205 protein-coding genes, 1 tRNA gene and 1 pseudogene (2 of these 207 cut by a window edge) are annotated in these 229,293 nt (G+C 74.5%); 136 read left to right on the plus strand and 71 right to left on the minus strand.

The features are described 5' to 3' along the window. The 5 genes from D7I43_RS04935 to D7I43_RS04955 all read right to left on the minus strand — a co-directional run. Positions 1-374: the beginning of a putative bifunctional diguanylate cyclase/phosphodiesterase gene (locus D7I43_RS04935; protein ID WP_120327410.1), read on the minus strand. Its footprint begins 1,294 nt before the window's first position; 374 of the gene's 1,668 nt are visible here — the first part of the coding sequence; it begins with the start codon at positions 372-374; its stop codon lies beyond the left edge, outside the window. A gap of 85 nt (positions 375-459) precedes the next feature. Then, complete coding sequence (locus D7I43_RS04940; RefSeq protein ID WP_120327411.1) at positions 460-1,269, minus strand: SAM-dependent methyltransferase; 810 nt, start codon at positions 1,267-1,269, stop codon at positions 460-462. Positions 1,270-1,457: 188 nt separating this feature from the next. Beyond that, the gene (locus D7I43_RS04945; protein WP_007072219.1) at positions 1,458-2,126 is read right to left on the minus strand and encodes a response regulator transcription factor; all 669 of its coding nucleotides are present in this window, start codon (positions 2,124-2,126) and stop codon (positions 1,458-1,460) included. A gap of 7 nt (positions 2,127-2,133) precedes the next feature. Next, the gene (locus D7I43_RS04950; protein WP_192902076.1) at positions 2,134-3,768 is read right to left on the minus strand and encodes a sensor histidine kinase; all 1,635 of its coding nucleotides are present in this window, start codon (positions 3,766-3,768) and stop codon (positions 2,134-2,136) included. A gap of 71 nt (positions 3,769-3,839) precedes the next feature. Further along, positions 3,840-5,648 carry an AMP-dependent synthetase/ligase gene (locus D7I43_RS04955; protein WP_120327412.1) on the minus strand — a complete coding sequence of 603 codons (1,809 nt, stop codon included), beginning with the start codon at positions 5,646-5,648 and terminating at the stop codon, positions 3,840-3,842. Between the two features lie 165 nt (positions 5,649-5,813). Between D7I43_RS04955 and D7I43_RS04960 the strand changes: the two genes are divergently transcribed. The 6 genes from D7I43_RS04960 (at position 5,814) to D7I43_RS04985 (ending at position 11,001) form a co-directional block, all read left to right on the plus strand. Then, positions 5,814-6,269: an SRPBCC family protein gene (locus tag D7I43_RS04960; protein WP_120327189.1), complete on the plus strand. Its 456-nt coding sequence runs from the start codon at positions 5,814-5,816 to the stop codon at positions 6,267-6,269. Positions 6,270-6,309: 40 nt separating this feature from the next. Beyond that, complete coding sequence (locus D7I43_RS04965) at positions 6,310-6,951, plus strand: hypothetical protein (protein ID WP_120327190.1); 642 nt, start codon at positions 6,310-6,312, stop codon at positions 6,949-6,951. Between the two features lie 68 nt (positions 6,952-7,019). After that, on the plus strand, positions 7,020-7,967 hold the full coding sequence (locus D7I43_RS04970; protein WP_120327191.1) for an ROK family glucokinase: 948 nt from the start codon (positions 7,020-7,022) through the stop codon (positions 7,965-7,967). 11 nt (positions 7,968-7,978) lie between these two features. Next, complete coding sequence (locus tag D7I43_RS04975) at positions 7,979-8,686, plus strand: endonuclease/exonuclease/phosphatase family protein (protein ID WP_120327192.1); 708 nt, start codon at positions 7,979-7,981, stop codon at positions 8,684-8,686. A gap of 85 nt (positions 8,687-8,771) precedes the next feature. After that, entirely contained in the window at positions 8,772-10,172 is a 1,401-nt protein-coding gene (locus D7I43_RS04980) for a flavin-containing monooxygenase (RefSeq protein WP_120327193.1), read from the plus strand. A gap of 16 nt (positions 10,173-10,188) precedes the next feature. Then, entirely contained in the window at positions 10,189-11,001 is an 813-nt protein-coding gene (locus D7I43_RS04985) for an alpha/beta hydrolase (RefSeq protein WP_120327194.1), read from the plus strand. Positions 11,002-11,080: 79 nt separating this feature from the next. Here D7I43_RS04985 and D7I43_RS04990 read toward each other — a convergent pair whose 3' ends face one another. Beyond that, positions 11,081-12,559, minus strand: a complete 1,479-nt coding sequence (locus tag D7I43_RS04990; protein ID WP_120327413.1) for an alpha,alpha-trehalose-phosphate synthase (UDP-forming) — start codon at positions 12,557-12,559, stop codon at positions 11,081-11,083. A 186-nt stretch (positions 12,560-12,745) separates the two neighbouring features. Beyond that, a complete protein-coding gene (locus tag D7I43_RS04995) occupies positions 12,746-13,579 on the minus strand; it encodes a DUF308 domain-containing protein (protein WP_120327195.1) in 834 nt (277 codons plus the stop codon). Positions 13,580-13,890: 311 nt separating this feature from the next. Between D7I43_RS04995 and D7I43_RS05000 the strand changes: the two genes are divergently transcribed. Then, positions 13,891-14,571 carry a lysophospholipid acyltransferase family protein gene (locus D7I43_RS05000; RefSeq protein ID WP_120327196.1) on the plus strand — a complete coding sequence of 227 codons (681 nt, stop codon included), beginning with the start codon at positions 13,891-13,893 and terminating at the stop codon, positions 14,569-14,571. Between the two features lie 158 nt (positions 14,572-14,729). On the opposite strand, the gene D7I43_RS05010 is transcribed toward D7I43_RS05000, so the two are convergent. Further along, positions 14,730-18,290 (minus strand): AAA family ATPase, encoded by a 3,561-nt coding sequence (locus D7I43_RS05010; RefSeq protein ID WP_328853641.1) that lies wholly within the window; start codon positions 18,288-18,290, stop codon positions 14,730-14,732. Between the two features lie 51 nt (positions 18,291-18,341). On the opposite strand from D7I43_RS05010, the gene D7I43_RS05015 reads away from it, so the two are divergent. Continuing rightward, positions 18,342-18,590 carry a hypothetical protein gene (locus D7I43_RS05015; protein ID WP_120327414.1) on the plus strand — a complete coding sequence of 83 codons (249 nt, stop codon included), beginning with the start codon at positions 18,342-18,344 and terminating at the stop codon, positions 18,588-18,590. 377 nt (positions 18,591-18,967) lie between these two features. Here the strand turns inward: D7I43_RS05015 and D7I43_RS05020 are convergent, their stop codons facing one another. Next, positions 18,968-19,660 carry a Crp/Fnr family transcriptional regulator gene (locus tag D7I43_RS05020; RefSeq protein ID WP_120327198.1) on the minus strand — a complete coding sequence of 231 codons (693 nt, stop codon included), beginning with the start codon at positions 19,658-19,660 and terminating at the stop codon, positions 18,968-18,970. Between the two features lie 279 nt (positions 19,661-19,939). Here D7I43_RS05020 and D7I43_RS05025 point away from each other — a divergent pair, with 279 nt between their 5' ends. The 4 genes from D7I43_RS05025 to proC all read left to right on the plus strand — a co-directional run bounded on the left by D7I43_RS05025 (position 19,940) and on the right by proC (position 23,199). Continuing rightward, on the plus strand, positions 19,940-20,434 hold the full coding sequence (locus tag D7I43_RS05025; RefSeq protein WP_120327199.1) for a polyadenylate-specific 3'-exoribonuclease AS: 495 nt from the start codon (positions 19,940-19,942) through the stop codon (positions 20,432-20,434). A gap of 174 nt (positions 20,435-20,608) precedes the next feature. Continuing rightward, the gene (locus tag D7I43_RS05030; RefSeq protein WP_120327200.1) at positions 20,609-21,103 is read left to right on the plus strand and encodes a pyridoxamine 5'-phosphate oxidase family protein; all 495 of its coding nucleotides are present in this window, start codon (positions 20,609-20,611) and stop codon (positions 21,101-21,103) included. A gap of 173 nt (positions 21,104-21,276) precedes the next feature. Continuing rightward, complete coding sequence (locus tag D7I43_RS05035; protein WP_120327201.1) at positions 21,277-22,305, plus strand: 6-phosphofructokinase; 1,029 nt, start codon at positions 21,277-21,279, stop codon at positions 22,303-22,305. A 75-nt stretch (positions 22,306-22,380) separates the two neighbouring features. Further along, a complete protein-coding gene (gene proC, locus D7I43_RS05040) occupies positions 22,381-23,199 on the plus strand; it encodes a pyrroline-5-carboxylate reductase (protein WP_120327202.1) in 819 nt (272 codons plus the stop codon). Between the two features lie 123 nt (positions 23,200-23,322). Here the strand turns inward: proC and D7I43_RS05045 are convergent, their stop codons facing one another. Together D7I43_RS05045 and D7I43_RS05050 are read right to left on the minus strand one after the other, a co-directional pair. Then, the gene (locus tag D7I43_RS05045; RefSeq protein WP_120327203.1) at positions 23,323-23,904 is read right to left on the minus strand and encodes a flavoprotein; all 582 of its coding nucleotides are present in this window, start codon (positions 23,902-23,904) and stop codon (positions 23,323-23,325) included. 187 nt (positions 23,905-24,091) lie between these two features. Beyond that, positions 24,092-25,384, minus strand: coding sequence for an exo-beta-N-acetylmuramidase NamZ family protein (locus tag D7I43_RS05050; protein WP_120327204.1), 1,293 nt, complete (start codon positions 25,382-25,384; stop codon positions 24,092-24,094). 214 nt (positions 25,385-25,598) lie between these two features. Between D7I43_RS05050 and D7I43_RS05055 the strand changes: the two genes are divergently transcribed. Further along, entirely contained in the window at positions 25,599-25,949 is a 351-nt protein-coding gene (locus D7I43_RS05055; protein WP_120327415.1) for a DUF2203 domain-containing protein, read from the plus strand. Continuing rightward, positions 25,919-27,238, plus strand: coding sequence for a hypothetical protein (locus D7I43_RS05060; RefSeq protein WP_147427229.1), 1,320 nt, complete (start codon positions 25,919-25,921; stop codon positions 27,236-27,238). Before D7I43_RS05055 ends, D7I43_RS05060 begins: the two co-directional genes overlap by 31 nt. 45 nt (positions 27,239-27,283) lie before the next feature. Here the strand turns inward: D7I43_RS05060 and D7I43_RS05065 are convergent, their stop codons facing one another. The 4 genes from D7I43_RS05065 to D7I43_RS05080 form a co-directional block, all read right to left on the minus strand. Then, a complete protein-coding gene (locus tag D7I43_RS05065) occupies positions 27,284-27,970 on the minus strand; it encodes a class F sortase (protein ID WP_240032804.1) in 687 nt (228 codons plus the stop codon). Then, on the minus strand, positions 27,967-28,860 hold the full coding sequence (locus D7I43_RS05070) for a DUF4397 domain-containing protein (protein WP_120327206.1): 894 nt from the start codon (positions 28,858-28,860) through the stop codon (positions 27,967-27,969). Before D7I43_RS05070 ends, D7I43_RS05065 begins: the two co-directional genes overlap by 4 nt. A gap of 337 nt (positions 28,861-29,197) precedes the next feature. Then, the gene (locus D7I43_RS05075) at positions 29,198-29,878 is read right to left on the minus strand and encodes an NADPH-dependent F420 reductase (protein ID WP_120327207.1); all 681 of its coding nucleotides are present in this window, start codon (positions 29,876-29,878) and stop codon (positions 29,198-29,200) included. Positions 29,879-30,156: 278 nt separating this feature from the next. Then, positions 30,157-30,645, minus strand: coding sequence for a glutathione peroxidase (locus tag D7I43_RS05080; protein WP_120327208.1), 489 nt, complete (start codon positions 30,643-30,645; stop codon positions 30,157-30,159). A 230-nt stretch (positions 30,646-30,875) separates the two neighbouring features. Here D7I43_RS05080 and D7I43_RS05085 point away from each other — a divergent pair, with 230 nt between their 5' ends. From D7I43_RS05085 to D7I43_RS05100, 4 genes are all read left to right on the plus strand, one after another. Then, complete coding sequence (locus tag D7I43_RS05085) at positions 30,876-32,483, plus strand: glycosyl hydrolase family 18 protein (protein ID WP_120327209.1); 1,608 nt, start codon at positions 30,876-30,878, stop codon at positions 32,481-32,483. A gap of 169 nt (positions 32,484-32,652) precedes the next feature. Beyond that, a complete protein-coding gene (locus tag D7I43_RS05090) occupies positions 32,653-33,147 on the plus strand; it encodes a hypothetical protein (RefSeq protein WP_120327210.1) in 495 nt (164 codons plus the stop codon). 97 nt (positions 33,148-33,244) lie between these two features. Continuing rightward, positions 33,245-34,651 carry a class II 3-deoxy-7-phosphoheptulonate synthase gene (locus D7I43_RS05095; protein ID WP_120327211.1) on the plus strand — a complete coding sequence of 469 codons (1,407 nt, stop codon included), beginning with the start codon at positions 33,245-33,247 and terminating at the stop codon, positions 34,649-34,651. A 42-nt stretch (positions 34,652-34,693) separates the two neighbouring features. Beyond that, the gene (locus D7I43_RS05100) at positions 34,694-35,725 is read left to right on the plus strand and encodes a threonine aldolase family protein (RefSeq protein ID WP_120327212.1); all 1,032 of its coding nucleotides are present in this window, start codon (positions 34,694-34,696) and stop codon (positions 35,723-35,725) included. Positions 35,726-35,913: 188 nt separating this feature from the next. Here D7I43_RS05100 and D7I43_RS05105 read toward each other — a convergent pair whose 3' ends face one another. Both D7I43_RS05105 and pknB read right to left on the minus strand, forming a co-directional pair. Continuing rightward, on the minus strand, positions 35,914-36,780 hold the full coding sequence (locus tag D7I43_RS05105) for a deoxyribonuclease IV (RefSeq protein ID WP_120327213.1): 867 nt from the start codon (positions 36,778-36,780) through the stop codon (positions 35,914-35,916). Beyond that, positions 36,780-38,762, minus strand: a complete 1,983-nt coding sequence (gene pknB, locus D7I43_RS05110) for a Stk1 family PASTA domain-containing Ser/Thr kinase (protein ID WP_120327214.1) — start codon at positions 38,760-38,762, stop codon at positions 36,780-36,782. Before pknB ends, D7I43_RS05105 begins: the two co-directional genes overlap by 1 nt. A 302-nt stretch (positions 38,763-39,064) precedes the next feature. On the opposite strand from pknB, the gene D7I43_RS05115 reads away from it, so the two are divergent. After that, positions 39,065-39,454, plus strand: a complete 390-nt coding sequence (locus D7I43_RS05115; RefSeq protein WP_120327215.1) for an Rv2175c family DNA-binding protein — start codon at positions 39,065-39,067, stop codon at positions 39,452-39,454. 141 nt (positions 39,455-39,595) lie between these two features. On the opposite strand, the gene D7I43_RS05120 is transcribed toward D7I43_RS05115, so the two are convergent. Together D7I43_RS05120 and D7I43_RS05125 are read right to left on the minus strand one after the other, a co-directional pair. Beyond that, a complete protein-coding gene (locus D7I43_RS05120; RefSeq protein WP_120327216.1) occupies positions 39,596-40,678 on the minus strand; it encodes a polyprenyl synthetase family protein in 1,083 nt (360 codons plus the stop codon). Then, positions 40,675-42,333, minus strand: a complete 1,659-nt coding sequence (locus D7I43_RS05125; protein WP_192902070.1) for an NsdA family TPR-like regulatory protein — start codon at positions 42,331-42,333, stop codon at positions 40,675-40,677. The genes D7I43_RS05120 and D7I43_RS05125 overlap by 4 nt, the downstream gene beginning before the upstream one ends. A 272-nt stretch (positions 42,334-42,605) precedes the next feature. On the opposite strand from D7I43_RS05125, the gene metF reads away from it, so the two are divergent. Together metF and D7I43_RS05135 are read left to right on the plus strand one after the other, a co-directional pair. Beyond that, the gene (metF, locus tag D7I43_RS05130; protein ID WP_120327217.1) at positions 42,606-43,523 is read left to right on the plus strand and encodes a methylenetetrahydrofolate reductase [NAD(P)H]; all 918 of its coding nucleotides are present in this window, start codon (positions 42,606-42,608) and stop codon (positions 43,521-43,523) included. 38 nt (positions 43,524-43,561) lie between these two features. After that, entirely contained in the window at positions 43,562-44,251 is a 690-nt protein-coding gene (locus D7I43_RS05135) for a CDP-alcohol phosphatidyltransferase family protein (protein WP_120327218.1), read from the plus strand. Between the two features lie 107 nt (positions 44,252-44,358). Here the strand turns inward: D7I43_RS05135 and D7I43_RS05140 are convergent, their stop codons facing one another. From D7I43_RS05140 to D7I43_RS05165, 6 genes are all read right to left on the minus strand, one after another. Then, positions 44,359-45,840 carry a phytoene desaturase family protein gene (locus tag D7I43_RS05140; protein WP_120327219.1) on the minus strand — a complete coding sequence of 494 codons (1,482 nt, stop codon included), beginning with the start codon at positions 45,838-45,840 and terminating at the stop codon, positions 44,359-44,361. Positions 45,841-45,853: 13 nt separating this feature from the next. Then, positions 45,854-46,981: a glycosyltransferase family 2 protein gene (locus tag D7I43_RS05145; RefSeq protein ID WP_120327220.1), complete on the minus strand. Its 1,128-nt coding sequence runs from the start codon at positions 46,979-46,981 to the stop codon at positions 45,854-45,856. Beyond that, positions 46,978-47,850, minus strand: coding sequence for a carotenoid biosynthesis protein (locus D7I43_RS05150; protein WP_120327221.1), 873 nt, complete (start codon positions 47,848-47,850; stop codon positions 46,978-46,980). The genes D7I43_RS05145 and D7I43_RS05150 overlap by 4 nt, the downstream gene beginning before the upstream one ends. Beyond that, positions 47,847-48,398, minus strand: a complete 552-nt coding sequence (locus tag D7I43_RS05155; RefSeq protein WP_120327417.1) for a GNAT family N-acetyltransferase — start codon at positions 48,396-48,398, stop codon at positions 47,847-47,849. The genes D7I43_RS05150 and D7I43_RS05155 overlap by 4 nt, the downstream gene beginning before the upstream one ends. Then, entirely contained in the window at positions 48,395-49,162 is a 768-nt protein-coding gene (locus tag D7I43_RS05160) for a monooxygenase (protein WP_120327222.1), read from the minus strand. Before D7I43_RS05160 ends, D7I43_RS05155 begins: the two co-directional genes overlap by 4 nt. 76 nt (positions 49,163-49,238) lie before the next feature. After that, positions 49,239-49,727 carry a YbaK/EbsC family protein gene (locus D7I43_RS05165; protein WP_120327418.1) on the minus strand — a complete coding sequence of 163 codons (489 nt, stop codon included), beginning with the start codon at positions 49,725-49,727 and terminating at the stop codon, positions 49,239-49,241. Between the two features lie 486 nt (positions 49,728-50,213). On the opposite strand from D7I43_RS05165, the gene D7I43_RS05170 reads away from it, so the two are divergent. The 4 genes from D7I43_RS05170 (at position 50,214) to D7I43_RS05185 (ending at position 56,741) form a co-directional block, all read left to right on the plus strand. Continuing rightward, the gene (locus D7I43_RS05170; protein ID WP_120327223.1) at positions 50,214-50,663 is read left to right on the plus strand and encodes an SAV_6107 family HEPN domain-containing protein; all 450 of its coding nucleotides are present in this window, start codon (positions 50,214-50,216) and stop codon (positions 50,661-50,663) included. Between the two features lie 289 nt (positions 50,664-50,952). Then, positions 50,953-51,738, plus strand: a complete 786-nt coding sequence (locus tag D7I43_RS05175; RefSeq protein WP_120327224.1) for a hypothetical protein — start codon at positions 50,953-50,955, stop codon at positions 51,736-51,738. Beyond that, positions 51,735-53,330: a DNA polymerase Y family protein gene (locus D7I43_RS05180; protein ID WP_120327225.1), complete on the plus strand. Its 1,596-nt coding sequence runs from the start codon at positions 51,735-51,737 to the stop codon at positions 53,328-53,330. Before D7I43_RS05175 ends, D7I43_RS05180 begins: the two co-directional genes overlap by 4 nt. Before the next feature lie 30 nt (positions 53,331-53,360). Continuing rightward, on the plus strand, positions 53,361-56,741 hold the full coding sequence (locus tag D7I43_RS05185) for an error-prone DNA polymerase (RefSeq protein ID WP_120327419.1): 3,381 nt from the start codon (positions 53,361-53,363) through the stop codon (positions 56,739-56,741). A gap of 37 nt (positions 56,742-56,778) precedes the next feature. Here D7I43_RS05185 and D7I43_RS05190 read toward each other — a convergent pair whose 3' ends face one another. Then, positions 56,779-57,498 carry a sulfite exporter TauE/SafE family protein gene (locus tag D7I43_RS05190; RefSeq protein WP_158610071.1) on the minus strand — a complete coding sequence of 240 codons (720 nt, stop codon included), beginning with the start codon at positions 57,496-57,498 and terminating at the stop codon, positions 56,779-56,781. Between the two features lie 174 nt (positions 57,499-57,672). Between D7I43_RS05190 and D7I43_RS05195 the strand changes: the two genes are divergently transcribed. The 8 genes from D7I43_RS05195 (at position 57,673) to D7I43_RS05225 (ending at position 64,916) form a co-directional block, all read left to right on the plus strand. Then, complete coding sequence (locus D7I43_RS05195) at positions 57,673-59,022, plus strand: extracellular solute-binding protein (protein WP_120327227.1); 1,350 nt, start codon at positions 57,673-57,675, stop codon at positions 59,020-59,022. Between the two features lie 7 nt (positions 59,023-59,029). Then, positions 59,030-59,998, plus strand: a complete 969-nt coding sequence (locus D7I43_RS05200; protein ID WP_120327228.1) for a carbohydrate ABC transporter permease — start codon at positions 59,030-59,032, stop codon at positions 59,996-59,998. Continuing rightward, on the plus strand, positions 59,995-60,171 hold the full coding sequence (locus D7I43_RS32685; RefSeq protein WP_158610072.1) for a hypothetical protein: 177 nt from the start codon (positions 59,995-59,997) through the stop codon (positions 60,169-60,171). Before D7I43_RS05200 ends, D7I43_RS32685 begins: the two co-directional genes overlap by 4 nt. Positions 60,172-60,267: 96 nt before the next feature. Then, the gene (locus D7I43_RS05205) at positions 60,268-61,068 is read left to right on the plus strand and encodes a carbohydrate ABC transporter permease (protein ID WP_240032805.1); all 801 of its coding nucleotides are present in this window, start codon (positions 60,268-60,270) and stop codon (positions 61,066-61,068) included. A 60-nt stretch (positions 61,069-61,128) separates the two neighbouring features. Next, a complete protein-coding gene (locus D7I43_RS05210; protein WP_120327229.1) occupies positions 61,129-61,899 on the plus strand; it encodes a methyltransferase domain-containing protein in 771 nt (256 codons plus the stop codon). Then, positions 61,896-63,110: an alkaline phosphatase family protein gene (locus D7I43_RS05215; protein ID WP_120327230.1), complete on the plus strand. Its 1,215-nt coding sequence runs from the start codon at positions 61,896-61,898 to the stop codon at positions 63,108-63,110. Before D7I43_RS05210 ends, D7I43_RS05215 begins: the two co-directional genes overlap by 4 nt. Positions 63,111-63,145: 35 nt before the next feature. Beyond that, a complete protein-coding gene (locus tag D7I43_RS05220) occupies positions 63,146-64,405 on the plus strand; it encodes a DNA polymerase IV (RefSeq protein WP_120327231.1) in 1,260 nt (419 codons plus the stop codon). Between the two features lie 115 nt (positions 64,406-64,520). Next, a complete protein-coding gene (locus D7I43_RS05225) occupies positions 64,521-64,916 on the plus strand; it encodes a DUF3040 domain-containing protein (RefSeq protein WP_120327232.1) in 396 nt (131 codons plus the stop codon). Between the two features lie 187 nt (positions 64,917-65,103). Here the strand turns inward: D7I43_RS05225 and D7I43_RS05230 are convergent, their stop codons facing one another. From D7I43_RS05230 to D7I43_RS05240, 3 genes are all read right to left on the minus strand, one after another. After that, positions 65,104-67,584 carry a transglutaminase TgpA family protein gene (locus tag D7I43_RS05230; protein WP_120327233.1) on the minus strand — a complete coding sequence of 827 codons (2,481 nt, stop codon included), beginning with the start codon at positions 67,582-67,584 and terminating at the stop codon, positions 65,104-65,106. A 70-nt stretch (positions 67,585-67,654) separates the two neighbouring features. Beyond that, on the minus strand, positions 67,655-68,953 hold the full coding sequence (locus D7I43_RS05235) for a DUF58 domain-containing protein (protein ID WP_120327234.1): 1,299 nt from the start codon (positions 68,951-68,953) through the stop codon (positions 67,655-67,657). A gap of 1 nt (position 68,954) precedes the next feature. Next, positions 68,955-70,010 (minus strand): AAA family ATPase, encoded by a 1,056-nt coding sequence (locus tag D7I43_RS05240; RefSeq protein ID WP_120327235.1) that lies wholly within the window; start codon positions 70,008-70,010, stop codon positions 68,955-68,957. Positions 70,011-70,264: 254 nt separating this feature from the next. On the opposite strand from D7I43_RS05240, the gene D7I43_RS05245 reads away from it, so the two are divergent. Beyond that, positions 70,265-71,080 carry a cysteine hydrolase family protein gene (locus tag D7I43_RS05245; RefSeq protein ID WP_120327236.1) on the plus strand — a complete coding sequence of 272 codons (816 nt, stop codon included), beginning with the start codon at positions 70,265-70,267 and terminating at the stop codon, positions 71,078-71,080. A gap of 285 nt (positions 71,081-71,365) precedes the next feature. Beyond that, the gene (leuS, locus tag D7I43_RS05250; protein ID WP_120327237.1) at positions 71,366-74,206 is read left to right on the plus strand and encodes a leucine--tRNA ligase; all 2,841 of its coding nucleotides are present in this window, start codon (positions 71,366-71,368) and stop codon (positions 74,204-74,206) included. A 43-nt stretch (positions 74,207-74,249) separates the two neighbouring features. Here leuS and D7I43_RS05255 read toward each other — a convergent pair whose 3' ends face one another. The 4 genes from D7I43_RS05255 to D7I43_RS05270 are packed head-to-tail and all read right to left on the minus strand — an operon-like array spanning position 74,250 to position 77,767. Then, positions 74,250-75,128, minus strand: coding sequence for a phosphotransferase family protein (locus tag D7I43_RS05255; RefSeq protein ID WP_158610073.1), 879 nt, complete (start codon positions 75,126-75,128; stop codon positions 74,250-74,252). Between the two features lie 2 nt (positions 75,129-75,130). Continuing rightward, the gene (locus tag D7I43_RS05260; protein ID WP_120327239.1) at positions 75,131-75,814 is read right to left on the minus strand and encodes a TVP38/TMEM64 family protein; all 684 of its coding nucleotides are present in this window, start codon (positions 75,812-75,814) and stop codon (positions 75,131-75,133) included. Beyond that, positions 75,811-76,530 (minus strand): type 1 glutamine amidotransferase, encoded by a 720-nt coding sequence (locus D7I43_RS05265; RefSeq protein ID WP_120327240.1) that lies wholly within the window; start codon positions 76,528-76,530, stop codon positions 75,811-75,813. Before D7I43_RS05265 ends, D7I43_RS05260 begins: the two co-directional genes overlap by 4 nt. Next, positions 76,520-77,767: a MurT ligase domain-containing protein gene (locus D7I43_RS05270; RefSeq protein ID WP_120327421.1), complete on the minus strand. Its 1,248-nt coding sequence runs from the start codon at positions 77,765-77,767 to the stop codon at positions 76,520-76,522. Before D7I43_RS05270 ends, D7I43_RS05265 begins: the two co-directional genes overlap by 11 nt. 354 nt (positions 77,768-78,121) lie before the next feature. On the opposite strand from D7I43_RS05270, the gene mraZ reads away from it, so the two are divergent. From mraZ to D7I43_RS34240, 24 genes are all read left to right on the plus strand, one after another. Continuing rightward, positions 78,122-78,553, plus strand: coding sequence for a division/cell wall cluster transcriptional repressor MraZ (gene mraZ / locus D7I43_RS05275; protein WP_120327241.1), 432 nt, complete (start codon positions 78,122-78,124; stop codon positions 78,551-78,553). 203 nt (positions 78,554-78,756) lie between these two features. Next, a complete protein-coding gene (gene rsmH / locus D7I43_RS05280) occupies positions 78,757-79,869 on the plus strand; it encodes a 16S rRNA (cytosine(1402)-N(4))-methyltransferase RsmH (protein WP_120327422.1) in 1,113 nt (370 codons plus the stop codon). Further along, a complete protein-coding gene (ftsL, locus tag D7I43_RS05285) occupies positions 79,859-80,464 on the plus strand; it encodes a cell division protein FtsL (protein WP_120327242.1) in 606 nt (201 codons plus the stop codon). The genes rsmH and ftsL overlap by 11 nt, the downstream gene beginning before the upstream one ends. A 3-nt stretch (positions 80,465-80,467) precedes the next feature. Beyond that, positions 80,468-82,663, plus strand: a complete 2,196-nt coding sequence (locus D7I43_RS05290; RefSeq protein ID WP_120327243.1) for a peptidoglycan D,D-transpeptidase FtsI family protein — start codon at positions 80,468-80,470, stop codon at positions 82,661-82,663. Between the two features lie 52 nt (positions 82,664-82,715). Next, the gene (locus tag D7I43_RS05295) at positions 82,716-84,281 is read left to right on the plus strand and encodes a UDP-N-acetylmuramoyl-L-alanyl-D-glutamate--2,6-diaminopimelate ligase (protein WP_120327244.1); all 1,566 of its coding nucleotides are present in this window, start codon (positions 82,716-82,718) and stop codon (positions 84,279-84,281) included. Next, complete coding sequence (locus tag D7I43_RS05300) at positions 84,278-85,687, plus strand: UDP-N-acetylmuramoyl-tripeptide--D-alanyl-D-alanine ligase (RefSeq protein ID WP_120327245.1); 1,410 nt, start codon at positions 84,278-84,280, stop codon at positions 85,685-85,687. Before D7I43_RS05295 ends, D7I43_RS05300 begins: the two co-directional genes overlap by 4 nt. Continuing rightward, complete coding sequence (gene mraY / locus D7I43_RS05305) at positions 85,684-86,808, plus strand: phospho-N-acetylmuramoyl-pentapeptide-transferase (RefSeq protein WP_120327246.1); 1,125 nt, start codon at positions 85,684-85,686, stop codon at positions 86,806-86,808. Before D7I43_RS05300 ends, mraY begins: the two co-directional genes overlap by 4 nt. Positions 86,809-87,102: 294 nt before the next feature. After that, complete coding sequence (locus D7I43_RS05310; protein WP_120327247.1) at positions 87,103-88,554, plus strand: FtsW/RodA/SpoVE family cell cycle protein; 1,452 nt, start codon at positions 87,103-87,105, stop codon at positions 88,552-88,554. Continuing rightward, the gene (murG, locus tag D7I43_RS05315; protein WP_120327248.1) at positions 88,554-89,660 is read left to right on the plus strand and encodes an undecaprenyldiphospho-muramoylpentapeptide beta-N-acetylglucosaminyltransferase; all 1,107 of its coding nucleotides are present in this window, start codon (positions 88,554-88,556) and stop codon (positions 89,658-89,660) included. The genes D7I43_RS05310 and murG overlap by 1 nt, the downstream gene beginning before the upstream one ends. Next, positions 89,657-91,150 (plus strand): UDP-N-acetylmuramate--L-alanine ligase, encoded by a 1,494-nt coding sequence (gene murC, locus D7I43_RS05320; protein ID WP_120327249.1) that lies wholly within the window; start codon positions 89,657-89,659, stop codon positions 91,148-91,150. Before murG ends, murC begins: the two co-directional genes overlap by 4 nt. Beyond that, the gene (locus D7I43_RS05325) at positions 91,147-91,965 is read left to right on the plus strand and encodes a cell division protein FtsQ/DivIB (protein ID WP_120327250.1); all 819 of its coding nucleotides are present in this window, start codon (positions 91,147-91,149) and stop codon (positions 91,963-91,965) included. The genes murC and D7I43_RS05325 overlap by 4 nt, the downstream gene beginning before the upstream one ends. 255 nt (positions 91,966-92,220) lie before the next feature. Further along, a complete protein-coding gene (gene ftsZ, locus D7I43_RS05330; protein WP_120327251.1) occupies positions 92,221-93,336 on the plus strand; it encodes a cell division protein FtsZ in 1,116 nt (371 codons plus the stop codon). A 9-nt stretch (positions 93,337-93,345) separates the two neighbouring features. Continuing rightward, positions 93,346-94,089: a YggS family pyridoxal phosphate-dependent enzyme gene (locus D7I43_RS05335; RefSeq protein WP_120327252.1), complete on the plus strand. Its 744-nt coding sequence runs from the start codon at positions 93,346-93,348 to the stop codon at positions 94,087-94,089. Positions 94,090-94,281: 192 nt separating this feature from the next. Beyond that, the gene (locus D7I43_RS05340) at positions 94,282-94,971 is read left to right on the plus strand and encodes a cell division protein SepF (protein ID WP_120327253.1); all 690 of its coding nucleotides are present in this window, start codon (positions 94,282-94,284) and stop codon (positions 94,969-94,971) included. A gap of 28 nt (positions 94,972-94,999) precedes the next feature. Continuing rightward, on the plus strand, positions 95,000-95,305 hold the full coding sequence (locus D7I43_RS05345; protein WP_120327254.1) for a YggT family protein: 306 nt from the start codon (positions 95,000-95,002) through the stop codon (positions 95,303-95,305). A 41-nt stretch (positions 95,306-95,346) separates the two neighbouring features. Then, positions 95,347-96,147 carry a DivIVA domain-containing protein gene (locus tag D7I43_RS05350; protein ID WP_120327255.1) on the plus strand — a complete coding sequence of 267 codons (801 nt, stop codon included), beginning with the start codon at positions 95,347-95,349 and terminating at the stop codon, positions 96,145-96,147. Positions 96,148-96,223: 76 nt separating this feature from the next. Continuing rightward, positions 96,224-96,862, plus strand: coding sequence for a hypothetical protein (locus tag D7I43_RS05355; RefSeq protein WP_120327256.1), 639 nt, complete (start codon positions 96,224-96,226; stop codon positions 96,860-96,862). An 11-nt stretch (positions 96,863-96,873) separates the two neighbouring features. Then, positions 96,874-97,179, plus strand: a complete 306-nt coding sequence (locus D7I43_RS05360) for a DUF167 domain-containing protein (protein WP_120327257.1) — start codon at positions 96,874-96,876, stop codon at positions 97,177-97,179. Between the two features lie 22 nt (positions 97,180-97,201). Next, entirely contained in the window at positions 97,202-98,701 is a 1,500-nt protein-coding gene (locus D7I43_RS05365; RefSeq protein WP_120327258.1) for a potassium/proton antiporter, read from the plus strand. Positions 98,702-98,927: 226 nt separating this feature from the next. Next, entirely contained in the window at positions 98,928-99,347 is a 420-nt protein-coding gene (locus D7I43_RS05370; RefSeq protein ID WP_120327259.1) for a TraR/DksA family transcriptional regulator, read from the plus strand. Between the two features lie 63 nt (positions 99,348-99,410). Then, positions 99,411-100,025: a signal peptidase II gene (lspA, locus tag D7I43_RS05375; protein WP_120327260.1), complete on the plus strand. Its 615-nt coding sequence runs from the start codon at positions 99,411-99,413 to the stop codon at positions 100,023-100,025. Continuing rightward, complete coding sequence (locus D7I43_RS05380; RefSeq protein ID WP_120327261.1) at positions 100,022-100,966, plus strand: RluA family pseudouridine synthase; 945 nt, start codon at positions 100,022-100,024, stop codon at positions 100,964-100,966. Before lspA ends, D7I43_RS05380 begins: the two co-directional genes overlap by 4 nt. Before the next feature lie 123 nt (positions 100,967-101,089). Next, on the plus strand, positions 101,090-102,544 hold the full coding sequence (locus D7I43_RS05385) for a MinD/ParA family ATP-binding protein (RefSeq protein WP_120327262.1): 1,455 nt from the start codon (positions 101,090-101,092) through the stop codon (positions 102,542-102,544). Positions 102,545-102,600: 56 nt separating this feature from the next. Further along, positions 102,601-103,533: a DUF2567 domain-containing protein gene (locus tag D7I43_RS34240; protein WP_120327263.1), complete on the plus strand. Its 933-nt coding sequence runs from the start codon at positions 102,601-102,603 to the stop codon at positions 103,531-103,533. On the opposite strand, the gene D7I43_RS05395 is transcribed toward D7I43_RS34240, so the two are convergent. After that, entirely contained in the window at positions 103,448-104,152 is a 705-nt protein-coding gene (locus D7I43_RS05395; RefSeq protein WP_120327264.1) for an LON peptidase substrate-binding domain-containing protein, read from the minus strand. The genes D7I43_RS34240 and D7I43_RS05395 overlap by 86 nt on opposite strands. Before the next feature lie 107 nt (positions 104,153-104,259). Here D7I43_RS05395 and hisD point away from each other — a divergent pair, with 107 nt between their 5' ends. From hisD to hisF, 14 genes are all read left to right on the plus strand, one after another. Then, a complete protein-coding gene (hisD, locus tag D7I43_RS05400; protein ID WP_120327265.1) occupies positions 104,260-105,582 on the plus strand; it encodes a histidinol dehydrogenase in 1,323 nt (440 codons plus the stop codon). A 31-nt stretch (positions 105,583-105,613) separates the two neighbouring features. Beyond that, positions 105,614-106,720, plus strand: coding sequence for a histidinol-phosphate transaminase (locus D7I43_RS05405; protein ID WP_120327266.1), 1,107 nt, complete (start codon positions 105,614-105,616; stop codon positions 106,718-106,720). Further along, a complete protein-coding gene (gene hisB, locus D7I43_RS05410) occupies positions 106,717-107,328 on the plus strand; it encodes an imidazoleglycerol-phosphate dehydratase HisB (RefSeq protein ID WP_120327267.1) in 612 nt (203 codons plus the stop codon). Before D7I43_RS05405 ends, hisB begins: the two co-directional genes overlap by 4 nt. Continuing rightward, complete coding sequence (locus D7I43_RS32995; RefSeq protein WP_192902071.1) at positions 107,328-107,501, plus strand: hypothetical protein; 174 nt, start codon at positions 107,328-107,330, stop codon at positions 107,499-107,501. Before hisB ends, D7I43_RS32995 begins: the two co-directional genes overlap by 1 nt. Continuing rightward, positions 107,498-108,124, plus strand: a complete 627-nt coding sequence (gene hisH / locus D7I43_RS05415) for an imidazole glycerol phosphate synthase subunit HisH (protein WP_120327268.1) — start codon at positions 107,498-107,500, stop codon at positions 108,122-108,124. The genes D7I43_RS32995 and hisH overlap by 4 nt, the downstream gene beginning before the upstream one ends. A gap of 151 nt (positions 108,125-108,275) precedes the next feature. Further along, positions 108,276-108,599 carry a hypothetical protein gene (locus tag D7I43_RS05420; protein ID WP_120327269.1) on the plus strand — a complete coding sequence of 108 codons (324 nt, stop codon included), beginning with the start codon at positions 108,276-108,278 and terminating at the stop codon, positions 108,597-108,599. 15 nt (positions 108,600-108,614) lie between these two features. Further along, on the plus strand, positions 108,615-109,340 hold the full coding sequence (gene priA, locus D7I43_RS05425) for a bifunctional 1-(5-phosphoribosyl)-5-((5-phosphoribosylamino)methylideneamino)imidazole-4-carboxamide isomerase/phosphoribosylanthranilate isomerase PriA (RefSeq protein WP_120327270.1): 726 nt from the start codon (positions 108,615-108,617) through the stop codon (positions 109,338-109,340). Between the two features lie 134 nt (positions 109,341-109,474). After that, the gene (locus D7I43_RS05430; protein WP_120327271.1) at positions 109,475-112,216 is read left to right on the plus strand and encodes a helix-turn-helix transcriptional regulator; all 2,742 of its coding nucleotides are present in this window, start codon (positions 109,475-109,477) and stop codon (positions 112,214-112,216) included. Positions 112,217-112,309: 93 nt separating this feature from the next. Next, positions 112,310-112,588: a hypothetical protein gene (locus tag D7I43_RS05435; RefSeq protein WP_120327272.1), complete on the plus strand. Its 279-nt coding sequence runs from the start codon at positions 112,310-112,312 to the stop codon at positions 112,586-112,588. Positions 112,589-112,683: 95 nt separating this feature from the next. Continuing rightward, positions 112,684-113,247 (plus strand): DUF3558 family protein, encoded by a 564-nt coding sequence (locus tag D7I43_RS05440; RefSeq protein ID WP_120327273.1) that lies wholly within the window; start codon positions 112,684-112,686, stop codon positions 113,245-113,247. Positions 113,248-113,303: 56 nt separating this feature from the next. Further along, complete coding sequence (locus tag D7I43_RS05445; protein WP_120327274.1) at positions 113,304-113,750, plus strand: MarR family winged helix-turn-helix transcriptional regulator; 447 nt, start codon at positions 113,304-113,306, stop codon at positions 113,748-113,750. A 5-nt stretch (positions 113,751-113,755) separates the two neighbouring features. Then, on the plus strand, positions 113,756-114,181 hold the full coding sequence (locus D7I43_RS05450) for an organic hydroperoxide resistance protein (RefSeq protein WP_120327423.1): 426 nt from the start codon (positions 113,756-113,758) through the stop codon (positions 114,179-114,181). Then, a complete protein-coding gene (locus D7I43_RS05455; RefSeq protein ID WP_120327275.1) occupies positions 114,181-115,185 on the plus strand; it encodes an NADP-dependent oxidoreductase in 1,005 nt (334 codons plus the stop codon). Before D7I43_RS05450 ends, D7I43_RS05455 begins: the two co-directional genes overlap by 1 nt. Positions 115,186-115,236: 51 nt before the next feature. After that, a complete protein-coding gene (hisF, locus tag D7I43_RS05460; protein WP_120327276.1) occupies positions 115,237-116,004 on the plus strand; it encodes an imidazole glycerol phosphate synthase subunit HisF in 768 nt (255 codons plus the stop codon). A 14-nt stretch (positions 116,005-116,018) separates the two neighbouring features. Here hisF and D7I43_RS05465 read toward each other — a convergent pair whose 3' ends face one another. After that, complete coding sequence (locus D7I43_RS05465; protein ID WP_120327277.1) at positions 116,019-116,480, minus strand: hypothetical protein; 462 nt, start codon at positions 116,478-116,480, stop codon at positions 116,019-116,021. Positions 116,481-116,583: 103 nt separating this feature from the next. Continuing rightward, positions 116,584-117,237 carry a membrane protein YczE gene (gene yczE, locus D7I43_RS05470; protein ID WP_120327278.1) on the minus strand — a complete coding sequence of 218 codons (654 nt, stop codon included), beginning with the start codon at positions 117,235-117,237 and terminating at the stop codon, positions 116,584-116,586. Positions 117,238-117,295: 58 nt separating this feature from the next. Between yczE and yczR the strand changes: the two genes are divergently transcribed. Both yczR and D7I43_RS05480 read left to right on the plus strand, forming a co-directional pair. Continuing rightward, on the plus strand, positions 117,296-118,753 hold the full coding sequence (gene yczR / locus D7I43_RS05475; protein WP_120327279.1) for a MocR-like transcription factor YczR: 1,458 nt from the start codon (positions 117,296-117,298) through the stop codon (positions 118,751-118,753). A 69-nt stretch (positions 118,754-118,822) separates the two neighbouring features. Then, positions 118,823-120,136, plus strand: a complete 1,314-nt coding sequence (locus D7I43_RS05480; protein WP_240032806.1) for a low temperature requirement protein A — start codon at positions 118,823-118,825, stop codon at positions 120,134-120,136. 25 nt (positions 120,137-120,161) lie between these two features. On the opposite strand, the gene D7I43_RS05485 is transcribed toward D7I43_RS05480, so the two are convergent. The 3 genes from D7I43_RS05485 to D7I43_RS05495 all read right to left on the minus strand — a co-directional run bounded on the left by D7I43_RS05485 (position 120,162) and on the right by D7I43_RS05495 (position 123,826). Next, positions 120,162-121,988, minus strand: coding sequence for an AMP-dependent synthetase/ligase (locus tag D7I43_RS05485; RefSeq protein ID WP_120327280.1), 1,827 nt, complete (start codon positions 121,986-121,988; stop codon positions 120,162-120,164). Positions 121,989-122,126: 138 nt separating this feature from the next. Further along, a complete protein-coding gene (locus D7I43_RS05490; protein ID WP_240032807.1) occupies positions 122,127-122,999 on the minus strand; it encodes a terpene synthase family protein in 873 nt (290 codons plus the stop codon). A gap of 197 nt (positions 123,000-123,196) precedes the next feature. Then, entirely contained in the window at positions 123,197-123,826 is a 630-nt protein-coding gene (locus D7I43_RS05495; protein WP_120327282.1) for a TIGR03085 family metal-binding protein, read from the minus strand. A gap of 150 nt (positions 123,827-123,976) precedes the next feature. On the opposite strand from D7I43_RS05495, the gene D7I43_RS05500 reads away from it, so the two are divergent. Both D7I43_RS05500 and D7I43_RS05505 read left to right on the plus strand, forming a co-directional pair. Continuing rightward, on the plus strand, positions 123,977-125,857 hold the full coding sequence (locus D7I43_RS05500; RefSeq protein ID WP_120327283.1) for an ABC transporter ATP-binding protein: 1,881 nt from the start codon (positions 123,977-123,979) through the stop codon (positions 125,855-125,857). After that, the gene (locus D7I43_RS05505; protein WP_120327284.1) at positions 125,854-127,644 is read left to right on the plus strand and encodes an ABC transporter ATP-binding protein; all 1,791 of its coding nucleotides are present in this window, start codon (positions 125,854-125,856) and stop codon (positions 127,642-127,644) included. Before D7I43_RS05500 ends, D7I43_RS05505 begins: the two co-directional genes overlap by 4 nt. Positions 127,645-127,747: 103 nt before the next feature. On the opposite strand, the gene rpsD is transcribed toward D7I43_RS05505, so the two are convergent. Beyond that, positions 127,748-128,359, minus strand: a complete 612-nt coding sequence (gene rpsD / locus D7I43_RS05510; RefSeq protein WP_120327285.1) for a 30S ribosomal protein S4 — start codon at positions 128,357-128,359, stop codon at positions 127,748-127,750. 69 nt (positions 128,360-128,428) lie between these two features. Between rpsD and D7I43_RS05515 the strand changes: the two genes are divergently transcribed. Further along, entirely contained in the window at positions 128,429-129,187 is a 759-nt protein-coding gene (locus D7I43_RS05515; RefSeq protein WP_120327286.1) for a DUF2470 domain-containing protein, read from the plus strand. A 2-nt stretch (positions 129,188-129,189) separates the two neighbouring features. On the opposite strand, the gene D7I43_RS05520 is transcribed toward D7I43_RS05515, so the two are convergent. The 3 genes from D7I43_RS05520 to D7I43_RS05530 all read right to left on the minus strand — a co-directional run bounded on the left by D7I43_RS05520 (position 129,190) and on the right by D7I43_RS05530 (position 131,398). Beyond that, on the minus strand, positions 129,190-129,807 hold the full coding sequence (locus D7I43_RS05520; protein WP_120327287.1) for a TetR/AcrR family transcriptional regulator: 618 nt from the start codon (positions 129,805-129,807) through the stop codon (positions 129,190-129,192). 65 nt (positions 129,808-129,872) lie between these two features. After that, positions 129,873-130,628 (minus strand): ABC transporter permease, encoded by a 756-nt coding sequence (locus D7I43_RS05525; RefSeq protein ID WP_120327288.1) that lies wholly within the window; start codon positions 130,626-130,628, stop codon positions 129,873-129,875. Next, positions 130,625-131,398: an ABC transporter ATP-binding protein gene (locus D7I43_RS05530; protein ID WP_120327289.1), complete on the minus strand. Its 774-nt coding sequence runs from the start codon at positions 131,396-131,398 to the stop codon at positions 130,625-130,627. The genes D7I43_RS05525 and D7I43_RS05530 overlap by 4 nt, the downstream gene beginning before the upstream one ends. 281 nt (positions 131,399-131,679) lie before the next feature. On the opposite strand from D7I43_RS05530, the pseudogene D7I43_RS33460 reads away from it, so the two are divergent. The 4 genes and pseudogenes from D7I43_RS33460 to D7I43_RS05545 all read left to right on the plus strand — a co-directional run. Next, positions 131,680-132,270, plus strand: a pseudogene (locus D7I43_RS33460) (phosphoribosyl-AMP cyclohydrolase); the annotation flags it as partial. A gap of 186 nt (positions 132,271-132,456) precedes the next feature. Then, on the plus strand, positions 132,457-132,888 hold the full coding sequence (gene hisI, locus D7I43_RS33465; protein ID WP_120327425.1) for a phosphoribosyl-AMP cyclohydrolase: 432 nt from the start codon (positions 132,457-132,459) through the stop codon (positions 132,886-132,888). A gap of 19 nt (positions 132,889-132,907) precedes the next feature. Continuing rightward, positions 132,908-134,461, plus strand: coding sequence for an anthranilate synthase component I (locus D7I43_RS05540; protein ID WP_120327290.1), 1,554 nt, complete (start codon positions 132,908-132,910; stop codon positions 134,459-134,461). A gap of 121 nt (positions 134,462-134,582) precedes the next feature. Beyond that, positions 134,583-135,116, plus strand: a complete 534-nt coding sequence (locus D7I43_RS05545; protein WP_240032817.1) for a Trp biosynthesis-associated membrane protein — start codon at positions 134,583-134,585, stop codon at positions 135,114-135,116. Here the strand turns inward: D7I43_RS05545 and D7I43_RS05550 are convergent. Continuing rightward, positions 135,109-135,363, minus strand: coding sequence for a hypothetical protein (locus D7I43_RS05550; RefSeq protein ID WP_120327292.1), 255 nt, complete (start codon positions 135,361-135,363; stop codon positions 135,109-135,111). The genes D7I43_RS05545 and D7I43_RS05550 overlap by 8 nt on opposite strands. 452 nt (positions 135,364-135,815) lie before the next feature. On the opposite strand from D7I43_RS05550, the gene trpC reads away from it, so the two are divergent. From trpC to trpA, 3 genes are read left to right on the plus strand one after another with little or no spacing between them, the layout of a single operon-like run. Next, positions 135,816-136,619, plus strand: a complete 804-nt coding sequence (gene trpC, locus D7I43_RS05555; protein ID WP_192902079.1) for an indole-3-glycerol phosphate synthase TrpC — start codon at positions 135,816-135,818, stop codon at positions 136,617-136,619. Between the two features lie 38 nt (positions 136,620-136,657). After that, a complete protein-coding gene (gene trpB / locus D7I43_RS05560) occupies positions 136,658-137,890 on the plus strand; it encodes a tryptophan synthase subunit beta (protein ID WP_120327294.1) in 1,233 nt (410 codons plus the stop codon). Next, positions 137,890-138,693 (plus strand): tryptophan synthase subunit alpha, encoded by an 804-nt coding sequence (gene trpA / locus D7I43_RS05565; protein ID WP_120327295.1) that lies wholly within the window; start codon positions 137,890-137,892, stop codon positions 138,691-138,693. The genes trpB and trpA overlap by 1 nt, the downstream gene beginning before the upstream one ends. A 185-nt stretch (positions 138,694-138,878) precedes the next feature. On the opposite strand, the gene D7I43_RS05570 is transcribed toward trpA, so the two are convergent. Continuing rightward, on the minus strand, positions 138,879-139,394 hold the full coding sequence (locus tag D7I43_RS05570) for an NUDIX hydrolase (RefSeq protein WP_120327296.1): 516 nt from the start codon (positions 139,392-139,394) through the stop codon (positions 138,879-138,881). A gap of 102 nt (positions 139,395-139,496) precedes the next feature. Here D7I43_RS05570 and lgt point away from each other — a divergent pair, with 102 nt between their 5' ends. Both lgt and D7I43_RS05580 read left to right on the plus strand, forming a co-directional pair. Further along, a complete protein-coding gene (lgt, locus tag D7I43_RS05575; protein WP_120327297.1) occupies positions 139,497-140,657 on the plus strand; it encodes a prolipoprotein diacylglyceryl transferase in 1,161 nt (386 codons plus the stop codon). A gap of 15 nt (positions 140,658-140,672) precedes the next feature. Beyond that, a complete protein-coding gene (locus tag D7I43_RS05580; RefSeq protein ID WP_120327298.1) occupies positions 140,673-141,860 on the plus strand; it encodes an FAD-dependent oxidoreductase in 1,188 nt (395 codons plus the stop codon). 130 nt (positions 141,861-141,990) lie between these two features. Here the strand turns inward: D7I43_RS05580 and D7I43_RS05585 are convergent, their stop codons facing one another. Continuing rightward, the gene (locus tag D7I43_RS05585; RefSeq protein WP_120327299.1) at positions 141,991-142,836 is read right to left on the minus strand and encodes a GNAT family N-acetyltransferase; all 846 of its coding nucleotides are present in this window, start codon (positions 142,834-142,836) and stop codon (positions 141,991-141,993) included. A gap of 146 nt (positions 142,837-142,982) precedes the next feature. Between D7I43_RS05585 and gltB the strand changes: the two genes are divergently transcribed. From gltB to D7I43_RS05600, 3 genes are all read left to right on the plus strand, one after another. After that, positions 142,983-147,695 (plus strand): glutamate synthase large subunit, encoded by a 4,713-nt coding sequence (gltB, locus tag D7I43_RS05590; protein ID WP_120327300.1) that lies wholly within the window; start codon positions 142,983-142,985, stop codon positions 147,693-147,695. Then, positions 147,688-149,196, plus strand: a complete 1,509-nt coding sequence (locus D7I43_RS05595; RefSeq protein ID WP_120327301.1) for a glutamate synthase subunit beta — start codon at positions 147,688-147,690, stop codon at positions 149,194-149,196. The genes gltB and D7I43_RS05595 overlap by 8 nt, the downstream gene beginning before the upstream one ends. 222 nt (positions 149,197-149,418) lie before the next feature. Further along, positions 149,419-150,897 carry an MFS transporter gene (locus D7I43_RS05600; RefSeq protein ID WP_120327302.1) on the plus strand — a complete coding sequence of 493 codons (1,479 nt, stop codon included), beginning with the start codon at positions 149,419-149,421 and terminating at the stop codon, positions 150,895-150,897. Here D7I43_RS05600 and D7I43_RS05605 read toward each other — a convergent pair. Beyond that, a complete protein-coding gene (locus D7I43_RS05605; RefSeq protein WP_120327303.1) occupies positions 150,887-151,687 on the minus strand; it encodes an SGNH/GDSL hydrolase family protein in 801 nt (266 codons plus the stop codon). The two genes, D7I43_RS05600 and D7I43_RS05605, sit on opposite strands and share 11 nt — an antisense overlap. Before the next feature lie 344 nt (positions 151,688-152,031). Continuing rightward, positions 152,032-153,486, minus strand: a complete 1,455-nt coding sequence (locus D7I43_RS05610) for an MFS transporter (RefSeq protein ID WP_120327304.1) — start codon at positions 153,484-153,486, stop codon at positions 152,032-152,034. A 342-nt stretch (positions 153,487-153,828) separates the two neighbouring features. Between D7I43_RS05610 and D7I43_RS05615 the strand changes: the two genes are divergently transcribed. The 6 genes from D7I43_RS05615 to D7I43_RS05640 all read left to right on the plus strand — a co-directional run bounded on the left by D7I43_RS05615 (position 153,829) and on the right by D7I43_RS05640 (position 159,742). After that, complete coding sequence (locus tag D7I43_RS05615; protein ID WP_192902072.1) at positions 153,829-154,410, plus strand: TetR/AcrR family transcriptional regulator; 582 nt, start codon at positions 153,829-153,831, stop codon at positions 154,408-154,410. Positions 154,411-154,868: 458 nt separating this feature from the next. Then, positions 154,869-155,756 (plus strand): alpha/beta fold hydrolase, encoded by an 888-nt coding sequence (locus tag D7I43_RS05620; RefSeq protein ID WP_120327306.1) that lies wholly within the window; start codon positions 154,869-154,871, stop codon positions 155,754-155,756. 334 nt (positions 155,757-156,090) lie between these two features. Continuing rightward, a complete protein-coding gene (locus D7I43_RS05625; protein WP_120327307.1) occupies positions 156,091-156,456 on the plus strand; it encodes a YciI family protein in 366 nt (121 codons plus the stop codon). 429 nt (positions 156,457-156,885) lie between these two features. After that, the gene (pyk, locus tag D7I43_RS05630) at positions 156,886-158,334 is read left to right on the plus strand and encodes a pyruvate kinase (RefSeq protein ID WP_120327308.1); all 1,449 of its coding nucleotides are present in this window, start codon (positions 156,886-156,888) and stop codon (positions 158,332-158,334) included. Further along, a complete protein-coding gene (locus tag D7I43_RS05635) occupies positions 158,331-159,215 on the plus strand; it encodes an acyl-CoA thioesterase (protein WP_120327309.1) in 885 nt (294 codons plus the stop codon). Before pyk ends, D7I43_RS05635 begins: the two co-directional genes overlap by 4 nt. Before the next feature lie 62 nt (positions 159,216-159,277). Then, positions 159,278-159,742 (plus strand): RrF2 family transcriptional regulator, encoded by a 465-nt coding sequence (locus tag D7I43_RS05640; RefSeq protein WP_120327310.1) that lies wholly within the window; start codon positions 159,278-159,280, stop codon positions 159,740-159,742. 67 nt (positions 159,743-159,809) lie between these two features. On the opposite strand, the gene D7I43_RS05645 is transcribed toward D7I43_RS05640, so the two are convergent. The 3 genes from D7I43_RS05645 to D7I43_RS05655 all read right to left on the minus strand — a co-directional run bounded on the left by D7I43_RS05645 (position 159,810) and on the right by D7I43_RS05655 (position 163,008). After that, on the minus strand, positions 159,810-161,243 hold the full coding sequence (locus D7I43_RS05645; RefSeq protein ID WP_240032808.1) for a pyridoxal-dependent decarboxylase: 1,434 nt from the start codon (positions 161,241-161,243) through the stop codon (positions 159,810-159,812). A gap of 228 nt (positions 161,244-161,471) precedes the next feature. Further along, the gene (locus D7I43_RS05650) at positions 161,472-162,482 is read right to left on the minus strand and encodes an LLM class flavin-dependent oxidoreductase (protein WP_192902073.1); all 1,011 of its coding nucleotides are present in this window, start codon (positions 162,480-162,482) and stop codon (positions 161,472-161,474) included. Between the two features lie 46 nt (positions 162,483-162,528). After that, positions 162,529-163,008: an Lrp/AsnC family transcriptional regulator gene (locus tag D7I43_RS05655; RefSeq protein WP_120327313.1), complete on the minus strand. Its 480-nt coding sequence runs from the start codon at positions 163,006-163,008 to the stop codon at positions 162,529-162,531. 102 nt (positions 163,009-163,110) lie between these two features. Between D7I43_RS05655 and D7I43_RS05660 the strand changes: the two genes are divergently transcribed. Continuing rightward, entirely contained in the window at positions 163,111-164,274 is a 1,164-nt protein-coding gene (locus D7I43_RS05660) for a trans-sulfuration enzyme family protein (RefSeq protein ID WP_120327314.1), read from the plus strand. 71 nt (positions 164,275-164,345) lie between these two features. On the opposite strand, the gene D7I43_RS33470 is transcribed toward D7I43_RS05660, so the two are convergent. Both D7I43_RS33470 and D7I43_RS05670 read right to left on the minus strand, forming a co-directional pair. After that, positions 164,346-164,768 (minus strand): hypothetical protein, encoded by a 423-nt coding sequence (locus D7I43_RS33470; protein WP_240032809.1) that lies wholly within the window; start codon positions 164,766-164,768, stop codon positions 164,346-164,348. Between the two features lie 359 nt (positions 164,769-165,127). Further along, positions 165,128-165,211: transfer RNA gene (locus D7I43_RS05670), tRNA-Leu, on the minus strand. Between the two features lie 96 nt (positions 165,212-165,307). Between D7I43_RS05670 and D7I43_RS05675 the strand changes: the two genes are divergently transcribed. From D7I43_RS05675 to polA, 11 genes are all read left to right on the plus strand, one after another. After that, the gene (locus tag D7I43_RS05675) at positions 165,308-165,928 is read left to right on the plus strand and encodes an ANTAR domain-containing response regulator (protein ID WP_120327316.1); all 621 of its coding nucleotides are present in this window, start codon (positions 165,308-165,310) and stop codon (positions 165,926-165,928) included. A 197-nt stretch (positions 165,929-166,125) separates the two neighbouring features. Beyond that, the gene (locus tag D7I43_RS32695; RefSeq protein WP_158610075.1) at positions 166,126-167,316 is read left to right on the plus strand and encodes a hypothetical protein; all 1,191 of its coding nucleotides are present in this window, start codon (positions 166,126-166,128) and stop codon (positions 167,314-167,316) included. Between the two features lie 258 nt (positions 167,317-167,574). Continuing rightward, positions 167,575-168,735 carry a branched-chain amino acid ABC transporter substrate-binding protein gene (locus D7I43_RS05690; RefSeq protein WP_120327318.1) on the plus strand — a complete coding sequence of 387 codons (1,161 nt, stop codon included), beginning with the start codon at positions 167,575-167,577 and terminating at the stop codon, positions 168,733-168,735. Between the two features lie 106 nt (positions 168,736-168,841). Next, positions 168,842-169,792, plus strand: coding sequence for a branched-chain amino acid ABC transporter permease (locus tag D7I43_RS05695; protein WP_120327319.1), 951 nt, complete (start codon positions 168,842-168,844; stop codon positions 169,790-169,792). Continuing rightward, complete coding sequence (locus D7I43_RS05700) at positions 169,789-170,934, plus strand: branched-chain amino acid ABC transporter permease (RefSeq protein WP_120327320.1); 1,146 nt, start codon at positions 169,789-169,791, stop codon at positions 170,932-170,934. The genes D7I43_RS05695 and D7I43_RS05700 overlap by 4 nt, the downstream gene beginning before the upstream one ends. Further along, the gene (locus D7I43_RS05705; protein ID WP_120327321.1) at positions 170,927-171,772 is read left to right on the plus strand and encodes an ABC transporter ATP-binding protein; all 846 of its coding nucleotides are present in this window, start codon (positions 170,927-170,929) and stop codon (positions 171,770-171,772) included. The genes D7I43_RS05700 and D7I43_RS05705 overlap by 8 nt, the downstream gene beginning before the upstream one ends. After that, positions 171,762-172,472, plus strand: coding sequence for an ABC transporter ATP-binding protein (locus tag D7I43_RS05710; RefSeq protein WP_120327322.1), 711 nt, complete (start codon positions 171,762-171,764; stop codon positions 172,470-172,472). Before D7I43_RS05705 ends, D7I43_RS05710 begins: the two co-directional genes overlap by 11 nt. Positions 172,473-172,507: 35 nt before the next feature. Continuing rightward, positions 172,508-173,413, plus strand: a complete 906-nt coding sequence (locus tag D7I43_RS05715; RefSeq protein WP_120327323.1) for an ABC transporter substrate-binding protein — start codon at positions 172,508-172,510, stop codon at positions 173,411-173,413. Positions 173,414-173,419: 6 nt separating this feature from the next. Beyond that, positions 173,420-174,403, plus strand: a complete 984-nt coding sequence (locus D7I43_RS05720) for an amino acid ABC transporter permease (protein WP_120327324.1) — start codon at positions 173,420-173,422, stop codon at positions 174,401-174,403. Beyond that, entirely contained in the window at positions 174,400-175,206 is an 807-nt protein-coding gene (locus D7I43_RS05725; protein ID WP_120327325.1) for an amino acid ABC transporter ATP-binding protein, read from the plus strand. Before D7I43_RS05720 ends, D7I43_RS05725 begins: the two co-directional genes overlap by 4 nt. Positions 175,207-175,396: 190 nt before the next feature. Then, complete coding sequence (gene polA, locus D7I43_RS05730) at positions 175,397-178,096, plus strand: DNA polymerase I (RefSeq protein ID WP_120327326.1); 2,700 nt, start codon at positions 175,397-175,399, stop codon at positions 178,094-178,096. A gap of 205 nt (positions 178,097-178,301) precedes the next feature. On the opposite strand, the gene D7I43_RS05735 is transcribed toward polA, so the two are convergent. The 3 genes from D7I43_RS05735 to D7I43_RS05745 form a co-directional block, all read right to left on the minus strand. Next, entirely contained in the window at positions 178,302-178,781 is a 480-nt protein-coding gene (locus tag D7I43_RS05735) for a DUF3140 domain-containing protein (protein WP_120327327.1), read from the minus strand. Then, complete coding sequence (locus D7I43_RS05740; RefSeq protein WP_120327426.1) at positions 178,771-178,989, minus strand: hypervirulence associated TUDOR domain-containing protein; 219 nt, start codon at positions 178,987-178,989, stop codon at positions 178,771-178,773. Before D7I43_RS05740 ends, D7I43_RS05735 begins: the two co-directional genes overlap by 11 nt. Positions 178,990-179,222: 233 nt before the next feature. After that, complete coding sequence (locus D7I43_RS05745) at positions 179,223-180,026, minus strand: class I SAM-dependent methyltransferase (RefSeq protein WP_120327328.1); 804 nt, start codon at positions 180,024-180,026, stop codon at positions 179,223-179,225. Positions 180,027-180,497: 471 nt separating this feature from the next. Here D7I43_RS05745 and rpsA point away from each other — a divergent pair, with 471 nt between their 5' ends. Both rpsA and coaE read left to right on the plus strand, forming a co-directional pair. Beyond that, on the plus strand, positions 180,498-181,979 hold the full coding sequence (gene rpsA, locus D7I43_RS05750) for a 30S ribosomal protein S1 (RefSeq protein ID WP_120327329.1): 1,482 nt from the start codon (positions 180,498-180,500) through the stop codon (positions 181,977-181,979). 248 nt (positions 181,980-182,227) lie between these two features. After that, on the plus strand, positions 182,228-183,409 hold the full coding sequence (coaE, locus tag D7I43_RS05755; protein ID WP_120327330.1) for a dephospho-CoA kinase: 1,182 nt from the start codon (positions 182,228-182,230) through the stop codon (positions 183,407-183,409). A 19-nt stretch (positions 183,410-183,428) separates the two neighbouring features. Here the strand turns inward: coaE and D7I43_RS05760 are convergent, their stop codons facing one another. Continuing rightward, a complete protein-coding gene (locus D7I43_RS05760) occupies positions 183,429-184,874 on the minus strand; it encodes a hypothetical protein (protein ID WP_240032810.1) in 1,446 nt (481 codons plus the stop codon). A gap of 392 nt (positions 184,875-185,266) precedes the next feature. Between D7I43_RS05760 and uvrB the strand changes: the two genes are divergently transcribed. Beyond that, positions 185,267-187,375, plus strand: coding sequence for an excinuclease ABC subunit UvrB (uvrB, locus tag D7I43_RS05765; protein ID WP_120327331.1), 2,109 nt, complete (start codon positions 185,267-185,269; stop codon positions 187,373-187,375). A 151-nt stretch (positions 187,376-187,526) separates the two neighbouring features. Continuing rightward, positions 187,527-188,387: a helix-turn-helix domain-containing protein gene (locus D7I43_RS05770; protein ID WP_120327332.1), complete on the plus strand. Its 861-nt coding sequence runs from the start codon at positions 187,527-187,529 to the stop codon at positions 188,385-188,387. A 191-nt stretch (positions 188,388-188,578) separates the two neighbouring features. Here D7I43_RS05770 and D7I43_RS05775 read toward each other — a convergent pair whose 3' ends face one another. Continuing rightward, positions 188,579-188,872 (minus strand): antibiotic biosynthesis monooxygenase family protein, encoded by a 294-nt coding sequence (locus D7I43_RS05775; RefSeq protein ID WP_120327333.1) that lies wholly within the window; start codon positions 188,870-188,872, stop codon positions 188,579-188,581. Positions 188,873-189,385: 513 nt separating this feature from the next. Between D7I43_RS05775 and D7I43_RS05780 the strand changes: the two genes are divergently transcribed. After that, on the plus strand, positions 189,386-190,384 hold the full coding sequence (locus D7I43_RS05780; RefSeq protein WP_120327334.1) for a TerC family protein: 999 nt from the start codon (positions 189,386-189,388) through the stop codon (positions 190,382-190,384). A 91-nt stretch (positions 190,385-190,475) separates the two neighbouring features. Here the strand turns inward: D7I43_RS05780 and D7I43_RS05785 are convergent, their stop codons facing one another. Both D7I43_RS05785 and D7I43_RS05790 read right to left on the minus strand, forming a co-directional pair. Beyond that, positions 190,476-191,393, minus strand: coding sequence for a C40 family peptidase (locus D7I43_RS05785; protein WP_120327427.1), 918 nt, complete (start codon positions 191,391-191,393; stop codon positions 190,476-190,478). 57 nt (positions 191,394-191,450) lie between these two features. Continuing rightward, the gene (locus D7I43_RS05790) at positions 191,451-192,548 is read right to left on the minus strand and encodes a mandelate racemase/muconate lactonizing enzyme family protein (protein WP_120327335.1); all 1,098 of its coding nucleotides are present in this window, start codon (positions 192,546-192,548) and stop codon (positions 191,451-191,453) included. Between the two features lie 43 nt (positions 192,549-192,591). On the opposite strand from D7I43_RS05790, the gene D7I43_RS05795 reads away from it, so the two are divergent. Further along, positions 192,592-193,425 carry a tyrosine-protein phosphatase gene (locus D7I43_RS05795; protein WP_120327336.1) on the plus strand — a complete coding sequence of 278 codons (834 nt, stop codon included), beginning with the start codon at positions 192,592-192,594 and terminating at the stop codon, positions 193,423-193,425. On the opposite strand, the gene D7I43_RS05800 is transcribed toward D7I43_RS05795, so the two are convergent. Together D7I43_RS05800 and D7I43_RS05805 are read right to left on the minus strand one after the other, a co-directional pair. Then, positions 193,391-194,095: a lysoplasmalogenase gene (locus D7I43_RS05800; protein WP_120327337.1), complete on the minus strand. Its 705-nt coding sequence runs from the start codon at positions 194,093-194,095 to the stop codon at positions 193,391-193,393. The genes D7I43_RS05795 and D7I43_RS05800 overlap by 35 nt on opposite strands. 102 nt (positions 194,096-194,197) lie before the next feature. Further along, a complete protein-coding gene (locus D7I43_RS05805) occupies positions 194,198-194,905 on the minus strand; it encodes a TetR/AcrR family transcriptional regulator (RefSeq protein WP_120327338.1) in 708 nt (235 codons plus the stop codon). A gap of 106 nt (positions 194,906-195,011) precedes the next feature. On the opposite strand from D7I43_RS05805, the gene D7I43_RS05810 reads away from it, so the two are divergent. Beyond that, positions 195,012-195,941 (plus strand): NAD-dependent epimerase/dehydratase family protein, encoded by a 930-nt coding sequence (locus D7I43_RS05810; RefSeq protein ID WP_120327339.1) that lies wholly within the window; start codon positions 195,012-195,014, stop codon positions 195,939-195,941. 170 nt (positions 195,942-196,111) lie between these two features. On the opposite strand, the gene D7I43_RS05815 is transcribed toward D7I43_RS05810, so the two are convergent. Continuing rightward, positions 196,112-196,969, minus strand: coding sequence for a serine hydrolase (locus tag D7I43_RS05815; RefSeq protein WP_120327340.1), 858 nt, complete (start codon positions 196,967-196,969; stop codon positions 196,112-196,114). Between the two features lie 72 nt (positions 196,970-197,041). Between D7I43_RS05815 and D7I43_RS05820 the strand changes: the two genes are divergently transcribed. Beyond that, the gene (locus tag D7I43_RS05820) at positions 197,042-197,710 is read left to right on the plus strand and encodes a class I SAM-dependent methyltransferase (protein ID WP_120327341.1); all 669 of its coding nucleotides are present in this window, start codon (positions 197,042-197,044) and stop codon (positions 197,708-197,710) included. Between the two features lie 302 nt (positions 197,711-198,012). On the opposite strand, the gene typA is transcribed toward D7I43_RS05820, so the two are convergent. Further along, positions 198,013-199,881: a translational GTPase TypA gene (gene typA / locus D7I43_RS05825; RefSeq protein ID WP_120327342.1), complete on the minus strand. Its 1,869-nt coding sequence runs from the start codon at positions 199,879-199,881 to the stop codon at positions 198,013-198,015. A gap of 137 nt (positions 199,882-200,018) precedes the next feature. Here typA and D7I43_RS05830 point away from each other — a divergent pair, with 137 nt between their 5' ends. Then, a complete protein-coding gene (locus D7I43_RS05830) occupies positions 200,019-201,425 on the plus strand; it encodes a DedA family protein (RefSeq protein ID WP_120327343.1) in 1,407 nt (468 codons plus the stop codon). A gap of 36 nt (positions 201,426-201,461) precedes the next feature. Next, positions 201,462-202,340: a lytic transglycosylase domain-containing protein gene (locus tag D7I43_RS05835; protein ID WP_120327344.1), complete on the plus strand. Its 879-nt coding sequence runs from the start codon at positions 201,462-201,464 to the stop codon at positions 202,338-202,340. Here the strand turns inward: D7I43_RS05835 and D7I43_RS34050 are convergent. Further along, positions 202,334-204,523: an MMPL family transporter gene (locus tag D7I43_RS34050; RefSeq protein ID WP_120327428.1), complete on the minus strand. Its 2,190-nt coding sequence runs from the start codon at positions 204,521-204,523 to the stop codon at positions 202,334-202,336. The genes D7I43_RS05835 and D7I43_RS34050 overlap by 7 nt on opposite strands. Before the next feature lie 108 nt (positions 204,524-204,631). Between D7I43_RS34050 and D7I43_RS05845 the strand changes: the two genes are divergently transcribed. The 4 genes from D7I43_RS05845 (at position 204,632) to D7I43_RS05860 (ending at position 208,407) form a co-directional block, all read left to right on the plus strand. Then, positions 204,632-205,144, plus strand: a complete 513-nt coding sequence (locus tag D7I43_RS05845) for a MarR family winged helix-turn-helix transcriptional regulator (protein WP_120327429.1) — start codon at positions 204,632-204,634, stop codon at positions 205,142-205,144. Between the two features lie 355 nt (positions 205,145-205,499). Then, positions 205,500-206,435, plus strand: coding sequence for a hypothetical protein (locus tag D7I43_RS05850; protein WP_120327345.1), 936 nt, complete (start codon positions 205,500-205,502; stop codon positions 206,433-206,435). 107 nt (positions 206,436-206,542) lie between these two features. Next, positions 206,543-207,118 carry an ArsR/SmtB family transcription factor gene (locus D7I43_RS05855; protein ID WP_120327346.1) on the plus strand — a complete coding sequence of 192 codons (576 nt, stop codon included), beginning with the start codon at positions 206,543-206,545 and terminating at the stop codon, positions 207,116-207,118. Then, positions 207,115-208,407 (plus strand): MFS transporter, encoded by a 1,293-nt coding sequence (locus D7I43_RS05860; RefSeq protein ID WP_204985160.1) that lies wholly within the window; start codon positions 207,115-207,117, stop codon positions 208,405-208,407. Before D7I43_RS05855 ends, D7I43_RS05860 begins: the two co-directional genes overlap by 4 nt. A 48-nt stretch (positions 208,408-208,455) precedes the next feature. On the opposite strand, the gene D7I43_RS05865 is transcribed toward D7I43_RS05860, so the two are convergent. After that, on the minus strand, positions 208,456-208,659 hold the full coding sequence (locus D7I43_RS05865; protein WP_120327347.1) for a cold-shock protein: 204 nt from the start codon (positions 208,657-208,659) through the stop codon (positions 208,456-208,458). A 172-nt stretch (positions 208,660-208,831) separates the two neighbouring features. Between D7I43_RS05865 and D7I43_RS05870 the strand changes: the two genes are divergently transcribed. Next, complete coding sequence (locus tag D7I43_RS05870) at positions 208,832-209,527, plus strand: class I SAM-dependent methyltransferase (RefSeq protein WP_120327431.1); 696 nt, start codon at positions 208,832-208,834, stop codon at positions 209,525-209,527. A gap of 88 nt (positions 209,528-209,615) precedes the next feature. Beyond that, positions 209,616-210,239, plus strand: a complete 624-nt coding sequence (locus tag D7I43_RS05875) for a DedA family protein (protein WP_120327348.1) — start codon at positions 209,616-209,618, stop codon at positions 210,237-210,239. Between the two features lie 70 nt (positions 210,240-210,309). Here the strand turns inward: D7I43_RS05875 and D7I43_RS05880 are convergent, their stop codons facing one another. After that, positions 210,310-210,963, minus strand: a complete 654-nt coding sequence (locus D7I43_RS05880; protein ID WP_120327349.1) for an MBL fold metallo-hydrolase — start codon at positions 210,961-210,963, stop codon at positions 210,310-210,312. Positions 210,964-210,970: 7 nt separating this feature from the next. Beyond that, on the minus strand, positions 210,971-211,687 hold the full coding sequence (locus D7I43_RS05885) for a maleylpyruvate isomerase family mycothiol-dependent enzyme (protein WP_120327350.1): 717 nt from the start codon (positions 211,685-211,687) through the stop codon (positions 210,971-210,973). Positions 211,688-211,860: 173 nt separating this feature from the next. Between D7I43_RS05885 and rsgA the strand changes: the two genes are divergently transcribed. From rsgA to uvrC, 4 genes are all read left to right on the plus strand, one after another. After that, on the plus strand, positions 211,861-212,940 hold the full coding sequence (rsgA, locus tag D7I43_RS05890) for a ribosome small subunit-dependent GTPase A (RefSeq protein ID WP_120327351.1): 1,080 nt from the start codon (positions 211,861-211,863) through the stop codon (positions 212,938-212,940). 163 nt (positions 212,941-213,103) lie between these two features. Beyond that, positions 213,104-216,046 (plus strand): excinuclease ABC subunit UvrA, encoded by a 2,943-nt coding sequence (uvrA, locus tag D7I43_RS05895; protein ID WP_120327352.1) that lies wholly within the window; start codon positions 213,104-213,106, stop codon positions 216,044-216,046. Positions 216,047-216,279: 233 nt separating this feature from the next. After that, complete coding sequence (locus tag D7I43_RS05900) at positions 216,280-216,765, plus strand: Rieske (2Fe-2S) protein (protein WP_120327353.1); 486 nt, start codon at positions 216,280-216,282, stop codon at positions 216,763-216,765. A 95-nt stretch (positions 216,766-216,860) separates the two neighbouring features. Continuing rightward, positions 216,861-219,035, plus strand: a complete 2,175-nt coding sequence (uvrC, locus tag D7I43_RS05905) for an excinuclease ABC subunit UvrC (RefSeq protein ID WP_120327354.1) — start codon at positions 216,861-216,863, stop codon at positions 219,033-219,035. Between the two features lie 28 nt (positions 219,036-219,063). Here uvrC and recQ read toward each other — a convergent pair whose 3' ends face one another. Then, positions 219,064-220,920: a DNA helicase RecQ gene (gene recQ / locus D7I43_RS05910; RefSeq protein WP_120327355.1), complete on the minus strand. Its 1,857-nt coding sequence runs from the start codon at positions 220,918-220,920 to the stop codon at positions 219,064-219,066. Between the two features lie 397 nt (positions 220,921-221,317). Between recQ and rapZ the strand changes: the two genes are divergently transcribed. The 8 genes from rapZ (at position 221,318) to D7I43_RS05950 (ending at position 228,320) form a co-directional block, all read left to right on the plus strand. Further along, on the plus strand, positions 221,318-222,163 hold the full coding sequence (rapZ, locus tag D7I43_RS05915; protein WP_120327432.1) for an RNase adapter RapZ: 846 nt from the start codon (positions 221,318-221,320) through the stop codon (positions 222,161-222,163). Continuing rightward, positions 222,160-223,131 carry a gluconeogenesis factor YvcK family protein gene (locus D7I43_RS05920; RefSeq protein WP_120327356.1) on the plus strand — a complete coding sequence of 324 codons (972 nt, stop codon included), beginning with the start codon at positions 222,160-222,162 and terminating at the stop codon, positions 223,129-223,131. Before rapZ ends, D7I43_RS05920 begins: the two co-directional genes overlap by 4 nt. 54 nt (positions 223,132-223,185) lie before the next feature. Next, on the plus strand, positions 223,186-224,166 hold the full coding sequence (gene whiA / locus D7I43_RS05925) for a DNA-binding protein WhiA (RefSeq protein WP_120327357.1): 981 nt from the start codon (positions 223,186-223,188) through the stop codon (positions 224,164-224,166). Between the two features lie 324 nt (positions 224,167-224,490). Then, positions 224,491-225,495, plus strand: a complete 1,005-nt coding sequence (gap, locus tag D7I43_RS05930) for a type I glyceraldehyde-3-phosphate dehydrogenase (protein WP_120327358.1) — start codon at positions 224,491-224,493, stop codon at positions 225,493-225,495. After that, complete coding sequence (locus D7I43_RS05935; protein WP_120327359.1) at positions 225,492-226,691, plus strand: phosphoglycerate kinase; 1,200 nt, start codon at positions 225,492-225,494, stop codon at positions 226,689-226,691. The genes gap and D7I43_RS05935 overlap by 4 nt, the downstream gene beginning before the upstream one ends. Next, on the plus strand, positions 226,691-227,482 hold the full coding sequence (gene tpiA, locus D7I43_RS05940; RefSeq protein WP_120327360.1) for a triose-phosphate isomerase: 792 nt from the start codon (positions 226,691-226,693) through the stop codon (positions 227,480-227,482). Before D7I43_RS05935 ends, tpiA begins: the two co-directional genes overlap by 1 nt. 95 nt (positions 227,483-227,577) lie before the next feature. Then, positions 227,578-227,832: a preprotein translocase subunit SecG gene (secG, locus tag D7I43_RS05945; protein ID WP_120327361.1), complete on the plus strand. Its 255-nt coding sequence runs from the start codon at positions 227,578-227,580 to the stop codon at positions 227,830-227,832. A gap of 131 nt (positions 227,833-227,963) precedes the next feature. Next, on the plus strand, positions 227,964-228,320 hold the full coding sequence (locus D7I43_RS05950; protein ID WP_120327362.1) for an RNA polymerase-binding protein RbpA: 357 nt from the start codon (positions 227,964-227,966) through the stop codon (positions 228,318-228,320). 28 nt (positions 228,321-228,348) lie between these two features. Here D7I43_RS05950 and pgl read toward each other — a convergent pair whose 3' ends face one another. Both pgl and D7I43_RS05960 read right to left on the minus strand, forming a co-directional pair. Beyond that, positions 228,349-229,119, minus strand: a complete 771-nt coding sequence (pgl, locus tag D7I43_RS05955; protein WP_120327363.1) for a 6-phosphogluconolactonase — start codon at positions 229,117-229,119, stop codon at positions 228,349-228,351. Between the two features lie 57 nt (positions 229,120-229,176). Then, positions 229,177-229,293, minus strand: the 3' end of a protein-coding gene (locus tag D7I43_RS05960) for a glucose-6-phosphate dehydrogenase assembly protein OpcA (RefSeq protein ID WP_120327364.1). Its footprint extends 897 nt past the window's final position; the window shows 117 of its 1,014 coding nt (coding positions 898-1,014); the start codon falls outside the window, past its right edge; it ends in the stop codon at positions 229,177-229,179.

A 229,293-nucleotide genomic window follows, 5' to 3' on the forward strand; every position in this document is an offset into this window, starting at 1 on the left:
TGCCGGAAGCGCGCCTCGCTGTCGCGCAGCGCGCGCTCCGCCTGGGCGCGGGCCGTCATGACGGCCCGCCGGATCGACTCCTGCTCGTCGAGGGTACGGTCGCGCAACGCCCGGGCGTACCCGGTGGCGATCGCGGCGAGCAGCCGGGCCATCCGGTCCTCCACGTCGTCGCCCACGAGGCCGAGGTCCCGGATCAGCCGCAGCTGGAGGACCTCGACGGTACGACCGAGCCCCTCGGCGGAGGCGATGTGGTTGGCGACCAGTTCGGTGCCGACGCGGTGCCCGGGACGCAGGTCGAACGGTTCGGCCAGCAGCGCGTCGGCCAGCTGGTCGGTGAGCCGTTGCAGCAGCGCCTCGAGCTGCGCCTGGGTCATGGGCAGGAAGCTGGTGCCGGACACCGCCTTGGCCCAGGCCCGGGCGAAGGCGCCGGGACGGGCCGGCGCCGCCACGGTCGCCGCCTCAGCCACCGAGGCGCCCGACGCCGCCCATGAAGACGGCCCGCTCGGCGTCCTCCGCGCTCTCCGGGGAGTCCGGGCGCCACTCGGGCACCCACACCACGCCGGGCTCGACGAGCGCGAACCCGTCGAAGAACGCGGTCAGCTCGGCCCGGTTACGCACCCAGAGCGGGTTGTCCGTACGCCGGTAGACCCGCTCCGCCTCGGCCCGCTCCTCCTCGGTGCGCCCGTCGTCGCTGGCCTGGGAGAGGACCAGGTAGCTGCCGGGTGCCAGCGCCTCGCGCAGGGTACGCAGGATCCGCCCCGGCCGGTCGTCGTCGGAGATGAAGTGCAGCACCGCCACGATCATCACGGCGACCGGCTGGTCGAAGTCGAGCAGCCGGCGCACGTCCGGGTGGGCCAGGATCCGCTCGGGGTGGCGCAGGTCCTCCTGGACGACGGCGGCCCGGTCGTTGCCGGCGAGGATCTCCCGGCTGTGCGCGACGGCCACCGGGTCGACGTCGACGTAGACGACGCGCGACTCCGGCGCGCCCCGCTGGGCGATCTCGTGCACGTTGCCGACGGTGGGGATGCCCGAGCCGATGTCCAGGAACTGCCGCACGCCCGCGTCGGTCAGGAACTGCACGGCCCGCCGGAGGAACGCCCGGTTGGCCTGGGCCATCAGCGGCGCGTCGGGCACCGCGGCCACCATGGCCTGGGCGGCGGCCCGGTCGGCGGCGAAGTTGTGCGAGCCGCCGAGGTAGTAGTCGTACATGCGGGCCACGCTCGGGCGCTCGATGTCGATCGTCTCGGGTGCCCAGTCCGGCCGCTGCATGACCCACCTCTCACCGTCGGCGTCGCGGGCGCCGTTGCCCACGGGCCACCGCGGTATTCTGCCCCCGCGAGGGCCCGGGTGACCATAGCGAGCGGCACAATGGCCCCGACACCGGTCGATACGTGAGATCCGCGCCGGCAGTGGGGCCGACGCGGATCTCACGTGCACCGCCCGCGCGGGCGGGGAGGTCAGAACTTCGGGGCGTCCGGAGCCTCGAGCAGGCCCAGCCGCAGCGCCGTCATGAGCGCCTGCGCCCGGTTGGCCGCGCCGAGCTTCTCGTAGAGCTTCGAGATGTGGGTCTTGGCGGTGGACTCGCTGACGAAGAGCTGCTTGGCGATGCCCGCCACGCTCATGCCGTCGGCGAGCAGCCGCAGGACCTGCCCCTCGCGCGGGGAGAGCTGGGGGCCGGACGGGGCCAGCCGGCGCTTCATGGCCTCGGCCAGGTCGGCGGCCGTGAAGGCGCTGGGCGACGACGCGGCGTGCCGGGCCGCGGCCACCACCTCGTCGGCCGGCGCGGTCTTCGGCACGAAGGCGCTGGCGCCGGCCTCCAGGGCACCGAAGAGCTGGTCGTCACCGGCGTACATGGTGAGCACCACGATGCCCATGGAGGCGCTGGACTTGCGGAGTGCCCGGGTGGCCTCGAGGCCACTGCCGTCGGGCAGCCGGAGATCCATGATCACCACGTCCGGCTGCAGCGCCCCGGCCTGCCGGACACCCTCCGCCGCCGTGGCGGCCTCGCCGACGACCTCGAACTGGCGGTCCCGCTCGAAGGCGTGCCGCAGGCCCTTGCGGATGAGGTCGTGATCGTCGACAAGGAGGACCTTGGTACGGGTGGCCGGTGTCGGACTTGTGGTCATCCTCGGGTTACTCCCCTTCTGCTGCTGCGCTACCGCGCACGTTATCGCGCCGGGGCGAGGTGCCGAGAACCACCGCCACGGTCGTGCCGCTTGGTTGCCGGGGTCGGATCTCCAACCGGCCCCGGATACGTTCCGCCCTCTCGGCCATGATCGCAAGACCGTACCGCCCGTCGGGCCGCTGGTCAGCCATCCCGTGACCGTCATCCGACACTTCGATCTGGGCGTACGGCGGGTCCACCTCACAGGTGACCCAGAGATTGGACGCCCCCGCGTGCTTGCGGGCGTTGGTCACGGCCTCCTGCGCGATGCGGAGCAACTCCGCCTCCGTGGCGGCGGGGAGCCGGGCCGTCGACTCGTCCAGCGACAGGTGCACCCGCAGCCCGCCGGACGCGCCGACCGTGCGGGCGTACTCGGCGATGGCCGCGGCCAGCCCACCGTGCCGGTCCACCTCGCTGCGCAGCTCGAACAGGCTCAGCCGCAGCTCGGTGATCACCCGGGTCACCTCGCCGCGCAGGGTACGCAGCGCCTCGGCGGTCTCCTCGGCGTCGTCGTAGACGGTGGCCAGGGCGTTGTCGATGCCGTAGCCGACCATCACCAGCTCCTGGGCGACGCCGTCGTGGATCTCCCGGGCGAGGCGCTGCCGCTCCTCGTTGGTGGCCAGCGAGCGGACCTCGTCGAAGAGCAGGGCGGCCTCCAGCCGCAGCGCGGCCGGGCCGGTCACCGCCGTCACCCGGGACACGACCTCCGGGGGGTAGGCGTGCGCCGCGTCGGCCTCCAGCACCACCAGACCGACCGTACGCACGCCGGCGACCAGCGGCACGATCAGCGCGGAGACGTCCCCGCCGGGGTGCGACCGCGCCTGCGAGCGGGCCGCCGTCTGCGGCTGCTGGCTGGCCCAGGCGTCGGCGATGGCCGAGTCCGCGTCGAGCGTGGTCTCCCAGTCGACCCGGTCCACGCCCACCTGGGCGAGTACCACGAGCCGGCCGCCGCCGCTCGCGGACAGCACGGCCGCCCGATCGCTCGGGGCCACGTTGCGCAGCTCCTCCAGCAGGTGCTCGGAGATCCCGCCCGGGTCGAGCGTGGCGCCGGGCAGCTGCCGGGCGACCGTCCGCAGCTGGGTGAGCAGGCGGGTCGCCTCGGCGTACGGCTGGGGCCGGCTCTCGCCGCGCACCTGCATGATGCGGTGCAGCGTGCGCGCCGCGTAGAGCCCGAGCACCGCGAGGATCAGCCACTGGGCGCAGACCGCCAGGTAGCCGGGCTGGGTGAGCTGCGGCGCCCCGTCGACCCGCGTGAGCGCGCCGCCGACGAGCAGGGTGGCCGCGGCGATCCCGAGCAGCACGGCGCCCTCGCGGAACCGGCGGCGCAGCGCGGTGACCGTCACCGGCACCGCGAGGTAGGGCAGCACCGCGGACGCGCCCAGCCCGTCGACCGACCCGCCGACCAGCGACACGGCCGCCACCTGGCTCGCCGCCAGCCCCAGCACCACCACTTCGGCCACCCGGCTGAGCGGGGCGACGCGCGGGTGCTGCGGCGCCAGCAGGGCGGGCGCCCCGGCCACCGCGAGCAGCGCGATCCACCAGAGCTGGGCCGGGTCGCGCGTGGCGAACAGGGTGAGGACGGCGACGAGCGCCAGCATCACCAGGCGGGCGACCGCGGCGAGGGGATGCGGGTGGAACCCTGCGGATGTCGAGGCGGGCACGTGACGGATCGTAGTCAGCTGCGGTAGATCTCGGCGATCTCCGACGCGTACGTCTTGTGCACGACCTGCCGCTTGACCTTCAGCGACGGGGTCAGCTCGCCGGTGGCCTCGGTGAAGTCCCGGGGCAGGATCCGGAAGACCTTGATCGCCTCGGCCTTCGACACGGCGGCGTTGGCGAGGTCGACGGCCTTCTGGACCTCGGCGCGCAGCCCCTCGTGCGTGCGCACCTCGCTCACCGGCGTGTCGGCGGGCAGCCCGGCCGACTCCAGCCACCGGGGCAGCGCCTCCTCGTCGATGGTGACGAGGGCCGCGACGAACGGCTTCCCGTCGCCGACCACGACGCACTGGCTGACCAGCGGGTGGGCGCGGACCTGGTCCTCCAGCACGGCCGGCGCGACGTTCTTGCCGCCGGCCGTCACGATGATCTCCTTCTTGCGGCCCGTGATCGTGAGGTAGCCCTCGTTGTCGAGCTGGCCCAGGTCGCCGGTGCGGAACCAGCCGTCGCCGGTGAGCACCTCGGCGGTGGCCGCCTCGTTGTGCCAGTACCCCTGGAAGATCAGCTCACCGGAGATGAGGATCTCGCCGTCGTCGTCGATGCGGATGCTCACCCCGGGCAGCGGCCGGCCGACCGTGCCGATCCGGGTGGCCGACGGCAGGTTGGCGGCGGCCGCCGGCGCGGTCTCGGTGAGGCCGTACCCCTCCAGGACCGTCACCCCGACCCCGCGGAAGAAGTGGCCGAGCCGGGCGCCGAGCGGGGCGCCGCCGGAGATCGCGTCGCGGCACCGGCCGCCGAGCGCGGCCCGCAGCTTGCGGTAGACCAGCCGGTCGAACATCGCGTGCTGGGCCCGCAGCGCCAGTCCCGGCCCGCGCGGGGTCTCCAGCGCCTCGCTGTACGCGATGGCGACCTGCTCGGCGCGGGCGAAGATGCCGCCCTTGCCGTCGCTCTCGGCCTTCTGCTTGGCCGCGTTGTAGACCTTCTCGAACACCCGCGGGACGGAGAGCACGAAGGTGGGGCGGAACTCCTGGAGCTCCGCGACGAGGTTCCTGGTGTCGGCGCAGTGCCGCATGGTGGCCCGGGCGTACACCACGCCGACCTGGATGAGCCGGGCGAACGCGTGCGCCAGGGGCAGGAAGAGCAGCGTGGAGGCGCCGGCGTTGAACAGGTTCGGCAGCACGGGCACCGCGTTGGCGATGTCGGCGTAGATGTTCCGGTGGGTGAGCACGCAGCCCTTGGGGCGGCCGGTGGTGCCGCTGGTGTAGATGATCGTGGCCACGTCACCGGCGCCCACCGCCGCCCGTCGCCGGTCGATCTCCGCGGGGTCGACCGACGCGCCCTCGGCCACGAGGTCGTCCACGGCGCCGAGGTCGAGCTGCCAGACCCGGCCCAGGTCGGGCAGGCGGTCCCGTACGCCGGCCAGCAGGGTGGCGTGCGCCGTGCTCTCCACGACGCAGGCCACCGCGCCGGAGTCGGCGAGGATCCAGGCGGCCTGCTCGGCGCTGGAGGTCTCGTAGATCGGCACGGTGACGCCGCCCGCGGCCCAGATGGCGTAGTCGACGAGGGTCCACTCGTAGCGGGTGCGACTCATGAGCCCGACCCGGTCGCCCGGCCGCACCCCGGCCGCGACCAGCCCGCGGGCCACCGCGACCACCTCGTCGCGGAACTGTCGGCAGGTGACGTCCTCCCAGGCCGGGCCGTCGGCGGCCCCGGTGGGGCGGACGAACTGCACGGTGTCGGGCGCGACCTCGGCGTTCTCCCAGACGGGGTCGGTGAGGTTGGCCGAGTCGCCGACGGTGACGATCGGCGGGACGGAGAACTCGCGCACCTGCACTCCCTCGTGCTCGCAGTGGCCGGTTGGGGGCCGCCACCTCGGGTCGGCTCTGTCGAAACCTACCCGGCCGGCCCCCGGCCCGCGGCAGGCAGGTTGTGGTCGGGGCGTGGCGGGGGGCGTGCGGGCCCGGCCGGGCGCCGCGCCGGGTAGCCTCCCCCCATGGCGGACTCCTCGACCCAGTCGATCGTCATCGACGCGCCCCCGGAGCGGGTGGCGGCGGTCATCTGCGACTTCACGCGCTACCCGGAGTGGACCGAGGCGGTGCGCCGGGTGGAGGTGGTCGAGGAGTACGAGGACGGCTACGCCAGCCAGGTCCGGTTCACCATCGACGCCGGTGTGCTGGCCGACGAGTACGTCCTCGCGTACGCCTACGCCGAGGACCTGACCCGCATCGAGTGGCACCTGGTGGCGCCGTCGAAGATGCAGAAGGCGCAGCGGGGGTCGTACGACCTGGTCGCGAACCCGGACGGCGGCACCACGGTGACGTACACGCTGGAGGTGGAACTCTCCGTCGCGATGCTCGGGATGTTCCGCCGCAAGGCCGAAAAAATGATCATGGATACCGCGTTGAAGCAGCTCAAGCGCCGGGTAGAAGCACCCGGTGCCGCGCAGTGACGCGTCCGGCGGCCCGGCCGCCACGGTAGAGGAGCCGACCATGGTGGCAACGGATCCGGGCTCGGCCCGGGAGGAGGCGGAGCGACTCGTCGCCACGCTGCTGGGGGCCGCGCGGCTGGCCGCCGCCAGCCCGACCGCGGGGCCCTGGGGACCGTTGGGCGGGATCGTGGCCGGTGTCCTCGGTCACACGGGCTCGGCCGAGGGGTCCCGCTCCGGTGGGGGCGGTTTCGCCACCGGCAGCGCCGAGTGCTGCGTCTGCCCGATCTGCCGTGGAATCGCCGCGTTGCGGGACCCGAGTCCCGAGTTCGCCGAGCGCCTGGCGACCGGGGCGGGGGATCTCGCGGCCGGAATCGCCAGCCTGATGCGCGCGTTCGCCTCCGCGACCCCGCCCGCCGAGTCCGCCCACCCGGCCACCGACCCGGCCGGCGCCGGGTCGGACGACGACCGCGTGTGGCGCGAGGCCACCCGGAGCGGGCATGATTCTCAGCCGGCGTCGGACGGGGACGTGTGGTCCGCCGCCACCCGTGCGGACGGGTACGCCCCGGCCGCCACCGCGCCGCCCGTCGACGGGGCCGGGCCGGCCACGCCGGAGGACGACCCGGCACCGGCCGGGCGCCCCGTGGTGCCGGCCGCGCGTACGCCCGGCGACACGGGCGCGGACGTACCGGGCGACGACGCCTGAGAACGGACGTCCCGCGGCACCGGCGCGCCGGTGGGCGCGGGACCGCACAGCAGAGGGGAGCGGCAGCGGTGACGCTGACCATCGGAGTCGACGTCGGTGGCACGAAGGTGGCCGGCGGTGTCGTCGACGACACCGGCACGGTGCTCGTGCAGGCCCGACGGGACACCCCCGCCGACGACGTCGCGAAGACCCGGGACGTCATCACCGAGCTGGTCGGTGAGCTGGCCGCGGGCCGGCCCGTGCAGGGCGTGGGCATCGGCGCGGCGGGCTGGATCGACGCCAGCCGCTCCACCGTGCTGTTCGCGCCGAACCTGGCCTGGCGGGACGAGCCGCTGCGCGAGTACGTGAGCAACAAGGTCGGCCTGCCGGTGATCGTGGAGAATGACGCCAACGTGGCGGCCTGGGCCGAGTTCCGGTACGGCGCGGCCCGGGACGCCGACGACTCGATGGTCATGTTCACCATCGGCACCGGGGTCGGCGGCGGCATCGTGCTCGGCGGTGAGCTGCTGCGCGGCGCGCACGGCATCGCCGCGGAGCTGGGCCACATGCTGACCGTGCCGGACGGCCACCAGTGCGGCTGCGGCCGGCTCGGCTGCATCGAGCAGTACGCGAGCGGCAGCGCCCTGGTCCGGTTCGCCCGCGCCGCCGCCCGGCAGAGCCCGCACCGGGCCGCCGGGCTGCTGGAGCTGGCCGGCGGCGAGGCCGAGGCGATCACGGGGCCGATGGTGACGGCGGCCGCCAAGAGCGGCGACCCCGTCTCCACCGAGGCGTTCGCCCAGGTCGGCCGTTGGCTGGGCACCAGCCTCGCGGACATGGCCCAGATCCTCGACCCCCAGGTGCTCGTCGTGGGCGGCGGCGTCATCGACGCCGGTGAGCTGCTGATGGGGCCGACCCGGCGGTCCTACGCCCAGTCGCTGGCCCAGCGGGACCGGCTTCCGGTCGCCGAGATCCGCCCGGCCGAGCTCGGCAACCGGGCCGGGGTCATCGGCGCGGCCGACCTGGCGCGCCGGCTGTAGAGGCGGGCGGCGTGGCGCGAGGCTCCGGTGTGCCGCTCCGGGTGGTGTCGTACAACATCCACGGCCAGCGGGACGACACGGCCGCGCTGGCCGCCGTGGTCCGGGACGCCGCACCGGACGTGGTGATCGTCCAGGAGGGCCCACGGCGGTTCCGGTGGCGGCGCAAGTCCGCCGCGCTCGCCGAGTCGTTCGGCCTCGTGGTGGCCGGCGGCGGGCTGCCGGCGCTGGGCAACCTGCTGCTGACCAGCCTGCGGGTGCGGGTGCTGGCCACCCGGTGCCAGCGCTTCCCGCTCACCCCCGGCCGGCACCTGCGCGGCGCCGCGTACGCCGACTGCGTGGTCGCGGGCGGCGCCCGGTTCACCGTGGCCGGCTCCCACCTGTCCACCGACCCGGCCGAACGTCCCGCGCAGGCCGCGCTCCTCAAGCGGGAACTCGACGCCGCGGGCGCGCCCGTCGTGGCGGGCGCGGACCTCAACGAGGGACCGGACGGCCCGGCCTGGGCCACCGTGGCCCGGGGGCTGACCGACGCGGCGGACGCGGCCGGGCGGGCGGACCGGCTCACCTACCCGTGCGCCGCCCCGCGCCGCCGCATCGACGCGCTGTTCGTGGATCCGCGGATCACGGTGGTCGACTACGACGTGGTGGACACCCCGCTGACCCGCCGCGCCAGCGACCACTTCCCGGTGCTGGTCGACCTGCTGCTGCCGCGTCCCGAGTGAGCCAGGTCGGGGCTGGACAACCGGCTCCGATGTGGAGAGGATTTCGCGGCGAACCGGCACCCGTGCCGCACGAAGGAGAAATTCGGTGTCCACCTCCACCGACCGGCCCGAACCGGCGGCGACCACGCTCGCCCGCGGCAGCGACGGCCGTCCCGTCTCCGACCGGGGCGACACGGTCTGCGTCATCGGCGCCGGCGCCAGCGGCCTGACCGCCGTGAAGAACCTCAAGGAGCACGGCTTCGGCGTCGACTGCTACGAGCGGGAGACCGGTGTGGGCGGCGCCTGGAACTGGCGGCACGACCGCAGCCCCGTCTACGCGAGCACGCACCTCATCTCGTCGCGGCCGTTCACCCAGTTCCCCGACTTCCCGATGCCGGACACCTGGCCGGACTACCCCCACCACAGCCAGCTGCTGACCTACTTCGAGCGGTACGCCGACCACTTCGACCTGCGCTCGCACATCTGGTTCGGCACCGAGGTGATCCGCGTCGAGCCGGTCGAGGGGGACCGCTGGGACGTCACGACCCGCAGCACGGGCGGCTACGGCCCGGAACGCACCTCCCGCTACGCGGCCGTGGTGGTCGCCAACGGCCACAACTGGTCGCCGAAGCTGCCCCGCTACGAGGGGTTGGAGGAGTTCCGCGGCGAGGTCATGCACGCCTCGTCGTACAAGGACCCGGCCCAGCTGCGGGGCAAGCGGGTCCTCGTGGTGGGCGCGGGCAACACCGGCTGCGACATCGCCGTCGAGGCCGCTCAGCAGGCGTCGCACTGCTGGCACTCGACCCGGCGCGGGTACTGGTACGCCCCGAAGTACGTCCTCGGCCGCCCGGCCGACCAGGTCAACGACATGCTGCTCGCGCTGCGGGTGCCGCTGCGGGTGCGGCAGTGGCTCTACCACTGGACCCTGCGGCTGACCGTCGGCGACCTGACCCGGTTCGGGCTGCCGAAGCCGGACCACCGGGTGTACGAGACCCACCCGATCGCGAACAGCCAACTCGTCTACCACGTCGGGCACGGCGCGATCACCCCGGTGCCGGACGTGGCGCGCTTCGACGCGTACGGGGTGGAACTCACCGACGGTCGGCGGATCGACCCGGAGCTGGTCGTCTTCGCCACCGGCTACCTGCCGCGCTTCGAGTTCCTCGACCCGAAGGTGCTCGGCGACGACGCGGGCACCGGCCGCCCGACCCTCTGGCTGAACGCGTTCGCGCCCGGCTACCCGACGCTGGCGGTCGTCGGCCTGCTCCAGCCGGACTCGGGTGTGTTCACCCTGGCCCACTGGCAGGCCGTGCTGTTCGCCCGGCTGCTCCGGCAGCGCCTCGTACGGCCGGAGCGCGCCGCCGCGTTCGCGGCGACCGTGCAGGCCCGGGCGGGGGAGCGGTACTCCGGCCCGGTCAAGGACAGCACCCGGCACTGGTTCGAGGTCGGGCACGTCGACTACCTGCGCGCCGTCCAGCGCGCCCTCGACTCCCTGGAGGATCGGTGAACGAAGGGCGGGACCGGTGAGCGCGGTCCGCATCATCCGGAGTCGGGAGTGGGCGCGCCCGGTCCGGCCGGCCCGGCGCGAGGTGGTCAGCGTCGCACCGGAGTCGGACGAGGGGCGCCCGCCGCTGCTGTTCGTGCCGGGTTTCGGGCACGGGGCGTGGGCGTTCGCCGAGCACTGGCTGGGGCACGCGGCGTCCCGGGGCTTCCCCGCGCACGCGCTGAGCCTGCGCGGGCACGGCGCCAGCGAGCCGGCGCCGCGGGCGTCGCTGCGCGCGTACGTCCACGACGTGGTCCAGGTGGCCGCGAGCCTGCCGCGCCAGGCGGTGCTGGTGGGGCACGGTGCCGGGGCGCTGGTGGTGGCGCACGCCCTGGCCCGCTACCCGGCCCGGGCGGCCGTGCTGGTCGCGCCGGTCTTCGGCGGCTGGGCGACGTTCGGCGCGGCGCTGCGCCGCAACCCGGCGGGCACCCTGCCGGCGGTCGTGGGCGGGCGCCTGCGGCTCCGCCGTGCCCAGCTGTTCAGCCGGGAGCTGCCGGACGCGGAGGCGCGCCGGTACGTCTCGGCGCTGGGCGGCGCGGGAAGGCGGGCCCAGTGGCAGCTGCTCTCGCGGCCCGCGCTGGAGCCGGCGGTGGGTGACCCGCCGGTGCTGGTGCTGGGCAGCCCGGACGACCGGGTGGTGCCGGCCGGGGCGCTGAACCGGGTGGCCCGCCGCTACGGGTCCGCGCCGCTGCTCTTCCCCGGGATGGGGCACGACCTGATGCTGGACGTGCGGTGGCGGGAGCCGATCGACGCCCTGCTGGACTGGCTGGAGAAGGAGCCCGCGGCGCGCTGAACCGGCGCGGTCGGCGGCGCCTCCGGCAGCAGTGCCGGCGGCTGCGGGATGCCCGGCCACCCCGACGCGGGGGCCGGGGTCAGCCGCGGTGGTCGGCCCGCGCGGCGGAGCGGCCCGGTTGCGCGGGCAGCCGGGCGCTCTCGCCCCCGCTGGTCAGCCGCTCCACCAGCGCTCCCGTGTCGTTCAGGGCGGTGAGGTACGAGCGGGCCCACGCCCGGATGTCGTGCGTGTGCAGGTGGGCGCGCATGGCCCGCATCCGCTCGGCGACGTCCGCCGGTGCGGCGCGCAGCGCGGCGAGCAGCCCCTCCTTCAGCCCTTCGAGGTCGTGCGGGTTCACGAGGTACGCCTGCGGCAGTTCGGCGGCGGCGCCGGCGAACTCGCTGAGCAGCAGCGCGCCGGTGTCGTCGACCCGGGCGGCCACGTACTCCTTGGCGACGAGGTTCATCCCGTCGCGCAGCGGGGTCACCGCCATCACGTCGGCGACGCGGTAGAGGGCGGCCAGCTCGGCCCGGTCGAAGGGTTGGGTGAGGTAGTGGATGGCGGGTTCACCGACCCGCCCGAACTCGCCGTTGATCCGGCCGACCTCGCGTTCGACGCGCTCGCGCAGGACCTGGTACTGCCCGACCCGCTCGCGGCTCGGCACCGCCACCTGCACGAGCACCGTGTCGCGGACCTTGACGTGCCCGGCGGCGAGCAGCTCGCTGTACGCCTTGAGCCGCTGCTCGATGCCCTTGGTGTAGTCCATGCGGTCGACGCTGAGGATCACCCGCTCGGGGCGGCCGAGGTCCTGCCGCAGCCGCTGGGCCCGCGCGGCCACGTCGGGCCGTGCGGCGAGCGCGGCCATCTCGGCGGTGTCGATGGAGACCGGGAACGCGCCGATGCGGACCACCCGGTCGCCCACGCCGATGCGCCGGTCGGTGGCGGGCAGGCCCAGCACCTTCACCACGAGCTGGGCGAAGTTGTGCGCCGCCTGGACGCGCTGGAATCCGACCAGGTCGGCGCCGAGCATGCCGCGCAGCAGTTCGGCCCGGCGGGGCAGTTGCATGAACAGCTCCGGCGGCGGGAACGGCACGTGCAGGAAGAAGCCGATGCGCAGGTCGGGCCGGAGGTCCCGCAGCATGCCGGGCACCAGGTGCAGGTGGTAGTCCTGCACCCAGACGACCGCCCCCGGCTCGGCGACCGCCGCGGCGGCCTCGGCGAACCGGCGGTTGACCCGCTGGTACGCCTCCCACCAGCGCCGGTGGTGCTGCGGCTGCTCCACGGCGTCGTGGTAGAGCGGCCAGAGGGTCGCGTTGGCGAACCCCTCGTAGTGGTCGCGCAGGTCGTCGGCCGTGAGCGGCACGGCGCACAGCCGTACGCCGTCCACGTCCGGCAGGGCCGGGGCGGGCCCGGTGCCGCCGGCCCAGCCGACCCAGGTGGCGGGGGCGTGCCGCAGGAGGGGATGCAGGGCGCTCACCAGGCCGCCGGGACTGCGCCGCCACTCGCAGGCCCCGTCCGGCGCGATGCTGTCGTCGATGGGCAGGCGGTTGGCCACCACCACCAGGGAACTCTGTCGCATCTCGGGCATTCCGATCAGCAGAGGACTGACCGCCGCGAGCAAGGAACAACCGGTCAGTCAGCGGAGGACGTGACGTACAGCGGTTTTCCCACTGACCGTAAGTTACACCACTGTCACCCGCGCGACGGGCCTCCGCCGTCCCGCGATGCGGTCGGTGACCGCCCGATCACCGGGTCGGCCGTGCCGTCAGACGACGGCGCCGTCGTCGGGGCCGCGGTCGTCGTCGTCACCGCCGGGCCGTAGCCGCCAGATGAGCGTCACGAAACCGGCGAGGATGCCCGTGAACCCGAGGAGCGTGACCACCGAGCGGTCCACCGGCAGCAGGGACGGGAACAGGAAGAGCACGAAGCCGACCACGACGGCCAGCACGCCGACCACCGCGTACTTCGAGATGCGCGGCAGCGGCGGGGGCGGAGGCGGGGTGTAGCCCTCCTCCTCGTCGTCGGGCAGGTCGGCGCCGAAGGTGTCCAGCCCGTCGAGCAGCGACGGCTCGTCCTGCCGGTCGGTGCGGCCGACCGACACGCCGGACACGTCGGCCGCGTACGGCAGCCGGCGCACGTCGGTGACGGTCGGCCCGGCCTCGTCGACCAGGGTGCGCGGGCCGGCGGCCGGCTCGGTCGGGTCGTCGATGTCCTCGGCGGCGGGCCACGGGTTCTCACCGGTGGTGGGGGTGGCGTGGAACCCCGCCACGATCCGGGCCCACTCGGCGTCGATGTCCGGCTCGTCGGGCCGCGCCGGCTCCGGAGCGATCTCGTCGGCCAGCTGGTTGAGGTAGTCGCGGGCCGTGGTCAGGTGGGAACGGTCCACGTAGAGGCGGTCGACCGGCCGTGCCGGCACCGTGGTGGTGCGGGTGACCGGGTTGAGGTCGGCCGACGGCTGGAGGTACGCGGCGATGCCGCCGGCGGCCAGCACGTCCAGCAGGTGTTCACCGACGCGCGGATCGACGTCGCCCGCTACGGCGTACTCGCTCGCGTCGAGCCCGTTGTCCCGCCGCCCCCGGCGGGCCCCACCCGCTGACACCGGACACCCTCCTCAACGCGCCTACGCGCGGCCGCCCCAGCCCCTCGGCGCGCCCCCGCACGCCGTGCCTTGAATCGTGACACGTCACGGGCCGGTTGCGGGAGTGCGTTGTGTCGCGTCTTCGAACTCGACGGCCGTCCCGCTGGTCGTGGACGGGGCCGTATGTCCGTTTGTGCGGAAGACGTCAGGAGCTGGCCCGGAAGGACGGGCGCCCGCCCAGCGGGTGATCGACTCGACCACCGGTCGGGGTGTCCCGGCGCGCACGACAGCCCGACAATCGTGAACCGAGCCGACCAAGGGAAGGGACGCCGGTGTTCTACTGGCTGATGAAGTACGTCCTCCTCGGCCCGCTGCTGCGGGTGCTGTTCCGTCCGCAGGTCGAGGGGCTGCACCACGTACCGGACAGCGGCCCCGTCATCCTGGCCAGCAACCACCTGTCGTTCTCCGACTCGATCTTCACACCGTTGATGGTCAGGCGGCGGGTCACCTTCGTGGCCAAGGCCGAGTACTTCACCGGCAAGGGGATCAAGGGCTGGCTGACCAGGATGTTCTTCGTGAGCACCGGCACCATCCCGGTCGACCGCTCGGGCGGGCGCGCCGCCCGCGCCGCGCTCGACACCCAGCTGGAGGTGCTGCGGCGCGGCGGGATCGCCGGCATCTACCCGGAGGGCACCCGGTCGCCGGACGGGCGGCTCTACCGGGGCAAGACCGGGGTGGCCCGGCTGGCCCTGGAGAGCGGCGCGCCGGTCGTGCCGGTGGTGATGCTCAACGCCGACGAGATCCAGCCGCCCGGCAAGCTGATCCCGAAGATCGCTCGGGTGCGGATCCGGTTCGGCGCGCCGATGGACTTCTCCCGGTACCGGGGCATGGCCGGCGACCGGTTCGTCGAGCGCGCGGTCACCGACGAGATCATGTACGAGCTCATGGAGCTCTCCGGCCGCGAGTACGTCGACGTGTACGCGCAGAAGATCAAGAATCCCGTCCCCGCGTGATCCCACCCCCTCCCCTCCCACCCGCGATCTTGCACTTTCGGCCCCCGGAACGCGGTGTTCGCGGCTTTTGCCGGGGCGGAAAGTGCAAGATCGCGGGGGTGGGGGAGGGGGGACGGGGGTGGGGGGTGGGGTCAGGGACGGTGGGGTCGGGGTCGGGGTCAGGGGTGGGCTAGGCGCAGCAGGCCTGCGGCGTCGTTGCGGATGGCGAACTCGCGCAGCCGGTCCCGCACGGCCGCCGCCGCGGCCGGGTCGGTCGCGGCGAGCGGGCGCACCGACAGGGCTCTCGTGATGATCTCGTCGGTCACGTCCGTCATCCGCGCGTAGCTGTCCGCCGCGGCCAGCAGCAGCTCGGCCGCCGTCCCGTCGTCCCCGGCGTGCGCCGCCAGCACGCCGTCCGCCACCTGCCCCGCGGCCCGGGCCCACGGGGTCATCCGCGGCGCCCGCGCCAGCAGCTCGCGCACCAGCCCGGCCGCCTCGGCGCCGAGCACCCCGGCGACGTGACCGACGGCCGGCACCCACTCGGCGAACGGGATCATGCGGGTACGCCGCCAGTCCTCGTCCAGCTCGGTCAGCAGCGCCATCGCCTCGTCCCGCCGGCCCTGCACGGCCCGGCACAGCGCGGCGTGCGCCAGCGTCGACCGCAGCACCCGGTGGAACCCGCTGCGGCGGGCCGCCACCACCGCCCGCTCGACCAGGTCCGGGCCGTCCCCGGCTGCCGGCTCCGACGCGTCGACCGGCCGGGCCGTACGCAGCCCGCGCATCCAGCCCGACACCGCCACGATGTGCAGGTCCCACTCCGCCGTCGGCCGGCGGGTCGACTCGGCGGCCATGGCCAGCGCCGACACCCACTCGCCTGCGTAGTACGCCCGGGCCCACTGGTCGGCGAAGCTGGTGGCGAGGCTGTGCTCGCCGCCCAGGTCCAGGCTGCGCTGCTCGTCGACCAGCCGGGCGGACCCGGCCAGGTCACCCTCCTCCTGCAACGCCCAGGCCAGGTTCTGCACGGCCCGCCGGCGGCTGGACAGCCGCTCCACCCGGCAGTGCTCGGTCACGTCGGCCAGCTCCGCGAACGCCTCCGCGGAGCCGGCCATGTACCGCGCCACCGCGAGGGTGATCCGGGCGTTCGCCTGCGCCTCCCGCAACTGGAGCCGCTGGGCCAGCGCCGCCGCGCTCCCGGCCGCCGCGCACGCCGGGTCGGTCTCCGCGTTGAGCATGCGTACGCGCGCCAGCTCCAGCAGCGCGCCCACCTTCTCCTGGCTGTCGGGCAGCTCCTCGTAGATGCCGATGGCCCGGTCCAGGTGGTGCAGGGTGGTCGGACGGTCCGCCCGGCTCCAGGCGGCCGTGGCCAGCAGCGTCCACGCCCGCGCCGCGCCCGTCCGGTCACCGGTCTCGGTGAGCCGCTCGGCCAGCCGGGTGAGCGTGTCGGTGCCGCCGCCCACGAGGAACGCGTCCCGGTCCCGGTAGAACGCCAGCTCGGCGTCGAACAGCTCCAGCGCCGGGTCCGGCCCGACGCCCAGGGCGAGCGCCCGCCCCACCAGCGTGGCCGCGGTGTCCAGCGCGTGCAGCTCGTACGCCCGGCGGGCCGCCCGGTGCAGCGCGTCGCGGGCCGCCGGGGCGTACGGGGCCGTGTCCATGCCGATGGTCCGCGCGATCTCGTGCGCCGCCCAGCGGTGGTTGGCCAGCACCTCGGCCAGGTCGTGCTGCCGGCCGTCGGCGAGCTGCTCCAGCCAGTCGGCGGTGCGCTGGTGCCGCGCCACCCGCTCGGCCCGCGGCAGCCGCTGGTAGCAGACGTCGCGCACCAGGACGTGCCGGAAGCGGTACTCGGGCTGGCCGGGCATCGTCGAGGTGGACTGCTCGTACACCAGGTCGCGCCGCTGCAACCGGTCCAGCGCGCGTTCCACCCACTCCACCGGCCGCCCGAGGGCGGTCGCCACCGGCGCCGCCCAGAACTGCACGCCGACCACGGCGGCGGCCTGGAGCACCGCGCGGTCGGCCGGGTCGAGCAGGTCGAGCCGGTTGGCGATGACCGCCTGCACCGTCCGGGGCATCTCCGTGCCGGCGGCCGGGTCGGCGCGCCCGGCCACCCGGTCGAGCAGGCCGCCGTCGAGGAGCATGCGCGCGTACTCCTGGGCGTAGAGCGGGTTGCCGTCGGCGAACTCGATGAGCGGGACGCGCTGCGCGGCCGGCAGGGTCGCCTTCCCGAGCAGCAGCGAGTAGAGGGTGTCGATGTCGGAGTCGTGCATCGGCGGCACCGAGATGGACATGGCGCCGCTGATCGTGCCCGTCCACGCGGGGTGGCGCTCCCGCAGCTCCGGCCGGGCGGTCGCGACCACCAGCAGCGGTACGCCGCGGGCCGTCGCGCCGAGCTGCTCGACGAAGGCGAGCATGGCCTCGTCCGCCCAGTGCATGTCCTCGAACACCAGCACCGTCGGGCCGGACGCGGCGAGCGCGAGGAGGAACCGGCGCCACGCGGCCTCGGTCTCGCCCGGCGCGAGCCGCTCGCCGGGCACGCCGATGAGCGGGCCGAGCGCCTCGGCCAGCCGCGCCGCGTGCGGGTCGGCGAGCTGGGCCAGCCGCGTCCGCAGCCGGTCGCGCAGGGCCGCCGGGTCGTCCACGTCGGGCACGCCCACCCAGCCGCGCACGATGTCGGCCAGCGCCGCCCAGGTGACGTTCTCGCCGAACGGCGGGCACTGGCCGACCAGCCAGGTGACCGGCGGGCCGGGCAGGCTGGCGGCGTGCCGGGAGAGTTCCCGCAGCAGCCGGCTCTTGCCCACGCCGGCCGGGCCGAACACCGTCACGAGCTGCGAGGTGCGTTCGTTCACGAGCCGGTGCAGCGCGTTGAGCAGCAGGCCGCGCTCGTGCTCCCGGTCCACCATGGGCGTCAGCTCGGCGGCCCGCTGGTCCCGGTGCGGGCGGGCCCGCAGGGCCAGCCAGATACGGCTCACCGCGGAGCGGCCGCGCAGCGTGACCGGCGGCTGGTCGGCGTACTCCAGCTCGTGACAGGTGGCCGACCACGTGCTCTCGTCCACGACGACGCCGCCGGGCGGGGCGAACGACTGCAACCGCGAGGCCGTGTTGACCACGTCGCCGGTCACGAAGGCCTGCCCGCCGTCGCGGGCCGCGGACAGGTCGACCAGGGCCTCGCCGGTCGCGACGCCGACCCGGAAGCGGAGCGGCTGCTCCGGGCCGGCGGGCTGGCGGGCCAGGCTGCGTTGCAGTTCCAGCCCGGCCCGGACGCACCGCAGCGCGTCGTTGTCGGTGGCGACGGGCGCGCCGAACAGCGCCATGACGGCGTCCCCGATGTACTTCTCGACCACACCGCCGTACTGGTGCACGACCCGGCGCACGGTGGCGAAGTAGGCCTGCTGCAGGCTGCGGGCCTGCTCGGGGTCGGCCCCCTCGGCGTACGCCGTGAAGTCCACGATGTCCACGAACAGGACGCTGACCTGCCGGCGGTCCTCCTGGATCACCACCTGGTCGCGCAGCGGGTGGCCGCAGCCGGTGCAGAAGTTGGCCTCGGTGCTGTTGCCGTGCCCGCACTGCGGGCAGCTGACCGCGAGCGGCCGGCCGCACCCGCCGCAGAAGCGGTCGTCGGGTCCGGCTGCGCGCGCGCAGTGCCCACACGTCAGGTCGATGGTCCAGCTCCGTACGCGAGAGAGCCCAGTATCGCCGCGGCCGGTGGAAGTCGGGTACCCGACGTGCGGACGGGCATCACGACCGATCGGCCGGGGCTAGTCTTCCGTACCAGAAAGTTTCACGTCAGGGAGAGTGCCGTGCAGGTGCGACTGTCCGCCCCGTGGACCGATCCGGCTGGCAGGGAGTGGGTTCCCGGGGACACGGTCGACGTCGACGCGGTCATTCTCGCCGAGCTGGAGGAGCAGGGCATGGTGGAAGAGCCCGAGGGCCAGGCGAGCGGGTCGGGGGAGACCACGACTTCGCCGAGCACGACGACCAAGCCGACCGACCCCACGAAGATCGGCCCGGGGCCCGGCGCCCCGCCGGCCGACGACACGGGCAACTGAGCAGGCCGGACGGGGCCGGTGGGCACACGCCCGCCGGCCCCGTCCGTCGTCCTGCCACCACCGCGACCGCGGTCGGTCCCGGGCGCGACCGCGGCCGCGGCCGGTTCCGGGTGGCGTCACCGGCCGGGTGCCGCCGTGAACCCGAGCGGGGCCGCACCGTCCGGTGGGGACGGTCGCCCCGGCCGGCAGGTTCGGGTCCCGCCGGCCGCCGTGGGGCCGCTGCGCGGTGCGCTCCCGCCCGGGTCGCGCCGGGCGCCGTGGGGCCGCTGCGCGGTGCGCTGCCCCGGCCCGACGGCCCGGCGTCAGCGGTCCTTCGTGCCCGCCCGCTCAGCGGTCGTTCATGCCGGCACGCTCAGCGGTCGTTCGTGCCGGCGCGCTCAGCGGTCGTTCATGCCGGCGCGGCGGCGCAGCGCCGCCACGTCGGTCACCACGATGCGACGCCCCTCCGTGCGCAGCCAGCCCCGGTTGGCGAACGACCCGATCGCCTGGTTGACGCTCTGCCGGGAACCACCGGCCATCTCCGCCAACTGGCTCTGGTTGAGTTCGATGGTGATCATCGGGGCCTGGCTCTCGCCGGCGAGCCGGACCAGGGTCTTGGCGACCCGGCCGGGCAGGTCGAGGAAGACGTGGTCGGCGTTCTGCTCGGTGAGGCGGCGGATCAGCGCACCGAGCGAGCGCATCACCGCGTCGAGGATGCGCGGGTTGGAGTGCACCAGCTCCATGAAGGCGCCGCGGGACAGCGCGAGGGCGCTGCAGTCCTCGATCGCCTCGGCCGACGCCGAACGGGTGGAGGCGTCCAGCAGGGAGACCTCACCGAGCACGTCCGGCGGGCGGATCACCGACAGCACGGCGCGCTCTCCGGTCGGTGAGGTGCGGAAGACCGCCACGGCCCCGCGCCGCAGCACGATGAGCGACTCGCCCGGGTCGTTCTCCACGAAGAGCAACTGGCCCTTGCGGTACGTACGCGGCACGGCGGCGGCGATCACACGCTGCCGCACCTCCGGTTCGAGCCCGGCGAACATCTCCACACCCGTGAGCGCGTCACCCGGCTCCGGCAGGCGAACCTCCACGGCCCAACCCCTCCCCGGTCAAGGACCACCAACTCGCACCGGTGAACCTGACGGGCCCCTGACGTAGGCGAACTGACAACGGTTCGGCGTCCGGTAGCGGTACACATCAGATCATGACGGTCCTGTCGCTTGCTGTACACCCCTCAAATCACTTCCGTGACACCCCCGACCTGCGGTGACCGGCGCCGTGGCGGAGCGGTCCCGGACGGTGGGGCCGGGGGCGGTGCGGAGCCGGCCCCGGGGAGCGCGCCGGAGCGGCCGTGGGCGAGGATGACAGCGATGGTCTACCGCTACTTCTACGACTGCGAGTTCATCGAGGACGGCTTGGTCATCGACCTCGTCTCCATCGGCGTGGTGGATGAGTACGGCCGCGAGTTCTACGCGGTCTCCACCGAGTTCGACGACTCCCGGGCCGGCCCGTGGGTGCGCCGCAACGTGCTCGACAAGCTGCCCTCGCCGGCCGACCGGGCCTGGCGCTCGCGGGAGCGCATCCGCGAGGAGCTGTACGACTTCCTCGTCGAGCCGATCCGCGGCCGGAGCGAGCAGCTCGAGCTGTGGGCCTGGTACGCCGCGTACGACCACGTGGTGCTGGCGCAGCTGTGGGGAGCCATGCCGGCGCTGCCCCGGGAGATCCCGCGGTTCACCAAGGAGCTGCGGCAGCTCTGGGACGACCGGGGCCGCCCGCCGCTGCCGGAGGCCGAGGCGGCCCGGCACGACGCCCTCGTCGACGCCCGGCACAACCTGGCCCGCTGGCGCGCCATGACGGCCCGCTGACCGGTCCGGCCGGCCTCGCTGTCGGGGCGCGGCCCCCGCGCCGGGGATGGATGCCTGTGCTCGGGGCTCGCCCGGCGGCGCTCGGCGGGCGACTGCCGGAAAAGAGGTGCGTTCCGCAGGTTTGACCGGTTCGGTCCAGGGCACCGCCTCGGACGGATCGCGAGGAGGAGCGCCATGAGCCAGGATTCGAGCATCGCCCGCCGCCGGGTCACCGAGCTGATCCGGGAGGCGCGGGTCTGCCTGCTGACCACGATCGGTGTCGACGGCCGGCTGGTGAGCCGGCCGATGGCGCTGCAGGAGGCCGAGTTCGACGGCGACCTGTGGTTCTTCACCCACGCCGACTCCGCGAAGGTCCGGCAGATCCGGGTCAACCCGGAGGTCGGCGTCGCCTTCTCCGACGGGCGGCGCCCCACGTGGGTGTCGATCTCCGGTACCGCCACGGAGGGTTACGACCCGCGGCGGGCGGAGCGGTGGTGGCACCCGCTCCTGGCGACCTGGTTCCCGGACGGGCCCGGCACCCCCGGTCTCACGCTGGTCAAGGTGCACGTCAGCTCGGTGGAGTACTGGGACTCGCCCGACGGCGGCGCCGTGAGCCTGCTCGGCCCCGCCCGGGCGGCGGTCACCGGTCGGCCTCCGCGGCCGGGGGAGAATCGTGAGGTCCGGTACTGACCGCGCCCGAAACGGACAGACTGCCCGGCCCGCGGTGTCCCCGCCCCGCCGGGCGGACTACAGTGCGCAGTGACGGCCCGCCCCGGGCCGGCAACGGCGCCGATGTCTGATCGTGACACATATCCTGGGGCTTACCGGGCTTCACCTGATTGCTCCAGGAGGATGAGCAGATCATGCGTATCGGCGTGCTCACCGGTGGCGGAGACTGCCCTGGCCTCAACGCGGTCATCCGCGCGGTGGTCCGCAAGGGCGTGGCCACGTACGGTCACGAGTTCGTGGGCTTCCAGGACGGCTGGAAGGGCCCGCTGGAGGGCCTGTCCAAGCCGCTCGGCATCGCGGAGGTCCGTGGCATCCTGCCGCGCGGCGGCACGATTCTCGGCTCGTCCCGCACCAACCCGTTCAAGATCGAGAACGGGGTCGAGCGGATCAAGGAGAACCTCGCCGCCCAGGGCGTGGACGCGCTGATCGCGATCGGCGGCGAGGACACCCTCGGTGTCGCCACCAAGCTGCACGAGCTGGGCGTCAACGTGGTCGGCGTCCCGAAGACCATCGACAACGACCTCGGCGCCACCGACTACACGTTCGGGTTCGACACCGCCGTCAACATCGCCATGGAGGCGATCGACCGGCTGCACACCACCGCCGAGAGCCACCACCGCACGCTGGTCGTCGAGGTGATGGGCCGCCACGCCGGCTGGATCGCCCTGCACGCGGGCCTCGCGGGCGGCGCCAACGTCATCCTGCTGCCCGAGCGGCCGTTCGACGTCGAGCAGGTCGCCGGCTACGTGGAGAAGCGCTTCCAGCACCAGTACGCCCCCATCGTGGTGGTCGCCGAGGGCGCCCAGCCGCTGGAGGGCCAGATGGTCCTGCAGAACCAGGAGCTGGACGCGTTCGGCCACGTCCGCCTCGGCGGCATCGGCCAGTGGCTCGCCGAGCAGCTGGAGGCGAAGACCGGCAAGGAGGCCCGCACGGTCGTGCTGGGCCACATCCAGCGCGGCGGCACGCCGACCGCCTTCGACCGGGTCCTCGCCACCCGCCTCGGCCTGCAGGCGATCGACGCCGCGCACGAGGGCGACTGGGGCAAGATGGTCGCCATGCAGAGCACGGACATCGTCCGGGTTCCGCTGGCCGAGGCCACCCGGGAGCTCAAGACCGTGCCGCTGGAGCGGTACGCCGAGGCCGAGGTCTTCTTCGGCAGCTGATCGACCACCACGGCGTCGCGGCCGGCCACCCGGCGGGCCGCGACGCCGGCGGGCGAGAAGGGGGTACGGCGGGGAATGGCAGCCCGGGTGCACACCGTCGCGGTGATCGGCGCCGGCAAGATCGGTGAGCTGATGCTCTCCGGCCTGCTGCGCTCCGGCTGGCCGGCCGACCGCCTGCTGGCCACCGCCCGCCGTCCCGCCCGCGCGGAGGAACTGGCCACCCGCTACGGGGTACGGGTGGTGGACAACCTCGTGGCGGTGGACGAGGCCGAGGTGCTGGCCATCGCCGTCAAGCCCCAGGACGCCGCCGCCCTGCTGGAGGAGATCGGGCCCAAGGTGCCGGCCGACAAGCTGGTGATCTCGCTCTGCGCCGGCCTGCCCACCACGTTCTTCAACCGCCGGCTGCCCGAGGGCACCCCGGTGGTGCGGGTCATGACCAACACCCCGGCCCTGGTCGACGAGGCGATGACCGCCATCTCGGCCGGCGCGCACGCGACCGGTGCGCACCTGGCGCTCGCCGAGGAGATGTTCAAGCCGCTCGGCGCCACCATCCGGGTGCCCGAGTCGCAGCAGGACGCCGTCACCGCCCTCTCCGGCTCCGGCCCGGCGTACTTCTACCTGCTGGTCGAGGCGATGATCGACGCCGGCATCCTGCTCGGGCTGCCGCGGCAGGTGGCCCACGAGCTGATCGTGCAGACGGCCATCGGCTCGGCCGTCATGCTGCGCGACTCCGGCGAGCACCCGGTGAAGCTGCGCGAGGCGGTCACCTCGCCGGCCGGCACGACCATCTCCGCCGTACGCGAGCTGGAGAAGCACGGCGTACGGGCGGCGCTGCTCGCGGCGCTGGAGGCCGCCCGGGACCGCGCCCGCGAGCTGGCCTCCCAGAACGACTGAGCCACCCACCGGCGGGCCGGCCGGCTTCCATGATCACGCTCGATCCTGGATGCAGTGGCCTCGGCGGCGCTTCGACACCACTACATCCGGGATCGAGCACGATCTCGTGCGCACCCCCGGCTCTCAGCCGGACTGGGTCACCAGCTCGTCGTCGCGGGACCGGTCGGCGGTGGGTTGCGCGGGGACGCGGGCGAACCGCGTCCAGGCCGCGACGACCTGCGCGGCGGCCTGCCACGGCACCCGGTCACCCTCGTCGGCGGGCCGGGTGACGGTCACGCCCCAGTGCCGCAGGCGGTCCAGGCTCTCCCGGAAGGCCGGGTGCCGGGCCAGGCCGGGGTCGGGTGCGGGTACGACGACCACCGGCAGGCCGATGCCCGTCGCCTCGTTGAGCAGGCGCAGGGCGAGGTTGTCGTTGAGGCCGTACGCCCATTTGTTGACCAGGTCGAAGCTGGCCGGCGCGACGGCGAAGGCGTCGGCCGGCGGCAGCGGGTCGAGCGCCTCCGTGCCGTCGTCCTCCCGCACGGGGTGGTGGGTGAGGTCGGCGAGGCGCGTACGGCCCGCCGCGTCGAGCGCGTCGGGCGTGCTGACGACGTGGACCTCCCAGGTCAGCTCCTGGCAGGCCGCGATGAACGGTGCGAGTTCGGAGGTCGGTTCGGTGTCGCAGACGACGAGGTGGAGGACCGGAGATCGGGATGTTCCGGGCATGACGGCTCCTATCGAAGGTTCCGCAGCCGAGACTATCGATCCGTCCACCGACGCGAGCCGTTTTCCGGTCCATCGACCGGACCGGCGGCCGACCTCGCCCGTCGGCTGAGCGGCGGGTCAGCCGAACGCGGGAGCGGAGGGGCCCCCGACCGACGTCGAGCGTCGACAGTGACCCCTCCGTCCGTCCCTAGTAGAGCAGGTACGGCCGGCGCCGCCGCTCGAACGCCGCCAGCTCGTCGGCCCAGGCGCCGACCACGTCGTCCACGTCGGCCCCGGCGTCGATCATCGTGCGCAGGCGGGGCGAGCCGCTGAGCTTGTCCACCCAGTACGGTCGCGCGGCGTCCCACGAGTCCTGCCGCCAGGCGAACGCCGGGTACTTCCGCGCCTCGACCAGCATGGCGACCGCCGTCCGGATCGGGTCGTACGCGGCCCGGTCGACCACCTTCACCTCGACGCCGGCACAGAGCTTGTTCAGCAGCGCGGGCTTCTGCCCGGCCGACGTCGGCGTGAAGTACGCCTCGCGGAACTCGACGCCCGGCAGCTCGCGGGCGTTGAGCCGGTCGCACCAGTGGTAGTCGAAGTCGTCGGCCAGGCCGCCGATCAGCTCGAACGGCCGGCAGGTGCCCCGACCCTCCGTGATCGAGGCGACCCCCTCGAACAGGCCGGTGCCCGGGTAGACGAGGGCGGTGTCCGGCGTGGGCATGTTGGGGCTCGGCATCACCCACGGCAGGTCGGTGTCCGCGGCCAGCGCCGTGCGCTTCCAGTGCCGGCACGCGACGACGTGCAGGTCGACGGAGCGGCCCGCCTCGGCGGGCAGGAACTCCGCGTTGAAGAACCGGGCCAGCTCGCCGACGGTCATCCCGTGCTGCTGGACGATCTCCTTGAGACCGACCCCGGAGGTGTACGCGGGGGTCATCATCGGGCCGCGCGCCGTCCCGCCGATCGGGTTCGGCCGGTCCAGCACCACGTACCGCTTGCCGGTCCGCGCGGCGGCGGCCATCGAGGTGTACATCGTCCAGATGTACGTGTAGAAGCGGGCGCCCACGTCCTGGATGTCGAAGACCACCGTGTCGACGCCGGCCTCGGCGTACATGCTCTCCCACTTCGCCTGGGAGGCGCCGTACGCGTCGTAGACGGTGATGCCCGTGCGGGCGTCGATCCCGGTGCCCTCGCTGCCCCCGGCCTGCGCGGAGCCGCGGAAGCCGTGCTCGGGGCCGAACGCCGCGGCGATGCGGACCGCGCCCGAGGCGTGCATGAGGTCGACCAGGTGCCGGTACGCCGAGTCGACGCCGGTCGGGTTGGAGATCACGCCAACCCGCTGCCCGGAGAGTTCCGCGAAGCGGGACCGGACCAGAACGTCGAGGCCGGTCTGCACGCGCCGGATGCCGGGCGCCGCCGCGCCGGGCGATCCGGGCGCCGCCGCGGCCACCGCTCCCGCGGTCACCGCACCCGCGCTGGCCAGGAATCGTCTGCGTTCCACGGTCCACCTCCCGTCGGTTGCGTCGAAACTTAGCTACATCTCAATGCCCCGTCAAGGAAGGTTAGCTACATGACGGGCCGGCGGGGCGGTCCCGCGGCGGCCCCGGAGCGGCGCCCGTCGGCGGGCCGCAGTGGTGCCCGTCGGCGGCCGGGCGGTGCCCGTCGGCGGGCCGCAGCGGCGCCCGTCGGCGGCCCGGAGCGGCCATACTGGCCGCGTGTTCACTCTCGCCCAGGCCCGGCACCTGATGGCCACCCTGCGCCCGCGCGTCGACGAGCTGATCCGGCTCCGCGCCGACCTGGCCGAGCTGCGCGCCGACCTGGCCGGACCGGGTGTCAGCCCGTTGGGCGGCCGGGCCGAGGTCAAGGCGCTGGAGGCCCGGCTGCACGCCGTGATCGAGGACCTGCACCAGGTGGACGTCCAGGTCAAGGGCATCGCCCCCGTACTGCTCGACTTCCCCGGAGAGCGCGACGGCCGGCCCGTGCTCTGGTGCTGGCTGGAAGGGGACACCGACGTGGGCTGGTACCACCGCGTCGAGTGCGGTTTCGCCGGCCGCCGCCCGGTGTGACCGGCCGGGAGGTACGCCACGCGGTCCGGGACTGGCTGCCGTACCCCGGTCGGATCCTGGCGGCCGCGGCCGCCGTCCTGCTGCTCACCCTGCCCGCCCTCGGCGCCGGCCGGTACGCGGGCTGGCGGGCGGACCTGCGGACGCTCACCATGGCCTCGGTGGTGGTGGCCTCGGCCGGTGCGTTCCTGCTCGCGGCCCGGTACGGCGCGCGTGCCGCCGGACGCCTTCCCGAGCGGTTCGCGGTCGCCACGATCGGCGGCGGTCTCCTCGCCGGCGCGTACGTGGGTGCCACGCTGCTGTACTTCCGTCTCGTCGTACCGCTGGAGGTCGACGGCGCCCTCCGCGGCCTGCCGGTGCGCGGCGTCGCGCTCGCGGTGCTGGCCGGCGCCTTCGGCGCGGCCCTCGGCGCGCTCCTGCGCCGCTCGGTGCTGCTGCTGGCGCTCGGTGTGCTGCTCGTCGGCGGCCAGGTGGCGCTCGCCGGGACCGCGGTGCCCGGCCCGCTGGCCGCCGTCCGGCTGTGGCTCGTCGGCTCGGCGCAGCCGCACGACCTGCCCGGCTGCATGAGCCTGGCGCCGTCGGAGTGCGTCGCGTGGACCTACCGGCACTGGCCGGCCGGGCTCAGCCTCACCGTCACCGTGCTGGTGGCGGTGATGGCGGCGCTGGCCGTCCGGCGGCCGGCGCCCGAGGGGGCCGGCGCGGATCCGTCCGGATCGGAGGGTGCCGGCGACCCGGCGGCGGAACGGGGCGCGCCGCCGGGGCGGAGCCGGTACGCGGTCGCGGCCGCACTCGTCGTCGCCGGCCTCGTGCTGATCCCCGCCGCCATCGGGAACGGTGTGCGGCAGGCGACCAGCGCAGTCACCACGGGCACCGGGGTCAGCGCGCCCGTGGGCAGCCCGGTGGAGGTGGTGGTGCCGCGGCCGGGTCGGCTGGCCGTCTTCGCCGTGGGGCTGGGCGCAATCCGCGACTGCCGGGCCGTGACGGCCGACAGCCGGCGGGTGGGGCTCACGCCCGTGCCCGGCACCGTGCGCTACGGCGACGGCGTCAGCTACCGGTGGGTGGGCACGTTCCGGCTGCCCGCGCCGGGCCGGTGGACCGTCACCTGCGCCGGCGACGAGGGGGAGTACCTGGTCGGCGACCCGCCCCGGGTCGAGGGGCTCGTCGGACGGCTCGTGGAGCTGCCCCGCCCCCTGGTGTGGCTGCTCGGCGCGCTGTCCGGCCTGCTGGTCGCCGCGCACACCGCCCTCGCCCGGCGCCCGCGGCGCCCGCCCGTGGTGGCCGCCGACCGCTGACCGCGTGCCGCCCGCGTCGGGCGCCCGCACCGCGCCCCCGGGTCGTCAGGCGGCCGGCTCGGCGACCGCGAAGACCACCACGTTGTCGCGGTAGTGGCCGCGCCGCCGGTCGAAGTCGCCCCCGCAGGTGACCAGGCGTAGCTCCGGGCCGGGCGTCGGGCCGTACACCGCGGCGGTCGGGAAGCGGTCCTTGGGCGTACGCAACGCGCCCGTCACCCGGAACGCCAGCCACCGACCGCCGCGCCGCACCTCGACGGTGTCGCCCGCGCGCAGCTCGCCGAGACGGGCGAACACGGCCGGACCCTGGCGGGAGTCGAGGTGCCCGGCGAGCACCGCCGGGCCGGGGTCACCCGGTGCGGGGCCGCCGCCGTACCAGCCGGCCACGTCGAAGTCGGCCGGCGGCACGAGCGCGCCGGAACGGTCCAACCCGAGCACCGCGAGCGGGGCGTCGAGGCCGATGCGGGGTACGCGTACCCGGGTGGGCTGCCCGCGCGGCGCGGAGCGGGCGGCCGGCGGGCATTCCCCGGCGCAGCCCGGTGGCCGGCCGGCGGCCAGCGGCGACGGTGCGGAGGCGGTCGCCGCCGGGGGGTCGACCGGCGGTCGCGCGGTGGTGGCCAGCCCGACCCCCGACCCGGCCGCCAGGCAGATCGCCGCGCCGAACGCGACGAGCGCGGTGGCCGGCGGCCGGGACCGGCGGTGCCGCCGGACCGCCGGGCCGCGACCCCCGCTCACCAGGTGGTACGCGCCCGGCGCAGCAGCACGAGACCGCCGAGCAGCGCGATGCCGGCGAGCCCGACGGCGATCCCCGGACGCGCCCCGCCCCCGGCGGTGCCGCCGGCCCCGGCGTCCACCCCGCCGGACGGCACCACCGTGCCGCCCTGCGCGTCGCGTCGCAGCTCGGTGGTGAGTCCGCCGTCCTCGGCGTCGAGCACCAGCAGCGAGTAGACGGCGCCGCCGCTCAACCGGATCTCGGCCTCGGTGGCCCGGCCGCCGCCGGGGGAAAGCCTCAGCCGCCAGGTGCCCGGCTCCACGAGCCGGTAGTCGGTCGTCGTGGCGAACTGCACTCCGGTGGCGAGCGTCGGGCCGTCGGCGCAGGCCACGTCGAGCACGGGCGCGCGCACCGAGGCCTGCACCACGCGGACCTTGGCCCGGCCGCCGTCCGGCGCGCTCAGGTCGTCGTGCAGCACGCGCAGGCCCAGGTCGGCGTAGCGGCCCACACCGGCCACCGTGTACGCCTCACCGCTGACCACGGCGACCTCGGTGGTGAGCACGGGCGGATCACCGGCCGGTGCGCCCGCCTCGCGCATCGCGACCGCGTACCGCCCGGCCGGCAGCGGCAGGTAGTCGGAGAGCACGCCGTAGCCGACGCCCGGGAAGACGCGCGGCTCGGCCGCGCCGCGGGCGGCCAGGTAGACGTCGACGCTCGGGGTGTCGGGGGAGAGGTGGGCGAGCCGGACGTAGCCGACGCCGGTATCCGGGCCCGCCGCGGCGGCGGGGGCGGCGGCGTGCACGGGCGTGGCCGTGCCGGTGAGGAGCCCGGCCGCGAGTACGAGCCCGGTGCCGAGCAGGAGCGCCCCGGCTCCGGCGAGCAGGCGGCGCGGCGCGGTGCGGAGCAGGTGCATGTGGCCTCCGGGGGTGCGTCCGGTGGATGCGTCCGGCGGCTAGCGTCCCGTCGGCGGGACTATCGCGCAACTTTCACCGGGCCGACACGCCGATCGATCGCTGACGAGCGGTGTCCACCAGGGACGGTGTCCGTCGAAGGGAGGCACGCCCTCGTCGGCGGACCGGGCCGCGCACGCCGACTCGCGGCGCGGGCGTGGGACCTCGGGTTGCGCATGTGTGACAACGAGATCGGCGCGAGCGGCGGTTCATGGCGGGCGAGTCGTCCTGGCGGGAGGAGAACCGGGCGAAGAGCGAGCGCGACGAACCCCCGCAGCGGCGGTGGGTGGGCGGCGGGACTCAGGCGGCGGCGTCGAAGGCGGCGAGCGCCTCGCGGACGGTGTCCGCCCCGGCCGACGCCGCGTGCTCCATGTCGGACGGGTCAGCGAGGTAGATGACCCCGTACGCCGGTGTGCCGGGCTGGTAGCGGCGGCCGTCGGCGAGCGCGCCCGCGTCGACCGCGTCGTACCCGATCCGGTCCAGGAACGCGCGGGCCGCCGCCTTCGCGTCGGCGTCGTCGCCGGCGATGGGCAGTGCGGTGCGGTCGGGCGCGCCGGCCGGCCGGGGCAGGGTCCGCAGGTGCCGGAAGTTGATGTTGTTGAAGACCTTGACGACCCGCGCCTGCGGCAGGTGGCGCTGGAGCAGTTCGCTGCTCGTGGTCGCGCCCGAGCCCAGCTCGGCGATCTCCCCGTCGCGCTGCGGGTAGTAGTTGTTGGTGTCGAGCACGACCTTGCCCGCCAGCGGCTCGACCGGCACGTCGCGGTAGGCCTTCAGCGGGACGCTGACCACCACGAGTTCGCCCGCCTGCGCCGCCTCCGGCGGCGTCGCCGCGCGGGCCCGCGGGCCCAGCTCCTCGACCAGGTCGCGCAGCGTCTCCGGGCCGCGCGAGTTGCTGAGCACCACGTCGTACCCGGCGGCCACCGCCAGCCGGGCCACCGTGCCGCCGATGTGGCCGCTGCCGATCAGTCCCACCGTCGTCATGTCTGGCGCCAACTCCGTCTCCTGCGGCCGATCTCCGGTCGGACCGGTGTCGCGTCCCCGGGTCGCGCACGGCCCACCGGGGCGCGGACGGCCCACCGGGGCGCGGACGGCCCACCGGGGCGCGGACGGCCCACCGGGTCGCGGACGGCCCACTGGGGCGCGGCCGGCCCACCGGGGCGCCGCCCGGCCACGCCGTCCGCCGCCCCGCACACCGTACTGCCGTGGCCGGTGGCGGGGCGGGCGGTCGGGGAGTTCTGCCCCGTCGGTGGGTGGCGCCGTCAGGCCGGGAGCACCTTCTCGACGGCGGCGCGCAGCTCGGCGGAGCCGGGTTCCACGGTGGGGGCGAACCGGGCGGCCACCGTGCCGTCGGGGGCGACGAGGAACTTCTCGAAGTTCCACCGCACGTCACCGGTGTGGCCGTCGGCGTCCGGGGTGTCCACGAGGGCGGCGTAGAGCGGGTGCCGTCCCGGGCCGTTGACCTCGACCTTCTCGGTGAGCGGGAAGGTGACGCCGTAGTTCACCTGGCAGAAGTCGCTGATCTCCGCGGCGGTGCCCGGCTCCTGACCGGCGAACTGGTTGCACGGCACTCCGAGCACCACCAGCCCGCGGTCGGCGTACTCCTCGGCGAGGGCCTGCAGGCCGGCGTACTGCGGGGTGAGGCCGCAGCGCGACGCCACGTTGACCACCAGCAGCGCGCGTCCCCGGTACTGGGCGAGGTCGGCGGGGCCGCCGCCCAGGGCATCGATCGAAATGTCAAAGACGGTCACGGCCCCGAGGCTACTCTCCCCACCTCCCCGCCTTCCCGCCTCCCGACCCCGTCGATCATGAGGTTGACGGGCGCGGCGGAGATCAAAGCCCCCGCCAACCTCATGATCAACGGGGAGGGTCGGCGGGTGGTGCGAGAAATCGAAACATGCACATCTTGACTTGGCGATGACGCCGTGAGTAGCGTCTCACCAACATTTTGGAAAGTTTCCTAACTGTTTAGGGAGACGCCATGAAGAGATCACTCCGCCGGGCCCTCTGGGCCGGCGCCGTGGTCGCGCTGACCGCCACCCTGGCGCCCGTCGCCACCGCGTTCGGCGCCGGTAGCGTGACGACCACGTTCACGAAGGTGCAGGACTGGGGGACCGGCCACGAGGGCCGGGTGACCATCACCAACGGCTCGGACGCCACGGTCAGCACGTGGCGCATCGAGTTCGACCTGCCGTCGGGCTCCGCCATCACGAGCTTCTGGGACGCCGACGTGACCCGCACCGGCAACCACTACGTGGCCGTGAAGAAGAGCTGGGCCGGGTCGCTCGCACCCGGCGCCTCCTTCAGCTGGGGCTTCAACGGCAGCGGCCCGTACGCGGCGCCGCTGAACTGCACCATCAACGGCGCGTCCTGCGGTGGCGGCACCCCGCCCACCACGACTCCGCCCACGACGACCCCACCCACCACCACGCCGCCGACCACGACCCCGCCGACCACCCCGCCGCCGGACCCGAACGGGAAGAAGGTCGTCGGCTACTTCGCCGAGTGGGGCGTGTACGCCCGCAACTACCACGTGAAGAACATCCACACCAGCGGCTCGGCGTCGAAGCTGACCCACATCCTCTACGCGTTCGGCAACACCACCGGCGGCCGCTGCTCGATCGGTGACAGCTACGCCGACTACGAGAAGGCGTACACCGCGGCGGACAGCGTCGACGGCGTCGCGGACACCTGGGACCAGCCGCTGCGCGGCAGCTTCAACCAGCTGCGCAAGCTCAAGCGGATGTACCCGCACCTGAAGGTGATCTGGTCCTTCGGCGGCTGGACGTGGTCGGGCGGCTTCACCCAGGCTGCGCAGAACCCGACCGCCTTCGCCGAGAGCTGCTACAACCTCGTGGAGGACCCGCGCTGGGCGGACGTCTTCGACGGCATCGACGTCGACTGGGAGTACCCCAACGCCTGCGGTCTCACCTGTGACAGCAGCGGCCCGAACGCCTTCAAGAACGTCGTGGCCGCGCTGCGCGCCAAGTTCGGGGCCAACGCCCTGGTCACCGCCGCCATCACGGCGGACGGCAGCAACGGCGGCAAGATCGACGCCACCGACTACGCGGGCGCCGCGCAGCACCTCAACTGGATCATGCCCATGACGTACGACTACTTCGGCGCCTTCAACCCGCAGGGCCCCACCGCCCCGCACTCGCCGCTCTACTCGTACCCGGGCATCCCGCAGCAGGGCTTCTGGTCCGACGCTGCGATCCAGAAGCTCAAGAGCAAGGGCATCCCGGCGAACAAGCTGCTGCTCGGCGTCGGCTTCTACGGCCGGGGGTGGACCGGCGTGACCCAGGCCGCCCCGGGTGGCAGCGCCACCGGAGCCGCCCCGGGCACCTACGAGGCGGGCATCGAGGACTACAAGGTCCTCAAGAACAGCTGCCCGACCACCGGCACGGTCGGCGGTACGGCGTACGCCAAGTGCGGCAGCAACTGGTGGAGCTACGACACCCCCGCCACGATCAACGGCAAGATGACGTACGCGAAGAACCAGGGCCTCGGTGGCGCCTTCTTCTGGGAGCTCTCCGGTGACACTGGCAACGGCGAGCTGATCGGCGCCATCAAGGGCGGTCTCGGCTGAGCCGTAGGCCGACGCACCACCCACACGGCGGGGAGGGACACGCACCGTCCCTCCCCGCCCGGCGTGTCGCGTCGGGGTGTCGCGGGGCACCCCTGTCCGCCGCTCAGCTCCATGTGACAGACTCGCCGCTCGGCAGGTCCGGACCGTTCGCGGGCGAGGGGAGGGGTTGATGGGCGTGACGTACCGGAGACTGGCGGGTGTCGCCGCCGCGCTCGCCGTCCTGCCGCCCGCGCTCGCCGGCTGCGGCCTCGTCGGAGACGCCGAGGAGCCCGCGAAGCCCGACCAGGCCCCGGCGGAGGAGGCGTCCGCGAAGTCCCGGGAGCGGGTGCAGGCGTACCTCGACGCCATGGTCGCCAAGGACGTGGCCGCCGGGCGCAGCCAGCTCTGCGCGCCGCTGCACGAGGCCTTCGACGGGGCGGCCACCGGCCCGAACGGCGACTTCGCCGACCACTTCGAGGTGTCGCAGGCGGCCATCACCGACATCCGCCCCGGTCCCCGGGGCCAGGAGGTCGACGTCTCGGTCTCGGTCGCCGCCGGCACACGCAAGGCCACCCGGTCGTTGGTGTTCACCGTCACGCGGGACGGCGCCGACTGGTGCATCGCCGGCGAGGCGCCGGGCGACCCCAGCGCGGCCGCCACCCCGACCCCCACCCCGGCGTCCTGACCAGGATCGATGCCACTTCCGGCCGGTGACCTCCCAGCTGCCGGAACCGTCCCCCTCGCCGACCGGCCCGCCCGGCGGTCGCCGTACGCTTTCTGTCATGCGCCATGAGTGGCATCAGCTGAGCCATCCCGCGGTGGGCAGCCCGGGGCTGCAGACCAGCCGTCCGACCGTGGACTCCGCCGAGGACGCGGCCCTCGGCCTGGACCGCTGGCGGGACCTGCCCCGCGCGCAGACGCCGCCGTGGCCGGACCCGGCCAAGGTCGCCGAGGTCTGCAAGGTGCTGGACACGGTGCCGTCGGTGGTCGCCCCGTACGAGGTCGACCAGCTCCGGCAGCGGCTCGCGCTGGTCTGCGAGGGCAAGGCGTTCCTGCTCCAGGGCGGTGACTGCGCGGAGACCTTCGCCGACAACACCGAGAGCCACCTGCTGGCCAACGCCCGCACCCTGCTCCAGATGGCGATCGTGCTCACCTACGGCGCCTCCCTGCCGGTGGTGAAGGTCGCCCGGGTGGCGGGGCAGTACACGAAGCCGAGGTCGCTGCCGACGGACGCGCGCGGCCTGCCCGCGTACCGCGGCGACATGATCAACTCGCTGGAGGCCACGCCGGAGGCGCGGGTCGCCGACCCGCAGCGCATGATCCGGGCGTACGCCAACTCGGCCGCCGCCATGAACATGCTCCGGGCGTACCTGGCCGGTGGGCTGGCCGACCTGCACGCCGTGCACGACTGGAACAAGGGGTTCGTGAAGAACTCCCCGGCCGGCGAGCGCTACGAGGCGATCGCCCGGGAGATCGACCGGGCGCTCGCCTTCATCCGGGCCTGCGGCCTGACCGACGACGAGGCGCTGCGCACGGTCACCCTCTACTGCTCCCACGAGGCGCTCGCCCTCGAGTACGACCGGGCGCTGACCCGGGTCTCCGGGGGCCGGGCGTACGGCCTGTCGGGGCACTTCCTCTGGATCGGCGAGCGCACCCGGCAGATCGACGGCGCGCACATCGACTTCATCTCCCGCATCGCCAACCCCATCGGCGTCAAGCTCGGGCCGACCACCACGCCGGACGAGGCGATCGAGCTGTGCGAGAAGCTCAACCCCGACAACGTCCCGGGCCGGCTCACCCTGATCAGCCGCATGGGCAACCACCGGGTACGCGACGTCCTGCCGCCGATCGTCGCCAAGGTCACGGCGGCGGGCGCCAAGGTCGTCTGGCAGTGCGACCCGATGCACGGCAACACGCACGAGTCGTCCAACGGCTACAAGACCCGGCACTTCGACCGCATCGTGGACGAGGTGCTCGGCTACTTCGAGGTGCACCGGAGCCTGGAGACCCACCCCGGTGGCCTGCACGTGGAACTCACCGGCGAGGACGTCACCGAGTGCCTCGGCGGCGCCCAGGGCATCGAGGACCTCGACCTGCCCGACCGGTACGAAACCGCCTGCGACCCGCGGCTGAACACCCAGCAGTCGCTGGAGCTCGCCTTCCTGGTGGCGGAGATGCTCCGTGGCTGACCTTGCGACCCCCTCCGCCGGCAGCCGAAAGGACTAGACGACATGCCTGACAGCCTCATCGACCTGCGTTCGGACACCGTCACCCGACCCACGCCGGGCATGCGGGACGCGATGGCCACGGCCGAGGTCGGTGACGACGTCTACGGCGAGGATCCGACCGTCACGGCCCTGGAGGCCGAGGTCGCCGCGCTCTTCGGGCACGAGGCGGCGCTGTTCGCCCCGAGCGGGTCGATGGCCAACCAGATCGCCCTGCAACTGGTCGTGCCGCCCGCACACGAGCTGCTCTGCGACGCCGACGCGCACGTCGTGACGTACGAGATCGGCGCCGCCGCCGCGTACGGCGGGATCTCGTCGCGGACGTGGCCCGCGGTCGGCGCGGACATCGACCCCGACGTGGTGGCCGCCATGGTCCGGCCCGACGGCTACTTCGCCGTGCCGACCCGCGCGATCGCCGTCGAGCAGACCCACAACCGGGGCGGCGGTGGCGTGATCCCGCTGGCCACCCTCCGGGAGCTGCGCCGGGTCGCCGACGAGGCGCAGCTCGCGCTGCACTGCGACGGCGCCCGCATCTGGCACGCCCACGTCGCCGACGGGGTGCCGTTGGTCGAGTACGGCCGGCTGTTCGACACGATGTCGGTCTGCCTCTCCAAGGGCCTCGGCGCGCCCGTCGGGTCGCTGGTCGTCGGCAGCGCGGAGAAGATCGAGCGCGCGCGGTTCATCCGCAAGCGGATGGGCGGCGGGATGCGGCAGGTCGGGGTCCTGGCCGCCGCCGGCCGGTACGCGCTGGCCCACCACGTCGAGCGGCTCGCCGAGGACCACGCGAAGGCCGCCCGGCTCGCGGAGGCGGTCGCCCCGTTCGGGGTGCTGGCCACCCCGGCGCGCACCAACATCGTGCCGCTGGACCTCACCAAGTCCCCCCTCGACGCGCACGCGCTGGCCGCCGCCGCGCGGGACGAGGGGCTGCTGATCTCGGTGCTCGGCCCGCGGACGGCGCGGCTCGTCACCCACATGGACGTCGACGACGCCGCCGTCGACCGGGCCGTGGACATCCTCACCCGCGTCCTGCGCCGCTAACCCGCCCCGGCGCCCGCCACCCCGCCGCCGTCCGCCTGCCCCGGCGCCCGCCACCGTCCGCCTGCCGCCCCGTCGATCATGAGGTTATTGCCGCGACACGCCGGCGTGGGCGGCAATAACCTCATGATCACCCGCGAGGGCCTCACCCGGGAGAGCCGGAGGCGCGAGAGCCGGAGGGCCGGGAGCGGTCAGGGGCGCAGCCGCTTGAGGGTCGAGATGTCGGCGGCGTGGCCCACGCTCTTCTCCGACGGGGTCTCCACGACGACTGGCACACCCGCCGCGGCCGGGTGGGCCATGAGCTCCGCGAACGCGGGCTCGCCGATCGTGCCCTTGCCGATGCTCTCGTGCCGGTCGCGGGTCGAGCCGCACAGGTCCTTCGAGTCGTTGGCGTGCACCAGCTTCAACCGGTCCGCCCCGACCGTGGCGACCAGCGTGTCGAGGGTCGCGGTCATCCCGCCCTCGGCCGCCAGGTCGTGCCCGGCCGCCCAGGCATGGCAGGTGTCGAAGCAGACGCCGAGCCAGGGGTGCCGGTCGACCGCGTCCAGGTAGGGGCCGAGCTGCTCCACCCGGGAGGCGAGCGAACGGCCACCGCCCGCGCTCGGCTCGACCAGCAGCATCGGGCCGCCGGACGCGGCGGCCGAGTCCAGCAGCGGCAGCAGCGCCTCGCGGACCTGCCGCATGGCGGCCTCGGCGTGCCCGGCGTCCACCGCGCTGCCCGCGTGGAACACCACGCCCCGCGCGCCGATGGCCTCGCCCCGGCGCAGGGCGTGCGCCAGGGTCAGCGCCGACCGCTCGACCGTGGCCGGGGTCGGTGAGCCGAGGTTCACGAGCAGGGACGCGTGGATGAAGACCGGGACGTCCCGCTCGTCGCACCCGGCGCGGAACAGGGCGTCCTGCGCCGGGTCACCGGGCGGCAGCGCCCACCCGCGGGAGTTCGACACGTAGACCTGGACCACCTCGGCGCCGGTCGCGTCGAGGTAGGGCAGGGCCGCTCTGGCCAGCCCGCCGGAGGTCGGCGTGTGCGCGCCGACCGGACGGGACGCGGTCGCGGACATCAGAAGCATCCGATCGTCACCTGGGTGCCCGGGGGCACCTGCGAGTTCTCGCCCGGGTTCTGGAACCGGACGACGGCGTTCGGGTTGAACTGGACCGCCACCGGGAAGCCCTGGCTCTCCAGCAGTTGCTTGGCCTGCTGGCAGGGCAGGTCGACCACCCGGGGCACGACCACGAGCGGCGGGCCCTTGCTGATCTCCAGCTTGACCTCGGTGCCCTTCTCCACGCCGGTGCCGTCGGCCGGGCTCTGCCCGAGGATCTCGTCCTTCGGCTTGTCCGAGTCCTTGTAGTTCTCGACGGCGACCAGGCCCAGCTGGGACAGGATCGTCCGGGCTTCGTTGAGGTTCTTGCCGACGAGGTTGGGGACGCTGACCGGGGCCTTGCCCTTGCTGAGGATCACCGTGATCTTGGTGCCCGGCTTGACCTCGGTGCCCACCTTCGGGTTGGTGGCCACCACCACCCCGGCGGGCAGGTTGTCGTCGTAGCGGGCGTTGCCCTTGACCACCACGAGACTCGCGTTGGTCAGGTCCGCCTCGGCCAGCTCGAACTCCTTGCCGACCACGTCCGGCACCGGGAACTGCTCCGGGCCGAGGGAGAGGGTCAGGGTGATCGTGCCGCCCTTGACGATCCGGGCCGCCGAGGCCGGATCCTGGAGGAGGACGCTGTCCTTCGGCACCTTCTCGTCGTAGCGGGGCTCGGCGTACACCAGGGTGAGGCCGGCGCGGGCGGCCCGCGCCTCCGCGTCGGCCTTGCTCAGGCTGACCAGCTGCGGCGCGACCGTGTAGCGGCCCAGCGTGAAGTACCAGGCGCCGACCCCGGCGAGGAGGACGAGCGCCACCACGGCGGCGATCAACGGCAGCCGTCCCCGGCGCTCGCCCAGCAGCCGGTCGTACAGCTCGCCGAGCCGCGACCGCAGATCACCGCCACTCTCCGGCGCGGCCCGGCGGCGGCCGCTCCGCTGGGCGCCCTCGGGCAGCCGGGCCCACGCCGGCCGCTCCGCCGGCCGGACCGCCGCGACCACCATGGTCGGCTGCGCCACCGGCGGCTCGTCGGCGATCCGGCGCAGCACGGCCGTACGCGTGTTGGGGTTGCCCAGGTCGTCGCGGGCCACCTGCACCTCGGCGAGCAGGGCGCCGGCGTCGGTGGGCCGGGCGCCCGGGTCGCGCCGGGTGGCCCGGGCCACGAGATCGTCGAGGACCGGGGGCAGGCCGGGGACCAGCGTCGACGGGGCCGGCACGTCCCGGTCGACGTGCTGCCAGGCGATGTCGATGGGGCGACCGCCGTCGTAGGGCACCCGGCCGGTGAGCATCTCGAAGAGCACGATGCCGGCCGAGTAGACGTCGGTGCGGGCGTCGGCGTGGCCCTGCGTGACCAGTTCGGGGGCGACGTACGCCACCGTGGCCATGAGCTGGTTGCCGTTCTCCTCGTCGGCGCTGGCCTCGACGGCGCGGGCCAGCCCGAAGTCGGCCACCTTGACCACGCTGTCGACGAGGTTGGCCATGCCACCCGTCGGCGCCTCGGCGACCAGGACGTTCTCGGGCTTCACGTCGCGGTGCACGACGCCGGACCGGTGCGCGGCGGCGATCGCCGCGAGCATCTGCTCGAAGATCGCCAACGCCTCGTCGGGGTTGAGCCGGCGCCGCTCGGTGAGCACCTCGCGCAGCGTGCGGCCGCGGACGTACTCCATGACGAGGTACGGCAGGCCGGCGTGGGTGCCCTGGTCGTAGACCGCCACGACGTTCGGGTGCGTGAGCCGGGCGATGGTCTTCGCCTCTTCGGTGAACCGCGCCACGAACCCGGCGAGCCGCGTCTGGGCCTCGGAGGCCTGGGTCGGATGAATGATCTTGACCGCCACGGTGCGCTCGAGACGCTCGTCGGTGGCGGTGTACACGGTCGCCATGCCGCCACGAGCCACGCGACCGCGGATGCGGTAGCGCCCGTCGATCAGCGAGCCCAGCAACGTGTCGGCGACCTGTGTGTCCATCGGCAGGGAGTCTATGTGTCCAGGGGGTGAAGGTAGAACAGGATGCTACAGCCGGGGTCCGACCAGCCCGATCCGCCGCGCTCGACCAGCCCCTCCGACGTGCGTCCCGGCGTGCTCGACCAGCCCCTCCGACCTGCGGTCCGTCGCCCGTCGGACGTGCGTCCACCAGGCCGGACCACCGCCGCCGGATGCTGTCCGACCCCACCGGGTTCGGCTGACGACACGGTCGGCGGCGGGTGTCGGCGGGCGGCACGCGGGGGTGCCGTTGGTGCGCGCCGGCCGCCGCGTGGCAGGGTGGTCGGGTGACCGATTCCGTACCCGCCGACGGGGCCGCAGCCGCCCCCGAGCAGGCCGGCCCCGCCGACCCGGCCGGCTGGCTGACCCTGCCCGACGTCGCCGAGCGTCTCGACGTGTCGATCAGCAAGGTGCACCAGATGATCCGCGACCGGGAGCTGCTCGCCGTACGCCGTGACGGCGTCCGCCGGGTGCCGGCGGACCTGGTGGCCAACCGCCAGGTGCTCAAGCACCTGCCGGGCGTCCTCAACCTGCTGGCCGACGCCGGCTACGACGACGAGGCCGCGCTGCGCTGGCTGTACGAGCCGGACGACACCCTGCCCGGCACGCCGGCGGCCGCCCTCGGCGGCGACCAGGCCCGCGAGGTCAAGCGCCGCGCCCAGGCCCTCGGCTTCTGACCCACCCCGCGCCCGGCCCCCGCACCTGCCCCGTGCCTGCTGTTTCGGCGCGGTGATCATGAAGTTGTTTTCATCCGTACCGGCGTGTCGTGGCAACAACTTCATGATCGACGCTGCGGCGGCGGGTGGGCGGGGGTGGGGTCAGTCGGTGCGGCGGGTGGCGGCGATGGCCAGGTCGACCAGCGCCTGGCGGGCCTCGGTCTCGAGGTCGACGGTGGCCAGCGCGGCCAGCGCCGTGTCGGTCAGCCGGGTGATCCGCTCCTCGGTACGGGCCACGGCGCCGCTCGTCGTGATGAGCCCTCGCAGCCGGGTGACGCCCTCCTCGTCCAGCTCCGGGTCACCGAGCCCGACCAGGAGCTGCTCCCGGCCGGAGGCATCGAGCGTCTCCAGGGCGGCCGCCACCAGGTAGGTCCGCTTCCCTTCGCGCAGGTCGTCCCCGGCCGGCTTGCCGGTCTGCGCCGGGTCGCCGAAGACCCCCAGCACGTCGTCGCGGAGCTGGAACGCCTCGCCGAGCGGCAGCCCGTACGCCGAGTACGCGGCCAGGACGTCCGCGGGCGCGTCGGCCAGCGCGCCGCCGAGCAGCAGCGGCCGCTCGACCGTGTACTTCGCCGACTTGTAGCGGGCCACCTTGCCGGCCCGTTCCACGGAGGTGTCCCGGGTCACCTGGGCGAGGACGTCGAGGTACTGCCCGACGGTCACCTCGGTGCGCATCTCGTCGAAGACCGGGCGGGCCCGGGCCACCATGCGCGGGTCCAGCCCGGCGGAGTGCAGCAGCTCGTCGGACCAGACCAGGCAGAGGTCACCGAGCAGGATCGCCGCGGCGTCGCCGAACCCGTCCGGGTCACCGCCCCAGCCGGAGCGGCGGTGCCGGGCGGCGAACCGCCGGTGCACGGCGGGCTCGCCACGGCGGGTGTCCGAGCGGTCCATGAGGTCGTCGTGGATCAGGGCGCTGGCCTGCACCAGTTCCAGCGCGGCGAGAGCGGCCAGCACCTGGTCGCTGTCGACGCCGCCGGCGCCCCGGTAGCCCCAGTAGGCGAAGGCCGGCCGCAGACGCTTGCCGCCGCCCAGCACGAACGTCTCGATCACCTCCGCGAGCGGTGTCAACGCGTCGTCGACACCGGCCATCCAGGTGCGCTGGTTGGCGAGGAACTCGGTGAGGGCCTTGTCGATCCGCTGGCGGAGGCCGGCACGGTCGACGGGGGAGACGGGAGCAGCGTCGGTCACGGCCGAAACGCTAGCCGGTCCGGCGGCGCCTGTGGTACCCGCCGGTACGGGCTGAGGGCCGGCCCACTGCGCGGCCGGGGCGGACTTCGTGACCGGTGTCCGACCGCGCTCGCGCCGGGGGCGAGCGGCCGGGACGGGGGTCGGCGGGTCGTCGTGACCAGCGCCTCGCGCCCGGGGGAGGGCGGCCGGGGCAGGTACGGGCGCGCGGTCGTGAGCAGCGTCGCGTACCGCCGGACCGCCGGCACCCGTGAACGGCCGGCCAGCCGTCGGCGTACCTCGGTGAGCTGGGCCACGGCCCGCGGCGACCCGGCGCGGACCGCGTCGATCAACGCGACGCCGGCCGCCTCGCAGGCCCGTTCCACCTCGCCGAGTTCGAGGTACCCGCGGGCCAGCCAGCCGCCGTAGACCGCCGCGCGGCGGGGCCGTCCGGGCTCCCGCGCGGCGGCGGCCAGCAGGGCCTCGGCGGGCCGGGCCCGCCCCAGGGCGACGAGCGTGCGACCCGTCATGGCCGCGAGCTCCGCATCGTCGAGCCAGTAGAGCCAGGGCGGCTCGTGCCCCGGGTCGGACGCCGTGGCGGCCCGCTCGGCGGCGCGGAGCGCCCGGGCCGCGGTGTCCGGCCGCCCGTCGAGGGCGGCGGCGAGCGCCACCCGGTGCAGCAGCAGGGCGCGCAGGCCCGGGCTGGCCCACCGCCGGCTGCCCGCGTACGCCACGCGGGCCAGCGTCAGGGCGCCGCGCGGGTCCCCGGCGCCGGCGAGCAGGTGGCTGGCCGAGCCGAGCACGTGCCCGGCGAGGGCCGGATCGCCGGCCGCCGTGGCGGCGCGCACCCCGAGGCGGTACGCGTCCAGGGCGGCCGCCGGGTCGCCGGCGTCCGCGGCGAGCCAGCCGGCGAGCTGCGCGGACTCGGCGAGCAGCGGCAGCAGCCGCCGGCGTCCGGCCGGACCGGAACGGGGCAGCGCCCGCACCGCCCGGCGCAGCCGGTGCGCGCCGAGCGGGGCGAGGTCGGCCCCGCCGGCCAGATCGTCCAGCCGCCGCAGGCCGGCCAGGTCGAGGGCGTACGCCGGCGGCCCGGGTGGGTGGCGCGGACCGCCGGGCGCGGACGGCGGCGGACCGGGAGCGGACCCGGCGCCCAGCGGGCCGGGTCCGGCGTTCGGCGGGTCGGGCGCGGACCCGGCGCCCAGCGGGCCGGTGGGCCGGTCGGGTCCGGCGTTCGGCGGGTCGGGCGCGGACCCGGCCCCCAGCATGCCGGTGTGCCGGTCGGAGTGGGCGTTCAGCAGGTCGGTGGACCGGTCGGGCCCGCCGAGCAGCGGCTCGGTGAGCGGGTCGGCGAGCCAGCTCCGGGCCAGGGCGAGCAGCGCGGCGCGGGACCGGGCGCCCGCGCCCGGCGGGGACGGGGTGAGCCGGCGGGCGCGGGCCGCCGCGTCGGTGAGCAGTTCGACGGGCACGGCGAGGACCACGGCGAGCCAGCGCAGCCAGAAGTCGCCGGGCACCCGCACCTGCCGTTCCCACCGGGACACCTCGTGCCGACTCAGCGTCGGCACGCCGGCGGCGGCGCAGAGCTCGGCCGCGGTGCGCCGCTGGCTCCAGCCCCGGGCCAGCCGCAGGTGGATGAGCAGCGGCCCGAGCAGCGGCGGGCCGAAAGGCGAGGTCGGGGTCATCGGTCCCTCCGGAACGGGCGCGGCGCGGCGGGCGCCGGCCGCCCCTGCCGGACGACCGCGCCACCGCTCTGGTGGCGACCCCCGCGCGGCCCCCGGCGGGACCCGGCCACCGGCCGTCCCCGCCCGCGCTGCCCATTGGATATCCCACGGGTACGACGCTTTCCCGCCCGACGGAGGCCGCCGCCGTACGCCCCGGCCCCCCACCGACCCGGTCGTCGCCACCGGCTGGGAAGGTCATGGGTCCGGCGGGCGTCGCCCGCTAGAGTCGGGTCGTGGCGCTCGGTCTCCCCTCCGTCCTCCCGAACTCGCAGCCGGCGATCGGGGAGCTGATCCGTGAGCGGCAGCCGACCTTCTCGTTCGAATTCTTCCCGCCAAAGACACCCGAGGGCGAGCGCCTGCTCTGGCAGGCCATCCGGGAGCTGGAGTCGCTGCGGCCGTCGTTCGTGTCCATCACCTACGGCGCGGGCGGATCGACGCGGGACACGACCGTCGCGGTCACCGAACGCATCGCCACCGAGACCACCCTGCTGCCGATGGCCCACCTCACCGCGGTCAACCACTCGGTCGCCGAGCTGCGGCACGTGATCGGCCGGCTGGCCGGGGTCGGGGTGCGCAACGTGCTCGCCGTGCGCGGCGACCCGCCGGGCAACCCGGGCGGCGAGTGGATCCCGCACCCCGAGGGCGTGGTCTACGCCGAGGACCTGGTCCGGCTGGTCCGCGACGCGGGGGACTTCAGCGTGGGTGTGGCCGCCTTCCCCTACAAGCACCCCCGCTCGCCCGACGTGGCCAGCGACACCCGGTACTTCGTCCGCAAGTGCCGGGCCGGCGCCGAGTTCGCGATCACGCAGATGTTCTTCGACGCCGACGACTACCTGCGCCTGCGGGACAGGGTGGCCGCCGCCGGCTGCGACACCCCGATCCTCGCCGGCGTGATGCCGGTGACCCGGATGGCCACCATCGAGCGGTCGGTCCAGCTCTCCGGGGCGCCCTTCCCGCGCGCGCTGGCCGAGCGGTTCGAGAAGGTCGCCGACGACCCCGAGGCCGTACGACGGCTCGGCATCGAGCAGGCCAGCGAGATGTGCCGCCGGCTGCTCGACGAGGGCGTGCCGGGGATCCACTTCATCACCCTCAACCGCTCCACGGCCACCCGTGAGGTCTGGCAGAACCTCCGCGTGGACGCGCGGGCCTGAGCCCCGCGACACCTGAACGCGGCTGCGACGGTTGATCCGTGGTGGGCACACAGCTGAAGTGGGACGACTACGCCACGGCGTGGGCGCGGCTGCACGGGGGCTTCGATCCCCGCTCGGCCGCCCCCGCGGTGCGCGCCTGGCTGCGGTTCGCCTATCACGTCGGGTACGTCCTGGGCCGGCTCCGGGTCGGTCCCACCGCGGTCACCGTGGTGGGTGTGCTGCTGTGCGTGTGCGTGCCGGTGTTCTCGGTGCGCCCGGGCGACGGTCCCTTCCTCGGGGCGCTGTTCGTGCTGCTCGCCGGCGTGGCGGACAGCGTCGACGGCGCCGTGGCGGTTGTCACCGGCCGCACCACCCGGCTCGGCTACGTCTACGACTCGCTGGCCGACCGGTTCGGTGAGGCCGCCTGGGTGGTCGCGTTCTGGCTGGTCGGTGCGCCGGGCGCGCTCGCGGCGGCGGCCGGTGCGCTCTCCTGGCTGCACGAGTACGTGCGGGCGCGGGCGGTCTCCGCCGGCATGCGGGAGATCGGCGCCGTGACGGTCGGGGAGCGCCCGACGCGCGTCCTGGTGGCGCTGGGCGGGTTGCTGGTGGCCGGGCTCGCGGGGCTGATCGACCCGGATCTCGCGGCCGGCACCATCACCATGGCGACCGCGGTCTGGGTGCTGCTCGCCGGCTTCGGGCTGGGCCAACTCCTGGCCGCCGTGCGCCGCGCCCTCCTCGAAGCGCCCTGACCCCCGCGATCTTGCACTTCGTGCCCCGGCATAACCCCTCAAAAGCCACGATCCGCGGGCCGAAACTGCAAGATCGCGGGGAACAGGGGGCAGGGGCGGGGGAGGGGTTACGCGACGCCGATCTCGTTGGCGACGATCTCGGCGGAGAGGGTCACCATCGGCAGGCCGCCACCCGGGTGACCGGACCCGCCGACCAGCCACAGCCCGTGCACCGGGCCCCGGTTCGCCGGGCGGAGCAGGCCGCCGGCCGTGCCGTGGATGGCCCCGCCCGGCGCGCCGGTCGCCGTGTCCAGGTCGGCCGGGGTGCGGATCTCGCGGAACAGCAGCCGGTCGCGCACGTCGACGCCGCGCGCCGCGAGCACGTCCAGGATCCGGTCGGCGTACGCCTCGGCGAGCCCCGGCCGGCGCCAGTCGACGGCACCCGCGGAGGTGCCGTGGCGGGCCGCGTTGACCAGCACGAACCACGCCTCGTGCCCGTCGGGCCGCACCAGCGGGTCGTCGGCGACCGTGACGAACACCGCCGGGTCGGGCGCCGGACGGGCGCGTACGCCCCGGCCCGGATCGCCGAAGACGGCGTCGAACTCGGCGTCGTAGTCGGCGGGGAAGAAGACGGTGTGGTGGGGCAGCCCGGACGAGCCGGTCACCCCGAGCAGCAGCACGAACCCGGCGAGGCTGCGGTCGGTGAGCCCGGCCAGCCGGCGCGGGCTGGGCAGCAGGTCCCGGTAGAGGGTGAGCGCGTCGCAGTTGGCCACCACCACGTCGGCGGGGACCGGCGCGGCGACGCCGTCGAGGCGTACGCCGTGGACCCGGCCGCCCGCCGCGTCGATCCGGGTGACCGCGGCGCCGGTCTGCACGACCACGCCGAGGTCCAGGCAGCGCGACAGCAGGGCGTCGGCGAGCGTGCCCAGCCCGCCCCGCAGGTACCAGCCGCCGAACGCCAGCTCGGCGTACGGGACGGCGACCAGCGCGGCCGGGGCGCGGCGCGGGTCGGCGCCGGTGTAGGTGGCGTACCGGTCGAGCAGCATCCGCAGCCGCGGGTCGGCGAGGTGCTGGCGGCCCAGCCCCCGGAGGGTGCGCCCCGGCGCGATGGCGGCCAGGTCGCCGAGGCGCCAGGCCAGCGTCGCGAGGTCCCGGGGCGAGCCGACCGGCCGGCGCAGGACGTCCCGGTGGGAGGCCGCCCACACGCGGGCGGCCCGGCGCCAGAGCCGCTGCCAGTCGGTCGCCGCCCGGTCGCCGAGGGCCGCCCCGATCCGGGCGGCGAACCCGGCCGGGTCGGCGCAGGAGTCCAGCGTCGTCCCGTCGGGGAAGACGTGCCGGACGATCGGGTCCAGCGGGACGAGGTCCAGGTACTCGTCGAGCTTCGCCCCGGTCGCCTCGAACAGGTCGGTGAAGACGTCCGGCAGGGTGAGCAGGCTCGGGCCCGTGTCGAAGTGGAACGGGCCGGCCGGGGTGTCGTGCACGTGGCGGCCCAGCTTGCCGCCGACCGTGTCGGCCCGTTCGAAGACGGTCACCTCGTGCCCCGTGGCGGCCAGCCGGGCGGCCGTGGCCAGCCCGCCCACCCCGGCGCCGACGACCACGACCCGCGCCATCCGCGCCTCCTAGCTAGCTGACCGGGCGGCCCCGCCAGGACAGCCGCCGCCGCTTCCGCAGATGGTACGACCGCAGGGTCAGCCAACCGAGGACCACGACCGACACGGGGTGTGTCAGCGCGTCGGGCCACCACCGGCCGCCGGTGGCGCGCGCGGTGACGACCCGTCCGGCCGCGCCGAGCAGGTACGCGACCACTGCCACCAGCGCCGCGGGGACCGCCCCGGCGGCGAGCGCGGCCACCGCCAGCAGCGGCGGCGCCGTGTAGAGCAGGAGCAGTAGGGTCAGCACGGCGGCCGCGGCGGCCGGGTTCCCGAAGGTGGCCCAGAGCGACTTCGTGTAGCCGTCGCGCAGCTGCGGCCAGTCCGCGTACATCCGGCAGGTCGCCAACCGCGAGCCGTCCACGAGCGAGATCCGGCCGCCGGCCCGCTTGACCGCCCGGGCCAGCTCGATGTCCTCCAGGACCCGGTCGGCGACCGAGGCGTGCCCGCCCGCCCGCAGGTAGCCGGCCCGGTCCACGACGAGGAACTGCCCGCCGGCCGCGGCCAGCGACGGCCGGCGGGAGCGCTCCATCGCCCGCAGGGGCAGGAAGGTCAGCCACAACCACTGCAGCAGCGGCTGGACCAGCCGGTCGGCCACCGTCGCGGCCACGATCCGGGGGTACGGCGACAGCAGCGTCACGCCCGCCGCGCGCAGCTCGGCCACCGCCGCGGCCACGGCGTCCGGGGCGAGCACCACGTCGGCGTCGACGAAGACCAGCGCCGTGGCCGCAGGGTCGGCGCGGGTGGCCAGCTGCCAGCAGGCGTACGGCTTGCCCAGCCAGCCCGGCGGCGGTGGCGCACCGGTGAGCAGGGTGACCCGGGGGTCGTCGCCGGCGATCTCGCGCACCACCTCGGCGGTGCCGTCGGTGGAGCCGTCGTCGAGCACCACGATCCGCAGCCCCGGCACGCCCCGCTGGCCGAGCAGCGCCCGCAGGCAGGGGCCCACCCGCGTGGCCTCGTCGCGCAGCGGGAGCAGCACGGCCACCGGCTCGGTGACGTCGGCGCGCGGTACGGCCGGGCGGCGCAGCCAGCGGGTCGCGTTGACGAGGGTGTGGCCGGTCAGCACGGCCACGGCGACGGCGAGCACGGCCAGGGCGGTCATGCGACCGCGTCGATCTCGCGGGAACGCGGCCGCGGCCGGCCGTCGGGGCGTCGCGGGGCGCGCAGCAGCGTCACCGCCAGCGGCACGGCCGTCAGCCCCATGCCGGCCGCGCCCCAGAGCGCCGAGGCGGGCAGGTCCAGGAAGACCGCGTGGGCCAGCACGCTGGAGGCGTACGTCCACAGGTAGAGCGCGACCATCGGCGCGTCGGCGCCGGCGGTGGCCGCCGCCGGCCCGGCCAGCGGACGCAGCGCGACCATCAGCAGCACCGCGAAGAGCAGCCACCCCAGGTAGTTGCTGACCGGCACGCCGGGCAGGCCGGGCAGGGCCGGCGTGGCGTCGCGCCAGCGCCAGTAGCCCTCGGCCACCATCTGCGGGTCGAGGAACAGGTCCCAGGTGGCCAGCCCCACCGTGGCCAGCGCGACCCGGCGGACCGCGAGCCGGCCGGTGCCCCGGTCCGGCGGACCGGCGGCGGCCGTCGCGCGGTCGGTGGGCGCGCCGCGCGGCGTGGTCAGCCGCACCGCCGCCAGCCACGCCGGCCAGGCCATCCAGGTCCAGGCCAGCGGGATGACCAGCGGTACGCCGGCCAGCCGCGGCCCCAGCTCACCGGAGTAGTCGTAGCTGCCGAACGGCACCCCGGTGGCCACCCCGACGGCCTCGACGGCGAACCCGCCGCCGGTGGCCACCGCGACCAGCGCCGCCGCCGTCCGCGGTCCCCGGCTGAGCAGGGCGTGGCCGACCGAGAGCAGGTAGCCGAGGACGACGGTGGCCACGGTCAGCCGGGCCCGCGCCGTCCCGGCGGTCAGCGGGTAGCAGATCTGGGCGAGCACCAGGACGGCCAGCAGCGCCCAGGGCAGCCGCCGCCGGATCATGTCGCGGGTGGCTCGAGCGGCAGGTCCCGGCCCAGCACACCGAACGGCCGCTCGTCGCCGGGGAAGTGGAAGTCACGCAGGATGTCCACGAAGCCGAACCGGCGGTAGAGCCGCCACGCGCGGGACGTCCGCTCGTCGGCCTCCGGGGTGGACAGCAGGGTCGTGGTCCCCTCCGCCATGGTGAGCAGCGCGCGCAGCTGCCCGGCGCCCAGGCCGTGCCCCTGCGCGGCCGGCCGGACGTGCAGCTCGACCACCTCGAAGCAGTCGGTGAGCCAGCGCTGCCGGGCCGCCGGGTCCAGTGCCCGCAGCACCTGGTCGTGCCACCACTGCCCGGGCGCGCCGAGGTAGCCGTAGCCGAACCCGGCGAGGTGCCCCTCGGTGGTCAGGCTGGCCACGGCACGGAAGCCGGGCCGGCGTACGTGGGTGGCGATGTAGCCGCGCCGGGCCTCCAGCAGGTCGGTGCGGTAGCCCATCGCCTCGCCGTAGACGGCCACCACGTCGTCCAGCCGTCGGACGAGATCGTCCGGGGTCCACCGCACCAACCTCATGCCCACCCACCTCTCGTGTCCACGTCGTCGGTCGCGGCCCAGCCCAGGACCGTGCGGTCACCGATCACGTCGCGTACCTCGAACCGCGCGAACAGCTCCTCCGCGTACCACCCCTCGGTGGGGGTGCGCGTGATCGCCGCACGGTGCTCCGGGTGACGGTACGCGAACGCCACCAGGTCCGCCGGGCGGCGCCACACGCTGACCGTGCCCTGCCAGCCCAGCGGGGCCTCACCGATGCCGAACCGGGCCAGCAGCCCGGGCGCGGTGCGCAGGGCGGCGGCCACCGGCGGCACCGCCCGCCAGAAGGTGACCGCCCGCCGCGCCCGCAGCCGGGCGCGGGTCAGCGCGAGCACCGGACCGTCGACGTCGCCGCCGGACGGCTCGCCGAACGGGCGGCGGCGGGACCACTCGCCCCGGCTGGTCAGCGGGCGCAGGTCGACCCGGACGGCGGCGCGGGCGATCCGGGCCCAGGCCCGGCCGACCGGGCTGCGGTCGAAGCCGGCCGCCGCGGCGGGGGAGTCCCAGACGGCCAGCGCCGCCCACCGCGTCGGGTCGACGCTGCCCGGCCCGAAGTCGGTGCCCGACCCGGTGCCGAGCAGCTTGCCGAACCGTACGCCCGGGGTGGCGCGCAGCCGGCGCGGATCGCGCGCCATCCGGGTCAACGCCCGCGGCAGCGCGGCCGGGGCGGTGCGCCACACGTGCAGCGTGACCAGGTCGGGAACGTCCGCGCTGTGCCCGACGGTTCGCTCGCTGCGCTCACTCACGCCGTCGCCTCCCTCCGGTCGGCGTCGTCGTGAGGCTCGTGCGCGCTGTGCCCGACGGTTCGCTCGCTGTGCTCGCTCACGCCACCTCGGTCGGGGTGCCGCCGGTGACCCGGAGCAACTCGGTGTACGTGGTCGGGAAGACCGCCCGGGGCACGCCGCCGGCCGCCCAGATCTCCGGGTACGCGGCGAGCGCCGTGTCCACGAGGGTGCGCAGCGGCTTGGGGTGGCCCACCGGGGCGACGCCGCCGATCACCTGACCGGTGTGCTGCTTGACGAACTCCGGGGTGGCCCGGCGCAGTCGGGTGACCCCGATCGACGCGGCCAGGCCGGCGGTGTCCACCCGGTGCGCGCCGGAGGTGAGCACGAGCAGCGGCTCGCCGTCGGCCTCGAAGACGAGCGAGTTGGCGATCTGACCGACCTCGACGCCGAGGGCCTCGGCCGCGGCGGCCGCGGTGTGCACCGCGTCGGGCAGCAGGCGGACGGCGCTGGGGGTCCCGGAGGCGTCCCGGGCGTCGGCGCCGGCCAACGCGTCCTGCACCGCCTGAACGTTCGGGTGTGGCTGCATGGGGTCATTCTTCCCGGTGGCTTCCGCGCCGGTCCGCCCGGCCACGCCGTGTCCCGGCCACCGTGTCCCGCCGCGGGCCGCCCGCGTCGGCAGGTGCCGGCGCGCCACACGTTGCATTTTCGTCGGAGGGAAGGTGTACTGTCAGCAGTAGTTAGAACGAGTGTTCGATTGCCTCGAACGTTCGTTCCAACCTTCCCGGAAGCGGTGTTTCGCGGCGCTGCTCCGGGCGGTGCGGCACCGCGGGCCGCACCTGGGTTCCGGGCAGTCGCGAGCCCGGTCCCGTCAGGCAGGAGCGTCGCCCGCCGCCCACGACCCCCGGGCGGCGGGCGACGAACCCGCCGGTGCGCCGGCCGGGTGTGGTGTGGGGAAGCGTCCACACCCGGCCGGCCCCACAACCGGTGCGTCTTCCTCCGCACCACACGACCCGGAGTCCGCCGGCGGCACGTCCCGCCGGCCGCCGCCTCGGCCAGTGGAGGAGACAGTCCGATGCCGACCAACCCGGCTCAGCCACCGACGGTGCCGGCGCACGTGCTGCCGCACCGCACCCCCGCCCAGCTTCTCGCGGTGGCCCGGCAGGGTCTGGCCGAGGCCGGCCAGACCCGTCCAGACGGCCTCCGCTACGCGGCCGCCCACCTGGCCGCGCTGCGCGCGGCCGCGGCCCTGCTCGCCGCCCGCGCCCGACCCGCGCCCACCCGCCGCAACCGGATCACCAGCGTCTGGGTCCTGCTCTCGACCGTCGCCCCCGAGCTCGACGAGTGGGCCCGCTACTTCGCGGCCGGGGCCGGCAAGCGGGCCGCCGCCGAGGCCGGCATACCCCGGGTGGTCAGCGCCCGGGAGGCCGACGACCTGCTCCGCGCGGCCGGGGAGTTCGTCTCGGTGGTGGAGACCGCGCTCGGCGTGGCCCGCCAGCCGTCCCTCGACGGCCTCGCCGCCTGACCCACCGACCACCGCGCCCGCCGGCCCGCGCCGGCAGGGAGCATTCGCCCGCCGGTGCGGGCCGGAGCCGGATGCCTTGGCGCGTCCGGCCGGGCGTGGTGGCCGACCGTCCGGCGGGGGGAGCCGGGCGGCCGGGCACCGGCCGTCGACCACGAGGCCGCGGAAGGGAGGGGAGGCGACCCGCCGCTCATCCCGGACGTGACCCGAGCCGGCAGCCGGCAGCCGGCAGCCGGCGACCGGCAGCCGGCAGCAACACCTGATCCAGCAGCAACGACGGGGGGTTGGTCCGATGGCGGGCCGCATGGTGGTCGGTTCCGCCGCACTGGCCGGTCTGGTCCGTCCGGCGAGCGCGCCGGACCCGGCGGGCGGCCACCGCGTGCTACCGGTGGCCCCCGAGCTGACCGGGCTGCTGCCCAACCGGGGCCTGCGTCGTGGCAGCACGATCGCCGTCGCCACCGGCCAGCCGCGGCGCAGCGGCGGCACCTCGCTGGTGCTGGCGCTGCTCGCCGAGGCGTCCCGGGCCGGCTCGTGGTGCGCCGTGGTGGGGGTGCCCACGTTCGGGGCGGGCGCCGCCGCCGAGCTGGGAATCGCCCTGGACCGGCTCGCCCTGGTGCCGCACCCCGGGCCCGAGTGGGCCACCGTCATCGCCGCGCTGATCGACGGCGTGGACGTGGTGGTCACCGCGGTGCCCGCCACGGTCTCCGCCTCGGTGGCCAACCGGCTCGCCGCCCGGGCCCGCCAGCGCGGCAGCGTGCTCGTCCCGTACGGCCGGTGGGAGGGCGCGGACGTGACGCTGCAGGTGGTCCGCGGGGTGTGGGAGGGCCTCGGGCCGGGCCGGGGCCGGCTGCGCCGCCGGGAGGTCACCGTCTCGGCGCGGGGGCGCGGGGCGGCCGCCCGCCCCAAGGAGATCAAGGTCTGGTTGCCCGACGACGAGTTGACCCGGGTGATCCCCCGCACCGTGGCACCGGGCGCCGGCCGTCCCACCGCGGGTCGGCTCCACCCGGTGGCCTCGCCCGGCCGCACCGTCGCCGGGGTCTCCCGCCGTGGCGCGCTCACCCTGGTCGGTCGGGCATGACGGCACCGGTACGCACCCTGCTGCTCTGGTGCCCGGACTGGCCGGTCATCGCCGCCGAGATCGTCGACGGGGTGCCCGCCACCGGCCCGGTCGCCGTCCTGCACGCCAACCGCGTGGTGGCCTGCTCCGAGCGGGCCCGCGCCGAGGGGGTGCGGCGGGGCCTGCGCAAACGGGAGGCGCAGGGGCGCTGCCCCCAGCTGACCGTCGTCGAGTACGACCCGGGGCGCGACGCCCGGGCGTTCGAGCCGGTGGTCGCCGCCGTGGAGGACCTGGTCGCCGGCGTGGAGGTGGTCCGCCCCGGCGCCTGCGCGCTGGCCGCCCGGGGTCCGAGCCGCTACCTCGGCGGGGAGGAGGCGGCCGCCGAGCGGATCATCGAACACGTCGCCCAGACCTGCGCGGTGGAGAGCCAGGTCGGCATCGCCGACGGGGTCTTCGCCGCCGGGCTGGCCGCCCGCGCCGGCCGGATCGTCCCGCCGGGCGGGACCCCGGCGTTCCTCGCCGGGCTGCCGGTCGAGGCGCTGGGCCGCCCGGCCCTGGCCGACCTGCTGCGCCGGCTCGGCGTACGCACCCTCGGTGACTTCGCGGCGCTGCCCGCCGGCGACGTGCTGGCCCGGTTCGGGTTCGACGGCGCGCTGGCCCACCGGCTGGCCGCCGGGCGGGACCACCGCCCGCTCGCCGTCCGCCAGCCTCCGGCCGACCTGACGGTGACCGCCGAGTACGACGAGCCGGTCGACCGGGTCGACGCGGCGGCGTTCGCCGCCCGGGCGCTGGCCGAGCAGCTGCACGACCGGCTCGCGGGGCACGGGCTGGCCTGCACCCGGCTCGGCATCGAGGCGGTCACCGCGCACGGCCAGGAGCTGCACCGGGTGTGGCGGCACGACGGCCTGCTCACCGCGGCGGCCATCGCCGACCGGGTCCGCTGGCAGCTCGACGGCTGGCTGACCGGGAGCAGCGGGCGTGGTGGGGTGGGCCGGTCCCGCCCCACCGCGGGGATCATCCGGCTGCGGCTCATCCCCGACGGGGTGATCGCCCAGGCCGGCCTGCAACCGGGCCTGTGGGGGGAGACCGGCGAGGAACGGGAGCGGGCCCACCGGGCGTTGAGCCGGGTGCAGGGCATCCTCGGCCCGGAGGCGGTGCTCACCGCGGTGCTCGGCGGCGGGCGCTCGCCGGCCGACGAGGTGCGCCTGGTGCCGTGGGGGGACGAGCGGCTGCCGGCCCGCCCCGGCGAGCCGCCACGCCCCGGCGAGCCGGCGCGGCCGGGGGAGCCGCCGTGGCCCGGCCGGCTGCCGCCACCCGCGCCGGCCGTGGTGCTGCCCACCCCGCTCGCCGCGACCGTGCACGACGCCGCCGGCGAACCCGTGGTGGTCAGCGCGCGGTTGCGGCTGAGCGCCGCCCCCGTCCGGTTGACGGTCGGCGCCGCCCAACCGATGGAGATCACCGGGTGGGCCGGCCCGTGGCCGGTCGACGAACGCTGGTGGGCGCCGGCGGAGGCCCGCCGTCGTGCCCGGTTCCAGGTCGGCCTCGCCGACGGCAGCGCCCTGCTGCTCGCCGTGGAGGCCGGGCAGTGGCTGGTGGAGGCGATCTATGACTGAGTGGGCGGCACCCGGGTGGTGGACGGCCGGATGAGCTTCCACAACCCGAAGATGCCCTGGTCGGAGCTGGAGCGGGTGCTGTCCGGCCGGCCCGCCGGCGGCGCGTCCGGGCGGGGGCGCTCCCGCGACGAGCGGCACCTGCACGTGGTCGACCCGCTCGCGGTGGACGCCGACGGCGGGGACAGCCCCGCCTGGAGCCGCAAGCGGGAGCAGTACCAACCGCCCGCGATGGCGCGTACCGAGGGTGCGGTCCCGTACGCGGAGCTGCACGCGCACACCAACTTCAGCTTCCTCGACGGGGCCAGCCATCCCGAGGAGCTGGCCGAGGAGGCGGCCCGGCTGGGGCTCACGGCGCTCGCCGTCACCGACCACGATGGCTTCTACGGCGTGGTGCGCTTCGCCGAGGCGGCCCGGGCGCTGCACCTGCCCACCATCTTCGGCGCCGAGCTGTCCCTCGGGCTGCCCGGCCCGCAGAACGGCGAGCCGGATCCGCTCGGGCGGCACCTGCTGGTGCTGGCCCACGGCCACGAGGGGTACGCCCGGCTCGCCTCGACCATCTCCCGGGCCCAACTGCGGGGCGGGGAGAAGGGCCGCCCGGTCTACGGCGAGCTGGAGGAGGTCGCCGAGCAACTGCGTGACCACGTGCTGGTGCTCACCGGCTGCCGCAAGGGGCACGTGCCGGCGGCCCTGCTCACCGAGGGGGTCGACGCGGCGGCCCGCGAGCTGGACCGGTTGACCGCGCTGTTCGGCGCGGAGACGGTCGCCGTGGAGCTCACCGACCACGGGCACCCGGTCGACGCCGACCGCAACGACGCGCTCGCCGACCTGGCGGCCGCCGCCGGCCTGCCCACGGTGGCCACCAACAACGTGCACTACGCGACGCCGGGGCGGCGCCGGCTCGCCACCACGGTCGCGGCCGTCCGGGCCCGGCGCAGCCTGGACGAGATCGACGGGTGGCTGCCCGCCGCCGCCACGGCCCACCTGCGCAGCGGGGAGGAGATGGCCGCCCGGTTCGCCGCGTACCCGGGCGCGGTGGCCCGGGCCGCCGAGTTCGGCGCCGAGCTCGCCTTCGACCTCCAGCTCGTCGCGCCGCAGCTGCCGGCGTACCCGGTGCCGCCCGGGCACACCGAGATGAGCTGGCTGCGGAAGCTGACCTACGACGGGGCGCGGGAACGCTACGGCCCCCCGGAGGCGCACCCGACGGCGTACGCGCAGCTCGACCACGAGCTCGACATGATCGAGACGTTGGGCTTCCCGGGCTACTTCCTGGTGGTCTACGACATCGTCACGTTCTGCCGTGAGCAGGACATCTACTGCCAGGGCCGGGGTTCGGCGGCGAACTCGGCGGTCTGCTACGCGCTGCGCATCACGAACGTCGACGCGGTGCGGCACCGGCTGCTCTTCGAGCGGTTCCTCGCGCCGGAGCGGGACGGCCCGCCCGACATCGACGTGGACATCGAGTCCGACCGCCGGGAGGAGGTGATCCAGCACGTCTACGCCCGCTACGGCCGGGAACACACCGCGCAGGTGGCCAACGTCATCTCGTACCGGCCGCGCTCGGCGGTGCGGGACGTGGCCAAGGCGTTCGGCTACTCGCCCGGGCAGCAGGACGCCTGGAGCAAGCAGATCGACCGGTGGGGCGCGGTCGCGACGGTCGACGTCGAGGACATCCCCGAGCAGGTCGTCGAGTACGCCAACGAGCTGCAGACGTTCCCCCGGCACCTGGGCATCCACTCCGGCGGGATGGTGATCTGCGACCGGCCGGTGATCGAGGTCTGCCCGGTGGAGTGGGGCCGGATGCCCGGCCGCAGCGTGCTCCAGTGGGACAAGGACGACTGCGCCGCCGTCGGCCTGGTCAAGTTCGACCTGCTCGGCCTCGGCATGCTCTCCGCGCTGCACTACGGCTACGACATGATCGGGATGAGCCTGGACCTCGGCGACATGACGCTGGACGACCCGGAGGTCTACGACATGCTCTGCCGGGCCGACTCGGTCGGGGTGTTCCAGGTGGAGAGCCGGGCGCAGATGGCCACCCTGCCCCGGCTCAAGCCCCGCGAGTTCTACGACCTGGTGGTCGAGGTGGCGCTGATCCGGCCCGGCCCGATCCAGGGCGGCTCGGTGCACCCGTACATCCGGCGCCGCAACGGCCAGGAACCGGTGACCTACCCGCACCCGCTGATGCGCAACGCGCTGGAGAAGACCCTCGGCGTGCCGCTGTTCCAGGAGCAGCTCATGCAGCTCGCCATCGACCTGGCCGGCTTCGACGCGGCCGAGGCCGACCAGCTGCGCCGGGCGATGGGCGCCAAGCGCTCGGTCGAGCGGATGGCCCGCATCGCCGACCGGCTCTACGCCGGCATGGCCGAGCGGGGCATCACCGGCGAGCTGGCCGACGACGTCTACCGCAAGCTCACCGCGTTCGCCAGCTACGGCTTCCCCGAGAGCCACGCCATGAGCTTCGCCTACCTGGTCTACGCCAGCTCGTGGCTCAAGCGCTACCACCCGGGGCCGTTCCTCGCCGCGCTGCTCAACGCCCAGCCGATGGGCTTCTACTCGCCGCAGACCCTGGTCGACGACGCCCGCCGGCACGGGGTGGAGGTACGCCGGCCGGACGTCAACGCCAGCGGCGCCCTGGCGGTGCTGGAGTCCACCCCGGACACCCGCTGGGGCAGCGTGCCGGGGGAGCCGCCGCACGCCTGGGGGCTGGGCGGCCCGGCCGTCCGGCTCGGGCTGTCCAGCGTGCGTACCCTCGGCGACGAGGTGGCCGAGCGCATCGAGGCCGAGCGGACGGCCAACGGGCCGTACCGGGACATGCCGGACCTGGCCCGGCGGGTCGGCCTCACGGCCGCGCAGCTGGAGGCGTTGGCCACCGCGGACGCGTTCGCCTGCTTCGGGCTGACCCGGAGGCAGGCCCTCTGGGCCGCCGGCGCGGCGGCGCAGGACCGGCCGGGCCGGCTGCCCGGCACGGTGACCGGCGCGAGCGCGCCGACCCTGCCCGGCATGGAGGCGGTCGACCGGCTGGTGGCCGACGTCTGGGCCACCGGGCTGTCGCCGGAGAGCCATCCGGCCCGGTTCATCCGGCCCCGCCTCGACGAACTGGGCGCCGTGCCGATCGCCCGGCTCGGCCGGGTGGAGCCCGGCCAGCGGATCCGGGTCGGCGGCATCGTCACCCACCGGCAGCGGCCGGCGACCGCCGGCGGGGTCACGTTCCTCAACCTGGAGGACGAGACCGGCATGCTCAACGTGACCTGCTCACCGGGGCTGTGGCAGCGCTACCGGCAGGTGGCCCGCACGAGCGCCGGGCTGGTGGTCCGGGGCCGGCTGCAACGGCACGAGGGGGTGGTCACCCTGGTGGCCGACCGGCTCGACGCGATCGAGCCGCCGGTCAGCCCGGCCTCCCGCGACTTCCGCTGACCCGGTCCGCGCCGCCGGGCTACCCGCCCCGGCCGGCTCAGCTCGCCAGGCCGGCGAGCGCCGTGCCGGCGCTGCCGAGCAGCCCGACCAGCACGATCCGCCGGAACACGGCCGGGTCGACGCGGTGGAACAGCCGGTTGCCCAGCCACCAGCCCAGGGGTACGGCCGGCAGCGCGACCAGGGCGGTCCGCACCGTGTCGACGTGCACCTGGCCGGTCGCCGCGAACCCGACCAGCCCCATGACGCCCGTGCCGGCGAACGTCGCGGCGAGGGTGGCCCGGAAGGTGCGCGGGTCGTACCCGAGCGAGTGGAACGCGGCGACCAGCGGCGGCCCGTTCGTGCCGGTGGCGGCGGTCAGCACCCCGACGAGCACGCCGACGGCGCCGAGCCCGACGCGGCCGGTGCGGATCCGCGCGCCGGACCAGACCAGGGCGACGCAGCCGAGCACCACCACGGCGATCGTCGCGTTGAGCGCCCGCTCCGGCGCCCGGGCGAGCACCAGCAGACCGAGCGGCAGGCCGAGCAGCGCGGTCCCGGCCAGCGCCGCCGCCACCGGCCAGCGGGCGTACGCGCGTTCCCGGACGGCGGCGACCATGGTGAGTCCGAAGCCGGTCAGCGCGGAGACCACCACGGCGCCCCGCGGGTCGATGAGCGCGGCCAGCAACGGGACGGTCACCAGCGCGAAGCCGAAGCCGCTGACCGCCTGGGCGACGGCGCCGAGCAGCACGATGCCGAACGCGGCGAGCAGCAGGGTCACCCGTCGAGCCTGACGACGCCGCCGGCGGGTGCGGCAGCCTCCCGTGTCCGATGAGAGCCCCGCCACACCGCCTCTCCGGCCCGGTCTCCCGGGGGCGGGGTTTGAAATTCCGGGGAACCGGAGAAGTGCTGGTCCGCGCGGGCAGGGTGGCACGCGCGATCTCGGGAGGATGCCATGTCACGGAAACTGCGGGCGACCGCGCTCGCCGGGGTGCTCGCCCTGGCCGTCAGCGGCTGCGGGGGAGTCGGCGGCGGCGACGACGAAGCCGGTGGCACCGCCACCAGGGGGACGCTCACCACGATGGGCTTCGGCCTCTCCGACGAGATCGCCACGACCCGGGTGGACGCCTTCAAGCGGGACCACCCCGACGTGGAGCTGAAGATCACCGAGGGCGCCTTCGACGAGCAGCAGTTCCTGTCCGCGGTGGCCGCCGGCAACCCGCCGGACCTGGTCTACATGGACCGCAAGCTCATCGGCACGTACGCCACGCGGGGTTCCATCCAGCCGCTCACCGACTGCGTCGACGAGCAGGGCATCGACATGGGGCAGTACCGGCAGGCCGCCCGGGACCAGGTCACCCTGGACGGCACGGTCTACGGGATCCCCGAGTTCTCCCAGGTGCGCGTGCTCTACCTCAACGAGGCGCTGCTGAAGCAGGCCGGGATGACCGCCGACGACGTCGACCTCGCCGACTGGGCCGGGCTGCCGGCGCTCAACGCGAAGCTCGCCAAGGTCTCCGGCGGGAAGCTCACCCGGATCGGAATCGACCCGAAGATCCCCGAGTTCCTTCCGATGTGGGCCAAGGCCAACGGCGTGGACATGATCAGTCCGGACGGGCGGACGGCGAAGCTCGACGACCCGCGGGTCGTCGAGGCGCTGACCACCGGCCTCAAGCTGATCCAGGACCAGGGCGGGTTCGGCCGGTTCAAGTCGTTCCGCGACACCTTCGACTTCTTCGGCGCGCAGAACCCGCTGGTGAAGAACCAGATCGTCGCCTGGCCCATGGAGGAGTGGTTCCTCAACCAGGCGGCCAAGAACAGCCCGAAGGCGGAGCTGGTGGTCAAGCCGTTCGTCGACCGGCAGGGCAAGCCGCTGACCATGTCCTCCGGGCAGGCCTGGGTCATCACCAAGGGCGCCAAGAACCCGGACGCCGCCTGCGCCTTCGTGAAGCAGATGACGGCCACCGACACCTGGTTCGCGGCCGCGAAGGCGCGCGCCGACGCCCGCAAGGCCGCCGGCCAGCCCTTCACGGGGGTGTGGACGGGCAACCTGAACGCCGACAAGAAGATCTTCGACGAGCTGTACCAGCCGACCGGCAACAAGCGGTTCGACGACGCCGTGGCGACCATCCGCGCCGCGCAGGACGTGGCGTTCGCCATGCCGGCGTCGCCGGCCGGCGCGGAGTTCGACAAGGCCTGGTACGACGCCGTGAACCGGGTGCTCGCCGGCCAGGAGCAGCCGGCGCCAGCCCTGGCGCGCGCCCAGCGGGAGGCGACCGCCGCGCTGGACAAGGCCGCGAAGTAGGCCGCTGATGGCCACCACCACCGTCAGCCCTCCCGCGCCGGGCGCCGCCGTCCCGGGCCGGCGGCGTCGTACGCCGCTGGCCCGGCGCGAGGCCCGCTGGGCCTGGCTGTTCCTGGCGCCGTGGATCGTCGGGTTCCTGGCGTTCCAGGCCGGCCCGATGATCGCGAGCGCGTGGCTGAGCCTCACCGAGTACGACGTGATCAACCCGCCGGAGTACACCGGGCTGGACAACTACCGGGAGCTGATGGCCGACCCGCAGGTCGCCCGCAGCCTCGGCAACACGGTGTACTACACGGCGCTGCACGTACCGCTGGTGATGCTGATCTCGCTCGGCCTGGCGCTGCTGCTCAAGCGGGTGGGCCGGTTGCAGGGGTTCTTCCGGACCGTCTTCTACCTACCGGTCATGACCCCGGCGGTGGCCGTCGGCATCCTCTTCCTGCTCCTGCTCAACACCCAGGACGGCCTCATCAACCGGGGCCTCGCGCTGGTCGGGATCGACGGCCCGAGCTGGACCACCGACCCGGACTGGGTGATGCCCGGCATCGTGCTGATGAGCCTCTGGAGCCTCGGCTCCACGGTGATCATCTACCTGGCGGCACTCCAGAACGTGCCTCGCGACCTGTACGAGGCGGCGAGCATCGACGGCGCGGGCGCCTGGGCCAGGTTCCGGCACGTGACGTTGCCGATGATCTCGGGAGCGCTGTTCTTCACGCTGGTCGTCAACACGATCGCGTCGCTGCAGATGTTCACCGAGGTCTACACCATGTACTTCGGCAACCGGCAGACCCAGACCAGCTTCAACAGCGACGCCGCGACCTTCTACGTCATCCACCTGTTCCAGGAGGCGTTCCAGTTCCTGCACATGGGCTACGCCTCGGCGATGGCCTGGCTGCTCTTCCTGATCATCATGGGAATAACGCTGGTGCAGGTGAAGCTCAGCAAACGGTTCGTGTACTACGAAGGAGAAGACCAGTGACGGGGATGAACGGTCACAACGGCGTGGCCAACGCGCGGCGGATCCGGCTCGGGGCCGGCTGGGCGCCGGAGCACCACACCGAGCCGCGCGAGTACGAGGTGACCGACGGCCCGGTCGCCAACGCCCGGCGCTCCCGGGTGGAGCGCGACCCGGCGGCGGGGGCCGAGTCGTGACCGCCGCGGTCGAGCGGAGCGCCGTCGCACCGGCCGGCGTCGAGCCGGCCGGCGGAGCGGGAGGCGCGCCGGCCGCTGTGGCAGCGGGTGCTCTTCGTGGCCGCACTGGTCGGCGCGGCGGTGATCTTCATGCTGCCGTTCGTGTGGCTGATCAGCGCCTCGCTGCGCCCCCGCGAGTACGTCTTCGCCCCCGGCTTCCTGCCGGTCCCCTTCGCGCCGGAGAACTACGCCGAGGCGTGGCGGGCGGTGCCCCTGGTCACGTGGCTGCTCAACAGCCTGGTCGTCGGGGTGGCCGCCGCGGCGGCCGTCACCCTCTCCAGCGCCTGGGTGGCGTTCGGCTTCGCGTACTTCCGGTTCCCCGGGCGGAACCTGCTCTTCGGGCTGGTGCTCGCCACCATGATGCTGCCGTTCGCGGTCACCATGATCCCGACGTACCTGATCTGGTCGGAGCTGCGGCTGACCGACACCCAGGTGCCGCTCTGGGCGGGCAACCTGTTCGGCTCGGCGTTCTACATCTTCCTGCTGCGGCAGTTCCTGCTGTCGCTGCCCCGCGAGTACTTCGAGGCGGCCCGGATGGACGGGGCCAGCTACCCGCAGCTGTTCTGGAAGCTCGCCTTCCCGCTGATCCGCCCGGCCCTGCTCGTGGCGTTCGTCTTCGAGTTCAAGGCGAGCTGGACCGACCTGCTCAAGCCGCTCATCTACCTGCGCGACGAGCACCTCTACACGCTGCCGCGGGGGCTCAAGGTGGTGCTCGACCGGTTCGGCTACGGCGGCGAGCAGCAGTGGGAGGTGGTGCTGGCCGGCAGCGTCATCTCCACCGTACCCATGATCATCCTGTTCTTCCTCGCCCAGCGGCACTTCATCGAGGGCATCGCCACCGGCGGCCGCAAGGGCTGAGCGGGCGGGCGCGCGCCGACCGTTCCGGCGGCGGAGGGCCCACTGCCGGCACCGCACGGCGTGACTAGGCTCGACCGGGTGGAGGAGACCCCCCGAGGCCCGTTCGCCGGGCCGCCGCTGACCCCCCGTACCGCCGTGATCTGGTCGGTGCTGCGTGCCGAGCTGGACCGGCGGGGTGACGCCGAACTCACCGTGCTCGACGTGGGCGGCGGCACCGGTGGCTTCGCCGTGCCGCTGGCCCGGGCCGGCCACCGGGTGACCGTGGTCGACGCCAGCCCGGACGCCCTCGCCGCGCTGACCCGCCGCGCCGCCGAGGCCGGCGTCGCCGACCGGGTGGTCGCCCTCCAGGGCGACGGCGACGCCCTCGCCGGCCTCGTCGAACCGGCCAGCGCCGACCTGGTGCTCTGCCACGCCGTGCTCGAGGTGGTCGACGACCCGACGCCGGTGGTGGCCGCGCTCGCCACCGCGCTGCGGCCGGGCGGCGCGGCGAGCGTGCTGGTGGCCGGCCGTGCCGCCGCCGTGCTCGCCCGCGCGATGACCGGCCACCTGGAGGTGGCGGCCACCCTGGCGGCGGACCCGGCCGGCAGCGCCGGCCCCCGCGACACGCTGCGCCGGCGCTACGACGCCGACGGCGCCGCCGCGCTGCTGCGCGCCGCCGGGCTGGAGGTCGAGGAGATCCACGGCGTACGCGTCCTCGCCGACCTGCTGCCCGCCCCGGTCGCCGACGGCCAGCCGGGACTCCTCGTCGAGTTGGAGCGGACGCTGGCCGGCCGGCCGCCCTACCGGGACCTCGCCGCCCAGCTGCACCTGTTCGCCCGCCGGCCGGCATGACGGACGCCGCCACGCCGCGCCCCCGGGGTTCGGCCACTCCCGACGCCGGCATCCCGCCCGAGCGGGACCCGTTCGCCCTGGTCACGCCCCGGTACGGCGACGGCAGTCTCGCCGACGTGCTGCCCAGCGCGCTCGCCGTGCTCGGGGTGCCCGGGGCGACCGACCGCCTCGGGCTGAGCGGGCGGCTGGCCGGCGTACGCCGGATCGCCGTCCTGCTCGTCGACGGCCTCGGCTGGCACCAGATCCCCACGGCCGCCCCGTACGCGCCGACGCTCGCCGGGCTCGCCGCCACCGCGGGCCGCCCGCTGACCTCCGGCTTCCCCTCGACCACCCCGACGAGCCTCGTGACGCTCGGCACCGGTGCGGCGCCCGGCGCCCACGGTGTGCTCGGCTTCACGGTGCGGGTCCCCGGCACGGAGCGGGTGCTCACCCACATCGAGTGGGCCGCCGACCCGGATCCGATGCGCTGGCAGCCGGTGCCGACCCAGCTGGAGCGGGCCCGCGCGGCCGGGGTGGCCGTGACCGTGGTGAGCCGCCCCGAGTTCGGTGGCAGCGGCCTGACCGTGGCCGCCAACCGGGGCGGGGACTACCGGGGCGCGGCCGGGGTCGACGCGCTCGCCACCACGATGCTGGCCGCGCTGACCGCCGGAACCGGCCCCACCCTGGTCTCCGGCTACCACCCCGACCTGGACCGACACGGCCACCTCACCGGGGTCGACTCGGCCCCGTGGCGGGTCGCGGCGACGGAGGTGGACGCGTTGCTCGCCCGGCTCGTCGACGGCCTGCCGCCGGACGGCGCGCTGCTCGTCACGGCCGACCACGGCCAGCTCGACGTGCCCGCGGCGCACCGGTTCGACCTCGACACCGATCCGCGGCTCCGAGCCGGGATCGAGGTCGTCGCCGGCGAGCCCCGGGTGCGCTACCTGCACGTCACGCCGGGGGCGGTCGACGACGTGGTGGCCGCCTGGTCGGCGGTGCTCGGCGACGCGGCCCGCGTCCGTACGCGGGAGGAGGCGGTCGCGTCCGGCTGGTTCGGCCCGGTCCCCGAGGAGCACCTGGCGCGCATCGGCGACGTGGTGGTGACCTGCAACGGCACGTACGCGGTGCTGGCCACCCGGTCGGAGAACCCGTTCGCGTCGCGGCTCGTGGCGTACCACGGATCGGACACGGCCGCCGAGATGACCATCCCGCTGCTCGTGGTGCGGGGCTGAGGCGCCTCGTCGTACCCGGGCGTTAGCCTGCGCGCATGGGCCGCAGCCAGTCGTTGCCCCGGGGCGGTGATCCGCGCTTCGGGCCGGACGCCGACGACTCCGGCTGCCCCGTCCTGCACGTCGACATGGACGCCTTCTTCGCCTCGGTGGAGGTGCGGCGCCGGCCCGAGCTGCGCGGCCGTCCCGTCGTGGTGGGCGGCGTCGGCCCGCGCGGAGTGGTCAGCTCGGCCAGCTACGAGGCGCGCCGCTACGGCGTACGCAGCGCCATGCCGACGATGCGCGCGCGGGCGCTCTGCCCGCACGCGGTCTACCTCCCGCCCGACTTCACGGCCTACAGCGACGCCTCCCGGGCGGTGATGCAGATCTTCCGGGACGTCACCCCGCTGGTCGAGCCGCTCTCCCTCGACGAGGCGTTCCTCGACGTGTCCGGCGCCCGCCGGCTCTTCGGGTCACCGGCCGCGATCGCCCGCCGGATCCGGGCCCGGGTGGCGCGGGAGCAGGGCCTGACCTGCTCGGTGGGGGTGGCGCCCAGCAAGTTCGTGGCCAAGCTCGGCTCGACCCGGGCCAAGCCCGACGGGCTGCTGGTGGTGCCGGCGGCCCGGGTGCTCGACTTCCTCCACCCGCTGCCGGTCGACGCGCTGTGGGGGGTGGGGGAGCGCACCGCGCAGACGCTGCGCCGGCTCGGCCTGGCCACCATCGGCGACCTGGCCGAGGCGCCGTACGCGATGCTGCGCAAGGCGCTCGGCGAGGCCGCCGCCGCGCACCTGCACGACCTGGCGTGGGGGCGCGACCCGCGGGCGGTGAGCCCGGAGCAGGTGGAGAAGTCGATCGGGGCGGAGGTCACCTTCGACGTCGACGTGACCGAGCCGGAGGAGATCCGCCGCGCCCTGCTCGGGCTGGCCGACAAGGTCGGCACCCGGCTGCGCCGGGCCGGCCAGGTGGGTCGGACGATCTCGCTGAAGGTGCGGCTGGCCGACTTCCGCACGGTCACCCGCTCACGCACCCTGCCGGTGCCCACCGACACGGCCCGGGAGATGTTCGACACGGTCTGGGCGCTCTACGCGGCGCTGGCGCCGGCCGAGCCGGTCCGGCTGGTCGGCGTCCGGGCCGAGGGGCTCGCCGCCGCGGGCGACACGCCGCGCCAGCTCGCCCTCGGTGCCCCGGAACGGGGCTGGCGGGAGGCGGAAGCCGCCGCGGACGCCGCTGCTGCCCGATTCGGGCGGTCCGTCATAGGTCCGGCCAGTCTGCTCGGCAACCGTGATCCGCACCGAATCGAAAATCCACCCCGGCCATAGGTCGTCCCGCTTTCCGACGCGCGACCCCCCTCGTAGACTAGCGGGTAAGCAGCCGGTTGGCTGCCACGGTCTGTCGGCCCGAACGGGCCGACCAACGTGACCGGGGAGGAGTGCCGTGCCGCTCTCGGAGCACGAGCAGCGGCTGTTCGAGCAGATCGAGCGGTCGCTTGCCGAGGACCCCAAATTCGCCTCGGCCGTGCGCGCCAGCGATCCGCGTTTCCACGCGCGGCGTCGTCTGCTCGTCGCTGCCGGCGTCATCATCGCTGGCCTGGCCCTGCTGGTCTATGGCGCGGTGATCAAGACCCCACCGCTGGCGGTGGCGGGTTTCGTCGTCATGCTGGCGTCGGCCGCCTACGCGGTCCAGTCGCACCGCCGGGCCCAGTCACCCGACCTCCACGTGGTCGGCGGCACGACGAGCCGCCGCCGCGGTCGTGGTCGCTCCGGTCGACGGCTGTCGTTCATCGACCGCATGGAGGACCGGTGGCGCCAGCGCCCGGAGGGGCACCGCTGACGCCGGCCCGCCGCTGAGCCGCCGCCCCGCCCGTCCCCGGGCGGACACCGACCCGTCCCGCCGACGCGGGCCGGGCCACCGCCGTTCGCGGCGGGCCGTGGCTGTTCCCACGTTCGTCGTCAGCCGGCGCCGAGTCACCGGGGCGACCTTTCTCGGGCCACCCCGGTGACACACGCGCGCCGTGGCGTCAGCGCGCCGTTCGGCCGGCGATCACGCGGCGGGGGTTCCACCGCAGCAGCCGGTGGCGGGCCTGCCCGACGACCGCCACGAGACGGGCCGAGGTGTCCGCCATGGCGATCCGCCACCGCAGCAGCACCGACGGCGGCAGCACGGCGGCGAGCAGGCGGGTCCGCCGGTCGGCGTCCGCGGCCAGCGCGCCGCGGACCGCCCGCAGCGCCGGGGCGAGCGGCTCGCCCGTGAGCGGGTCCCGTGCGTACCGGGCCCGTTCCTCGGCCCGGCCGAGCAGCCGCATCGCGGTGACCGCCTCGGCGTGGCTGCTCAGCGCGTCCTGCACGAGGCGGTCGGCCGTCGCCCGCGGGGTCTCCGTCCGGTCGATCCGCACCCGGTAGTCCACGAGCGTGTCGAGCAGCTCGTCCCAGGCGGCGTGCGCGTCCGCCCGGGCGCGGTCGGCGTCCCCGCCCACCACGACCATCCGGGTGCCGCCCGCCGGGCCGACGCCGACGTCCTCGACGGTGGCCGCGGCGGAGGCGGGTGCCCGGCCGCCCCGGCGGCGGCGCAACGCGACGCGGCGCAGCGCCGGCACGGCGAGCAGCAGCAGGAGGGCCAGCGCGCCGGCGGCCCACCAGGGCCAGACCGGAGCCTGCTCGGTGGGGGTGTCCGAGCCGATGGAGAGACCGGTGTCGGTGTCCTCGTCGGCCTTGTCCGAGCCCACCGCGCCGGGGGACGCGTCCGGGTCGACCGGCGGGTCCACCCCGCCGGGGCTCTCGGTGATCGGGTCCGGCGCGTCCGTGTCCGGCGCCCAGGCCGAACGGGTGGAGCCGGCCACGCCGTACGCCGGGGTGGCGTCGAAGGGCACCCAGCCGATCTCGTCGAAGTAGACCTCCGTCCAGGCGTGCAGGTTGCGGTTGGTGAGCGTGTACGTGTCGCCGTTTCGGTTGCTGCCGTTGGTGAAGCCGAACGCCACCCGGGCCGGGATGTTGGCCGCCCGGACCAGCCACGCCATGGCGGCCGCGTACTGCTGGCAGAAGCCGACCTTGTTGGTGAGGAAGTCGACGATGTCCTGCCCGCTGGTGCCGGTCTCGGTGCTCAGCCGGTAGCTGAACCCGTTGTCCGCCGAGAAGTAGTCGTAGATGGCGCGGACCTTGTCGTACTCGGTGGTCTTGCCGCGGATGAGCCGCGTCACCAGCTCGGTCACCTCGGGCACCGGCGGGGTCGCGGTCTGCTGGCGACGCTTCAGCGGGTGGTCGGCCGGCAGTTTCCGGGAGTTCCGCAGCGCCGCCGGCGTGTACGTCGAGCGGACGTACTCGAACGAGTACCGCTTGCCGCGCGAGTTCTCGCGGTTGGAGAAGACGATCTGCCGGTCGTTGTCGTAGTACCAGTTCGCGTTCAGGTCCTCGACGTTCGCCGGCTCGCTGTAGAACGGCAGCAGCGGCATCGCGAGGTCCCGGCTGGTCTCGACGGTGGCCTGGTACCGGCGTTGCTCGATGCCGGGGCCCACCCGCTCCGCGGGGTCGGGCAGGTCACGGACCGGCTTCCCGCTCGGGTTGGTCACCCGGAAGCCGTCGGACCGCAGCTCGTCGGCCACGCCGAAGCGCAGGTAGAACGGGCTGGGCTCGTTCGTGGTGACCTTGACGAGGTCGACCACCTCGGACTCGTTGAGCCGGCCGCTGAGCGCGGCGAACAGGTCGATCCGCCCGGGGTTGCCGCCCTGGCCGGCCCGTCCGTTGCCGTTGCCGCCGCCCCCGCCGCCACCCAGGTTGTCGAGGAGGCTGCCGTTCATACCCGGGACGGGCACGAGCGGCAGCAGCACGGCCACGGCCACGCCGAGGACCGCCAGCCGCCGGCCGGCGGCGGCCAGCGGAGACGCCTCCCACACGTCGACGTCGCGCCCGTCGCCGGTGAACCGGCGGCCGAACCGGCGGACCCGGTCGACGTTGTCGGCGACCAGCAGCCACAGGTAGCCGGCCGCACCGATCACGAACGGCACGGGCGGGACGCTGTCGACGTAGACGGCGACCGGGACCGAGTAGATGGCGAGCATCGGCAGGCCGGCGAGCGCCGGCCGGCGCAGGCCCACGGCGAGCAGGTCGACGACCACGGCCACCGACCCGACACCGAGCGTCGTGATGAACAGCAGCGGGTCGGTGTCGGGCACCTCCACGCCGTACGAGCGCATGTCCTGCACCGAGCCGCCCAGCAGCTCGCCGAAGTGCGCGAACGTGGTCGGCGTCGGGACGATGGCGAGCAGCTCGCTGCCGGAGGGGAAGAGCCAGGTCAGCGCGAGCGCCAGCCCGGCCAGCATGCCGAGCACCTGCGCCCAGAGCGGTGCCCGCAGCGCGCGGGCCAGCGCGGCCGCCCCGGCCACCACGGCGACCGCGATGGCCGCGTCGATGAGCCAGGTCCAGCGTTCGAAGATGGCCGACAGCGGCGCCGCCGCGAGCAGGGTCGCCCCGGCGGCCACCAGGCCGAGGTGCCGACGGCCGGTCATGACGCCATCCCTCCCCTCATGCCGTTGCTCCGCGATGCCTGCGGCCCTCCGCGCCGGCCCGCCCGCCGGCTCACCGCATGCCTCCGGCCACCGTCTCGGCCAGCGCGGCGCGCAGCGCGAACCCCTGCGAGCCCCGGGCCGCCTGCGGCCACAGCCCCGGCAACTGGCTGCCGTGGTCGACGCCGATGACGCGCCACCCGCTCTGGAGCAGCGCCAGCGCGGCGGCCGCGTGCGTGCGCTCCGCCTCGGCCCGCGCCTTCTCCGGCAGGCTCAGCCAGGTGGAGCTGTTGATCACGAAACCGACGCAGGTCGCGCCGTTGGCGCGCAGCCCGGCGAGCAGTTCCGCCTCGGCGGTGCTGAGCGAGCCGAACAGGCCGATGATGAGCCCGCCGTCGGACCGTTGCCGGACCCGCTGCACGAGCCCGCCCACCTCGACGCGCTGGTCCAGGCGCACCTCGGCGAGCTGGTCGAGCAGCAGCCCGTCGCCGGCCGCCTCGGAGGCGTCCACGTCCGCGCCGGAGCCGGTGACGAGACGCAGCTTGTAGCCGGACTGGCGCAGGTGCACGGCGATGCTCGCGGCGGCGGAGACCGCCCACTCGAAGCTGGCCGTCGGGCCCTCGCCGCGGTGGCCGTACGCCCGGGTGTCCAGCACCACGGTCGCCCGGCTCTCCCAGGGCTGCTCCTCCCGGCGCACCATCAGCTCGCCCGTGCGGGCGGTCGACTTCCAGTGCACCCGGCGCAGGTCGTCGCCCATCCGGTACTCCCGCGTGGCCGCGTCGTCCTCACCGTGCACGGCCACCGAACGGGCCCGGCTGTCGCCGCTGCCGGCGTACTCGCCCGGCAACCGGACCGGCGGCAGGGGAGTGACCTGCGGGATCACCGTGAGGTGGTCGACGCTCGGGAAGGCGCGGCTGAGTTCGCACAGGCCGAACGGGTCGGTCAGCCGCACCACGAGGGGGCCCACCTCGTAGCGGCCCCGCACGTCGGCCCGCACCGTGTACGCCACCGAGCTGGCCTGGTGCGCCCCCAACCGTTCCAGCACCACGCGCGGCCGGCTGCCCAGCGCGTACGGCAGGCGGTCCTCCAGCAGCAGCGTCCCGGTGGGCAGGCGGGACAGGTTCTGCAGCCGCAGCACCACCCGCGAGCTGGCCCCGACGGGCGCCCGGTGCGGATCCAGCGAGCGGTTGCAGGCCAGCTTGTACCGGCTGCGGCCCACGTAGGCGGCGGCGAGCAGCGGCAGCACGGCCAGCAGCACGGCCACCCGGAGCAGGTCCTTCTCGCCGAGGATCCCGGCCGAGATCGCCGCGGCCACGGCGGCCGCCAGGAACGAGCGGCCCCGGGTGGTCAGCCCGCGGAGCCCTTCGCGCACCTCACGGCCTCCGCGGCTCGTACGGCCCGCGGCCCTGGCCCGGCGCCGCCGGTCGGGTGTCGTACGGCGAGCGCTTGCGGTCGTGCGGGAGCGGCAGGCGGTGCACCAGCTCGGAGACGATCGCGTCGGTGGTGCGCCGGGCCAGCTGCGCGTCGGCGGTCGGGATGATGCGGTGCGCGAGCACCGGCACGGCCAGCACCTGGAGGTCGTCGGGGAGGACGTAGTCGCGACCCTCGAGGGCGGCCACCGCGCGGGCGGTGCGCAGCAGCTGGAGGGTGGCCCGGGGGGACGCGCCCAGCCGCAGGTCGGGAGCCTCACGGGTGGCGGTGACCAGGTCGATGGCGTACTGCTTCACGGCGTCGGCCACGTGCACCTGGCGCACGGTGGCGATGAGCTGCCGGACCGTGGCGGCGTCGGAGACGGGGTGCAGGCCGTCGAGCGGGTCGGTGGCGCCGTGCCCGTCGAGCATCGCGAGCTCGGCGCCCGCGTCGGGGTACCCCATGGCGATGCGCGCGGTGAACCGGTCGCGCTGGGCCTCGGGCAGCGGGTAGGTGCCCTCCATCTCGATCGGGTTCTGCGTGGCGATGACCATGAAGGGGGTCTGCAGCTGGTAGGTCACGCCGTCGACGGTGACCTGCCGCTCCTCCATGCACTCCAGCAGCGCCGACTGGGTCTTCGGCGAGGCCCGGTTGATCTCGTCGCCGACGACGAGGTTGGCGAAGACCGCGCCGGGCCGGAACTCGAAGTCGTGCGTCTCCTGGTTGTAGACGCTGACGCCCGTGACGTCGCTGGGGAGCAGGTCGGGCGTGAACTGGATGCGCCGGACGGAACAGTCGATGGACCGCGCGAGGGCCTTGGCGAGCTTCGTCTTGCCGACACCGGGGACGTCCTCGATGAGGAGGTGGCCCTCGGCGAGCAGGACGGCCAGGGCGAGGCGTACGGTGGCCGTCTTGCCCTCGATGACCTGCTCGATGTTGGCCACGATGGCCTCGCTGGCGGCGCGGAACTCGTCGTGCGGCAGCAGACCGCCCACCTCGTCCCAGGTCTGTTGTGTCACGGGCCTCCTCCTCGTCGCCGGAACGGCAGCTCTGTGAAGAGCAGCTGGACCCGCCGTTGGGTTCGCGACGCCGAGCCTCGTCTGCCGCACACATCTCACTGGCCTCTCAGGCTAACCATGTTTCTCGCCGTCGCCGACCCCCGCAGCCGGTCGGCGGCTTACGCCCGGAATATTCGCCGGACCGGGGGACGACTGGGCCTGCCGGAACGGGGTAGTTCCCCCGGTCGGACCCACGACGGCGGCGGGCGGGGGCGGTGCGGGTGGTACTGGAGACGTACGGCGACACCGGCGACGGCGGGGTCCGGCTCGGCGGCGGGGCGGCGCGGTGGCACCTGTACGACGACCACGTGCACCTCACGCCGCACCACACCGGCGGCCGGCTGGCCCGCTTCGAGGCCGAGCTGCTGCCGTTCGTCGAGGACCTGGACGCCTGCGCCCTGGCGGTCATCGACATGCAGAACGACTTCTGCTCCCCCGGCGGCTGGACGGACCGCTCCGGCCTGGACCACACCGCCTGCCGGGCGGCCGTCCCGGGGGCCGTACGGGCGGTCGAGGCGGCCCGCCGGCACGGCATGCGGGTCATCTGGATCTACTGGCACAACCGGCCCGACCTGCGCAACCTCGGCGCGCCCACGCTCTGGTCCTTCAAGCACCGAACGGACCAGGCGGGCATCGGCGAGGAGCTGGACCGGGGCCGGGTGCTCACCGAGGGGTCGTGGGGCGCCAGCCTCGTCGACGAGCTGGCGGAGCTGGTCGACGCGGACGACATCCGGGTGCCGAAGTTCCGCATGAACGGCTTCCACGGCACCCAGCTCGACCAGGTGCTGCGTACGCAGGGGGTCCGCACGCTCTTCCTGGCCGGGGTGAACGTCGACCAGTGCGTCAGCACGACCATGGAGGACGCCTACTTCCGCGACTACGGTGCCGTCCTGCTCGCCGACGCCACGGCCACCTCCAGCCCCGCCTACTGCAAGGAAGCGGTGATCTTCAACGCCAAGCAGTGCTGGGGGTTCGTCACCACCACCGAGCGGTTCGCCGCGCCCGACCCGTACCCGGCGGGGGCGGGCTGAGCGGCGCGGACCGTCCCGAGCAGTGGTAGCGGTCCACCGGCCGGTCGGGGACTGGGGGTACACTGCGGTCATGGCCGGAGTCTTCCTGCTTCTTACCGGGCCGTGCTGATGCGCTGACACGCGCGACAGCACGGCGGCCCCTCCTGCGCGAGGGGCTTTTTTGTGCCCGTCGCCCGTCGGCCGGCGACGGGCGCGAGCACCGGTGAGCCCGAGCCGGAGAGCACGGCGAGCCGGGTGAGCACAGACCCCACGAGACGACCGCGCCGAGCGACGCGAGGAGACGCGATGAGTGAGGCAGCCGCACCGGCGGGCGACATCCCCCCGTTCCGGTACACTGCGGCCCTGGCCAACGAGATCGAGCACCGTTGGCAGGACCACTGGGAGCGCGAGGGCACCTTCCACGCCCCCAACCCGACCGGGCCGCTGGCCGACCCCGACCACCCCCGGGCCGGCGCCGAGAAGCTCTACGTGCTGGACATGTTCCCCTACCCGTCCGGTGCCGGCCTGCACGTCGGGCACCCGCTGGGCTACATCGGCACCGACTGCTTCGCCCGCTACCAGCGGATGGCCGGGCGCAACGTGCTGCACGCCATGGGCTTCGACGCGTTCGGCCTGCCCGCCGAGCAGTACGCGGTGCAGACCGGCACGCACCCGCGGACGACCACCGAGGCGAACATCGAGCGGTACCGCGCCCAGCTGCGCCGGCTGGGCCTGGCCCACGACGAGCGCCGCTCGGTCGCCACGATCGACACGGACTTCTACCGCTGGACCCAGTGGATCTTCCTGCAGATCTTCAACTCCTGGTACGACCCGGACGCCCGCCGGGCCCGGCCGATCGCCGAGCTGATCGCCGAGTTCGAGGGGGGCACCCGGCCCACCCCGGACGGCCGCCCCTGGGCCGAGCTGTCGGTGGCCGAGCGCCGGCGCGTCGTCGACGACCACCGGCTGGCGTACGTCTCGGAGGCGCCGGTGAACTGGTGCCCGGGGCTGGGCACCGTCCTGGCCAACGAGGAGGTCACCGCCGACGGCCGCTCCGAGCGGGGCAACTTCCCGGTCTTCAAGCGCAACCTGAAGCAGTGGATGATGCGGATCACCGCGTACGGTGACCGGCTGCTGGAGGACCTGGACAAGCTGGACTGGCCCGAGGCGATCAAGCTGATGCAGCGCAACTGGATCGGCCGGTCGCAGGGCGCCCACATCGACTTCCCGACGGGCGCGGAGCCGATCCGGGTGTTCACGACCCGGCCGGACACGATCTTCGGGGCCACCTACATGGTGCTGGCGCCGGAGCACGAGCTGGTCGACGCGCTGGTGCCGGCGGCCTGGCCGGAGGGGACGAAGGACGCCTGGACGGGCGGGCACGCCAGCCCCCGCGAGGCGGTCGAGGCGTACCGCAAGGCGGCGGCGGCCAAGACGGACGTCGAGCGGCAGGCCGAGACGAAGGAGAAGACCGGCGTCTTCATCGGGGCGTACGCCACCAACCCGGTCAACGACGCCCAGATCCCGATCTTCATCGCCGACTACGTGCTGGCCGGCTACGGCACCGGCGCGATCATGGCGGTGCCGGCCCAGGACGAGCGGGACTGGGAGTTCGCCGAGGTCTTCGACCTGCCCATCGTCCGGACGGTGCAGCCGGCCGAGGGCTTCGACGGCAAGGCGTACACCGGGGACGGCCCGGCCATCAACAGCGCCGCGCCCGACCGCGGCCTGGACCTGGACGGCCTGGGCGTCGCCGACGCCAAGGCCCGCGTCATCGAGTGGCTGGAGGCCAACGGGCACGGCCGCGGCGCGGTCACCTACCGGCTGCGGGACTGGCTGTTCAGCCGCCAGCGCTACTGGGGCGAGCCGTTCCCGATCGTCTACGACGAGACGGGCGCGGCGATCGCGCTGCCCGAGGAGATGCTGCCGGTCGAGCTGCCGGAGGTGGACGACTTCTCGCCGAAGACGTATGACCCCGACGACGCCGACTCGACCCCGGAGACCCCGCTGTCGCGCGCCCGCGACTGGGTGGAGGTCGAGCTGGACCTGGGTGACGGGCCGAAGCGGTACACGCGGGAGACCAACGTGATGCCGCAGTGGGCCGGCTCCTGCTGGTACGAGCTGCGCTACCTGGACCCGACCAACGCGCAGCGGTTCGTGGACGCGGAGAACGAGCGGTACTGGATGGGGCCGCGCGGCGAGGGCGACTGCGGCGGCACCGACCTGTACGTCGGCGGCGCCGAGCACGCCGTGCTGCACCTGCTGTACGCCCGGTTCTGGCACAAGGTGCTGTACGACCTGGGCCACGTCTCGAGCTTCGAGCCGTTCCGCAAGCTGTTCAACCAGGGCATGATCCAGGCGTACGCGTACACCGACTCGCGGGGCAGCTACGTGCAGGCCGAGGAGGTCGTCGAGGTCGGCGGCCGGTACTTCCACGGCGAGACCGAGGTCAACCGCGAGTACGGCAAGATGGGCAAGTCCCTGAAGAACGTCGTCACGCCCGACGACATGTGCGCGGCGTACGGCGCGGACACGTTCCGGGTCTACGAGATGTCGATGGGCCCGCTGGAGGTGTCCCGCCCCTGGGAGACCCGTGCCGTGGTCGGCTCGTACCGCTTCCTGCAGCGGGTCTGGCGCGCCGTCGTCGACGAGCAGACCGGCGAGCTGCGGGTGACCGACGACCCGGCCGACGAGGCGACCCGGCGGCTGCTGCACCGGGTGATCGACGGCGTCCGCGGCGACATGGAGGCGATCCGGTTCAACACGGCTATCGCCAAGCTGATCGAGCTGACCAACGCGCTGACCCGGCTGCCGACCACGCCGCGCGAGGTGGCCGAGCCCCTGGTGCTGATGCTGGCCCCGTTCGCGCCGCACATCGCCGAGGAGCTGTGGCGGCGGCTGGGGCACGGGACGTCCCTGACGTACGCGGACTTCCCGACGGCCGACCCGGCGCTGCTGGTGGCCGAGTCGGTGACCTACCCCGTGCAGGTCAACGGCAAGGTCCGCGGCCGGGTCGAGGTGCCCGCCGACGCGTCCGAGGAGGCCGTGCGGGCCGCCGCCCTGGAGGCGGTCGCCGGCAACCTGGGCGGCCGGGAGCCCCGCAAGGTCATCCTCGTCGCGGGCCGGATGGTCTCGGTCGTCGTCTGACGACCACCGCCACGGCCGACCGGCCGCCCGCCCGGGCGGCCGGTCAGCCGGCGAGCGCCGCCCGCACGGCCGGGCGGTGCCGTCGCAACCAGGCGTGCCAGCCGCGGACCAGCTCCACGACGCCGGCCGCCCGCAGGCGGCGCATGCCGGGCTCGTCACGCTCGGCGCCGGCCGCGATCCCGCGCCAGGTGCCCTCCATCTGGTCGAGCATCACGTCGACGAGTTCCCGGCGGGGGAGCGTCACCGGATCGGGGGAGCGGCGCCCGGCCGGGAGCGGGCCGGTCCCGGCCGCGAGGGGCCGGGCCCCGGGCGGGTGCGGTGCGGTGCCGGCCGCGTGCGCTGCGGCCCCGGCCGCGTCGTACCCGTCGCAGATGAGCCGGCACCGGCGGGCGAACTCGCCCGGGTCCGCGCCCGGACCGGACTCCGCCCAGTGCCAGCACGCGAACGCCACGTCCTCGATCCGGCGTCCGGGCGCGGCCCGGTCCCAGTCGACGAACGCGACGGGCAGCAGCCCGTCCGGCGTGTCCCGGTAGACCGTGTTCTTCGGCGACAGGTCACCGTGGCAGACCGTCTCGGCTCCGGCGGCCAGCGGGCTGCCGGCGCACGCGTCGTGCAGCCGCCGGATCAGCCCGCCCAGCCCGATCAGCGCCGCGTCGGCGAAGTAGGCCGGATCCTCCCGGTCCCGCCACGGCACCCGGCCCTCGACGTAGCTGAGCACCTGCCGCCCGTGAGCGTCGCGGCCGAGGTGGCGCGGTGCGAGGTCCGCGCCCACGCGGTGGAGGTGGGTCAGGAGCCCGGCCACGTACGCGTCGCGGGCCGGCGACGTGCGGCGGACGGTGTCCCCGACCCGGACCACCTCGGCGACGAACCCGCCGGGCAGGCGCTCCGGCGGGCCCGGGGCCCGCACCTCGGCGTCGGGCACCGTCAGCCCTGCGCGGTGCGGCGGCGGCGCTCGGCCCGCCACAGCCGACGGACCAGCACGGCGCCCGCGACGAGGCCGAGCCCGGCGGGAGCCACGGCGAACCAGTTGACGTCGGCCGGCGAGGTGACCGCCGCGCCGACCGCGGCGTACCCGAACGCGCTCGGCACGGCGGCGATCACGCTGCCGGCGAGGAACGGCAGCAGCCGCGCCCCGGTGGTGCCGTAGCCGTAGCTGACCAGGCCGTACCCGGCGATGGGCACGAGCCGGACGGTCACGACGCCGAGCACGCTCTGCCGGGCGAACCAGCCGTCGAGGCGGGCCAGCCGGCCGCGGACGCGCTCGGCGACGAACTGCCGGCCCAGCAGCCGGCCGACCGCGAACCCCACCGCGGCGGCCAGGAGCGCGGCGGTCAGCGCGTACCCGGCGCCCTCCAGCGGACCGAAGATCGCCCCGGAGGCGAGGGTGATGAAGGTGCGCGGCACCAGGGCGACGAGCAGCAGCGCGCCGGCGAGGACGGCCGCCACCGGGGCGAGCCCGCCGAGCCGGTCGGCGAGCCGGGGCAGCTCGGACGGGTCCGGCAGGGGCACCACGAGCAGCAGCGCGCCACACGCCGCCACGATGAGCAGCAGGAACGCGAACCGGACGGCCGACGGCTGGCGCAGCAGCCGCCGGACGGCGGGCGTCATCCGCGCGCGGCGGCCACCGCGGCGCGTCGCTCGGCGCGGAGCCGCTCGGGCCAGGTGTCGTCCACCGGCGGGAGCTGGTGCACTCCGGTGGCCCACCGCAGCAGCAGGTCGGCCAGCGCGGGGTTGCGGGCCAGCGCCGGGCCGTGCGAGTACGTGCCGAGCAGCTTCCCGCGCCAGGCGCCCTCGGTGGCGCCGTCGTTGCCGACGCCCGCGGTGACCCGGGCCAGCGGCGCCACACCGGGCCCGAGGTGCGTACGCCCGCCGTGGTTCTCGAATCCGCTGAGCGGGGGCAGCCCCAGGCGCCCGTCGACGTCGCCGGCCAGCTCGCCCACGGCCCGGCTCTCGCCCCGGTCGGAGGTGATGTCGAGCAGTTCGAGCCCCGCGTACCTCGTGCCCTTGGCGAAGAAGGAGTTGCCGAGGAGCTGGTAGCCGGCGCAGACGCCGAACACCACGGAGCCCTGGGCCACGGCCCGGTGCAGCCCGCCGTCGGCGATCAACCGCTGCGCGCCGAGCGCCTGCGGGCCGTCCTCGCCGCCGCCGATGAGGTAGATGTCGGCCGTGGCGGGCAGCCGCTGGTCGGAGCGGACCTCCAGCACCTCGACGGGCATCCCGCGCTGGCGCGCGCGCCGGGCCAGGATCAGGGCGTTGCCCCGGTCGCCGTACGTGGAGAGCAGGTCGGGGTAGACCCAGACGATGCGCAGGCTCTCAGTTGACACGGTCCAACTCCGCTCGGATGTCCTGGAACGCGGTGTAGTTGGCGATGACCTCGAGGCGCCCCGGTGGCACCGCGCGGATCGCGTCGGTGAACGTCCGGACGTGCTGGAACGGCACGTCGTTGACGTCGAGCCGGACGGCGAGGTCGTACGCCCGGTCGCCGGTGATGAGCACCTGCCGGCCGCGCAGCGGGGCGAAGTCCACGTCGAAGAGCCATGACGTGTCCAGCCCGTCCGGGTCCCGCGCGTTGATCGACAACAGTGTCGGCGCCAGGTCGGCCATGTCGAACGCCTCCAGCCAGCTGGCCGGGTTCTTGGCCAGCAGCAGCCGGATGAGGCGCCCCTCCCGCTCGACCTGCGCGTAGCGGCCGGCCACCGAGGTGACGCTCGCGAGCCGCGACACCGCGTCGACCGGTCGGACGCCGAACTCGGCGGCCACCGCGAGCGCCGTGGCCGCGTTACCGATGTTGACCTTGCCGGGCAGTTGGAGGGAGACCTTGTGCCACGCGCCGGTCGGGTCCAGCACGCCGTCGTCCTCGACGACCCAGTGCGGCTGCGGGCGGCGCAGCGGGCACCCGCTGCACCACCACTGGTCGCCCGAGCGCTGGATGGTGGAGCCGCACTCGGGGCACACCCAGGAGTCGTCGTGCCACCGCTGGCCGGCGCTGAACCAGGTGACCGTGGGCGGCTTGATCCGGTGGTCGTGGGTGGGCGGGGGGGACGCGGCCCAGACGACCATCGGGTCGTCGGCGTTGGCGACCACCCGCACGTCGGGGTGCCGCACCAGCGCCGCGCGCCAGAGCTGCGCCATCATGGCGACCTCCTTGGCGCGGTCGAGCTGGTCGCGGGAGAGGTTGAGCAGTGCCACCACGTGCGGGTCGGTGGCCTCCAGGACCTGGGCGAGGTAGTGCTCGTCGACCTCGAGCACCGCGTACGGCGTGCTGCCCGCCTTGGCCAGCGCCGAGGTGTGGCCGGTGGGCATGTTGGCGCCGAACGAGTTGGTGGCGACCTTGCCGAGCACGCCGACCGCGGCGGCGGCCAGCCGGGTCGTGGTCGTCTTGCCGTTGGTGCCGGAGATGAGCGCGATCGCGCGTCCGGCGGCGAGGTGCGCGAGCAGGTCGGGGTCGATCTTGAGGCCGATCCATCCGCCGATCACCGAACCGTCACCCCGGCCGGCGGCCCGCGACAGCGCCGCGGCCGTCCGGGACACGGAGCTGGCCACCTTCGCCCGCAGGGGCATCTTCGCGTCCGTCACGCGAGCGAGGTTACCGGACCCTCGGCTCCGCCAGATCGCCGCCGACGGCGAACCGTTCGGCCGGGGAGCCCGGGCGGGTGGCCGGTTTCGCCTCGGCCGGACGGAGTCGATCTATGTCGGGAAACGGACGCCGCCGGCGGGGCGCCACGGCCCTCCACTCGGCTCCACCCCCTGTGACGTGCTGTTTTGCGCGGAGATCGGGCGCGCCACGCGGGCGTTTCCGGTTGCAGGTGGAGGGAAGTGGAGTAGAGTGGGGCCCAATGGTGAGGCCGGGAGGGCCCACCGGCCCGGGGGGTCAGCGGCGCCGCGAACGCCGCTCAAGGGCGAGGGGGTTGGGCCGTGTTCCTCGGCACCCACACTCCGCGCCTGGACGACAAAGGCCGGTTGATCCTTCCGGCGAAGTTCCGGGATGAGCTGGCGGGGGGTGTCGTGATCACGAAAGGGCAGGAGCGCTGCCTCTACGTCTTCCCGATGCCCGAGTTCCAGCGGATCGCGGAGCAGTTGCGCGCCCAACCGATGACGAGCAAGGCGGCCCGGGCCTACAGCCGGGTCTTCTTCGCCAGCGCGCACGACGAGGTGCCGGACAAGCAGGGCCGGGTGACGATCCCGGCCCACCTGCGGGAGTACGCGGCGCTCGACCGCGATCTGGTCGTGATCGGCGCGAGCACACGGGTGGAGATCTGGGACAAGGCCGCCTGGGAGTCCTACCTCGCCGAGAGCGAAGACGAGTTCGCCGACATCGAGGAGGGGGTGCTGCCCGGCGGTCTGTAGGCGGAACGGCGCTCGGCGTACTGCGAGATCTCCAGCCGCTTTCGAGTTCCTGGCACCCCTTCCCCGGTGCCAGGCGCACGATCCACGGGGGGCCCGCGGCCTCGCGGCGGACGGGAGCGGATGGGGATCTGGCGGTACGGCGACGGCGCCGTCCGACGCGGGGCGCGAGAGCGGAAGAACGGTTACCAGCAGTGGGGGTCGACATGGGGGAGCTACGCGGCACGCACGTGCCGGTGCTGCTCGAGAGGTGTCTCGAGCTGCTCGCCCCCGCGCTGGACCGGGGCGACCGGACGGTGTACGTCGACGCCACGCTGGGCCTGGGCGGGCACGCCGAGGCGGTGCTCGAGGCGCACCCGCGGACGGTCCTCGTCGGGCTCGACCGGGACACCGAGGCCCTCGCGCACGCGCGGGTGCGGCTGGCCCGTTTCGCCGACCGGATCCACCTCGAGCACGCGGTCTACGACGAGTTGCCCGACGTGCTCGACCGGCTCGGTTACCCGGGCGTGGACGGGATCCTTTTCGACCTGGGGGTCTCGTCGCTGCAACTGGACGCGCCCGACCGCGGGTTCGCCTACGCGCAGGACGCACCGCTCGACATGCGCATGGACCAGACCCGGGGGGTGACCGCCGAGGAGGTGGTCAACACCTACAGCCACCCGGAGCTGGCCCGGGTGCTGCGGGTGTACGGCGAGGAGAGGTTCGCCGGGCGGATCGCCTCGGCGATCGTCCGGGAGCGGGAACGCGCCCGGATCACCTCGTCGGCCCGGCTCGCGGAGCTGGTACGGGAGGCCATTCCGGCACCAGCCCGACGAACCGGGGGACACCCGGCAAAGAGAACGTTTCAGGCTTTGCGGATCGAGGTAAATCGGGAACTGGCCGCGCTGGAGACGGCGCTGCCGGCCGCGCTCGACGCGCTCAACGTCGGCGGTCGCATGGTGGTCCTGTCCTACCACTCGCTGGAGGACCGGCTCACCAAGGCGGCGCTCGCCGATCGGGTGCGCAGCACCGGCCCGATCGACCTCCCGGTCGAGCTGCCCGGCACGGGCCCGACGTTCCGGCTGTTGAGCCGGGGCGCGGAGCTGCCCGGGGAGCTCGAGGTCGCCGCGAACCCGCGCGCCGCCTCCGTGCGGCTGCGGGCCGCGGAACGCATCGACCCGGATGCCGAACGGCAGCGGCGGACCGACCGCGAACGGTCCCGCCGCCGGGTCAGGGCGATGCACCAACCGGGCACAGGGTCCGGCGGACCGGTGGGGGATCGGCGGCCGCCGGAGGACGACAGTGGGACGGACGTAGAGGGGGAGGGACATGAACGTTGACAGGCGCGAGCGCCGGGACTTCGCCGGCGTCGGGCAGCGCGCACCGCGGTCGGGGGGCCGGACCGCGGCGGAGCGGGCCACCCGCGCGGGTAACGGTACGTCACGCATCGACCGGGTGAACCGGCAGGGGGAGTCCCGCGCGCGGGGGGCGCGCGAGTTCCCGGTGCAGGGCACCGCGGCGCTGCGGCCGGCCGAGCGGGGTGGCGCCACCGCCGCGCGCCCGCCGCGGCTGCGGGTGGCGCCGCCGCCGCCGGTGAAGGTGCCGCGGGCGCCGTTCGCGGCGCTGATCGTGGTGCTCGTGGTCGGCGGGGTGCTCGGCATCCTGCTGGTCAACACCAAGATCAACGAGAACGCGTTCAAGCTGGAGAAGCTCGAGCAGCAGCAGGCCCGGCTGGACCTGGAGCAGCAGCAGCTGAACAAGCAGATCGCCAAGGCCGAGGCGCCGGGCAACCTGGTCGCCGAGGCCCGCCGGCTCGGGCTGGTCGAGTCGGGCGAGCCGGGGTACATCCGGCTGCCCGACGGCCAGACCATCGGCGTGCCGCAGCCGGCCACCGGCGAGCCGTCGGTGACCAGCCAGCAGGGCGCGGGACGCTGAACCGTGCCACCGAGGTCGGAGGACCCGCGCCGGGACGCCACGGGCTCCCGGCGCGGCTCGTCCCGGGAGAACACCGGCCGGGGCTCCGGCGAGCCGGGCGTCGGAGGCATCTCCGGCGCCCGGGCGTACACCCCGCGCGGGCGCACGATCCGCGAGGAGCGCGCCGGTCTGCCCCGCGGCGGCGCCGAGCAGCGGCGCACCCCGCGCAGCAGCCGCTCGGGTGACCCGTTCCGGCCCGCGTTGCAGGTCCTCGACGGCGGTCGCGCCGGCGCCACCCGGGCCACCCGTCGCGGCGCGCCCGCCACCGGCCGATCCGGCGTCGTCCGGACCGTCCAGGCACGTACGCCGGGCGGTGCCGGGGACGAGCCGCCCGGGCCGCGGCGCCGGACCGTCCCCCGCGCCCCGCGCCGGTCGGACCGGCCGGCGGCCCGCCGGCCCCCGCGCAAGCCGCCCCGGCCGCCGAAGCTCGCCGACCCGCGGCGGCGGCTGCGCCTGGGCACCGTGCTCACCCTGGCGCTCTTCGCCACCATCGGCATCCGGCTGGTCGTCCTCCAGGCCGTCGACGCGCCGGCGTACGCCGGTGGCGGGGTGACCGACCGGACCCGCACGGTGGACCTGCCGGCGCCCCGCGGCGCGATCTACGACCGGACCGGTGCCCCGCTGGCGCACAGCGTGGAGGCCCGGTACGTCTTCGCCGACCCCACGCTGATCGAGGACCCGGCGGCCACCGCGCGGGCGCTCTCCCCGCTGCTGGGCATCTCGGCGTCCAAGCTGACCAAGCTCATGCAGCCGCGCCGGCTGGAGAACGGCAACCCGTCGCGCTTCGAGTACCTCGCCCGGGGCGTCGAGGTCGCCACGGCCCGGCAGGTGCAGGCGCTGGAGCTGCCCGGCATCGGCGTGCACCGCGACGAGCGGCGCGAGGTGCCCGGCGACGACCTGGCCGCCAACCTCATCGGCTTCACGAGCGAGGACATGAACGGCCTGGAGGGGCTGGAGGCCCGCTACGACGACCTGCTGCGCGGCGAGGACGGCAAGCGGGTCTACGAGGCCGGCCAGGGCGACCTGGCCGCCCCCATCCCCGGCGGCTACAGCCGCACGACGCCGCCCAAGCCGGGCAGCTCGTTGCAGCTCACCATCGACCGCGACCTCCAGTACATGACCCAGGTGATCCTCAGCCGGCACATGGCGCGGGCCAAGGGCGGCACGGCCGCCGCCGTCGTGCTGGACCCGACCACCGGCGAGGTGCTGGCCCAGGCCAGCCACCCCACGTACAACGCGGCGAAGCCGCTCCCCAGCGACCCCGTGGCCCGGGAGGACGCCGCCACCAGCTTCGTGGTCGACCCCGGCTCGGTGCACAAGGCGATCACGTTCGGGGCGGCGCTCCAGGAGGGGGTCATCACGCCGGACACCGCCCTGCCGATCGAGAACAGCGTCAAGAAGGGCGACACCTGGTTCTCCGACACCCACCCGGCCAACGGGCGGAGGATGAGCGTCGCGGGGATGCTCGCGTACTCCTCGAACGTCGGCACCATCAAGATCGCCGACGAGCTGGGCCAGGACCGGCTGATTGACTACCAGCGCCGGTTCGGGCTGGGCCAGCCCACCGGGGAGGGCATGCCGGGCGAGGCCAGCGGCCGGCTGCTGCCCGCCGAGGAGTGGAGCGAGTCGTCGTACGGGTCGGTGCCGATCGGGCACAGCGTGGACGCCACGCCGCTGCAGATGGCCGCCGCGTACGCCGCCATCGCCAACGACGGGACGTACGTCCAGCCGCACCTCGTCAAGGAGGTGATCGGCCCGGACGGCACCCGTACGCCGGCCAAGCCCCCGGTCACCCGCCCGGTGCTCAGCCCGGCGAACGCGGCGGCGCTGCGCACCCTGCTGGAGGCGGTCACCACCGTCGAGGGCGCCACCGGCACCACCGCCGCCGTTCCCGGCTTCCGGGTCGCCGGCAAGACCGGCACGGGGTGGCGGCTCGTGGACGGGAGGAAGCAGCCCGGCGAGGTCAACTCGTTCATCGGGATGGCACCGGCCGAGAAGCCCCGCTACGTTATCGCCGTCTTCGTCTACGCGCCCCAGGGCGGGGGCGCCGCGATCGCCAATCCGGCGTTCAAGGAGATGATGCAGTTCACTCTCCGTCACTACAAGGTGCCGCCGTCGACCACGAGCAAACCGCCCAAGTTCGTCGTCTATCCGCGCTGACCAGCCATGGCGGGACATCATCGGTGAGTGCGGACGAACCACCGGGGCGGCGGTGCGGCCGGCGCCGGACGACCGGGTAGGGTCTGACGCCGTGCCCGGCAATCCTCGCCCCCGTACCGTCACCGGCACCCGGCTCGGCGACCTCGCGGCCCGGCTCGCCGTCGAGCCGCCCGCCGACGCCGCCGACGTGCTGGTCACCGGCGTCACCCACGCGAGTCAGGAGGTCCGCCCCGGCGACCTGTACGCGGCGCTGCCCGGCGCCCGCAGGCACGGCGCCGAGTTCGCCGCCGCGGCGGCCGGGGCCGGCGCGGTGGCCGCCCTCACCGACCCGGCCGGCGCCCCGCTGGTGGCCGCGGCCGGCCTGCCGGCGATCGTCGTGGCCGACCCCCGGGAGGCCCTCGGTGGGCTCGCCGCCGCGGTGTACGGCGACCCGACCGCCGACCTGACCGTCATCGGGGTGACCGGCACCGCCGGCAAGACCTCCACCGCCTACCTCATCGAGTCCGGGCTGCGGGCCGCCGGCCACACGACCGGGTTGATCGGCACCGTGGAGACCCGCCTCGGCGACGTGACGATCGACAGCGTGCGGACCACGCCCGAGGCGACCGACCTGCACGCCATGCTCGCGGCCGCGCGGGAGCGCGGGGTGACCGCGGTGGTCATGGAGGTGTCCAGCCACGCGCTCGCGATGGGCCGGGTCGGGGGCGTCCGGTTCACCGTCGGCGGCTACACCAACTTCGGCTCCGACCACCTCGACTTCCACGCCGACTCGGCCGAGTACTTCGCCGCGAAGGCCCGGCTGTTCGACGGGCGCTGCGCCGTCGAGGTGCTCAACCACGACGACCCGGCGCTGCGGCCGCTGTTCAAGCCGGCCACGGTCAGCTACTCGGCGGCCGGCGACCCGGCGGCCACCTGGTGGGCCGACGGCGTCGGCGGCGAGGGGTACGCGCAGCGGTTCACCGTGCACGGCCCGGACGGTCTCGTCGTGCCCGGCAGCGTGGCGCTGCCCGGCCGGCACAACGTGGCCAACGCGCTGCTCGCGATCGCCGCGCTCGTGGCGGTCGGGGTGGAGCCCGGCACCGCAGTGGCCGGGGTGGCCGCGTGCGGCGGCGTCCCGGGCCGGCTGGAGCTGGTCACCCCCGCGGACGCCCCGGTGCGCGGGGTGGTCGACTACGCGCACAAGCCGGACGCGATCGTGGCCGCGCTGGCCGCGCTGCGCGAGTTGAGCGCCGGCCGGCTGATCTGCGTGATCGGCGCCGGCGGGGACCGGGACCGGGGCAAGCGTCCGGTGATGGGCGCCGCCGCGGCGGAGGGAGCCGACGTGGTGCTGGTGACCGACGACAACCCGCGGACCGAGGATCCGGCCGCGATCCGCGCCGAGGTGCTCGCCGGGGCGCGGCAGGCCGGTACGACGGCCCGGATCGAGGAGGTGGCCGGCCGGCGGGCGGCCATCGACGAGGCGGTACGGCTCGCCGAGCCGGGCGACGTGATCGCGGTCCTCGGCAAGGGACACGAACGCGGGCAGGAGGTGGCCGGCGAGGTACTGCCGTTCGACGACCACACCGAACTGGCCGACGCCCTGCGCGCCCGCTTCGGCGACCTGGCGGGTCACCGGTGATCCCGCTCACGCTGGCCGAGGTGGCCGCCGCCGTCGACGGCCGGCTCGTCGGCGCCGATCCGGACGCGCGCGTCACCGGCCCGGTCGAGTTCGACTCGCGCAAGGTCGAGGCCGGCGGCCTCTTCGTGGCCTTCCCCGGGGAGAAGGTCGACGGGCACGACTACGCGGCCGGCGCCGTCGAGGCCGGCGCGGTCGCCGTGCTCGGCAGCCGGGAGGTGCCCGGGGTGCCCATGGTGCTGGTCGCCGACGCCCGGGCCGCCATGGGCCGGCTGGCCCGCGCCGTGGTCGACCGGCTGCCGCAGCTCACCGTCATCGGGCTCACCGGATCGTCGGGCAAGACCACCACCAAGGACCTCGTCGCGCAGCTCACCGCGCGGCTCGGGGCCACGGTCGCGCCGCCCGGCTCGTTCAACAACGAGCTGGGGCACCCGTACACGGCGTTGAAGGCCGGCCCGGACACCCGCTACCTCGTCATGGAGAAGGGCGCCCGCGGCGTGGGGCACGTGCGCTACCTCTGCGAGCTGGTGCCGCCCCGGATCTCGGTGGTGCTCAACGTGGGGACCTCGCACATCGGCGAGTTCGGCTCCCGGGAGGCGATCGCCCAGGCCAAGGGGGAGCTGGTCGAGGCGCTGCCGCCCGACGGGCTGGCGGTGCTCAACGCCGACGACGACCTCGTGTCCGCCATGGCGTCCCGCACGTCCGCCCGCGTGGTCCGCTACGGCGAGGCGGCCGACGCCGACGTGCGGGCCGAGGACGTGACGCTCGACGAGCGGGGACGGCCCGCGTACACCCTCGTCACCCCGGAGGGGCGCGTGCCCGTGCGGCTCGCGCTGACCGGCCGCCACCAGGTCTCCAACACGCTCGCCGCGGCGGCGGTCGCCCGGGAGCTGGGCATGCCGCTGGCCGAGCTGGCGGAGGCGCTGGGTGAGCTGCGGCTGATCTCCACGCGGCGGATGGACGTCTTCGACCGCCCCGACGGGGTGACCGTCATCGACGACTCGTACAACGCCAACCCCGGCTCGATGGCCGTCGCGCTGAAGGCGCTGGCCGCCCTCGGCCGGGGGCGGCGTACCGTCGCCGTGCTGGGCTACATGGCCGAGCTGGGCCCGTACGAGCGCGACGGGCACGCCGAGGTCGGCCGGTTGGCCGCCGAACTCGGCGTCGACCGGCTGCTCGTGGTGGGCGAGCCGGCCGCGCCCATCCACGAGGGCGCGACAGCGGTAGGCAACTGGGGAGGAGAATCGGTGCTGCTCACCGATCAGGCGGCAGCCGTCGAGGTGCTGCGGGGCGAGCTACGGCCGGGCGATGTCGTCCTGGTCAAGGGCTCCCGTTACCGCACCTGGGAGGTGGCCGACGCGCTGCGCGCGGACGGCGGTGCGGAGGCGAGCGAGGGCGGGGCCGCATGAGGGCGGTGATCGTCGCCGTCGGGGTGGCGTTCCTCATCTCGCTCTTCTGCACCCCGATCGCGATCAAGGTCTTCACGCGCCTCAAGGCCGGTCAGCCCATCCGCGCCGAGGGCCCGGCCATGCACCAGGGCAAGAAGGGCACGCCGACGATGGGCGGCGTGGTGTTCATCCTCGCCACGGTCATCGCGTACGTCGCCGGCCACCTGGCCCTGACCACGCTGCCGGACAAGCAGATCGCGCAGGTCGAGCCGACCATCACGGCGCTGGTGCTGCTGGGGCTCATGGTGTTCTCCGGCGCGGTCGGCTTCATCGACGACTTCCTGAAGGTGCGCAAGCGGCACAGCGGCGGCCTCAACAAGCGGGGCAAGCTGCTCGGCCAGATCCTGGTGGGCGCGGTCTTCGGCGTCATCGCGCTCTACTTCCCGAGCACCATGACCGACGCGCAGGGACAGGCGACCAACACCGAGACCGTCGGCAGCACCACGCTGAGCTTCATCCGGGACATCCCGGCGCTGGATCTCACCAAGGTCGGCGCGGTGGTCCTCTTCATCTTCGTGGTGATGGCCGCGACCAACGGCGTGAACCTCACCGACGGTCTGGACGGCCTGGCCACCGGCGCCTCGGTGATGGTCCTCGCGGCGTACGCGCTGATCGCCTTCTGGCAGTACCGGCACTGGTGCGCCGACCCGGACTACACGCAGGCCTACTGCTACACCGTCCGGGACCCGTTGGAGATCGCGCTGATCGCCGGTGCGGCGGCCGGCGCCTGTGTGGGCTTCCTGTGGTGGAACACCTCGCCGGCGCGGATCTTCATGGGTGACACCGGAGCGCTCGGCCTCGGCGGCCTGATCGCCGGCATGGCGATGTCCACCCGGACCATCCTGCTGCTGCCGATCATCGGCGGTCTCTTCGTGATCATCACGATGTCCGTGGTGATTCAGATCATCTCGTTCCGGACCACCGGCAAGCGGGTCTTCCGGATGTCGCCGTTGCAGCACCACTTCGAACTCGCGGGGTGGAGCGAGGTCAACATCGTGGTCCGGTTCTGGATCATCGCGGGGATCGGCGTCGCCATCGCCCTGGGCCTCTTCTACAGCGAGTTCCTCGCCAACGTCACCTAACCCGACCCCCCCCCGTCGCCCCCCGTCACCCCGTCGATCTTGCACTTTCGGCCCCCGGTATGCCCTGGTACGGGTGTTTCGTCGGGGCGGGAAGTGCAAGATCGACGGGGTGTGGGGCGGCGACACGCCGAGGGGGCCGTTGCCGGGGCGGGCGGCCGGCGCAGCCGCCATGATGTCCGGGTGGGGGAGGGACGAGGAACCGACGGCACCATCCGGACCCGGCCCCGGCGGACGCCGGGCGGTGGTCGTACGCCCGAGGCGGGCACGCCGCCGCGCGCGCCGGACGATCCGGGCGTGCCAGGGACGCCGCTGCGCGGTCTGGACGCGGCCGGCGGGCTGGCGGCGCTGCGCGGCCTGCTGGACCGCCCGCTGGCCTCCTACTACCTGCTGCTGTCCAGCGCCGGCCTGCTGCTGCTGATCGGCCTCACCATGGTCTTCTCGGCGACCAGCGTGCGGGACTACGCCGAGGACGGCGACGCCACCGCGTCGGTGGTCAAGCAGGCGATCTTCGCGGTGATCGGCGTCATCGCGTTCTGGGCCTGCCAGCGGCTGCCCGCCCGCACCTACCGGGCCCTGGGCCGGCCGCTGATGCTCGTCGCCATCGCGCTGCTGCTCGTGCTCAACCTGCTGGTGGCGTGGGCCCGCGTGACCGGGGAGGAGTCGGCGCGGATCGGGCCGGTCGAGGCGCGGCTGCTGTGGCTGTTCATCGGCGGGATCCAGGTGCAGCCCTCCGAGCTGGCCAAGTTCGCGCTGGTGCTGTGGGGCGCCCACGTGATCGCCCGCAAGGGCGCGGCGCTCGGCTGGTGGCGCGAGCTGGCGACCCCGCTGTTCCCCGTGGTCGGCCTGCTGTTCGTGCTGGTCGGCTACAACGACCTCGGCACCATGATCTGCATGCTGGCGCTCGTGGTGGGGCTGCTCTGGGCGGCCGGCGTGCGGATGCGGGTGTTCGGCGCGCTCTCGGTCGCCGGGCTGGCCGGCATCGGCCTGCTCATCGCGGTCGCCTCGATCGGCGCCGGCTCCGGCGAGAAGGACGCGGAGAACTACCGGCTCGCCCGGCTCACGAACTTCCTGAACCCGTCGCCGCCCGACCAGTGCGGTGATCCCTGCTGGCAGCTCTACCAGGGGCGGTTGGCCATCGAGCACGGCGGCTGGTTCGGGGTGGGGCTCGGCAAGAGCAGCCTCAAGTGGAACTGGCTGCCCGAGGCGCACAACGACTTCATCTTCGCGATCATCGCCGAGGAGCTGGGGGTGGTCGGCTGCGCCGTGGTGCTCACGCTGTTCGCCGTGCTCGCGTACAGCGGGCTGCGGATCGCCCGCCGGGTCGAGGACCCGTTCCGCCGGCTCGCGGCCGCCGCCGTGACCACCTGGCTCGTCAGCCAGGCTGTGATCAACATCGGTGGCGTCGTCGGCCTGCTGCCGATCACCGGCCTGCCGCTGCCGTTCATCTCCGACGGCGGAAGCGCCCTGGTCGTCACGCTCGCGGCGGTCGGCATGCTGGCCTCCTTCGCGCGGGCCGAACCCGATGCGGCCAGAGCGTTGCATGCCCGTCCGCCGGCCCGGTGGGTCCGACTACTCTGGGCCCCGTTGCCGCCGCTTCCCGGGCGGCGCCGCCGCGCGGCGGCGCCCGCGGGCGCCCAGGGCCCCGTGCCCCGGGCGCGGGAGCGGCGGGAGGACGGCCAGGCCGCACCCCGCGGCGCCCGGCAGACCCGGGCGCGGGGCGGGACGGCGAGCGAGAGGAGACGCTGATGGGTCCGCTGCGTTCGGTGGTGCTCGCGGGAGGTGGCACCGGGGGACACATCTACCCGTTGCTCGCCTTCGCCGACTGCCTGCGCCGACACGACCCCGGCGTCCGGATCACCTGTCTCGGCACACCCCGCGGTCTGGAGAACGAGCTGATCCCGCCGCAGGGCTACGACCTGCGGCAGATCCCCGCCTACCAGCTGCCCCGCTCGATCAACATGAACCTGATCCGCACGCCGGGCCGGATGTGGACGGCGGCCCGCGCCGCCGGCAAGGTGATCGACGAGGTGCGGGCCGACGTGGTGGTCGGCTTCGGGGGGTACGTCTCGGTGCCGGCCTACCTCGCCGCGTGGCGGCGGGAGCTGCCCATCGTGATCCACGAGGTGAACGTGCCGCCGGGCGTGGCGAACCGGCTCGGGATGAAGTTCACCAAGCACGTGGCGGTGGGCTTCCCGCACCAGCCGACGCAGGCCGAGGCGCTGCGCGACGCCCGGGTGGTGGGCGTGCCGCTGCGGCGCGGCATCGCCGGGCTCGACCGGGCCGCGATGCGCGACGCCGCCCGCGCCCGCTTCGGGCTCCGCCCCGACCTGCCGGTGCTCTTCGTGGCCGGCGGCTCGCAGGGCGCCCGCTCCATCAACCTCGCCGTGGCCGGCGCGGCCAAGGAGCTGGCCCGCAACGGCGTGCAGGTGCTGCACGTGATGGGCGCCCGCAACGAGCCCGTGCCGGTCCCCACCGACCTGCCCGTGCCGTACGTGACCCTGCCGTACCTGTCCGAGATGGAGCTGGGCTACGCCGCCGCAGACCTCATGGTCGGCCGGGGCGGCGCGATGACCTGCGCCGAGGTGGCCGCCATCGGGCTGCCCACCATCTACGTGCCGTACCCGCACAGCAACCAGGAGCAGAAGCGCAACGCGCTGCCCGTCGTGGAGGCCGGTGGCGGGCTGCTCGTCGACGACTCCGAGCTGACCCCGGCCTGGGTCGAACAGACCGTCATCCCGCTCATCCGCGACCCGCACCGGCTGGCCGCCATGGGGGCGGCCGCGGCCGCGTACGGGCGGCGCGACGGCGACGTGGCGCTGCTGAACTTCGTCTACGAGGCGGTGGCCCGATGACCGCGCAGTTCACCCCGGCCGGCACCCTCACCGCCGAGGACCTCGGCACCATCCACCTCATCGGGGTGGGCGGCGTCGGCATGAGCGGGCTCGCCCGCCTCTTCCTCACGCGGGGCCTGCCGGTCTCCGGCAGCGAGCTGCGCGAGTGGCCGTCGCTGGCCGGGCTGCGCGCGCTCGGCGGCACGATCCACATGAGCCACGAGGCAACCAACCTCGACGGCGTGGACACCGTGGTCTACTCGTCGGCCATTCCGCAGGACCACCTGGAGATGGTCGAGGCGCGCCGCCGTGGCCTGCGGGTGCTGCACCGCTCCGAGGCACTCGCCGCGGCGATGACCGGCCGCCGGACGGTGGCGGTCGCGGGCACCCACGGCAAGACCACGACCACCTCGATGGTGACCATGGTGCTCCAGCAGGCCGGCACCGACCCGTCGTTCGTGATCGGCGGTGAGATCTCCGAGGTCGGCTCGGGCGCCCACCACGGCACCGGCGAGTACTTCGTGGTGGAGGCCGACGAGAGCGACCGCTCGTTCCTGATCTACCGCCCCTACGTCTCGATCATCACGAACATCGAGGCGGACCACCTCAACACCTACGGCGACCTGGCCAACCTGGAGGCCACCTTCGCCGAGTTCGCCCGCCTCACCGACCCGGACGGGTTCATCATCACCTGCGCCGACGACGCGGGTGGGCGGCGGCTGGCCGAGACGCTGCGGGCCGAGGGCCGCCGCGTCCACACGTACGGCGAGTCCGCCGACGCCGACCTGCGGCTGACCGAGATCACCTCGTCGGCGCAGGGCGTGCGGTACCTCGCCGCCATCGACGGGCGGTCGCTGGGCGAGTTCCGCCTCCCGGTGCCGGGGCGGCACATGGGGCTCAACAGCGCCTCGGCGGTGCTCGCCGCGTACCTGCTGGACCTGCCGCTGGAGGCGGCGGAGGCCGCGCTGGCCGCGTTCCCCGGCGTACGCCGGCGCTTCGAGCGCAAGGGCGTCGCCGACGACGTGCTGGTGTACGACGAGTACGCCTACCACCCGACCTCGATGACGCTCGCGCTGCGGACGCTGCGCGAGGTGGCCGGCGACGGCCGGCTCATCGTGGTGTTCCAGCCCTACCGGCTCTACCGCACGCGGGACCTGCAGGCGGAGATCGCGGAGGCGCTGGCGATCGCCGACGAGCTGGTGCTGCTGGAGGTCTTCGGCCCGGGCGAGCTCCGCCAGCCCGGCGAGGGCTCGGCGGCGCTCGTCGAGGCCGTGCCGCTGCCCGCCGACCGGAAGGTCTTCGTCGACTCCTGGGACGCGGCGCCCGTGGAGGTGGCCCGGCGGGCGCGGCCTGGCGACGTGGTGGTGACGATGGGCGCTCCGCCGATCTCGCTGATGGGTGACCAACTGCTCGACGCCCTGCTGGCCCGGGCGGAGGGCGCCACCGGTGCCGGCGTCCCGGCCGGTGGTGGCGCCGTGACCCCGGACGGCACGGCACCCGCGGCCGGATGAGCCCGGGCCCCGCGCGCGGACGGACCACCGGCGCCGAGGCGGCCGGTCGGCGCGGGCCGGGCGCCCGCCGCTGGCAGCTGGTCCGGGCGGGCAGCGACGCGGTGCCCGCCTCCACCCGGCGGTTCATGCGCCGGGCCCGTCAGCGCCGGATGCGGGCCGCGCTGCCCTGGGCGGTCGCGGCCGGGATCCTCGCTCTCGCGGGGCTGGTCGCCTGGGTCGTCCTGGGCACCGGGCTGTTCGGGGTGCGCGAGGTGCGGGTGGAGGGCGCCGAGCTGGTGACGCCGGTGGAGGTGCGCGACGCCGCCGGGGTGCCGGACGGGATCCCGCTGGCCAAGGTGGACCTGGCCGACACGGCCCGGCGGATCGGCCGGCTGGCGCCGGTGGAGCGGGCCACGGTGACGCGCGACTGGCCGGACGCGCTGGTGGTCCGGGTGGTGGAGCGTACGCCGGTGGCCGTCGTGCCGCGGGGCGAGCAGTTCGTCGTGATCGACGCGAGCGGCACCGTCTTCCGCACCCTGGACCAGCGACCGGACGACCTTCCGCTGGTGCGGGTGGACCGGCCCGGCCCGGACGACCCGGGCACCCGCGCCGCCGTGGCGGTGCTCGACGCCCTCACCCCGGAGCTGCGTTCCGCCCTGCTCGACGTGAGCGTGGAGAGTCTGGCCCTGGTCAAGCTGCGGCTGCGTGGTGACCGGACGGTCGTCTGGGGCGACTCGTCGCGGGGCGAGGACAAGGCCCGGGTGGCGACGGCGCTGCTCGGGGAGCGGGCCAGGACGATCGACGTGAGCGCCCCGGACGTCGTGACGTTCCGGTGACGGGGCGCTGTCGCCGGCCCGCGCGACGTGAGCCGTCCCGCTCCGGGCGGCGACACGCCGGGTAGGTCCTTGGCTCATGGGGCGGCGGCGCTTACGTTGCCCCGAAGAGGATCAGTGGTTGACATAACTGTAAGCCTCTAGTAGAGGGTGAGGGTTCGTCCCTCGTCCTCGCGGACACAGTCCACGTCGACCGCTGACCTGGCCAAGCCGTGTGGGGCCGGCCCATGCCAATCTCGAGGGGGAAAGGACCTTCAGATGACACCTCCGCACAACTACCTGGCGGTCATCAAGGTCGTCGGCATCGGTGGCGGCGGCGTGAACGCCGTCAACCGCATGATCGAGGTTGGGCTCAAGGGCGTCGAGTTCATCGCGATCAACACCGATGCGCAGGCGCTGCTGATGAGCGACGCCGACGTCAAGCTCGACGTCGGCCGGGAGCTGACCCGCGGGCTCGGCGCCGGCGCCAACCCGGACGTCGGCAAGAACGCCGCCGAGGACCACCGCGACGAGATCGAGGAGGTGCTCAAGGGCGCCGACATGGTCTTCGTGACCTGCGGCGAGGGCGGCGGCACCGGCACCGGCGGCGCGCCCGTGGTGGCCAACATCGCCCGCAAGCTCGGCGCGCTGACCATCGGTGTGGTGACCCGGCCGTTCTCGTTCGAGGGCAAGCGCCGCCAGGTGCAGGCGGAGGCCGGGATCGACGAGCTGCGCAACCAGTGCGACACGCTGATCGTCATCCCCAACGACCGGCTGCTGGCGCTCGGCGACCGCAACATCAGCATGATGGACGCGTTCCGCACCGCCGACCAGGTGCTCCTCTCCGGTGTCCAGGGCATCACCGACCTGATCACCACGCCCGGTCTGATCAACCTGGACTTCGCCGACGTGAAGAGCGTCATGAGCGGGGCGGGCAGCGCGCTCATGGGCATCGGCAGCGCGCGGGGCGAGAACCGCGCCGTGGAGGCGGCCGAGGCGGCCATCTCCAGCCCGCTGCTGGAGCAGAGCATGGACGGCGCGCGCGGCGTGCTGCTCTCCATCGCCGGCGGATCGGACCTCGGCCTGTTCGAGATCAACGACGCGGCCCAGCTGGTCACCGACGCGGCCCACCCGGACGCGAACATCATCTTCGGCGCGGTCATCGACGACGCACTCGGCGACGAGGTGCGGGTCACGGTGATCGCGGCGGGCTTCGACGGCGGGGCGCCCGCGTACAAGGCGGCCGAGCCGGCGCGCAAGACCAACCAGAACCAGCCGACGCCGCAGAACCCGCCGGTCACCCCGCCGGCGACGATGCCGCCGCCGCAGCAGTCGCCCCGGCGCGTGCTCTTCGACGACGTCGACGTGCCCGACTTCCTCAAGAACGGGTCCTGAGCGCCGCCGATGACCGACAGCTCGACCACGGTACGGCCGGACCGCCGTGCCGAACTCGCGGCGGGCCTGGCCCGGGTCCGCGCCCGGATCGCGGACGCCTGCGCCGCGGCCGGGCGGGACCGCGCCGAGGTCACCATGATCGCGGTCACGAAGACGTACCCGGCCTCCGACGTGGTGGCGCTCGCCGACCTCGGTGTGACCGACGTGGGGGAGAACCGCGATCAGGAGGCGGCCGGGAAGGCCGCGGAGGTGGCGGCGGCCGGGGTGACGCCGCGCTGGCACTTCATCGGGCGCCTCCAGCGCAACAAGGCCCGTTCCGTGGTGCGCTACGCCGACGCCGTGCACTCGGTGGACAGCGTCCGTCTGGCGCGGGCCCTGGACGCCGCGGCGGCCGGCCGGGACCGGCCGCTCACGGCGCTGGTGCAGGTGAGCATCGACGGCGACCCGGCGCGGGGCGGTGCGTTGCCCGACTCGTCCGATCCGGACGTGGGGCTGGACCCGGTGGCCGAGGCGGTCGCGGCGGCGCCCGCGCTGCGGCTGGCGGGCCTCATGGCGGTGGCGCCGCTGGGCTGGGAACCGGAGCGGGCCTTCGCCCGGCTGGCCGAGGTGGCCGCGCGGGTCCGCGCCGCCCATCCCGACGCGACGGCGCTCTCCGCGGGAATGAGCGGTGATCTGGAGATCGCGATCAGATACGGCGCGACACATGTCCGCGTCGGTAGCGCGTTGCTCGGAATGCGCCCCACGCTGCGGTAGCCTGACCGCGGAAGAAGCGAATCACATCGGTGTTGTTTCAGGAACGGCATCCCGGCGTCGGGGGTCGTGGCGCGCGACGCGAATCGCGTGCCGGGTGGATTGCCGTTCCGGTCCGGTGGGCAGAAAGAGTCCACTCGCGACAGGCGACACTTCACGGGGGCGCGTGCCGCACGGCGGATGGAAGGGCGCGGGATGGGTGCACTGCGCAAGGCGGGGGTCTGGCTCGGTCTGGTCGAAGAGGACGACGAGCGGGCCTACGAGGACGGTGGCTACGACAAGGGTGGCTACCGGGACTCGCGGTACCGGCAGAGCCGGTACGCCGAGGAGTTCGCCGACGACGAGGACGACGCCGAGGAGGCGCCGGCGCCGCGGCCCCGGCTGGGGGAGCGCGGCCGGCTCGGTGAGCGTACGAGCAGCCGCGCCGCCGACACGGAGCGGGCCGAGCCGGAGCGGTCGGAGCGCGCGGAGCGCTCCAGCGTCCGGTCGATCACCCGCTCGACCGGTGAGCCGTCGGGCGCGCTGACCTACCACACGCGCGACAACCTCGCCCTCGCGCCGCAGGCGCCGCCGCGGGAGCGTACGGTCGCCGCCGACGAGGAGCAGCGCTACCAGATCACGACGCTGCACCCGACCACGTACCGCGAGGCGCGGACCATCGGTGAGCACTTCCGGGACGGCGTGCCGGTGATCATCAACCTCACGGAGATGGACGAGGCGGACGCCCGTCGTCTTGTCGACTTCGCCGCCGGGCTGGCGTTCGGGCTGCGGGGTACGATCGAGCGCGTGACCAATCGGGTGTTCCTGCTCTCACCGGCCAACGTCCAGGTCACCGCGGAGGACAAGGCCAAGATCGCTGAGGGCGGCTTTTTCAGTCTGAGTTGACCCGCCCGACCGAGGGACGTCGCCTGTCGTGTTGTCGATCGTGCTCCAGGTGGTCTACCTGGTCCTCTACGTGTTCCTGCTCGCCCTGCTGGCCCGATTTGTCCTCAGCGCGGTCCTGGCCTACGGTCGGCGCTGGCAACCGGGGCGGGGCGCCTCGGCCGGACTCGAAGTCGTGTGGAGCGTCACTGATCCGCCCCTGCGCGCGTTGAGGCGTGTGATCCCACCACTGCGAATTGGTACCGTGAGCGTCGACCTGGCCTCGCTTGTGCTCCTGGTTATCCTGTTCGTGCTGATGGAGTTCGTGTTTAGGCGCCTGATCCTGGCCTTTGCCTGACCAGCGCGCTTTCGCGGCCGCAACTGACCCGAGGAGTTTCGATGCCGCTGACCCCGGCCGACGTCCACAACGTCGCCTTCAAAAAGCCGCCGATCGGCAAGCGGGGGTATGACGAGGAGGAGGTCGACGCCTTCCTGGACGAGGTCGAGCGCGAGCTCGCCCGTCTCATCGAGGAGAACAACGAGCTGCGCGCCCAGGTGGAGCGCGGCGGCCGTGGCGGTGCCCCCGCCGGCCCCGGCGGTGACGCCCGCCTCGCGGCGGAGCTCAACGACCTCAAGGCCCAGCTCGACCGGGTCCAGCGCGACAAGGCCGCGGCCGAGCAGGCCGCCCGCGCGATGCAGGCCGAGCTGGAGCAGGTCCGCGCCGCCGGTGGCGCCGCCGTCGCCGGTGACGGCGAGCAGCAGGCGCTGCGGGTGCTGATGATGGCCCAGCGCACCGCCGACGACCACGTGTCCGACGCCCGGCGGGAGGCCGACCAGCTGCTCGCCGAGGCCCGCTCCAAGGCCGAGGAGGTCACCCGCGAGGCGCGGGCGAAGGCCGACGCGCTGGAGCGGGACGCCCGGCAGCGGCACCAGGAGGCCATGGGCGGTCTCGACGCCAAGCGCACCGCGCTGCAGAAGCACATCGAGGAGCTCAAGCAGTTCGAGCGGGAGTACCGCACCCGGCTCAAGGCGTACCTGGAGAGCCAGCTGCGTGACCTCGACGGCCGCGGCCAGGGCCTGGAGGCCGAGATGAGCCGGTCCGAGGCCGGCCGGGTCGCCGGTGGCAACGGTCTGGCCACCGCCGGTCTCGCCGGCTCCTACGGTGGCGGTCGCTCCGGCGCCCTCGAGTCCGGTCGCTGATCTCCGGTCGGCGGCCGTCGCTCGACAGACGGTCGCCGACCGCCCCCTGGACGGTCCGACGCGGCGGGGGTGAGCCGTGCTAGTCGCCAGTCTCCTGCTCATCCTCGTCGCCGTGGTGCTGCTGGTGCTCGGCCTGGCCGGCGGCTCCAGCCTCATGTTGGTCATCTCCATCGCGGCCAGTCTGCTGGCCGCCGTCGCGTTGGTGGTGGGCGCCCGCCAGGCGGCCGCCGGCCGGGCGACGGCGGGCACCGGCCGGCCCGGGCAGCGGAAGCCGGACGACGTCCCCATGGCCGACCCGGCCGGGGCCGCGTACGGTCCGCCGCTGGCCGAGCCCGACATCCCGGTCCAGCACGTTCCACCGACCGTCGGCACCGGTGGCGGGTGGCGGCAACCGCCCGCCCCGTCGGCCGCCGACGAGTCGGGTCCGCCCGCCGGCGACGGGTCGGCCCCGTCGACGGGAGGGGCCGCGGAGGCGTACGACGACGAGCCCGGCGCGCAGTCGGTGACGCCCGCGGAGGCGCTGCGGGTGGCCGACCTGCCGGACGAGGTCCGGGTGGTGGACGGTCGTCCCCGCTACCACCTGGCCAGCTGCCCCCACCTCGTGGGGCGGGAGCACGAACCACTGCCGGTGGCCGAGGCGGTCGAGTTGGGCTTCACTCCCTGCGCGCGGTGCGCGCCGGCCACGGCCCTGCTCACCGACGCGCGCCCGGATTGAGCGGGGTCGCGGTGTCCACGGACGACACACTCACGGTGGCGGTCCGGGTGAAGCCGGGCTCCGCCCGGGCCCGGGTCGGTGGCCGCTTCGACGGCCCGCACGGGCCGGCGCTGGTCGTCGCCGTGAACGCGCCGGCCGTCGACGGGCGGGCCACCGAGGCCGCCCGGCGGGCGCTCGCGGGCGCGCTCGGCGTCCGGCCGGCCGCGGTCTCCCTGCGGTCCGGCGCCGCCAGCCGCGACAAGCTCTTCCTCATCGAGCGGCCCGGTCCCGAGGTGTCCGCGGCGCTGCGCCGGCTGCGCGACGGATCCGGCGAGTGAGGACTGCCCGGGCCAGGCATCCATGACGCCCGGGCTGGATCTCGCGCTGCTGGTCGGCGCGGCCGTGCTGCTGGTGGCCGTCGGCGCCGTCCGGCTCTCGACCCGGCTCGGCGTGCCCAGCCTCCTCGTCTACCTGGCCCTCGGCGTGGCGATCGGCGAGGCCGGGCTGGGAATCGACTTCGACGACGCCGACCTCACCCGCACGCTGGGCTTCTGCGCGCTCATCGTGATCATCGCCGAGGGCGGGCTCACGGCGCGGTGGAGCACGCTGCGTCCGGTGCTCGGGCTCTCGGCCGCGCTCGCCACCGTCGGCGTGGTGGTGAGCATCGTCGTGGTCGGCGTCGCCGTCCACCTCCTGCTCGGCCTGGACTGGCGGCTGGCCCTCCTGTACGGCGCGGTGCTCTCGTCGACCGACGCGGCGGCGGTGTTCGCCACGCTCCGCCGGCTGCGCCTGCCGCCCCGGCTCGTGGCCACCCTGGAGGCCGAGTCCGGCATGAACGACGCCCCCGTGGTGCTGCTCGTCGTGCTGCTCTCCCGGCACGGCGCCGGGCACCCGTGGTGGTACGAGGTGCTGCTGGTCGGCTACGAACTGACGCTCGGCGCCGCGGTCGGCGCCGTCGCCGGCGTCGCGGGCCGCTGGGCGCTGCGCCGGGCGGCGCTGCCGTCGGCGGGGCTGTACCCGATCGCGGTCGTCGGCTTCACCGTGCTGGCGTACGCCGCCGGGGCCGTGCTGCACGCCTCGGGCTTCCTCGCGGTCTACGTCGCCGGGGTGCTGCTCGGCAACGCGCGGCTGCCGCACCGGCGCGCGATCCTCGGTTTCGCCGACGGGCTGGCCTGGCTGGCCCAGATCGGCCTGTTCGTGCTGCTCGGGCTGCTGGCCTCGCCCGGCCGGCTGGACGCGGCGGTCGTCCCGGCGGTGGTGACCGGGTTGGCGCTCGTGCTCGCGGCGCGTCCCCTGTCGGTGGCGGTCTCCGCGCTGCCGTTCGCGGTCGGCCCGCGGGAACAGGCGTTCCTCTCGTGGGCCGGGCTGCGCGGCGCGGTGCCGATCGTGCTGGCCACCATCCCGCTGTCCGAGCGGGTGCCCGGCGCCGACCGGCTCTTCGACGCGGTGTTCGTACTGGTGGTGATCTTCACGCTGGTCCAGACGACGACGCTCGCGCCGGTGGCCCGGCGGCTCGGCGTGACCGCGCCGGCCGAGGCCGCGGAGGTGCACGTCGAGACGGCGCCGTTGGAGCGGATGCGGGCGGACCTGCTCCAGCTCGAGGTGCCGGCCGGGTCCCGGCTGGCCGGGGTGCACGTCGACGAGCTGCGGCTGCCGCAGGGGGCGGTGGTCACGCTGGTCCTGCGCGACGGGGTCGGGTTCGTGCCGGGCCCGGACACCCGGCTGAAGACCGGCGACAACCTGCTCATCGTGGCCACCGGTGGCGCCCGCGACGAGGCGGAGCGGCGGTTGCGGGCGGTCAGCCGGCGGGGCCGCCTGGCCCGGTGGTTTGGCGAGTACGGCGATGATCGGGACGGTTGATCTGCTAGCGTTCCTTTTGCCCCAGTTAGGTGGGGCTTGGGGCTGAATAGCGGTGCGTCGGTGCGGCACGTTGTCGGACGCCTGTACGTTCCGTATTCTTGCCAACCTCCGGAGTGCGCGGCGGTCGTCGCCGCGCGCCCCTTTTCGTACCTGGGGGACGCCCGTGTTCGGCTCCCCCTGTCCAGGTGCCGCGGACCGCCGCGGCTTTCCGGCCGAGGGAGCGACGATGGCGAAGCCAGCCGACACCAGGACCGCCGGCCGCAAGGCGGTGGCGAAGCCGACCCGCAGCGCGGCCGAGACCGAGAAGATCCGTGCGGCGCTGGCGGCGCGGCGGGACGAACTCCGCGCCGAGTACGATCAGACGCTGAGCGAGATCACCGAGCTTCAGCGCGACCGTCTGACCGACTCGGCCGGGGACGACCAGGCCGACACGGGCACCAAGACGTTCGAGCGGGAGCAGGAGATCTCCCTCGCCAACAGCATCCTGGAGCGGATCACGCAGGTCGAGCGGGCGTTGGAGCGCCTCGACGAGGGCAACTACGGCTGGTGCGAGCGGTGCGGCAACCCGATCCCGGTGGAGCGGCTCGCCGCCTTCCCGTCGGCCACCCTCTGCGTGACCTGCAAGCAGCTGGAGGAGCGGCGCTGAGGTCCGCTCCCCGGCGGCGAGGAAGACGGTGAGCGATCACCGCCGAGTGTCGATGGGGAGCAGATGAGCGCAGCACCGCCCGCCGGATCCGGCAGCGCTGAGCCGGCCGTCCGCCGAGCGCGACCGAGGGCCGTCGCGATCCTGGCCGGCACCGCGCTGGTCGCCCTCCTGATCGATCTGGTCACCAAGCACCTTGCCCTCGCGGCCCTCACCGACCGCGAGCCGGTGCGGCTGCTCGGCGGCCTCATCTACCTGAACCTGGTCCGCAACAGCGGGGCCGCGTGGAGCATCGGCTCCGACCACACCTGGGTCTTCCCGCTGGTCACCACGGCGGTGATCGGGTGGATCGTCTGGATGACGCTGCGGCTGCGCTCGATCCCCTGGGCGATCTCGCTCGGCCTCGTGCTCGGCGGGGCGCTCGGCAACCTGATGGACCGCATCTTCCGGGCCCCCGGCCACTTCGTCGGTCACGTGGTCGACATGATCAGCGTCTTCGGCCCGTTCGGCGAGTACTTCCCGGTGTTCAACCTCGCCGACAGCTCGCTGGTCTGCGGCGTGGTGCTCGCCGTCGTGCTGGAACTCACCGGCCGCCAGCGCGACGGGTCGCGGCTGGGCCGCGACGGCCGCCCGGTCGACGACCCCGCGACCGTGCCCGTCGAGCAGCGGGAGCGGACGTGACCTCGGCGTTCGCGACGGGCGGGGACCACCGGTCCCTGCCGGTGCCCGACGGCCTCGACGGCATGCGGCTCGACCAGGCGGTGTCCCGCCTCTTCGGTCTCTCCCGCACCGCCGCCGCGGCCCTGGTCGACGCCGGGGACGCGCTGGTCGACGGCGCCGTACGCCCCAACTCCCACCGGGTCAAGGCCGGGTCGTGGCTCGAGGTGACCCTGCCGGCGCCCGCCGCCCCGCCGACCGTGGTCCCGCAGGCGGTGCCCGGATTGCGCGTCATCTACGCCGACGACGACATCGTGGTGGTGGACAAGCCGGTGGGGGTGGCGGCCCACCCCAGCCCCGGCTGGACCGGCCCGACCGTCATCGGCGCGCTGGCCGCCATCGGCCACCGCATCTCCACGAGCGGGGCCGCGGAGCGGCAGGGCGTGGTGCACCGGCTCGACGTGGGCACCACCGGCGTCATGGTGGTGGCGAAGAGCGAGCAGGCGTACACGGCGTTGAAGCGGGCGTTCAAGTACCGCGAGGTGGAGAAGCGTTACCACGCCGTGGTGCAGGGCCACCTGGACCCGCTGCGGGGGACCATCGACGCCCCCATCGACCGGCATCCCACCCACGACTACCGGTGGGCGGTGGTCTCCGGCGGCAAGCCGAGCGTCACCCACTACGACACGCTCGAGGCGTTCCCGGCCGCGAGCCTGCTCGACGTCCGCCTCGAGACGGGGCGGACCCATCAGATCCGGGTGCACTTCTCCACGTTGCGTCACCCGTGCGTGGGCGATCTCACCTACGGCGCGGACCCGACCCTGGCCGCCCGGCTCGGGCTGGACCGGCAGTGGCTGCACGCCCGCGAGCTGAGCTTCCTGCACCCCCGGACCGGTGACGAGGTCCGCTTCGTCAGCGATTATCCGGACGACCTGGAACGCGCCCTGCGGATCCTGCGCGACTGAACCGGCCGCCGGCCCGCCGGTGGCGCTCCGGGTCGGGGAGGTGTGCGCGGGGTGGTGTGGTCCGAATAGGGTTTCCTCCGTAGCCTGTCAGGCGGACATCGATCGCGCTGGGGAGGGCGAGCCGTGGAGGGCAGCGAGACCGGCTGGGGCCGGCCGGCCGAACCGGCGCCGCGGTGGCGGGCGCTGCTCGACCGTGCCCGCCACGCCGGCCGGGGCGCCGAGCAGCCCGAGACGGACCGGCGCGTCGAGGAGCCGCTGCCACCGGCCCGTCCGCTGTCCCCGCCGGGGCCGCTCCCGCCCGAGCCGCTGCCGCGCCGCGCGGCGCCCAACGGGTACGCGGGCCGGGCCGCGGCCGTGCACCCGCCCGGCGAGCCGCCGTACGGGCCCGATCCCGGATACCGGGCGGAGGCCACCTACCGGGTCGACCCGGCGTACCGGACCGACCCCGGCTATCCGGGTGAGCCGGCGTACCGCGTGCCGGAGCAGCGGCGGCCCGAGCCGCCGGAGCCGCCCGCCTCGCGGTACGCGCTGCTCGACAACGGCTACCGGCACGAGCCGCCTCCGGTGGAGTCCCGCTACGCGCTGCTGGACAACGGCTACCGACCCGAGGCCGGCTACGCGGCGCCGCCCGTGGCCGCCGGCCCACCGATGGCCCCACCACCGGTCGCGCCGCCGCCGGTCGCGCCACCACCACCGGTCGCGCCGCCACCGGTCGCCCCGGACCGGGGCTACCCGGCCCGCGTCGAGTGGCGTCCGCCGCCGCCGGACCCGGAACTGGAGCGGGCCGCCTCCGTGCTGCGCCGCGAACTCGGCGGCCCGCGCGTGTTCGCCTTCGCCAACCCCAAGGGCGGGGTGCACAAGACCACGGCGACGGTGCTCGCCGCGGCGACCGTCGGCAGCATCCGCGGGCGGGGCGTGGTCGCGTGGGACGACAACGAGCTGCGCGGCACGCTGGGGCTGCGCGCCGGCAGCGCCCGGCACGCCCGGACGATCCGTCACCTGATCACCGACCTCGCCCAGATCGAGATCCTCGAGGGCGGCCGGCTGCTCGAACGCCTCGACGACTACCTGCGGCACGCCTCCGACGGGTCGTACGACGTGCTGGCCGGCGAGGAGAGCCCCCGCTTCGCCCACCGGCTCGACCAGTTCACCGTCCGCCGGGTGCTGGAGCTGCTGCGGCGTACCCACGAGGTGATCTGCGTGGACACCGGCAACAACGTGGAGAGCGCGAACTGGCGCACCGTGATGCAGGCCGCCGACCAGCTGGTCGTCACCACCGTCCCGCGCGAGGACGCCGCGTTCAGCGCGGACTGGATGCTCGACCTGCTGCACGAGGTGGGCATGGGTGAGCTGGCGGAGAACGCGGTCACCCTGATCTCGTGCCCCACCCCCGGCCGGTCGGCGTTGCAGGACGACCTGGAGCGGCACTTCGCGAGCCGTACCCGGGCCGTGGCCGTGGTGCCGTACGACCCGGCGCTGGAGACCGGGTCCTCGATCGAGTACCACCAGCTCCAGCCGGAGACACGGCAGGCCTGGTTGCGTGCCGCCGCCGTCATGCTGGAGCCGTTCGCCCGGTGAGGGGGTGTGCCGCCTCCGGCGCTCCCGTTCCTCCGTCGGCCTGAGAGGATCATCCGGTGAGCCCGGACACCCCCGACCCCGCCCGGCCCGTCCGCTCCGGCGAGGCCGACCGCACCGCCCCGCCGGCACACGCCACCGGACCGGCGTCGCCCGCCGCTGGCGCCGGCCCCGCCCGGACCAGCGGGTCGGCCGGCCCCGGCCCCGCCCAGGACCCCGGCCCCCACGCCGGCGACGCCAGCCTCGCCCCGACCGCCGGTGACGCCCCGGGCTCCGGTCCCGTGGCCGGCGACGGCCCGCCGGCCGCGCACCCGGCACCCGGCCCCGTTCACCCCCTGGTCGACGGCGCCGACCGGCGGCGGGCCTGGAGAGGCGCCGTGGGCGCCGGTGCGGCGCTGGCCGCGCTCGGCGTGCCGCTCGGGCTGCTCTGGGCGGCCGTCGCACCGGACACCCCGGTCGTGAAGGCGGCCGCCGGCGCCGTCTACGCCGAGCCGCAACCGGAGCAGCCGATCGCGGCGGACGGCTGGTTCAGCCTGCTGGGACTCGGCTTCGGTGTGCTGGCCGCGCTCGCCGTCTGGTTCCTGCTGCGCCGGCGGCGTGGCCCGGTCGGGCTGGGCACCGCTGTGCTCGGGGCGTTCGCGGCGGCCGTGGTGGCCTGGCAGGTGGGCCGCCGGGTCGGGCTGGGGACGTTCGACCGGCTGCTCGCCACCGCCCCGGAGGGGCAGGCCTTCACGAAGCCGGCCGACCTGCGCGCGGGCGGGATCGACTGGCTCCTCGGCGTGGTGCCGGTGCCGCACGGCAACCTGCTGCTGCCGGCGTTCGGCGCCGCCGTGACGTACACCCTGCTGGCGGGCTGGTCCCGCTGGCCGTCGCTGCGCCCCGAGCCGGTGCCCGACGCGCCCGGTCTCAGTTGGGCGTCGGTGGCGACGCCAGCTCCGCCAGCGGCACCGGAACCGCCCGCACCTGGCGCAGGAGAGCCGCCTCGCGGTTGAGCAGCCGCAGCTCGGCCCGGAGCCGGGCCGCCGTGTCGTCGATGGCGAGCAGCCGCTGCCGGTCGTCGACCGTGAGCGCCGCCGTGGCGGCGACCAGGTGCGACAGCACGGTCGGATCCTCGGGCAGCTGTTCGGTGATGTCCTGCGGGTCGGGCCGGATCAGCCCGAGGTACTGCCGGAACACGGAGATCACCCGGGCGGCGAGCAGCTCGGCGGTCTCGTCCGTGCCGCCCGGCTCGGGCAGCCACTCGACCTCCGCCGTGAGGTAGGGGGCCGAGCGCCGGTCCACCTCCGCGATGCGGAACCGGCGCCGGCCGACCGTGACGATGTCGAAGCCGCCGTCGGCCAGTTCGGTGACCTGGCGCAGCTCCGCGGTGCAGCCCACCTCGTGCAGGGTCACGTCCCCGCCGCCGGGCAGCGGCCGGCCGCCGGGCCCGGTGGGCGCCACCTCCCAGCCCGCCTGGATGGCCACCACGCCGAACTCGCGCGGGGCGTCCTCGGGCAACGCCACCAGGTGCCGGACCAGGGCGCGGTAGCGCTCCTCGAAGATGTGCAGCGGCAGCACCAGACCGGGGAAGAGCACCGTTCCGAGCGGGAACACCGGCAACCGCGCAGTCACGCCGTCGAGCCTAGTCCGCTCCGCCGACCGTGGCGTGTCCCGGCTCACCGTCCCGCCGTGCGGGCGGCGCGGGCCGGCCCGCCGGCCGGCCGCCTAGACTCGCAAGGGTGTTGAACCGGATCGACCTGCGCGGTGGCGTCCGTGACCCGCGCCGCCTGCTGCCCCGTGCCCAGCTCGACGTGTCGGTGGCCGTCGAGCGGATCCGCCCCCTCGTGGAGGCGGTGCGGGAGCATGGCTACCCGGCGATCCGGGAGGCGAGCGAGCGGTTCGACGGCGTGTCCCCCGAGGTGCTGCGCGTGCCGGCCGAGGCGATCGCCGCGGCGGAGGGCACCCTCGATCCGGAGGTCCGCGCGGCGCTGTCGGAGTCGATCCGCCGGGCCCGGCGGGTGCACGCCGACCAGCGGCGCAGCGACCACACCACTCAGGTGGTGCCGGGCGGCACCGTCACCGAGCGCTGGGTGCCGGTCGACCGGGTCGGTCTCTACGTCCCCGGCGGCCTGGCGATGTACCCGTCGACCGTGGTGATGAACGTCGTGCCGGCCCAGGCGGCCGGCGTCCGCTCGCTCGTGGTGGTCAGCCCGCCGCAGAAGGACAACGGCGGCCTGCCCGACCCGCGGGTGCTCGCCGCGTGCGCGCTGCTCGGCGTGGACGAGGTCTACGCCGTGGGCGGCGCCCAGGCGGTGGCCATGCTCGCGTACGGCGCCGCCGTGGACGCCGAGGGCACGGACCACTGCGACCCCGTCGACATGATCACCGGACCGGGCAACATCTGGGTCACGGCCGCCAAGCGGCTGCTGCGCGGCGTCGTCGGCATCGACGCCGAGGCCGGCCCGACCGAGATCGCCATCCTGGCCGACGACACCGCCGACCCGGCGCACGTCGCGGCCGACCTGATCAGCCAGGCCGAGCACGACCCGCTCGCGGCGAGCGTGCTGGTCACCCCCTCGGTGGCGCTGGTCGAGGCGGTCGAGCGGGAACTGGCCCGGCAGGTGCCCGCCACGAAGCACGCCGAGCGGGTCACCACCGCCCTGACCGGCGAGCAGAGCGGCGTGGTGCTGGTGGACGACCTGGAGGCGGGGCTGCGGGTCGTCGACGCGTACGCCGCCGAGCACCTGGAGATCCAGACCCGGGACGCCCGCGAGTGGGCGCTGCGGGTCCGCAACGCGGGCGCGGTCTTCGTGGGCGCCTGGTCGCCGGTGTCGCTCGGCGACTACTGCGCCGGCTCCAACCACGTGCTCCCCACCGGTGGCTGCGCCCGGCACTCCTCCGGGCTGTCGGTGCAGACCTTCCTGCGCGGCATCCACCTGGTGGAGTACACGCAGGACGCGCTGCGCGAGGTGGCGCCCCACGTGGTGACCCTCGCCGGGGTGGAGGACCTGCCCGCGCACGGCCAGGCGGTCCGCGCGCGCTTCCCGGGGGCGTCGTCGTGACCGGACGCGCACGCCGGCCGGAGGTGGCGGCATGACCACCCTCGACGACCTGCCGATCCGCGACGACCTGCGCGGCCGGACGCCGTACGGCGCCCCGCAGCTGGACGTGCCGGTGCGGCTCAACACCAACGAGAACTCCTACCCGGTGCCGGAGCCGGTGGTCGAGGCGATCGGCAAGGCCCTCGCCGCCGAGCTGCGTGACCTCAACCGCTACCCGGACCGGGACGCCGTGGCGCTCCGCGCCGACCTGGCCGGCTACCTCGGCCACGGGCTCACCGTGGACCAGGTGTGGGCGGCCAACGGCTCCAACGAGGTCCAGCAGCAGCTGCTCCAGGCGTTCGGCGGCCCGGGGCGCAGCGCGCTCGGGTTCGTCCCGGCGTACTCGATGCATCCGCTGCTGGCGCTCGGCACCGGCACCCGGTGGGTGCCCGGCCGGCGCGGCGCCGACTTCGGGCTGACGGCCGAGGAGGCGGTGGCCCAGGTCCGCGAGCACCGGCCCGACGTGGTGTTCCTCTGCTCGCCGAACAACCCCACGGGCACCGCGCTGGACCCGGCCGTGGTCACGGCCGTGCTCGACGTGGCGCCGGGGATGGTCGTGGTCGACGAGGCGTACGCCGAGTTCGCCCGGACCGGCACGGTGAGCGCCCTCGCGGTGCTGCCCGGCCACCCCCGGCTCGTGGTGACCCGCACGATGAGCAAGGCGTTCGGGTTCGCCGGCGGGCGGCTGGGCTACCTCGCCGCCGACCCGGCGGTGGTGCAGGCCGTGCAGCTCGTCCGGTTGCCGTACCACCTGTCGGCGCTCACCCAGGCGGCCGCCCGCGCGGCGCTGGCGCACCGGGACGCCCTGCTCGGCACCGTCGCGGCCATCAAGGAGCAGCGCGACCGGATCGTCGCCGAGCTGCGCGCTCGCGGGCTGCGCGTCGCCGACAGCGACGCCAACTTCGTGCTCTTCGAGGTCGGCGGCGACCAGTCCGCGGCCTGGCGCACCCTGCTCGACGCCGGTGTGCTGGTCCGCGACGTCGGCCTGCCCGGCTGGCTGCGCGTCACCGCCGGCACCCCCGCCGAGACCGACGCCTTCCTCACCGCCATGGACAAGCTGACGGGCACGCAAGCCCCGCGATCGAGAGGCGAGCAATGAGCCGCACCGCACGGGTCGAGCGGACCACCAAGGAGACCAAGGTCCTCGTCGAGATCGACCTCGACGGCACCGGCGCCGCCGACATCAGCACCGGCGTCGGCTTCTACGACCACATGCTGCACCAGATCGCCCGCCACGGCGGCTTCGACCTGACCGTGCAGACCGTCGGCGACCTGGAGATCGACGCCCACCACACGATGGAGGACACGGCGCTCGCCCTGGGCGCCGCGTTCGACCGCGCGCTGGGGGAGAAGGCCGGCATCCGGCGGTACGGCTCGGCCACCGTGCCGATGGACGAGGTGCTGGTCCGGGCCGCGGTGGACCTCTCCGGCCGGCCGTACGTGCTGCACGACGAGCCGCCGCTCGCGCCGTACATCGGGCCGGTCTACCCGACCAGCATGACCCGGCACATCTGGGAGTCCTTCGGCCAGGCGGCCCGGATCACCCTGCACGTGGACGTGCTGCGGGCGGCCCGCCCCGGGGGTCACCCCGACGCCCACCACGTCGTGGAGGCGCAGTTCAAGGCGGTCGCCCGGGCGCTGCGCGAGGCCACGGCCATCGACCCGCGGGCCGCGGGCGCCGTGCCCAGCACGAAGGGAGCGCTGTGATGGGTGCGGTGCTGCCGGTCCTGCTGCTGGTGCTCGCCGGCGTGCTCGTGGGCGGTGTGCTGTCCCTGCACCGGCAGGGTGCGCCGCGCGGCGCGGTGCTGGTCACCGCCCTGCTGGCGGTCCTCGCCACCGTCGGCGGGGTGCTCTGGCTGATCCCGGAGGCGGGGTCATGAGCCGCCCCGACGTGGTGGTGCTCGACTACGGGTCGGGCAACCTGCGGTCCGCCGAGCGGGCCCTCGCCGCCGCCGGCGCCGACGTGCGGGTCACCGACGACCTGAGGGCCGCCGCCTCGGCGGACGGCCTCGTGGTGCCCGGCGTCGGCGCGTTCGCCGCGTGCATGGCCGGGATCGAGGCCCTCGGGGCGGGCCCCGTGATCGCCGACCGGGTGGCCGCCGGCCGCCCCGTGCTCGGCATCTGCGTGGGCATGCAGGTGCTCTTCGCGCACGGAGAGGAGCACGGCGTCGTCACCAAGGGGCTGGGTCTGCTGCCGGGAGGCGTCACCCGTCTCCCCGCGACGCGGCTGCCCCACATGGGATGGAACACGGTCCAGGCGCCGTCCTCGTCGGTCCTCTTCGCCGGCCTGCCCGACACGAGCCGGTTCTACTTCGTCCACTCGTACGCGGTCACCGACCCGGAGGCGCTGGCCGCCGCCGGCGCCACGGTCACCACCGCCCACCACGGCGCGGACTTCGTGGCCGCCGTCGAGCGGGGCCCGCTCTCGGCCGCCCAGTTCCACCCCGAGAAGTCGGCCGACACCGGCGCCCGGTTGCTGCGCAACTGGCTGGCCGCACTGTGACCGCGGCGGGGACGCCGGTCGCCCCCGGGGCGGGCGGCCGGAGGGCGTGGGCCACCGGGCGCGGTGGGCGGGACCGGTCGGCGACGGCGGCACGGACCGCCCGGCGTGCCGGCGCCGGCCGCGAGGCGGCCGCCGGCCGCGAGGCGGCCGCGTGAGCAAGGAACGGGCCCGCCGCCGGGCGGCGCGCGAGGCCGAGCTGGCCCGGGAACGTGCCGCGCGCCGCCGCCGGGTGGCCCGCCGGGAACGCCGCCGCCTGCTGGTACGCCGTCTCACGCCCCGCTGGCGCCGGCGCGGCACCGGCCGGCTGGCCCGGCACACGCGTACCGAACGGGCCGCCATCGTGCTGCTCACCGTGGCGGCACTGATCCTGATCTGGTCGCTGGTGGACGACCTGGCGCTGCGGATCGCGCTGGTCGTGCTCCTGCTGCTCGTACTGCCGGCGATCGTGGTGATCGCCCTGGACCGCCGCACCTGACGCGAGGAGAAGACGTTGAGCCTCACCCTGTTACCCGCCGTGGACGTCGCCGACGGACGGGCCGTCCGGCTCGTGCAGGGCGCCGCCGGCAGCGAGACCAGCTACGGCGACCCGCTGGAGGCGGCGCTGACCTGGCAGCGGGACGGCGCGGAGTGGATCCACCTCGTCGACCTCGACGCCGCGTTCGGTCGCGGCACCAACGCGCACCTGCTCGCCGAGGTGGTGCGGCAGCTCGACGTCAACGTCGAGCTCTCCGGCGGCATCCGGGACGACGAGTCCCTGCTCGCCGCGCTCGGCACGGGGGCGGCCCGCGTGAACATCGGCACCGCCGCGCTGGAGGACCCGGTGTGGTGCGACCGGATCGTCGGCGAGTACGGCGACCGGGTCGCCATCGGGCTGGACGTGCGCGGCCGTACCCTGGCCGCCCGCGGCTGGACCCGGGAGGGCGGTGACCTGTTCGAGGTGCTGGAGCGGCTCGACAAGGCGGGCGCCGCCCGGTACGTGGTCACCGACATCACGAAGGACGGCACCATGCGCGGGCCGAACCTGGACCTGCTGCGCGAGGTGTGCGCCCGTACCGAGGCGCCGGTCATCGCCTCCGGCGGGGTGTCCACCCTGGACGACCTGCGGGCGCTGGCCGCGCTGGAGCCGCTCGGGGTGGAGGGCGTGATCGCCGGCAAGGCGCTCTACGCGGGCGCGTTCACCGTCGCCGAGGCGCTCGAGACCCTCGCCCGGGCCTGACGCCGTCCGAACGGAAGCCGACACGACCCACCCGCGGGCGGAGGTGGCGCGCCGAGCGCGGCTGACCGTACGGCGCGCGCCGACCCGCCGTACGGTTCTCGACCGGCGCGGCCGGTGCTTGCGAGACTGACCCCGTGGGCGTGGCGGTCGTCGGTCGGGACACGCTGGTGGACCGGGCGCGGTGCTGCCTGGACGAGGGCCGTCCGGTGCTCCTGGAGGGGCCGGCCGGCATCGGCAAGACGGCCGTGCACCGGACGCTGCTGGACGCCGCCGCCCGGGACGGCTGGCTGGTGCTGGCCTGCGCCCCCACGGAGATCGAGCAGTCGCTGCCGTTCGCGGCGCTCGCCGACGTGCTCGCGCCGCTGGCCGACCGGGCGGCGCAGCTCTCGCCGCCGCAGCGCGCGGCGCTGGGCGGGGTGCTGCTCACCGGCGAGGTGACCGGGCCGGTCGACGAACGGGCCGTCGGGGCGGCGACCCGCGCGGTGCTGGAGGCGGCCGTCGCCGACACGCCCCGGGTGCTGGTGGCCGTGGACGACGCACCGTGGCTGGACCCGCCCAGCGAGCGGGCGCTGCGGTTCGCGCTGCGTCGCGTGGTGCCGCGGGTCGCCGTGCTGGTGACGGCCCGGTCCGACCGGCCGCGCGAGACGCCGCTCGGCCTCGACCAGGGCGCCACGGGCGCGCTGCTGGAGCGGGTGCCGCTCGGCCCGCTCGGCGTGGGGGCGCTGCACCACGTGCTGCGGGCGGAGACCGGCGCGACGCTGCCCCGCCCGTTGCTGGTCCGCATCGCCGAGGACTCCGGCGGCAACCCGCTGCTCGCCATCGAGCTGGCCCGGGCGGTGCTGCGGCTCCCGCAGCTTCCGGCGCCCGGAGCCGACCTGCCGGCCGCCCCGTCGCTGCGGCACCTGGTCGCCGAGCGGCTGGCCGCCCTGCCGCCGGCGACCCGCCAGGCCATCCGGCTCGCCGCGCTCTCCGGCGGACCGACCCTGTCCGGGCTGGCCCGTGCCGGTGTCGCTCCGGAGGATCTCGACGCCGCGGAGGAGGCCGGTCTGGTGGCGGTCACCGGCGAGGAGGTGACGTTCGCGCACCCGGTGTACGCGGCCGCGGTCCGCGGCGACGTGCCGCCCGGGGTGCGCCGCCGGCTGCACCGGCTCCTCGCCGACACCGCGCGCGACCCGGACGAGCGGGCCCGGCAGCTGGCCCGCTGCGTGGACGCGCCGGACGCCGCGGCGGCCGCCGAGATCGCCGCGGCGGCGGCCCGGCAGCGGGCCCTCGGCGCCCCCGAGATCGCGGCCGGGCTGTACGAGACGGCGGCGCGTCTCGCACCACCCGAGGCCGCCGGGGAGTACGCGCGGTGGCGGCTGGCCGCCGCGCAGTGCCGGTACGACAGCGGCGACTACCCGGCCGCGCGGGCCGCCGCCGAGCGGGTGGCCGAGCAGCTGACCGGTCCGGCGCGCGTCGAGGCGCTGCTGCTACGGGCCGTCGTCGGCTGGAGTGCCGACGAGGCGGCGGAGACGATCGTGGCGACTGCCGAACGCGCGCTGGCCGCCGCGCCGGCCGGGTCGGCGCTGGCCGGGCGGATCCACGCCCACCTGAGCATGTTCCGGGACGCGCCGGACCCGGGCCGGTGGCACGCCGAGCGGGCGGTCGTGCTGCTCGCGGGGAGCCCGGAGGACGGGCCGGTGCTCGCCGGGGCGCTGCTTCTCCTGCTCTACCACGAGGTCCGGGCCGGGCTGCCGGTTCGGGCCGAGCTGCTGGAGCGGGCGCTCGCCCTGGAGGGTGAGGAGCCGTCGTGGCTGGCCGGCACCGTTCCGGCGATCCTGTGGAAGTCGTTCGACGAGCACGGCCGGGCGCGCGAGCGGCTGCACCGCATGCTCGACCGGGCGGTCGTCCGCGGCGACGAGCCGTTCCAGCACGAGCTGCTGTGCCATCTCGGGGAGACCGAGCTGCTCGCGGGACGCTGGGCGGACGCCGCCGCGCACCTGGCCGCCGCCCGCGAGCTGGGTGAGCAGTACGGGGCCGACTCGGCCGGCGTGGACTGGCTGGAGGGGCTGCTGTTCGCGCACCGGGGGCGGCTGGCGGAGGCGACCCGGATCGCCGAGGACGGCCTGCGCCGGGCGGCCGAACTGGACGACGCGTGGCGGCTGCGCATCCACACCCAGCTCGCCGGCTACGCGGCGCTGATGGCCGGTCGGATGCCGGAGGCGGCGCGCCACTACGGCGTGCTGGCGGCGGCCATGGACGAGCTGGGGCTGGTCGAGCCGATCGCCCAGCGCACCGAACCGGACTGGCTGGAGGCCTGCGTCGGGGCCGGTGACCTGACCACGGCCGAGGCCGTGCTGGAGCGGCTGGCGGCGCGGCACCGGCGGTTGCCGCGGCCGTGGACGACGTTGGCCCTGGCCCGCAGCCGGGTGCTGCTCGCCGGCGCCCTCGGCCGGGACCCGTCCGAGGCCCTGGCCGAGCTGGACGCCGCTCGGGCCGCGGTGCCGGCCGACGTGCTTCCCCTGGACCGGGCCCGGTGCCTGCTCGTGGCCGGTCTGGCGTACCGGCGGGTGCGGCGGCGACGCGAGGCGCGGGACGCGCTGACCGCCGCGGCCGGCGAGTTCGAGGCGCTCGGGGCGGCGGCGTTGGCCGCCCGGGCCCGCGCCGAGGCGGAGCGCACGGGCGGGCGTGCGGCGCCCCGCCAGCTCACCGGCACGGAGCTGGAGGTGGCGCGTCTCGCCGCGGCGGGCCGGACCAACCGGGTCATCGCCGACACCCTCTTCATCAGCCCGAAGACGGTCGAGGCCAACCTGGCCCGGGTCTACCGGAAGCTCGGTGTGACCAGCCGCGCGGAGCTGGGCGCCGCGATGGCCCGCGGCGCGGGAGCCGACGGGTAGCGGCCGGCACGCGCGGGGCCGGTCCGGCGGCGGCCGTCGAAGGATAGGGAAACACCCGATTACCGGACGGCCCGGCGGCCCTAGCGTCGACGCATGTCCACTCGACTCTTCGTCCTCGAACGCTACGACCGCGTTCCGGGGGAGTGCGCGGACAGCCCGGTGGGCGGGCTCACCACGAGCACCACCCGCCTGCGCGGCGCCCTGCGGATCCCGGCGGACGACGTGGTCCTCGCGCTGGTGGAGGGGCCCGACGCGGAGACGGTGGCCGCGGTGGCCGCCGCCGCCGGCTGGCGGGTCGACCGGCTGGGACCGGCCGAGTGGATCGCGGCGCCGGACGCGCCGGCGGTGACGGGACCGGGAGGCGGACCGTGACCGGACACCGGGACGCCGGACACCGCCGCCCCGTCCGCGTGCCGACCGCCCCTTCCCACCGGCCCACCCACGACCGACCGCTCTCGGAGGTCCCCATGAGACACGTCCGCCGTCACCCGCGCCGGGCCGCGCTGCTGCTCGCCGGCCTGCTCCCGCTGCTGGCCGGCCCGGTGGCCGGCTGCGGGTCCGGGCAGGACGACCCGCCGCCGGCCGCCGTCGAGGCGCCCGCCGAGGAGGCGCCGGCCGACGACGCTCCGGCCACCGAGGAGGCTCCGCCCACCTCGGCGGCGCCCGCCGCCGTGGACCCCTGCGCGCTGGTGACGAAGGACGAGGCCGAGAAGCTCGCCGGCACCCGGTTGCAGGACGCCGTGCCGGCGCCCGAGGCGTGCACCTACACCGCGCCGCCCACGGGGCCGACCGGCCAGGTGGAGGTCTTCGTGGGCGACGGCGCGAAGAAGTTCCTCGACATCGAGCGCGACCTCGGCCACGAGCTGCGCCCGCTGGCCGGTCTCGGCGAGGAGGCGTACGCGACGCACGAGGCCGTCTTCATCCTCCGGTCCGGCCGGTGGGCGTCGGTACGCCTGGTGCGGCTCAACGACCCGGCGGAGAACCGGAAGCCCCTGGAGCAGATCGCCCGTGCGGTGGCCGGACGCATGTGACCGTGCTCCCTCGGTGATGAGTAGCGCGCAATTCAATTGTGCGCTACCTTTCTCGGGTGACCGACGACCTGGTGTTGCGCCGCCAGGTGTGCTTCGCGCTCTACGCGGCGTCGCGGGCCCTCACGGACGTCTACCGGCCCCTCCTCGACGCCGTGGGGCTCACCTACCCGCAGTACCTGGTGCTGCTCGTGCTCTGGGAGCGCGACGGCGCCGCCCCCGCCGTCTCCGAGATCGGCGCCGAGCTGCGCCTCGACTCCGGCACCCTCTCCCCGCTGCTCAAGCGGCTGGAGGAGGCCGGGTTCGTGCGCCGGCGGCGCTCGACCCGCGACGAGCGGCGGGTCGAGGTGGAGCTGACCGACGCCGGCCGGGCCCTGCGGGACCGCGTGGCGGACGTGCCGGCGCGTGTCGCCGTGTCCACCGGGCTCACCGAGGCGGACCTCGTCGCCCTCCGCGACACGCTCACCCGGGTCACCGAGACGATCCACCGACAGAAGGAGCAGTGACCGCCATGCAGGTGCTCTACACCGCGTCCGCCCGGGCCACCGGCGACGGCCGCGACGGCCACGTCCAGACCTCCGACGGCACGCTGGACCTCGACCTGGCGGTCCCCAAGGAGATGGGCGGCAACGGCGGCGCGGCCAACCCCGAGCAGCTCTTCGCCGCGGGGTACGCCGCCTGCTTCCACTCGGCGCTGCGGGTGGTGGCACGGCGGGCGGGAGCGGACGTGACCGACTCGGTCGTGGAGGCGCAGGTCGGGATCGGCCCCAACGGCGCCGGCGGTTACGCGCTGGCCGTCACGCTCGTCGTCGACCTGCCCGCCGTCGAGCGGGCCGCCGCCGAGCAGCTGGTGGCGCAGGCGCACCAGGTCTGCCCGTACTCCAACGCCACCCGCGGCAACATCGACGTCGTGCCGACCGTCCGGACGGCGGCGTGATGGGCGCGCTGGTGAACCGGGAGATCCACCTGGCGTCGCGCCCGCACGGCTGGCCGACCGAGGAGAACTTCCGGCTGGTCGAGACCGAGGTGCCCAAGCCCGGCCCGGGGCAGCTCCTGGTCCGCAACCGGTACATGTCGGTGGACCCGTACATGCGGGGACGGATGGACGACGTGAAGTCGTACGCGCCGCCGTTCCGGCTCGACGCGCCGCTCGACGGGGGAGCGGTCGGCGAGGTGGTGGCCAGCGAGGCCGACGGGTTCGCCCCGGGCGACGTGGTGCTGCACGGGCTGGGCTGGCGGGAGTACGCGCTGGTCGAGGCCCGCTCCGCCCGGATCGTCGACCCCGACCTGGCGCCGGTGACCACGTACCTGCACGTGCTCGGCATGACCGGCCTGACCGCGTACGCCGGGTTGCTGGACGTGGCCGGGATGCGGCCGGGCGAGACGGTCTTCGTCTCGGCGGCGGCCGGTGCGGTGGGCAGCCTCGTCGGGCAGATCGCCAAGCTGCGGGGCGCCGCCCGCGTGATCGGCAGCGCCGGCTCCCCGGCGAAGGTGGCGCGGTTGGCCGCGCTCGGTTTCGACGCGGCGTTCGACTACCACGACGGCCCGGTCCGCGAGTCCCTGAAGGCCGCCGCGCCGGACGGCATCGACGTCTACTTCGACAACGTGGGCGGCGACCACCTGGAGGCGGCCCTCTCGGCGATGCGCACGCACGGCCGGGTGGCGGTCTGCGGGATGATCGCCCAGTACAACGACACCGCACCGCCGGCCGCGCCGCGCAACCTGTCGCTCGTGATCGGCAAGCGGCTCACGCTGCGCGGTTTCCTCGTCGGCGACCACGAGGCGCTCCGGGGCGAGTTCGTCCGGGAGATGTCGGGCTGGCTGCGCGAGGGGCGGGTGTCGTACGACGAGACCGTGGTGGACGGCATCGAGAACGCCCCGGCGGCGTTCCTCGGCCTGCTCCGCGGCGAGAACCTCGGCAAGATGCTCGTCCGCCTGTGACCCCTCTCTCGGCGGGGCGGGTGGCGCGAGCGGCGGGATAGGCTCGGCGGCATGACGGTGGCGGTACGGGTGATCCCCTGCCTGGACGTGGACGCGGGGCGCGTGGTCAAGGGCGTCAACTTCCTCGACCTGCGCGACGCCGGCGACCCGGTGGAGCTGGCCGCGGCGTACGACCGGGCCGGCGCGGACGAGCTGACGTTCCTCGACGTCACCGCGTCCAGCAGCGACCGCGGGACGATGCTCGACGTGGTGCGGCGCACCGCCGAGTCGGTATTCATCCCGCTCACCGTCGGGGGCGGCGTCCGCAGCGTCGCCGACGTGGACACGTTGCTGCGCGCGGGCGCCGACAAGGTCGGGGTCAACACGGCGGCGATCGCCCGGCCGGAGCTGATCGCCGAGATCGCCGACCGGTTCGGCCGGCAGGTGCTGGTGCTCTCGCTGGACGTGCGCCGCGCGCCCGCCGGCACGACGTCCAGCGGCTTCGAGGTGACCACCCACGGCGGCCGGCGGGGCACCGGCATCGACGCCGTCGAGTGGGCGCGCCGCGGCGCCGAGCTGGGCGCCGGTGAGCTGCTGGTCAACTCCATGGACGCCGACGGCACCAAGGCCGGGTTCGACCTGGAGCTGATCCGGGCGGTCCGCGAGGTGGTGGACGTGCCGGTGGTGGCCAGCGGCGGCGCCGGGCAGGTGGCGCACTTCCCGCCGGCCATCGGCGCCGGCGCGGACGCGGTGCTCGCCGCGAGCGTCTTCCACTTCGGTGAGCTGACCGTCGCCGACGTCAAGGACGCCCTGCGCCGCGAGGGCCACCCCGTCCGCTGACGGCCCCGGCCGCCTCAGTCCCGACCGGACTGCCCCTCGGGAGAGCGGCGCGGGCTGGGAATCGAGCGGACCAGGTACTCCTGCACGGCCGCCGCGTGGTCGGCCTCGTCGAGCGTCCAGTCGGCGGTGCCGGGCGTGTGCCGCCGGCTCAGCACGCCCTGCACGGTGTCCACCGTTGTCGACATCCGGGCGCTGGGCCGGCTGCGCCAGAGCCGCTCACCCTCGGCCGTGATCCGGAACCAGCCGTCGCTCACACTCACCAGCCCGGCTCCCACCAACCGGCGGACCGCCGCCTCGACCTCCTGCCGCTGCGGGATGGCCCGGTTGAGGTGGTCGGCGGTGGAGAGCACGTCGGCCAGGCGCACGCCCTCGGGGCGCCGGCTGGACGGGGACCGGCGGTGCCGCCCGGCGCCGCTCGCGATGACCAACGACACGAAGATCCAGGCGTCGCTCCAGCGCCATCCGTTCTCCCCCATGCAGTGATGATGCCGGGGTGGATCGCGGAAGGAAACACCGGCCGCCCCGGCGCACCGCCGCCGTCGGCTGCCCGTGGCGGCGCCCGGACGGTGGGTGAGGGGGTCAGCCGGCCGGCTGGGGCGCCACCCGTCCGCCGCCGGCGACGTCCGGCGGTGCGACGGTGAACATCGGCACGAACAGCTGGGCCAGTGGGCCGATGGCGAGCGCGTACGCCACGGTGCCGACGCCGACCGTGCCGCCGAGCAGCCAGCCGAGGGCCAGGACGCCGACCTCGATCACGGTGCGGACGAGCCGGATCGAGCGGTGCGGGCGGCGGGCCACGTACCCGGTCATCAGCCCGTCGCGCGGGCCGGGGCCGAGATCCGCGCCGAGGTAGAGCCCGGTGGCCGCGCCGTTGGCCACGATGCCGGTGACCAGCAGCCCGGCCCGGGCCCAGAGCGGACCGCCGGCGGGCAGCAGCGCCAGCGTCGCGTCGACGACCAGGCCGATGACCACCACGTTGCTGACCGCGCCGAGGCCGGGCCGCTGCCGCAGCGGGATCCAGAGCAGCAGCACGACCGCGCCGACGGCGATGGTCACCGTGCCGAAGGAGAGGCCGGTGCGTTCGGAGAGGCCCTGGTGGAAGACGTCCCACGGGTTGAGGCCCAGCCCGGACCGGATCATCAGGGCCATGCTGATCCCGTAGAGGGCCAGGCCCAGGTAGAGCTGGGTCAGCCTGCGGACCGGCCGGTGCCGGAGATTGCCAATGGCTGCCATGCATGCCACCCTAGGGGCCAATTCGTCAAGCAATAGAGCCAATCGTGGGGGAGTGGCCATGACGAGTCAGGTGCGGGGAGCCCAATTGGCCCGGCTGCTCGGGCAGTGGCACTCACTTCCGGGCCGCCGGCGCAGCCCCGACTACGCGGCGCTCGCGGCCGCGGTCCGCGGGCTGCTGGCCGACGGCCGCCTGCCCCTGGGCGTACGGCTGCCGGCCGAGCGGGAACTGGCCCAGGCGCTGCGGATCAGCCGCACCACGGTGACGGCCGCGTACCGCCAGCTGCGCGAGAGCGGCCACCTGGCCAGCCGCCGCGGTGCGGGCAGCTGGACCATGCTGCCCGGCACCCACCGGGTGACCAGCTCCGGGCTGTGGACCCCGCTCGACGACCTCGACATGATCGACCTCGGTGTGGCCGCCCTGTCCGCGCCGCCGCAGCTGCTGTCGGCCGCCCGCGCCGCCACCGAGGACCTGCCCCGCTACCTGGGCGGCGCCGGCTACCACCCGACCGGCATCGTCGAGCTGCGCGAGGCGGTGGCCGAGGCGTACACCGCCCGTGGCCTGCCCACCTCGGCCGACCAGATCATGGTCACCAGCGGCACCCAGCACGCACTGGACCTGGTGCTCCGGCTGGCCCTGGCGCCCGGCGCCAGCGTGCTGGTCGAGTCGCCGACCTACCCGAACGCGCTCGCGGCACTCGCCGCCCGCCGTGCCCGCATCACCACCCACGGCCTGGCCCTCGACGGCGCCGGGTGGGACGCCGAGCTGCTGCTCGGCAGCATCCGCCAGGGCCGGCCGAAGCTCGCGTACCTGATCCCCGACTTCCAGAACCCCACCGGCCACCTCATGCCGGCCGACCTGCGCGAGCGGGTGGTGGCCGCCGCCCACGCCGCCGGCACCGACCTGGTGGTCGACGAGTCCTTCGTCGACCTGCCGCTGGACGCCACGCCGGTGCCGCCGGCCGTCGCGTCCTTCGACCGGCACTCCCGGGTGATCTCGATCGGCGGGATGAGCAAGCCCTACTGGGGCGGCCTGCGGATCGGGTGGGTGCGCGCCTCCGCCCCGCAGGTGCAGCGCCTCGCGGCGGCGCGCGTCGGCGTGGACATGTCCAGCCCCGTGCTGGACCAGCTCGTGGCGGTGCACCTGCTGGCCGAGGCGCCGGCCATCGTCGCGGACCGCCGGGCCCAGCTCACCGCGCAGCGCGACGCCCTGCTCGGCGCGCTCGCCAGCCGGCTGCCCGACTGGCGGGTGTGCGTGCCCCGCGGCGGGGTGACGCTCTGGGCCGAACTCGACGGCCCGATCTCCAGCGCGCTCGCGCGGGCGGCCGAGGAGGTCGGCGTACGGCTGGCGCCGGGACCCCGGTTCGGCCTCGACGGCACCCTCGAACGCTTCCTCCGGCTGCCCTTCACGCTGCCGGCCGCCGACCTCGTCGAGGCCGTCGACCGGATCGCGGCGGTGCGCTACGGCCTCGACCGGGCCGCGCGGCCGCAGTGGCGGGAGCCGGCGGTCATCGCCTGATCGCGCACGGGCCGCCGGCGTTGGCCGGTTCCGGCCTGCCGGAACCCGGTTCGCTGCGACACTGCCGGCGTGGAGAGCGTGGGCGGGCCCCGGTGGTCGCGTGCCATCCAGCCGAGCGCTCCCGGCTCCCGGGCCACGCGCCTGGAGCTCTTCTACGACCTGGTCTTCGTCTTCGCGTTCCTCAACGTCACCACGGTGACGGCGGGCAACCCCACCCCGCGCGGGCTGGCCCAGTGCCTGGTGGTGCTCGCGCTCCTGTGGTGGTGCTGGACGGGCTTCGCGGCGCTCGGCAACGTCGTCCGCACCGACCAGGGCGTCGTGCCGCTGCTCGGGTTCGCGACCGTGGGCGCCGCGTTCCTGCTCGCGGTGGCCCTGCCGCAGGCCTTCGTGGACCGGCCCGGTGGCCTGTCGGGGCCGCTGGTGTTCGCCGTGTGCTACTTCCTCGTCCGCGCGTCCCAGGTCGGGATCTTCGGCTGGGTGTCCCGCCACGACCCGGCCCTGCGCCGCCGGTGGCTGGTGCTGGCCGTTCCGGTGGTCGTCGCCACGGGGCTGATCATCGCGGCGGCGCTGCTGCCGCAGAACGCCCTCGGCGTCCAGGTCACGGTCGGCGTCCGGCTGGGGCTGTGGACCGCCGCGCTGGCCGTCGAGTACGGGCTGGGCGTCGTGCTGCGGGGCACCGGGTGGACCGTGGTCTCGGCCGGCCACTGGGCCGAGCGGCACGCGCTGATCGTTTTGGTGGCGCTCGGCGAGTCGATCATCGCGTTGGGTCTCGGGCCCGGCTTCGTCGCCGGTCTGCCGCTGACCTGGTCGGTCGTCGTGGCGGCGATCTTCGGCATCGCGGTCGTCGCCGGGCTCTGGTGGACGTACTTCGACACCCTCTCCCTGGCCATGGAGCAGACGCTGCACCGGACGCGGGAGCGCGACACGCGCCTCACGCTGGCGCGGGACGCGTACACCTATCTCCACCTGCCGCTGGTCGCCGGCATCATCCTGTTCGCCCTCGGGCTGAAGGGCCTGCTCGCCGAGGGCACCGACCCGGCCCTGCCGCGACAACGGGTGCCGTTGCCCGGGTTCGACCTGCTCGCCCTCTACGGCGGCGTCGCGCTCTACCTGGCCAGCCTCGTCGCGCTGTCGCGCCGGGTGCTCGCCCGGACCCGGTGGCCGTCGGTCGGGGCGGTCGGCCTGCTGGCCGTCCTGATCCCGGTCGCCGCCGGCCTCCCGGAGCTGGTCACCTTCGGCCTGCTGGCACTGGCCACGGTGGCGGCCACGGTGGTGCAGACGGTCGTCGACGCGCCGCTGCGCCGCCACGTCCGTCAGGTGGCGCTGGAGGAGCAGGTGGCCTCCGAGGTGGAGCAGACTGTCTGGCGGGGACGGCACCTCTGAGGGGCCGTCCCCGCCCGGCACGCCGTCAGAGCTCGGCGAGCGTCCCCTCGTACATCCTGTCGATCTCGGCGGCGAAGTTGGTCTCCACACCGCGGCGTTTGATCTTCAGCGACGGGGTGATCTCGCCGTGCTCGATGGCGAGGTCGCGCGGCAGGATCGTCACCTTCTTGATCGTCTCCCACCGGTTGAGCCGGCTGTTGAGCTCGGCCACGTACTCCTCGACCATCGCCTGGGCCTGCGGCGAGGCCACGATCTCGGCGTAGTCGCGGCCCTCCAGGTCCGTGCCGGCGGCCCAGCCCTTGATCGCGTCCGGGTCGAGGGTGACCAGCATCGTGCAGTAGTTGCGGGCCTGGCCGATGACGATCGCCTGCGAGGTGTACGGGCAGATCGCCTTGAACATGCCCTCGATGTGCGAGGGCGCGATGTACTTGCCGCCGGACGTCTTGACCAGGTCCTTCTTCCGGTCGGTGATCCGCAGGTAGCCCTGCTCGTCGAGCGTGCCGATGTCACCGGTGCGGAAGAAGCCGTCCTCGGTGAACGCCGCCGCCGTCTCCTCGGGCAGGTTGTGGTAGCCGCGCATGACCGGCCGGCCGCGGACCAGGATCTCGCCGTCGGCATCGATCCGGCACTCCAGGTCGCCCATCGCCTTGCCGACCGTGCCGATGCGCAGCCCGTCCGGCGGGTTGACGAAGTTGCCGGCGCTCGTCTCGGTGAGCCCGTACCCCTCGGAGATCGGCAGGTTCGCGGCCGCGAAGAAGGTGGCGATCTCCGGGCTGAGCGGCGCCGCGCCGGAGACGAGCACCCGGATCCGGCCGCCGAGGCGCGCCTGGAGCTTGCTGAACACGAGCTTCTCGGCCAGCCGGTACCGCAACCTCAGCCCGGCCGGGACCGGCCTGCCGGCCTGCTCCAGGGCGACCTTCTCCTTGCCGACGCGTACGGCCCAGGCGAAGATCTTGGCCTTCGCGCCGCCACCGGACTGCGCGTTGGTCACCGCGGCGTTGTAGACCTTCTCGAAGATGCGGGGCGCCCCGCACATCAGGGTCGGCCGGATCACGCTCAGCATGGTGACGAGCTTGTCGACCCGGCCGTCGACGTACGTGGGCAGGCCCACGTGGGTCGCGCCGCAGAGCAGCGTCTTGCCGAACGAGTGCGACAGCGGCAGCCAGAGGTACTGGAGGTCGTCCTCGCGCAGCAGTCCCAGGTTGGCCTGCGCCACGCCCTCCCAGCACCAGCCGCCGTGCAGCAGCTCGACGCCCTTCGGGCGGCCGGTGGTGCCGGAGGTGTAGATGAGCGTGGCCAGGTGGTCGGGGCCGATGCCGGCGACGATCATGTCGATGAGGTCGGGCTCGGCGGCCAGCGCGCGCTCGCCGCGCTCCTCCAGCTCGGCGAGGGTGAGCTGCGGGACGGCGGCGGACGGGTCGGGGGCCCCGTCCATGAGCACCACGTGGGTCAGCGCCGGCAGGTCGGCGCCGGCGATCTTGGCGGCCTGGGTGGGGTTCTCCGCGACGAGCACCCGCGAGCCCGAGTCGGCGACGATGAAGGTCGCGTCCTCCGGCTCGGTGGTCGGGTAGACGGTCGTGGTGGCGCCGCCGGCGCACATGATGCCGAAGTCCGCGAGCACCCACTCCAGCCGCGTGTTGGCCAGGATCGCCACGCGGTCCTCCAGGCCGACGCCGAGGCCGTGCAGCCCGGCGGCGATCGCCCTGGCCCGCCGGCCCACCTGCGCCCAGGTCAGCCAGACGGGGCCCGAGTCGTCGGCCGCGGGGTGGGCGAAAGCGTGGCGGTCGGGGGTCGCCGCCACGCGCTTGAGGAACATGTCGGGAATGGAACGGTACGGTACATCGAGAGCCATCGCTGTGCCGCCTTCGGGGGTGTGGCGTGACGGTCGTCACGTCATGGTGGTTACCGAAGAGTATTGCCTGCCATCGGGCCTCGGCTACCCCCGGTGATCGTCCGACGGGCCCGTCCGGCGTGCCGGATCGGCCCGCTCTCAGGCGTACCGCGCGGCGACGAGCGACCAGTCGTAGGTCGCCCGGATCCAGTTGCGCCGGGCGGTGACGACGGTCCGCGCCGTCGGGTCGTCGAGGGCGAGCAGGCGCTGCTCGGCCACCAGGTACGCCGACAGCGTGTCGTTGAACCGGTCGGCCGCCGCGCGCAGCGCCGCGTCCTCGTCGTGGCCGGACTCCCGGGCGATCACCGTGACCAGGTTGTGCCCGTCCGGCGCCGCGCGCTCCTTGCCGTAGGAGAAGACGTCGTTGCACCAGCAGACGAGGTCGGCCGCCAGCGTGTCCACGGCGAGCAGTGCCGGGTCCGACCGCACCGCGGCGCCCGGCAGCCCGTCCAGCGCCAGATCGGTCAGGGCGAGGCTCGGGTGCACGGCCCCCGTGTGCCGGCGCATCTGGACGTACTCGGCCACCGCGGGCACCCGGCCGTGCTCCCGGTTGGTCGCCTCCCACAGCAGGGCGAGCAGGTAGTCGCGCACCCGGCTGACGAAACGCAGCAGCAGGGCCGACCGCCCGTGGGCCCGCACCCGGCGGCAGAGGTCGTGCAGCGCGGCGCCGAGCGCCCCGCCGGACTCCGGCGCGGACGCGCCCTCGCCGTGCCGGTCCAGCACGTCGAGCAGGCCGGCCACCACGGGCGCCAGCCGGGTCGGCGCGCCGCCCAGACCGTCGTCGTCGCAGGCGTCGTCCATCACGAACAGCCACGAGATCAGGTCGGCGAGCAGGCGTACGCGGTCGACCGGCCCGTCCGGGATGGCGCGTCCGGCCAGCCCCGCCGCGTCGGCCCGGCGCAACCGGCTCAACCGGTGTCCGGAACCGATCAGCCCGAAGTCCTGCACCCAGGCGGTACTCTCCCCTGCCACCAGATCGGTGCTGTCGTGGCGTCGTGCGGGGAAGGGGGGTTCCCGCAGCGCCGAGACCGCGAAGGTCCGCATGGTGCCCCCAGTCGCGCCGTTCCCGTGCGGGACGATCCGGGAAAGCGTACGGGAGAAGGGATCGGTGCCAATCGCTGGGTGCAACATGCAGGACGGTCGTTGAGTGACCGTTTGCGTACAGTCAGTTATAGGCCCAGGTCGGCGGTGCGCAGCCGTTGGGCCAACGCCGCGGGCCCGTCGAGCTGGACGCGGGCGACCCGCTGACGGCCGGAGAGGAACAGCACGAGTTCGCCGGGCGCCGCGACCAGTCGCAGCGGCTCGCCGCCCCGGCCGACGGAGAGCTGCCCGTGCCCGGGCGCCTGCACGTACACGTCGGCGGGGAACCGGCGCAACGCGAGCCGCGCCAGCGGGGCGGCCCGCCGCCAGAGCGCCGCCTGCAGCCCGGCGGCCAGGTCCCGGGGCGACCAGCCCGGCCGGCCCCGCCGGACGTCCTCGTGGTGGACGAAGAACTCCATCGTGTTGGCCAGCTCGTCGGTGAGCGGGTTGCTCACCGGGCTCCACACGGGCGGCCGGCGCACCTGGGCGACCAGATCGGCGAACGGACGGGCGGCGATCCGCCGGCGGACGCGCTCGGCGTACCCGCGCAGCGGCGGGAGCACGATGCCGCCGGCGGCGTCCGGGCGGCGCTCCCGCACCACGAGGTGCGCCGCCAGGTCCCGGGTCGACCAGCCCTCCGCCACGGTCGGCGCGTCCGGTCCGAGGGTCAGCAGGAGATCGGCCAGCGCCTCGCGCTCGGCTCGGGCGTACCGCGGCATGGCCCCAGGGTAGGCCCGGCGCGGCGGGGACGCGGCCCGCGCGCCACCCGCGGTGTCCGCGTGAGCGCCGACATATGCCGCCGGACGGCGGGGGCGGGCCCCGACCGGTAAGGATGGGGGAGATAATTTGCGCTTACGGCGGGGGAGAGCGTGGCGAGCGGAACGAATCGGGACGTGCTCGGTCGGGGGTTGGCGGTCCTCGGGCGGGCGATCCGGGAACAGCCACGCATCTTCGCGGTCGCGGTGACCGGCAGCGTGCTGTTCGGGCTCATGGTGATCGCGAGCGCCTACGTGGTGGGCGCCGTCGTGGGCGACGTGGTCGTCCCCGCGATCGAACGCGGCTCGGTCGCGACGGGCACGCTCGTGCTGGCCGCGACGGCCCTGTTCGGGATCAGCGTGCTGCGGGTCGTCGGCATCTTCGGCCGCCGGCTCGGGGCCGGCTACATGCAGTACCGGCTCCAGGCCGCGTACCGTCGGCGGGTCACCCGCCGTTACCTGGAGCTGCCGCTGGCCTGGCACCACCGCAACGCCACCGGCACCCTGCTGTCCAACGCGAACTCCGACGTGGAGGCCGCCTGGTACCCGATCGCGCCGCTGCCGTTCGCGGTCGGAACGCTGGTCATGCTGGTCGGCGCCGTCGCCTCGCTCTTCGTCACCGACTGGGCGCTGGCGCTCGTCGGGCTGGCCGTCTTCCCGGCCCTGTTCGCGCTGAACGTCGTCTACTCCCGCCGGATGGCGCCCCGGCAGGCCCGCGCCCAGCGGCTGCGGGCCGAGGTCAGCGGCATCGCCCACGAGAGCTTCGACGGCGCGCTCGTCGTCAAGACCATGGGTCGGGAGGCGCAGGAGACCGCCCGGTTCGCCGGCCGTGCCGGTGAGCTGCGGGACGCGCTCATCTCGGTCGGGCGGCTGCGCGGCGTCTTCGACCCGATGCTGGAGACCCTGCCGAGCCTCGGCACGCTCGCCGTGCTCGTGGTCGGCACGTTCCGGCTGCGGCAGGGCGCGATCGGCGTCGCCGACCTGGTGAGCGTGGCGTTCCTGTTCACCGTGCTGGCGTTCCCTGTGCGCGCGATCGGCTGGGTGCTCGCCGAACTGCCGCGCAGCGTCGCCGGCTGGGACCGGGTCCGGCGGGTGCTCGACGCCACCGGCGAGATGCCGTACGGCGACCGGGAGCTCGACCCGGCCACGCCGACCCCCGCCACGCTCGCCTTCCGCGACGTCTGCTTCGCGTACGAGCCGGCGGAGGCGCACCTGCCCGGCACCGAGGTGCTCGGCGAGGTCTCCTTCACGGTGCCGGCGGGCCGGACGGTCGCGCTGGTCGGGCCCACCGGCGCCGGCAAGTCGACGATCGCGTCCCTGGCCGTCCGGCTCGTCGACCCGCGCTCGGGGACGGTGACGCTCGACGGGGTGGACGTGCGCGACCTGACGGCCGCCTCGCTGGCCCGGACGGCGGCCCTCGTCGCCCAGGTGCCGTTCGTCTTCGACGACACCGTCCGCGCCAACATCACCCTGGACCGGCCGGGCATCAGCGACGACGACGTGTGGGCGGCGCTGCGGCTGGCCGAGGCGGACGGCTTCGTGGCGGCCCTGCCCGACGGGCTGGACACCATGGTCGGTGAGCGCGGCACCTCGCTCTCCGGCGGGCAGCGGCAGCGGCTCACGCTGGCCCGCGCGCTGGCCGGCCGGCCCCGGCTGCTGGTGCTCGACGACGCGACCAGCGCGGTCGACCCCCGGGTGGAGGCCGCCATCCTGGCCGGCCTGCGCGCGGCCGACCGGCCCGGCACGCCGCCCGCGTCGATCCTCGTGGTGGCGTACCGGCGGGCGACCATCGCGCTGGCCGACGAGGTGATCTACATCGAGCAGGGGCGCGTGGTGGCCCGGGGCACCCACGCGGAGCTGCTCGCCACCGTTCCCGGCTACGCGGACCTCGTCACCGCGTACGAGCAGGCCGAGGTGGAACGCGCCCAGGAACAGCCGTACGACGCCGAGGCGGATCCGCTGCACTCGGGCCTCGAAATGGAGGTGGACCGGTGAGTGCGACCGCGGATCGGGACACGCCGCGACCGGAGGAGTCGGAGAGCACCTGGCGGACGCTGCGGCGCGGCCTCGCGCTCTCGCCGGAGCTGCGGACCGGCCTCATCGGCACGCTCGGCCTGGCGCTGGTCTACATGGTCGGCCGGGTGGCCGTGCCGGTCGCCGTCCAGCAGGGCATCGACAACGGCATCGTCGGTGGCCTCGACCTGGGCGTGGTCTGGACGGTGGTGGCAGCCGCGGCGGCGATCCTCGTGGTGACCACGCTCTGCGGCTACCTGATGATGCGCCGGCTGTTCACGGTGAGCGAGACGGCGCTGGCGGGTGTCCGCATCCGGGCGTTCCGGCACGTGCACGACCTGTCGATGCTGCACCAGCAGTCCGAGCGGCGGGGCTCGCTGGTGTCCCGGGTGACCAGCGACGTCGACCAGATCACCCAGTTCCTCCAGTGGGGCGGCGTGATCCTGCTGGTCAACCTCGGCCAGCTGGTCGTCACGACGCTCGTGATGCTCGCGTACTCCTGGCAGCTCACGCTCATGGTCTTCGCGGCCTTCCTGCCCGCCGTGTTCGTGATCCGGTGGCTGCAACGCCGCCTCGGCGCGGCCTATGGAGCGGTCCGCCAGCGCACCGGCGCCCTGCTCGGCGCGATCGCCGAGAGCGTCGTGGGCGCGCCGGTGATCCGGGCGTACGGGATCGCGGGGCGTACGGCGCGGCGGCTCGACGAGGCGATCGACGGGCAGCGCCTGGCGCAGCAGCGGGCGATCCGCATCAGCATCATGGGCAGCTCGGTGGGGGAGCTGGCGGCGGGTCTGGCGCTGGCCGGCGTGGTGGTGCTCGGGGTGGTCCTCGGTGTCGACGGGACCCTCAGCATCGGCCAGCTGACCGCGTTCCTCTTCCTGGTCACCCTGTTCATCCAGCCGGTGCAGATCGCCACCGAGGTGCTCAACGAGGCGCAGAACGCCATCGCGGGCTGGCGCCGGGTGCTGGACGTGCTGGACGTGGCGCCCGACGTGGCCGACCCGGGTGAGCAGGGTCGGGACCTGCCGCCCGGCCCGCTGGACATCCGGTTCGCCGGGGTGACCTTCGCCTACCCGGGTGGCCCGCCGGTGCTGCACGACATCGACGTGGAGATCCCGGCGAAGAGCCGGGTGGCGGTGGTCGGCGAGACGGGCAGCGGCAAGACGACGTTCGCGAAGCTGCTCACCCGGCTCATGGACCCCACGGCCGGCACGGTGCTGCTCTCCGGTGTGCCGCTGGATCAGGTCCGCTTCGCGTCGTTGCGCGCGCGGGTGGTGATGGTGCCGCAGGACGGCTTCCTGTTCGACGCCACGGTGGGGGAGAACGTCCGGTTCGCCCGCCCGGAGCTGACCGACGAGCAGCTCGTGACGGCGTTCACCGAGCTGGGGCTCGCCGACTGGCTCGACGGGCTGCCCGCGGGGCTCGACACCCCGGTGGGGGAGCGGGGCGAGGCGCTGAGCGTGGGGGAGCGGCAGCTCGTGGCGCTGGCGCGGGCGTACGTGGCGGATCCGGACCTGCTGGTGCTCGACGAGGCGACCAGCGCGGTCGACCCGGCCACCGAGGTGCGCCTGCAACGCACCCTGGACGCCGTCACCCGGGGCCGGACGACGCTGGCCATCGCCCACCGGCTCTCCACGGCCCAGGCCGCCGACGAGGTGATCGTGGTCGACCGGGGCCGGATCGTGCAGCGCGGGCCGCACGACGAACTGGTCCGCGACCCGGAGTCGACCTACGGCCTGCTCTACGCGTCCTGGCTGGAACAGACCCGCTGACCCCCGCGATCTTGCAGTTTGTGCCCCGGCAAAAGCCCCGAACGCCGCGAATCGAGGGCACAAACTGCAAGATCGGCGCGGAGGGCGGCTCCGCGCGGGGGCGTCAGCGGGAGTAGAACTCCACGACGAGCTGCTCGTCGCAGATGACCGGCACCTCGTCGCGGGCCGGCTCGCGCAGCAGGGTGGCGCGCAGGCCGGTCAGGTCGACCGACAGGTACGGCTGGCCAGGGCCCTCACCCCGCTGGGCGCCGGCGGCGGCGAGCTGGAAGGGCAGCCGTTCGCGGCTGCGCTCGCGCACCCCGACGACCTGGCCGGGGCTCAGCCGGTACGACGGCCGGTCGACCTTGCGCCCGTCGACCGTGATGTGGCCGTGCGCGACCAGCTGGCGTGCCTGGTAGATGCTGCGGGCCAGGCCGGCGCGGTGCACCACGGCGTCGAGGCGCCGTTCGAGGAGCGCGACCAGGCGCTCGCCGGTCTTGCCGGTGCCCCGGGCCGCCTCGTCGAAGGCGCGACGGAGCTGGGTCTCGCTGACGTTGTACTGGTGGCGCAGGCGCTGCTTCTCCAGCAGCCGCACCTGGTAGTCCGATGTCTTGCGGCGCTGCCGCCCGTGCACGCCCGGCGGGTAGGGGCGGCGCTCGACGTACCGCACGCACTTGGCGGTCAGCGGGATGCCGAGGGCGCGGGAGAGCCGGGCCTTGGGCCGGGCGTGGTTCACGTGGACCTCTCCGTTCCGGTGCTCTAGGGTGCTACTTAGGTAAGCCTAACCTACTGAGGAGGTCGTGCCATGCGGCCCAGCCCCGCGGAGACCGTCCGCACCCTCGTCGCGGGCCGGCTCCCCGGCCTCGTCCACCTGGCGCACCGGCCCGGCCCGCACCACGTGCGGCACGTCACCGACCCGGACGGGCGGGTGCTGCTGCTCGTGCCGGTGGTCAGCGACCTCGCCGCGGCGCTGCGTCCCGGGCCGGGGGAGGAGGACGTGGCGGTCGTCCTCGACGTGCTCGACCTCCCACCCGCGGCCGGCGCGCCCAGCCTCGGCCGCGCCTGGGTCTCCGGCTGGGCCGGCGAGCTGCGCGGTGACGAGGCCCGCGCGGCGGCGCAGGACTTCGCGGCCGTCGACCCGACCGGCGACCTGCTCGACCTCGGCACCCGGTTCCGGATGTTCCGCTTCGAGGTGGTCGAGGCGCGCTGGGAACGCGGCGACACCGTCCGCCGCGTCGACCCCGAGGCGTACGCCGAGGCCGCGCCGGACCCGCTGCACGCCCTGGAGCCGGCGCTGCTGGCCGACCTCGCCGACCACCACGGCGACGAGGTGACCGCCTACCTGCGCCGGCAGCTCGGCCTGACCGGCGACGACCCCGCCGGCGCGCCGCGGGTGGTCCGGATCGACCGGCACGGCCTCGTCGTCGCGTACGGCCGGCCGGGCGCCCGGCGCCGGATCCGGCTGGCCTTCCCGGCCCCGGTGGCCGACCACGCCGAGCTGGCCCGCCTGCTGCACCCGATGATCTGCCCGCGCGCCGCCGCCGGCCCGGGCGGTCCCGCCTGACGTCAGGAACCGGCGGAATCCCGCTGCGGCGGCAGGTCCCCCGTGATGTACCGCTGGATCGTCGGGCCCACGCTCGCCACCAGCGTCTCCGGGGCGGCGGAGGCGACCGGCTCCAGCCGGACGACGTACCGGATCATCGCCAGCCCGATCAGCTGGGTGGCCACGAGCGAACCGCGGAGCGGCAGCTCGGCCGGGGCGACGTCGAGGTGGTTCAGCACGCGGCGCAGCACCTGGGTCACGACGAACTCGCGCAGCAGCCGGGCCGTCCACTCGTTGCTGACCGCCGAGCGCAGCAGCGCCACACCGGCCGTGCCGGCGGGGGAGTCCCAGACCGCGAGGAAGGTGCGGACCAGCCGTTCGCCGATGCCCCCGGGGTCGCCGGCGAGCACGGTCGGCAGCAGCTCCCGGGGGTCGACGGGCGCCTGCATGGCCGCCAGGAAGAGCTGGTCCTTGCTGCCGAAGTAGTGGTGCACCAGCGCCGGGTCCACGCCGGCCGTCCCGGCGATGGCCCGGATGGAGGCGGCGTCGAACCCCCGTTCGGCGAACGCGGCCCGCGCCGCGTCGAGGATCGCCTCCCGGGTGCCGGGGTTGCCGGGTCGCCGGCCGGTCCGCCGCGCCATCGCCGCCCTTCGCTCGTGCTCCACCGTCCCGGCCCGGTCTCCGATCCGGGCCGGCCCCGTCCGGGTCAGCCGCTGCGTCGCCGCAGCGTGGCCGCGGCGAGCACCAGCGCGAGCACCGCCGCCCCGGCGACCACCGCGACGTCGCGCCACATCGTGCCGGTCGGCTCGGCGTGCGCGCCGACCTCCTGCAACGCCTCGACGGCGTACGACAGCGGCAGCACGTCGCTGACCGCCTGGAGCCAGCCGGCCATCTCGCCGCGGGGCACGAACAGCCCGCAGAGCAGCAGTTGCGGGGCCACCACGACCGGCATGAACTGTACGGCCTGGAACTCGGTGCGGGCGAAGGCGCTGCAGAACAGCCCGAGGGCGACCGCCAGCACGGCGTTCAGCGCGGCGATCAGGATGACGAGCCCGCTGCCGCCGGCCGTGTCCAGGTCGAAGACCCAGTACGCCACGCCGGCCGCCACGGTGGCCTGCACGGCGCCGGCCAGTCCGAACGCGATGCCGTACCCGAACAGCAGGTCGGCCTTGGCCAGCGGCGTGGTGAGCAGGCGTTCCAGGGTGCCGGTGGTGCGCTCGCGCAGCATCGCGATGCTGGTGACCAGGAACATCACGATGAACGGGAAGAAGCCGAGCATCACGAGCGCGATGCGGTCGAACGTGGACGGCCCGCCGGGCGGGGCGGGCTGGTCGGCGTACATGTAGTAGACCAGCGTGAGCAGCAGCGTGGGCACCACCAGCAGCAGGGCCACGGTGCGCCGGTCGTGCCGCAGCTGGCGCAGGATGCGGCCGGTGGTGACCGCCAGGATCCTCGGGTTCACGACGTCTCCCCTCCGGCGGCGCCCGCCGGGCCGCCCGTGCCGGTCGCCACCGCGCCGCCCGTCTCGCTCGCCCGGATGAGGCGCAGGAACGCCTCGTCGAGGTCGGCCACCCCGGCGGCGGCGCGGATCGCGGCCGGGGTGTCGTCGGCGACGAGCCGTCCCTCGCGGATGAGCAGGAGCCGGTCGCACCGGGCCGCCTCGTCCATCACGTGGCTCGACACCAGCAGCGTCGCACCGGACGCCGCCAGCTCGTGGAAGCGGGCCCACAGGTCGGCCCGCAGCACCGGGTCCTGCCCCACGGTCGGCTCGTCGAGCACGATCAGCTCCGGCTCGCCGACCAGCGCGCAGGCCAGCGAGGCGCGGCTGCGCTGGCCGCCGGAGAGGGTGCCGACGAGCTGCCCCGCCGCCTCGCGCAGCCCCACGTCGGCCACCGCGCGGTCGGCGTCGGCCCGGCTGCGTCCGTGGAGGGCGGCGAAGTAGCGCGCGTTCTCCCGCACGGTGAGGTCGGCGTAGACGCTGGGCGCCTGGGTCAGGTAGCCGACCCGGCGGCGCAGCTCGGGCGTGCCGGCCGGGCGACCCAGCACGGTGACCGTGCCGCCGTTGACGGTCTGCACGCCGACGACGGCCCGCATGAGCGTGGTCTTGCCGCTGCCGCTGGGCCCGAGTAGCCCGGCGACCACGCCGCGCGGCACGGCGCAGCTGACGCCGTGCAGCACACGTCGCCGCCCCCGGTCGACGACCAGGTCGCGGAGCACGATCGCGTCGTCCATCGCCCCTCCTCGAACTCAACACCCGTTGAACTCAACGCTAGTTGAGTTCTCCGCCCCGGCGCAACAGCGGAGGGCCAGGAGCGCGGTGCTGAGGGCGGCGAATGCGATGGTTCGGGCAGTAGCCGCCGACCGGACAGTCGGTCAATCATCGGACATTGCCCCTTGATCGGGCCGTACGGCACGATGGGGTCGTGAGTCACGCTCCGCTACCGGACGCCGGATTCCTCGACGACTGGGCCGCCCGGCTGCGTGAGTTCGCCGACCGGCCCGTCGTCGGCATCATGCTGCGCGGCAGCCACGCACGCCGGGCCGCCACCGCGCACAGCGACGTGGACCTCGACGTGCTGGTGGGCGGTGCGCCTTACGCGGCGCGGCGGGCGTACCTGGCCCGCACCCCCGGCCGGCTCACCCACGTGTCGGTGGCGGCCCGCGACGTCCACTCGTGGGTGGCGCACCTGGGCGAGCCGGCCGACTGGGCGTTCGGTCTGCCCGTCCTGGCGCCGGCCCGGCTGCTGTGGGCCGACGCGCACTGGCGGCCGCGGATCGACCTGCCGGTGCTCTGCCAGCCGGCCGGCGAACCGCAACTGGAGGAGCTGATCGCCACCCTCGGCAAGACCGCCGGGGCGCGGGCGGCCGATGACCACCTCGGCGTCCGTCTCGCCGCCGCCGACCTGGCCCGGCTGTGCCCGTCCGTGCTGCGGCTGGCCAACCCGTCGGTGCGGGTGGCCTCCCGCCGGGCGGCCTTCGCCGCCGCGCTGAACCTGCCGGTCGCCCCGCCCGGCTACCGGGAGGACATGCTGCTCTGCCTCGGCCTGCGCCCCGGCGCCCCGGGCCAGCTCTGGGCCGCGGCCGTGCGGCTGGTCACCGGCACGCTGCCGCTCATCCGCCCGTACGCCGCCGAGGTCGCCGGCACCGCCGGGTCGGACCTGGCCGAGGCGCTGCTCGACGGGCGGCTGGACCGCTACGTCGCCCAGCTCGCCGGGCCGCCAACCGCCCCACCGGGCCCGCGGCGGGAGCCGTCTCCGGTGCCCGCGCCGCGTGCGGGAGAATGGCTCACTGTGCCCGTACCTGACGCGCCGATGACCGGCGCCCCCACCTCCGCGGGCGAGCCGCCGGTCTCCGGCCCGGCCCGCCCGTCCCGGCTCGACCCGGCCATCGCGGCCCGGTTGCGGCGCACCGCCGACGGCCTGGTGGCGGCCGTCGTACGCCAGCACGACTCCGGCGAGGTGCTCATGGTCGCCTGGATGGACGACGAGGCGCTGCACCGTACGCTCACCACCGGCCGGGCCACCTACTGGTCCCGCAGCCGGCAGGAGTACTGGGTGAAGGGGGCCACCTCGGGGCACCACCAGTACGTCCGCTCGGTCGCCCTGGACTGCGACGGTGACGCGGTGCTCGTGAGCGTCGACCAGGTCGGCGCCGCCTGCCACACCGGCCACCGCACCTGCTTCTTCGACGAGCTGCCGGTCACCGGCGCGGACGCGCCGTGAGCGCGCGGCGGGGGTGGTCATGACCGACGGCACGGTGAGCCCGGACCCGGCGACCTTCACGGAGCTGGCCGGCCGCTGGCGGGTGGTGCCCGTGACGCGGCGGCTGCTCGCCGACGCGGAGACGCCGGTCGGCGTCTACCGCAAGCTGGCCGGCGGCCCCGGCACGTTCCTGCTGGAGTCGGCCGAGCAGGGCGCCGGGGCGACCGGGATGGCGTGGTCGCGCTACTCGTTCATCGGCGTCCGCAGCAGCGCCACCCTCGTCGAACGGGACGGCGCCGCCGCCTGGCTCGGGCAGCCCCCGGCCGGGCTGCCCACCGGCGGTGACCCGGTCGAGGCGCTGCGTGAGACGGTGGCCGCCCTCGCCGGCCCGGCCTGGGATCCGGCCAGCGGGATGCCGCCGCTGACCGGGGGCATGGTCGGCTACCTCGGCTACGACCTGGTTCGCCGTTTCGAGCGGCTGCCCGAGCTGACCGAGGACGACCTCGGCGTGCCCGAGCTGGGCATGATGCTCGCCACCGACCTGGTGGTGCTCGACCACTACGACGGCTCGGCGATCCTGGTGGCCAACGCCGTCCTGCCTCCGCTCGACGAGCCCGACCGGGCCGCGCGCGTCGCCGCCGCGTACCACCACGCGGTCGGCCGGCTCGACGCCATGACCACCGCGTTGTCCCGGCCCATCCCGCCGATGATCTCGACGGTGGACCGGCCGCCGGCCGGCGAGGTGGTCGGCCGTACGCCGGAGGGGGGCTACCCGAAGGCGGTGGAGGCGGCCAAGGAGGCGATCCGGGCCGGCGAGTGCTTCCAGATCGTGCTGTCCCAGCGCTTCGAGCGGCCCACCCACGCCGACCCGCTGGACGTCTACCGGGTGCTGCGCACCACCAACCCGAGCCCGTACATGTACCTGCTGCGGTTCGACGGCTTCGACATCGTCGGATCCTCGCCCGAGGCGCACCTGAAGGTGACCACCGAGGGGGACGGCCGGCGGCGCGCGCTGCTGCACCCCATCGCCGGCACCCGCCCGCGTGGCGGCACCCCGGCGGCCGACGCCCGCCTCGCGGCCGAACTGCTGGCCGACCCGAAGGAGCGCGCCGAGCACGTCATGCTCGTCGACCTGGGCCGCAACGACCTGGGCCGGGTCTGCCGGCCGGGCACCGTCGAGGTGCCGGAGTTCGCCACCATCGAGCGGTACAGCCACGTCATGCACATCGTCTCGACGGTGGTCGGCACGCTGCGGGAGGACCGCACCGCGTTCGACGCGCTGGCCGCGACGTTCCCGGCCGGCACCCTCTCCGGCGCCCCGAAGGTGCGCGCCATGGAGATCATCGAGGAGCTGGAGCCGGTGCGGCGGGGCATCTACGGCGGCACGGTGGGCTACTTCGGCTTCGGCGGGGACCTCGACATGGCCATCGCCATCCGGACCGCGCTGATCCGCGAGGGCCGGGCGTACGTGCAGGCCGGAGCGGGGGTGGTGGCCGACTCCGACCCGCACGCCGAGGACCAGGAGACCCGCAACAAGGCCGCCGCGGTGCTGGCGGCCATCGCCGCGGCCGAGACGCTGAGGGCGGCCCGGTGAGCGCGCAGGCGAGCCGCGCCGCCGCGGACGAGAGGCGGGCGGGGTGAGCGAGGAGCGCAGCGCCGCCGAGCCGCGCCGCGGCGAGCGGGAGGCGGGCCCGGCCGTCGCGGGGCGGCGGCAGTTGACGTACGCCGTGCTGCTCAGCCTCGCCGGCGCGGGCCTGGCGCTCTGGGCGGCGACCCGGAGCTGGTCGGTGGAGCTGGCCGTACGCCCGGCGCCGTTGCCCCCGGAGCGGACGACCCGCAGCGGCGCCGCCCTGCTGCCGTGGCTGCCGGCGCTGGCCCTGGTGGGCCTGGCCGGCGGCGGCGCGGTGCTCGCCACCCGTGGGCGGGTGCGCCAGGTCCTCGGCGCGCTGCTCGCGCTGCTGGGGCTGGCGGTGGCGGCCGGCGGGGGCTACGGCCTCGTGGCGGATTTCGGGGGCGCCGTGAGCCGGCAGTGGCCGGCGCTGTGCCTGGCCGGCGGCGTGCTCGCCGCGGCGGGCGGGCTGCTGACGGCGCTGCGGGGACGCGGCTGGCCCGGGATGGGAGCGCGGTACGAGCGGCCGGCCCGGACCGGGGCGCCCACCGGGGAGCCCGCGGGCGGCCCGGTGGACGGCCGGCGCACCACCGAGGCGTGGGACGCGCTGGACCGGGGCGAGGACCCGACGGTCAGCTGACCGGCTGCCGCTCCCGCTGTCGCCGGGCCGCGGCGAGTTCGGCGACCAGGCGGTCCAGCTCGGCGCGCCGGTCGGCGCGGGCCCGGTCGGCGCAGACCGCCTCCCAGGCGTTGCCGCGCGCCGTGCGCATCCGTGCCTCGCCGACGACCGCGCGCTCGACCGTGTGCACCACGCCGACGGCGAGGGAGGCGACGGTGCGCGAGATGGTCGTCAGGCCGATGCTCGGGTTCGGACCGGCTGTGCTCATGGCTCACTCCGCACGAGGAGGTTGGCGATGGTGGGCAGGCGCGTCATCGAGTCTGCCCGACGTCGATGCTCGCCGACTCACGTTTCGCCGTGGTGTCCGTCGCATCAACGCTGCCGCGACGGCCGGCACCAGGGCAGGGCCGTCAGTCCTTGAGCTTGCTCACAGCATCGACGAGCATCATTGGAGGTGTTCCGGCGGTCGACGCCGGTGCAGTCCGGGCGGGTTCGCCGGGTGCCCGCCGGGCGGGAGGTGGCGCTGCGTGACGTCCTCTTCACGGCAGGTCGGCCATTATGCCGCAGGCCGTTTCGTGAGCAGCGCCATACCCCCACCACCTGGCGTCGGGTGGCGCCACCTAGCATCGGCCCATGACACCCGGAGAGGGGAGTCCGTTGGTGACTGCTGAGCATGCGCACGCGGAGGGGGACGAGGCCGCTTCGGCGGCACCCGCAAGCGTGCTCGACGAGATCCTGGCCGGGGTGCGTGAGGACGTCGCCCGCCGGCAGGAGCAGGTTCCGCTGGAGCGGATCCGGGAGCTGGCCGCCGCCGCGCCGCCGCCCCTGGACGCGTACGCGGCCCTGCGCCGGCCCGGCGTCGCGGTGATCGCCGAGGTGAAGCGTTCCTCGCCGTCGAAGGGCCGCCTCGCGGAGATCGCCGACCCCGCCGACCTGGCCGGCGAGTACGCGGCCGGTGGCGCGCGGGCGATCAGCGTACTGACCGAGGGGCGCTGGTTCGGCGGGTCGCTGGACGACCTGGCCGCGGTGCGCGCCGCGGTGCGGGTGCCCGTGCTGCGCAAGGACTTCGTGGTCTCCAGCTACCAGGTCCACGAGGCGCGGGCGCACGGCGCCGACCTGGTGCTGCTGATCGTCGCCGCGCTGGAGCAGAACGCGCTCGTCGGGCTGCTGGAGCGCATCGAGTCGCTCGGCATGACCGCGCTGGTCGAGGTGCACGACGAGGAGGAGGCCGACCGGGCCCTGGAGGCCGGCGCCCAGGTCATCGGCGTCAACGCCCGCGACCTGCGTACCCTTGAGGTCGACCGCTCGGTGTTCGAGCGGATCGCGCCCGGCCTGCCCAGCAGCGTCGTGAAGATCGCCGAGTCCGGCGTGCGCGGCCCGCACGACCTCATCCGGTACGCCTCCGCCGGGGCCGACGCGGTCCTGGTCGGCGAGGGACTGGTCACCCAGAAGAGTCCCCGGGAGGCGGTGGCCGAGCTGGTCAACGCCGGCAACCACCCGGCGACGCCCCGTCCGGTGCGCTGACCCCGCGCCGGCCCGCCAGCAGCGAGAGGACTTCCCCGATGAGCGACGCGCCGGCCCCCACCGGCCTCCAGCCCGACGCCGCCGGTCACTTCGGCCGCTTCGGCGGGCGGTTCGTGCCCGAGGCGCTCGTGGCCGCGCTCGACGAGCTGTCCGAGGCGCACCGCACCGCCATGGCCGACGAGTCGTTCCGGGCCGAGTTCGAGGCCCTGCTGCGCGACTACGCCGGCACCCCCTCGATGCTCTACCCGGCGCAGCGGCTCTCCGCGAAGCTCGGCGCGCGGGTGCTGCTCAAGCGGGAGGACCTGAACCACACGGGCGCGCACAAGGTGCGCAACGTGCTCGGTCAGGCGCTGCTCACCAAGCGGATGGGCAAGACCCGGGTCATCGCGGAGACCGGCGCCGGGCAGCACGGGGTGGCCGCGGCCACCGCGGCCGCGCTGTTCGACCTCGAGTGCGTGGTGTACATGGGCGAGGTGGACACGCAGCGGCAGGCGCTGAACGTGGCCCGCATGCGGATGCTGGGCGCCACCGTCGTCCCGGTGACCACCGGCTCCCGCACGCTCAAGGACGCCATGAACGAGGCGATGCGGGACTGGGTCGCCAACGTCGGCGACACCCACTACCTGATCGGCACCGCCGCCGGGCCGCACCCGTTCCCGGCCATGGTGCGCGACTTCGTCCGGGGCATCGGCGACGAGGCCCGCCAGCAGTGCCTCGACCTGACCGGCGCCCTGCCCGACGCCGTGGCCGCGTGCGTCGGCGGCGGCTCCAACGCGCTGGGCATCTTCCACGCCTTCGTCGGCGACCCGGACGTGCGGCTGTACGGCTTCGAGGCCGGCGGCGACGGCGTGGCGACGGGCCGGCACGCGGCGAGCATCACCGGCGGCTCGGTGGGCGTGCTGCACGGCACCCGGACGTACGTGCTCCAGGACGCCGACGGGCAGACGGTCGAGTCGCACTCGATCTCCGCGGGCCTGGACTATCCGGGCGTCGGGCCGGAGCACTCCTGGCTGCACGACACCGGCCGGGCGACGTACCTGCCGGTCACCGACGACGAGGCGATGGCCGCGTTCGAACTGCTGTGCCGCACCGAGGGCATCATCCCGGCCATCGAGAGCTCCCACGCGCTCGCCGGGGCCGCCGCGATCGCCCCGAAGCTCGCCGCCGAGCTGGGTCGGGAGCCCACCATCGTCGTCAACCTCTCCGGCCGGGGTGACAAGGACGTGCACACCGCCGGCCGGTACTTCGGGATCCTCGACAGGGAGCAGTGATGAGCCGGATCGGGGTCGCCTTCGACAAGGCGCGCGCGGAGGGTCGGGCGCTGCTGGTGGGCTGCATGCCGGCCGGTTTCCCCACGGTCGAGGGCAGCATCGCGGCGATGACCGCCATGGTCGAGGCCGGGGTCGACGTGATCGAGGTGGAGATCCCGTACTCCGATCCGGTCATGGACGGGCCGGTCATCCAGAAGGCCAGCGACATCGCGCTGGCCGGCGGCGTCCGCACGGCCGACACGCTGCGCATCATCGAGGCGGTCGCGGCCACCGGCGCGCCGGTGGTCACCATGACCTACTGGAACCCGATCGAGCGGTACGGGGTCGACGCGTTCGCGCGTGACCTGGACGCCGCCGGGGGCACCGGCCTCATCACTCCCGACCTCATCCCCGAGGAGGCCGACGAGTGGCTCGCCGCCTCGGACGCGTACGGGCTGGACCGGACGTTCCTGGTCGCCCCGTCCTCGACCGACGCGCGGCTGGCCATGACCGTCGAGCACTGCCGGGGGTTCGTCTACGCCACCGCGATCATGGGCGTCACCGGGGCGCGTGAGCGCACCTCCGACGCGGCCCCCGTCCTGGTCTCCCGGGTCCGTGCGGTCACCGACCTGCCGGTCGGCGTCGGGCTCGGCGTCGGCACCGGCGCGCAGGCCGGCACGGTCGGCGGGTACGCCGACGGCGTGATCGTGGGCAGCGCGCTCGTCCGCTGCGTGCTCGACGCGCCGAACGAGGCCGCCGGCCTGGCCGCCCTGCGCACCCTGAGCGCGGAGTTGGCCGAGGGCGTCCGCACCCCCCGCCCCTGACCCCCACCCCCGCCCCAGACCCCCGCGCCCGGGCCTCAGACCCCCGCGCCCGGGCCTAGACCCGCCCGGGCCCCCGCGCCCCGGCCCCCACCCCCGCGATCTTGCACTTCTGGCCCCCGAGACGCGGCTTCTGCCCGTATTTGTCGGGGCGGAAAGTGCAAGATCGCGGAGAACTGTGGTGCGGGTCAGGGTTTCGGGGCGCTGTGGGGGGTGGGCGGGTCGGCGCGTTGTTCCGGCGGGCGAGGACTTGGCGCCACGGAGCGCAGCACGCCCGAGCGGCCGGACAGCGCGTCGGCGAGGGCCGCCCGGGTGGTCGGCGTGAGCGCGCCGGGCAGCGCGGCCGGGTCGTGCCAGGAGAGCCGGCAGCCGCCCACCGGCGCCCCCGCCGGCGCAGAACCGTGTGCCCGGGCCCGGAAGACGTGCACCAGGACATCGGGCAGCGGCCCGACCCGCCCGGGCGGCGGCACGGCCGCCGGCGCCGGACCGCTCAGGTGGTACAGGCCGACCAGGTCGACGACCTCGACCTCCCAGCCGGTCTCGGCGCGGATGTCGCGCAGCGCGGCCGGTAGCGGGCTCTCCGCCCGGCGCAGCCGGCCCCCGGGCAGCGCGTAGCGGCGCTCGCCGCGGCCCTGCCGGCAGAGCAGCACCCGGCCGGCGTCGTCGGTGACGACCGCGGCCACCGCCCAGGTGAGCGCGCCCATGGACAAAGAGCGTACGGCGGTGCAAACCAGAAGTCACCGCGCCGGCCCGCGCGCCGGGCCGGGGTGCCGCCGACCGGCCCGTCGGCGGTAGCGTGTGCAACCGTGACTCTCGCCTCGCTGTCCCCCCAGGCGGCCCTGCCCAGTCCCACCACCGCCGTCTGGCAGCTCGGGCCGTTGCCGGTCCGGGCGTACGCAATCTGCATCATCGTCGGCATCGTGGTGGCCTGCCTGGTGACCGAGTACCGCCTGCGCCAGCGCGGGGTCGCACCCGGCGCGGTCCTCGACCTCGCCGTCTGGGCGGTGCCGGCCGGCATCATCGGCGCCCGGATCTACCACGTGGTCACCTCACCGGAGAAGTACTTCGGCACCGGCGGCGACCCGATGAAGGCGTTCGCCATCTGGGAGGGCGGTCTCGGCATCTGGGGCGCGGTCGCCGGCGGCGCGCTCGGCGCGTGGCTGGGCGCCCGGCAGCTCGGCATCCCGCTCACGGTGGTGGCCGACGCGCTGGCGCCGGGGCTGCCGCTCGCGCAGGCCATCGGCCGGCTGGGCAACTGGTTCAACAACGAGCTGTTCGGCGGCCGGACCACCCTGCCGTGGGGCCTGGAGATCCACCGGATGGACCCGGACAACCCGGGCCACGCCCTGCGCGACGACACCGGCCAGCCGATCCTCGAACCGGGCCTCTACCACCCGACGTTCGCGTACGAGGCGCTGTGGAACATCGGCGTCGCGGCGCTGGTCTTCGTGCTCGACCGCAAGCTGCGCTTCGGCCGGGGCCGGGCCTTCGCGCTCTACGTCATGGGCTACACGGCGGGCCGGTTCTGGATCGAGCTGATGCGCACCGACGAGGCGAACACGATCCTCGGCGTACGGCTCAACGTGTGGACGGCCGGGCTGGTCTTCCTCGGCGCGCTCGTCTACTTCCTGCGCGTGCGCGGCCCCCGCGAGTACGTGGTCCCGCTGGCCGCCGAGGCCCCCGCCGCCCCCGCCGCCCCGGCCGAGTCCGACGTGTCCCAGGTCGACCTGTCCGCCCGCGAGGCCGGGGCCCGCCCCGCCGTGCCGGAGGGCTACCGGGTCGTCGACGAGGAGCAGTTCCGCGCGTACCGCGAGACCGGTGTGCTCCCCGCCGAGCCGGCCGCCGACGCCCCGGAGACCGCCGCGGCGGCCGACGCCGACGCCGACGCGGCGAGCGGCGACACCGAGCCGGCGCGGGACGACCGGGCGGGTGCGACCGGCACCGGCACGGCCGACCGCGAGAGCTGACGGGGGACCGGCGCCATGCGTAGCGCGGTGGTGGTCGGCGCGGGCATCGCCGGTCTCTCGGTCGCCGGCGCGCTGGCCCGTTCCGGCTGGGCGGTGACCCTGCTGGAGCGGGCCGACCGGGTGCGTCCCGAGCCGACCGCGGTGGTGCTGTGGCCCAACGGGGTGCGCGCGCTGCGCGCGCTCGGGCTGGGCGCCGGGCTGGAGGCGATCGCGACCCCGCTGCCCGACGGCGGCGTACGCCGTCCCGACGGGCACTGGCTCGTGCAGCCCCGTGCGCTGCCCGCCGACCGGATGCCGGTCGTGGTGCACCGGGAGGACCTGCACGACGCGCTGATCGCCGGGCTCGGCGAGCGGGTCGAGCTGCGTACCGGGGTGACCGTCGAGACGGTGCACGCCGAGGCGGGGGAGCGGCCGGCGGTGAGCGACGGCCGGCAGACCATCGAGGCCGACCTCGTGGTCGCCGCGGACGGCGTCGACAGCCGGATCCGCCGGCGGCTCGCGCCCGAGGCCACCGTGGTCAGCTCCGGCTCGGCGGCGTGGCGGGCCGTCATCCCGTGGTACCGGGCCCCGCAACTGCCGGACGGCCAGACCGTGGGCGGCGAGGTCCTCGGCGCCGGCTACCGCTTCGTCTCCGCCTCGCTGGGCGACCGCGGGTCCGCGGGCGGCTCCGCGCGCGGCGGCATCTACTGGGTGGCCACCGCGGCCGGGGCGGCCCGACCCGAGCCGCCGCGGACGCAGCTCGCCCTGCTCCGCCGCTGGTACGCGGGCTGGCCCGCCCCGATCGGCGAGCTGCTCGACGCCACCGACCCCGCCGACCTGGTCCAGCAGGAGATCCGCGAGCTGCGGCCGCTGCCCCGCGCGTACGGCTACCCGGCCGGGCCGGGCGGGGTGGTGCTCCTCGGCGACGCGGCCCACGCCATGCCGCCACACCTCGGGCAGGGCGCCTGCCTCGCGTTCGAGGACGCGGCCACCCTCGCCGCGCTGCTGCGCGAGTCACGGCTGCCGGACGCCGTCACCGCGTACGACCGGGTGCGCCGCCCCCGCGCGGCGACGATGGTGCGGCAGGCCCGCCGGATGTCGGCGGTGCTCCAGGCCCGGGGCCGGCTGGCGCTGCGGGCCCGCGACGCGGCGCTGGGCACGCTCACGCCCCGGCTGCTCAACACGGCCGCGGCCTCCGCCGCCCAGTGGCGCCCTCCGTCCTGACGCTCCGCGCCCGGCTGCCCCCGGTGCGACCGGGCCCGCGGGTCGCCCCAGGGCCATGCGGACGAAGGCCGCGGAACGGCACCGGCCCGGCACCATGACCGACGGCGTGGGCGGCGGATGGCGCCCGCGGTCAGGGGATGACGGGGGCGGGTTCGGCGATGCAGGCCGTGCCGACCCGGCGGAAGCCGACGCGCAGGTACACCCGGGCGATCTCCTCGCTGCCCGCCGACAGGAACACGAGGTCGGTGCCGGCGGCGAGCAGCTCGCGGGCCAGGGTCGCGGTGACGGCCGCCCCCAGCCCCCGGCGGCGGGCGACGGGCAGCGTCCCCACCCCGGCGATCTCGGCCACGTCGTCGACCCGCATCGCCATCCCGCTGGCCAGCGCTCCCTCGGCCGGCGTGGCGGCCAGCGCCGAGATCCGCCGGCCGTCGACGACCCGGACCCGCTCCTCGTCGAGCGCGGCGGCCTCCAGCGCCCGCACGGCCGCGTCCCGCTCCGCCGGACCGGCCTCGCCCCGCCCGGTGCCCGCGGCCGCGAACGCGACCGCCGCGACCGCCCGGCGGGCGGCCACCGCGGCGGCGAAGTCGGGTGCGTCGGGGTCGAGCACCCGGACCGGCACGTCGCTCAGGGACGCGGGGTCGGGCAGCGCCACGGGGTCGAGCACCATCAGCGGCGCCTCCAGCACGGCCAGCCCCGCCGACCGGGCCACCGGAAGGAGTCCCGGTGTCGTCTCGTGCACCCACTCGAAGGCCTCCGGGAGGCCCAGCTCCCGCTGCCGCTCGCGGACCGCGCCGAGGTCGGCCAGCGACGGCGGCTGCGACGCCCCGATCCGGGGCCGGGCGTAGAACGGGAATCCGGCCCCGTCGCGGACGAAGAGCACCAGATCGCCGTACTCCTCGACGCGGGCGGCGTCCCGGGGCACCGCGTCGTAGAAGCGCTCGAGCCGGCGGAAGAGGTCCTTGTGCGCGGGATCCACCGCGCGAGACTACCTGTCCCAGAGTCTGGAAGGTGTGATCAATCCGGACTGGCCCCGGTGCCCGCGCCCTAACGTAGACTCAATAAACCCACAAGGGCCGACGTCGTCCCGACCATGATCCAACCTGAGTGACGACAGGAGGCCCGGTGGCCTTTCCGTACCCGCAGCAGCCGCAGCCGGTCCCGCCGTTCGGCCCCGCAGTGCCCTCGGCCGGGCTCTACGACCCCGCCTTCGAGCACGACGCCTGCGGCGTGGCCTTCGTCGCCGACCTGCACGGCCGCCGCTCGCACACGGTCGTCGCGAACGGTCTCGCCGCGTTGTGCCGGCTGGACCACCGGGGCGCCCGCGGCGCGGAGCCGAACACCGGCGACGGCGCGGGCATCATGATCCAGGTGCCGGACGCGTTCCTGCGCACGGTCGTGGACTTCCCGCTGCCGCCCGCCGGCGAGTACGCCACCGGCCTCGTCTTCCTCCCCGACGACGACGCGGCCGAGGCCGTGGCCCGCCGGGTCGTCGAGAAGTACGCCCTCGTCGAGGGCGCCGTGGTGCTGGGCTGGCGGGACGTGCCCGTGGACCCGAGCGGGCTCGGCGAGACGGCCCTCGCCGCGATGCCGCGCGTCCGCCAGCTCTTCCTGGCCGCCCGCCGGCTGACCGACTCTCCGGCCGGCCCGGCGGGGTCGCCGCTGCGGGGCATCGACCTGGACCGGGTCGCGTTCTGCCTGCGCAAGCAGGCCGAGCGGGAGAGCGCCGAGCGGGGCGCGCCCGCGTACTTCCCGTCGCTGTCGGCCCGCACGATGGTGTGGAAGGGGATGCTCACCCCCGACCAGCTGCCCGCGTTCTACCCGGAGCTGACCGACGAGCGGGTAGCCAGCGCCATCGCGCTCGTGCACTCCCGCTTCTCGACCAACACCTTCCCGTCCTGGCCGCTCGCCCACCCCTACCGGTTCATCGCCCACAACGGCGAGATCAACACCATCCGCGGCAACCGGAACTGGATGCAAGCCCGGGAGGCCCTGCTGCGCAGCCCGAACGTGCCCGGCAACATCCGGCGGATCTTCCCGATCTGCACGCCGGGCGCCTCGGACTCGGCCAACTTCGACGAGGTCCTGGAACTCCTGCACCTGGCCGGCCGGAGCCTGCCGCACGCGGTGCTCATGATGATCCCCGAGGCGTGGGAGAACGACCCGGGCATGCGCCCGGACAAGCGGGACTTCTACCGCTTCCACGCGAGCCTCATGGAGCCGTGGGACGGGCCGGCCTCCGTCGCCTTCACCGACGGGGAGATCGTCGGCGCCGTGCTGGACCGCAACGGGCTGCGCCCCGGGCGCTGGTGGCGTACGGACGACGGGCTGGTGGTGCTCGGCAGCGAGGCGGGCGTGCTCGACCTCGACCCGGCCCGCGTGGTCGCCAAGGGCCGGCTCCAGCCGGGCCGGATGTTCCTCGTCGACACGACCGCCGGCCGGATCGTGCACGACGACGAGATCAAGGCCGAGCTGGCCGCCGCCGAGCCGTACGGCGAGTGGCTGCACGCCGGCCTGATCGAGCTCACCGACCTGCCGCCCCGCGAGCACATCGTCTACACCCACGACTCGGTGCGCCGCCGCCAGCAGACCTTCGGCTACACCGAGGAGGAGCTGAAGATCCTGCTGGCCCCGATGGCGCGCACCGGTGCCGAGCCGATCGGCTCGATGGGCACCGACACGCCGATCGCGCCGCTGTCCACCCGGCCGCGGCTGCTGTACGACTACTTCCACCAGCTCTTCGCCCAGGTCACCAACCCGCCGCTGGACGCGATCCGCGAGGAGCTGGTGACGAGCCTCAGCTCCACCATCGGGCCGGAGGGCAACCTGCTCGACCCGGGCCCGGCGAGCTGCCGCCAGATCGTGCTGCCGTACCCGGTGATCGACAACGACGAGCTCGCCAAGATCCTCTCGATCGACGAGGACGGCGACCTGCCCGGCTTCAAGGCGGTGCGGGTGTCCGGTCTCTACCGGGTGCGCGAGGGCGCCGCCGGGATCAAGGCCCGGCTCACCGAGATCTGCCGGCACGTGTCGGAGGCCATCGAGGACGGCGTACGCATCCTCGTGCTCTCCGACCGCGACTCCAACGCCGACCTCGCCCCGATCCCGTCGCTGCTGCTCACCGCGGCGGTGCACCAGCACCTCGTCCGTGAGCAGACCCGCACCCAGGTGGCGCTCGTCGTCGAGTCGGGCGACTGCCGCGAGGTGCACCACGCGGCCGTGCTCATCGGCTACGGCGCGGCCGCCGTCAACCCGTACCTGGCCTTCGAGTCGGTGGAGGACATGATCTCCACGGGCGCGCTGACCGGGGTCGAGCCGGCCACCGCCGTGCGCAACTACGTGAAGGCGCTCGGCAAGGGCGTCCTGAAGATCATGTCCAAGATGGGCATCTCGACCGTCTCGTCGTACTGCGGCGCGCAGGTCTTCGAGGCCGTCGGCCTGGACGCCCGCCTGGTCGAGCGGTACTTCCGCGGCACACCCAGCCGGATCGGCGGGGTCGGCCTGGCCGGCATCCACGCCGAGGTCGCGGCCCGGCACGCCCGGGCGTGGCCCCCGGCCGGCACGCCCGGCACCGACCGGCTGGAGGTCGGCGGCGAGTACCAGTGGCGCCGCGAGGGCGAGCTGCACCTGTTCAACCCGGAGACGGTCTTCCTGCTCCAGCACGCCACCCGCAGCCGGCAGTACGAGATCTTCAAGCGCTACACCCGCACCGTCGACGAGCTGGCCGCGCGGGCGGGCTCGCTGCGCGGGCTGTTCACGCTGCGCACCGGCGTACGCCCGCCGGTGCCGATCGAGGAGGTCGAGCCGGCCACCGAGATCGTCAAGAGGTTCGCCACCGGCGCCATGTCGTACGGGTCGATCTCGGCCGAGGCGCACGAGACCCTCGCGATCGCCATGAACCGGCTCGGCGGCAAGTCCAACACCGGCGAGGGCGGCGAGGACGTCGCGCGGCTGCACGACCCGGCCCGCCGCTCGGCGGTGAAGCAGATCGCCAGCGGGCGGTTCGGCGTCACCACCGAGTACCTGGTCAACGCCGACGACCTCCAGATCAAGATGGCCCAGGGCGCGAAGCCCGGCGAGGGCGGCCAGCTGCCGGGCAACAAGGTGTGGCCGTGGATCGCCCGGACCCGGCACGCGACCCCGGGCGTGGGCCTGATCTCGCCGCCGCCGCACCACGACATCTACTCGATCGAGGACCTCGCCCAGCTCGTGCACGACCTGAAGTGCGTCAACCCGGCCGCGCGGGTGCACGTCAAGCTCGTCAGCGAGGTCGGTGTCGGCACCGTGGCGGCGGGCGTGGCGAAGCTCAAGGCGGACGTCATCCTGATCTCCGGCCACGACGGCGGCACCGGCGCCTCCCCGCTGAACTCGCTCAAGCACGCCGGTACGCCCTGGGAGCTGGGGCTCGCGGAGGCCCAGCAGACGCTGCTGCTGAACAACCTCCGCGACCGGGTCACCGTGCAGGTCGACGGCCAGCTCAAGACCGGGCGGGACGTGCTCGTCGCGGCGCTGCTCGGCGCCGAGGAGTTCGGCTTCGCCACGGCGCCGCTCATCGTCGCCGGCTGCGTGATGATGCGCGTCTGTCACCTGGACACCTGTCCCGTCGGCATCGCCACCCAGAACCCGGTGCTGCGGGAGCGGTTCACCGGCACCCCGGAGTTCGTGGAGAACTTCTTCCTCTTCCTCGCCGAGGAGGTCCGCGGCTATCTCGCCCAGCTGGGCTTCCGGTCGATCGAGGAGGCGATCGGGCACGCCGAGCTGCTCGACGTCGCCCCCGCGGTGACGCACTGGAAGGCGCAGGGTCTCGACCTCACGCCCGTGCTGCACCTGCCCGAGCTGGCGCCGGACGCCGCGCGCCGCGGCGTACGGGCCCAGGACCACGGCCTGGAACGGGCGCTGGACAACGAGCTGATCGCGCGCGCCGAGCCGGCGCTGCGGGGCGGGACACCGGTCCGGATCGAACTCGCCGTCCGCAACGACCACCGCAGCGTCGGTGCGATGCTGGGCGGCGAGGTGGTGCGCCGCCACGGCGGCGACGGCCTGCCCCCCGACACGGTGGAGGTCGTGCTGCACGGCACGGCCGGGCAGTCGTTCGGCGCGTTCCTGCCGCGCGGGGTGACCCTGCGCCTGCACGGCGACGCCAACGACTACGTCGGCAAGGGGCTCTCCGGCGGGCGGATCATCGTCCGGCCCGACCCGGCCGCGCCGTTCGTGGACCCGGACGCCGTGCCCGGGCAGCGGGCCGAGGACCAGATCATCGCCGGCAACACCATCCTGTACGGCGCCACCGCCGGCGAGCTGTTCCTGCGCGGCCGGGTGGGCGAGCGGTTCGCGGTGCGCAACTCCGGCGCCGTGGCCGTCGTCGAGGGCGTCGGCGACCACGGCTGCGAGTACATGACCGGAGGGACGGTCGTCGTGCTCGGGCCGACCGGGCGCAACTTCGCCGCCGGGATGTCCGGTGGCACGGCGTTCGTCCACCGGCTCGACCGGGCCCGCGTCAACACCGAACTGGTCGACCTCGCGCCGCTGCGCGAGGAGGAGCAGGCCGTGCTGCACGAGCTGGTGCAGCGGCACTTCGCCGAGACCGACTCGGCGGTCGCCGCCCAGCTGCTCAAGCGCTGGCCGGAGGCGGTCGAGGAGTTCACCGCCGTGGTGCCCCGGGACTACCGCCGGGTGCTGGAGATCATGCGCGCCGCCGAAGCCGCCGGCCGCGACGTCGACGAGGCCGTGATGGCGGCGCTGGCGGCACCGCCGGCGTCGGCCCCGGCGTCGCCCGACCCGTCCGTGCCGGTGCCGCCCGCCCCGCGGGCGGCCAGCCAGGAGGTGGCCCGTGCCTGACCCGAACGGTTTCCTGCGTCACCCGCGGCGGCTGCCGGCCCGGCGGCCGGTGCCGGTGCGGATCACCGACTGGCGGGAGGTCTACCCGCCGGCCGGCGAGGAGCTGATCCGCGAGCAGGCCACCCGGTGCATGGACTGCGGCATCCCGTTCTGCCACGACGGTTGCCCGCTCGGCAACCGGATCCCGGACTGGAACGACCTGGTCCGCACCGGCAACTGGGACGCCGCCGTGGCGTCGCTGCACGCCACCAACAACTTCCCGGAGTTCACCGGCCGGCTCTGCCCGGCGCCGTGCGAGGCCGCGTGCGTGCTCGGCATCGGCGGGGGCGACCCGGTCACGATCAAGCAGGTCGAGGTGGAGATCGCCGACGCGGCCGTGGCCCGGGGCGGACTCCGGCCCCGCGCGGTGCCGCCACCGACCGGCCGGTCGGTGGCCGTCGTGGGCTCCGGGCCCGCGGGCCTGGCCGCCGCGCAGCAGCTCGCCCGCGCGGGGCACGCCGTCACCGTCTACGAGCGGGACGACGCGCCGGGCGGCCTGCTCCGCTACGGCATCCCCGACTTCAAGCTGGAGAAGCACCACATCGACCGCCGGCTGGCCCAGCTCGCCGCCGAGGGCGTCGAGTTCCGCACCGGGGTGAACGTCGGCGTCGACGTCACCGCCGAGCAGCTGCGCGCCCGGCACGACGCGGTGCTGCTGGCCTGCGGGGCCCTGGCCGGCCGGGACACCCCACAGACCCCGGGACGGCGGCTGCGCGGGGTGCACCAGGCCATGGAGCACCTGGTGGCCGCGAACCGGGCCGTCGCGGCGGCCGGAGGCGGCCGTCCGGCGCCGGCCGTGCTCCCCGACGGGACGCCGATCGACGCGGCCGGCAGGCACGTCGTGATCATCGGTGGCGGTGACACCGCCGCGGACTGCCTCGGGGTGGCCCACCGGCAGGGCGCCGCCGGCGTACACCAGCTGGACCTCTACCCGCAGCCGCCGCTGGCCCGGGACGAGGCCCGCGACCCGTGGCCGACGTGGCCGTGGATCCTGCGCAGCTACCCGGCGCACGAGGAGGGCGGCGAGCGGGTCTTCGCGGTCGCCGTGCAGGAGTTCGTCGACGACGGCGCCGGCAACGTGCGGGCCGTCCGCATCGCCGAGGTGACCGTGGAGAAGCGGGACGGGCGGCGGATCGTCACGGCGCTGCCCGGCACCGAGCGGGAGCTGCCGGCGGACCTGGTGCTGCTCGCCATCGGCTTCGAGGGCACCGAGGAGCAGCCGCTGCTGGACCAGCTCGGGGTGCGGCGCAACGCCCGCGGCGCGGTGGACGCCCGGCCGGACTGGCAGACCGAGACCGACGGGGTGTTCGTGGCCGGCGACATGCACCGGGGCGCCTCCCTGATCGTGTGGGCGATCGCCGAGGGCCGGGCGGCGGCCGCCGCCATCCACGCGTACCTCGGGGGCGGCGGGACGCTGCCCGCGCCGGTCGACCCGGGCGCCCAGCCGCTCGCGGCGCGCTGACCCACGGACGGCCGCACCCGGCCACCCGCGTCCGGGCGCGGGTGGCCGCTCGCGGCGCGCCGACCCGCGGCCACCGCCGCCCCGGCCTGGCACGAGGCCGGGACGGCGTGAACCCGCTCACGAAGACCGGCAAATCGGGCTAACCGTCGCCACACTTGGCGACGGCCGAACCGCCGTGCGATCCGGCCCTGTCGTCATGACCGTCGGGTCGGGGAGGTTGTCGTGGCCTTCGGTGCCACGTTCGCCGCGTTGCGCCACCGGAACTACCGGATCTGGGCGATCGCCGGCTTCGTGTCCGTGATCGGCACGTGGATGCAGGTCCTCGGCGTCAACTGGTACGTCCTGGCGCGGACCGGCTCGGCGACGTCGATGGGGTTCGCCGTGCTCCTCCAGGCCCTCCCCACGCTGCTGCTCAGCGTCTGGGGCGGCGCGCTGGCCGACCGGCTGCCCGGCCGCCCGCTGCTGATCGCCGCGCAGGCGGCGCACGCGGCGTTGGCGGCCGGCCTCGCGCTGGTGGCCCTCACCGGTGCCGGTGGCCTGCCGGCCGTCTACGCGATCTCCCTGGTCGCCGGCGCGGTCTCGGCGATCGAGGGGCCGGTGATGGGGCGCTGGGCCTCCACGCTGGTGGACCGGGAGAGCCTCGGCAACGCGCTGGCGCTCGGCTCGCTCACCAACTCCGCCGGCCGGATCCTCGGCATGAGCGTGGGTGCCGTCGTGGTCGCCGCCGTCGGCCCGGCGCTGCTGTTCGCCAGCAACGCCGTGAGCTTCGTCGCGGTGGTGGCCGCGCTGCTGCTCGTCCGCGAGCGCGAGCGGTACGCCGGCGAGCCGGCGGCGGGCGCGGGACGCTCCGACGGCGGTGTCCGGGCCGGCTTCCGCTACCTGCTGCGCCAGCCGGTCGTGCTCGTGGCGCTGGCGCTGTCGTTCGTCCTCGGCAGCCTCGGCCGCAACTACCAGGTCACCATGGCGGCGATGAGCGACGGACCGCTCGGCGGGGGCGCCGGCGGCTACGGCTTCCTGTCCACCGTCTTCGCCGTCGGCACCGTGCTCGGCGCGCTCGTGGCGGCCCGCCGGCGCGACCTGGGCTACGGCGTCCTGGTCGGGGCCGGGCTGCTGGCCAGCGCGTTGCAGATCGTGGCCGGCCTGGCGCCGGGCACCCTGAGCTTCGCCGCGGTGATCCTGCCGATCGCCGCCGCCGCGGTGGTCGTCGACACGACCGTCGGTACGCGCGCCCAGCTCGACACCGACTACCTCATGCGGGGCCGGGTGCTGGCCGCGCTGGCGGTCACCGGGTCGATCTCGGCGGCGGTCGGCGCCCCCCTGCTCGGCTGGCTCTCCGAGCACGCCGGCCCCCGGCAGACCCTCGTGCTGGCCGGCGCGACGGCGGCCGTCGCCACCGTCGTGGCGGCCGTCGCCCTGGACGGCCTCCGGGGTCGCGTGCTGCGCCACCGGCTGGCCGGCGCGCTGGCGGTCCCGGTGGTGCGGCGTCCGGTGCGCCGGGCGGCGTCGACCGCGGTCCGGGCCGTGCGTCCCGCGGCCCGCCCCGCGCGGCCGGTCGCCCCGGCGCGGCCGGCCCGTCCGGTCGCTCCGGCACCCCGCGCCGCCGACGCGCCGGTGGCGACCGGCGCCGTGCCGGTGGCCGCCGTGCGCGACGGCGGCCGGCGGTCCGCCCGGACCGCCGGCTCCGTCGGCGTCAGCCGGTGACGGCCGTCAACGCGGGCAGGTAGCCGTAGCGGTAGCCGTCGGCGTCCGGGTGGTACGCCTCGACGATGCCGCTGATGTCGTTGATCCACGGGTCGCTGCCGCAGACGCCGTGCCCGGCGAAGTACGGCCGGGTGTCGACGAACGTGGCGCCGGCCGCGGCGGCCCGCCCGGCGATGACCGTGGCGAGCAGGTCGGCGGCGTCGTTGAGGATCGTCCGCTTGTAGACGCTCATCGCGAGCCATCCGCAGGAGTTCAGCTCGAACAGGCGCGGGTAGCCGAGCACGATGAGACGGGCGTTGGGGGCCCGGTTCCGGATGGCCGCGTACGTGGCGTCCAACCGGCCGGGCAGCGTGCTGGTCGCGAACGCCCGTGACTCGTTGACGGCCTCGGTGCAGGTCGAGGTGCTCCCGAACCGGCAGCTGGTGATCACGTCGGCGAAACCGGCGTCGTTGCCGCCGATCGTGATCGTGACCATGGTGATGCTGGCGCTGAGCGCGTTGACCTGGCTGTTGATGACGTCGGCGGTGACCGCGCCGCCGCAGGCGGGGAACGCGAAGCTGGTCACGCCGTGCGCGGCGGCCCACAGCGGGGCGTACGACTTCTGGCTGCGCAGGCAGGTGGACCAGTCGTACGGGCCGGCGCCCACGCCGGAGGAGTAGGAGTCGCCGAGGGCGACGTAGTTGACAGTGGCGGCCTGGGCGGCGCCGGGAACGGCGAGCGCCGCCCCGATCGTGGTGGCGAGCAGGGCGGCCAGCGCCGTGAGGGCGCGGGCCAGCGGGCGGTGGGGCATGACGGACCTCCACAGGGCAGGGGTGGTGGGATCCGTGACCGCGCGCGAGGCCAGGCTGGTTTGTTACCAGGCGGTAATGCTATCGAAATATGTACATCAATGGAACCGATGGAGGTTGTGCCGCGTCGGCGGGGCGGAGTGCCGCGGGGCGTCGTCCCGGGAGGCCCGCCCGGCCGGCGCGGACGGCACTGCCGTCCGGCCCCGCCCGGCCGGTGGAGACGGCATGCCGGCCGCCCCCGCCCGCCGCGATCGTCGCGGCGGCGGGCGGGGGCCGGTCCGGGGGTCCGGGTCGGCCGCGCGACCGCGGGGTGGGGAACGCTCCCCGCCCCGCGGCCGCGCCGGCCTCAGCGGGCCGCGGGCGCCAGCTCGGTGGCGAGCTCCGCCCCGGTCGCCCGCGCACGCCCGCGACGGCCCGCCGCCCGGCGCCCGGAGGGCACGAGCAGGGCGGCCAGCGCGGCGGCCACGGCGATGCCGGTCAGCAGCAGGAAGCCGGTCGTGAAGCCGGCCTCGCGGGGAATGCCGCCGGCCTGCGGGTGGGCGGTGACGACGCTGCTGACCACCGCGGCGCCGATCGCGCCGCCGATCGTGCGGATGTTGGCGTTCATGCCGGTCGCCACGCCGGTCTGGCCCGGCGGCACGGTGGCCACGATGAGGTTGGCCATCGAGGCGAACGCGAGCCCGATGCCGACGCCCACGAGGGCGCCGGCCACGCCTACCTGCCAGCGCGTGTCGTGCGCGACGGTGAGCATGGCCGCGGCGAGGACGTTGAACGCCGCCCCGGTGGCGAGCTGCGCCTTGGCGCTGAACCGGGCCTCCAGCCGGCCGGCCGCGAGGCCGGCCACGAACATGCCGACGAGCATCGGGAGCATGAGCAGCCCGGCCTGGGTGACGCTCGCCCCGAAGCCGTAGCCGGCGCTGGTCGGGGTCTGTACGAACTGCGGCAGGAAGGCGTAGATCGCGAACATCGAACCGCCGTAGAGCAGGGCGACCAGGTTGGTCGTCCAGACCCCGGGCAGGCGCATCATCCGCATGTCGATCAGCGGGTTCGCGGAGCGCACCTCGGCCACCAGCCAGGCGACGAGCAGCACGACGGCGAGCCCCAGCAGGCCGAGGACCCGGCCGGACGTCCAGCCCCAGGTCGCGCCCTTGCTGATGGGCAGCAGCAGCGCCACGAGCCAGCCGGAGAGCAGCACGGTGGCGGCCCAGTTGATCCGTCCGGGCGTACGGACCGGCGACTCGGGCACGAACCGGTGCGCGGCGAGCGCGGTGAGGCCGACGACGGCCATCGGGATCCAGAACAGCCAGCGGTAGCCGAGGGCGGCCACGATCGGACCGGCCAGGACGACGCCGAGGCCGCCGCCGGCCGCGATGATCGCCGAGATGGTGGCGACGGCCGAGCTGACCCGCGCGGCGGGGAACTCGTCGCGGATGATCCCGAACGACAGCGGGAAGACGGCGCCGCCGATCCCCTGGACGACCCGGGCGAGGATGAGTACGCCGATGCTCGGTGCGACGGCCGCCAGCAGGCAGCCCAGCGCCAGCGCGACGAGGGAGACCACCAGCATCCGCTCCTTGCCGACCATGTCGCCGACCCGGCCGAGGATCGGCGTGAAGATCGACGCGGAGAGCAGGTAGGCGGTCAGGACCCAGGTCACGGTGTTCTGCGAGGTGTGCAGGTCGTGCTGGATGGTGGGCAGGACCGGGGTGATCAGCGACTGGAGCATCGCGAAGAAGCCGGCGCCCGCCGCGAGGACGAGGAAGGTGAGCCGACGCGAGCCGCGTCGGATGGGCTGGGTCATCGGAAGGGAACTCCCATTGACGTGTGGAGCGGATGTCTGGGTGGGCGACGTCAGTCGCCGGGAGGTGCGGGGACCGCGGCGGCCGCTCGCGGGGACCGGGCGGCGACCCGCGCGGGCGGGGCGGCGGTCCCGCGGCGGTGGGAGCCGCCGGTGTCGAGCCGGACTGCGGGCATGACGGGGCTCCTGGTCCGAAGGTCTGGTGTTTCCGGTCGCGGTGGGACCGGTCGGAAGGTCCGGAGTACGCTATCCGGAGGCGCGGCTCCGGTCAGTTCCGGAGGGGTGCCTCCACTAAGCTAGCGGAGGGCTGCCTCCGGTTGCAAGCGAGGAGAGGTGACGTCCGTCATGGCCAGCGGGGACCAGCTGGGGGAATACCTCGCGAGGCGTCCCCGGCGGGCCGACGCGCAGCGGAACTACGACGCGCTGGTCGCCGCCGCCCGGGAGGCATTCGCGGAGAACGGCGTGAGCACCTCGCTGGAGGAGATCGCCCGGCGCGCCGGGGTGGGCATCGGCACCCTCTACCGGAACTTCCCGAGCCGGCGGGAGCTGTTCGAGGCGGTCTACGTCGACGAGGTCCAGGCCCTCAGCCGCTCCGCCGGCGACCTCGCGCACCTGCCGCCGTGGGAGTCGCTGGTCGCCTGGCTGAACCGCTTCGTGGCGTACGCCGCGACGAAGCGGGCGCTCGCCGAGGAGCTGGCGCACGACTCCGAGGTGTTCCGCCGCTGCCGGAGCGAGATCTACGCCGCGGGCGCGCCGATGCTGCGACGCGCCCAGGAGGCCGCGGCCGTCCGCTCGGACGCGAGCTTCGACGACGTGCTTCGCCTCATCAGCGGCATCGTGGCGTTCCAGTTCCCCGAGGAGGGTCAGCGGGACCGGGTCCTGGCCATCGCCCTCGACGGGTTGCGCTACCCGCCCGCGATCGGCTGACCGCCGCACCGGCCCGCCGGCCTGCCGACCCGGGCTGACCGCGTGTCGGCCCGGGCTGACCGCGCGCCGGGGCGTCGTGCCCGACCCCGGCTGACCAGGCGCCCCGGGCTGACCGCGCCCCCGACCCAGGCTGACCGCGCCCCCGACCCAGGCTGAGCGCGCCCCCGACCCGGGCTGAGCGCGCCTCCGACCCGGGCTGAGCGCCCGCCCATCGGGCCGGCGCCGCCGACTGCGGCCTGCCACCGTCGGGGCCTGTCGGACGGGCTGACGGCCCGATCGGCCGTGCCGCCGACCCATCCGATTTGCCGGATCGCGCGCCGGCCGGAACATCAGGTTACCGTCGCGTAACTTGTCATTGACGTTTCCGAATTGTTGCGCGCATCATCGTCTCACGGTCGATCGGACACCCCCCATCCGTTCTCCCGGTTCGCCGGGTGCCTCCCACCGGAGGTGCAGCCGTGCTGCTCCGAAAGACCGCGCTCACCCTCGCGCTCACGACCGCCGCCGTCCTCCTCGCACCCGCCACCGCCGGCGCCGCGCCGGAACGCGCCAGCGCGGAAACGCCCGCCCCGCCGGCACGCGCCAGCGCGGAAACGCCCGCCGCCCAGGGCACCGCCGCATCGCCGGCGAGCGCCCCCGCCGGCACGACCGCCGCCACCGTCCACAGCGCACCGGTCGCCGCCACCGCGGGGCGACCGGTCATCGTCGTCGGCGGGCTCAGCGGCGTCGCCGTCGCGTACGAACCGCTCGCCGCCCGGCTGCGCGCCGACGGCTACCGCGTCTTCATCTACCAGCTGCCCGGGCTGGGCCTCGGTGACATCACCGCCTCCGCCCGCTCGTTCGCCGGCTACGTCGACCAGGTCCGGGCCGCGACCGGAGCGGCCACCGTCGACGTGGTCGGCCACTCCGAGGGGGGTCTCGTCTCCCGCTACTACCTCAAGCGGCTGGGCGGGACGGCCGCCGTCGGCCGCTACGTCAGCCTCGGCACCCCGCAGTACGGCACGTACGTGGCCAACATCCTGAAGTTCCTCGGCCTCGGCAGCTGCGCGGGCGTCGTCGCCTGCCAGCAGATGTCGATCGGATCGGCGTTCCTGGCCGACCTGAACGCCGGCGACGACACTCCGGGCGCCGTGCGCTACACGGCCGTACGCACCCTCCAGGACGAACTCGTCCGGCCGGTGGACAACGCGACGCTCGCCGACGGGGCGACGAACGTGCTGATCCAGGCGTACTGCCCGCTGCGCGTCGTGGGCCACCTCGGCCTGGTGCTCGACGGCACGACGTACACGGTGATCCGCGCCGCGCTGGCCGGCGCCCCGGTCCAGCCCAACTGCCTCGCCCTGTGAGCCGGCGGGGTGGGCCGGTCACCACGCCGGCCCACCCGCGCGCCGGCCCGCGCCGCGCTGGCCCACCCCATTACGCCGGCCCACCCGCGCGCCGGCCCACCCGCGCGCCGGCCCGCGCCGCGCCGGCCCACGGCCTGCCGTCCACCGCCAGTGCTACCGCCCAGACGGTGACAGCCGGGGCGGGCGACGCCGATCCGGGTCGGAACGGGACGGCCCGCCGGATTGGCCGAGCGTCGGATACGCCGCCACGGCCCGTGCGACGCTGGGCCCGTGCCCGCGGCGTCGACCCCGCCCAGGTCGGCGACGGCGGCGCCACGGCGGGAGGAGGCAGCCAATGGCGGGAGCGCCGCAGGTGGACTTCGCGCTCGACACGTACGAGTGCATCGTGCTGTATCCCGGTGCGGCCGGGCGGGCGCTGCCCGCCGAGACGATCCAGCGGCTCCAGGCCGAGCACGCCGAGCACATGCAGGCGTTGCAGCGCCGCGGCATCGTCCTGGTCGCCGGTTCGGTGGACGGCCCGGCCCGCAACCCGGCACCGCCGATCGGCTTCGGGTTGGCCCGCACCGGCTCGGTCGAGGACGTGCGCAGCGTGATGGAGGCCGACCCGGCGGTGCAGGCCGGGCTCTACCGGGTGGACGTCATGACGTTCCTGTGCCCCGCCGGCTCGCTGGAGTTTCCGCTGGCCAAGGCGCAGAGCTGAGCCGCCGGCGGGCGTGCGGGGCGAACCCTGCCGTGCCGGCTCGCGCGGCGTAGGCCGGCTCGCGCAACCGGTCCAGGCTCGCGCAGCCCGTGCGGGCGCCCGCGGCCCGTGCCGGCTCGCGCCGCCCGGACCCGAGGGGCACGGCCACGACCTCCACCGGCCGGACCGCCGTCCCGGACGCGCCCGCCCCGCGCGGGCGCCGCCGGCCGGCGCCGTTCCGGCCTCCGGGCTGCGGGAGGACCGCGCCGGCCGGCGCGGACGGGAGGCGTACGATTCCCGGCGCGCGGTCGCCGTTGCCCGCCAGCCACCACCGCCCCCCCGGTGCGGTTGCGCCCGCCCCCTCATGCGGGCGCCGCACGACGGTGGACAATTGATCCGCAGCCCGCAAGGGGTCGGCGGACAGCCCGACCCGGAGGAGAGACTAGCCTGATGGGCGTGACACGCCGCGCGAAGATCGTCTGCACACTCGGTCCCGCCACCTCGTCTCCGGAGCGCATCCGGGGCCTCGTCGAGGCCGGGATGAACGTGGCGAGGCTCAACTTCAGTCACGGCAGCCACGCCGACCACGAGGCGGTCTACCGGCTGGTCCGGGAGGCGGCCGAGGCGGCGGGCCGGCCCGTGGCGGTCCTCGCCGACCTCCAGGGCCCCAAGATCCGCCTGGGCAAGTTCGCGGACGGCCCCTACGAGTGGCGCACCGGCGACTCCGTCGTGATCACCGGTGACGACGTCCTCGGCACCAAGGACCGCGTCTCCTGCACCTACCGCAAGCTCCCGCAGGAGGTGAAGCCCGGCGACCGGCTGCTGATCGACGACGGCCGGGTCGCCGTCGAGGTCACCGACGTGCAGGGCAACGACATCCGGGTCCTCGTCACCGAGGGCGGCCCGGTCTCCAACAACAAGGGCGTCTCCCTGCCGAACGTGGCGGTCAGCGTCCCCGCCCTCTCCGAGAAGGACGCCGAGGACCTGCGCTTCGCCCTGGGTCTGGGCGTCGACATGATCGCCCTGTCGTTCGTCCGCTCGGCCGACGACATCAAGCTCGTGCACGCCGTCATGAACGAGGTCGGGGTGCAGCGGCCGGTGCTCGCCAAGGTCGAGAAGCCGGAGGCGGTGGACCACCTGGAGGCCATCGTGCTGGCCTTCGACGGCGTCATGGTCGCCCGCGGCGACCTCGGCGTCGAACTCCCGCTCGACCAGGTGCCGCTGGTGCAGAAGCGCGCCGTGCAGCTCTGCCGGGAGAACGCCAAGCCGGTCATTGTGGCCACCCAGATGCTCGACTCGATGATCGAGAACTCGCGCCCCACCCGGGCGGAGGCCTCGGACGTGGCGAACGCCGTCCTCGACGGCGCGGACGCGGTGATGCTCTCCGGCGAGACGAGCGTCGGCAAGTACCCGGTGCTCACGGTCAGCACCATGGCCAAGATCGTGACGACGACCGAGTCCGGCTCCATCGCCGTGCCCCGGCTCCAGCACGACCCGCGTACGCACGGCGGCGCGCTCACCATCGCCGCCTCCTCGATCGCCCGCGCGATCGGCGCGAAGGCGCTGGTCGCCTTCTCCCAGACCGGCGACACCGTGCGGCGGCTCAGCCGCCTGCACTGCGACCTGCCGCTGCTGGCGTTCACGCCCGTGCCCGAGGTGCGCAACCAGCTCGCCCTCTCCTGGGGCGTCGAGACGTTCCTCATGCCGTTCGTCGAGCACACCGACGACATGTTCCGCCAGGTCGACCAGGCGCTGCTCGGCCTCAACCGGGCAAACCCCGGCGACTACGTGGTGATCGTGGCGGGCAGCCCGCCCGGCACCCCCGGCTCCACGAACACCCTGCGCGTCCACCAGCTCGGCTCGCTGGTCGACGCGGCGTCCGCGCGGGCGCTGCAGTGACCGGCCCACAGGTCGCGGTCGGCCAGGCCGCGGTCGACCAACTGCTCGAGGTCCTCGACCTAGAGCAGACCGGCGACATGACCTTCCGGGGCATGAGCCCGCCGGTCGGGCCGCAGCGGGTGTACGGCGGCCAGGTCGCCGGCCAGGCCCTCGTGGCCGCGGGACGCACGGTCGACCCGGAGCGGCTCGTGCACTCGCTGCACGGCTACTTCGTCCGCCCCGGCGACCCGACCGAGCCGATCGAGTACCAGGTGGAGGACGTCCGCGACGGCCGCTCCTTCTCGGTACGCCGCTCGGTCGCGCTCCAGCACGACAAGCCGATCTTCTTCATGTCGGCGTCGTTCCACCGGGCCGAGGAGGGGCTGGACCACCAGGCGCCGGCCCCGCCCGACGTGCCCGGGCCGGACGAGGTGCCCACGATGACCGACCGCCTGTCCCGCTATCCCGAGCGGCTCGGCATCTGGGCCCAGATCCCCCGCCCCATCGACGTCCGCTACGTCGGCGAGCCCGGCTGGGTCCGCCCCGGCGACCGGCCCGCCAACCCCCACCAGCGGGTCTGGATGCGCATCGACGGCAAGCTGCCGGACGACCCGCTGTTGCACGCCTGCGCGCTCACGTACGCCTCGGACCTGACCCTCCTCGACTCGGTGCTCTCGGTGCACGGCGAGGTGTGGGGGCCCGGCGGCGTGGTCGGCGCGAGCCTCGACCACGCGCTGTGGTTCCACCGGCCGTTCCGCGCCGACGAGTGGTTCCTCTACGACTGCTGGAGCCCGTCGGCGTCCGACGCCCGTGGCCTGGCCACCGGCCGCATGTTCACCGTCGACGGCCGGCAGATCGCCAGCGCCGTGCAGGAGGGCCTGCTGCGCCGCGTCGGCGAGTGACGGCCTGACCGGCCCCGGGGCCGGCGGGCCGGGCGGCCGACCAGCCCGATAACCTGTCCGGCATGCGTCTATCCGCCCGGGTCGACTACGCCCTCCGCGCGGTGGCCGAGCTGGCGGCGACGGCCAGCGGGCCCGGACGGGGCCGGCCCGTCACCGCCGACCAGATCGCCCGGGCCCAGGAGATCCCGCCCAAGTTCCTGGAGAGCATCCTGCTCCAGCTGCGCCGCGGCGGCATCGTGCAGGCGCAGCGGGGGCCGGAGGGCGGCTACTGGCTGGCCCGCCCCGGCGAGGAGATCTCCCTCGCCGAGGTCATCCGGATCATCGACGGCCCTCTCGCCCACGTGCGGGGGCAGCGCCCCGAGCAGCTCGGCTACCACGGCGCGGCCCGCGCGTTGCAGGAGGTCTGGATCGCGCTGCGGGCCAGCGAGCGGGAGATCCTCGAACTGGTGACGGTCGCCGACGTGGCCAACGGCAGCCTGCCCGCACGGATCACCGAGCTGGCGGCCGACCCGCGCGCCTGGACCTGACCGACCGCGGCCCCGCCGGTCTGGCCGGTCGCCCGCCGGCGCGGGCGTCCGCCGGCCGGTCCGGGCCTCAGCCGGCCCCGAGCTCGTCGGCCGCCGCGCGGAGCAGGTCCCACGCCTCGTCGACGTGCGCCTCGGTCGTGTACGGCGAACCGACCGCCAGCCGCAGCGTGTAGCGGCCGTCGACCCGCGTGTGCGTGAGATGCACCCGGCCGGTGGCGTTGACCCGGGCCAGCAGCGCGCTGTTGGCCTCGTCGTCGGCCCGCAGCCGGAAGCAGACCAGCGAGAACGGGTGCGGCGCGGTCACCTCGAACCGCTCGTCGGCGGCGACCCGGTCGGCGAAGCGGGCCGCGAGGGCCACCCCGCGACGGATGTGCGCCCGCAACCCCTCGACGCCGTACCAGCGCAGCACGAACCAGAGCTTCAACGCCCGGAACCGGCGACCCAGCGGCACCTGCCAGTCCCGATAGTCGATCACCGCGTCGGACTCGGTGGCGGCGTTGCGCAGGTACTCCGGCATCACCGTGAGCGCCTCGACCAGCTCACCCCGGTCGGCCACCCAGAACGCGTCGCAGTCGAAGCCGGTGAGCAGCCACTTGTGCGGATCGAAGCAGTACGAGTCGGCGTACTCCAGCCCCGCGTGCGACCAGCGCAGCTCCGGGCAGACGGCGGCCGAACCGGCGTACGCGGCGTCCACGTGCAGCCAGACCCCGAACTCGGCGCAGATCGCCCCGATCTCCGGCACCGGGTCGACCGCCGTGGTGGACGTCGTCCCGATGGTGGCCACGACGATCGCCGGCACGTCCCCGGCGGCCCGGTCCGCCTCGATCGCCGCCCGCAGCGCGTCCGGACGCATCGCCTGGGTCCGCGGATCCACCGCCACGACGCGGACGCCGTCGGCCCCCAGCCCCGCGATCCGTGCCGCCTTCTCGATCGACGAGTGCCCGTGCGTCGACGTGTACACCCGGTACCGCCGGTCCACCCCGGCGTCCCGCCAGCGGCCGCCGCCGGCCCGGTGCAGCGCCGCGAGGGTGGCCACCAGCGTCGCCGAGGAGGCCGAGTCCTGGATGACGCCGCCGCCGCGGGTGTGCGACCGGAACTTCTCCGGCAGGTCGAGCAGCCCGGCGAGCCAGTCCATCATCGCCGTCTCCAGCTCCGTGCAGGCGGGACTGGTGGCCCAGAGCATGCCCTGCACGCCCAGACCGGCGCTGACCAGGTCACCCAGCACGCTGGGGCCGGACGTGTTGGCCGGGAAGTACCCGAAGAAGCCGGGGTGCTGCCAGTGCGTGAGCCGAGGCGCGACCAGCGCGTCCAGGTCGGCGAGGACCGCCTCGACGGGCTCGCCCTGCGCCGTCGGGCCGTCGGGCAGGGCGGCGGCCACCGCGCCGGGCGGATCCGACGAGACCACGGGACGCTTCCCGAGCGTCGACCAGTAGTCGGCGATCCAGTCCACCACGGCGTACCCGGCGCGCCGGAACTCCTCGGGGTCCATGTGCTCAGCCACGAGTCGAGTCGATCAACAAACCGGCCGGGTGGCAAGGGGGAACCGCATCACGACCCCGGCGCCGGAGGCAGGCACCGGGCCGTGACCGCGGAATCCGCACAGCCACGGCCCGGTGCGCCACACCGCGGCGTCCCCGACCCGTCCCGACCGGGAACGCCGTACCACCACCGGCTTCCAAACTAGGCGCCGTCCGGGTCGCGGGGGTGACGCCAGCGTGAAGATCGTGTTTCAGGCGCCCCGGCGCAACCCGCCGGCGACCTCCTCCGCCACCAGCTTGAACGAGCGGACCCGGTCGGCCACGTCGTACACCATCGTGGTGAGCATCAGCTCGTCCGCGCCGGTGCGCTCCCGCAGGTCGGCGAGCTGCCGGCGAACCGTCTCCGGCGACCCGATCGCCTGCCCCTCCCAGCGCGCCGCCACGAACTCCCGCTCCACCTCCGTGTACGGGTACGCGGCCGCCTCCTCCGGCGTGGCCAGCGGCTCCGGCCGCCCCGAGCGCAACCGCAGGAACGACAACCCGCTCGGCCCCGCCAGCCACCGCGCCCGCTCGTCGGTCTCCGCGCAGACGACGTTCACCGCCACCATGGCGTACGGCTCGTCCAGCCAGCGCGACGGCCGGAAGTGCTGCCGGTACAGCGTCAGCGCGGGCAGGGTGTTCGGCGCACTGAAGTGGTGCGCGAACGAGAACGGCAACCCGAGCAGACCGGCGAGCTGGGCGCTGAAGCCGCTCGACCCCAGCAACCAGATCGCCGGCTGAAGGCCCCTACCCGGAGTGGCCGTGATCGGCCCCGGCCGCTCGCCGCTGAAGTAGTTCATGAGGTCGGCCAGCTCCCGGGGGAAACCCTCGGCCGACAGCCCCTCCATCGTGCGGCGCAGCGCCAGCGCCGTCACCTGGTCGGTGCCCGGCGCCCGGCCGATGCCCAGGTCGATCCGGCCCGGATGCAGCGCCTCCAGGGTGCCGAACTGCTCGGCCACCACCAGCGGCGCGTGGTTGGGCAGCATGACGCCACCCGACCCGAGCCGGATCGTCGAGGTCGCCGCGGCCAGGTGCGCGATGAGCACCGCCGGCGCCGAACTGGCGATCGCCGGCATGTTGTGGTGCTCGGCCACCCAGAACCGGTGGTAGCCCAGCTCCTCGGTACGCCGGGCCAGCTCGGTCGTGTGGCGCAGGGCCTCGCCGGCGGAGGCGCCGGCCGCGACGGGGGCAAGGTCGAGAACGGAGAGCGGTACGTCGATCACACGCCTCGCCAACCCCGCACGCGCCGGATTTGTTCCCCGACGCGATTCATCCCACGCCCCGCGCCTGCTCGAAGATGAGACTCGTCTGCGTGTGCTGCACCGCCGGGTCCACCGCGAGATGGTCCAGCACGAAGTCCCGAAGCGCGTCCGCCGAGGCCGCCCGCACGTGCAGCACGTAGTCGTCCGCCCCCGCGACGTGGAACACCGACACCACCCCGGGCAGCCGCACCGACCGCGCCCGGAACGCGTCCACCGCCGGCCGCTCGTGCGCCTTCAACCGCACCGACACCAGCGCCTGCAGCGGCAGCCCCAGCGCGGCCGGGTCGATCTCCGCGTGGAACCCGCGGATCGCGCCGCTCTCCCGCAACGCGCGCGTCCGCGCCAGGCACGTCGACGGCGCCACACCCACCCGGTCGGCGAGGGCGTTGTTCGGCAGCCGCCCGTCCGCGGCCAGCTCCGTGAGGATCGCGCGGTCGACGTCGTCCAGCGCCGCGAAGCGCCGCACATCATTCGGGGGAGGGGCCATGCGCACATCCTCCACCGAATCCAAGGAAGTCACAAAGACATTTCACAGAATCATCTTCGGATCCATTGCCATATACCGGCCTGATGTTCGACGCTTCGGCCCATGACGACGTCCGTGGACACCCGGGCGGTGCACGCCGGCCGCGACGACCTCACCGCGCTCGGCGTCCACGTGCCGCCCATCGACCTCTCCACCACCAACCCCCTGCCCTCGGTCGACGTCGGCGGCGACGCCTACGAGAACCTCGCCGGCGGCAACCCCCTCACCCCCGGCGACAGCGCCGTCTACCAGCGGCTCTGGAACCCCACCGTCGCCCGCTTCGAGAACGCCCTCGCCGACCTCGAAGGCACCGCCGCGTCCGTCGCCTTCGCCAGCGGCATGGCCGCCCTCACCGCCACCGTCCTGGCCGCCACCCGCGACGGCCGCCGCCACGTCGTCGCCGTGCGGCCCCTCTACGGCGGCACGGACCACGTCCTCGCCACCGGCCTGCTCGGCACCACCGTCACCTGGGCCCGCCCCGACCAGGTCGCCGACGCCGTCCGGCCGGACACCGCACTCGTCGTCGTCGAGACCCCCGCCAACCCCACCCTCGAACTGGTCGACATCGCCGCCCTCGCCGACGCGGCCGGGCCCGTGCCGCTGCTCGTCGACAACACCGTCGCCACCCCGGTGCTCCAGCAGCCGGCCCGCCACGGCGCCGCCCTCGTGCTGCACAGCGCCACCAAGAGCATCGGCGGGCACGGCGACGTCCTCGCCGGGGTCGTCGCCTGCGACACCGACTGGGCCGCCCGGCTCCGGCAGGTCCGCGCCGTCACCGGCGCGATCCTGCACCCACTCGGGGCGTACCTCCTGCACCGCGGCCTGCAGACCCTGCCCGTCCGGGTCCGCGCCCAACAGGCCACCGCCGAGAAGCTCGCCGGCTGGCTCGCCGGCCACCCCGCCGTCGTACGCGTGCACCACCCGTCCGCGCACGACCCCGCCGGCCTCGTCGGCCGGCAGATGACCGGCACCGGCAGCCTCCTCGCCGTCGAGGTACGCGGCGGCGCCCCGGCCGCCGCGACCGTCGCCGGCGCCTGCCGCCTCATCACCCACGCCGTCTCCCTCGGCGGGGTGGACACCCTCATCCAGCACCCGGCGTCGCTCACCCACCGCCCCGTCGAGGGCGACGCGAAGCCCGCCGGCGGGCTGCTGCGGATCTCCGTCGGCCTGGAGGACCCGGAGGACCTCCGCGCGGACCTCGACCAGGCGCTCGCCCGCATCGCCTGACCGCCTCCGGCCGACCGGGGGCGGCCTTCCCGGCCTCGGGCCGGCCCGCGCCGGACCGGGGGCGGGCCGCCTCACGACTTCGGGCCGACGTGCCGGTCCAGGGCCGCCACTGCCGCCCGGCGGGCCACCGAGAGCGAGTTGCGCCGGTTCATCCGCCACGAGATGCCGAGCAGGTCCAGCGCCCACTGGCAGAGCCCCATGATGTCGGCCGACTCGTTGGTGAACAGGTAGCGCGGGTAGACGTACTCCCTGCCGCGGACCGTCACCCGGTTGCTCGCCCGGCAGCCGTCGGAGTGGAACAGGCCGCGCAGGAAGTCACCGGGGTGGGCGCTGACGATCTCCCGCTGCCAGTCGGCGAGGACGATGGGGCGCTCGTGCTTCCTGCCCGGCCCGTGCTGAGGCAACAGGCACGGCCAGTGCTTGCCGTAGCTCTGCACCTTGACGCAGCCCTCGTGCCGGACCCGTTGCACCGATAGGGCCAGCACGGCCTTCATGGCCTGCTCGCAGGCATCGACGAGGCCTGGCCAGGCGTCGGCGCAGTAGATCCGCAGAAACGGAACCCGGGCACTGGTGACCAGGTGGCCGTCACCGAGGTAGAGGCCGACCAGGTAGGCGTAGGCGGCTGGGTCTGTCGGATTGTCGACGTCGCTCCGGCATCGGAAGCACCGCGACGCCGTGCCGGGTTGCTTCGGCTCTGGGCGGTCTCTGCACCAGTGGCGAACGGTGGGGTACGGAAGGCCGAACTGGCGGGCTACCTCCGCCACCGTGCTGCCGGCGAGGTACTGCCGACGAGCGCGAGCGCGAATGTCGAGGGAGTGCACGCAGGCATCTTCGAACGCATGTATGACAAAAGTGCCGGGAGCGGGACTCGAACCCGCACGCCCTGTCGGGCAAATGCTTTTGAGGCATTCATGTCTGCCGATTCCATCATCCCGGCGTCACCCTGGAGGGGGTGTGGCTCACTGTACCCGACTAGGCTCATGCGAGAGCATGGGTGGTAACCGTGCCGAGATCAATGGTGGGGGTAGGGCTCGTGGCGGAGACGCAGACGGACACCGAGCGCAGGCGGGTGCTGATCGCCGAGGACGAGGCGCTCATCCGGCTGGACCTCGCCGAGATGCTGGTCGAAGAGGGCTACGAGGTGGTGGGGGAGGCCGGCGACGGTGAGACCGCCGTCCGGCTCGCCGAGGAGCTCAAGCCCGACCTGGTCATCCTCGACATCAAGATGCCGATCATGGACGGGCTGGCCGCCGCCGAGCGCATCGCCGGCGCCCGGATCGCCCCGGTGATCATCCTGACCGCGTTCAGCCAGCGGGACCTGGTCGAGCGGGCCCGGGCGGCGGGGGCGATGGCGTACCTCGTGAAGCCCTTCCAGAAGAGCGACCTGGTGCCGGCCGTGGAGATCGCCCTCTCCCGCTACTCGGAGATCGCCGCCCTGGAGGCGGAGGTGGCCGGCCTGACGGACCGCCTGGAGGTCCGCAAGACGGTGGAGCGCGCCAAGGGCGCGCTGATGACGACGTACGGGATGACCGAGCCGCAGGCGTTCAAGTGGATCCAGCGGACGGCCATGGACCACCGGATGACCATGAAGGAGGTCGCCGAGCGGATCCTCGTGGAGACCGCCGGCGGGGAGGCGCCGCGCCCCGCCTCCTGACGGGAGTCTGACGGGCCGGCGACGGCGGCCGGAGGACCGGGCACGGTCGCCGCTCCGGGGTCGCGCCGCGCGAGGCGGTCTGGTGGACACCGGCGCTCGCCCGCCCCCCGGGCCGCCGAGCGGGGCGGCGTGGGGACATCGGCGGTCGGCCGTGCGGGGGAGCCGTCGGGGGCCTGCCGATCGATAGCATCGGATCCGTGTTCGTCCGGCGCGTGCTCGCGGTGTGCGGTGTGCTCGCCGTGCTGGTGGTGGCCGGCTGTGGGCGCGGCACGGCGGTCGACGGCGACGATCCGCCGTTGGTGCGCCCGGCCTGGCAGTCGGTGACGCTGCCGGCGCCGCCCGGCGCCCCGGGTCGCCCGATGGTGCGCGACGCGGTCGTGTGCGCCGGCCACTGGTTCCTGGTGGGTGGGGTGGCCGACGGGTCCGGCGTGATCCGGCCGGCCGTCTGGTCGAGCGGTGACGGGCTGGTGTGGTCGGCGCTGCCGGTGTCACCGTCGAGTTTCTACGGTCGGCAGCAGCTGCTGTACGCGGCGGCGTGCCGGGAGGCGCGGTTGGCGGCGCTCGGGGCGGCGACCGGTGGCGTGCACGGGAATCCGCGGACGAGCAGTTGGATCCAGGCGTCGGGCGGCGCGTTGCGGGAGGTGCCGGCGCCGTTCGAGCGGTTCGGTGGGCCGCGGGCGGTGAGCGCGGCGCGGGTGGTGGGCGGTCCGGCCGGTTGGCTGATCGTCGGCGCGCGGGCCGATGGGGCGGCGGTGTGGACCTCTGTGGACGGTGGTGGGTTCACGCTGCGCGAGGGTCTGCCGGAGTTGGCCGGCGACGGGCGCGGCCGGACGTCGGCGTACGACGGGTCGGCCCTGGGGCCGGGGTGGTTGGTGGTGGGTGCGGTGCTGCCGGCCGGGGGGACGGTGCTGGCGCCGGTGGCCTGGACGTCGGCGGACGGGGTGGGGTGGCGGCGGGTGGAGTTGCCGGCGCCGGGTGGGCGGGGGCAGGCGCAGCGGGTGGTGGCGGTGGCCGGCTCGGTGGTGGCGGTGGGTCCGGTGGGTGACGGGTTCGCGGCGTGGCGGGCGTCGGTGGCGGCCGGTGCGGCGGGGTCCTGGCGGCGGGTCGGTGGGTTCCCGGCGGCGGGGTCGGGGGTGGCGTCGGTGGCCGGGTTGGCGGGGGTGGATCGGGTCCTGGTGGCGGCGGTCGCTGACGGTGAGGGTCACGCACTGTGGTGCTCGGCGGATTCGGGTGGTTCGTGGTCGCCGGTGGTCATGCCGGCCGAGGTGCCGGACAGGGGTGACGCGGCGGTGTCGGTGGTTGCCCATGGGGGGCGTCTCCTGTTGGCCGCTGACGATGGTCAGGGGTCCCGTGCCTGGTGGGCGCCGGTGTCGGCGGTCGATCGGTAGCGGGCGATCCCGGTGTCGCTCGTTACCGAACTGACGGGCGTAAAGAGTCTTCCGGATCCAGGCTTCTTACAGCGATCGTTTCCGATCCGCCACGGCGTGTAACGGTTCGGTCAACCCGGTCGCTTGGGGCTTACGTCACACCTCAGCGGTGGGATAACGTCCGGCCCCAGACCGGAGACGACGGTCTGGTTCGTACGCTCCGCAAGGGCCAATGGCCAGCGGGTGGTTCGAACCATGGGACGGAGGAGGGTTCGGGCCTTGAGGCAGAAGCTCACGCGTGTGCTCGGTGGAGTCGCCATGCTGGCGCTCGTCGCCGGTGGCGCCGCTTGCTCCAGCGGCGGTGACGACGCCGCGTCCGGCGGCGACAAGTGCGGCAACAAGATCGCGTTCTTCGGCGCGCTGACCGGCAGCTCGGCGGCGCTCGGCATCAACGAGAACAACGGCGTCAAGCTGGCCGTCGACAAGTACAACAAGGAGAACGCCGACTGCAAGGTCGAGCTGGTCGAGCTGGACTCGCAGGGCAGCCCGGACCAGGCCCCGCAGCTGGCGCAGAAGGCCATCGACGACCCGAAGATCCTCGGCATCGTCGGCCCGGCCTACTCGGGTGAGTCGGAGGCCGCCGGCCCGCTGTTCCACGAGGCCGGTCTGGTGGCCATCACCGCCTCCGCGACCCGTCCCAGCCTCGCCGAGCAGGGCTGGAAGACGTTCTTCCGCGTGGTCGGCAACGACCTCAGCCAGGGCCCGGCCGCCGGCACCTACATCAAGAACGTGATGAAGGCCGACCGGGTCTTCGTCATCGACGACCAGTCCGCGTACGGCGCCGGCCTGGCCGACGAGGTCAAGAAGATCCTCGGCCCGGCGGTCGTCGGCACCGACAAGGTCCAGGGCGAGGGCAAGCAGGTCGAGTTCTCCGCCGTGGTCACCAAGGTCAAGGCCGCCAACGTGAAGGCGATCTTCTACGGCGGCTACTACCAGGAGGCCGGCCTGATCCGTAAGCAGCTCACCGCTGCCGGCGTCACCGCGCCGCTGGTCGCCGGTGACGGCGTCAACGACCCCGCCTACATCACCTCGGCGGGTGCGGCGGCGGCCGAGGGCACCATCCTCACCTGCCCGTGCCAGCCGGCCACCGAGGCCCGCGGTACGTTCGTCGAGGAGTTCAAGGCGCTCAACGGCACCGACCCGGGCACCTACAGCGACACCGCCTACGACGCGGCCAACATCCTGCTCGCCGGCATCAAGGCGGGCAAGACCACCCGCGAGGGCCTGCTGGAGTTCGTGAAGGGCTACAGCGGTGAGGGTGTCGCGGCCAGCTACAAGTTCGTGGAGGGCGGCGAGCTGGACCCGGCGCAGGTCAAGATCTGGGCCTACAAGGTGCAGGGCGGCAAGGTCGTCCCGGACCAGGAGATCCCGAAGGCCTGACGTCGGTCGCTGCTAGAGCGATTGAGTTGTGATCGCGGGTGCGGCCGGGAGCTCGCTCCCGGCCGCACCCCTTTTATCTCTCCAGACCCGATGGAGCGTCCCACCCTTGAACTTCGACGGCCTGTTCTCCAACTTCGGGGAACTCACCACGACCGGCCTGACACAGGGCTCTATCTACGCCCTGGTCGCGCTGGGGTACACGCTGGTCTACGGCGTGCTCCGACTCATCAACTTCGCCCACTCCGAGGTGTTCATCGCCGGCGCGTTCGCCGCGATCTGGACCTGGAACGGGTTCGGTCTCGACCAGAACTCGCAGGTCAGCGGCGTTGGATCGATCATGTTCTACCTGTTGGTGGCGATGATCGTCGCGGCGATCGCCTCCGCCGGCACGGCCACCGTCATCGAGCGGGTGGCGTACCGGCCGCTGCGTAAGCGCAACGCGCCGCCGCTGGCGTTCCTGATCACCGCGATCGGCGCGTCCATCGCCATCTCGGAGGCGTTCGGCGTCTACACCCGCCGCCTGCCCGAGGGCGCCCCGATCCTGGTCGGCACGAAGCCGCTGTTCCACATCGCGGGCGTGCCCATCGACGGGGTGCAGCTGCTCACCATCGGCGCCGCGCTGGTCATGATGATCGCGCTGGACCTGTTCATCAACCGCAGCCGTACCGGCCGCGGCATCCGGGCGGTCGCCCAGGACGCCAACACCGCCGCGCTGATGGGCGTGAACAAGGACCGCATCATCCTGATGGTCTTCATCGCGGGTGGCGCCATGGCGGGCGTGGCCGGCCTGCTCTACGACGTACGGATCCAGACGCTGACCTACAGCGTCGGCTTCCTGCTCGGCCTCAAGGCCTTCACGGCCGCGGTGCTCGGCGGCATCGGCAACCTGCGCGGCGCGCTGCTGGGTGGTCTGCTGCTGGGTGTGATCGAGAACTACGCGTCGGGCCTGTTCGGCACGCAGTGGAAGGACTTCGCCGCCTTCGCGGTGCTGGTGGTGCTCCTGATGTTCCGGCCCACCGGCCTGCTGGGCGAGTCGCTCGGGAGGGCACGGGCATGACGACGACCGTTAACGGGCCGAGCCCGGAGCAGCGGGAAGCGTTCACGACGCGGCTGCGGCACGGACGCGAGGCGATCTCCGAGCGGTGGCACCACGCGCCGCGCTGGGTGCGCTGGGCGCTGCTGGCAGCGGTGATCGTGTTCTTCTACGCGCTGCCGAACAAGGAGTTCTACCAGTACCTCGGGCCGATCCCGACGCCCGGCGCGAACTTCACGCAGGTGCTGTTCACCGTCTCCATCTACGTGCTGATGGCGGTCGGGTTGAACATCGTGGTCGGCTTCGCCGGCCTGCTCGACCTGGGCTACTTCGGCTTCTTCGCCGTCGGCGCGTACACCGTGGCGGTGCTGACGTCGCCGAGCAGCGACATCAAGACGCTCTGGCCGTGGCTGGTGGTGGTGCCGATCGCGATCGCGCTGACCATGGTCTCCGGCGTCATGCTCGGTACGCCGACGCTGCGGCTGCGCGGTGACTACCTCGCGCTGGTGACCCTCGGCTTCGCCGAGATGATCCGGATCGCGGCGGTCAGCTCGGAGTTCCTGAAGGGGCAGCGGGGCTTCAACCAGATCCCGCACCCGCCGGGCCAGTACGCCGACGGCCGGCCGGTCTTCGGTGTGCTCGACGCCCGCCCGTACTACTGGCTGGTGCTCACGCTGATCATCCTGGTCGTCATCGGGGTGCGGAACCTGACCCACAGCCGGGTCGGCCGGGCCTGGATCTCGATCCGCGAGGACGAGGACGCGGCCCAGCTGATGGGTGTGCCGACGTTCAAGTTCAAGCTGTGGGCGTTCGCGGCGGGCGCGGCCATCGCGGGTCTCGCCGGTGCGCTCTTCGCGGGCAAGCAGAACTTCGTGAACTCCCAGAACTTCGAGCTGCTCAACTCGATCATCATCCTTGCCGCGGTCATCTTCGGCGGCTCGGGCAACATCGTCGGCGCGATCGTCGGCGGCGGCCTCGTGGCGTACATGATCGAGCGGTTCCGCGGCATCGAGCTGTTCGGCATCGAGCTGTACGAGTTCCGGTTCCTCTTCTTCGGCGTGGTCCTCGTGGTGATGATGATCTTCCGGCCGCAGGGCCTCATCCCGAACCGGCGACGGGCGGCGGAGTTCAAGGACCGTCGCAAGGAGGTGACCGTCGGTGAGTGAGACGGAGCAGAAGCCGGCCGTTCCGGCGCAGGCGCCCGCCCCGGCCGTCGAGGCGGTGTCCGAGCGGGAGCCGCTGCTGGAGGTGGACAACGTCACGCTGCGCTTCGGCGGCGTGGTCGCGCTCAACCAGGTGGACTTCACCCTGTACAAGGGGGAGATCCTCGGTCTCATCGGCCCGAACGGCGCCGGCAAGACCACCTGCTTCAACGCGATGACCGGCATCTACCAGCCCACCGAGGGGGAGATCCGGTTCCGGGGGCAGAAGATCAGTGGCAAGAAGCGCCACCAGATCACCCGGATGGGCATGGCGCGGACGTTCCAGAACATCCGCCTCTTCCCCGAGATGACCGCGCAGGAGAACGTGCTGGTGGGCGCGGACGCGCACCACAAGACCAGCGTGATCTCGGCGCTGCTGCGGCTGCCCCGGCACTGGCGCGAGGAGCGCGAGGGCCGGGAGAAGGCCGAGCGCCTCCTGGAGTTCGTCGGCATCCGGCACCGGATGCACGAGTTCGCCCGCAACCTCTCCTACGGCGAGCAGCGCCGGCTGGAGATCGCCCGGGCGCTGGCCACCGACCCGGTGCTGCTGTGCCTGGACGAGCCGGCCGCGGGCTTCAACCCGGCCGAGAAGGAGGAGCTGCTCCAGCTCATCCGGCAGATCCGGGACACGGGCGTGACCGTCCTGCTGATCGAGCACGACATGCGCCTGGTCATGGGCGTCACGGACCGGATCGTGGTGCTGGAGTTCGGAAAGAAGATCGCCGAGGGCCTGCCGGGCGAGGTGCGGGAGGACCCGAAGGTGATCGCGGCGTACCTGGGGGTGCCGGACGATGCTGCTTGAGATCGAAGACGTGAGCCTGCTGTACGGGCGGATCCAGGCGCTGCACGGCATCAGCCTGACCGTGGGTGAGGGCGAGATCGTGGCCCTGATCGGCGCGAACGGCGCCGGCAAGACGACCACGATGCGCGCGATCTCCGGCATCCGGCCGGTCGCCAGCGGCCGGATCCGGTTCGACGGTGAGGACATCACGAAGCTGCGGGCGGACCTGCGGGTGCGCCGGGGGCTCTGCCAGGCGCCCGAGGGCCGGGGCATCTTCCCGGGCATGACGGTGCTGGAGAACCTGGACATGGGGGCCTACACCCGCCGGGACCGGGCGGGTGTCGCCCAGGACCTCGACCGGGTGCTCACCCTGTTCCCGCGGCTGGCGGAACGGCGTAAGCAGCATGGCGGTACGCTCTCCGGCGGCGAGCAGCAGATGCTGGCCGTCGGCCGTGCGCTGATGAGCCGTCCCAAGCTGCTGCTGCTGGATGAGCCATCGATGGGGCTGGCTCCGATGCTGATCCAGCAGATCTTCAACATCATCACGGAGATCAACGAGCAGGGCACCACCATCCTGCTGGTGGAGCAGAACGCGCAGCAGGCACTGGCCCGGGCGCACCGGGCGTACGTGCTGGAGACCGGCCGGATCGTCAAGAGCGGCACCGGCCAGGAACTCCTGCACGACCCGTCGGTCAAGGACGCCTACCTCGGCGTCGCCTGACCGGCCGCCACCCCTCATCGCAAGGAGTGCACGACATGTTCAACATCACTGGTCGGCGCCGGGCCGTGCTCGGCGCCGCCGGGGCGGCCGCGCTGCTGCTCTCCCTCGCCGCCTGCGGTGAGGAGGAGGGCGGCGAGGCGACCGGCACCGGGCCCACGGTCAGCGCCTCGGCGGACACCTCCCTGGCCGACAAGGTGCCGGACGCGATCAAGGCGGACGGCAAGATCGTGGTCGGCACCGACTCGACGTACGCCCCGGCCGAGTTCCTCGACGAGGACGGCAAGACGGTCGTCGGCTTCGACGTGGAGCTGTTCACCGCGGTCGCCCAGAAGCTCGGCCTGCAGGCCGAGTTCGTCTCGGCGCCGTTCGGCGACATCATCGCGGGCGTCAACTCCGGCAAGTACGAGGTCGGCGTCTCGTCGTTCACGATCAACGACGAGCGCAAGACGCAGGCCAACATGATCAGCTACTTCCAGGTCGGCACGCAGTGGGTGACCAAGGCGGGCAACCCGGCCGGCGTCACGATCGACAACGCCTGCGGCAAGAAGATCGCCGTGCAGAAGGACACCGTCCAGGTCGAGGACATCGAGAAGCGGTCCAAGGCCTGCACCGACGCCGGCAAGCCGGCCATCACCGTCGAGCAGTTCCCGGGCCAGGACGCCGCGACGGCCGCCGTGGTCTCGGGCAAGGACGACGCCATGCTCGCCGACTACCCGGTGGGCGTGTACGCGGTGACCCAGTCCAACGGGGCCCTCGAACTGCTCGACAAGCAGTACGAGGCGGCGCCGTACGGCTACGTCGTGGCCAAGGACCAGACCGCGTTCGCCGAGGCCGTCCGGGACGCCACGAAGGCGCTGATCGCCGACGGGTCGTACAAGACGGTGCTCGACAAGTGGAAGGTGGGCGACGGCGCGATCACGGACCCCGCGATCAACCCGTAACGCGACATGGAATCCGAGGAAGTGACAACCGTACGGGCACGGCCGGAGCCGATCCGCGCCGTGCCCGTACGGCACCCGGGCCGCTGGGTGACGGTGGCCGTGCTGGCCGTGCTGGCCGCGATGTTCGTCCACGTGCTGGTCACGAACGACGCCTTCAACTGGTCGTTCATGGTGGACAAGATGTTCCGCCCGCCGATCATCGAGGGCCTGCTGCGCGGCACGGTGCTCATGACGGTGTCGGCCATGGTGATCGGCGTCGCGCTGGGCGTCGTGGTCGCGATCATGCGGCTGTCCGACAACCCGATCCTGCGCGGGGTGGCCTGGCTCTACACCTGGTTCTTCCGCGCCGTGCCCCGGCTCGTCCTGCTGGCGGTGTTCGGCAACATCGGCATCCTGTGGAGCCGGATCGAGTTCGGGGTGCCGTTCGACACCCAGCTCGGCCAGTTGTTCGGCATCGACAACCTGCAGCTGCGCCTGTTCGGGTTCTCGTCGCGGGACATCCTCACCGGGTTCATGGCCGGCCTGCTGGGGCTCGCGCTGTCCGAGGCGGCGTACATGGCCGAGATCGTCCGGGCCGGCATCCAGTCGGTGGACCCGGGGCAGACCGAGGCCGCCCAGGCGCTCGGCATGAGCCGCGGCCAGTTGCTGCGCCGCGTGGTGCTGCCGCAGGCCATGCGGGTGATCATCCCGCCCACGGGCAACGAGACGATCGCCATGCTCAAGGACACGTCGCTGCTGCTGTACGTGCCGGTCAGCGTCGAGCTGTTCTTCCAGCTCGACGCGGTGGGCAAGCGGACGTTCCAGATCTTCCCGATGTACGTGGCGGCTTGCCTGTGGTACCTGTTCCTCACGAGCATCCTGCTGGTCGGCCAGTACTTCCTGGAGCGGCACTTCGGCAAGGGCTACGGCCCGGCCGGGCGGGCCCGGCTGCGGCTGCGTACGATCGCGGCCGAGCAGGGCGGCGGAGGCGGTCAGGGGGCGGTGGGATGAGCGAGCTGATCCCCACCCAGACGGGCGCGCCGGCGGCCGAGTCGGAGCTGATGGTGCGGGCCGAGCAGGTGCACAAGTCGTTCGGCCACATCGAGGTGCTCAAGGGCATCGACCTGGAGGTGCGCAGCGGCGAGGTGTGCTGCCTGCTCGGGCCGTCCGGCTCCGGCAAGTCCACCTTCCTGCGCTGCATCAACCACCTGGAGAAGATCAACGCCGGTCGGATCTGGGTGGACGGCGACCTGATCGGTTACCGGGAGCGCGGCGGCAAGCTGCACGAGCTGCGCGAGAAGGAGGTCGCCGCGCAGCGCCGCGCGATCGGCATGGTGTTCCAGCGGTTCAACCTGTTCCCGCACATGACCGCCCTGGAGAACGTCATCGAGGCGCCGGTGCGGGTCAAGCGGGAGCCGAAGGCCGCGGTCCGGGAGCGGGCCGAGGCACTGCTGGCCCGTGTCGGCCTCGCCGACAAGATGGGCAACTACCCGGGCCAGCTCTCCGGTGGCCAGCAGCAGCGGGTCGCCATCGCCCGGGCTCTGGCCATGCAGCCGAAGCTCATGCTCTTCGACGAGCCGACCAGCGCCCTCGACCCGGAACTGGTCGGCGAGGTCCTCGACGTCATGAAGGACCTGGCCCGCGACGGCATGACGATGATCGTGGTGACCCACGAGATCGGCTTCGCCCGGGAGGTCGGCGACACGCTGGTGTTCATGGACGGCGGCGTCGTGGTCGAGCGCGGCAACCCGCGCGAGGTGATCGCCAACCCGCGGCACGAGCGGACGAAGACCTTCCTCGCCAAGGTGCTGTAGCGGCCGGGCCGCACGGGAGACCCGCCCCCGGCGGGCGCGCCTCCCGTGGGGCCCGGCGTCCGCCGCCGCGGCGGTCGCGGCCCGCCGCCGGCGCGCGGTCGGGGCCGGCCGGCGACGCCCGGAGCGCGGGGGCGCGCCGCCCCGCCCCGCCGCTGCCATTTGGTCGTACGCCCGGGCTAGAGTCGCTGCCGTGACAGCTACGACGCCGCGCCTGCTCCTCGTCGACGGACACTCCCTGGCATACCGGGCGTTCTTCGCCCTGCCGGTGGAAAACTTCTCCACCACGACGGGGCAGCCCACCAACGCGGTCTACGGCTTCACCTCGATGCTCATCAACGTGCTGCGCGACGAGCAGCCGACGCACATCGTCGTCGCGTTCGACGTGTCCCGCCGCTCCTTCCGCACCGAGAAGTACGCGGAGTACAAGGCCGGCCGCAGCGAGACCCCGACCGACTTCAAGGGGCAGGTCAGCCTCGTCAAGGAGGTCCTCGCGGCGCTGCGCATCCCGGTCGTGGAGAAGGAGGGCTACGAGGCCGACGACGTGATCGCCACGCTCGCCTGCCAGGCCCGCGACCAGGGCATGTCGGTGCTCATCACGACCGGCGACCGGGACGCGTTCCAGCTCGTCGGCGACAACATCACCGTGCTCTACCCGCGCAAGGGCGTCTCCGACCTGGCCCGGATGGACCCGGCCGCCGTCGAGGCGAAGTACGGGGTGCCCCCGGAGCGCTACCGCGACCTGGCCGCCCTCGTCGGCGAGACCAGCGACAACCTGCCCGGCGTCCCGGGTGTCGGCCCGAAGACCGCCGCCAAGTGGATCACCACCTACGGCGGGGTGGAGGGCATCGTGGCCCGGGCCGACGAGATCAAGGGCAAGGCCGGCGACAGCCTGCGCGAGCGGCTCGCCGACGTGATCCGCAACTACGAGATCAACTGCCTGGTCTCCGACCTGGAGCTGCCGCTGCGCCCGGAGGACGCGCGGTGGCCGGGCTGGGACCGCGAGGCGGTGCACCAGGTCTTCGACACCCTCGAGTTCCGCATCCTGCGCGACCGCCTCTACCAGTACCTGGAAGCGGTGGAGCCGGAGGCGGAGTCCGGCTTCGACCTGACCGGCGAGGTGCTCACCGAGCCGGGCGTGCTGACGGGCTGGCTCGGCACGCACGCGCCGGCCGGCACGCCGGTCGGCGTGGCCGTGAAGCTCGACACCGGCCCGAACCGGCGGCACACCGCCTCGGTGCTCGGCATGGCCCTGGCCACCGCCGGCGGCGCCGCGGCCTGGTTCGACCCGGCCCGCCTCGACCCGGCCGACGAGGTCGCCCTGGCCGCCTGGCTCGCCGACGCCGACCGCCCGAAGGTGCTGCACGACGCCAAGCCGGCCGTGCTCGCCTGCGCGGCGCACGGATGGTCGCTGGAGGGGATCGTCCGCGACACGCAGATCGCGGCCTACCTGGCCCGGCCCGACCAGCGCTCCTACGACCTCACCGACCTGGCCCTGCGCTACCTGCACCGGGAGCTGCGCGTCGACGCGCCCGACACCGGCCAGCTCACCCTGGAGGGGCTCGGCAACGACGGCGAGGCCGAGCAGAACCTGATGCTCCAGGCGCGGGCCACCCTCGACCTGGCCGACGCCATCGACGCCGAGCTGTCCCGCGACGGCGAGCAGTCGGCCCGGCTCATGGCCGGGGTGGAGCTGCCGCTCATGCGGGTGCTCGCCGGGATGGAACGCACCGGCATCGCCGCCGACACGCACTACCTCTCCGAGCTGGAGGCGCACTTCGCGGCCGAGGTGAAGGCCGCCGCGCAGGGCGCGTACGAGGCCGTCGGGCGGGAGTTCAACCTGGGCTCGCCGAAGCAGCTCCAGGAGATCCTCTTCGGCGAGCTGGGCCTGCCCAAGACGAAGCGCATCAAGACGGGCTACACGACCGACGCCGACGCGCTGCAGTGGCTCTACGCGCAGAACCCGCACCCCGTGCTGGCCCACCTGCTGCGCCACCGGGACGTGGCCAAGCTGAAGTCGACGGTCGACGGGCTGCTCAAGTCGGTCTCCGACGACGGCCGGATCCACACCACCTTCAACCAGACGGTGGCGGCCACCGGCCGGCTCTCCTCGACCGAGCCCAACCTGCAGAACATCCCCATCCGCACGGAGGAGGGGCGGCGGATCCGGCGGGCGTTCGTGGTGGGGGAGGGCTACGAGTGCCTGCTCACCGCCGACTACAGCCAGATCGAGATGCGGATCATGGCGCACCTCTCCTCCGACGACGCCCTGATCGACGCGTTCAACTCCGGAGCCGACTTCCACGCCGCCACGGCGTCGTCGGTGTTCAAGGTACCGCTCACCGAGGTCACGCCCGACCAGCGCCGCAAGATCAAGGCGATGAACTACGGGCTCGCGTACGGGCTGAGCGCCTTCGGCCTCTCCCAGCAGCTCGGGATCAGCGCCGAGGAGGCGCGCGGGCTCATGGAGGACTACTTCGCCGGCTTCGGGGGCGTCCGCGACTACCTCCAGGAGGTGGTGGCGCGCGCCCGGCACGACGGCTACACGTCGACGATCCTCGGCCGGCGCCGCTACCTGCCCGACCTGGTGAGCGACAACCGGCAGCGGCGGGAGATGGCCGAGCGGATGGCGCTCAACGCCCCCATCCAGGGTTCCGCGGCCGACATCATCAAGGTCGCCATGCTGCGGGTCGACACGGCGCTGCGCGAGGCCGGGCTGGGCTCCCGGATGCTGTTGCAGGTGCACGACGAGCTGGTCTTCGAGGTGGCTCCCGGTGAGCGGCGGGCCCTTGAGGAGCTGGTCCGGCGGGAGATGGGCGCCGCCTACCCGCTGTCCGTGCCGCTGGAGGTCTCCGTGGGCGAGGGCCGGGACTGGAACAGCGCCGACCACTGACCGCACCGGCCGAACCGTCGGGACCGCCCGCGGGCGCCCCAGCGCGGTCGCTGCCGGCGTGATCGGTCTCCCGGCGGGTCCACGGGTTCGCGCCTCGGCGGCGGTCGCTGCTGGCGTTCCCGGCCACCGGCCGGAGTCCGCCGGCGTGCCTCAGCGGGGCCGCTGCTGGCGTTCCCGGCCACCCGGCGGAGTCCGCCGGCGCGCCTCAGCGGGGCCGCTGCCGGACGCGACCCGGTCGGGCCGGCCGCCGCTGGCCCGGCTCCGGGCTGCGACGGGACGGTGGCGGGGTCCCGTGCCGTTCGAGGGCCTGGCGGGACCGGCCGCCCGGCGGCGGGAGCGGGGCCTTGAGCGGGTCGTGACCCCAGTTCATGAGCGACCAGCGCCACCGGGTGTTCCGGACGTCGCCGGAGGGGCGCTGGGCCATGTGCCGCCGCACGTACGCCACGACCTTGCGCATGTGCTTGACGTCGGCCGCGGAGAACTCGCCGCGCTTGCGGCGCAGCAGGTCGATGATCCGCCGGCCCGACTCGTGGCCCACCGACTCGCCGCCGCGGGTGCCCTTGCGGCGCCAGCCCACGTGCTTCGACTCGTCGGTCTCGAGCCACGACGCCAGCTCGCGCGGCTTCATGTTCACGGCCTCGGTGAACTCGCGCTGGGCCTCGCGGACGTCGTCGTCACCGCTCACGGCGCAGCACCTCCGGGCGGTGGGCGACGTCCCGGCCCGAGTCGTCGTTGCGGATCCGGTACTGCGGCTGCTCCTCCGAGGCGTTCACGGCGTGCCCGCGCACGTGGGTGCGCTCGGTGAGCTTCTCCTTGACCACGCCGTACGCCCGGCCGCTGTGACTGGCCCAGGAGACGTGGTCGCCTCTGCGGAACTCCTGCTTCTCGGCCATGCCGTCGGCGTACCCGGGGCGGACCGCCGAAAACGGCTCCACGCCTCGCTTGGCGGCGCCCCCGCCGGCCCGAGGTCCCCGACCCCACGCGGTGATCATGAAGTTACTGCCTCTTCACTCGGCGTGTCGGGGCGATAACCTCATGATCACCGCGTGCCACCGCGGGGCGGACCCGCGCCGGCCGCAGGCCGGTACCCGCGCCGGCCGCGGCCGGTGTGCGCGTGGGCGGCGGGTCAGGCCGGTTTCTCGGCGACGAAGATGGCGGTGCCCGGGAAGAGCCGACCGCGCAACGGGCTCCACTGCCCCCAGATCCCCTCGTGTCCCTCGGGCCACTCCGGCTCCACGAGGTCGACGAGGCGGAACCCGGCGCCGACCAGCTCCCGGATCCGGTCGCCGAGGGTGCGGTGCTGCTCGACGTAGGTGGGCACGCCCGCCTCGTCCTGCTCGACGTACGGCCGGCGGTCGAAGTACGAGTGCACCGCCCGCAGGCCGCCCTCGCCCGGGTCGTCGAGGAAGATCCACCGCATCGGGTGGGTGACCGAGAAGACCCAGCGGGCGCCGGGGCGCAGCACCCGGAACACCTCCCGCATGAGCGCCGCCGAGTCGGCCACGAACGGGATCGCCCCGAACGCCGTGCAGGCGGTGTCGAACGCCGCGTCGGCGAAGGGTAGGGCCAGCGCGTCGGCCTGCACGAGCGGCACGCGTACGCCGGTGCGGTCGGCGGCCTCCGCGGCGTGCCGCAACATCCCGGCGGAGAGGTCCATGGCGACGGGGTGGGCGCCCTGCGTGGCGAGCCACCGTGCGGCGGCCGCGGCGCCGCAGCCGACCTCGAGGATCCGGCGCCCGTCCAGGTCGCCGAGCAGGTGCACGTCCGCCTCGCGCAGCCCCTCGGGGCACCAGACGAAGTCCACGTCGCCGAGGAACGTCCCGTGCTCGGCCTGGTAGTCGTCGGCGTCGGCGTCCCACCAGCGGCGGCTCGCCACCCGGGCCTCGGCGTCGGCGACCCGGCGTCGGGTCACCCGGCTGTCGTCGTCCACGCGCCCACGCTAGGGCCTCGGCCGCCGCCACGCGGAGCGGGGCCGCCACGTCGGGCGCGGCCGCCACGTCGGGCGCGGCCGCCACGCCGGGCGGGGCGGGGCACGCGAGCCGGTGGTGCCGCGGGCGCCGGCGCGGTGACGGTCGCCCCGTGGCGGGCGTGACGGACGAGACAGGTGCGACGCAATCCGGGCGATTCCGCGGCTTTCGCAGCTCACGGCACGATGAGCCGGCGGGAGGGCTTGCACGCTGTGGTAATGCGCAGGGTAGGCTAGACGATGCGCTCGCGGATCGTGCACCTCGGCAGGGAGCAGGTGCGCTGTCGACGAGGCCACCGACGAAGCCACTGACGGCGCCACATCATCGCATCTGGCAATCGTTCGGTGCGCCAAGCGACGGGTCCGCTGGCGCGATCGGGTCACCGCGACACCAAGCCTGCTGTGACAACCCATCCGACCGGAGCAACCGCCCACATGACGAGCAGCATCGAGGCTCCCTCGAGCGCCACCAAGGTCACCGTCGACGACGTCGGCTCGGAGGAAGCTTTCCTCGCGGCGATCGACGAGACCATCAAGTACTTCAACGACGGCGACATTGTCGAAGGCACCGTCGTCAAGGTCGATCGGGACGAGGTCCTGCTCGACATCGGCTACAAGACCGAGGGCGTCATCCCCTCTCGGGAGCTGTCGATCAAGCACGACGTGGACCCGGCCGAGGTCGTGTCGGTCGGTGACCACATCGAGGCCCTCGTCCTCCAGAAGGAGGACAAGGAGGGGCGTCTGATCCTCTCGAAGAAGCGGGCGCAGTACGAGCGGGCCTGGGGCACGATCGAGAAGATCAAGGACGAGGACGGCGTCGTCCGCGGTTCCGTCATCGAGGTGGTCAAGGGTGGCCTCATCCTCGACATCGGGCTGCGCGGCTTCCTCCCCGCCTCCCTGGTCGAGATGCGGCGCGTGCGTGACCTGCAGCCGTACGTCGGCCGCGAGCTCGAGGCCAAGATCATCGAGCTGGACAAGAACCGCAACAACGTGGTCCTGTCCCGCCGGGCCTGGCTGGAGCAGACCCAGTCCGAGGTGCGCACCGAGTTCCTCAACAAGCTCCAGAAGGGGCAGGTCCGCAAGGGCGTCGTGTCCTCGATCGTCAACTTCGGCGCGTTCGTCGACCTCGGCGGCGTGGACGGTCTGGTGCACGTCTCCGAGCTGTCCTGGAAGCACATCGACCACCCGTCCGAGGTCGTCGAGGTGGGCCAGGAGGTCGAGGTCGAGGTCCTGGACGTCGACCTGGACCGCGAGCGGGTCTCGCTGTCGCTGAAGGCGACGCAGGAGGACCCGTGGCGGCAGTTCGCGCGCACCCACGCGATCCAGCAGATCGTGCCGGGCAAGGTCACCAAGCTGGTGCCGTTCGGTGCGTTCGTCCGGGTCGACGACGGCATCGAGGGCCTGGTCCACATCTCCGAGCTGGCCGAGCGCCACGTGGAGATCCCGGAGCAGGTCGTGCAGGTCGGCTCCGAGGTCCTCGTCAAGGTCATCGACATCGACCTGGAGCGGCGCCGGATCTCGCTGTCGCTCAAGCAGGCCAACGAGGGCTTCGTCGAGGGCGAGGAGCACTTCGACCCGACCCTCTACGGCATGGCCGCGACCTACGACGCCGAGGGCAACTACATCTACCCGGAGGGCTTCGACCCGGAGACGGGCGAGTGGCTCGAGGGGTACGAGAAGCAGCGCGAGGCCTGGGAGCAGCAGTACGCGGAGGCGCGCCAGCGGTGGGAGGCCCACCAGCGGCAGGTGCAGAACTCGCGTGCCGCCGAGGCCGAGGCCGCGGCGAACCCGGCGCCGGCCACCACCGGTGCTGTCTCGTCCAGCGCGGCCCCGAGCCGCCAGGAGGAGCCGTCCGGCACGCTGGCCACCGACGAGGCCCTCGCCGCCCTGCGGGAGAAGCTCGCCGGCGGCAAGTGACCCGCTGATTCACCACGACGGGCCCCGTCCCCGCGATCTCCGGATCGCCGGGGGCGGGGCCTTCGTCGTGGGCCGGACCCGCTCCCGCCCGCACCGATCGGGCCGCAGGGGCCGTCCGGTGGGGCGTGGGGCCCCCGCGTCCGAGCCGGGGCGGCGGGGTGAACGGCGCCTCGGCCGAAGCCCGCCCGACCGCCGCGGGGCCCGGGGGCCGGTTTGGCGCGGCGGGCGGCATCCGGTTGACTGGTGCCGTGCTGATGGTGGGGTTGACCGGGGGGATCGGATCGGGCAAGAGCGCCGTGGCCGCGCGGCTCGTCGCACGGGGCGCCGTGCTCATCGACGCGGACCGGGTCGCCCGCGAGGTGGTCGCGCCCGGAAGCGCGGGGCTCGCCGAGATCGTCGACGCGTTCTCCCCGCGCGTGCTGACCGCCGACGGCAGCCTCGACCGTGCCGCGCTCGGCGCCATCGTCTTCGGTGACGAGGCCGCCCGGCGCCGGCTGGAGGCCATCACCCATCCCCGGGTCCGGGCCCGCACGGCCGAGCTGGCCGCCGCGGCGGCGCCCGACGCGGTCGTGGTCAACGACGTGCCGCTCCTCGTCGAGGTGGGGCTCGTGCCCACGTACCACCTCGTGGTCGTCGTGGAGACGGCCGTGGCGACCCGCCTGGAGCGGTTGGCCCGCGACCGGGGGATGACCCGGGAGGAGGCCCAGCGGCGCATCGCCGCGCAGGCCGACGACGCCCGCCGGCGCGCGGCGGCCGACGTGCTGCTGCGCAACGACGGCAGCCTGGCGGCGCTGCACGCGGCGGTCGACGCGCTCTGGGACGGCCGGCTGGTGCCGTACGAGCGCAACGTGCGCGAGCGGCGGGTGGCCGATCCGGGGCGGGTGGAGCTGGTCGAGTACGACCCGACGTGGCCGCAGCAGTACGCCCGCCTGGCGGCCCGGATCCGGCACGCGCTCGCCCCGGCGGACCTGCGGATCGACCACATCGGTTCCACCGCGGTCCCCGGGCTGGCCGCCAAGGACGTCATCGACATCCAGCTCACCGTGCCCAGCCTCGCGGAGGCCGACGGGGAGTTCGCCCGACGACTGGCCGACGCCGGGTTTCCGCGGGTGTCGGGTGACCGGTGGGACGATCCCCGACCCGTGGGCGGCGACCGGTGGGAGAAGCGGCTGCACGGCAGCGCCGACCCGGCCCGCCCGGTCAGCCTGCACGTCCGTTCGGCCGACTCGCCGGGCTGGCGGCACGCGCTGCTGATGCGCGACCACCTGCGCGCCGACCCGGGCCAGCGGGCCGCGTACCTGCTGCTGAAGCGGGAGTTGGCGGCCTCCGCGCCGGACAGCGCGGCCTACACGACGGCCCGCGATCCGTGGTTCGACGAGGAGTACCTGCGGGCCGAGGAGTGGGCCGCGCAAACCGGCTGGCGTCCCTGAGGGCCGCCAGCCGGCGGGTTCACCTCGACGGTCGCCCGGACGGTGCGTGGGCGGGCGTCGGTGCGGGCAGCGGCGGCACCGAACCGGGAGTCAAATCGAGCTGCGCCCAGATCCCCGGCCGGGTGCGCAGCTCGACGCGGCGCAGCAGGCCGTCGCGGTCGATCCAGTAGCGCAGCTGGTCCCCGCCGCCGCGCAGCTCCACGACGTCCACGGCCCGGTCGGCCACGCTGTCCTCACGCAGCCGCACCGCCGTGCCGCGTGGCGTGGACCGGCCGGCGGCGAGGGCCGCGTCGACGAGCCGGGTGAGCGCGTCCGTCCCGGCCCGCTCCGACGTCCAGCCGGCGCCGGCGGGCGGGGGGAGCGGAGGGGGCGCCGGCTTCTCCGGGTCTCCCTCGGCGGTGACCGTCGCGCGTACGGTCGCGTCGGCGCCGCGTCGCAGCAGGGTCCGGCGTTCCGGGGTGCAGAGGTCGGTCACCGCCAGGTACGCGGTGCGGGCGGTCCAGCTCAGCCAGCCCGTGCCGCGCAGATTGGTGCGCGGGTCGACCGGGGCGGTGAGTGTCACGGTGGCGCCACCGCGGGCGCGGAGCCGCTCGGGGAGGCGCTGCAACCGGGCCTGCTCGGCGGTGGTGAGGGCCCGGGGCAGGCCGGGACGGCCGCCCAGGGCGTCGACCGGGCGCAGGGTCGGGCGGTCCGGGCGGTTCACGGTCACCGTCACCGGCCCCGCGGCGGCGAGCCGGGCGGTCAGCCGGTGCAGGCGGGCGTCGGCGTCGACCCAGTACCGGGCCGGGTCGGGTGGGAGCGCGCCGGCCGCCGCCCGACCGGGCAGCGGTGCCTCGAACACGTCGACCGGACCGACCTCGACGTCCTCCCGGGCCACCCAGCGGGCGTCCGCCACGGGCGGGGCGCCGGCCGGGTCGGGACGGTCGGCGGCGAGGTCGAACAGGAGGTCCAGGACGGGGCGCAGGGCGCTGCCGGCGGCCAGCTCGTGCAGCCGCCAGCGGTCGGCCGGGGGCACGAGTGGGGGCCGCGCGGCGGTGGGCGTCGCCGTCGGGTCGTGGCGGATCACCACCACCGTGGGAGTCGCCTGGAGCAGCCCCCGCTCGCTTCCCGCCCCCGGGCCGCCGACGTCGACGTAGAGCAGCGGCCGGGACCAGTCGACCCAGCCGACGAGTTCGGTGCGGGCCGCGCCCGCACCGAACGTCACCTGGACCCCGGCCCGCAGGTCGCGGTAGTTGGTGACCCGCACGGCGGCCAGCCGCTGGCTCTCCGCGGCGGTCAGCGCCCGGGGCGGGTCGGCCGGCTCGGGGGCCCAGCTGAGCAGCCCGAGCACCAGCCCGGCGGCGGACAGGACGGCGACGAGCCCGAGCAGCGCCAGCAGGTGACGGCGGCGGCGGGCCACGACCTTCGGCAGCAGGCCGGTGTCGTCCGCACCGGTGCCGGCCGGTCCGGGCGGCGGCACGGTCACGGGCGGAACGGAGCGGGTCGGGCCGGCGCGGGCGGCCGGGGACGTGCCCGCGGGATCCGGGCGGGCGGCCCGGGCTCGGGAGGTGTCCACGAGTTGTTGAACGCCCGGACGGCGGCTGGGTGACGAGTGGGGGCGCTCGCGGCGGCCGGTCTGCGCCTTCAGCGCGACCACATCGGGTGCGCACGCCGGGCTACCGGGTGCTGCGACCACCGTGCCGGGGGCGGCGAGCCGGAGTTGATGTCGGCCCGGCCACGCGCCCGGTCGGCCGCCGCGAGCGGCCTACGCGTTGAGGGTAGCCGGGTGGCATGTGCCACACAATGGGAATATCGAAGCTGATCACGTACCCTGCGTGCGGGCCGATCCTGTCGGACCGTCGGCGTACCGTTGAGGTCATGGCGCTCGACATTCCCCGGCTCGACGGCCGTTTCCAGGTCGTCAGCGAGTTCCAGCCCGCCGGCGACCAGCCGGCCGCCATCGACGAACTGGAGCGGCGGGTCCGGCGCGGCGACCGCAGCACCGTGCTGCTCGGCGCGACCGGCACCGGCAAGAGCGCCACCACCGCGTGGCTCATCGAGCGGTTGCAGCGGCCGACGCTGGTGCTGGCGCCCAACAAGACGCTCTGCGCGCAGCTGGCCAAGGAGTTCAGCGAGCTGCTGCCGCACAACGCCGTCGAGTACTTCGTCTCCTACTACGACTACTACCAGCCCGAGGCGTACATCCCGCAGACCGACACCTACATCGAGAAGGACTCCTCGATCAACGAGGAGGTCGAGCGGCTGCGGCACTCGGCGACCATGTCGCTGCTGACCCGCCGCGACGTGGTCGTGGTGGCCACCGTGTCGGCGATCTACGGCCTGGGCACCCCGGAGGAGTACCTGGACCGGGCGGTCCGGGTGGCCGTCGGGCAGGAACTCGACCGCGACCAGCTGCTGCGCCGCCTCGTCGACATCCAGTACACCCGCAACGACATGGCCTTCAACCGGGGCACGTTCCGGGTCCGCGGCGACACGTTGGAGATCATCCCGGCGTACGAGGAGCTGGCCGTCCGGATCGAGCTGTTCGGCGACGAGGTGGAGAAGCTCTACTACCTCAACCCGCTCACCGGTGACGTGGTCCGCGAGGTCGACCACCTGCTGATCTTCCCGGCCACCCACTACGCGGCCGGTCCGGAGCGGATGGAGCGGGCGATCCGCGGCATCGAGGCCGAGCTGGCCGAGCGGCTCGCGGAGCTGGAGCGGCAGGGCAAGCTGCTGGAGGCCCAGCGGCTGCGGATGCGCACGACGTACGACATCGAGATGATGCGGCAGGTCGGCTTCTGCTCGGGCATCGAGAACTACTCGATGCACATCGACGGCCGGCTCCCCGGCAGCCCGCCGCACTGCCTCCTGGACTACTTCCCCGACGACTTCCTCACCGTCGTCGACGAGTCGCACGTGACCATCCCGCAGATCGGCGGCATGTACGAGGGCGACGCCTCCCGCAAGCGGATGCTCATCGACCACGGCTTCCGGCTGCCCAGCGCCGCCGACAACCGGCCGCTGCGGTTCGACGAGTTCCTGGAGCGGGTGGGCCAGATGGTCTTCCTCTCCGCGACCCCCGGCCCGTGGGAGCTGGAGCAGTCCCAGGGCGAGTTCGTCGAGCAGGTGATCCGCCCGACCGGCCTGATCGACCCGGAGGTCATCGTGAAGCCCACGAAGGGGCAGATCGACGACCTGATGCACGAGATCAAGCTGCGCACCGAGCGGGACGAGCGGGTGCTGGTCACCACGCTCACCAAGAAGATGGCCGAGGACCTGTCCGACTACCTGCTGGAGAACGGCATCCGGGTGCGGTACCTGCACTCGGAGGTCGACACGCTGCGCCGGGTGGAGCTGCTGCGCGAGCTGCGCAAGGGCGACTACGACGTGCTGGTCGGCATCAACCTGCTCCGGGAGGGCCTCGACCTGCCCGAGGTGTCGCTGGTGGCGATCCTCGACGCCGACAAGGAGGGCTTCCTGCGCAGCGGCCGGTCGCTCATCCAGACCATCGGCCGGGCGGCGCGTAACGTCTCCGGCCAGGTGCACATGTACGCCGACAAGATCACCCCGTCGATGGCGGACGCCATCGAGGAGACCAACCGGCGGCGGGCCAAGCAGATCGCGCACAACGAGGCCCACGGCATCAGCCCGGAGCCGCTGCGCAAGAAGATCCACGACATCCTCGACGACATCTACCGCGAGGCGGAGGACACGGCGCAGAGCACCCGCGTGGGCGGGGCGGTGCGGCAGCTGTCGCGGGGCAAGGCGCCGGTGAAGGAGACCCGCAGCCGCGGCCGGGCCGCCGCCACCCCGTCGCGCGAGGGGATGGCCCGGGCCGACCTCGCCCAGCTCATCCAGGAGCTCAACGACCAGATGCTGGCCGCCGCCCGGGAGCTGCAGTTCGAGCTGGCCGCCCGGATCCGCGACGAGATCGCCGACCTCAAGAAGGAGCTGCGGGGGATGGACGCCGCCGGCGTGAAGTGAGGCGAGTCCCGCGACGGGCGGGAGTCCGCGCGGCACGTCCGCGTCGGGCTCCCGCCCGTCGTCCTGCGGGGCCGGCCGCGGTTGCGTTGCGCAAGCAAGGTATTGCAGTGTGTGACTGTCCTGCGTACTCTCCCTCGGTGGGGAGGCCCGGATGCCGTTGCCAACGAGTCCTGTCATTCGCCGCGTACGGCTCGGTGCCGAGTTGCGCCAGCTGCGCCGGCGTGAGGCGTTGACCCTGGAGCAGGTCTGTGACCGGCTGGGTTGGGCCTCCACGTCCAAGCTGTCGCGCATCGAGCTGGGCCAGAGCCGGCCCGACCTGGCCGACGTGCTCGACCTGCTCGACGTCTACCAGGTGCCGGCGCCGCTGCGGGACGAGCTGATCGTCATCGCGCGGGACGCCGCCACCAGCCGCGGCTGGTGGAAGGCGCTGGGCGAGATGGGGGAGCGGCAGCGCACGTACGCCGAGTTGGAGGCGGGCGCGGCCCGCATCGTCGAGTACCAGCCGGTCGTCGTGCCGGGGCTGTTGCAGACCCCGGCGTACGCCCGGCTGCGCCTCACCGCGAGCGCGGCGCTCGACCCGGCGCTCGACGTGGACGCCGAGGTGCGGGCCCGGGGCGTGCGGCAGGAGGTGCTGCGCCGCGCGGACCCGCCCCGCTACACGGCCCTGCTCGGCGAGGCCGCCTGCGACCCGGGGGACGTCCCGGCGCCGGTGTGGCGGGAACAGGTGCGGCACCTGGTGGCGCTGGCCGACCTGCCGCACGTGACCGTCCGGCTGCTGCCCCGGGGCGGGTCCGCGGGTCACGGGTTGCAGCCTCTCACGCCGTACTCCTGCTACGCCTTCCCGGACCCCGCCGACCCCCACACGGTGATGCTGGAGGCCCTCACGACCGACGTGCGGTTGGCGACCGCCGCGGACGTCGACCGGTACGAGCGGATCACCGAGGCGCTGCTGGCGGTCGCGCTCTCGGCGGAGGAGACGGTGACGGCGCTGACGCGCGACCTCGGCGACTGACCGGCGGCGTGCGCGGCCACCGGGCCCGGCGCCCCCGAGCCCGTCGGGGACCGGTGGCCCGCACGCGCTCGGGAGGATAGGACAGGGCTACGACAGTCCGGCCGGTCGTGCCCCGGCGGGTCGGGCCAGGACAGGCACGGCTGCGTCGGCGCCAGGACAAGCCCGCTGCGTCGCGCGCCCCGGTGCCGGCCTCACGCCGGCACGTCGAGGAAGTGCTCGACGACCGGCGGGTTGGCGAAGTGCGGCCCGATGAGGGCGCGCCACTGCGTGAACCGCTCGGTGGCGCGGAAGTTGTCGTCGTGCGCCTCGACCGAGTCCCACTCGACGAGCAGCACGAAGCGGGTCGGGGACTCGATGCCCCGGGTCATCCGCACCGAGCGGCAGCCGGGCGTGCCCGCGAGGATGGGGTGTCCCTGGGCGTACGCGGCCGCGAACGCGTCCTCGTGGCCGGGCAGGACGTCGATCAGCGCAACTTCGAGCACCATGCCGGAAGCCTCCCACGCCGCCGGTGCCCGCCGCGGGGCGGGTGGCCCCGCCACGTCGAGCTGCCCCAGATCTGGGGCAGCTCGACAGGCACTCGCGGCCGGACGCCCCACGGGGGGTCGGTGGGGTTCTCGCCCCGCCGCCCCGGCCTGCACCGCCCCCGAGCCGCCGCTCCCACCCCACAGCCCAGTCTCCTAGGACGCCCTGCCGGATGTGAGAACGGTAACCGCACCGCGCTCCGGACGACCGTGCGTGGCTGGTGCCACCGACGCCCGGCGTGCGGTCACCCGACCACGTGCGCCACAATGGTGATCGAGGAGGGGAGTATTCCCCCGTGGCGGAGTCGTCAGCACGGTCGACCACCCGAGGTGGCGCGACCCGGCCCCGCCGGTCACCACCCCTCGTGGTGACGGAAGAGACCTCCGACAGTCACCACAGCGAGCATCGCCGGCACGCCGCACGCCCATCGGGCGTACGGTGTGCCGGTCGCCGCGTGTCTGCCGGAGGAATGAACGTTGGACGTGTCCGGGCTGGTCTGGGCGGGAACGCTCGTCGCACTGATCGCGGTCCTGCTGGTCGACCTGCTCATCATCGGCCGCCGCCCGCACGAGCCGAGCGTGCGCGAGTCGAGTCTCTGGGTCGGCTTCTACGTGGGCCTGGCGCTGCTCTTCGGCGCGGGCCTGTGGTTGTTCTCCGGTGCGAGCGCGGCCGGCCAGTTCTACACGGGCTGGTTGACCGAGTACAGCCTGTCGGTGGACAACCTGTTCGTCTTCGTGATCATCATGGCCCGGTTCGGCGTGCCCCGGCCGTACCAGCAGAAGGTGCTGCTCATCGGCATCGTGCTGGCGCTGGTCATGCGGGGCGGGTTCATCGCCGCCGGCGCCGCGCTGATCTCCCAGTTCTCCTGGGTCTTCTACATCTTCGGCGCGTTCCTCATCTACACCGCCGTCAACCTGGCGCGGCAGGGCGAGCCGGACGAGGACGAGTTCTCCGAGAACGTGCTGATCCGCTGGAGCCGCAAGGCGCTGCCGGTCTCCCGCGGCTACGACGGGGCGCGGTTCACGACCCACGAGAACGGCCGTCGCCTGTTCACCCCGATGCTGATCGTGATGATCGCGATCGGCACCACCGACCTGATCTTCGCGCTGGACTCGATCCCGGCGATCTTCGGGATCACGCAGGAGGCGTACCTGGTCTTCACGGCCAACGTCTTCGCCCTCATGGGGCTGCGGCAGCTCTACTTCCTGCTCGGCGGCCTGCTCGACCGGCTGATCTACCTCAGCTACGGCCTGGCCGTGGTGCTCGGCTTCATCGGCGTCAAGCTGGTGCTGGAGGCGCTCGCCGACAACAACCTGCCGTTCATCAACGGCGGCGAGCACGTGGCCTGGGCCCCGCACATCCCGATCTGGCTGTCCCTGCTGGTCATCGTCGGCACGCTGCTGGTGGCCACGGCGGCGAGCCTCGTCAAGTCGGCCCGGGACCGGCGCCGCGCACTCGCCGAGGCGCGCGGCTGAGCGCACGGCGCGGGCTCATGGCCGCCGACGCGGGCGGATGACGTGCGGCGGGGCGCCTCCCGGGAGGCGCCCCACGTGCGGGCGGCGAGGGTCAGACCCGGTGGGCGCCGACGAGGGTGGCGACGCGGTCGGCGGGCAGCTGTTCCTCGAGCACCCGGCGCTGCCGGTAGCAGGCGTGCAGCATCCGCCGGTCGCCGCCGTCGCGGGGTTCGGCCGTGACGATCCCGATGTGGTGGATCTTCCGGCCGGGGCGGGCGAAGAAGTAGAGGTCGCCGGGGCGTTCGTCGCCCAGCGCCAGCGGGGTGGTGGCGTCGGCCTGGTCGTCGGCGTCGCGCGGCAGCCGTACCCCGAAGCGGCGCCAGGCCAGGTGCACCAGGCCCGAGCAGTCGATGCCGTACGCGGAGACCCCGCCCCAGATGTAGACCACGTGCCGCAGCCGTTGCGCCACCGCGAGGACCTCCGCGGCCGTCGGCGGGTCCGCCGGCAGCGCGGCGAGATGCGCCTCGGGCAGCCAGAGCGGGTCGGCGTGGCCGGGGGCGTGCACGGGCCGCCAGCCCTCGCGTGCCGGGCCGGCCGCCGCGAGCCGGGTGCCGAGGATGACGCCGGGCAGCACGACGGGACCGTCGGGGGCGGCGTGCAGCGCGCTGGCCACGGCGTCCACCACCATCGGAGTGACGCCGTCGGCCGCCGGAGCCGGGGCGAGCTGGTCGGCGGGGAGCCAGCCGGGATAGCCGCGCGGGTCGAGCTTGGCGGCGGGCTGCTCGACGGCGATCACGTGCGCCCAGCCGTCCGCGCGGACGTCGGTGACGAGGACCCGCTCACCGAGCAGCAGCTGGCTCAGCACGCAGTCGCCGACCTGCTGGTCGCTGTCCATCCCCGAGATCCATCCCGGAATGTCGGTGCGCGCGGCGAGGGCGGGGCGGTCCACCGGTCGTACCGCCTCGGGGGACTTCCAGAGTGTCGCCACCGCGACCCGGACGACGGCCTCGCGGCCCGGTTGCAGCTCCACGTCCACCCCCACCTCGTGCCTCCGCTCCCGCGACCCTATGAAAGAAATCAACGAGCCTCAACCGACCGTCTGAATGTTTGCTTCAGCGACCGACGTGACACCGAGCCCCGGAGCGTCGGGCAGCACCACGGTGGCGCCGTCGTAGCGGATGCCGCCGCGGACCGGCGAGTCGGCCAGCCACCATGCGGCGTCGAGGTCGGACACGGCGCTGGTGCCGTACGCGGCGACCAGGCTGGCCGCCGCCCCGATGCCGATCCCGCTCTCCATCATGGATCCCACGACCGTGCCGAGGCCGTGCGCCGTGGCCAGGTCGAGCAGGGTGCGCGCCGGGTGCAGGCCGCCGCACTTGGCGAGCTTCACGTTGACGAGGTCGGCCGCGCGGCGGCGGATCACCTCGACGAGGTCGCGGACCCCGAAGACCGCCTCGTCGGCGAGGATCGGCACGTCCACCCGGTCGCTGACCCAGGCCAGCCCGTCGAGGTCCCACCGGGGGACGGGCTGCTCGACCAGCTCCACGTCGAGGCCGGCGTCCTCGATCCCGCGGATCACCCGCACCGCCTCCCGCGGGGTCCAGCCCTGGTTGGCGTCGAGGCGGATCCGCACGCCGGGACCGACGGCGGCGCGGACGGCCCGGACGCGGTCCAGGTCGCCGGCCGCGTCCGTACCGACCTTGAGCTTGAGCACGTCGAAGCCCTCGGCGACGCGCCTGCGGGCGGTGTCGGCGAGGTCGGCGGCCTCGCCGGCGGCGAGCGTGACGTCGGTGGGGACGGTGAGCGTCGTGCCGCCGAGCAGCCGGGCCAGCGGTACGCCGAGCCGCCGGGCCGCGAGGTCGTGCAGCGCGACGTCGACGGCCATCTTGGCGGCCTCGTTGCCGACGACCGCGCGCCGCACCTGCGTGCAGAGGGCCACCAGCTCGTCCGGGTCGCGGCCGGTGAGCAGCGGGCCGAGCAGCTGCCGGACGCACGCCTCGGAGCCCTCGATCGACGCGCCGGTCACCTGCCACACCTGCGGCGCCTCGCCGAACCCGGAACGGCCGTCGGTGTCGACCACCTCGACGACGAGGGTGTCCACGGTGGTGGTACGGCGCAGCGCGGTGACGAACGGGGTGTGTAAGGGGGCGGTGAGCCGGTAGGTGCGTACCGCGGCGATCGTCATGTGCGGCACCCTATACGCAGGGCTTGGGCGAAGGGGCGGCCGGATGAGCGAGGGTGGCGAGCGGACCGTGGAGGAGCCGGCGGGCGGGCGGGAATGGGCGCTCGTGGGCGCGCCGAACGCGCGTGACCTGGGCGGGCTGGTCGGCGCGGACGGCCGCCGGGTGCGGACGGGCCGGTTGATCCGTACGCCGGCGCTGGGCCGGTTGACCGACGACGACCTCACGGTGCTCGGCAAGCTCGCGCCGGCCTGCGTGATCGACCTGCGGGACGCCTCCGAGATCGCGGTGGCGCCGGCGGACCGGCTCGTCGGCGAGCCACGGACGGTGCACCTGCCGGTGCACGATCCGGAGCACCCCGTCTTCACGTACGTCTCGGCCGTGCTGCTGGGGCACGACCTGACGGCGTACGCCGAGCTGGCCCGGCAGGGTACGCCGGCGGCCATGGCGGCGATCTACCGCTGGTTCGTGACGGGGGAGTCGGCGCGGGCGGGCTTCGCCGAGGCGGTGCGGCTGGCGGCCCGGCCGGAGAACCTGCCGCTGGTGTACCACTGCTCGGCCGGCAAGGACCGCACCGGCTGGCTCACGGTGATCCTGTTGACGGCGCTCGGCGTCGACGAGGAGGCGATCCGGGCCGAGTACCTGCGTAACAACGCGCTGACCGAGAGCCTGCGGGCGGTGCTCCTGGAGGCGATGCGCCGCCGGCAGCCGGAGCTGGACGTCGAGGCGGTGCTGCCGGTGCTGGAGGTGCGTCCGGAGTACCTCGATGCCGCCTACGACGAGGTGCGCCGGGTGCACGGCTCGGTCGAGGCGTACCTGCGCGACGGGCTCGGGCTCACCGACGAGGTCATCGCGGCGTTGCGGGCGCAGCTGCTGGAGTGACCGCCCGGCGGGGCGCGGCCGGGGGTGGGGCGGCCCGACCGGTGACGATCAGCGCCTGCCCGGCCGCGTACGTGGCCATGACCAGCACGGGGGCGCCGGGCGGGTCGAGGACGCCGGCCACGCCGGTGGCGATCAGCAGGTCGGAGGCGAGGAACAGCGCGCCGCCGAGGCCGACCCGCCAGCCGTGGGCGGCCGCCGTGGTGGCCATCGTGGACAGGGCGAGCGCGTAGCCCGTGACCGGGACCGCGAGCCCGGCGTCGGTGAGCCCGGGCCACATCCAGGCCAGCGCGGCGGCGGTCAGCAGCCCGTACGCCAGGGGGACGGCGAGCAGCGGCGGGCGGCGCAGCGCGGCGGCGGCGCCGTGCCGGGTGAAGGCGGCGACGTAGCACAGGTGCGCGCCGAGGAAGAGGGCCATCCCGGTGAGGAACCAGCCGGTGCCGGTGCCGAGCAGGGCGACGTCGCCGCCGGTGGACAGGGCCAGCGCGGCGAGGATCAGCCGGGGCGTGCGCCGGCCCTGCGCGGTGGTGGCCTGCCAGAGGTGGGCGGCGAGCAGCGGCATGAGCAGCGGCTTGGTGACCAGTTCGGCGACGCGGTGGTCGGCGGCGTTCGCGAGCAGGTTCGCGGCGGCCACCGCCACGAAGGCGGCCAGGAGGAGACGGCTGCGGGGCATCGGCGGCTCCGGGGTGCGGGGTACGGGCAGCCTACCGGCGGGTAGGCGTCCGCGCCGTCCGTCGATCGGCCCCGTGGTGACGTCGCTGGGCGGAGGCCGGGGTCAGGGCAGGCCGTACTGGTCGGCGAGCGCGTCGATCTCGGCGTGGAGCAGCGCGGCCGGGTCGAAACCCATCCCGGCGAAGAGGCCGACCGTGGCCAGCCCCAGGACGCCGTGCAGGCGGGCCCAGACGGTCACCGCGCCGGTGAGCGCGTCACCGGCGTCGCCGTCGGGAGCGAAGGCGCGTACCCAGGCGGCGACGGCCGGCGTGGCCTCGGCCCACCGGACCAACTGGTCGCGCACGTCGGCGGCACCGGTGCCGGGGCGTCCCTCGGCGAGGACGGCCAGGAAGGGGCCGAGCACGGCGCGGGCCCGGTCGACGGTCTCCGGGGGCGCCTGGTAGGTGGGGCTGGGCGGCCCGGTGAGCAGCAGGTACTTCTGCGGGTGGGCGAGGGCCCAGTCCCGGTAGGCGGCGGCGAGGGCGTGCAGCCGGTCGCGCGGGGAGGCGTCGCGGCTCGCCTCGGCCGCCGCCGCCACCGCGGTGGCCACCTCGGCGTACGCGTCGAGGATCAGCTCGGTGAGCAGGTCGTCGCGGCTGGCGAAGTACTTGTACAGGGCCGGGCCGGAGACGCCGAGGCGCTTGGCGATGCCGGTGAGGGCCACGGCCCCCGCCCCTCCGTTCGCGACCTGGTCCAGCGCGGCCTGCTTGATCTCGGCGCGTACCTGCGCGCGGTAGCGCTCGCGGGGACCACCGGCCCTGCCTTCCGTCACGGCATCCCTCCCGGGTCGGGGACCGCGTGATGTGCGGCACCTCGACGCGCAGTCTAACTTCGGTTAGAGTCTCTAACCAGAGTTAATATGACTAACAAGGACGGAACTGCACGTCGTCCTCGGCACCGGCCCCGCCGGCACCACGCTCGCCGAGCACCTCATCGACATCGGCCACCGCGTCCGCACGGTCAGCCGCACCGGCGAGCCGGTGGTCCCGGGCGCCACGGCGGTCGCCGCCGACCTCACCGACCCCGCCCAGGCCACGGCGGCAGTGGCCGGTGCACGCGTCGTGTACCACTGCGCGAACGTCGCCTACGCCCAGCAGGTCGAGGTGATGCCGCGGATTCAGCGCGCGGTGCTGGCCGGCGCCGCCGCGGCCGGGGCACGCCTCGTCGTGCTCGACACGCTCTACCCGTACGGGCCGACCGGCGGCGCGGTGATGACCGAGCAGACGCCGTGGCGGGCGGTCAGCCGTAAGGGACGCATGCGGGCCGACCTGGACGCCGCGTACCTCGCCGCGCACCGGGACGGGCTGCTGCCGGTGGTGATGGGCCGCTCGGCCGACTTCTTCGGCCCCCGGGTGTTCAACTCCAGCCTCGGCGGGGCCGTCTTCCCGGCCGCGCTGGCCGGGGGCACGGTGCTCGCCCTCGGCGACATCGACCTGCCGCACAGCTACAGCTACCTGCCGGACGTGGCCGCCGGCCTGGCCCGCCTCGGCGCCGACCCGGCGGCCGACGGGCGGGTGTGGCACCTGCCCACCGCACCGGCCCGCAGCACCCGCGAGGTGCACCGGCTCATCGCGCAGGAGGTCGGTCACCCGCTCACCGTGGAGGTGCTCGACGCGCCGCGCCCGTGGGGGCCGTTCGACGAGAGCTTCATGCGGGAGTACGCGGAGCTGTTCTACCAGTACGAGGAGGCGCAGGTGATGGACTCCTCCGCGTACGAGGCGCACTTCGGGGTCCGGCCGACGCCGCTGCCGGAGGCGGTGGCCGCCACCGTCGACTGGTTCCGCGCGGCGCTGGCCACCCGCCCCTGAGCATCCCGGCGGCACCCGTGCGCGCCGGATCGCACACGTGCGCCGCGGGCGGCCGTGTGGCCGCGCGTCGTGTTGTCCGAGGCGCGCCGGGCCGTGCGTACCCTCCCGGCTGGCCCGGATCGCGCGCGGGGCGCGGCGTACGGCCGGTTCCCGGCGGGGGTGGCCGCGGCCTACAGGTCGTGGCGGGCGGCCCACACCCGGGCGGAGACGTCGGCGATCAACTGGCAGGCGTCGTCGTCGGCGTCCCCGCTCGGACCCCCGTCGGCGAGGTCGGTGGTGGTGCAGACGACGATCGCGTACGGGGGCGCGTCGTCGGGGAACACCACCCCGGCGCCGTGGCGGACCCCGCGCACCCAGCCGTTCTTGTGGGCGATGCGGGTGCCCGGAGGCAGGCCGGCGGCGAGGTCCTCCCGGTGCTCCTGCGCGACGAGCACATCCAGCATCTCGGCGCACGCGGCCGGCGAGGCGAGCGCACCGGCGCGCTCCGCGCCGGTGGCGAGGGCGCCGAGCAGGGCGGCCAGGTCGGCGGCGGTGACCAGGTTCGTGATGCCGTCGTCGCGGGCGGCGAAGTCCTCGATGCCGCGGCCGGTGACGCTGTGCCGGGCGCCGACGAGCCGCCAGACGTCGGCGACCGCGGGCAGGCCGACGTGGCCGATGACGAGGTTGGTGGCGAGGTTGCTGGACCGGACGATCATCCGGTGGGCCAGCCAGCGCAGCGGCGCGCTTCCGCCGAGCCGCTCCCAGACGGCGTCGTCGTTGTCGTAGTGCCGGGCGCAGGAGAAGCGGGGCGCCCCCGGCAGCGCCGAGTCGAACTCGTTGACCACGGGCACCGGGGCGCCCAGGTCGAGGGCGCCCGCCTCGGCGGCCCGGTGCAGCGCGACGAGCACCGCCACCTTCATGGTGCTGGCCGCGTAGTGGGTGGCGTCCGCCGCGCGCGTCCAGGCCGGCGGGGCGTCGAGCCGCCCCACGTGCGCCGAGACGGTGCCGGGCACCCGCGCCAGCCGGTCGTCGAGATCGTCCCACGTCATGCCGGTGACCGTAGCGGATCATGGCGGGGCGCGGGGCTGCGGGCACGGCCGCCGCGGGTCTAGCGTGCGGGAATGACAACCGCCGCGTACGACGCCATCGCCGACTGGTACGAGGAGTACGCCTCCGACACGGCGTCCGGATACATGGACCGGGTGCGGGACGTCCTGGCCCGGCTGCTGGGCACCGGCCCGGGGCGCTGCCTCGACGTGTGCTGCGGCACCGGCGCGCACTCCGCCGAGCTACGCCGGCTGGGCTGGGACCCGGTGGGCGTCGACCTGTCGTCGGGGCAGCTGCGGCACGCGCGCGTACGGCTGCCGGTGGCCCGGGCCGACGCGACGGCCCTGCCGGTGCGCGACGCCGCCGTGCCGGCCGTGGTGTGCGTGCTCGCCCACACCGACATGCCGGACTACCCGGCGACCATCGCCGAGGCGGCCCGGGTGCTGGCGCCGGGCGGCCGGTTCGTGCACGTCGGCGTGCACCCCTGCTTCTGCGGCGCGTTCGCCGACCGGTCCGACCCGGAGCGGATCGTGGTCGACGGCGGGTACGCGGAGCGGGAGCACACCTTCCGGAGCTGGAACTCCACAGGGGTGCGGGCCCGGGTGGGCGCCTGGCACCTGCCCCTCGGCGGGTTGCTCACCGCCGTCGCGGACGCCGGCCTGGTGCTCACCGGTGTCGAGGAGTCCGGCCCCGGCCCGATCCCCGACGTGTTCGCCCTCCAGGCCACCAAACCAACCCCCTGACGCCCAGCCCCCGGCCCTCCCGTCCCCGGCCCCCCGTCCCCCCGTCCCCCGGCCCCCCGTCCCCCTGGCTCCCCGCCCGGCCCTCCGGCTCCCTCAGCCCCGCCGGTGATCATGACGTTAGCGGGCGAGTTGATCTCCAAAACGCCCGCCAACGTCATGATCACCGGGGCCGAAGGAGGGCGCGGGGCCGAAGGAGGGCGCGGGGCCGAGGGGGGCGCGGGGCCGAAGGAGGCGGCGCCGGGCGGGACGGTGGAGCCCGGGCCGCCCGAAGGGCGACCCGGGCTCCGCGGGGCTGGGGAGGCTCAGCCGGCGTGCTTGCGGCGGGCGGCCAGGCGGCCCCGCTGCGTCTGGTCCAGCACGACCTTGCGGATGCGCACCGCGGCCGGCGTGACCTCGACGCACTCGTCCTCGCGGCAGAACTCCAGCGCCTGCTCCAGCGACAGCTTCCGCGGCGGGATCAGCTTCTCGGTCTCCTCCGCAGTGGAGGAGCGCATGTTGGTGAGCTTCTTCTCCTTGGTGATGTTGACGTCCATGTCGTCGGAGCGGGAGTTCTCCCCGACGATCATGCCCTCGTACACCTCGGTGCCGGGCTCGACGAAGAGCTGGCCGCGTTCCTGCAGGTTCGTCATGGCGAACGCGGTGACCACGCCGGCCCGGTCGGCCACGAGCGACCCGGTGGCGCGGGTACGCAGCTCGCCGAACCACGGCTCGTACGACTCGAAGACGTGGTGCAGGATGCCGGTGCCCCGGGTCTCGGTGAGGAACTCGGTGCGGAAGCCGATGAGGCCCCGGGCGGGGACCAGCCACTCCATCCGGATCCAGCCGGTGCCGTGGTTGACGAGCTGCTCCATGCGGCCCTTGCGGGTGGCCAGGAGCTGGGTGATGGCGCCCAGGTACTCCTCGGGGGCGTCGATGGTGAGCCGCTCCACCGGCTCGCAGGTCCGCCCGTCGATCTCCCGGGTGACCACCTGCGGCTTGCCGACGGTCAGCTCGTACTGCTCCCGGCGCATCTGCTCGACGAGGATGGCCAGCGCCAGCTCGCCGCGGCCCTGCACCTCCCAGGCGTCCGGCCGCTCGGTGGGCAGCACCCGCAGCGACACGTTGCCGATGAGCTCCTTGTCGAGCCGGTCCTTGACCATCCGGGCGGTGACCTTGGCGCCCTTCACCCGGCCCACGAGGGGGGAGGTGTTGGTGCCGATGGTCATGGAGATCGCCGGCTCGTCGACGGTGATCAGCGGCAGCGGGACCGGGTTCTCCGCGTCGGCCAGGGTCTCGCCGATCATGATCTCGGGGATGCCGGCGACCGCGATGATGTCGCCCGGCCCCGCCGACTCGGCGGGCTTGCGCTCCAGGCCCTCGGTCATCAGCAGCTCGGAGATGCGTACCCGCTGGGTGCTGCCGTCGGTGCGGCACCAGGCCACGGTCTGACCCTTGCTGATGGTGCCCTGACGGACGCGGCAGAGCGCCAGCCGGCCGAGGAACGGCGAGGCGTCGAGGTTGGTGACGTGCGCCTGCAGCGGCGCGCCCTCCTCGTACGCGGGCGGCGGGATGGTGTCCAGCAGGGTGCGGAACAGCGGCTCGAGGTTGTGGCTGTCGTCCGGCACGGCGCCGTCGGCCGGCTGGGTCAGCGAGGCGATCCCGTCGCGGGCGCAGGCGTACACGATGGGGAAGTCGATCTGCTCCTCGTCGGCGTCCAGATCGAGGAAGAGCTCGTAGGTGTCGTCCACGACCTCCTTGATCCGGGCGTCCGGCCGGTCCACCTTGTTGATCACCAGGATGATCGGGAGGCGGGCCTGCAGGGCCTTGCGCAGCACGAAACGGGTCTGCGGCAGCGGACCCTCGCTGGCGTCCACCAGCAGGATGACCCCGTCGACCATGGTGAGGCCGCGCTCCACCTCGCCGCCGAAGTCGGCGTGGCCGGGGGTGTCGATGATGTTGATGGTGACCGGATCCGAGCCGTCGGCGGGCAGGTAGTGCACGCCGGTGTTCTTGGCGAGGATCGTGATGCCCTTTTCCCGCTCCAGGTCCATGGAGTCCATGACCCGTTCGGCCACCTCGGCCCGGGCGCTGAACGCGCCGGCCTGCCGCAACATGGCGTCGACCAGGGTCGTCTTGCCGTGGTCGACGTGGGCGATGATGGCGACGTTGCGGAGGTCGGTGCGTAGCTGCATACCCTCCATACTCTCCTGTCCGCGGTCGCCGGGCACGCCTCGGGGTGAACCCCCGGATGTGCCCGGATCTCTGGTGAAACTCCTGTCCCAGCCGCTGCGGCGGCTGGCATGCTGACCCTCGTGTTCATGGGGGCCGAGTGCACGACCTGCTGACCGTCCTGCAGGGTCTGCCGCCCCTGCTCATCTACCTGGTCGCCGCGCTGATCGTCGCGGGGGAGACCGCCGTGATCTTCGGTCTGGTGGTGCCGGGAGAGGCGACCCTGCTGCTGGTCGGCTTCCTAGCGTACGCGGGGACGCTGCGGCTCGCGCCGGCGCTGCTCGTGATGATCGTCGCGGCGGTGATCGGGGACACACTGGCGTTCCGGGCCGGCCGCCGGTACGGGCCGCGGCTGCGGGCCAGCGGGCTGGGCACGCGGGTCGGGCCGGAACGCTGGCAGCGGGCGGACGGGCTGCTCAACCGGCTCGGCGGCCGGGGGGTCTTCGCGGCCCGCTGGATCGCCTTCGTCCGGACGCTCGTGCCCCGGCTGGCGGGCGCCGCCGGGATGCCGTACCGGCGGTTCGCCCCGTGGAACCTGGCCGGTGTCGTGGGCTGGGTGGGCGGCTCGGTGCTGGCCGGATACCTGGCCGGCGAGTCGTACGAGACGGTGTCCCGGCTGCTGGGGCGGGCCACCGGCGCGGCACTGGTGCTGCTGGCCGCGCTCGCGGCCGTGGTGCTGGCCGGCCGCTGGCTGGGGCGCAACCCCGACCCGGTCCGGGCGCTGCTGTCCCGGGCCACCGCCCTGCCGCCGGTGCGGTGGCTCGCCGGCCGGTACGGGGTGCTCTTCTTCCTGCTCGCCATGCGCATCGGCCCCGGCTGGACGCTGCTGCTCAACCTGGTGACCGGCCTGCTGCTGCTCTTCGCCGCCGGTCTCGCCTTCACCGCGCTGCTGCAGTACGTGGTGCGCAACAGCGGGTTGTCCCTGGTCGACGACGCGATCGCGGGGTGGTTCGCCGACCGGCGTACCCCCGACGCGGTCGACGCGGTGCACGCGACCGTGTCCGTGCTGCGCGGCCCGGTGCTGATCGCGCTGGTCGCCGTGGTGGCCGCCGTCCTGGCCTGGCGGCGGCGGTCGTGGCGGGCCGACCTGCTCGGCCTCGTCGGCACGGTGGGCGCGTTCGTCCCGCTCGTGGTGCTGGCCGTCGCCGCCGGCCTGGCCGGCGGCGACGGGGCCGGACCGGGGGTCGGCTTCCCGACCCAGACCGCCGTGGTGACGGCGAGCCTCTGCACGCTGGCCTGGCTGCTGTCCCGGGGGGCCCGCTGGCCGGTGGCGGTGGCCGCCTGGACGGGTGCCGCCGCCGGGGTGGTGTACCTGGCCGGGGCCCGTCTCTACCTGGGCCTCAGCACGGCGAGCGGCGCCGTCGCCGGAATCCTGCTCGGGGTGCTGTGGACGGCGGTGTTCATGGTCGCCTGGGCCACCCGCGACCGGGCGGTCGGCGGGACGGGGCGGTCGACGTCCGCGCCGGACCGCCCCGAGGGGCAACGGCACCCGGTCGAACCCTGTTAGGGTGCGGCGACGTCAACGGGGGGAAGGGGCGCCGGCATGCGTCGTCGGGCGGTGCGGACAGGCGCGGCGGTGATCGCCGGGCTGCTGCTGGTCACGGCGGGGGGATGCGCCGACGAGGGTGCCCGGCCCCAGGAGCTGCCGGTGGCGGCGGACGTTCCCGTGGTGGTGTCCGGGGAGGCCTCGGCCGAGCCGGCGGAGCTGGCCGCGCCATCCGTCCCGGCCGAGGAGGGGATGGGCACTGCGCCGACCCGCTCGCCCAGCGCCTCACCGAAGCCGAAGCCGAAGCCGAAGCGCACGGCGGGACCGCGCCCCACGCCGAAGCCGCCGACCGAGACGCAGGTCCCGCCTCCGCCGCCCAGGCCCGCGCCGACCGGATGCAAGCCCACCTACCAGGGTGACGAGGCGAGCCGGTCGCAGGTCAAGGCGGCCCTGTCCGACGCGGCGGCGCGGCAGTACTGGCCGGTCTCGGCGCCGGAGATCAAGATCCCGCTGAACCTGCTGAAGGCGACCGCCTGGCAGGAGAGCGGCTGGCAGTCCCACATCGTCGCGTGCGACGGCGGCGTCGGGTTGATGCAGGTTATGCCGGCGACCGCGGAGTGGATGAACCAGCGGTTCGAGCAGAGCTACGACATCGACGACTACCGCGACAACGCCTACCTGGGTGGCACCTACCTGGCCTGGCTCACGAAGTACATCGGCGACATGTACTTCGACGCCAACGAGAATCCCTACGACCTGAGCGCCGACCTGTGCACGAGCGAGCTGAACTCGTGCCTGTTGAACGCGGTCATCGCGGCGTACAACTACGGCCACGGCGCGGTGGCCCGCGAGGGCGAGCCGTTGACCATCCCCAACCCGCAGTACGTGCGCAACGTGCGGGCCCTCATGACCGAGTGCGTCTGCCTGGACTACTGACCCGCGGGGGCGCCCTCGCGGGCCGGCGTCGCGCCGTCCGGCGGGCCGGACCCCGCGCCGTCCGGTGGGCTGGACCCCGCGCCGTCCGGCGGGTCGGACCCCGCGCCGGACGGCGCCGGATCGGCCTGCCGGGCGAGCGCGCCGGGCCACCAGAACCACCGGCCCAGCAGCAGCACGATGGCCGGCACCAGGAGCGTGCGCACCAGCAGCGTGTCCAGCAGGACGCCCAGGCCGACGATGATGCCGATCTCGGTGAGGGTGACCAGCGGCAGCACCCCGAGCACCGCGAACACGGCGGCCAGGAGGACGCCCGCGCTGGTGATCACACCGCCGGTGACGGCCAGGGAGGTGAGGATGCCCTGCCGGGTGCCCGCGCCGGCGGCCTCCTCCCGGGCGCGGGCGGCGAGGAAGATGTTGTAGTCCACGCCGAGCGCCACCAGGAACAGCAACGACAGCAGCGGCACGCTGGTGTCCAGCGCCGGGTAGCCCAGGACGTGGGTGAAGAGGAGGACGCTCGCCCCGAGCGCCGCGAAGAAGGTGCCCACCACGGTGGCGACGAGCAGCAGCGGCGCCACGAGGGAGCGCAGCAGCACCGTCAGCACGAGCAGCACCACGGCGAGGATCAGGGGTACGACCACCCTCAGGTCGCGTACGGCCGCGTCCCGGGTGTCCAGGTTGGCGGCCACCGTGCCGCCGACCCTGGCGTCGGCCCCGGGCACGGCGTGCACCCGGTCGCGCAGCTCACGGATGGTGTCGTAGCTGGCCGCGCTGTCCGGCTCGGCGGCGAGCACCACGTCCACACCGACGAGGTCGGCGGTGCGGCCGGAGGGCCGGGCGCTGGCGACGCCCGGGGTTCCGGTGATCGCCGACAGCAGCGGCTCCTCGGCGGCGGCCCGCCCGACGACCACCGTCGGGTCGGCGGCGCCGGCCGGGAAGTGGCGGCTCAGCGTACGCAGGCCGTCGATCGACTCGGCCTGCACCCGGAACTGCTCGGTCTTGCTGAGTCCCAGTCGCGCCCCGGCGAGCCCACTGCTGAGGACGACCAGCAGGATCAGCACACCGGCGAGGACCGCCCGGGGCCGGCGCGCGACCACGGCACCGACCTTCGCCCAGCCGCCGGCGCGGGTCGGCTCGGGCTGGCCGGGCCGGGGCACGAACGGCCAGAACAGGCCCCGCCCGCACACCGCGAGCGCGGCGGGGAGGACGACGAGGCCGTACAGCGCGGCCGTGGTGATGCCGACCGCGCCCGCGACCCCGATCGCCCGGTCGTTGCGCAGCACCGCGACGGTCAGCGTCAGCAGGCTCAGCACCACCGTCGTGGCGCTCGCGGCGACCGCCGGACCGGCGGAGGTCAGCGCCCGGCGCAGCGCCTCGCGCCGGTCGGGGCGGCGGCGCAGCTCCTCGCGGTACCGGGCGATGAGCAGCAGCGCGTAGTTGGTGCCGGCGCCGAAGACGAGCACGTCGACGATGCCGGTGGTGGAGGGGTCGATGGGCAGGTCGACGGCGCGACTGAGCACGGCGATCAGCCCGTTGGCCGTGACGTCCGCGGCGCCGACCACGGCCAGCGGCACGAGCCAGAGCCAGGGGCTGCGGTAGGTGACGATCAGCAGCCCGGCCACCACGGCGACGGTCACCAGCAGCAGCGTGAGGTTCGCGCCGTCGAACGAGGAGGCCACGTCGGCGCGGAAGCCGGCGCCGCCGCTGACCTGGGCGGTCAGCCCGGACGGGAGCCCCTCGCGGGCGGCGTCACGCAGCCGGTCGACGGCGTCGGTGACCTCGTCGGGTGACGCGTCGGCCGGCAACGGTACGGCGAGCAGCGCCGCGGACCGGTCGGGGGAGAGGACCGGCGGGGAGATCGGCCCGGTGGCGACCGGCGCGAACGCGCGGACGTGGACCCCGATCGCCGCCTCGTCGCCGGCGTCGAGCGGGGCGCCGTCCCGGGAGTAGACGACCAGGGCCGGGTTGACCCGCCCGCCGGGCAGCTGGCGGGCGAGCGCGGCGGCCTCGACCGACTCGGTGCTCGCCGGCAACGCCCCGGTCGGGTCGTTGCTCGTGCGCGCCTCGCCGCCGAGCGAGACGACGGCGCCGGAGAGGGCCAGGGCGACCAGCAGGACGAGCCAGGCACTCCACCGGCCGGTGACCGCCGCGGAGAACCGGCGGCCGGCCGCGCGCAGAGGCTCCATCATTTCTCCCGCCCATCAAGTATCTCGATGGTCGAGATTATCGGCACGTGAACTATGCTGCAAACCGAACGAGCGACGGGGGTGACACGGTAGGTGACGGCGCACGGCATGTACCGGCCGCGCGACACCCCGCGCGAGCGCCTGGTCGCCGACATCATCGGCGACCTGCGGCGTTACTCGACGGACGCGCACCACATCGGGCACGCCTTCGCCGCCCTGCACGGCCTCAACGCCACCGATCTGCAGGCGCTGGTCGCGGTGATGGACGCCGAACTCGTCGGCGACCCGATCACACCCGGCCGGCTCGGGGAGCACCTGAACCTCTCCTCGGGCTCCGTCACGGCACTGGTCGACCGGCTGGAACGCGCCGGCCACCTCCGCCGGGACCGGGACGCCACCGACCGGCGCAAGGTCCTGCTGCGGTACGCCGACCCGGGCGCCGCGCTCGCCATGGCGTTCTTCCAGCCGTTGGGCCGGCGTACGGACGCCGTCACGGCGGCCTTCAGCGACGACGAGCTGCGGGTGGTGCACCGGTTCCTGCGCGCGATGGTCGAGTCGATGCGGGAGCACCGCGACGAGATGCGGGCCCGGCGCGTCGATCCCTCCCGCCGCCCGTCCTGACCGGCGTCCGTCCTGACCGGCGTCCGTCCCGACCGCGGCCCGTCCGGACCGGCGTCCGTCCCGGTTGGACGGCCGCCCCGCCACAGTGGACATCCCGCGCGCCGCTTCACGGTGAGTGACGGACTTCGGGTGCGCCACCGCGTGCGGCGGTGTGTCGCGCCGTGTCCGCAGTGGCGGGTTGGCGCCGTCCAACGTGAACGTGAAACGCTCTGACCTGGGCGTTTGCCTGATGGCCGGGCTATGGTTGGGGCAACGCCCGGCGCCGTGCGGTAACCGGCCGGGCACGCGCACCGCCTCGCCCGATGACGCGACGTAACGCTGCGCCCGGCCCCCGGCCGACTGGAAGGGGGAACTGATGACCCGGGCTCCGGCGAACCTGATGGCCGTACGCAGCCTACTGCTCACCCACCTGAACATCGACAAGGACAGGACCCGTGACGCGGACCTGGAGCCCGCCGAGGTCGGGATCGTCGGCGACCCGAACCACCGCGGCGGCTACCACTGCGGGTCCGACCGGGTGGTCGCCAACGACTACTCGGTCGTCGAGTCGCCTCGCGACCGGGCGGGGCTGACCCTGGACGCGGCCGCGCTCGACGTCGGCCAGTTCCGGGTCACCTCGGCCGGGCGTACGCACGACCTGCGCAGCTTCTCCGTCTGGTGCGTGGGGCAGTGCGCCGCGAACGCCCCGGACACCCGGGACATCCGGGAGATCATCTACAGCCCGGACGGCCGGACGGTCCGGCGGTGGGACCGGCTGCGCCGGCGCAGCAGCGGCGACGACTCGCACCTGTGGCACACCCACTTCAGTTTCTTCCGCGACGCGATCAAGGCGGGCCGGGACCAGACCCCGCTGTTCCGCCGGTACCTGACCACCATTGGACTCCTGGAGGACGACATGGCCCTCACCGAGGCGCAAGCGCGGCAGCTCGCCGATCTGCACCGAATGGTCAACAAGTTGCTCAAGGCCAGCCTGGTCCCCGGCCCGGAAGGCCAACCGGACAACGCCGCGACGTGGTGGCTGCGCTCCATCGCGGATCGGGACGACCCTCTGCTGCGCAAGTACTTCCCCGACTGGCCGGCGATGGCCGGGCCCGGCCTGGCCCAGCTGGGGGCGCAACTGGCCGCGCTGCAGACCGTCCTGAGCCAGTTCGCCGGACGCGACTTCACGGACGAACCCGCGATCGTGGAGGGCGTGCTGGCCTCGCTGACGCCGGAGAAGATCGCCGAGGCGATCCCCCCGACCATGGCGCAACAGGTCGCGGAGGAACTCGCCCGCCGGCTGGCCGCCTGAGGCGCGGCGGGCCGCCCCGGCCCCCGGGGTGGCCCGCCCGCCGATCGGCAACGACTATTCCGCAATAGCTCTTGCGCAACTGGTGTTGTCCACGTCAGGATCGGCGCATGGAGAACCGCGACGTACGCCAGGTCACCGACTCGCGGGTACTGGCCGCCCTGTCCCACCCCCTGCGCCGCCGCCTGATGGACGTGCTCAAGGTGCACGGCCCCACCACGGTGGGCCTGCTGGCCGAACGCACCGGGCAGGCACCGGCCAATGTCAGCCACCACCTCAAGGTGCTCGCCGCCGCCGAGCTGGTCGTGGAGGCCCCCGAGCTGGCCCGCGACCGCCGTGAGCGCTGGTGGCGGCTCGTCAGCCGGGGAGTCCGCTGGTCGAGCGCGGACTTCGACGACGACCCGGCCGCCCGCGCGGTGGCCGACGCGGCCATCTCACTCAACCTCGACCGGCAGGTCACGCTGGCCCGCGTCTGGCACGCGGCCGACGAGGCGACCCATGCGGCCTGGGGCGACGGGCCCTTCTCCACCGACCGCTGGCTGCGCCTCACCCCCGAGGAGCTGGCCGAGCTGGGACGCGAGCTGAACGACCTCCTGACCCGTTGGGGGGACCGCGAGATCCCGGACGACGGGCGGGAGCGGCATCCCGTCTTCGTGTTCGCCCACGGCGTCCCGGCCCAGCCGTGACCGCCCTCTCCGCGACCCGTCCGGGGTCCGTGCCGGCCGGCGGCCTGTTCCGGCACCGGGACTTCCGGCTGCTCTGGGCCGGCCAGGCGGTCAGCAGCGTGGGCAGCAACGTCACGGCGGTGGCGCTGCCCCTCGTCGCGGTGGCCGTGCTCGACGCGAGCGCCGCGCAGGTCGCGATGCTCACGGCGGCGGCCTGGCTGCCGTGGCTGCTCGTCGGTCTGCCGGCCGGCGCCTGGGTCGACCGGATGCGGCGCCGCCCCCTCATGATCGCCTGTGACCTCGTCTCGGCGCTGGTCTTCCTCAGCGTGCCGGTCGCGGCCCTGGCCGGGATGCTCACCATCGCGCAGCTGTTCGTCGTGGCGTTCGCCGCCGGGCTGGCCCGGGTCTTCTTCGAGACCGCCGACCAGGTCTACCTGCCCGTCCTGCTGTCCCCGGCGCAGGTGCCCGAGGGCAACGCGAAGCTGCAGGCGACCCAGACGGCGAGCTACGTGGTCGGGCCCGGCCTCGCCGGGCTGATCGCGCAGGCCGTCGGGGCGGTGGCCGCCCTGGTCCTGGACGCGCTGACGTTCCTCGCCTCCGCCGCCTGCCTGGCCCGGATCCGCACGGCGGAACCCCGGCCGGCGCGCGCCGCCGGCGGGCGGTCGCTGCGCCGGGAGATCGCCGAGGGCGTACGGTTCGTCGCCCGCGACCCGTACCTGCGGGTCATGACCGTCTTCGGGGCCGCGAGCAACGTCGGCCTGGTCGGCTACCAGGCCGTGCTCGTGGTGTTCCTGGTCCGGGAGGTCGGGCTCGCCCCGGGCGCGGTCGGCCTGCTCGTCGCGGCGATGAGCGCCGGGGGAGTCGTGGGCGCGTTGCTGGCCACCGTGGTCGGTCGCCGCGTCGGCACCGCGCGCGCCATGCTGCTCGGCGCGGCGCTCAGCGGGCCGCCCGCCCTGCTGATCCCGCTGGCCGGCCCGGGTGCGGCCCTGCTCCTCCCGGCCGCCGGCGGGCTGCTGCTCAGCCTCGGCGTGGCCGTCAACAACGTGTTGAAGGGCACCTTCCGGCAGACGTACCCGCCGCACCACCTGCTCGGCCGCGTCACGGTGAGCATGCAGCTGCTCAACTACGGCACCATCCCGCTCGCCGCGCTGCTGGCGGGCACGCTGGCGGCCACGTTCGGCGTGCGCGTCGCCATGCTGGCGATGACCGGCTGGCTGGCGGTCACGCCGCTCATCCTGCTCGGCGGGCCGCTGCGCCGCCGCCGGGACCTGCCCGCGACGTACCCCGCGGATCCCGTGCCGGCGCCGTGAGACACCGCGGCGGCGGCCGGAGCCCCGACCGCCGCCGCGGGTGGGGAACTACATGGGGCGGACGTTGTCCGCCTGTGGTCCCTTCTGGCCCTGGGTCACCTCGAACTCGACCTTCTGCCCCTCGCTCAGCTCCCGGTAGCCGCTGGCTTGGATGGCCGAGTAGTGGACGAATACGTCCGGGCCGCCGCCGTCCTGCTCGATGAAGCCGAAGCCCTTTTCCGAGTTGAACCACTTAACCGTGCCGGTTGCCATGCGTCTCTCCCTGTTCACAGCGGGTGATCTCCGGCGTCTGGCCGATGATCGCCCTGTACCTCCCCGACAGTAACCGGCCAAACCGTCATCCGCCGGGCGAAGTGCCGCAGGTGACCGGGTGAACTCGTCCGGTGACCCGCCGAAACCGGCCCCGCCGCACCGGACCTGCGGCATGCTTGCGCCGGTGAGGGATCCCGCGACGGCCGCGCTGGTGGAGCTGGAACGCGAGATCGGCGCGCCGGGAGGCGGACCGGACCGCCTGCGGCTGGCGCCCACCCCGTTCGTCCCCGAGGTGCGGCTGCACGTCGCGGAGGACCCCATCCTGTGGTGGGCGCGGATGGAGGCGCACGCCGGGCGCCGGCTCCCCCCGCCGTACTGGGCGTCGGCGTGGGCCGGCGGGCAGGCGCTCGCCCGACACCTCCTCGACCACCCCGACCTGGCCGCCGGACGGCGGGTGCTCGACCTGGCCGCGGGATCGGGGCTCGTGGCGATCGCCGCCGCCCTCGCGGGAGCGGCGCAGGTGACGGCGAACGACATCGACCCGTACGCCGTCGCCGCCGTGACCGTCAACGCCCGGGTCAACCGGGTGCGGGTCGCCGTCACGGCCGACGACCTGCTCGACTCCGCACCGGCCGGCACCGACCTGCTCGTCGCCGGGGACGTGCTCTACGACCGGGCGCTGGCCGACCGGATGCTGCCCTTCCTCGCCCGCGCCGCGGCCGGTGGCGCCGACGTGCTGGTGGGCGACCCGGACCGCGGCCACCTGCCGGCCGGCCGGCTGGCCGTGGTCGCCAGCTACCCGGTGCCCACCACCGAGCCCACCGTCGGGTCCCCCGTCCGCCGGGTGCAGGTGCTGCGACCCAGGTGAGATCAGGGTCCACCCCGAGGTGGAGTCAGGGGGCCGTGGGGGATCAAACCGGAGGTGCGGGTGGCGCGCCGCCGATAGCGTACGGATCATGGCGGACTGGTTGGCCCAGGTCGGGGAGATGCCCACCACCCTGTTGGTGGGGGTGCTCGGAGTGGTCATGCTCTTCGACGCCGTACCCCTGCTCGGGGTGCTGGTGCCGGGCGACGTGGCGATCCTCGCCGCCGTGGGGGTGGGCCGGCCCGCGACGGGGCTGGCCACCTTCGCTGCCGTGGTCGGCGGCTGCGTCGCCGGCTGGTCGCTGAGCTTCCTGGCCGGCCGCCACTACGGCGAGCGGCTGCGCCGCAGCCGCCTCGGCGGCTGGATCGGCGAGTCCCGCTGGGCGGCGGCCGAGGCCGTGCTGCACCGCGGTGGCGGCCGGATGATCCTGGTGGCGCCGTTCCTGCCCGTGTTCAACGCCCTGCTGCCGCTGGCCGCCGGCGGGCTGCGCATGTCGTACCGGCGGTTCGTCGGCTGCGCGGCCCTCGGCGCCGCCGGCTGGGCCGGGCTCTACCTGGTGCTCGGCACCGCGTCCCGGTCGGTGGCCGGGCTGCTGCCCGGCGAGTCCAGCCCGATGCTGGCCACCATGGCGGTCGGGCTGGTGCTCGCCGGGATCGTGCTGCTGGGCACCCGCCGCCGGCTGCGCGCGATGACCGACGGCGACACCGCCGCCTGAGCCCGGGGCGCCACCGGCGGTCGCGGCGGCCGGCCGGGACGGCCACGCGCCGAGGGCGGCCGGGCGGCGGTCACCAGCCGCGGGCCCGCCACTGCGGCAGCGCCGGCCGCTCCGCCCCGAGCGTGCTGTCCTTGCCGTGGCCCGGGTAGAACCAGGTCTCGTCCGGCAGCCGGTCGAACAGCTTGCGCTCGACGTCGCCGAGGAGCATGGCGAACCGCTCCGGGTCCTTGTCCGTGTTGCCCACCCCACCGGGGAAGAGGCTGTCGCCGGTGAACAGGTGCGGCGTGCCGGCCGGGTCCCGGTAGAGCAGGGCGATCGAGCCGGGGGTGTGCCCGCGCAGGTGGATGACCTCGAGCGCGCAGTCGCCGACGGGGACGCTGTCGCCGTCGGTGAGGGTCTCCGCCTCGATCGGCAGGCCGGCGGCGTCGTCGGCGTGCACGAGCGCCCGCGCGCCGGTCTTGGCCACCACCTCCTCCAGCGCCACCCAGTGGTCCATGTGCTGGTGGGTCGTGACCACGGCGGCGAGGCCCCGGTCGCCGATCAGCTCCAGCAGGCGGGGCGCCTCGTTGGCCGCGTCGACCAGCACCTGCTCGCCGGTCGCCCGGCAGGTCAGCAGGTAGGCGTTGTTGTCCATGGGGCCCACCGAGAGCTTGCTGACGGTGAGCCGGTCGAGCTCGCGCACCGCCGGCGGGCCGCCGGGGGTCACGTCTCCGCTGTAGGTCATCGGGTGTCTACATCCATTCCGGTGGGTTCGGCAGGGGGCCGTCGGGGGTCACGGTGAGCGGTTCGGCGCCGCCGCGGCCGATGAGCCAGGCGGCGAGGTGCGGTGCGGGACCGGCGACGACGGGGGCCTGCGCGCGCTCACCGATCACCAGTTCGTGTCGGGAGCCGTCGAAACGCAGCACCATCGCCGGCACGCCGGGCCGGCCGACCAGGTCGGTGGCGACCTCGTGCAGCAGCCGGTGTGCGAAGGCGTCCGGCCAGTCCGCCGCGCGGCGTCCGGCCGCCAGGTCCACGTGGTGCACCTCCAGCTCCCGCAGCCGGCACCAGACCAGCTCGGCGGCGACCTTCGGCCCACCGGGCGTCTCCACCGTCGCGGTCCACGCCGCCGCGGGCATGGCGGCCACCGCCTCGGCGAACCGGTCGGCCGAGCGGCGCAGGTCGTCGAGGTGCGCGTCCGGCGCCCGGGCGGCGCCCGCCTCGATGTCGGCGGCCCGGACGGCCGGCGACGCGTACATGGGCCGGGGCTCGCCGGTGCGGGCGGCGGTGAGCAGGTTGACGAAGCCGTCGGCGTTGCGGGCCAGGTGGGCCAGCACGTGGCCGCGGGTCCAGCCCGGCAGCAGCGACGCGGCGGCGAGGTCGGCCTCGTCGAAGGCGGCCGCGGTGCGCAGCAGACGCGACGTCGCGTCCTCCACCTCGCCGGTCAGCAGCAGCGGGTCCGTGGTCACGTACCGACCCTAGCGGTACGGCCGCGCGGCGTCGCCGGGGAAATGGGTTTCGGCGCGGCTGCGCGACCCCTACCGTCGGCGGCAACGCGGCACCGGACGTCGGGAGGAGGTGGGGCTCATGCCGGTCGAGGCACGCGTGTTCCGCCATCACCTCCGACACCGATGAGGATGCCATGAGAATCGATCTGACCGCCCTCGGCTGGGACGCCGGGTGGGCGGCCCACGTACGTCGACGCACCGACCACCGCCCGGGCCGGGTGACCCGGGTCGACCGGGGCGTCTGCACGGTGCTCTGCGCCGAGGGCCCGGTCCGTGCCAGCACGGGCGGGGCGGTGCTGGCGGCCGCTGCCCGTGACCTCACCAACCTGCCGTGCGCAGGTGACTGGGTGCTCGTCGGCGCCTGGCCGGACGGGCGGCGCACCGTCGAGGCCGTGCTGCCCCGGCGTACCGCCCTGGTGCGCCGCACGGCGGGCAAGGACGCCAGCGGGCAGGTGCTCGCCGCCAACCTCGACGCCGCCGCGGTGGTCGAGCCGGTCCACCCGGAGCCGGACACCGGGCGCATCGAGCGCCTGCTGTCGCTCGTCCACGAGTCGGGCGCCCAGCCGCTGGTCCTGCTCACCAAGGCCGACCTGGCCGCCGATCCGGGCGCGGTCGCCCGCCAGCTCGCGGCGGTCGCGCCGGGGGTGCCGGTGCTGCCGGTGAGCGCCGAACGCGGCGCCGGCCTGGCGCCGCTGCGCGCCCACGTCGCGCACGGGCGCACGCTGGGCCTGCTCGGGCCCTCCGGGGCCGGCAAGTCGAGCCTGGTGAACGCGCTGGCCGGCGCCGTGGTGATGCCCACGCAGGCGATCCGGCGGGTGGACGGCAAGGGCCGGCACACGACCACGTGGCGGTCGCTGGTGCCGGTGCCGGGCGGCGGCGCCGTGCTCGACACCCCCGGGGTACGGGCGGTGGGGCTGCTCGACGGCTCGGCGGGGCTGGACCGGGCCTTCGCCGACATCGCCGAGCTGGCCACCGGCTGCCGGTACGCCGACTGCGCCCACGACGGCGAGCCGGCCTGCGCGGTGCGCGAGGCGCTGGAGAACGGCGAGCTGACCGCCCGGCGCTGGGAGAGCTGGCGCCGCCTGCAGCGGGAGGTGGCCTTCGAGAGCCGCCGGCGGGAGGCGCGGCTGGCCGCCGAGCGGCGGGGCGGATGGCGCGGCGCCCGGCGGCGCGCGAACCGTCCCGCGCGCCCGCCCTCGCCGGGTGGGCTCTGACCCGGCCGACCGGGCTGAGCTGGGGGAATGCGCGGGCGCAGAGAATTGTCGTACCTCGGGGCTAGAGTTGCCGAGGCGTCATTCCTGCGCCCGCACAACCGCTCGACATCGCCTCCGAGCGGACAGATCCGCCTCATCTTCTTCACCCGGGAGTACACGGACCGTGGCCGACCGACTGATCATCCGTGGCGCGCGCGAGCACAACCTGCGTGACGTCAGTCTCGACCTGCCCCGGGACGCCCTGATCGTGTTCACCGGGCTGTCCGGGTCGGGCAAGTCGAGCCTGGCCTTCGACACGATCTTCGCGGAGGGGCAGCGCCGCTACGTCGAGTCGCTCTCGTCGTACGCGCGGCAGTTCCTCGGGCAGATGGACAAGCCCGACGTCGACTTCATCGAGGGGCTGAGCCCGGCCGTCTCGATCGACCAGAAGTCCACCTCGCGCAACCCGCGGTCCACGGTCGGCACCATCACCGAGGTCTACGACTACCTGCGGCTGCTCTTCGCCCGGGTCGGCGAGCCGCACTGCCCGGTCTGCGGCGAGCGGATCTCCCGGCAGAGCCCCCAGCAGATCGTCGACCGGGTGCTGGCCATGCCCGAGGGCACCCGCTTCATGGTGCTGGCCCCCGTGGTGCGGGGGCGCAAGGGCGAGTACGTCGACCTGTTCGCCGAGCTGCAGGCCAAGGGCTACGCCCGGGCCCGGGTCGACGGCGTGGTGCACCCGCTGACCGAGCCGCCGAAGCTCAAGAAGCAGGAGAAGCACACCATCGAGGTGGTGATCGACCGCCTCTCCGTCAAGGCGAGCGCCAAGCAGCGGCTGACCGACTCGGTGGAGGCGGCGCTCGGCCTCTCCGGCGGCATCGTGCTGCTCGACTTCGTGGACCTGCCCGAGGACGACCCCGACCGGGAGCGGCGCTTCTCCGAGCACCTGGCCTGCCCCAACGACCACCCGCTCGCCATCGAGGACCTGGAGCCCCGGGTCTTCTCGTTCAACGCGCCCTACGGCGCCTGCCCCGAGTGCACCGGTCTGGGCACCAAGAAGGAGGTCGACCCGGAGCTGGTCGTCCCCGACCCGGAGCGCACCCTCCGCGAGGGCGCCATCCAGCCCTGGGCGACGGGGCACACCCTGGAGTACTTCCTCCGGCTGCTGGAGGCGCTCGGCGAGGCCGAGCACTTCGACCTGGACACGCCGTGGCGGGCGCTGCCGTCCCGGGCGCAGAAGACGATCCTGCACGGCTCCGACGACCAGGTGCACGTCCGCTACCGCAACAAGTACGGCCGTGAGCGCTCCTACTACACCGGCTTCGAGGGCGTGGTGCAGTGGATCGAGCGCCGGCACTCCGACACCGAGTCGGAGTGGTCGCGGGAGAAGTACGAGGGTTACATGCGGGACGTGCCGTGTGCGGCCTGCGGTGGCGCCCGGCTCAAGCCGGAGGTGCTCGCCGTCACGATCGCCGGCAAGAGCATCGCCGAGGTCTGCAACCTGTCGGTGGGGGAGTGCGCCGAGCTGCTCGCCGGCATCGAGCTCACCGACCGGCAGAAGATGATCGCCGAGCGCGTCCTCAAGGAGATCAACGCCCGGCTGCGGTTCCTGCTCGACGTCGGCCTCGACTACCTCTCCCTCGACCGGCCGGCCGGCACCCTCTCCGGCGGCGAGGCGCAGCGCATCCGCCTGGCCACCCAGATCGGCTCGGGCCTGGTCGGCGTCCTCTACGTGCTGGACGAGCCGTCGATCGGGCTGCACCAGCGCGACAACCACCGGCTGATCGAGACGCTGGTCCGCCTGCGGGGCCTGGGCAACACCCTCATCGTGGTCGAGCACGACGAGGACACGATCCGCACGGCCGACTGGATCGTCGACATCGGCCCGGGCGCCGGGGAGCACGGCGGCCGGATCGTGCACAGCGGTTCGGTCCCCGCCCTGCTGGAGAACCCGGACTCGGTGACCGGCGCGTACCTGTCCGGCCGCCGGTCGATCCCCACCCCGGCGCACCGCCGGCCGCAGACGCCGGGCCGGGAGCTGGTGGTGCACGGCGCCCGCGAGCACAACCTGCGCAACCTCACCGTGAGCTTCCCGCTCGGCCAGCTCATCGCGGTCACCGGCGTCAGCGGCTCGGGCAAGTCGACCCTGGTCAACGACATCCTCTACGCCGTGCTCGCCAACCAGATCAACGGCGCCCGGCTGGTGCCGGGCCGCCACACCCGGGTGAGTGGCCTGGAGCACGTCGACAAGGTGGTCGGCGTCGACCAGTCGCCGATCGGGCGTACGCCCCGGTCGAACCCGGCCACCTACACGGGCGTCTGGGACCACATCCGCAAGCTCTTCGCCGAGACCACCGAGGCGAAGGTCCGCGGCTACGGGCCCGGGCGGTTCTCCTTCAACGTCAAGGGTGGGCGCTGCGAGGCCTGCTCGGGTGACGGCACCATCAAGATCGAGATGAACTTCCTGCCCGACGTGTACGTCCCGTGCGAGGTCTGCAAGGGGGCCCGCTACAACCGGGAGACGCTGGAGGTCCACTACAAGGGCAAGACCGTCGCCGAGGTGCTGGACATGCCGATCGAGGAGGCGGCCGAGTTCTTCTCCGCCATCCCGGCCATCCACCGGCACCTGAAGACGCTGGTCGACGTCGGCCTCGGGTACGTCCGCCTCGGCCAGCCCGCGCCGACCCTCTCCGGCGGCGAGGCGCAGCGGGTCAAGCTCGCCTCCGAGCTGCAGAAGCGCTCCACCGGCCGGACGGTCTACGTGCTCGACGAGCCGACCACGGGCCTGCACTTCGAGGACATCCGCAAACTGCTGATGGTCCTCGAGGGCCTGGTCGACAAGGGCAACACGGTGATCACCATCGAGCACAACCTCGACGTCATCAAGACCGCCGACTGGATCATCGACATGGGTCCCGAGGGCGGTCACCGCGGCGGCACGGTGCTCGCCACCGGCACCCCCGAGGAGGTCGCCGAGGTGCCCGAGAGCCACACCGGGCGGTTCCTGCGCCAGGTGCTCCGGCTCGACGGCGAGGCCAAGGGCGCCGCCGCGGCCACGTCGCGGGCGGCCAAGGCCAACGGCGCGAAGTCCCGCGCCGGGCGGAAGGTCCCCGCCGGGGCGCGCTGACCGATCACCGGCGGGGGCATGGTGACCGATCACCGCGGGCGCTGACCGATCACCGACGGGGCAGGCCGCTGCTCGCCGGCGGCCGGCCCGGCGGGGGCTCGGCGTGCCCACGGGGCGGTCACGCGTGGGGTTCCGGCGCGTACCGGGTGAACCGTCCGGCACAGTGGGGCGTGTGCAGAAGTGTGGCCACGGGGGCCAGGACGGGCCGCGCAGCCGAGAGAGAAGGGCGAGGCATGAGTGACGATCAGGAGCCGACCGGTCCGACCACGCAGACGCGGCGGGTGCTGCTCGCCGGCGCCGGCGCCGTCGGGGCGGCCGTCGTCCTGGCCGCCTGTGGCGGGGACGACACGGGCGGCGGCGCCACCGGCCCCACCAGCGGCGGGCCTGCGGTTCCCAGCACCGGGGACGCCGGCGGTGGCGACCGGCAGGGCGCCCAGTCCCTGGCGACCACCACCGACATCCCGCTGGGCGGCGGCAAGGTCCTCGCCGCGGAGGGCGTCGTGATCACCCAGCCCAGTCCCGGCGAGTTCAAGGGCTTCGACCCCATCTGCACCCACCAGGGCTGCCCGGTGTCGAACGTCGACGGCGGCACGATCAACTGCACGTGCCACTTCAGCAAGTTCTCGATCGAGGACGGCTCGGTGAAGGCCGGCCCGGCGACGAAGCCGCTCCCCGCCAAGCCCGTCAAGGTCGTCGGCGACCAGATCTCGTTCGCCTGACCGGTCGATCACGCGGCCCGGACGGCGCCGGCCCGGGTTCGCCCGGGCCGCGCCGGGCCGGGGAAGCGTCGGTGCCCCGGACTAGGCTTGCATCCGTGGCTGACCCCTCGACCTACCGTCCCGCACCCGGCACCATCCCGGAGTCGCCGGGGGTCTACCGCTTCCGCGACGGCACCGGCCGGGTCATCTACGTCGGCAAGGCGAAGAACCTGCGCAGCCGCCTCAACTCCTACTTCGGCGACCTCTGGAACCTCCACGAGCGCACCCGCCAGATGGTGACCACCGCCGAGTCGGTCGACTGGATCACCGTGGGCACCGAGGTCGAGGCGCTCCAGCAGGAGTTCACCTGGATCAAGCAGTACGACCCGAAGTTCAACGTCCGCTACCGCGACGACAAGTCCTACCCCTACCTGGCCGTCACCCTCGACGAGGAGTACCCCCGGCTGCAGGTGATGCGCGGCGCGAAGCGCAAGGGGGTGCGCTACTTCGGGCCGTACTCGCACGCCTGGGCGATCCGCGAGACGCTCGACCTGCTGCTGCGCGTCTTCCCGGCCCGCACCTGCTCCGCCGGGGTGTTCAAGCGGGCCGGCCAGGTCGGGCGGCCCTGCCTGCTCGGCTACATCGGCAAGTGCTCGGCGCCCTGCGTCGGCAACGTCTCGGCCGAGCGGCACCGGGAGATCGTCGACGGCTTCTGTGACTTCATGGCGGGGCGCACCGACACGATGGTCCGCAAGCTCGAACGCGAGATGGCCGAGGCCAGCGAGCAGTTGGAGTTCGAGCGGGCCGCGCGGCTGCGCGACGACATCGCCGCCCTGCGCCGGGCCATGGAGAAGCAGACAGTGGTGCTCGGCGACGGCACCGACGCCGACGTGGTCGCGTTCGCCGACGACCCGCTCGAGGCGGCCGTGCAGGTCTTCCACGTCCGCGACGGGCGGGTCCGCGGCCAGCGCGGCTGGGTGGTGGAGAAGACGGAGGACCTGACCACCGGCGACCTCGTGCACCACTTCTGCACCCAGGTCTACGGCGGCGAGCACGGCGAGGCCGACGTGCCCCGCGAACTGCTCGTCCCCGAACTGCCGGCCGACGCCGACGCCCTGGCCGACTGGCTGTCCGGCCATCGGGGCAGCCGGGTCACCCTGCGGGTGCCGCAGCGCGGCGACAAGCGTGCCCTCATGGAGACCGTGGCGCGCAACGCCAAGGACGCGCTGACCCGCCACAAGCTGCGCCGCGCCGGCGACCTCACGACCCGCGGCAAGGCGCTCGACGAGATCGGTGAGGCGCTGGGCATGCGGACGTCGCCGCTGCGCATCGAGTGCTTCGACGTCTCGCAGATCCAGGGCACCGACGTGGTGGCCAGCATGGTCGTCTTCGAGGACGGGCTGCCCCGCAAGAGCGAGTACCGGCGGTTCATCATCCGGGGCGCCACCGACGACCTCTCGGCGATGTCCGAGGTGCTGCGCCGCCGCTTCGCCCGCTATCTCGACGCCCGGGCCGAGACCGGCGAGGCCGGTGTGGAGTCGGCCGACGACCCGGAGGCCCCGGCCGGCCAGGCGGACGCCGACGAGCCCAGGGTCGGCGCGCTGGTCGACCCGACCACCGGGCGGCCCCGGAAGTTCGCGTACCCGCCGCAGTTGGTGGTCGTCGACGGCGGGCCGCCGCAGGTGGCGGCCGCCGCGCAGGCGCTCGCCGAGATGGGGATCGACGACGTCGCGCTCTGCGGGCTCGCCAAGCGGCTGGAGGAGGTCTGGCTGCCCGACGACGAGTTCCCGGTGATCCTGCCGCGCACCTCCGAGGGGCTCTACCTGCTGCAACGCGTCCGCGACGAGGCGCACCGCTTCGCCATCACCTTCCACCGGCAGCGCCGGTCGAAGCGGATGACGCAGTCGGCGCTCGACACGGTGCCGGGCCTCGGGAAGGTACGGCGCAAGGCGCTGCTGCGGCACTTCGGGTCGCTGAAGCGGCTCTCGGCGGCCACCGTCGACGAGATCACCGAGGTGCCGGGGGTGGGGCGGCGCACGGCCGAGGCCGTGCTGGCCGCCCTCAACGGCGGCGCGGGGGCCACCGCACGCGGCGGCGCGGAGGCCACCGCGAACGGCGGCATCGAGCGGGCCCCGAGCGGCGACGCGGACGCCAGCGCGACCGGCGGTATCGAGCCGGTCCCGAGCGGCGACGCGGACGCCAGCGCGACCGGCGGCGCGGACGCCAGCGCGACCGGCGGTATCGAGCCGGCCCCGAGCGGCGACGCGGAAGCCGCCGCGCGCGGCGACTGACCGTCGGCGCGCGACGACGCCCGCCGGGTCAGCCGGTGGTGGCGGCCTCGGCGAGCACGGCGAGGATCTGCTCGCCGTACTTCGCGAGCTTGTTCTCCCCGACGCCGCTCACGCGGGACAGTTCGGCGAGGGACGCGGGCGCGTCCGTGGCGATCTGCCGCAGCGTCGCGTCGTGGAAGATCACGTACGCCGGGACGCCCTGCTCCTTCGCGGCGGCCGCGCGCCAGGCGCGGAGCCGTTCGAAGACCGGCGCGGCGGCCGGGGGCAGCTCGGCGGACGCCGCGGCGGCGGACGCGCGGGACCGGCCGGCCCGGCTCGACGCCGGACGCTCCGGCTCACGGCGCATCATGACCGACCGCCGGCGGCCCAGCACCTCGGCGCTGGTGTCGGTGAGCACCAGCGTGCCGTAGTCGCCCTCGACCGCCAGCAAACCCTCGGCGAGCAGCTGCCGGACGACGCCGCGCCACTCGGCCTCCCGCAGCTCGCCGCCGATGCCGAAGACCGTCAGCGAGTCGTGCCCGAACTGGGTCACCTTCTCGGTGCGCCGCCCGAGCAGGATGTCGATGCAGTGCCCGGCCCCGAAGCGCTGGTTGCGCTCCCGGTCCAGCCGGAACACGGTGGACAGCAGCTTCTGTGCGGCGATCGTGCCGTCCCACGACTCCGGCGGATCCAGGCAGGTGTCGCAGTTGCCGCAGGCGCCGGTCGCCGGCTCGCCGAAGTACTCCAGCAACTGGGCGCGGCGGCAGCGGACCGTCTCGCAGAGCGCCAGCATCGCGTCCAGGTGCCGGGCGAGCCCGCGCCGGTGCGCCGCGTCGCCCTCCGACGTCTCGATGAGCTTGCGCTGCTGGACGACGTCCTGCAGGCCGTACGCGAGCCAGGCGGTCGACGGCAGCCCGTCGCGCCCGGCGCGGCCGGTCTCCTGGTAGTAGCCCTCGACCGACTTCGGCAGGTCGAGGTGGGCGACGAAGCGGACGTCCGGCTTGTCGATGCCCATCCCGAACGCGATGGTGGCCACCATCACCAGCCCGTCCTCGCGCAGGAACCGCTGCTGGTGGGCCGCGCGGGTGGAAGCGTCCAGCCCGGCGTGGTACGGCAGGGCGGCGACGCCGTTGGCGGTGAGGAACTCGGCAGTCTTCTCCACCGAGGCGCGGGAGAGGCAGTAGACGATGCCGGCGTCGCCCGGGTGCTCGTCGCGCAGCAGGGCCAGCAGCTGCTTGCGGGGCTCCCGTTTCGGCACGATCCGGTACTGGATGTTGGGGCGGTCGAAGCTCGCCACGAAGTGCCGGGCACCGGTGAGGTCGAGCCGCGTGGCGATCTCGGCGCGGGTGGCGCTGGTCGCCGTGGCGGTCAGCGCGATGCGGGGCACGTCCGGCCACCGCTCGTGCAGCATCGACAGGGCCAGGTAGTCGGGCCGGAAGTCGTGCCCCCACTGGGACACGCAGTGCGCCTCGTCGATCGCGAAGAGGGCGATCTTCCCGCGGTCGAGCAGCTGGACGGTGGACCGGCTGCCCAGCGCCTCGGGCGCCAGGTAGAGCAGGTCCAGCTCGCCGGCGAGGAAGGCGGCCTCGACCCGGCGGCGGGCGTCGAGGTCCAGCGTCGAGTTGAGGAAGCCGGCGCGGACGCCGAGCGCGGTGAGCGCGTCGACCTGGTCCTGCATGAGCGCGATCAGCGGGGAGACCACGACGCCGACACCGGGGCGTACGAGCGCGGGGATCTGGTAGCAGAGCGACTTGCCGCCACCGGTGGGCATGAGCACGAGCGCGTCACCACCGGCGACCACGTGGTCGATCACGTCCTGTTGGAAGCCGCGGAAGGCGTCGTAGCCGAAGACCCGGCGCAGCACCTCCCGGGCGTCGGCGGTGCGCAGGTCGGTGGGGGAGACCATCCGCGAAGTCTACGAGTCGGGCCCGACGCCGCCCGGCCGCCCGCGCCGCCGCCAGAGCCCGCGCGCCCGGCAGCCCACCGTCCGGCGCCGCCCCGGGACCGCCGCGCCGACCACCCCGCGCCGATCACCCGCGCCGATCACCCCGCGCCGATCACCCCGTCCCTGAACAAGCCAGCTCCCGCCGGCGCTGGGGCTGGTGGTGCTCCTGGGGCTTGCCGGCAGCCGGCGTCCGGGCCGGGATAGAGTCGCTGATTGACCGTTCGTGGCCGGGACGGCCACGAACGCCACGGCTTGGGGGTAGCGGGTGAGCGAGGCGCGTACGGCCGAGGGACGGCACGACACCTCGGCGGAGACCGCCGCCGGGCAGCCGGCGCCGGCGGAGTCGGAGACCACACTCGTGGTGGTCACCGGGCTCTCCGGTGGCGGCCGGAGCACGGTGGCGCGGGCCCTGGAGAACGTCGGCTTCTACGTGGTCGACAACCTCCCGCAGGCGCTCATGCTCGACATGGCCGAGCTGGCGTTCAAGGCCGGCGGGGCGGCCCGGCGGACCGCCATGGTGCTCGACGTCCGCTCGCGCGCCTTCTCCACCGACCTGGCGGGGGCGATCCGGGAGCTGCGGGAGCGCGGCTTCTCGCCCCGGGTGGTCTTCGTGGACGCCGACGACGAGGTGCTCATCCGCCGGTTCGAGAGCGTGCGCCGGTCGCACCCGTTGCAGGGCGACGGGCGGCTCGCCGACGGCATCGCGGTCGAGCGTGGCCTGCTGGAGGAGGCCCGCGACCAGGCCGACGTGATCATCGACACCAGCCACCTGAACGTGAACCAGCTGCGGCGGCGCATCGAGGAGCTGTTCGGCGGCGAGGACGCCCGCCGGCTGCGGGTCACCGTGCTGTCGTTCGGCTTCAAGTACGGCCTGCCGCCCGACGCCGACTTCGTGCTGGACGCCCGGTTCCTGCCCAACCCGTACTGGGTGCCCGAGCTGCGCGAGCACACCGGCCGGGAGGAGGCGGTGAGCGCGTACGTGCTCGGCCAGGAGGGCGCGGAGGCCTTCGTGGCCGCGTACGCCGACCTGGTGAACGCCACCACCACCGGGTTCGAGAGGGAGGGCAAGCGCTACCTGACGGTGGCCGTCGGCTGCACCGGCGGCAAGCACCGCAGCGTGGCCATCGCGGAGGAGCTGGCCGCCCGCCTGCGCCAGTCCGGGCTCGCCGCCAACGCCCAGCACCGCGACCTGGGGCGGGAATGACGATGAGGGTGGTGGCCTTCGGGGGCGGTCACGGTCTGTCCGCCTCACTGCGGGCACTGCGCCGGTGCGCACCGAAGCTGGATCTGGACATCACGGCTGTGGTGACGGTGGGCGACGACGGCGGCTCCAGCGGCCGGCTGCGCGCCGAGCGGGGCGGGCTGCCCCCGGGCGACCTGCGGCAGGCCCTCGTGGCGCTCGCCGGCGACCACCCCGCCACCCGGCGCAGCGCGGGCCTCTTCCAGCACCGCTTCGCCGAGGTGCCGGGCAACGGCTCCGGTGACGGCCTGGCCGGGCACGCGGTCGGCAACCTGGTGCTGTGCGGGCTCATGGAGCTGCTCGGCGACCCGGTGGCCGCGCTCGAACACGCCGGCGCGATGCTCGGCGCCGTGGGCCGGGTGCTGCCCATGTCCTGCCAGCCGGTGGGCATCGAGGCGCAGGTCCGCGGGGCGGACCCGGACCGGCCCGACGAGGTCCGGACGATCACCGGGCAGCACCAGGTCGCCGTCACCACCGGCCGCGTCGAGTCGCTGCGGCTGACCCCCGCCGCGCCGGAGGCCTGCCCGGAGGCGGTCGAGGCGATCGGCGCCGCGGACTGGCTGATCTTCGGCCCGGGCAGCTGGTACACGAGCGTGCTGCCGCACCTGCTGGTGCCCCAGCTGGCCGACGCCATCGTGTCGAGCCCGGCCCGCCGGCTGGTCACCCTCAACCTCGCCGCCGAGAAGGAGACACTCCGCCTCTCCGTCGCCGACCACCTCGCCGCGCTGAGCTGGTACCTGCCGGAGCTGAAAGTCGATCACGTCCTGGCGGACGCCACGGCGGTGGGTGACCCCGAACCGGTCGAACGTGCGGCAGAATCGCTGGGTGCCCGGCTGGTCCTCGCCCCCGTCGCCGTCCCCGACGGCACTCCTCGCCACGACCCAGCCGCCCTGGGCGCCGCACTGGTGCCGGTCCTGGGCGCCGATCGTTAGACACGTACGTAATCTCCGGCGACACGCCGGAACCGGTCCGTGAGGGGACGCACAATGGCGATGACGGCTGCGGTCAAGGACGAGCTGAGTCGGGTCGACGTGCCCAAGCCCTGCTGCCGGCGGGCGGAGATGGCGGCGCTTCTGCGCTTCGCCGGCGGGTTGCACATCGTCTCCGGCCGGGTGGTGGTCGAGGCCGAGCTCGACACCGGGGCGGTGGCCCGCCGGCTCCGGCGGGAGATCGCGGAGGTGTACGGCTACCCCAGCGAGATCCACGTGCTCGCCTCCGGCGGGCTGCGCAAGGGCAGCCACTTCATCGTCCGGGTGGTGAAGGACGGTGAGGCGCTGGCCCGGCAGACCGGCCTGCTCGACGTGCGGGGCCGTCCCGTGCGCGGCCTGCCCCCGCACGTGGTGGCCGCGAACGTGTGCTGCGCGGTGTCCGCGTGGCGGGGCGCGTTCATGGCGCACGGCTCGCTGACCGAGCCGGGGCGCTCCAGCGCACTGGAGATCACCTGCCCGGGCCCGGAGTCGGCGCTGGCGCTGGTGGGCGCCGCCCGCCGCATCGGCATCACCGCCAAGAACCGCGAGGTGCGCGGGGTGGACCGGGTGGTCGTCAAGGACGGCGACGCGATCGCCGCGCTACTCACCCGGATCGGCGCCCACTCCAGCGTGCTCGCGTGGGAGGAGCGCCGGGTGCGCCGGGAGGTGCGGGCGACCGCGAACCGCCTGGCCAACTTCGACGACGCCAACCTGCGCCGCTCGGCGCGCGCCGCGGTGGCGGCCGCGGCCCGGGTGACGCGGGCGCTGGAGATCCTCGCCGACGACGCCCCGCAGCACCTCACGTCGGCCGGCCGGCTGCGGCTGGAGCACCGCCAGGCCTCGCTGGAGGAGCTGGGCGCCCTCGCCGACCCGCCGCTGACCAAGGACGCCATCGCCGGCCGGATCCGGCGGCTGCTGGCGCTCGCCGACAAGCGCGCCCGTGACCTGGGCATCCCGGATACGGAAGCGGCCGTCACGCCCGACATGCTCGTGGTCTGATAGGACGGTGGCGGTCAGCGGAGGCGAGCGGGCCGGCAGGCGCGCCCTGCCTCCGGCGGGGTGCGCGACGGGCGCGGAAACGCGAGCCGATCACCACCCCGCGCAGCGCCCAGCCACGCGCTCGGATAAGGTCGCAGCGTACGGCAAGGGGGCCGGCACCGGCACTCCACGCCGTGCGCACCGCCTCGGGCGGTCAGGTCCTCCCGGACCGCGGCGGGGTGGCCGAGATGAACTGTCAACGGCCGGCTCCAACGGTCGGCGCACATCACTCCGCCGGCGACACGGTCTGCGACCGGCGGACCAGAACGCGAGGAGATGGGACCTGTGACCATCCGGGTTGGCATCAACGGCTTCGGTCGGATCGGCCGCAACTTCTTCCGGGCAGTGCTGGCGTCCGGCGCTGACATCGAGGTCGTGGCGGTGAACGACCTGACCGACAACGCGACGCTCGCCCACCTTGTCAAGTACGACAGCATCCTGGGCCGCCTGCCGCAGGAGGTCAAGGCCACCGCCGACGAGATCACGGTGGGCGGCAAGACCATCAAGGCGTACGCCGAGAAGGACCCGGCGAAGCTGCCGTGGGGTGACGTCGGCGCCGACGTGATCATCGAGTCGACCGGCTTCTTCACCGACGCCACGAAGGCCAAGGCGCACATCGACGGCGGGGCCAAGAAGGTCATCATCTCGGCACCGGCCAAGAACGAGGACGTCACGGTCGTCATGGGCGTCAACCACGACCAGTACGACCCGGCCAAGCACACGATCATCTCGAACGCCTCCTGCACCACCAACTGCCTCGCCCCGATGGCGAAGGTGCTGCACGACACGTTCGGCATCGAGCGCGGTCTGATGACCACGATCCACGCGTACACGCAGGACCAGAACCTGCAGGACGCCCCGCACAAGGACCTGCGCCGCGCCCGCGCCGCCGCGCTGAACATCGTCCCGACCTCGACCGGCGCCGCGAAGGCCATCGGCCTGGTCCTGCCGGACCTCAAGGGCAAGCTGGACGGCTACGCGCTGCGCGTGCCGATCCCGACCGGCTCGGTGACCGACCTGACCGTCACGGTCGGCCGGGAGACCAGCGTGGACGAGGTCAACGCCGCGCTGAAGGCCGCCTCGGAGGGCGCGCTCCAGGGCATCCTCACCTACAACGAGGACCCGATCGTCTCCACGGACATCGTGACCGACCCGGCGTCGTGCATCTTCGACGCGCCGCTGACCAAGGTGATCGGCAACCAGGTCAAGGTCGTCGGCTGGTACGACAACGAGTGGGGCTACTCGAACCGGCTCGTGGACCTCGTCAAGCTGGTGGGTAGCTCGCTGTGAGCATCCGTACCCTCGACGACCTGCTCGCCGAGGGGGTTTCGGGTCGGCGCGTGCTGGTGCGCGCCGACCTGAACGTCCCACTCGACAAGCAGTCCGGCGCCATCACCGACGACGGCCGCATCCGCGCGGTCCTGCCCACGCTGAGCGCCCTCACCGGCGCCGGCGCGAAGGTGACCGTCTGCTCGCACCTGGGCCGGCCGAAGGGCGCCCCGGATCCGCAGTTCAGCCTCCGGCCGGTCGCCGACCGGCTCGGCGAGCTGCTGGGCGCGCCCGTGCACTTCGCCACCGACACGGTCGGCGAGTCGGCGCGCTCCACGGTGGACGGGCTCGCCGACGGTGAGGTCGCCCTGCTGGAGAACCTGCGGTTCAACGCCGGCGAGACCAGCAAGGACGAGGCCGAGCGGGGCGCCTTCGCCGACCAGCTCGCGGTCTTCGGCGAGGCGTACGTCGACGACGCGTTCGGCGCGGTGCACCGCAAGCACGCGAGCGTCTACGACGTGGCGGCCCGCCTGCCGCACTTCGCCGGCCGGCTCGTGCTGCGCGAGGTGGAGGTGCTCTCCACCCTGACCGGCGAGCCGGAGCGCCCGTACGTGGTGGTGCTCGGCGGCTCCAAGGTCTCCGACAAGCTGGCCGTGATCGAGGCGCTGCTGCCGACGGTCGACCGGCTGCTCATCGGTGGCGGGATGTGCTTCACGTTCCTCAAGGCGCAGGGCCTGGAGGTGGGCACGTCGCTGCTCGAGGAGGAGATGGTCGAGACCTGCCGCAACCTCATGGAGCGCGCGCCCGGCAAGATCATGCTGCCGGTCGACGTGGTGGCCGCCGACGCGTTCGCCCCGGACGCGGCGCACGACACCGTCCGCGCCGACGGCATCCCCAGCCACCGGTTGGGGCTGGACATCGGCCCGGAGACCGTGGCCGGGTTCGCGGCCGCCCTCAAGGGGGCGCGGACGATCTTCTGGAACGGCCCGATGGGCGTGTTCGAGATGGCCCCGTTCGCGCACGGCACCCGCGGGGTGGCGGAGGCCATCGCCGGCTCCGGCGCGTTCACGGTCGTCGGTGGTGGCGACTCGGCCGCCGCCGTGCGGGCGCTCGGGCTCGACGAGTCCTCGTTCGGGCACATCTCCACCGGCGGTGGGGCGTCCCTGGAGTACCTGGAGGGCAAGACCCTCCCCGGCATCGCTGCTCTGGAGAACTGATGGCGGGCGCCACCCGCCGGCCGCTGATGGCCGGCAACTGGAAGATGAACCTCAACCACCTCGAGGCGAACCTGCTGGTGCAGAAGCTCGCGGCGAGCCTCACCGAGAAGCAGCTCACCGACGTCGAGACGGTGGTGCTGCCGCCCTTCACCGACCTGCGCACCGTGCAGACCGCCGTCGAGGGCGACAAGCTGCTGATCGGCTACGGCGCGCAGGACCTGTCGCCGCACGCCTCGGGCGCGTACACCGGCGACGTGTCGGGGCCGATGCTCGCCAAGCTCGGCTGCACGTACGTGGTGGTGGGGCACTCCGAGCGGCGGGCCTACCACCACGAGGACGACGCGCTGGTCAACGCCAAGGTGAAGGCGGCGCTGACCCACGGGCTGACCCCGATCCTCTGCGTGGGGGAGGGGCTGGAGGTGCGCGAGCAGGGCCGCCACGTGGCGCACTGCGCGGACCAGCTCGAAGGCGCCCTGAAGGGGATCAGCGCCGAGCAGGTCACGAAGGTGGTCGTGGCGTACGAGCCGATCTGGGCGATCGGCACCGGCAAGACGGCGACCCCGGAGGACGCGCAGGAGGTCTGCGCGGCGGTCCGCGAGCGGCTGGCCGAGCTGTACGACCAGGGCACCGCCGACCAGGTCCGGGTGCTCTACGGCGGTTCGGTCAAGGCGTCGAACGTCGCAGCGATCATGGCCCAGCCGGACGTGGACGGGGCGCTGGTGGGCGGGGCGAGCCTGGACGCCGAGGAATTCGCGCAGATCTGCCGGTTCCCGGAACACATCGCCCGCTGATCGCTCGCTATCCTTGACTCCGCCCGTCCGCCGGTCGGTGCCGCCGTGCCCGACCTGTCCGGGCGAGGATCGCTACGAGAGGACTGACCCCAGCCATGCCGATCTGGTTCGCATACACGTTGATCGTGTTGCTGATCATCACGAGCATCCTGCTCACCATGCTGATCCTGCTGCACCGCGGTAAGGGCGGTGGCCTGTCCAGCATGTTCGGCGGGGGTGTCAGCTCCAGCCTCGCCGGCTCCTCCGTGGCGGAGAAGAACCTCGACCGCTACACGGTCCTGGTGGGCATCATCTGGTTCGCCTGCATCGTCGGGCTCGGCCTCTGGCTCCGCCTCCAGTTGAACGCCTGAGCGCCGGCTCACGTCGTACAATCTGCGCGCGGTCCGTCACCCGACGGGCCGCGCGCAGGTCTTTTCGCTGCACCGCGTCGCCCGCCGTCACCCCCGCGGCGGTTCCCCTCCGACGACAGGAGCGAGCAGCCGTGCCACATGGCAACGTGATCCGGGGCGCCCGGGTCGGATCGGCCCCCGAACGCCCGCCCGAGCGCTACGAACCGGCGCCCCGCCGCGCGGTCACCTACTGGTGCCGCAACGGCCACCGGGTGGAGATCCTCATCGCCGAGGAGGCCGTCGCGCCCCCGCAGTGGGACTGCCCGCGCTGCGGCCACCCGGCGGGGCGCGACGCCCAGAACCCGCCCGGGCGGTCGCGCACCGAGCCCTACAAGAGCCATCTGGCGTACGTGAAGGAGCGGCGCACCGACGAGGAGGGCGCCGCGATCCTCGCCGAGGCCCTCGCCGACCTGCGTCGCCGCCGCGGCCGCCCCGCCGCCGAGCGGTGAGCGGCGCGTCGGGGGAGCCGTAGCGGACTCAGCGCAGGCTGCGCAGACGGGCGGGCACGTCGGCCGCGGCGGCCCGGTCGAGCAGCCACAGCGTACGGCCGACACCCCGCACGCCCGCCGCGGGCAGTTGCACGGGTCCCGCCCCGGCCAGCGCCATCCCGACCGCCCGCGCCTTGTCCGCGCCGCTGGCCACCAGCCAGACCTCCTCGGCGGTGTTGATCGCCGGGAGGGTCAGCGTGGTGCGCACCGGCGGCGGCTTCGGGCTGCCCCGCACCGCGCTCACCGGCCGGCTCTCGTAGTGCACCGGGTGCTCCGGGAAGACCGACGCCACGTGCCCGTCCTCGCCGACGCCGAGCATCAGCACGTCGAAGTGGGGCAGCGCCGCGGTGCCCGGGCGGGCGGCGGCGGCCAGCTCGGCGGCGTACCGGGCGGCCGCCTCCTCCGGGTCGGGGCCGGCCGGGCCGTCGGAGGCCGGCATCGGGTGCACCCGGGCCGGGTCCAGTGGCACCGCGTCCAGCAGCGCCGCCCGGGCCTGGGTCTCGTTGCGGTCCGGGTCGCCGCCGGGCAGGAACCGCTCGTCGCCCCACCAGACGTCCACGCGTGACCAGTCGACCGCGTCGCGGGCGGGCAGGGCCGCGACGGCCCGGTACACGGCCGCGGCGATCCGGCCGCCGGTCAGCACCACCGACGCCTGGCCGCGCGCGGCCTGCGCGTCGAGCAGCTTCACCACCAAGCGTGCCGCCACCGCCTGCGCCAACAGTTCGGCGTCGGCGTGGACGGCGACACTCGCCTCACTCATCTCGTGCCTTCTCGTGTTCTGCGGACCGCGTGGCGGTGCCGTCGTCGCGGGTGAACCTCAGCGCTCGCTGGTGCCGGCGTGGGCGGTGACCCCCGCCTCGGCCCGGTGCGCGGTGGCCGGGTCCTTCCAGACGTGCACGCGCCGGCCCGGGCGCTGCTCGAGGCCGGTCACGCC

Source organism: Micromonospora globbae, assembly GCF_003610785.1.
GTDB lineage: Bacteria > Actinomycetota > Actinomycetes > Mycobacteriales > Micromonosporaceae > Micromonospora > Micromonospora globbae.

What these genes read in the sequence shown, in the direction of transcription:
- D7I43_RS04940 (WP_120327411.1), bottom strand. Translation starts at nt 1,269, where the DNA reads ATGCAGCGGCCGGACTGGGCACCCGAGACGATCGACATCGAGCGCCCG.
- D7I43_RS04945 (WP_007072219.1), bottom strand. Translation starts at nt 2,126, where the DNA reads ATGACCACAAGTCCGACACCGGCCACCCGTACCAAGGTCCTCCTTGTC.
- D7I43_RS04960 (WP_120327189.1), top strand. Translation starts at nt 5,814, where the DNA reads ATGGCGGACTCCTCGACCCAGTCGATCGTCATCGACGCGCCCCCGGAG.
- D7I43_RS04965 (WP_120327190.1), top strand. Translation starts at nt 6,310, where the DNA reads ATGGTGGCAACGGATCCGGGCTCGGCCCGGGAGGAGGCGGAGCGACTC.
- D7I43_RS04990 (WP_120327413.1), bottom strand. Translation starts at nt 12,559, where the DNA reads ATGCGACAGAGTTCCCTGGTGGTGGTGGCCAACCGCCTGCCCATCGAC.
- D7I43_RS05025 (WP_120327199.1), top strand. Translation starts at nt 19,940, where the DNA reads ATGGTCTACCGCTACTTCTACGACTGCGAGTTCATCGAGGACGGCTTG.
- D7I43_RS05030 (WP_120327200.1), top strand. Translation starts at nt 20,609, where the DNA reads ATGAGCCAGGATTCGAGCATCGCCCGCCGCCGGGTCACCGAGCTGATC.
- D7I43_RS05035 (WP_120327201.1), top strand. Translation starts at nt 21,277, where the DNA reads ATGCGTATCGGCGTGCTCACCGGTGGCGGAGACTGCCCTGGCCTCAAC.
- proC (WP_120327202.1), top strand. Translation starts at nt 22,381, where the DNA reads ATGGCAGCCCGGGTGCACACCGTCGCGGTGATCGGCGCCGGCAAGATC.
- D7I43_RS05045 (WP_120327203.1), bottom strand. Translation starts at nt 23,904, where the DNA reads ATGCCCGGAACATCCCGATCTCCGGTCCTCCACCTCGTCGTCTGCGAC.
- D7I43_RS05070 (WP_120327206.1), bottom strand. Translation starts at nt 28,860, where the DNA reads ATGCACCTGCTCCGCACCGCGCCGCGCCGCCTGCTCGCCGGAGCCGGG.
- D7I43_RS05075 (WP_120327207.1), bottom strand. Translation starts at nt 29,878, where the DNA reads ATGACGACGGTGGGACTGATCGGCAGCGGCCACATCGGCGGCACGGTG.
- D7I43_RS05085 (WP_120327209.1), top strand. Translation starts at nt 30,876, where the DNA reads ATGAAGAGATCACTCCGCCGGGCCCTCTGGGCCGGCGCCGTGGTCGCG.
- D7I43_RS05090 (WP_120327210.1), top strand. Translation starts at nt 32,653, where the DNA reads ATGGGCGTGACGTACCGGAGACTGGCGGGTGTCGCCGCCGCGCTCGCC.
- D7I43_RS05095 (WP_120327211.1), top strand. Translation starts at nt 33,245, where the DNA reads ATGCGCCATGAGTGGCATCAGCTGAGCCATCCCGCGGTGGGCAGCCCG.
- D7I43_RS05100 (WP_120327212.1), top strand. Translation starts at nt 34,694, where the DNA reads ATGCCTGACAGCCTCATCGACCTGCGTTCGGACACCGTCACCCGACCC.
- D7I43_RS05105 (WP_120327213.1), bottom strand. Translation starts at nt 36,780, where the DNA reads ATGTCCGCGACCGCGTCCCGTCCGGTCGGCGCGCACACGCCGACCTCC.
- pknB (WP_120327214.1), bottom strand. Translation starts at nt 38,762, where the DNA reads ATGGACACACAGGTCGCCGACACGTTGCTGGGCTCGCTGATCGACGGG.
- D7I43_RS05125 (WP_192902070.1), bottom strand. Translation starts at nt 42,333, where the DNA reads ATGACCCCGACCTCGCCTTTCGGCCCGCCGCTGCTCGGGCCGCTGCTC.
- D7I43_RS05140 (WP_120327219.1), bottom strand. Translation starts at nt 45,840, where the DNA reads ATGGCGCGGGTCGTGGTCGTCGGCGCCGGGGTGGGCGGGCTGGCCACG.
- D7I43_RS05145 (WP_120327220.1), bottom strand. Translation starts at nt 46,981, where the DNA reads ATGACCGCCCTGGCCGTGCTCGCCGTCGCCGTGGCCGTGCTGACCGGC.
- D7I43_RS05150 (WP_120327221.1), bottom strand. Translation starts at nt 47,850, where the DNA reads ATGATCCGGCGGCGGCTGCCCTGGGCGCTGCTGGCCGTCCTGGTGCTC.
- D7I43_RS05155 (WP_120327417.1), bottom strand. Translation starts at nt 48,398, where the DNA reads ATGAGGTTGGTGCGGTGGACCCCGGACGATCTCGTCCGACGGCTGGAC.
- D7I43_RS05165 (WP_120327418.1), bottom strand. Translation starts at nt 49,727, where the DNA reads ATGCAGCCACACCCGAACGTTCAGGCGGTGCAGGACGCGTTGGCCGGC.
- D7I43_RS05170 (WP_120327223.1), top strand. Translation starts at nt 50,214, where the DNA reads ATGCCGACCAACCCGGCTCAGCCACCGACGGTGCCGGCGCACGTGCTG.
- D7I43_RS05175 (WP_120327224.1), top strand. Translation starts at nt 50,953, where the DNA reads ATGGCGGGCCGCATGGTGGTCGGTTCCGCCGCACTGGCCGGTCTGGTC.
- D7I43_RS05180 (WP_120327225.1), top strand. Translation starts at nt 51,735, where the DNA reads ATGACGGCACCGGTACGCACCCTGCTGCTCTGGTGCCCGGACTGGCCG.
- D7I43_RS05185 (WP_120327419.1), top strand. Translation starts at nt 53,361, where the DNA reads ATGAGCTTCCACAACCCGAAGATGCCCTGGTCGGAGCTGGAGCGGGTG.
- D7I43_RS05195 (WP_120327227.1), top strand. Translation starts at nt 57,673, where the DNA reads ATGTCACGGAAACTGCGGGCGACCGCGCTCGCCGGGGTGCTCGCCCTG.
- D7I43_RS05200 (WP_120327228.1), top strand. Translation starts at nt 59,030, where the DNA reads ATGGCCACCACCACCGTCAGCCCTCCCGCGCCGGGCGCCGCCGTCCCG.
- D7I43_RS05215 (WP_120327230.1), top strand. Translation starts at nt 61,896, where the DNA reads ATGACGGACGCCGCCACGCCGCGCCCCCGGGGTTCGGCCACTCCCGAC.
- D7I43_RS05220 (WP_120327231.1), top strand. Translation starts at nt 63,146, where the DNA reads ATGGGCCGCAGCCAGTCGTTGCCCCGGGGCGGTGATCCGCGCTTCGGG.
- D7I43_RS05230 (WP_120327233.1), bottom strand. Translation starts at nt 67,584, where the DNA reads ATGACCGGCCGTCGGCACCTCGGCCTGGTGGCCGCCGGGGCGACCCTG.
- leuS (WP_120327237.1), top strand. Translation starts at nt 71,366, where the DNA reads ATGAGTGAGGCAGCCGCACCGGCGGGCGACATCCCCCCGTTCCGGTAC.
- D7I43_RS05260 (WP_120327239.1), bottom strand. Translation starts at nt 75,814, where the DNA reads ATGACGCCCGCCGTCCGGCGGCTGCTGCGCCAGCCGTCGGCCGTCCGG.
- D7I43_RS05270 (WP_120327421.1), bottom strand. Translation starts at nt 77,767, where the DNA reads ATGCCCCTGCGGGCGAAGGTGGCCAGCTCCGTGTCCCGGACGGCCGCG.
- rsmH (WP_120327422.1), top strand. Translation starts at nt 78,757, where the DNA reads ATGGGGGAGCTACGCGGCACGCACGTGCCGGTGCTGCTCGAGAGGTGT.
- ftsL (WP_120327242.1), top strand. Translation starts at nt 79,859, where the DNA reads ATGAACGTTGACAGGCGCGAGCGCCGGGACTTCGCCGGCGTCGGGCAG.
- mraY (WP_120327246.1), top strand. Translation starts at nt 85,684, where the DNA reads ATGAGGGCGGTGATCGTCGCCGTCGGGGTGGCGTTCCTCATCTCGCTC.
- murG (WP_120327248.1), top strand. Translation starts at nt 88,554, where the DNA reads ATGGGTCCGCTGCGTTCGGTGGTGCTCGCGGGAGGTGGCACCGGGGGA.
- murC (WP_120327249.1), top strand. Translation starts at nt 89,657, where the DNA reads ATGACCGCGCAGTTCACCCCGGCCGGCACCCTCACCGCCGAGGACCTC.
- D7I43_RS05325 (WP_120327250.1), top strand. Translation starts at nt 91,147, where the DNA reads ATGAGCCCGGGCCCCGCGCGCGGACGGACCACCGGCGCCGAGGCGGCC.
- ftsZ (WP_120327251.1), top strand. Translation starts at nt 92,221, where the DNA reads ATGACACCTCCGCACAACTACCTGGCGGTCATCAAGGTCGTCGGCATC.
- D7I43_RS05335 (WP_120327252.1), top strand. Translation starts at nt 93,346, where the DNA reads ATGACCGACAGCTCGACCACGGTACGGCCGGACCGCCGTGCCGAACTC.
- D7I43_RS05340 (WP_120327253.1), top strand. Translation starts at nt 94,282, where the DNA reads ATGGGTGCACTGCGCAAGGCGGGGGTCTGGCTCGGTCTGGTCGAAGAG.
- D7I43_RS05350 (WP_120327255.1), top strand. Translation starts at nt 95,347, where the DNA reads ATGCCGCTGACCCCGGCCGACGTCCACAACGTCGCCTTCAAAAAGCCG.
- D7I43_RS05365 (WP_120327258.1), top strand. Translation starts at nt 97,202, where the DNA reads ATGACGCCCGGGCTGGATCTCGCGCTGCTGGTCGGCGCGGCCGTGCTG.
- D7I43_RS05370 (WP_120327259.1), top strand. Translation starts at nt 98,928, where the DNA reads ATGGCGAAGCCAGCCGACACCAGGACCGCCGGCCGCAAGGCGGTGGCG.
- lspA (WP_120327260.1), top strand. Translation starts at nt 99,411, where the DNA reads ATGAGCGCAGCACCGCCCGCCGGATCCGGCAGCGCTGAGCCGGCCGTC.
- D7I43_RS05405 (WP_120327266.1), top strand. Translation starts at nt 105,614, where the DNA reads ATGACCACCCTCGACGACCTGCCGATCCGCGACGACCTGCGCGGCCGG.
- hisB (WP_120327267.1), top strand. Translation starts at nt 106,717, where the DNA reads ATGAGCCGCACCGCACGGGTCGAGCGGACCACCAAGGAGACCAAGGTC.
- D7I43_RS32995 (WP_192902071.1), top strand. Translation starts at nt 107,328, where the DNA reads ATGGGTGCGGTGCTGCCGGTCCTGCTGCTGGTGCTCGCCGGCGTGCTC.
- hisH (WP_120327268.1), top strand. Translation starts at nt 107,498, where the DNA reads ATGAGCCGCCCCGACGTGGTGGTGCTCGACTACGGGTCGGGCAACCTG.
- D7I43_RS05435 (WP_120327272.1), top strand. Translation starts at nt 112,310, where the DNA reads ATGTCCACTCGACTCTTCGTCCTCGAACGCTACGACCGCGTTCCGGGG.
- D7I43_RS05440 (WP_120327273.1), top strand. Translation starts at nt 112,684, where the DNA reads ATGAGACACGTCCGCCGTCACCCGCGCCGGGCCGCGCTGCTGCTCGCC.
- D7I43_RS05450 (WP_120327423.1), top strand. Translation starts at nt 113,756, where the DNA reads ATGCAGGTGCTCTACACCGCGTCCGCCCGGGCCACCGGCGACGGCCGC.
- D7I43_RS05455 (WP_120327275.1), top strand. Translation starts at nt 114,181, where the DNA reads ATGGGCGCGCTGGTGAACCGGGAGATCCACCTGGCGTCGCGCCCGCAC.
- hisF (WP_120327276.1), top strand. Translation starts at nt 115,237, where the DNA reads ATGACGGTGGCGGTACGGGTGATCCCCTGCCTGGACGTGGACGCGGGG.
- D7I43_RS05465 (WP_120327277.1), bottom strand. Translation starts at nt 116,480, where the DNA reads ATGGGGGAGAACGGATGGCGCTGGAGCGACGCCTGGATCTTCGTGTCG.
- yczE (WP_120327278.1), bottom strand. Translation starts at nt 117,237, where the DNA reads ATGGCAGCCATTGGCAATCTCCGGCACCGGCCGGTCCGCAGGCTGACC.
- yczR (WP_120327279.1), top strand. Translation starts at nt 117,296, where the DNA reads ATGACGAGTCAGGTGCGGGGAGCCCAATTGGCCCGGCTGCTCGGGCAG.
- D7I43_RS05485 (WP_120327280.1), bottom strand. Translation starts at nt 121,988, where the DNA reads ATGGCTCTCGATGTACCGTACCGTTCCATTCCCGACATGTTCCTCAAG.
- D7I43_RS05495 (WP_120327282.1), bottom strand. Translation starts at nt 123,826, where the DNA reads ATGCCGCGGTACGCCCGAGCCGAGCGCGAGGCGCTGGCCGATCTCCTG.
- D7I43_RS05515 (WP_120327286.1), top strand. Translation starts at nt 128,429, where the DNA reads ATGCGGCCCAGCCCCGCGGAGACCGTCCGCACCCTCGTCGCGGGCCGG.
- D7I43_RS05520 (WP_120327287.1), bottom strand. Translation starts at nt 129,807, where the DNA reads ATGGCGCGGCGGACCGGCCGGCGACCCGGCAACCCCGGCACCCGGGAG.
- D7I43_RS05530 (WP_120327289.1), bottom strand. Translation starts at nt 131,398, where the DNA reads ATGGACGACGCGATCGTGCTCCGCGACCTGGTCGTCGACCGGGGGCGG.
- D7I43_RS05540 (WP_120327290.1), top strand. Translation starts at nt 132,908, where the DNA reads ATGACCGACGGCACGGTGAGCCCGGACCCGGCGACCTTCACGGAGCTG.
- D7I43_RS05550 (WP_120327292.1), bottom strand. Translation starts at nt 135,363, where the DNA reads ATGAGCACAGCCGGTCCGAACCCGAGCATCGGCCTGACGACCATCTCG.
- trpB (WP_120327294.1), top strand. Translation starts at nt 136,658, where the DNA reads ATGAGCGACGCGCCGGCCCCCACCGGCCTCCAGCCCGACGCCGCCGGT.
- trpA (WP_120327295.1), top strand. Translation starts at nt 137,890, where the DNA reads ATGAGCCGGATCGGGGTCGCCTTCGACAAGGCGCGCGCGGAGGGTCGG.
- D7I43_RS05570 (WP_120327296.1), bottom strand. Translation starts at nt 139,394, where the DNA reads ATGGGCGCGCTCACCTGGGCGGTGGCCGCGGTCGTCACCGACGACGCC.
- D7I43_RS05580 (WP_120327298.1), top strand. Translation starts at nt 140,673, where the DNA reads ATGCGTAGCGCGGTGGTGGTCGGCGCGGGCATCGCCGGTCTCTCGGTC.
- D7I43_RS05605 (WP_120327303.1), bottom strand. Translation starts at nt 151,687, where the DNA reads ATGCCCCACCGCCCGCTGGCCCGCGCCCTCACGGCGCTGGCCGCCCTG.
- D7I43_RS05610 (WP_120327304.1), bottom strand. Translation starts at nt 153,486, where the DNA reads ATGACCCAGCCCATCCGACGCGGCTCGCGTCGGCTCACCTTCCTCGTC.
- D7I43_RS05615 (WP_192902072.1), top strand. Translation starts at nt 153,829, where the DNA reads ATGGCCAGCGGGGACCAGCTGGGGGAATACCTCGCGAGGCGTCCCCGG.
- D7I43_RS05625 (WP_120327307.1), top strand. Translation starts at nt 156,091, where the DNA reads ATGGCGGGAGCGCCGCAGGTGGACTTCGCGCTCGACACGTACGAGTGC.
- pyk (WP_120327308.1), top strand. Translation starts at nt 156,886, where the DNA reads ATGGGCGTGACACGCCGCGCGAAGATCGTCTGCACACTCGGTCCCGCC.
- D7I43_RS05640 (WP_120327310.1), top strand. Translation starts at nt 159,278, where the DNA reads ATGCGTCTATCCGCCCGGGTCGACTACGCCCTCCGCGCGGTGGCCGAG.
- D7I43_RS05655 (WP_120327313.1), bottom strand. Translation starts at nt 163,008, where the DNA reads ATGGCCCCTCCCCCGAATGATGTGCGGCGCTTCGCGGCGCTGGACGAC.
- D7I43_RS05660 (WP_120327314.1), top strand. Translation starts at nt 163,111, where the DNA reads ATGACGACGTCCGTGGACACCCGGGCGGTGCACGCCGGCCGCGACGAC.
- D7I43_RS33470 (WP_240032809.1), bottom strand. Translation starts at nt 164,768, where the DNA reads ATGAAGGCCGTGCTGGCCCTATCGGTGCAACGGGTCCGGCACGAGGGC.
- D7I43_RS05700 (WP_120327320.1), top strand. Translation starts at nt 169,789, where the DNA reads ATGACGACGACCGTTAACGGGCCGAGCCCGGAGCAGCGGGAAGCGTTC.
- D7I43_RS05710 (WP_120327322.1), top strand. Translation starts at nt 171,762, where the DNA reads ATGCTGCTTGAGATCGAAGACGTGAGCCTGCTGTACGGGCGGATCCAG.
- D7I43_RS05715 (WP_120327323.1), top strand. Translation starts at nt 172,508, where the DNA reads ATGTTCAACATCACTGGTCGGCGCCGGGCCGTGCTCGGCGCCGCCGGG.
- D7I43_RS05720 (WP_120327324.1), top strand. Translation starts at nt 173,420, where the DNA reads ATGGAATCCGAGGAAGTGACAACCGTACGGGCACGGCCGGAGCCGATC.
- D7I43_RS05725 (WP_120327325.1), top strand. Translation starts at nt 174,400, where the DNA reads ATGAGCGAGCTGATCCCCACCCAGACGGGCGCGCCGGCGGCCGAGTCG.
- D7I43_RS05740 (WP_120327426.1), bottom strand. Translation starts at nt 178,989, where the DNA reads ATGGCCGAGAAGCAGGAGTTCCGCAGAGGCGACCACGTCTCCTGGGCC.
- rpsA (WP_120327329.1), top strand. Translation starts at nt 180,498, where the DNA reads ATGACGAGCAGCATCGAGGCTCCCTCGAGCGCCACCAAGGTCACCGTC.
- uvrB (WP_120327331.1), top strand. Translation starts at nt 185,267, where the DNA reads ATGGCGCTCGACATTCCCCGGCTCGACGGCCGTTTCCAGGTCGTCAGC.
- D7I43_RS05770 (WP_120327332.1), top strand. Translation starts at nt 187,527, where the DNA reads ATGCCGTTGCCAACGAGTCCTGTCATTCGCCGCGTACGGCTCGGTGCC.
- D7I43_RS05775 (WP_120327333.1), bottom strand. Translation starts at nt 188,872, where the DNA reads ATGGTGCTCGAAGTTGCGCTGATCGACGTCCTGCCCGGCCACGAGGAC.
- D7I43_RS05790 (WP_120327335.1), bottom strand. Translation starts at nt 192,548, where the DNA reads ATGACGATCGCCGCGGTACGCACCTACCGGCTCACCGCCCCCTTACAC.
- D7I43_RS05795 (WP_120327336.1), top strand. Translation starts at nt 192,592, where the DNA reads ATGAGCGAGGGTGGCGAGCGGACCGTGGAGGAGCCGGCGGGCGGGCGG.
- D7I43_RS05800 (WP_120327337.1), bottom strand. Translation starts at nt 194,095, where the DNA reads ATGCCCCGCAGCCGTCTCCTCCTGGCCGCCTTCGTGGCGGTGGCCGCC.
- D7I43_RS05815 (WP_120327340.1), bottom strand. Translation starts at nt 196,969, where the DNA reads ATGACGTGGGACGATCTCGACGACCGGCTGGCGCGGGTGCCCGGCACC.
- D7I43_RS05820 (WP_120327341.1), top strand. Translation starts at nt 197,042, where the DNA reads ATGACAACCGCCGCGTACGACGCCATCGCCGACTGGTACGAGGAGTAC.
- typA (WP_120327342.1), bottom strand. Translation starts at nt 199,881, where the DNA reads ATGCAGCTACGCACCGACCTCCGCAACGTCGCCATCATCGCCCACGTC.
- D7I43_RS05835 (WP_120327344.1), top strand. Translation starts at nt 201,462, where the DNA reads ATGCGTCGTCGGGCGGTGCGGACAGGCGCGGCGGTGATCGCCGGGCTG.
- D7I43_RS34050 (WP_120327428.1), bottom strand. Translation starts at nt 204,523, where the DNA reads ATGGAGCCTCTGCGCGCGGCCGGCCGCCGGTTCTCCGCGGCGGTCACC.
- D7I43_RS05845 (WP_120327429.1), top strand. Translation starts at nt 204,632, where the DNA reads ATGTACCGGCCGCGCGACACCCCGCGCGAGCGCCTGGTCGCCGACATC.
- D7I43_RS05850 (WP_120327345.1), top strand. Translation starts at nt 205,500, where the DNA reads ATGACCCGGGCTCCGGCGAACCTGATGGCCGTACGCAGCCTACTGCTC.
- D7I43_RS05855 (WP_120327346.1), top strand. Translation starts at nt 206,543, where the DNA reads ATGGAGAACCGCGACGTACGCCAGGTCACCGACTCGCGGGTACTGGCC.
- D7I43_RS05865 (WP_120327347.1), bottom strand. Translation starts at nt 208,659, where the DNA reads ATGGCAACCGGCACGGTTAAGTGGTTCAACTCGGAAAAGGGCTTCGGC.
- D7I43_RS05870 (WP_120327431.1), top strand. Translation starts at nt 208,832, where the DNA reads ATGCTTGCGCCGGTGAGGGATCCCGCGACGGCCGCGCTGGTGGAGCTG.
- D7I43_RS05875 (WP_120327348.1), top strand. Translation starts at nt 209,616, where the DNA reads ATGGCGGACTGGTTGGCCCAGGTCGGGGAGATGCCCACCACCCTGTTG.
- D7I43_RS05880 (WP_120327349.1), bottom strand. Translation starts at nt 210,963, where the DNA reads ATGACCTACAGCGGAGACGTGACCCCCGGCGGCCCGCCGGCGGTGCGC.
- rsgA (WP_120327351.1), top strand. Translation starts at nt 211,861, where the DNA reads ATGAGAATCGATCTGACCGCCCTCGGCTGGGACGCCGGGTGGGCGGCC.
- D7I43_RS05900 (WP_120327353.1), top strand. Translation starts at nt 216,280, where the DNA reads ATGAGTGACGATCAGGAGCCGACCGGTCCGACCACGCAGACGCGGCGG.
- recQ (WP_120327355.1), bottom strand. Translation starts at nt 220,920, where the DNA reads ATGGTCTCCCCCACCGACCTGCGCACCGCCGACGCCCGGGAGGTGCTG.
- D7I43_RS05920 (WP_120327356.1), top strand. Translation starts at nt 222,160, where the DNA reads ATGACGATGAGGGTGGTGGCCTTCGGGGGCGGTCACGGTCTGTCCGCC.
- whiA (WP_120327357.1), top strand. Translation starts at nt 223,186, where the DNA reads ATGGCGATGACGGCTGCGGTCAAGGACGAGCTGAGTCGGGTCGACGTG.
- tpiA (WP_120327360.1), top strand. Translation starts at nt 226,691, where the DNA reads ATGGCGGGCGCCACCCGCCGGCCGCTGATGGCCGGCAACTGGAAGATG.
- secG (WP_120327361.1), top strand. Translation starts at nt 227,578, where the DNA reads ATGCCGATCTGGTTCGCATACACGTTGATCGTGTTGCTGATCATCACG.
- pgl (WP_120327363.1), bottom strand. Translation starts at nt 229,119, where the DNA reads ATGAGTGAGGCGAGTGTCGCCGTCCACGCCGACGCCGAACTGTTGGCG.